Annotated in this window: 208 protein-coding genes, 3 tRNA genes and 1 pseudogene (2 of these 212 only partly in view); 90 read left to right on the top strand and 122 right to left on the bottom strand. The window is 55.9% G+C overall.

What is annotated here, in order from left to right:
- From LAO21_10755 to LAO21_10710, 10 genes and pseudogenes are all read right to left on the bottom strand, one after another.
- Positions 1–391 carry the 5' portion of a hypothetical protein gene (locus LAO21_10755; GenBank protein ID MBZ5553189.1) on the bottom strand. It extends 209 nt beyond the left edge of the window, so only the first 391 of its 600 coding nucleotides appear in the window; it begins with the start codon at positions 389–391; its stop codon lies beyond the left edge, outside the window.
- 277 nt (positions 392–668) lie between these two features.
- Positions 669–2,558: a hypothetical protein gene (locus tag LAO21_10750; protein ID MBZ5553188.1), complete on the bottom strand. Its 1,890-nt coding sequence runs from the start codon at positions 2,556–2,558 to the stop codon at positions 669–671.
- Positions 2,559–2,638: 80 nt separating this feature from the next.
- Positions 2,639–2,824 (bottom strand): annotated as a pseudogene (locus LAO21_10745) (DUF1801 domain-containing protein).
- Positions 2,825–3,136: 312 nt separating this feature from the next.
- Entirely contained in the window at positions 3,137–3,703 is a 567-nt protein-coding gene (locus tag LAO21_10740) for a class I SAM-dependent methyltransferase (protein MBZ5553187.1), read from the bottom strand.
- 167 nt (positions 3,704–3,870) lie between these two features.
- The gene (locus LAO21_10735; GenBank protein ID MBZ5553186.1) at positions 3,871–4,269 is read right to left on the bottom strand and encodes a DUF3224 domain-containing protein; all 399 of its coding nucleotides are present in this window, start codon (positions 4,267–4,269) and stop codon (positions 3,871–3,873) included.
- Between the two features lie 193 nt (positions 4,270–4,462).
- Positions 4,463–5,260, bottom strand: coding sequence for a hypothetical protein (locus LAO21_10730; GenBank protein MBZ5553185.1), 798 nt, complete (start codon positions 5,258–5,260; stop codon positions 4,463–4,465).
- Between the two features lie 60 nt (positions 5,261–5,320).
- Complete coding sequence (locus LAO21_10725) at positions 5,321–5,617, bottom strand: BrnA antitoxin family protein (protein MBZ5553184.1); 297 nt, start codon at positions 5,615–5,617, stop codon at positions 5,321–5,323.
- Positions 5,586–5,900 carry a BrnT family toxin gene (locus LAO21_10720; GenBank protein MBZ5553183.1) on the bottom strand — a complete coding sequence of 105 codons (315 nt, stop codon included), beginning with the start codon at positions 5,898–5,900 and terminating at the stop codon, positions 5,586–5,588. Before LAO21_10720 ends, LAO21_10725 begins: the two co-directional genes overlap by 32 nt.
- 146 nt (positions 5,901–6,046) lie before the next feature.
- On the bottom strand, positions 6,047–6,313 hold the full coding sequence (locus LAO21_10715) for a Txe/YoeB family addiction module toxin (protein MBZ5553182.1): 267 nt from the start codon (positions 6,311–6,313) through the stop codon (positions 6,047–6,049).
- A complete protein-coding gene (locus LAO21_10710; GenBank protein MBZ5553181.1) occupies positions 6,307–6,549 on the bottom strand; it encodes a type II toxin-antitoxin system Phd/YefM family antitoxin in 243 nt (80 codons plus the stop codon). The genes LAO21_10715 and LAO21_10710 overlap by 7 nt, the downstream gene beginning before the upstream one ends.
- A gap of 191 nt (positions 6,550–6,740) precedes the next feature.
- Here LAO21_10710 and LAO21_10705 point away from each other — a divergent pair, with 191 nt between their 5' ends.
- The 4 genes from LAO21_10705 (at position 6,741) to LAO21_10690 (ending at position 8,157) form a co-directional block, all read left to right on the top strand.
- Complete coding sequence (locus LAO21_10705; protein ID MBZ5553180.1) at positions 6,741–6,959, top strand: ribbon-helix-helix protein, CopG family; 219 nt, start codon at positions 6,741–6,743, stop codon at positions 6,957–6,959.
- Entirely contained in the window at positions 6,956–7,369 is a 414-nt protein-coding gene (locus LAO21_10700; GenBank protein ID MBZ5553179.1) for a putative toxin-antitoxin system toxin component, PIN family, read from the top strand. Before LAO21_10705 ends, LAO21_10700 begins: the two co-directional genes overlap by 4 nt.
- Positions 7,370–7,537: 168 nt before the next feature.
- Positions 7,538–7,762, top strand: a complete 225-nt coding sequence (locus LAO21_10695) for an AbrB/MazE/SpoVT family DNA-binding domain-containing protein (protein ID MBZ5553178.1) — start codon at positions 7,538–7,540, stop codon at positions 7,760–7,762.
- Positions 7,762–8,157 (top strand): type II toxin-antitoxin system death-on-curing family toxin, encoded by a 396-nt coding sequence (locus LAO21_10690; GenBank protein MBZ5553177.1) that lies wholly within the window; start codon positions 7,762–7,764, stop codon positions 8,155–8,157. Before LAO21_10695 ends, LAO21_10690 begins: the two co-directional genes overlap by 1 nt.
- A gap of 94 nt (positions 8,158–8,251) precedes the next feature.
- Here LAO21_10690 and LAO21_10685 read toward each other — a convergent pair whose 3' ends face one another.
- From LAO21_10685 to LAO21_10665, 5 genes are all read right to left on the bottom strand, one after another.
- The gene (locus LAO21_10685) at positions 8,252–8,596 is read right to left on the bottom strand and encodes a DUF86 domain-containing protein (protein MBZ5553176.1); all 345 of its coding nucleotides are present in this window, start codon (positions 8,594–8,596) and stop codon (positions 8,252–8,254) included.
- The gene (locus tag LAO21_10680) at positions 8,593–8,874 is read right to left on the bottom strand and encodes a nucleotidyltransferase family protein (protein MBZ5553175.1); all 282 of its coding nucleotides are present in this window, start codon (positions 8,872–8,874) and stop codon (positions 8,593–8,595) included. The genes LAO21_10685 and LAO21_10680 overlap by 4 nt, the downstream gene beginning before the upstream one ends.
- A 211-nt stretch (positions 8,875–9,085) precedes the next feature.
- Positions 9,086–9,757: an ankyrin repeat domain-containing protein gene (locus tag LAO21_10675; GenBank protein ID MBZ5553174.1), complete on the bottom strand. Its 672-nt coding sequence runs from the start codon at positions 9,755–9,757 to the stop codon at positions 9,086–9,088.
- Positions 9,758–10,127: 370 nt separating this feature from the next.
- Positions 10,128–11,321, bottom strand: coding sequence for an IS91 family transposase (locus LAO21_10670; protein ID MBZ5553173.1), 1,194 nt, complete (start codon positions 11,319–11,321; stop codon positions 10,128–10,130).
- Positions 11,322–11,334: 13 nt separating this feature from the next.
- Positions 11,335–12,180, bottom strand: coding sequence for a site-specific integrase (locus LAO21_10665; GenBank protein ID MBZ5553172.1), 846 nt, complete (start codon positions 12,178–12,180; stop codon positions 11,335–11,337).
- A 305-nt stretch (positions 12,181–12,485) separates the two neighbouring features.
- Between LAO21_10665 and LAO21_10660 the strand changes: the two genes are divergently transcribed.
- Both LAO21_10660 and LAO21_10655 read left to right on the top strand, forming a co-directional pair.
- Entirely contained in the window at positions 12,486–12,815 is a 330-nt protein-coding gene (locus tag LAO21_10660; GenBank protein MBZ5553171.1) for a type II toxin-antitoxin system RelE/ParE family toxin, read from the top strand.
- 15 nt (positions 12,816–12,830) lie between these two features.
- Positions 12,831–13,142 (top strand): helix-turn-helix domain-containing protein, encoded by a 312-nt coding sequence (locus LAO21_10655; GenBank protein ID MBZ5553170.1) that lies wholly within the window; start codon positions 12,831–12,833, stop codon positions 13,140–13,142.
- 81 nt (positions 13,143–13,223) lie between these two features.
- Here LAO21_10655 and LAO21_10650 read toward each other — a convergent pair whose 3' ends face one another.
- From LAO21_10650 to LAO21_10635, 4 genes are all read right to left on the bottom strand, one after another.
- Complete coding sequence (locus LAO21_10650; protein ID MBZ5553169.1) at positions 13,224–13,595, bottom strand: type II toxin-antitoxin system PemK/MazF family toxin; 372 nt, start codon at positions 13,593–13,595, stop codon at positions 13,224–13,226.
- The gene (locus LAO21_10645) at positions 13,568–13,783 is read right to left on the bottom strand and encodes a hypothetical protein (protein ID MBZ5553168.1); all 216 of its coding nucleotides are present in this window, start codon (positions 13,781–13,783) and stop codon (positions 13,568–13,570) included. The genes LAO21_10650 and LAO21_10645 overlap by 28 nt, the downstream gene beginning before the upstream one ends.
- Positions 13,784–14,497: 714 nt before the next feature.
- Positions 14,498–14,899 carry a hypothetical protein gene (locus LAO21_10640; GenBank protein MBZ5553167.1) on the bottom strand — a complete coding sequence of 134 codons (402 nt, stop codon included), beginning with the start codon at positions 14,897–14,899 and terminating at the stop codon, positions 14,498–14,500.
- Between the two features lie 124 nt (positions 14,900–15,023).
- Positions 15,024–15,845 carry a C39 family peptidase gene (locus LAO21_10635; GenBank protein MBZ5553166.1) on the bottom strand — a complete coding sequence of 274 codons (822 nt, stop codon included), beginning with the start codon at positions 15,843–15,845 and terminating at the stop codon, positions 15,024–15,026.
- Positions 15,846–15,854: 9 nt separating this feature from the next.
- Here LAO21_10635 and LAO21_10630 point away from each other — a divergent pair, with 9 nt between their 5' ends.
- Entirely contained in the window at positions 15,855–16,085 is a 231-nt protein-coding gene (locus LAO21_10630) for a hypothetical protein (GenBank protein MBZ5553165.1), read from the top strand.
- An 8-nt stretch (positions 16,086–16,093) separates the two neighbouring features.
- Here the strand turns inward: LAO21_10630 and LAO21_10625 are convergent, their stop codons facing one another.
- The 4 genes from LAO21_10625 to LAO21_10610 all read right to left on the bottom strand — a co-directional run bounded on the left by LAO21_10625 (position 16,094) and on the right by LAO21_10610 (position 19,480).
- Positions 16,094–16,534 (bottom strand): hypothetical protein, encoded by a 441-nt coding sequence (locus LAO21_10625; protein ID MBZ5553164.1) that lies wholly within the window; start codon positions 16,532–16,534, stop codon positions 16,094–16,096.
- 237 nt (positions 16,535–16,771) lie between these two features.
- Positions 16,772–17,425, bottom strand: a complete 654-nt coding sequence (locus tag LAO21_10620) for a hypothetical protein (GenBank protein ID MBZ5553163.1) — start codon at positions 17,423–17,425, stop codon at positions 16,772–16,774.
- A gap of 169 nt (positions 17,426–17,594) precedes the next feature.
- Positions 17,595–18,197, bottom strand: a complete 603-nt coding sequence (locus LAO21_10615; GenBank protein ID MBZ5553162.1) for a hypothetical protein — start codon at positions 18,195–18,197, stop codon at positions 17,595–17,597.
- Positions 18,198–18,430: 233 nt separating this feature from the next.
- Positions 18,431–19,480: an integron integrase gene (locus LAO21_10610; protein MBZ5553161.1), complete on the bottom strand. Its 1,050-nt coding sequence runs from the start codon at positions 19,478–19,480 to the stop codon at positions 18,431–18,433.
- Between the two features lie 278 nt (positions 19,481–19,758).
- Between LAO21_10610 and LAO21_10605 the strand changes: the two genes are divergently transcribed.
- The gene (locus LAO21_10605) at positions 19,759–21,570 is read left to right on the top strand and encodes a radical SAM protein (protein MBZ5553160.1); all 1,812 of its coding nucleotides are present in this window, start codon (positions 19,759–19,761) and stop codon (positions 21,568–21,570) included.
- A 33-nt stretch (positions 21,571–21,603) separates the two neighbouring features.
- Entirely contained in the window at positions 21,604–22,578 is a 975-nt protein-coding gene (locus LAO21_10600; GenBank protein ID MBZ5553159.1) for a sigma-70 family RNA polymerase sigma factor, read from the top strand.
- Between the two features lie 209 nt (positions 22,579–22,787).
- On the opposite strand, the gene LAO21_10595 is transcribed toward LAO21_10600, so the two are convergent.
- The 3 genes from LAO21_10595 to LAO21_10585 are packed head-to-tail and all read right to left on the bottom strand — an operon-like array spanning position 22,788 to position 25,020.
- The gene (locus tag LAO21_10595) at positions 22,788–23,192 is read right to left on the bottom strand and encodes an FHA domain-containing protein (protein MBZ5553158.1); all 405 of its coding nucleotides are present in this window, start codon (positions 23,190–23,192) and stop codon (positions 22,788–22,790) included.
- The gene (locus LAO21_10590; GenBank protein ID MBZ5553157.1) at positions 23,192–24,193 is read right to left on the bottom strand and encodes an SH3 domain-containing protein; all 1,002 of its coding nucleotides are present in this window, start codon (positions 24,191–24,193) and stop codon (positions 23,192–23,194) included. The genes LAO21_10595 and LAO21_10590 overlap by 1 nt, the downstream gene beginning before the upstream one ends.
- Positions 24,194–24,213: 20 nt before the next feature.
- Positions 24,214–25,020 carry a DUF2845 domain-containing protein gene (locus LAO21_10585; GenBank protein MBZ5553156.1) on the bottom strand — a complete coding sequence of 269 codons (807 nt, stop codon included), beginning with the start codon at positions 25,018–25,020 and terminating at the stop codon, positions 24,214–24,216.
- A 165-nt stretch (positions 25,021–25,185) separates the two neighbouring features.
- On the opposite strand from LAO21_10585, the gene LAO21_10580 reads away from it, so the two are divergent.
- From LAO21_10580 to LAO21_10560, 5 genes are all read left to right on the top strand, one after another.
- On the top strand, positions 25,186–25,482 hold the full coding sequence (locus tag LAO21_10580) for a hypothetical protein (GenBank protein ID MBZ5553155.1): 297 nt from the start codon (positions 25,186–25,188) through the stop codon (positions 25,480–25,482).
- 222 nt (positions 25,483–25,704) lie between these two features.
- Positions 25,705–27,288, top strand: coding sequence for a peptidase (locus LAO21_10575; GenBank protein MBZ5553154.1), 1,584 nt, complete (start codon positions 25,705–25,707; stop codon positions 27,286–27,288).
- Between the two features lie 89 nt (positions 27,289–27,377).
- Positions 27,378–27,788 (top strand): 8-oxo-dGTP diphosphatase MutT, encoded by a 411-nt coding sequence (mutT, locus tag LAO21_10570; protein MBZ5553153.1) that lies wholly within the window; start codon positions 27,378–27,380, stop codon positions 27,786–27,788.
- A 432-nt stretch (positions 27,789–28,220) separates the two neighbouring features.
- Positions 28,221–29,696 carry a magnesium chelatase gene (locus tag LAO21_10565; protein ID MBZ5553152.1) on the top strand — a complete coding sequence of 492 codons (1,476 nt, stop codon included), beginning with the start codon at positions 28,221–28,223 and terminating at the stop codon, positions 29,694–29,696.
- A gap of 60 nt (positions 29,697–29,756) precedes the next feature.
- Positions 29,757–31,022, top strand: a complete 1,266-nt coding sequence (locus LAO21_10560; protein ID MBZ5553151.1) for a VWA domain-containing protein — start codon at positions 29,757–29,759, stop codon at positions 31,020–31,022.
- 311 nt (positions 31,023–31,333) lie between these two features.
- On the opposite strand, the gene LAO21_10555 is transcribed toward LAO21_10560, so the two are convergent.
- Positions 31,334–32,329: a PilZ domain-containing protein gene (locus LAO21_10555; GenBank protein ID MBZ5553150.1), complete on the bottom strand. Its 996-nt coding sequence runs from the start codon at positions 32,327–32,329 to the stop codon at positions 31,334–31,336.
- Between the two features lie 168 nt (positions 32,330–32,497).
- Entirely contained in the window at positions 32,498–35,137 is a 2,640-nt protein-coding gene (locus LAO21_10550; GenBank protein ID MBZ5553149.1) for a hypothetical protein, read from the bottom strand.
- Between the two features lie 127 nt (positions 35,138–35,264).
- Between LAO21_10550 and LAO21_10545 the strand changes: the two genes are divergently transcribed.
- Positions 35,265–37,373 carry a M1 family metallopeptidase gene (locus LAO21_10545; GenBank protein MBZ5553148.1) on the top strand — a complete coding sequence of 703 codons (2,109 nt, stop codon included), beginning with the start codon at positions 35,265–35,267 and terminating at the stop codon, positions 37,371–37,373.
- A gap of 44 nt (positions 37,374–37,417) precedes the next feature.
- Positions 37,418–38,416, top strand: coding sequence for a hypothetical protein (locus tag LAO21_10540; protein MBZ5553147.1), 999 nt, complete (start codon positions 37,418–37,420; stop codon positions 38,414–38,416).
- A 136-nt stretch (positions 38,417–38,552) separates the two neighbouring features.
- Here the strand turns inward: LAO21_10540 and LAO21_10535 are convergent, their stop codons facing one another.
- From LAO21_10535 to larE, 5 genes are all read right to left on the bottom strand, one after another.
- Entirely contained in the window at positions 38,553–39,239 is a 687-nt protein-coding gene (locus LAO21_10535; protein ID MBZ5553146.1) for a hypothetical protein, read from the bottom strand.
- A 203-nt stretch (positions 39,240–39,442) separates the two neighbouring features.
- On the bottom strand, positions 39,443–41,017 hold the full coding sequence (locus LAO21_10530; GenBank protein MBZ5553145.1) for an FAD-dependent thymidylate synthase: 1,575 nt from the start codon (positions 41,015–41,017) through the stop codon (positions 39,443–39,445).
- A gap of 120 nt (positions 41,018–41,137) precedes the next feature.
- Complete coding sequence (purD, locus tag LAO21_10525) at positions 41,138–42,472, bottom strand: phosphoribosylamine--glycine ligase (GenBank protein ID MBZ5553144.1); 1,335 nt, start codon at positions 42,470–42,472, stop codon at positions 41,138–41,140.
- A 173-nt stretch (positions 42,473–42,645) separates the two neighbouring features.
- Complete coding sequence (locus tag LAO21_10520; GenBank protein MBZ5553143.1) at positions 42,646–43,140, bottom strand: hypothetical protein; 495 nt, start codon at positions 43,138–43,140, stop codon at positions 42,646–42,648.
- Between the two features lie 10 nt (positions 43,141–43,150).
- Positions 43,151–43,978, bottom strand: coding sequence for an ATP-dependent sacrificial sulfur transferase LarE (gene larE / locus LAO21_10515; GenBank protein MBZ5553142.1), 828 nt, complete (start codon positions 43,976–43,978; stop codon positions 43,151–43,153).
- A 396-nt stretch (positions 43,979–44,374) separates the two neighbouring features.
- Here larE and LAO21_10510 point away from each other — a divergent pair, with 396 nt between their 5' ends.
- The 8 genes from LAO21_10510 to LAO21_10475 all read left to right on the top strand — a co-directional run bounded on the left by LAO21_10510 (position 44,375) and on the right by LAO21_10475 (position 52,550).
- A complete protein-coding gene (locus LAO21_10510) occupies positions 44,375–45,211 on the top strand; it encodes a hypothetical protein (protein MBZ5553141.1) in 837 nt (278 codons plus the stop codon).
- 408 nt (positions 45,212–45,619) lie between these two features.
- A complete protein-coding gene (locus LAO21_10505; protein ID MBZ5553140.1) occupies positions 45,620–47,707 on the top strand; it encodes a family 20 glycosylhydrolase in 2,088 nt (695 codons plus the stop codon).
- 420 nt (positions 47,708–48,127) lie between these two features.
- Positions 48,128–48,706, top strand: coding sequence for a M48 family metalloprotease (locus tag LAO21_10500; GenBank protein ID MBZ5553139.1), 579 nt, complete (start codon positions 48,128–48,130; stop codon positions 48,704–48,706).
- A gap of 228 nt (positions 48,707–48,934) precedes the next feature.
- The gene (locus LAO21_10495) at positions 48,935–49,624 is read left to right on the top strand and encodes a Crp/Fnr family transcriptional regulator (protein MBZ5553138.1); all 690 of its coding nucleotides are present in this window, start codon (positions 48,935–48,937) and stop codon (positions 49,622–49,624) included.
- Positions 49,625–49,807: 183 nt separating this feature from the next.
- Complete coding sequence (locus LAO21_10490) at positions 49,808–50,218, top strand: RidA family protein (protein MBZ5553137.1); 411 nt, start codon at positions 49,808–49,810, stop codon at positions 50,216–50,218.
- A gap of 190 nt (positions 50,219–50,408) precedes the next feature.
- Positions 50,409–50,498: transfer RNA gene (locus tag LAO21_10485), tRNA-Ser, on the top strand.
- A gap of 182 nt (positions 50,499–50,680) precedes the next feature.
- On the top strand, positions 50,681–51,730 hold the full coding sequence (locus LAO21_10480) for an agmatinase family protein (protein MBZ5553136.1): 1,050 nt from the start codon (positions 50,681–50,683) through the stop codon (positions 51,728–51,730).
- 136 nt (positions 51,731–51,866) lie between these two features.
- Positions 51,867–52,550 carry an HAD-IA family hydrolase gene (locus LAO21_10475; GenBank protein ID MBZ5553135.1) on the top strand — a complete coding sequence of 228 codons (684 nt, stop codon included), beginning with the start codon at positions 51,867–51,869 and terminating at the stop codon, positions 52,548–52,550.
- 31 nt (positions 52,551–52,581) lie between these two features.
- On the opposite strand, the gene LAO21_10470 is transcribed toward LAO21_10475, so the two are convergent.
- Positions 52,582–53,385, bottom strand: a complete 804-nt coding sequence (locus LAO21_10470; GenBank protein ID MBZ5553134.1) for an FTR1 family protein — start codon at positions 53,383–53,385, stop codon at positions 52,582–52,584.
- Between the two features lie 183 nt (positions 53,386–53,568).
- Here LAO21_10470 and LAO21_10465 point away from each other — a divergent pair, with 183 nt between their 5' ends.
- Complete coding sequence (locus tag LAO21_10465) at positions 53,569–54,264, top strand: VIT1/CCC1 transporter family protein (GenBank protein ID MBZ5553133.1); 696 nt, start codon at positions 53,569–53,571, stop codon at positions 54,262–54,264.
- Positions 54,265–54,469: 205 nt separating this feature from the next.
- Here the strand turns inward: LAO21_10465 and LAO21_10460 are convergent.
- Positions 54,470–54,545 (bottom strand) — tRNA-Phe (locus LAO21_10460).
- A 459-nt stretch (positions 54,546–55,004) separates the two neighbouring features.
- On the opposite strand from LAO21_10460, the gene LAO21_10455 reads away from it, so the two are divergent.
- From LAO21_10455 to LAO21_10440, 4 genes are all read left to right on the top strand, one after another.
- The gene (locus LAO21_10455) at positions 55,005–55,655 is read left to right on the top strand and encodes a sigma-70 family RNA polymerase sigma factor (protein MBZ5553132.1); all 651 of its coding nucleotides are present in this window, start codon (positions 55,005–55,007) and stop codon (positions 55,653–55,655) included.
- Positions 55,656–55,686: 31 nt separating this feature from the next.
- Positions 55,687–56,352 (top strand): zf-HC2 domain-containing protein, encoded by a 666-nt coding sequence (locus LAO21_10450; GenBank protein ID MBZ5553131.1) that lies wholly within the window; start codon positions 55,687–55,689, stop codon positions 56,350–56,352.
- Between the two features lie 201 nt (positions 56,353–56,553).
- Positions 56,554–57,000: an ATP-binding protein gene (locus LAO21_10445; protein ID MBZ5553130.1), complete on the top strand. Its 447-nt coding sequence runs from the start codon at positions 56,554–56,556 to the stop codon at positions 56,998–57,000.
- Between the two features lie 22 nt (positions 57,001–57,022).
- Positions 57,023–57,367 carry an STAS domain-containing protein gene (locus LAO21_10440; protein ID MBZ5553129.1) on the top strand — a complete coding sequence of 115 codons (345 nt, stop codon included), beginning with the start codon at positions 57,023–57,025 and terminating at the stop codon, positions 57,365–57,367.
- A gap of 313 nt (positions 57,368–57,680) precedes the next feature.
- Here the strand turns inward: LAO21_10440 and LAO21_10435 are convergent, their stop codons facing one another.
- From LAO21_10435 to LAO21_10420, 4 genes are all read right to left on the bottom strand, one after another.
- Positions 57,681–59,363: an ABC transporter permease subunit gene (locus LAO21_10435; GenBank protein ID MBZ5553128.1), complete on the bottom strand. Its 1,683-nt coding sequence runs from the start codon at positions 59,361–59,363 to the stop codon at positions 57,681–57,683.
- A 121-nt stretch (positions 59,364–59,484) separates the two neighbouring features.
- Positions 59,485–60,792, bottom strand: a complete 1,308-nt coding sequence (purB, locus tag LAO21_10430) for an adenylosuccinate lyase (protein ID MBZ5553127.1) — start codon at positions 60,790–60,792, stop codon at positions 59,485–59,487.
- Positions 60,793–60,964: 172 nt separating this feature from the next.
- A complete protein-coding gene (locus tag LAO21_10425; GenBank protein ID MBZ5553126.1) occupies positions 60,965–61,741 on the bottom strand; it encodes an MBL fold metallo-hydrolase in 777 nt (258 codons plus the stop codon).
- Between the two features lie 15 nt (positions 61,742–61,756).
- Positions 61,757–63,022: an insulinase family protein gene (locus LAO21_10420; GenBank protein MBZ5553125.1), complete on the bottom strand. Its 1,266-nt coding sequence runs from the start codon at positions 63,020–63,022 to the stop codon at positions 61,757–61,759.
- 166 nt (positions 63,023–63,188) lie between these two features.
- Here LAO21_10420 and rlmN point away from each other — a divergent pair, with 166 nt between their 5' ends.
- The 3 genes from rlmN (at position 63,189) to mtaB (ending at position 66,472) form a co-directional block, all read left to right on the top strand.
- Positions 63,189–64,256: a 23S rRNA (adenine(2503)-C(2))-methyltransferase RlmN gene (rlmN, locus tag LAO21_10415; protein ID MBZ5553124.1), complete on the top strand. Its 1,068-nt coding sequence runs from the start codon at positions 63,189–63,191 to the stop codon at positions 64,254–64,256.
- Positions 64,257–64,405: 149 nt separating this feature from the next.
- On the top strand, positions 64,406–64,774 hold the full coding sequence (locus tag LAO21_10410) for a sulfurtransferase (protein ID MBZ5553123.1): 369 nt from the start codon (positions 64,406–64,408) through the stop codon (positions 64,772–64,774).
- 306 nt (positions 64,775–65,080) lie between these two features.
- On the top strand, positions 65,081–66,472 hold the full coding sequence (mtaB, locus tag LAO21_10405; GenBank protein MBZ5553122.1) for a tRNA (N(6)-L-threonylcarbamoyladenosine(37)-C(2))-methylthiotransferase MtaB: 1,392 nt from the start codon (positions 65,081–65,083) through the stop codon (positions 66,470–66,472).
- A 127-nt stretch (positions 66,473–66,599) separates the two neighbouring features.
- On the opposite strand, the gene acpS is transcribed toward mtaB, so the two are convergent.
- Complete coding sequence (acpS, locus tag LAO21_10400; GenBank protein MBZ5553121.1) at positions 66,600–66,980, bottom strand: holo-ACP synthase; 381 nt, start codon at positions 66,978–66,980, stop codon at positions 66,600–66,602.
- Between the two features lie 18 nt (positions 66,981–66,998).
- Here acpS and pgeF point away from each other — a divergent pair, with 18 nt between their 5' ends.
- Both pgeF and LAO21_10390 read left to right on the top strand, forming a co-directional pair.
- Positions 66,999–67,886 (top strand): peptidoglycan editing factor PgeF, encoded by an 888-nt coding sequence (pgeF, locus tag LAO21_10395; protein ID MBZ5553120.1) that lies wholly within the window; start codon positions 66,999–67,001, stop codon positions 67,884–67,886.
- 55 nt (positions 67,887–67,941) lie between these two features.
- Positions 67,942–68,850 (top strand): ADP-ribosylglycohydrolase family protein, encoded by a 909-nt coding sequence (locus LAO21_10390; GenBank protein MBZ5553119.1) that lies wholly within the window; start codon positions 67,942–67,944, stop codon positions 68,848–68,850.
- On the opposite strand, the gene LAO21_10385 is transcribed toward LAO21_10390, so the two are convergent.
- Positions 68,844–69,836, bottom strand: coding sequence for a nuclease (locus LAO21_10385; protein MBZ5553118.1), 993 nt, complete (start codon positions 69,834–69,836; stop codon positions 68,844–68,846). The two genes, LAO21_10390 and LAO21_10385, sit on opposite strands and share 7 nt — an antisense overlap.
- A 467-nt stretch (positions 69,837–70,303) precedes the next feature.
- Here LAO21_10385 and smc point away from each other — a divergent pair, with 467 nt between their 5' ends.
- The 4 genes from smc to LAO21_10365 all read left to right on the top strand — a co-directional run bounded on the left by smc (position 70,304) and on the right by LAO21_10365 (position 76,055).
- Positions 70,304–74,014 carry a chromosome segregation protein SMC gene (gene smc / locus LAO21_10380; protein MBZ5553117.1) on the top strand — a complete coding sequence of 1,237 codons (3,711 nt, stop codon included), beginning with the start codon at positions 70,304–70,306 and terminating at the stop codon, positions 74,012–74,014.
- 210 nt (positions 74,015–74,224) lie between these two features.
- Positions 74,225–75,136: a phosphoribosylaminoimidazolesuccinocarboxamide synthase gene (locus LAO21_10375; protein ID MBZ5553116.1), complete on the top strand. Its 912-nt coding sequence runs from the start codon at positions 74,225–74,227 to the stop codon at positions 75,134–75,136.
- Between the two features lie 103 nt (positions 75,137–75,239).
- Positions 75,240–75,770 carry a CvpA family protein gene (locus LAO21_10370; GenBank protein MBZ5553115.1) on the top strand — a complete coding sequence of 177 codons (531 nt, stop codon included), beginning with the start codon at positions 75,240–75,242 and terminating at the stop codon, positions 75,768–75,770.
- A gap of 81 nt (positions 75,771–75,851) precedes the next feature.
- Positions 75,852–76,055, top strand: a complete 204-nt coding sequence (locus LAO21_10365) for a helix-turn-helix domain-containing protein (GenBank protein MBZ5553114.1) — start codon at positions 75,852–75,854, stop codon at positions 76,053–76,055.
- Positions 76,056–76,202: 147 nt separating this feature from the next.
- Here LAO21_10365 and lepB read toward each other — a convergent pair whose 3' ends face one another.
- Complete coding sequence (lepB, locus tag LAO21_10360) at positions 76,203–76,967, bottom strand: signal peptidase I (protein MBZ5553113.1); 765 nt, start codon at positions 76,965–76,967, stop codon at positions 76,203–76,205.
- Between the two features lie 363 nt (positions 76,968–77,330).
- On the opposite strand from lepB, the gene LAO21_10355 reads away from it, so the two are divergent.
- The 6 genes from LAO21_10355 (at position 77,331) to purF (ending at position 83,800) form a co-directional block, all read left to right on the top strand.
- Positions 77,331–78,131, top strand: a complete 801-nt coding sequence (locus LAO21_10355) for an ABC transporter ATP-binding protein (GenBank protein ID MBZ5553112.1) — start codon at positions 77,331–77,333, stop codon at positions 78,129–78,131.
- A gap of 139 nt (positions 78,132–78,270) precedes the next feature.
- Positions 78,271–78,804, top strand: a complete 534-nt coding sequence (locus tag LAO21_10350; GenBank protein MBZ5553111.1) for an AAA-associated domain-containing protein — start codon at positions 78,271–78,273, stop codon at positions 78,802–78,804.
- Between the two features lie 50 nt (positions 78,805–78,854).
- Positions 78,855–79,100, top strand: coding sequence for a phosphoribosylformylglycinamidine synthase subunit PurS (gene purS / locus LAO21_10345; GenBank protein ID MBZ5553110.1), 246 nt, complete (start codon positions 78,855–78,857; stop codon positions 79,098–79,100).
- 51 nt (positions 79,101–79,151) lie between these two features.
- The gene (purQ, locus tag LAO21_10340) at positions 79,152–79,847 is read left to right on the top strand and encodes a phosphoribosylformylglycinamidine synthase subunit PurQ (protein ID MBZ5553109.1); all 696 of its coding nucleotides are present in this window, start codon (positions 79,152–79,154) and stop codon (positions 79,845–79,847) included.
- An 89-nt stretch (positions 79,848–79,936) separates the two neighbouring features.
- Entirely contained in the window at positions 79,937–82,336 is a 2,400-nt protein-coding gene (purL, locus tag LAO21_10335) for a phosphoribosylformylglycinamidine synthase subunit PurL (GenBank protein MBZ5553108.1), read from the top strand.
- A 48-nt stretch (positions 82,337–82,384) separates the two neighbouring features.
- Positions 82,385–83,800 (top strand): amidophosphoribosyltransferase, encoded by a 1,416-nt coding sequence (purF, locus tag LAO21_10330; GenBank protein ID MBZ5553107.1) that lies wholly within the window; start codon positions 82,385–82,387, stop codon positions 83,798–83,800.
- Positions 83,801–83,962: 162 nt separating this feature from the next.
- On the opposite strand, the gene LAO21_10325 is transcribed toward purF, so the two are convergent.
- The gene (locus LAO21_10325) at positions 83,963–85,036 is read right to left on the bottom strand and encodes a tetratricopeptide repeat protein (protein MBZ5553106.1); all 1,074 of its coding nucleotides are present in this window, start codon (positions 85,034–85,036) and stop codon (positions 83,963–83,965) included.
- Positions 85,037–85,172: 136 nt separating this feature from the next.
- Between LAO21_10325 and LAO21_10320 the strand changes: the two genes are divergently transcribed.
- The 3 genes from LAO21_10320 to LAO21_10310 all read left to right on the top strand — a co-directional run bounded on the left by LAO21_10320 (position 85,173) and on the right by LAO21_10310 (position 91,060).
- On the top strand, positions 85,173–85,784 hold the full coding sequence (locus tag LAO21_10320) for a DNA-3-methyladenine glycosylase I (GenBank protein ID MBZ5553105.1): 612 nt from the start codon (positions 85,173–85,175) through the stop codon (positions 85,782–85,784).
- Between the two features lie 294 nt (positions 85,785–86,078).
- Positions 86,079–89,708: a beta-galactosidase gene (locus tag LAO21_10315; GenBank protein MBZ5553104.1), complete on the top strand. Its 3,630-nt coding sequence runs from the start codon at positions 86,079–86,081 to the stop codon at positions 89,706–89,708.
- Positions 89,709–90,043: 335 nt separating this feature from the next.
- Positions 90,044–91,060 carry a hypothetical protein gene (locus LAO21_10310; GenBank protein MBZ5553103.1) on the top strand — a complete coding sequence of 339 codons (1,017 nt, stop codon included), beginning with the start codon at positions 90,044–90,046 and terminating at the stop codon, positions 91,058–91,060.
- Positions 91,061–91,555: 495 nt separating this feature from the next.
- Here the strand turns inward: LAO21_10310 and LAO21_10305 are convergent, their stop codons facing one another.
- The 3 genes from LAO21_10305 to LAO21_10295 form a co-directional block, all read right to left on the bottom strand.
- On the bottom strand, positions 91,556–92,431 hold the full coding sequence (locus LAO21_10305; GenBank protein ID MBZ5553102.1) for a VWA domain-containing protein: 876 nt from the start codon (positions 92,429–92,431) through the stop codon (positions 91,556–91,558).
- Positions 92,432–92,650: 219 nt separating this feature from the next.
- Positions 92,651–93,148 carry a VOC family protein gene (locus LAO21_10300; GenBank protein ID MBZ5553101.1) on the bottom strand — a complete coding sequence of 166 codons (498 nt, stop codon included), beginning with the start codon at positions 93,146–93,148 and terminating at the stop codon, positions 92,651–92,653.
- An 80-nt stretch (positions 93,149–93,228) separates the two neighbouring features.
- Positions 93,229–94,032, bottom strand: a complete 804-nt coding sequence (locus LAO21_10295) for a helix-turn-helix domain-containing protein (GenBank protein ID MBZ5553100.1) — start codon at positions 94,030–94,032, stop codon at positions 93,229–93,231.
- Positions 94,033–94,435: 403 nt separating this feature from the next.
- Between LAO21_10295 and LAO21_10290 the strand changes: the two genes are divergently transcribed.
- From LAO21_10290 to LAO21_10230, 13 genes are all read left to right on the top strand, one after another.
- Positions 94,436–95,068, top strand: coding sequence for a hypothetical protein (locus LAO21_10290; protein MBZ5553099.1), 633 nt, complete (start codon positions 94,436–94,438; stop codon positions 95,066–95,068).
- A 94-nt stretch (positions 95,069–95,162) separates the two neighbouring features.
- Positions 95,163–95,537 carry a hypothetical protein gene (locus LAO21_10285; protein ID MBZ5553098.1) on the top strand — a complete coding sequence of 125 codons (375 nt, stop codon included), beginning with the start codon at positions 95,163–95,165 and terminating at the stop codon, positions 95,535–95,537.
- 125 nt (positions 95,538–95,662) lie between these two features.
- On the top strand, positions 95,663–95,938 hold the full coding sequence (locus LAO21_10280; GenBank protein ID MBZ5553097.1) for a hypothetical protein: 276 nt from the start codon (positions 95,663–95,665) through the stop codon (positions 95,936–95,938).
- Positions 95,939–96,499: 561 nt separating this feature from the next.
- Entirely contained in the window at positions 96,500–97,315 is an 816-nt protein-coding gene (locus tag LAO21_10275; GenBank protein MBZ5553096.1) for an alpha/beta hydrolase, read from the top strand.
- 237 nt (positions 97,316–97,552) lie between these two features.
- Entirely contained in the window at positions 97,553–98,089 is a 537-nt protein-coding gene (locus LAO21_10270) for a hypothetical protein (GenBank protein MBZ5553095.1), read from the top strand.
- 304 nt (positions 98,090–98,393) lie between these two features.
- Positions 98,394–98,504: a DUF1697 domain-containing protein gene (locus LAO21_10265; GenBank protein ID MBZ5553094.1), complete on the top strand. Its 111-nt coding sequence runs from the start codon at positions 98,394–98,396 to the stop codon at positions 98,502–98,504.
- Positions 98,501–98,944 (top strand): ester cyclase, encoded by a 444-nt coding sequence (locus LAO21_10260; protein MBZ5553093.1) that lies wholly within the window; start codon positions 98,501–98,503, stop codon positions 98,942–98,944. Before LAO21_10265 ends, LAO21_10260 begins: the two co-directional genes overlap by 4 nt.
- 77 nt (positions 98,945–99,021) lie before the next feature.
- The gene (locus LAO21_10255; protein ID MBZ5553092.1) at positions 99,022–99,639 is read left to right on the top strand and encodes a LysE family transporter; all 618 of its coding nucleotides are present in this window, start codon (positions 99,022–99,024) and stop codon (positions 99,637–99,639) included.
- 191 nt (positions 99,640–99,830) lie between these two features.
- The gene (locus tag LAO21_10250) at positions 99,831–100,556 is read left to right on the top strand and encodes an isoprenylcysteine carboxylmethyltransferase family protein (GenBank protein MBZ5553091.1); all 726 of its coding nucleotides are present in this window, start codon (positions 99,831–99,833) and stop codon (positions 100,554–100,556) included.
- Positions 100,557–100,756: 200 nt separating this feature from the next.
- A complete protein-coding gene (locus LAO21_10245; protein ID MBZ5553090.1) occupies positions 100,757–101,176 on the top strand; it encodes a DUF3788 domain-containing protein in 420 nt (139 codons plus the stop codon).
- 242 nt (positions 101,177–101,418) lie between these two features.
- A complete protein-coding gene (locus tag LAO21_10240) occupies positions 101,419–101,988 on the top strand; it encodes an isoprenylcysteine carboxylmethyltransferase family protein (protein MBZ5553089.1) in 570 nt (189 codons plus the stop codon).
- Between the two features lie 231 nt (positions 101,989–102,219).
- Positions 102,220–103,365 (top strand): acyl-CoA desaturase, encoded by a 1,146-nt coding sequence (locus tag LAO21_10235; protein ID MBZ5553088.1) that lies wholly within the window; start codon positions 102,220–102,222, stop codon positions 103,363–103,365.
- A 124-nt stretch (positions 103,366–103,489) separates the two neighbouring features.
- Positions 103,490–103,684 (top strand): hypothetical protein, encoded by a 195-nt coding sequence (locus LAO21_10230; GenBank protein ID MBZ5553087.1) that lies wholly within the window; start codon positions 103,490–103,492, stop codon positions 103,682–103,684.
- A gap of 80 nt (positions 103,685–103,764) precedes the next feature.
- On the opposite strand, the gene LAO21_10225 is transcribed toward LAO21_10230, so the two are convergent.
- Both LAO21_10225 and LAO21_10220 read right to left on the bottom strand, forming a co-directional pair.
- Entirely contained in the window at positions 103,765–105,492 is a 1,728-nt protein-coding gene (locus LAO21_10225; GenBank protein ID MBZ5553086.1) for an acetaldehyde dehydrogenase (acetylating), read from the bottom strand.
- Between the two features lie 53 nt (positions 105,493–105,545).
- A complete protein-coding gene (locus LAO21_10220; protein ID MBZ5553085.1) occupies positions 105,546–105,845 on the bottom strand; it encodes a BMC domain-containing protein in 300 nt (99 codons plus the stop codon).
- Positions 105,846–106,067: 222 nt separating this feature from the next.
- Between LAO21_10220 and LAO21_10215 the strand changes: the two genes are divergently transcribed.
- Together LAO21_10215 and LAO21_10210 are read left to right on the top strand one after the other, a co-directional pair.
- Positions 106,068–107,054, top strand: a complete 987-nt coding sequence (locus tag LAO21_10215; protein ID MBZ5553084.1) for a DUF4115 domain-containing protein — start codon at positions 106,068–106,070, stop codon at positions 107,052–107,054.
- A gap of 69 nt (positions 107,055–107,123) precedes the next feature.
- On the top strand, positions 107,124–108,206 hold the full coding sequence (locus tag LAO21_10210; GenBank protein ID MBZ5553083.1) for a hypothetical protein: 1,083 nt from the start codon (positions 107,124–107,126) through the stop codon (positions 108,204–108,206).
- Between the two features lie 39 nt (positions 108,207–108,245).
- Here LAO21_10210 and LAO21_10205 read toward each other — a convergent pair whose 3' ends face one another.
- The 20 genes from LAO21_10205 to recN form a co-directional block, all read right to left on the bottom strand.
- Positions 108,246–109,037: an ABC transporter permease gene (locus LAO21_10205; protein ID MBZ5553082.1), complete on the bottom strand. Its 792-nt coding sequence runs from the start codon at positions 109,035–109,037 to the stop codon at positions 108,246–108,248.
- 59 nt (positions 109,038–109,096) lie between these two features.
- The gene (locus LAO21_10200; protein ID MBZ5553081.1) at positions 109,097–110,005 is read right to left on the bottom strand and encodes an ABC transporter ATP-binding protein; all 909 of its coding nucleotides are present in this window, start codon (positions 110,003–110,005) and stop codon (positions 109,097–109,099) included.
- A 99-nt stretch (positions 110,006–110,104) separates the two neighbouring features.
- Positions 110,105–112,633, bottom strand: coding sequence for a hypothetical protein (locus LAO21_10195; protein MBZ5553080.1), 2,529 nt, complete (start codon positions 112,631–112,633; stop codon positions 110,105–110,107).
- A 345-nt stretch (positions 112,634–112,978) separates the two neighbouring features.
- Positions 112,979–114,229: a transcription termination factor Rho gene (rho, locus tag LAO21_10190; GenBank protein ID MBZ5553079.1), complete on the bottom strand. Its 1,251-nt coding sequence runs from the start codon at positions 114,227–114,229 to the stop codon at positions 112,979–112,981.
- Between the two features lie 193 nt (positions 114,230–114,422).
- Entirely contained in the window at positions 114,423–114,995 is a 573-nt protein-coding gene (gene yihA / locus LAO21_10185) for a ribosome biogenesis GTP-binding protein YihA/YsxC (protein MBZ5553078.1), read from the bottom strand.
- A gap of 17 nt (positions 114,996–115,012) precedes the next feature.
- A complete protein-coding gene (lon, locus tag LAO21_10180; protein ID MBZ5553077.1) occupies positions 115,013–117,454 on the bottom strand; it encodes an endopeptidase La in 2,442 nt (813 codons plus the stop codon).
- Positions 117,455–117,524: 70 nt separating this feature from the next.
- Positions 117,525–118,772, bottom strand: coding sequence for an ATP-dependent Clp protease ATP-binding subunit ClpX (gene clpX / locus LAO21_10175; GenBank protein MBZ5553076.1), 1,248 nt, complete (start codon positions 118,770–118,772; stop codon positions 117,525–117,527).
- A 27-nt stretch (positions 118,773–118,799) separates the two neighbouring features.
- Positions 118,800–119,384 carry an ATP-dependent Clp endopeptidase proteolytic subunit ClpP gene (gene clpP, locus LAO21_10170; GenBank protein ID MBZ5553075.1) on the bottom strand — a complete coding sequence of 195 codons (585 nt, stop codon included), beginning with the start codon at positions 119,382–119,384 and terminating at the stop codon, positions 118,800–118,802.
- 43 nt (positions 119,385–119,427) lie between these two features.
- Positions 119,428–120,753, bottom strand: a complete 1,326-nt coding sequence (gene tig, locus LAO21_10165) for a trigger factor (protein MBZ5553074.1) — start codon at positions 120,751–120,753, stop codon at positions 119,428–119,430.
- A gap of 211 nt (positions 120,754–120,964) precedes the next feature.
- Positions 120,965–121,049 (bottom strand) — tRNA-Leu (locus LAO21_10160).
- 364 nt (positions 121,050–121,413) lie between these two features.
- The gene (locus LAO21_10155) at positions 121,414–121,608 is read right to left on the bottom strand and encodes a hypothetical protein (protein ID MBZ5553073.1); all 195 of its coding nucleotides are present in this window, start codon (positions 121,606–121,608) and stop codon (positions 121,414–121,416) included.
- 1,031 nt (positions 121,609–122,639) lie between these two features.
- On the bottom strand, positions 122,640–124,139 hold the full coding sequence (gene gcvPB, locus LAO21_10150) for an aminomethyl-transferring glycine dehydrogenase subunit GcvPB (GenBank protein ID MBZ5553072.1): 1,500 nt from the start codon (positions 124,137–124,139) through the stop codon (positions 122,640–122,642).
- Positions 124,140–124,150: 11 nt separating this feature from the next.
- Positions 124,151–125,506, bottom strand: coding sequence for an aminomethyl-transferring glycine dehydrogenase subunit GcvPA (gene gcvPA, locus LAO21_10145; protein MBZ5553071.1), 1,356 nt, complete (start codon positions 125,504–125,506; stop codon positions 124,151–124,153).
- Positions 125,506–125,901 carry a glycine cleavage system protein GcvH gene (gcvH, locus tag LAO21_10140; protein ID MBZ5553070.1) on the bottom strand — a complete coding sequence of 132 codons (396 nt, stop codon included), beginning with the start codon at positions 125,899–125,901 and terminating at the stop codon, positions 125,506–125,508. Before gcvH ends, gcvPA begins: the two co-directional genes overlap by 1 nt.
- Positions 125,902–126,053: 152 nt before the next feature.
- Complete coding sequence (gene gcvT / locus LAO21_10135; GenBank protein ID MBZ5553069.1) at positions 126,054–127,166, bottom strand: glycine cleavage system aminomethyltransferase GcvT; 1,113 nt, start codon at positions 127,164–127,166, stop codon at positions 126,054–126,056.
- A gap of 124 nt (positions 127,167–127,290) precedes the next feature.
- Positions 127,291–128,118 (bottom strand): ParB/RepB/Spo0J family partition protein, encoded by an 828-nt coding sequence (locus tag LAO21_10130; GenBank protein ID MBZ5553068.1) that lies wholly within the window; start codon positions 128,116–128,118, stop codon positions 127,291–127,293.
- A complete protein-coding gene (locus LAO21_10125) occupies positions 128,111–128,971 on the bottom strand; it encodes a ParA family protein (GenBank protein MBZ5553067.1) in 861 nt (286 codons plus the stop codon). Before LAO21_10125 ends, LAO21_10130 begins: the two co-directional genes overlap by 8 nt.
- Positions 128,972–129,030: 59 nt before the next feature.
- Complete coding sequence (locus LAO21_10120; protein ID MBZ5553066.1) at positions 129,031–129,516, bottom strand: bifunctional nuclease family protein; 486 nt, start codon at positions 129,514–129,516, stop codon at positions 129,031–129,033.
- Positions 129,506–130,897 carry a tRNA (N6-isopentenyl adenosine(37)-C2)-methylthiotransferase MiaB gene (gene miaB / locus LAO21_10115; protein MBZ5553065.1) on the bottom strand — a complete coding sequence of 464 codons (1,392 nt, stop codon included), beginning with the start codon at positions 130,895–130,897 and terminating at the stop codon, positions 129,506–129,508. Before miaB ends, LAO21_10120 begins: the two co-directional genes overlap by 11 nt.
- A gap of 171 nt (positions 130,898–131,068) precedes the next feature.
- Positions 131,069–132,757, bottom strand: coding sequence for a DNA repair protein RecN (gene recN, locus LAO21_10110; GenBank protein MBZ5553064.1), 1,689 nt, complete (start codon positions 132,755–132,757; stop codon positions 131,069–131,071).
- Positions 132,758–132,970: 213 nt separating this feature from the next.
- On the opposite strand from recN, the gene LAO21_10105 reads away from it, so the two are divergent.
- From LAO21_10105 to LAO21_10070, 8 genes are all read left to right on the top strand, one after another.
- Positions 132,971–133,672, top strand: a complete 702-nt coding sequence (locus tag LAO21_10105; GenBank protein MBZ5553063.1) for a MotA/TolQ/ExbB proton channel family protein — start codon at positions 132,971–132,973, stop codon at positions 133,670–133,672.
- 60 nt (positions 133,673–133,732) lie between these two features.
- Positions 133,733–134,158, top strand: coding sequence for a biopolymer transporter ExbD (locus LAO21_10100; GenBank protein ID MBZ5553062.1), 426 nt, complete (start codon positions 133,733–133,735; stop codon positions 134,156–134,158).
- A gap of 96 nt (positions 134,159–134,254) precedes the next feature.
- A complete protein-coding gene (locus LAO21_10095) occupies positions 134,255–135,085 on the top strand; it encodes a TonB family protein (protein MBZ5553061.1) in 831 nt (276 codons plus the stop codon).
- A 17-nt stretch (positions 135,086–135,102) separates the two neighbouring features.
- Positions 135,103–136,461, top strand: coding sequence for a Tol-Pal system beta propeller repeat protein TolB (tolB, locus tag LAO21_10090; GenBank protein MBZ5553060.1), 1,359 nt, complete (start codon positions 135,103–135,105; stop codon positions 136,459–136,461).
- A 359-nt stretch (positions 136,462–136,820) separates the two neighbouring features.
- Positions 136,821–137,261, top strand: a complete 441-nt coding sequence (locus LAO21_10085; GenBank protein MBZ5553059.1) for a PIN domain-containing protein — start codon at positions 136,821–136,823, stop codon at positions 137,259–137,261.
- A gap of 72 nt (positions 137,262–137,333) precedes the next feature.
- A complete protein-coding gene (locus LAO21_10080) occupies positions 137,334–138,089 on the top strand; it encodes an OmpA family protein (GenBank protein ID MBZ5553058.1) in 756 nt (251 codons plus the stop codon).
- A gap of 435 nt (positions 138,090–138,524) precedes the next feature.
- Complete coding sequence (ybgF, locus tag LAO21_10075) at positions 138,525–139,445, top strand: tol-pal system protein YbgF (protein MBZ5553057.1); 921 nt, start codon at positions 138,525–138,527, stop codon at positions 139,443–139,445.
- 336 nt (positions 139,446–139,781) lie between these two features.
- Complete coding sequence (locus LAO21_10070; GenBank protein ID MBZ5553056.1) at positions 139,782–140,234, top strand: single-stranded DNA-binding protein; 453 nt, start codon at positions 139,782–139,784, stop codon at positions 140,232–140,234.
- A 282-nt stretch (positions 140,235–140,516) separates the two neighbouring features.
- Here LAO21_10070 and LAO21_10065 read toward each other — a convergent pair whose 3' ends face one another.
- The 8 genes from LAO21_10065 to LAO21_10030 form a co-directional block, all read right to left on the bottom strand.
- Positions 140,517–141,794 (bottom strand): cytochrome c3 family protein, encoded by a 1,278-nt coding sequence (locus LAO21_10065; GenBank protein MBZ5553055.1) that lies wholly within the window; start codon positions 141,792–141,794, stop codon positions 140,517–140,519.
- 1 nt (position 141,795) lies between these two features.
- Positions 141,796–142,893, bottom strand: coding sequence for a cytochrome bc complex cytochrome b subunit (locus tag LAO21_10060; protein ID MBZ5553054.1), 1,098 nt, complete (start codon positions 142,891–142,893; stop codon positions 141,796–141,798).
- 2 nt (positions 142,894–142,895) lie between these two features.
- Positions 142,896–143,240, bottom strand: a complete 345-nt coding sequence (locus LAO21_10055) for a Rieske (2Fe-2S) protein (GenBank protein ID MBZ5553053.1) — start codon at positions 143,238–143,240, stop codon at positions 142,896–142,898.
- Positions 143,241–143,600: 360 nt separating this feature from the next.
- Positions 143,601–145,100: a NapC/NirT family cytochrome c gene (locus tag LAO21_10050; GenBank protein MBZ5553052.1), complete on the bottom strand. Its 1,500-nt coding sequence runs from the start codon at positions 145,098–145,100 to the stop codon at positions 143,601–143,603.
- A 580-nt stretch (positions 145,101–145,680) separates the two neighbouring features.
- A complete protein-coding gene (gene hybB, locus LAO21_10045; protein ID MBZ5553051.1) occupies positions 145,681–146,898 on the bottom strand; it encodes a Ni/Fe-hydrogenase cytochrome b subunit in 1,218 nt (405 codons plus the stop codon).
- 86 nt (positions 146,899–146,984) lie between these two features.
- The gene (locus LAO21_10040; GenBank protein MBZ5553050.1) at positions 146,985–147,737 is read right to left on the bottom strand and encodes a 4Fe-4S dicluster domain-containing protein; all 753 of its coding nucleotides are present in this window, start codon (positions 147,735–147,737) and stop codon (positions 146,985–146,987) included.
- 1 nt (position 147,738) lies between these two features.
- Entirely contained in the window at positions 147,739–148,470 is a 732-nt protein-coding gene (locus tag LAO21_10035) for a hypothetical protein (protein MBZ5553049.1), read from the bottom strand.
- Between the two features lie 84 nt (positions 148,471–148,554).
- Entirely contained in the window at positions 148,555–148,956 is a 402-nt protein-coding gene (locus LAO21_10030; GenBank protein ID MBZ5553048.1) for a hypothetical protein, read from the bottom strand.
- Positions 148,957–149,508: 552 nt separating this feature from the next.
- Here LAO21_10030 and LAO21_10025 point away from each other — a divergent pair.
- The 4 genes from LAO21_10025 (at position 149,509) to LAO21_10010 (ending at position 154,587) form a co-directional block, all read left to right on the top strand.
- Positions 149,509–150,540, top strand: a complete 1,032-nt coding sequence (locus tag LAO21_10025) for an ABC transporter ATP-binding protein (GenBank protein ID MBZ5553047.1) — start codon at positions 149,509–149,511, stop codon at positions 150,538–150,540.
- 77 nt (positions 150,541–150,617) lie between these two features.
- On the top strand, positions 150,618–151,406 hold the full coding sequence (locus LAO21_10020) for an ABC transporter permease (protein ID MBZ5553046.1): 789 nt from the start codon (positions 150,618–150,620) through the stop codon (positions 151,404–151,406).
- 3 nt (positions 151,407–151,409) lie between these two features.
- Positions 151,410–152,963, top strand: a complete 1,554-nt coding sequence (locus LAO21_10015; protein MBZ5553045.1) for a GldG family protein — start codon at positions 151,410–151,412, stop codon at positions 152,961–152,963.
- Positions 152,964–153,249: 286 nt separating this feature from the next.
- Complete coding sequence (locus LAO21_10010; GenBank protein ID MBZ5553044.1) at positions 153,250–154,587, top strand: DUF4340 domain-containing protein; 1,338 nt, start codon at positions 153,250–153,252, stop codon at positions 154,585–154,587.
- Between the two features lie 124 nt (positions 154,588–154,711).
- Here the strand turns inward: LAO21_10010 and LAO21_10005 are convergent, their stop codons facing one another.
- The 26 genes from LAO21_10005 to LAO21_09880 all read right to left on the bottom strand — a co-directional run bounded on the left by LAO21_10005 (position 154,712) and on the right by LAO21_09880 (position 189,326).
- A complete protein-coding gene (locus tag LAO21_10005; protein ID MBZ5553043.1) occupies positions 154,712–156,139 on the bottom strand; it encodes a sigma-54 dependent transcriptional regulator in 1,428 nt (475 codons plus the stop codon).
- A 16-nt stretch (positions 156,140–156,155) separates the two neighbouring features.
- The gene (locus tag LAO21_10000; protein ID MBZ5553042.1) at positions 156,156–158,195 is read right to left on the bottom strand and encodes a NapC/NirT family cytochrome c; all 2,040 of its coding nucleotides are present in this window, start codon (positions 158,193–158,195) and stop codon (positions 156,156–156,158) included.
- Positions 158,192–159,241 (bottom strand): cytochrome b/b6 domain-containing protein, encoded by a 1,050-nt coding sequence (locus LAO21_09995; GenBank protein MBZ5553041.1) that lies wholly within the window; start codon positions 159,239–159,241, stop codon positions 158,192–158,194. The genes LAO21_10000 and LAO21_09995 overlap by 4 nt, the downstream gene beginning before the upstream one ends.
- Positions 159,238–160,347, bottom strand: a complete 1,110-nt coding sequence (locus tag LAO21_09990) for a hypothetical protein (protein MBZ5553040.1) — start codon at positions 160,345–160,347, stop codon at positions 159,238–159,240. Before LAO21_09990 ends, LAO21_09995 begins: the two co-directional genes overlap by 4 nt.
- Entirely contained in the window at positions 160,344–161,072 is a 729-nt protein-coding gene (locus tag LAO21_09985; GenBank protein ID MBZ5553039.1) for a cytochrome b/b6 domain-containing protein, read from the bottom strand. Before LAO21_09985 ends, LAO21_09990 begins: the two co-directional genes overlap by 4 nt.
- Positions 161,069–161,941, bottom strand: coding sequence for a hypothetical protein (locus tag LAO21_09980; GenBank protein MBZ5553038.1), 873 nt, complete (start codon positions 161,939–161,941; stop codon positions 161,069–161,071). Before LAO21_09980 ends, LAO21_09985 begins: the two co-directional genes overlap by 4 nt.
- A gap of 226 nt (positions 161,942–162,167) precedes the next feature.
- Positions 162,168–163,958, bottom strand: coding sequence for a hypothetical protein (locus LAO21_09975; protein MBZ5553037.1), 1,791 nt, complete (start codon positions 163,956–163,958; stop codon positions 162,168–162,170).
- A 166-nt stretch (positions 163,959–164,124) separates the two neighbouring features.
- A complete protein-coding gene (locus LAO21_09970; GenBank protein ID MBZ5553036.1) occupies positions 164,125–166,149 on the bottom strand; it encodes a cytochrome b/b6 domain-containing protein in 2,025 nt (674 codons plus the stop codon).
- Between the two features lie 97 nt (positions 166,150–166,246).
- Positions 166,247–167,134 (bottom strand): cation diffusion facilitator family transporter, encoded by an 888-nt coding sequence (locus LAO21_09965; GenBank protein ID MBZ5553035.1) that lies wholly within the window; start codon positions 167,132–167,134, stop codon positions 166,247–166,249.
- Between the two features lie 136 nt (positions 167,135–167,270).
- Positions 167,271–167,477 (bottom strand): hypothetical protein, encoded by a 207-nt coding sequence (locus LAO21_09960; GenBank protein ID MBZ5553034.1) that lies wholly within the window; start codon positions 167,475–167,477, stop codon positions 167,271–167,273.
- A gap of 114 nt (positions 167,478–167,591) precedes the next feature.
- Entirely contained in the window at positions 167,592–169,076 is a 1,485-nt protein-coding gene (ccsA, locus tag LAO21_09955; protein ID MBZ5553033.1) for a cytochrome c biogenesis protein CcsA, read from the bottom strand.
- Between the two features lie 3 nt (positions 169,077–169,079).
- A complete protein-coding gene (locus tag LAO21_09950; protein ID MBZ5553032.1) occupies positions 169,080–170,687 on the bottom strand; it encodes a cytochrome c biogenesis protein ResB in 1,608 nt (535 codons plus the stop codon).
- A gap of 491 nt (positions 170,688–171,178) precedes the next feature.
- Positions 171,179–172,162 (bottom strand): hypothetical protein, encoded by a 984-nt coding sequence (locus tag LAO21_09945; protein ID MBZ5553031.1) that lies wholly within the window; start codon positions 172,160–172,162, stop codon positions 171,179–171,181.
- Positions 172,163–172,583: 421 nt separating this feature from the next.
- Entirely contained in the window at positions 172,584–173,372 is a 789-nt protein-coding gene (locus LAO21_09940; protein MBZ5553030.1) for a C-GCAxxG-C-C family protein, read from the bottom strand.
- 177 nt (positions 173,373–173,549) lie between these two features.
- Positions 173,550–174,503 carry a NapC/NirT family cytochrome c gene (locus LAO21_09935; GenBank protein ID MBZ5553029.1) on the bottom strand — a complete coding sequence of 318 codons (954 nt, stop codon included), beginning with the start codon at positions 174,501–174,503 and terminating at the stop codon, positions 173,550–173,552.
- Positions 174,504–174,699: 196 nt separating this feature from the next.
- Positions 174,700–176,709: a hypothetical protein gene (locus tag LAO21_09930; protein MBZ5553028.1), complete on the bottom strand. Its 2,010-nt coding sequence runs from the start codon at positions 176,707–176,709 to the stop codon at positions 174,700–174,702.
- Between the two features lie 49 nt (positions 176,710–176,758).
- A complete protein-coding gene (locus LAO21_09925) occupies positions 176,759–177,733 on the bottom strand; it encodes a DmsE family decaheme c-type cytochrome (protein ID MBZ5553027.1) in 975 nt (324 codons plus the stop codon).
- 831 nt (positions 177,734–178,564) lie between these two features.
- Positions 178,565–179,866 carry a radical SAM protein gene (locus tag LAO21_09920; GenBank protein MBZ5553026.1) on the bottom strand — a complete coding sequence of 434 codons (1,302 nt, stop codon included), beginning with the start codon at positions 179,864–179,866 and terminating at the stop codon, positions 178,565–178,567.
- A gap of 252 nt (positions 179,867–180,118) precedes the next feature.
- Complete coding sequence (locus LAO21_09915) at positions 180,119–181,381, bottom strand: Glu/Leu/Phe/Val dehydrogenase (GenBank protein MBZ5553025.1); 1,263 nt, start codon at positions 181,379–181,381, stop codon at positions 180,119–180,121.
- A 363-nt stretch (positions 181,382–181,744) separates the two neighbouring features.
- The gene (locus tag LAO21_09910; protein ID MBZ5553024.1) at positions 181,745–182,134 is read right to left on the bottom strand and encodes an OsmC family protein; all 390 of its coding nucleotides are present in this window, start codon (positions 182,132–182,134) and stop codon (positions 181,745–181,747) included.
- 167 nt (positions 182,135–182,301) lie between these two features.
- A complete protein-coding gene (gltA, locus tag LAO21_09905; GenBank protein MBZ5553023.1) occupies positions 182,302–183,759 on the bottom strand; it encodes an NADPH-dependent glutamate synthase in 1,458 nt (485 codons plus the stop codon).
- A 59-nt stretch (positions 183,760–183,818) separates the two neighbouring features.
- Positions 183,819–184,670: a sulfide/dihydroorotate dehydrogenase-like FAD/NAD-binding protein gene (locus tag LAO21_09900; protein ID MBZ5553022.1), complete on the bottom strand. Its 852-nt coding sequence runs from the start codon at positions 184,668–184,670 to the stop codon at positions 183,819–183,821.
- A 40-nt stretch (positions 184,671–184,710) separates the two neighbouring features.
- Positions 184,711–185,154, bottom strand: a complete 444-nt coding sequence (locus LAO21_09895; protein MBZ5553021.1) for an OsmC family protein — start codon at positions 185,152–185,154, stop codon at positions 184,711–184,713.
- A 286-nt stretch (positions 185,155–185,440) separates the two neighbouring features.
- Complete coding sequence (locus LAO21_09890; protein ID MBZ5553020.1) at positions 185,441–187,693, bottom strand: pyruvate synthase; 2,253 nt, start codon at positions 187,691–187,693, stop codon at positions 185,441–185,443.
- A gap of 104 nt (positions 187,694–187,797) precedes the next feature.
- The gene (locus tag LAO21_09885; GenBank protein ID MBZ5553019.1) at positions 187,798–188,751 is read right to left on the bottom strand and encodes a 2-oxoacid:acceptor oxidoreductase family protein; all 954 of its coding nucleotides are present in this window, start codon (positions 188,749–188,751) and stop codon (positions 187,798–187,800) included.
- On the bottom strand, positions 188,748–189,326 hold the full coding sequence (locus LAO21_09880) for a GNAT family N-acetyltransferase (GenBank protein ID MBZ5553018.1): 579 nt from the start codon (positions 189,324–189,326) through the stop codon (positions 188,748–188,750). The genes LAO21_09885 and LAO21_09880 overlap by 4 nt, the downstream gene beginning before the upstream one ends.
- A 716-nt stretch (positions 189,327–190,042) precedes the next feature.
- Between LAO21_09880 and LAO21_09875 the strand changes: the two genes are divergently transcribed.
- From LAO21_09875 to LAO21_09820, 12 genes are all read left to right on the top strand, one after another.
- Positions 190,043–190,735: an HAD family phosphatase gene (locus LAO21_09875; GenBank protein ID MBZ5553017.1), complete on the top strand. Its 693-nt coding sequence runs from the start codon at positions 190,043–190,045 to the stop codon at positions 190,733–190,735.
- A 234-nt stretch (positions 190,736–190,969) separates the two neighbouring features.
- Entirely contained in the window at positions 190,970–191,263 is a 294-nt protein-coding gene (locus tag LAO21_09870) for a hypothetical protein (protein MBZ5553016.1), read from the top strand.
- 180 nt (positions 191,264–191,443) lie between these two features.
- Entirely contained in the window at positions 191,444–192,769 is a 1,326-nt protein-coding gene (locus tag LAO21_09865; GenBank protein MBZ5553015.1) for an aminotransferase class V-fold PLP-dependent enzyme, read from the top strand.
- A gap of 97 nt (positions 192,770–192,866) precedes the next feature.
- Positions 192,867–193,646: a glucose 1-dehydrogenase gene (locus LAO21_09860; GenBank protein MBZ5553014.1), complete on the top strand. Its 780-nt coding sequence runs from the start codon at positions 192,867–192,869 to the stop codon at positions 193,644–193,646.
- A gap of 119 nt (positions 193,647–193,765) precedes the next feature.
- Entirely contained in the window at positions 193,766–194,881 is a 1,116-nt protein-coding gene (locus tag LAO21_09855) for a patatin-like phospholipase family protein (protein MBZ5553013.1), read from the top strand.
- Positions 194,882–195,081: 200 nt separating this feature from the next.
- Positions 195,082–197,154, top strand: coding sequence for a M28 family peptidase (locus LAO21_09850; protein MBZ5553012.1), 2,073 nt, complete (start codon positions 195,082–195,084; stop codon positions 197,152–197,154).
- Between the two features lie 488 nt (positions 197,155–197,642).
- The gene (locus tag LAO21_09845) at positions 197,643–197,945 is read left to right on the top strand and encodes a cupin domain-containing protein (protein MBZ5553011.1); all 303 of its coding nucleotides are present in this window, start codon (positions 197,643–197,645) and stop codon (positions 197,943–197,945) included.
- Positions 197,946–198,280: 335 nt separating this feature from the next.
- Positions 198,281–199,123 carry a GNAT family N-acetyltransferase gene (locus LAO21_09840; GenBank protein ID MBZ5553010.1) on the top strand — a complete coding sequence of 281 codons (843 nt, stop codon included), beginning with the start codon at positions 198,281–198,283 and terminating at the stop codon, positions 199,121–199,123.
- Between the two features lie 132 nt (positions 199,124–199,255).
- On the top strand, positions 199,256–201,277 hold the full coding sequence (locus LAO21_09835; GenBank protein MBZ5553009.1) for a S9 family peptidase: 2,022 nt from the start codon (positions 199,256–199,258) through the stop codon (positions 201,275–201,277).
- A gap of 152 nt (positions 201,278–201,429) precedes the next feature.
- Positions 201,430–201,897, top strand: a complete 468-nt coding sequence (locus LAO21_09830; protein ID MBZ5553008.1) for a flavin reductase family protein — start codon at positions 201,430–201,432, stop codon at positions 201,895–201,897.
- A 67-nt stretch (positions 201,898–201,964) separates the two neighbouring features.
- Positions 201,965–202,945, top strand: coding sequence for an ROK family protein (locus tag LAO21_09825; GenBank protein ID MBZ5553007.1), 981 nt, complete (start codon positions 201,965–201,967; stop codon positions 202,943–202,945).
- A 98-nt stretch (positions 202,946–203,043) separates the two neighbouring features.
- Entirely contained in the window at positions 203,044–206,298 is a 3,255-nt protein-coding gene (locus LAO21_09820) for a hypothetical protein (protein MBZ5553006.1), read from the top strand.
- Between the two features lie 30 nt (positions 206,299–206,328).
- Here LAO21_09820 and LAO21_09815 read toward each other — a convergent pair whose 3' ends face one another.
- Positions 206,329–206,709: a hypothetical protein gene (locus LAO21_09815; GenBank protein ID MBZ5553005.1), complete on the bottom strand. Its 381-nt coding sequence runs from the start codon at positions 206,707–206,709 to the stop codon at positions 206,329–206,331.
- Positions 206,710–206,965: 256 nt separating this feature from the next.
- Here LAO21_09815 and LAO21_09810 point away from each other — a divergent pair, with 256 nt between their 5' ends.
- The gene (locus LAO21_09810; GenBank protein MBZ5553004.1) at positions 206,966–207,223 is read left to right on the top strand and encodes a hypothetical protein; all 258 of its coding nucleotides are present in this window, start codon (positions 206,966–206,968) and stop codon (positions 207,221–207,223) included.
- A gap of 154 nt (positions 207,224–207,377) precedes the next feature.
- Here the strand turns inward: LAO21_09810 and LAO21_09805 are convergent, their stop codons facing one another.
- The 14 genes from LAO21_09805 to LAO21_09740 form a co-directional block, all read right to left on the bottom strand.
- A complete protein-coding gene (locus LAO21_09805) occupies positions 207,378–208,559 on the bottom strand; it encodes an NAD(P)/FAD-dependent oxidoreductase (protein MBZ5553003.1) in 1,182 nt (393 codons plus the stop codon).
- A gap of 88 nt (positions 208,560–208,647) precedes the next feature.
- Positions 208,648–209,355, bottom strand: a complete 708-nt coding sequence (locus LAO21_09800; GenBank protein ID MBZ5553002.1) for a methyltransferase domain-containing protein — start codon at positions 209,353–209,355, stop codon at positions 208,648–208,650.
- Between the two features lie 96 nt (positions 209,356–209,451).
- Positions 209,452–210,711, bottom strand: coding sequence for a beta-ketoacyl-[acyl-carrier-protein] synthase family protein (locus tag LAO21_09795; GenBank protein ID MBZ5553001.1), 1,260 nt, complete (start codon positions 210,709–210,711; stop codon positions 209,452–209,454).
- Positions 210,712–210,729: 18 nt separating this feature from the next.
- Positions 210,730–211,197: an acyl-CoA thioesterase gene (locus LAO21_09790; GenBank protein MBZ5553000.1), complete on the bottom strand. Its 468-nt coding sequence runs from the start codon at positions 211,195–211,197 to the stop codon at positions 210,730–210,732.
- A gap of 133 nt (positions 211,198–211,330) precedes the next feature.
- Complete coding sequence (locus LAO21_09785) at positions 211,331–212,287, bottom strand: phosphoesterase (protein MBZ5552999.1); 957 nt, start codon at positions 212,285–212,287, stop codon at positions 211,331–211,333.
- 271 nt (positions 212,288–212,558) lie between these two features.
- A complete protein-coding gene (locus tag LAO21_09780; protein MBZ5552998.1) occupies positions 212,559–212,843 on the bottom strand; it encodes a hypothetical protein in 285 nt (94 codons plus the stop codon).
- A gap of 173 nt (positions 212,844–213,016) precedes the next feature.
- The gene (locus LAO21_09775) at positions 213,017–217,942 is read right to left on the bottom strand and encodes an FG-GAP-like repeat-containing protein (protein MBZ5552997.1); all 4,926 of its coding nucleotides are present in this window, start codon (positions 217,940–217,942) and stop codon (positions 213,017–213,019) included.
- A 431-nt stretch (positions 217,943–218,373) separates the two neighbouring features.
- The gene (locus LAO21_09770; GenBank protein MBZ5552996.1) at positions 218,374–219,306 is read right to left on the bottom strand and encodes a nucleoside hydrolase; all 933 of its coding nucleotides are present in this window, start codon (positions 219,304–219,306) and stop codon (positions 218,374–218,376) included.
- Between the two features lie 94 nt (positions 219,307–219,400).
- Entirely contained in the window at positions 219,401–220,591 is a 1,191-nt protein-coding gene (locus LAO21_09765; GenBank protein ID MBZ5552995.1) for an MFS transporter, read from the bottom strand.
- An 83-nt stretch (positions 220,592–220,674) separates the two neighbouring features.
- Complete coding sequence (locus LAO21_09760) at positions 220,675–221,883, bottom strand: aminomethyltransferase family protein (GenBank protein MBZ5552994.1); 1,209 nt, start codon at positions 221,881–221,883, stop codon at positions 220,675–220,677.
- Positions 221,884–222,034: 151 nt separating this feature from the next.
- The gene (locus LAO21_09755; GenBank protein MBZ5552993.1) at positions 222,035–222,469 is read right to left on the bottom strand and encodes a heme-binding protein; all 435 of its coding nucleotides are present in this window, start codon (positions 222,467–222,469) and stop codon (positions 222,035–222,037) included.
- A 64-nt stretch (positions 222,470–222,533) separates the two neighbouring features.
- Positions 222,534–222,800, bottom strand: a complete 267-nt coding sequence (locus tag LAO21_09750) for a hypothetical protein (protein MBZ5552992.1) — start codon at positions 222,798–222,800, stop codon at positions 222,534–222,536.
- 27 nt (positions 222,801–222,827) lie between these two features.
- Entirely contained in the window at positions 222,828–223,487 is a 660-nt protein-coding gene (locus LAO21_09745) for a ferritin-like domain-containing protein (protein ID MBZ5552991.1), read from the bottom strand.
- A 60-nt stretch (positions 223,488–223,547) separates the two neighbouring features.
- On the bottom strand, positions 223,548–224,042 hold the full coding sequence (locus tag LAO21_09740; GenBank protein ID MBZ5552990.1) for a TlpA family protein disulfide reductase: 495 nt from the start codon (positions 224,040–224,042) through the stop codon (positions 223,548–223,550).
- A gap of 298 nt (positions 224,043–224,340) precedes the next feature.
- On the opposite strand from LAO21_09740, the gene LAO21_09735 reads away from it, so the two are divergent.
- Positions 224,341–224,829, top strand: a complete 489-nt coding sequence (locus LAO21_09735) for a tetratricopeptide repeat protein (GenBank protein ID MBZ5552989.1) — start codon at positions 224,341–224,343, stop codon at positions 224,827–224,829.
- Between the two features lie 143 nt (positions 224,830–224,972).
- Positions 224,973–225,602, top strand: coding sequence for an O-methyltransferase (locus tag LAO21_09730; GenBank protein MBZ5552988.1), 630 nt, complete (start codon positions 224,973–224,975; stop codon positions 225,600–225,602).
- 140 nt (positions 225,603–225,742) lie between these two features.
- On the opposite strand, the gene LAO21_09725 is transcribed toward LAO21_09730, so the two are convergent.
- The gene (locus LAO21_09725) at positions 225,743–226,984 is read right to left on the bottom strand and encodes a glycosyltransferase family 2 protein (protein ID MBZ5552987.1); all 1,242 of its coding nucleotides are present in this window, start codon (positions 226,982–226,984) and stop codon (positions 225,743–225,745) included.
- Positions 226,985–227,114: 130 nt separating this feature from the next.
- Here LAO21_09725 and LAO21_09720 point away from each other — a divergent pair, with 130 nt between their 5' ends.
- Positions 227,115–227,684, top strand: a complete 570-nt coding sequence (locus LAO21_09720) for a DJ-1/PfpI family protein (GenBank protein ID MBZ5552986.1) — start codon at positions 227,115–227,117, stop codon at positions 227,682–227,684.
- A gap of 175 nt (positions 227,685–227,859) precedes the next feature.
- Here the strand turns inward: LAO21_09720 and LAO21_09715 are convergent, their stop codons facing one another.
- The 4 genes from LAO21_09715 to LAO21_09700 form a co-directional block, all read right to left on the bottom strand.
- On the bottom strand, positions 227,860–228,234 hold the full coding sequence (locus LAO21_09715; protein MBZ5552985.1) for a PEGA domain-containing protein: 375 nt from the start codon (positions 228,232–228,234) through the stop codon (positions 227,860–227,862).
- A gap of 175 nt (positions 228,235–228,409) precedes the next feature.
- A complete protein-coding gene (locus tag LAO21_09710; GenBank protein MBZ5552984.1) occupies positions 228,410–229,867 on the bottom strand; it encodes an RtcB family protein in 1,458 nt (485 codons plus the stop codon).
- 200 nt (positions 229,868–230,067) lie between these two features.
- Complete coding sequence (locus LAO21_09705) at positions 230,068–230,388, bottom strand: hypothetical protein (protein MBZ5552983.1); 321 nt, start codon at positions 230,386–230,388, stop codon at positions 230,068–230,070.
- Positions 230,389–230,428: 40 nt separating this feature from the next.
- Positions 230,429–230,686 carry the 3' portion of a hypothetical protein gene (locus tag LAO21_09700; GenBank protein MBZ5552982.1) on the bottom strand. Its footprint extends 72 nt past the window's final position, so the window shows 258 of its 330 coding nt (coding positions 73–330); its start codon lies off the right edge, out of view; its stop codon occupies positions 230,429–230,431.

Here is a 230,686-nt window from a genome sequence, read left to right as displayed (position 1 = left end):
TCTTCTCCTCCTGTTGAGAGACGAAAGTCCGGAGCGAGGCCAATTCCTCTTCCGAGATCGACACGTCACCGGCTCTCTCCTCCATTTGCCGGCGGGTCTGCTCAAGAAAACGGATCGCTTTTCTCAGGCGCTCGTACAGACCCAAAAGATAACTGAACTCGTCTCTCTGAATGAATTGCGGGCTTTCCCCCACCCGACTCAGGAAAAAGTCGGCCCAATACTCGCCCTCGATCATCTCGGAGAGGATTTCATGCTGGACCGTTTTTCCGGAGGGCACCAATTCGCTGATCACCCGTGAACCGATCTCCTGATAAATTGCCCCGATCGCCGCATCCGGGGTCTTGTTCCGGAATTCCCGCTCTACAATGTTGGAGATCTCATTCTTATCCATGATCGTGTCTCACGCGAGAGTTCCTGCAAATTCGGGACGGTCGAGAATTCTTCCTGAGAGCTTGCCGATCGCACTGGTTGACCGGCGGCCGAGCATAATGCGATCGTTGCATAATCTTAGAGTTGCCTCCCTGCAATCAGCATTTTAATAAGAAAGAATAAAGAAGCCCCCGGGCGCAGGCCGGGTGGAGCATCGTGTCAGGCCGTCAGGTTCTTTGGAAATGTCGGGCAACAATGAAGCCGTTACCCGGTCTGCCCGGCGCCGTCCATGGTATGCCTTACTGCGCATGGAGTTGGTAAAGGTCTTTCGCCGCTTTGATTGCCTTGGTTTTCGGATTATTGTCGAGCTTCTGCCAGCCGGGACAGGAAATGCCGCTGCATGCTGTGCCGGTATATCGCCAGATTGTGCCATCGTTGTGGAGTTGGTATAAATTACTTTCTCCAGCGCTAATCGCCACCGTATTGGCATTCTGGTCGAGCTTCTGCCAACCAGGGCAGGAGGTGGCATTGCAAGGCGTACCGGTATAACGCCAGATCTTGCCATCCTTATGGAGTTGGTAGAGTTCGCTTCCGGCCGCGTCGATAGACTGGGTATTGGCATTCTGGTCGAGCTTCTGCCAGCCGGGGCAGGAGGTGGCATTGCAGGGTGTACCGGTGAAGCGCCAGATCTTGCCATCCTTATGAAGCTGGTAAAGCTGGCTTCCGGCGGCGACGATGGCTTGGGTCTTGGGATTGTGGTCGAGCTTCTGCCAACCGGGGCAGGAAGTGCCGCTGCAGGGCGTTCCGGTGTAGCGCCAGATCTTGCCGTCGCCATGAAGCTGGTAAAGCTGGTTTCCGGCGGCGACGATGGCTTTGGCCTTGGGATTGTGGTCGAGCTGCTGCCAGCCGTCGCAATAGATGCCGCTGCACGGCGTCCCGGTGTAACGCCAAATCTTGCCGTCGTTGTGAAGCTGGTACAGCTGGCCCCCGGCGGCGACAATCGCAATCGTCTTCGCATTCTTGTCAAGCAGTTGCCAGCCGTCGCAGTAGATGCCGCTGCAGGGCTGGCCGGTATAGCGCCAGATCATGCCGTCATTATGAAGCTGGTACAACTGGCCCTCTGCGGCAGTGATGGCAACGGTCTTATGATTGTAGTCCAGCGGTTGCCAGCCGTCGCAGTAGACGGCGCCGCAAGGCGTCCCGGTATAACGCCAAATGATGGCATAGGCGAAGTTGTTCGCTATGAGAAACCCGTGAACCTGGGGAACATTCCATATCTCATGCGTGACCGGATTCGGGGTCGTCGAATACGGGTCTGCGTAAGTGTCTGTATTGCTCGCGCTGTTCGCAACAATCGAATTCCAGGGACCCTGCGACAAGGAAAACTTATACGATTCCGTATTTCCAGGTTCGCTGGTATACGGCGTGATGCAACACATGTTGTCGAAATAAAGATCCAGATGCCCGCCAAAACCGAGCGCATGTCCGAGCTCGTGGGCGGCAATCACCCCCCACCAGTCTTCATTATAGGGTTTGCCGCCGTTCCTATAGGCCAACGGATCAACCCTAGCCAAGGCATGTCCTTGCCCAACCCCGTTCGATGCACCACCAATACCGACCCAATTGATTGATCCGTCGCTCTTGGTCGGGGGGTTACCGATGTCCACATAATCGTTGGCCGAGAAAAGCAAGTTTACTTTAGGCACCGCCGATCCCAGCGCGTTGATTGCCTTGGCCCAATCGTTATGGGCCTGTTGAATCCAGATTCCATTGGTGCCGGGTATCTTTGGCGTGGTTTGTTTGTAATAGTGGATCCGGTTCCCGAAGATTCGAAGCGACATTTCGTGAATGCCGAGATTGGTATTCTTGTTGACTCCTTCAGCATAAATGCAATTGGCATGTTCAAAATAGGAAAGGACTAAAGACGGAATGTCTGCGGCCACATTCACCAGAGCATCGTCCACCCACACGCCGACGTCAACCGTGTAAGCCGTCGTATAGACAGAAGGCGTGCTGACATCGACAAAGCCGTTCGCAATCAGTGCCGCTGAATCTCCCTTCGCTCCGAAGGTGCTGGAGGAGCCTGTAAACTTGCATGGGGAAGCTGCAATTACCGGATGGCATTGCAATGTCATCATGACGAGTGCCAGCGACAAGCCAATGCTAAGTTTCAAACTACTATTTCTCATTTTTCCCTCCTGTTATTTGACTTAAGGGCAACCATCGAGATTCAGCCACGCCGGCCGGACGCGTCCCCTGAAAGCGCTGGTTAAGCTTCGGTTGCGTAGCGTTTGCGATCCGCAATTGCCTCCCGAAGCAAGGCGGTGATCGCCGGACTTTTCGCGGAGGCGACGTCGTGGAGCTTGACATGTCGGAGGTTCTTCCCGGTCCCCTCGAGAAGCCCGGATGGATCGGTCAGCGCGGCGCCGTGATAGAAGCCGAGGTTCACGTGTGAGCCGAGAACCGCAATGTAAGCATAGTGCTCGGTCATTTTCTTCGGCCCGACGCCAAAACTGGCGATCTTCTGCCTTGGCCAGACAACCTCGACAAAGTCCTTGTGCAGGGAGACGATGAGACGACGAAGCGATTCGCATAGGGGGCGAAGCTGCGGCGTGGCACTCCGCAAAATGTAGTCGAATGTCCCGTGTGTTGGGTTCATGACGTTAGTTCCTCCGAAGCCTGACGAGCAGCGCGTCACCCGCCCGGCCCGCTTTGGCCTTTCGCGGCGGCCGGGTGTACGCGCGGGTTGGCCCGCTCCGGCGCACCTTCAACGTAGGATCGCAGCACGACTGAACTTCACTGACTGCGGCGCGCGCGAACGGAATCCGACAGCCTCTGCAAGAGCGAGCGACTCTTCCCACTGCCGCTCCCGAACGTGGAGCCGCGGCTCAACGAGGAGGAAAGATCCGGTCGTCTTCAAGATCTTCCGGAGGGTTCCGAGAAAGCACTTCTGGTCCGGCACCTCGTGCAGCATCCAGAACGCCAGGATGAAGTCGTAGTGCTGTGGGATCGGCCAATCCGAATCGGTTGAAAGGCGCAAGGAGATCCGATCGACTACGCCTTCGCGCTGCGCGCGTCTCGCTGCCCCCTGCAACATCCCGGGCTGAAGGTCAACCGCGGTCACATGGCCAGTCGGGCCCACTAACTGCGCCAAGGGAATCGTGAAGTACCCCATGCCGCACCCGATGTCGAGACACGAGTAGCCAGATCCGACCAGCGACTTGATTACGGGATCCGTCGGCTGGAAGAGCCGACGCAGGCGGTGATCGAAAAGGTACATCAGCCACCAGGGGCAGATGCACGTCCGATGCGCCCCGCGCCCGGTGTCTGTCATCAGACTGCCCTCCCTTCCGCCCCGGTAGCCGGGCTAGCGGATCGCGCTCAAGCAGGGGACTGTGGCGGCCGCACTCAAGGCAAACCCTTCCTTTCAAGCGGCCCCCGCGGGCCGACAGCTTCAAGCGCAGGTCAGGCCGCGCCTTGCCGGATCTGTACGGCACCCGACTAGCCCAACTCATAGGTCAGAGTTAGAGGATGCTCAGTCCCGTGCCCCGCGGCCGACACTCCCTCGCCGCGCAGGCTCCGAAGCTCGCCCGTACCGGAGCCGGGGATGACGGAATAGGACTCCTTCGCCACGCCGTTCTCGAATATCCCCGTGCGTTGGAGCACGAAGCTGCCCGCTTTCCCGGCAAGGTGCCCGACAACGCGCTCGAGGCCGATGAACGTGGCCGAGCCGTCGCTCCGGTACATCATCAAGTATTCGACATGCCCCTCCCCTGCAATATCGCCTATGAACGTTTTTGTGACGGCGGCTCGAGTCAGTTTGGGGAGGTCCTGACCCTCACTATAAGGCTTCTCGTCCCAGCTTTTGATGGTGAATCGGGAATTCGCTACGTTCTTCATGTTTCCACCTCCACCCGGTGATCCCAAACACGATGTCTAGGGGCGCTGCGGCGTGCAGCAGCCAAATGCGATTGAGTGGCGCTGCCTAACGCTGGCGCTAACCTGCCGCCGACCCGCGAAGCGGCCGCGTACCCAAGAGCACCACCCTTGGGCGTTCAGGCCCAACGCCTTGTTGGCCGCGCGCGGGCAGTCGTCATGACACTCCCTGGGAGCTCCTAGTGGTGGCTTGGGAGTTCGCTTGTTTGGTGTGGATTTTGTCGAGGTACTGACCGCCCAGTACCATGAGGGAACCCAGAACGTAAAGGAAAAGTGCGATCTTGCTGGACAATTCAGCGCGTGCCTTTGCCGCTCGGAGTTCAATTCGCCCTTCCTCACCCCGCCGATTCGAAGCGGAGACCACACGGCTATAAAGAAGCCCAACGGCGGGGATGGCCTTGTCTCTGATGTAAGCCACATAGACAGCTACGGCTTTGCGATAGTCTTCAAGATGCTCTTCGCGATCGAATGCAAGGACCTCGACGTCGCGCTCCAACCCGGAAAGGGGAGAGGATAACGAATGCACTTCCTTTACGATCGCCTGAACCTCATCTGCCGCCTCAGAGTGTGAGGCCACCGCGAGCGAGTAATCATTCGTTTGAGCAGTGAACGCCTCCAGTTCTTTGATCTGGTTGGCTGCGAGTCGCGTCAGGTCGAACTCCGTGGATATGCGATCGAGTTCTGGCTCACCGGTGATGCCGCCACGAAACCGGGAGGCATCTGTAGAGTGCTTCGTCTGCACGACCTCCATTGCAAGGGAATTAATTTGGTCACGAAGCCCGTGCAGAGTGCTGTAAAGGCGAAATGTCGCTTCAGCTGTTTCTACAGATTGCTTGGTTCGCGAGTATCGGGACGCAAAGGTGTTAGTGACGACCCAGCTGAAGAACAACGTGAGTGCACCGAGGACCGACAGCGCCCCGGCGTTTTTCGTCAGGATTCCAATGATGCTCGTCACGGGTACTCTTACTCGCCTTCGCGGCCGTCGGCCCAACGACCGGCGCGTCACCCGCCCGGGTTAGACAGCAGCTTTCTTGCGTCGTCTCGATTCGAGCGCTTCTTGAACTTTTTCCGAAAGTAACATTTTCATCATCGATTGATAGGGAACGTCTTCGCGGTTCGCGAGCATTTTGATGTTCTCGATCAGAGATTCAGGAAGGCGAATGGAAATGGCTCGGCTCGTCGTCTTGAGGTTGGGGAATGACGGCTGCTTAGCTTTGGAATAGTCGACAAAGTCGGCTGAATCGTTCCGTGCCCAGAACTCCCGCACCTGCTCCTCTGATCTAAACTGCGGAATTCTTTTTAGCTTTTTCATCGTAGATTGTTCTCTCTCTTCTGGACATGTCCCGAGCTGAGATCACGCGGATCCGGCTCCCCCGCAATGTGAAGGCCAGGAAGAGCGGGCGGCCTGCCTTTGTCCGACCGAGTGCAAAATAGCGCTCCTCCTTTTGTGAATGGGCCATATCCCGAATCACGTAAAATGGCTTATGAAAGAAGACTTCTTCACATTCCCACCACGCCACTTGGAGGCGCTCCCAATTCTTTAAACGGTTGGCGTCGTCCCATTCAAACCCAGTCATTTCTGAGAAATCGGGCATATCATCCCCGGGAGCGACATGTATATTACCAATATATACAAACGTGAACTGAAGTCAAGGGCCTGGTCAAACTTGAACATTGTCCGCCTAACGCCCGGCGCGCTCTTGGGTTTTGCGCCGGCCGGGTGCACACGCGGGTCAGGCCGTTATTCGTAATGGGTCCACAGGCGAATAATCTTGACCACTCTTTCCTTCTTGAATACCTGATAGACTAAACGATGTTGGACGTTGATTCGTCTCGAATAAGCGCCTGTCAGATCACCCATCAGCTTTTCATAGGGGGGTGGAACCTGGAACGGATCTGCCTCCACAATTCTCAACAGCTCTATTACTTGTTCCTTGAGATCGGCGGCGGAGATTCTCTTGGCGTCTTTGAGCGCTTGCCGAGTGTAAACCAGTTTCCACTTCACCATTTGAGCTCCCGAGCACACTTGGAGAGGGGGGTCTTCAAACCTTCCACGATGAACTTGCGCATCCCTGGAATAGAAAGCAAATACAGTGTTTCTTGAATGGAACTCCAGTCTTCCTCGGAAACCAGGATGGCGTTATTTCGCTTACCGGTGATGAGCACCGGCCGATGCGAAGAAGCCGCCTCATCTATAAGTCGATACAGCCGGGCTCGAGCATTGCTGGCTTTAAGAACGGTCATTTAAGTCACCTCACGCCAATAGTACGCGATATCGTACTGTTTGCCAAGACAGAAACAATCGGCCTAACGACCAGCGCGTCACCCGCCCGGCGCGCCTTGCTCTTCGCGCCGGCCGGGTGACGCGCGGGTTAGGTGTCGCCTTTCCACGACGGGACTTGCCTTGGCTTCCCGCGTGTAGTACATTGTATGACATGAGACCTGCTCTTACAATCCGCCTCGATAACGACCTTGACCGTCTTCTCAACCGCATCTGCGATGAAACCGGAAGGACGCGGAGCGACGTGGTTCGCGAGGCGTTACGCCGACAACTGTCGCTGCTCCGCTTTGAGCAACTACGCCGGAAGATCCTACCCTTCGCCGAAGCCCGCGGCTTTCTGATGGACGAGGACGTTGCGCGAAAGGTGTCGTGAGAGTATTTCTGGATACCAATGTCCTGGTCAGCGCCTTCGCGACCCGCGGGTTGTGTGCCGACGTTGTCAGACACGTCCTCTCGGAACACGAATTGATTGTGGGCGAAGTCGTTCTTGACGAGCTGTGTCGCGTCCTCCGTGACCGAATCAAGCTCCCGCCTGAGTTCATCCTTGCAGTGGAAGAGTTCCTGCGCGAGCAGGAGGTTGTTCCGAAACCGCGGCAACCCTCCGAGCTGCCCCGACGGGATCCAAGCGACCGCTGGGTGTTGGCATCCGCTCTCGAGGCAAGGGTCGACGTGCTGGTCACCGGGGACCGGGATTTGCTCGAAGTCGCGCCCCAAACTCCTCTGACCATTGTGGACCCACGGGGCTACTGGTCTCTGCTTCTCAAGCAACGCCCAAAAAAGTAAGATTCGGCCCTGTGCTTGAGACACCTAACGACCAGCGCGTCACCCGCCCGGCGCGCCTTGGCCTTTTGCGCTGGTCGGTTGCACGCGCGGGTTAGGTGTCTCTTTTCATGGTTGGGATTGATTCTATGTAATACACTTGTTATAATCCTCTGGAAAAGGAGATCCGCTATGTTGAAGACCGCTGTCCGCCGGGTTGGAAACAGTCTCGGGATTACCCTTCCAAAAACCGTCGTCGAAACTTACCATTTGCACGAAGGCGATGAACTTCATCTGATCGAGACCGCGGATGGGGTCATGCTGACTCCCTTCAGCCCCCGGTTTGCCGAGTGGGCCAAGGCCTACGAGAAGACCCACAAACGGTACCGCAATACCCTGCGAGCCCTGGCAAAGTAATGGCCACCCTATTCGTCCCCGAGGAAATTGTCCCCTTGATCCATGCCGATTTGCTCAGACGCTATGGCGGTCGTCCCGGCATTCGAGATCGAAATCTGCTGGATTCGGCCCTGGCACAACCGCGGATGACCTTCGCCGGACGGTCGCTCCACCGGACCCTTTTCGAAAAAGCGGCCGCTTATGGTTATCACGTCTGCCAAAATCACCCCTTCGTGGATGGCAACAAACGCGTCGCCTTTGTTCTGATGGACCTCTTTCTGCAAAACAACGGCTGGACACTCACGGCCTCCGAAGAGGACGCCTATACCGTGATGATCAACCTGGCCGATGGCCGCCTCAGCAAACAGTCCCTCGCCAAATGGTTGAAGACCCGTTCCACAAAAACCTCAGGATAATCTCACGTCCACCTAACGAGCAGCGCGTCACCCGCCCGGCGCGTTTTGGCTTCTTGCGCCGGCCGGGTGCACGCGCGGGTTAGGTGGCCTGCTCTTATCGTTGGTTCGAGAGATTTTCAAGAAGGGCTTGAACGGCGGATTTGAGACCAGGAATCTGATCCTGGATCGATTGATAAACGTAATCCATGTCGATGCCGAGATAATCGTGAACCAAAACGTTCCGAAAACCGGACAAGGCCCTCCAGTCAACGTTGGGATAACGAGACTTCAGATCCGCGCTCAGGCGTTGCGTAGACTCCGCAAGCGTCTGTAGATTGCGTAGAGTGGCGTCTTGAACAATTGACGTGGACAAAAACATCTCTCGTCCCCCACGCGTGTACTCTTCAATGCGCGCGACGCATCTGAGGATATGCTTCAAATAGACTCGATCGTCTTTCATAGAGGAATAGCTTCGGACAGCACTCGGTCCCGAAGCAGATCGCTAAGCCCCCGCTCAGTTACCACTTGAACCCGCCTTCCCAAAAGTTCCTCGAGGTCAGCCACCAGTCCTCCGGGAAACCACGGACTCGGATGGGCGCCGACCTCGACGAGCAGGTCTACATCGCTGGTGGGGCCCTCCTCGCCTCGGGCGACGGAACCAAACACACGAATCCGAGTCACTCCATGCCGTCTGGCAACTTCGAGGATTTGCTCCCGCTTCCTTTCGATGAGTTCCATACCAAACCTCCAGGACAATACATTCTATCAGGTTCTACAACTCCGAGAGCCCGTATCTGGCCCACCTAACGAGTAGCGCGTCACCCGCCCGGCGCGCTCTTGCTCTTTGCGCCGGCCGGGTGCACGCGCGGGTTAGGTGGTGATCAGATGATTGTAAAACCTCGACTGCCTCTTCACAGTCAAATGTCCCACTCCAGAGAGTCGTTACTATTCATGGTGTGACTGTAATGCTTGTATCAGGAATCCGTGGCAATCTCCGGGGAGGCGGACTTCCCGCCTCCGCTAGCGCTCTTACGATCTGGGTGTGATTCAAGTTGTCCGCATAATCGATCGCGCGATACCCTTCGGAACTCATCTCGCTGAGATCGGCACCATGGGCAATTAGGAGCCTGACGACCTCGAGATTGCCTCGCTTAGCTGCAAGCATCAAGGGCGAAAGGGTGTCGGAAGTATGATCATTTGCACTTATGCCATGATTAAGCAGCAATCTTACAAGTCTAGCATTCCCATCATGGGCGCCTCCGACCAAAAGGCCACTTCCATCCCGTCCAGGGCCTGCTACGGCCACAGTGGCGGTTTGCCAAGCACTATATGGTATGGCGAGGCACACAAGGACGAGGGCGGTACAAGCAACGAGAACCGAGGCAGAGCGATTGATTGTTATTCTCCGAAGCAAGAGCGCGACAATATTTGCCAACAACCAAATTAGACTGCCAAGCACAGATAGTGCACCAAGGACGAAGTAGCCGGGCGATGCATGAATTGTCGAATAACCAACCATGACCGGTCCTTGACTCCACGTTAAGTAGGTCTGCTCGTAGACGAGCCGAGCCACGGGCAGGAATGATCCGCAAAAAAAATCCATCCGGTCCAGTTGAGCCATCTTGGATATTGGGAATGCTTCATCCTCGAATCCATGCAAATCCACCTAACGTACAGGATTTTATCCACTATGCCTGCGAGAGGGATGAAGACCGGAATAAAGTTTCGGGGGCATGGTGGATAAAACCGGGTTGAACTGAACCGCGGCGTGCAAGATGGAAGTTAGCGCGATCTATGGGGATTGTAAAGCGGATTGGGGACGTCCGAAGAGGCTGGACGCCCGGAAAGGGAAGGTCTCGGGAGGCGGATGGAGAGGGGCGGCGGCGAGTGCCGGGGTGGGAGGCGATCTCGAAGACAGACGTCGGCACAGACTTGGAAACAAGGCGGAACCGGACCGTAACAGCAGGAGCGTCGTGGCATGAACATATTCCTCATGAAGAATCCAGTGGAGCCGGCAAGGGGCCCATCACGACGAGGGTTCCGACGCGACACACCGGACAGCGGGCGAGGTCGACGCCGGTGAGGGCCCGCCACATCTCGCGGGTCGCTTTGGCAGGGGCCGGCGCGAGAGGTGGTTCCGTCCCCAGCAACTGGCGGCACCGCGCCAGGTGTTGTTTCTTGGAACGGTTGGCGAGGAAGCCGTAATGACGGATCCGCATGAAACCGTCGGGCAGCACATGCAGCAGGAAGCGGCGAATGAACTCGTCGGCTTCGAGCGTCATAGAGCGCGGCGCGGTGGGATTCTTTCGATCCCGGTAGGAGAAGGTGACCCGGCCGTCGGCCACGGAGAGCAGGCGATGATTGGAGAGGGCGACGCGGTGGGTGTAGCGGCCGAGATAGTCAAGCACGGTGTCGGGGGAAGCGAACGGCGGCTTGGCATACACGACCCAGCTCTTGCGGCGCAGCGGGCGAAGCCAGCCGGAGAACGCGGCGGGCTCGTCCCGGGGAACCAGCCGACCGGGGAACTGCAGCCACCCGCGGTCCCACGCCTGCTCCAAGCCGTACAGGAACTTTCCGCGGAAGAGGCGGCTGAGCGCCCGCACAGAAAAAAGAAAGTTCGGGCGTGCCGGGATCCAACGGGTCCGATCGAAGGACAAAGCCCCGCCGGGGAGGAGGCAGTGGAGATGGAAGTGGTCGCCCAGGGTCTGGTCCCAGGTGTGCAGCACGGCGAGAAAGCCCACGTCCCCGTGGAGGTGCGTGCGGCCAAACTCCAGCAACGTTTCCGACGCGGCTTGAAACAAGAGGTGGCAGAGTCGTTTCTGATTCGAGAGGGCGAGGCGATTGAGTTCATGCGGGAGGGTGAAGACGAGATGGAAATAGCCGACCGGCAGCAGTTCGGCCTGACGCGCCTCGAGCCACCGGGCCTTGGCCAACGACCCGCACTTGGGACAGTGTCGATTGCGGCAGGAGTTGTAGACAGGCCGCTCGAAGCCGCACCCGTCGCAGCGTTCGAGATGACCTCCCAGCGCGACGGTGCGGCACCGCTCCACGGCGCGCATCACCTTCAGATGCCGGCGCGGCAGCCGATGCGCCTGACGGTAAGCCTCCCCGTAGAGCCGAAACACATCCGCCAGTCCCCAAAGGGGTCTCCCTCCTTCCACAGGGCCTAACCCTGCAGGTGGCATGGAGCCGGCTTCTCTAGGACGACGGCCCCAACAGGTCGAGATGATTCAGACGGGTCTTCAGCAGTTCACTGCGCACCTGCAGGTAGCGCATGGTGGTGGTGATGGAGGTATGGCCGAGCAGCAACTGAATGGTCCGCAGGTCCACGCCGGCCTCCAACAAATGCGTCGCAAAGCAATGCCGCAGGGTGTGGATGCCATGCCCGCGGGTGATGCCGGCCCGTGCTTTGGCCTGGTAGTAGATCTTCTGCACGGCGGTATCATCCATGGCGCGGCGTGGATCGCGGCGGGAGGGGAACAGCCGGTCGGTAGGGTGACAGAGTTTCCAGTAGAGGCGAAGTTCTTCCAGCAGGCGGGGCGGGAGAATGCTGTAACGGTCCTTGGCTCCCTTGCCCTGCTCCACCCGGATCGTGCCGCGAGCGCCGTCGAGATCCGACACCTTGAGATGAATCACTTCACTGAGGCGCAACCCGGCCGCATAGGTGGTGCGCAGCAGCATCCGGTCGCGGGGAGTGCGGGCGCAGGCAAACAACCGCTCCAACTCCTCCCGGCTCAGGACCACCGGCAGGCGGGTGGATTTTTTCCGCGGGGGAAGCGGCAGCTCGACCTGCTTCCATCCCAGCACCTGGAGATAGAAGAAGCGCAAGGCCGCGATGGCCTGGTTCACGCTGCTCCAGGCCAGACTGCGCTCCTCGGTGAGCGACAGCACATAGGCTTTGATCTTTTCCCCGTCCAACTGGTCCGGGGATTGATGGAAGTGTCGGGCCAGGCTCGCCACCCCTGCCACGTAGCATTCTTGAGTCCGGGGCGAGAAGGCCCGCAGCTTCATCGCCTCGATCATGTTCTGACGTAGAGTTCCCATACATCCTCCTGGGGTGAATCGATTGAGACACACGCCCTGACACAGCGTTGTCCCAGGAGATTGTAGGGAAGGTTGAGAAGGACGGTCAGGAGGAAAACTACACGAGGCGGAAAACTGACGAGAGGGCAGCCACCCTGATGCCCGAGGGGGTTCCCACCGCGTAGCGGTTTAGTTCAACGACCAGCGCGTCACCCGCCCGGCGCGCTCGTGTTTTATGCGACGGCCGGGTGCACGCGCGGGTTAGGTTGCCCCGTTTACACTTGCAGCTTGACAATATGTCAGTTATGACATATCCTCATTCTTGCATGGAACAGCCGCCCAAGTCGCTGGTGTGGTTGCAAGGCGAAATCAAGACACCACCCTTTTCCAGGCGGGCACGGCTGGAGGCGGGATTCTTGTTGAGACTGCTCCAAAATGGCGAGCGCCTAACCATGCCCGCGTCCCGACCCATGGCTTCAATTGGACCCCGTTGCCATGAATTGCGAATCAACGATGAAAACATGACTTGGCGGATCATATACAGAATCGATGATGATGCGATCCTCATTCTGGATGTCTTTCAGAAGAAAACTCCCTCGACGCCTCGTTGGGTGATCGAGGCCTGCAAGCGCAGGGCCCGCCAGTATGAAGAATGACGGAGAAAAACACTCATGGAGACCACCAAAAGAAAGCGCCTTGAAAGTAGGGGCTGGAAAGTCGGCACGGTCCAGGAATTTCTGGATCTTTCCAGCGAAGAAACCGCCTACATCGAAATGAAGGTTGCTCTGAGTAAGACGTTTCAGCGGCGCCGACGCCAGAAGAAACTCACCCAACAACAAGCCGCAAGACTTCTCAAATCCAGCCAATCCAGAGTCGCCAAAATGGAGGCTGGTGACCCTTCCGTCTCTCTCGACCTCCTTGTTCGCTCATTGCTCGCCTTGGGCACTCCGAAACGAGCGCTAGGTCGAATCCTTTCCTCCTAGCTCTTGGGTCAACCTAACGACAGGCGCGTCACCCGTCCGGCGCGCTTTTGGCTTCTTGCGCCGGTCGGGTGCACGCGCGGGTTAGCCTGTGGTACCGGGGTCAGTCTCGCCTTGTTCCATACCGCGCTTCAACATTTCGATGATTCTGTTAATGATCTGCCGGGTTACATCTGCCTTCAGCATTCCAACTTCGCCAAGCATCAGGCCAGAGTTGGCGGTGAACAGTTTTCCCGGTCGAGCAAAACTCGCAATTCGCAGCGATCCGTGACTGAAAGACTCATCCGTGATGCTGACCACGTGTGGATCCCCGTAGGGATTGCTGGTCACTTGGCACAGAATCCAGTCTCCTCGTTGAGCATCGGCTAAGACGACCGCCGGACGGAGTTTGGATTCTGATAAATCGGAGAAGGGGAAGGGAACGAGAATTACTTTGCCGACTGCAGGTGAGACCATGCCGCATCCTCCTCGGGGCGGCTCCAATCGGAAAGGGATGCCTCACTGAGTAGCCCCGTTTCGTTGTCGCCAACTCCCGGTTCGTCGAGAATCACGACAAGGGCCCGGCGGGTCGACCCAAGCGGGACCGGCTCGAGCAGCGTTACCTTTCCTTGATCATCCACCACAGCCTCAACAGTGCGAATCATGGGCATGAGCTCCTTGCGGCATTTTACAGCAATCCGGCCCAGCTTTCCATCAGGCTAACGTACAGCGCGTCACCCGCCCGGCGCGTTTTGGCTTCTTGCGCCGGTCGGGTGCACGCGCGGGTTAGGCTGTCGGTCTTACACACTTAATCCCACAACTCGGACACTGAAGAAAATCTTTGAACCTCACTGCCTGCATCGGTATCCTCCCACAACATGGACAACCCAAATACCTCCTAAATATCAATACAAGTGCTGCGAAGGCGGACAAGGTGACTAGCGCCAAACCGATTCCATGACGAAAGATCACTGGGAATACGATAATAATTAGCCAGAGAGCCCATTGATAACTATGGCGATCTCCGAATTTCGAGGCATAAACGATAATGTCAGCTTCTGAAATGGGGACTAATTGCACTGAATCTTCCAAAATATCGGATGGTAGTTTCTTAATCGTTTCTCTAGCCAAATCGTCCTGCTCGCGCGATGCAAACAGCCAAGTGTTGCCAGCAAGATTGTAGTGCTTCGTAATCAGAAAGCAGGATATACCCATCGGTTCCAACCGGGACAGAGCTTCGGACGCCGAAGTTTCGCTTTTGAATGACCGGATTGCAACGGGAGAACTCATCTTCATGGTGGTCAAATCAGCCTAACGAGATAGCGCGTCACCCGCCCGGCGCGCTCTGGCTCTTTGCGCCGGTCGGGTGCACGCGCGGGTTAGGCGGTAGAGTTAACCTTTCGAGTTCTAATGACTATAAACGCTGTAAACCCCGCGACCAGGCCAATGGATGGGGCAATCCAAGCAGGTGGCAAACCCCACCAGCCAGTTGACACGTAATGACGATAATGAATTGTTTGGAAAACCAATGCAAAGAAGTAGTAAGGAATGGGTGTAATTGCAAGAAGATATAGAACAGGAAAAACAATACCATATCCAACCAGTGACAACCGTGGGAGCTTTCTTCCTTGGGACACGCGCAGGATTCTCACAACTACAGCCACGGTTAAGATCGATAAGAGGATGGCTACAAGAACCACGGCGAGTAGCATGTGAGGATTGGCAAGTGTGCCATCAACGTCAACATGCGTAGGTTCCCAAGGAATGTCATCTCCTTGCACGATTACCTCCAAGCGAATCCCTTTTGATTAAAGTGTCTTCAAAAAAGATTCATCCGCCTAACGAGCAGCGCGTCACCCGCCCGGCGCGCTCTTGGTTCATGCGCCGGCCGGGTGCACGCGCGGGTTAGGCCCTTGCGCTGGATGTTGCCTTGAGCTGAATCACCATGAAAAAGCCGGTGAAATGATATTGGTTCCTTGCCACATCCTTGGCAATTACAACCTTCCCCTTCAACGGGTCTCCGAAAACATAATCCGTTGGAGTCTCTGCGAGGACCGCGATGAAATGACCGGCCCCGTTGCGGAGAGTAACCCCAGCGATGGCCCGAACTGGAATGGGCTCTCGGGTCTCCGGACTGCTCACGATTTGAACGTCAAATCCACGTCGGCGGAGTGCCCTTGCAAGATACCAATTCTCCGTTCCGCCTGTGTAGGTGAAAGACTCCTTTGCCAACTCTTCCTCTGAAACATTCTGACCAAAGGATTTCAGTATCGAAGCAGCGCTGGCAGGCCCACAGGTCGAAGGGGTGGTTTGGAGGCACACATCACCGACCCAATGATTTTTGAATTGGCTGAAATCGACACACGAGATTATTGGCTTTACGAAGGGGATCATAAGGAAGACGAAGAGGGCTACTGGTGCTGAAAGCCTTCGAAAACAACTGTCTCGAGCGTCACTCGAATGAAAAACTCCAGCCATAAAACCGAGTCCGGAGGTCGATAATTCACTGAAGGGCATGGCACGGAATTTGTAAAACCACACAGCGTTGTCAAAGAGGTGCAAGTAATAAATCACCATGAGCACCCCGGGAATTGCAAAAAGCGCACTGGCAATCAGCAAAAACAAAGTACCGGGTGGGCGGACAATTCTTTTCCTCAGCAGGAAACCTGCCAAGAAGAAAACTCCGGCCATGGCTATCGCCGGCAGGAAGAGGAAGTTTGGATTCATTTATCCTCAATGGGCCTAACGGATAGCGCGTCACCCGCCCGGCGCGCTTTGGCTTTTTGCGCCGGCCGGGTGCACGCGCGGGTTAGACAGCGTGAGACAAATTGTGGCGATGTGGCCAACCAGTATCGATTGACCCCACTCACCAGCGACGAAGAAATCAATCGGTTCCGGAAAATGAATGCTGATTCAAAACTGCTGTTTTCCTTTGATCTCCACTGGGACGGGCCCCGACACGCCTAGACAGTTGTTCAATTCGAGGTAGCTTGTTTCTTCTGAATTGGTGCATGTATAACATCTTTACATCGCTGGTCTCGAAACACATCCATCGAATAATCCTGTTTTAATTTCATTTCTTTCCCGTCGGTCCGGATCAACCAAATATATTTATCGTCGTATCTGAGAGAAACAGTCTTGCCTCGTAGCGGGTGCATTTGTGCAGGGTTGTACTCCCATTTCCAAGCATGTTTCTGCCCTATCAGGATGCGATCCCTGGTTTCCAAGCAGAAATAGAAATAGGCGATATTGAATGGAGCACAATCCCCATGGCATGGCTCATAAACGGCATCATCCAAATACCTGGCCTCTTGGTTTCCTTTCTTGTCTGAGGCAATTAGCGGAGCACACACCATGCTTACAAAGACAAACCATAGTAGTAATCCTTGGTTACGCCTTAATGCGGTCTCTGCCATACGATCACCTTAAGATGATTCATATCCCCAAGTGGGAGTTGCGAGAAACGGCTGTCTAACGACCAGCGCGTCACCCGACGGCGCGCTTTGGCTCTTCGCGCCGGCCGGGTGCACGCGCGGGTTAGGCATTCGAGCGTTGATGTCACTTGTTTTCGCCCACAAGAAGTTTCCCAGCCATTGCAAGCAACGTCAAACGTGAGATTACGGCAAAGACTTTGATGCTGCTCCAGTTAAAACTCACTTCTGAGGAAAATGCACAGGAGGGGGATAGTTCTTCTTCTTTAACTGGTGTAACCCACTAACGGAAACCCATGTATTGACAGTGATAGACTGCAGCTCCATCTCCTTCGCGATCCCCTCCAACCGAATCTGAAGGTAACCAACAAAAGGGAATTCATGTTCAAAAAAGTGTGGCTGTTGCTCTTGAATCCAAGAACACAGTTTTCTCTCATCGTCATCCCAAGCTGGGTCTTTCTTGGAATACTCCTGCATCGCCTTTTCATACCCCTCTCGTGCGATCCGCGGGAGTGACAGCTTCCCTGTCCAGGGATTTGGGCTCCAAGGTGATTCGGATCCGGGACCTACGACGGCATACCACGTGGACCAATGCTTTCCATCTGAGCTGTACCGGAAAAAGCCTTTCAGGTCAGAAAAGAACAGGCCTTCGCCATTGATCGTTAGTGTGAAGGAGACTCCCGCCGGGAACCGCGTCCACCCTTCTGCAATTGGTATCGGTTGCGATTGGATCCATACGTCCGTGGCATAGTTGCCGTGAGGATCCTTCTCGGCCACGAGTCCTTTCTCAGTGAGTGCGATCCCGGGAGCCCAACTCGCACCCGCCGGGACGTTTGCGGGGGTAAACTGAATGTTGATGACACTTCCTCCGGTCATCACAGCCTGCACGTTTGATGCGAGTAGTAGAAGCAAACCACAAAATGACAATCTTATTGGGATGAGTCTCATACCCCCCTCTGATATGCCTAACGACCAGCGCGTCACCCGCCCGGCGCGCTCTGGCTTTTAGCGCCGGCCGGGTGCACGCGCGGGTTAGGTTGCGTAGTTAAAGTCGCTCCCATCGGATCGTGACGGCCTGTCCAGGAAGATACGTAAGCACCTTGAGCTTAACGACAATCTCCAGATCATGGTCGTCAAAGATGCGGGCGAGATAAATATGGCCCAAAGCAATGGGTGCGGAACTATCCCATTTGGTACCCTTCAGCAGCGCTCCAAACTCCTTGAGAGGTTGGAACGTTCTTGTTTTATGATCCTTGATTATAAAGGCAGCTCCCCCCTCCAGATGAATTGACGAAAACCCCTGGGGGTTGCCGACAGTTTCAATGTAACCATATCGCGTCCTCAGCTCATCTGCTGTTCCGAGATCAATCATCATGCCCTTCTGACCACCCTGAATGGCAACGGTGAAGCTGTCTTTCGAGTAAATGTCAAATGCAAGATTGCTGTCCCGGTTGTACGTTAGATTCTCCCTGACTACATAGCCGGGCATCCCGTCATTGAAGGAAAGCGTACTCATTAAGGGATCGAGCGCGTAAAGAGTGACGATTCCCCCAGTGACGGACCCAATACTCTCCCCTGAGACATGGGAGGGGGCTACGAATTGGAGAGTGAGAAAGATCGCTGCAAACCATTTCGTCATTCGTCTCATCGTATCTCCTCCTCATTGAGGTAGCCAACCTAACTAAGATTTAACCTGTATTGGACTGCTGCGAGTTCAAAACAAACACTGCGGATCTTGCAGCCTAATCAGGCCCGATTGTTCTGCACTTCCGTTTCACAATATGCCCACTTACAATGATTTGCCAGATAAAAACAACTCCATATCTGTCCGGAAAACACTGCAGTTTTTGCAGCCTAATCCGACAAGGGTCAAAATGTCTGTCAAAGCTTATCGGCTGGGCTTCGAACACCTCGGCCACCCCGATTCAGGACGTGCGTGTAAATCATGGTCGTGCTGACATCCCGGTGCCCTAGAAGCTCTTGGACCGTCCGAATGTCATACCCGTCCTCCAATAAATGCGTCGCAAAAGAATGGCGCAGGCTGTGACAACTCGCCGGCTTGGTCAACTCCGATTGCCGCACAGCTTGCTTCATCGCTCGCTGCATGACGGACTCATGAAGATGGTGCCGTCTCTGAATGCCGGCGGATTTGTCAAAAAAACGCGTCGAGGCTGGAAAAAGATATTGCCAGCCCCACTCCCGGTCGGCATTGGGGTACTTCCTCGCCAAAGCTCCTGGGAGCTTCACGCGGCCTGCTCCCTCCGCAAGATCCCGCTCGTGCAGTTCCTTTACCCGCTGCAGATGCACCCCCAGCAACCCTTTCAGGCTCTCGGGAAGCATGGTATGCCGGTCCTTCTGCCCCTTGCCATCCCGCACCAGGATCTCATTCCTCTCGAGATCCAGGTCCTTGACCCGGAGCTCCAAACACTCGGTGAGCCGCAACCCTGATCCGTACAACAGCATCGCGATCAACTTGGGCGTCCCCTTCAATTGTGCCAAAACTGCCTTAATTTCCATCTTCGTCAATACGATCGGCAAACGGGCCGGTCTCTTGGCCCGCACTTCCAGTTGAATCCAGTCCAAGGGTTTGTTCAGTACTTGCTGATACAAAAACAGAAGCGCGCTGAGGGCTTGGTTCTGGGTTGACGCGCTTACGTGCTTGTTCACGGCCAGCGAAGTGAGAAATTCGTTGATTTCCGCTTCCCCCATCTCCACAGGATGTCGTTTTCCATGAAAGAAGATGAACTGCTTGATCCAGTGGATATAACTCTCTTCCGTCCGTGGGCTGTAATGCCTGGCGCGAATGGATCCTCGAACTCGATCGAGCAGCTTCGGCGGCCGGGCGTCGCGTTGAGATCCTTCTGATTCTCTGAAGCACGAAGAGTCGTCTGTCCTCAAAGGCCTTTTCGGTTGGGAGACAGCATAGACCATAAAACCAATCCTTGGAGGGGGAAGGGTTCAAGCGCAATAACCAAGCCTCAAATCAAGAAAAGTATACGCCTCCCAGATAGAGGAGACAAGTTTTCCAACACTGCCACCTTTGGAGTGCGGCCCGCCGTGGCGTGCCGTTTTGAGGTGGCAGATTGGAAGGGAGGAACAGGGTGGTAGTTTGCGACGACAGAAAGCGGAACCTTGAGTTCCGCACTCCAATAAGTTCGGGAGAGTCTCCCCCCACTGAATGCCGCCCTTCATGATATAATCCCCGCGTAATGCCAAATCACATTCGAAGCAGGTACGAGACCCTGCTCCAGCAGGAGTGGGGGGCGACGCCGGTCCCGTTTGGGTCACGCCAATGGAATGTCGCGCTGGCGTATGCCAATACCTACTACCTGGGGATGTCGAACCTGGGAGTGCACTCCCTCTATCAGTTGATGAACCACGACCCGGAGGTGAGCTGCGAGCGGGTGTTCCTTCCCGAGCCCGGCGATGAGGAGGCCCTGCGAACCAGCGGTTTGGAATTGTTTTCGCTGGAATCACAGACGCCGGTGGCTCAATTCGACGTCCTGGCCTTTTCGATTGCGTTCGAACCGGACTATCTGAATCTTCCGAAGATCTTCGAGATGGCACGAATTCCGGCGCTGTCTCGCGATCGTGATGAATCACACCCGCTGGTGATCGCCGGCGGAGCCGCCATCTTTCTTAATCCCGAACCCGTGGCCGATTTCTTTGACGCGATTTTTGTGGGAGAAGCGGAAGTTCTGGTGCCGGAATTCTTGAAGATTCTCAAATCAAACACGGGCGGGAACGGGTCTGCCTCCTCCAAGCGGCAGGATCTCCTCGCACGCTTGGCGGAAATGCCGGGTTGCTACGTCCCCGCGCTTCATTCCGAGCAATCAGCCCCGGTGAAGCGTCAGAAACTCGATGGCACGATGGACGAGTTTACTCCGGCAACCCAGATTTTGACGGCTAACACGGAATTTTCCAACAAGTTCATGATCGAGATTTCCCGCGGCTGTCCGGCCGGATGCCGGTTCTGCTGGGCGGGTTACAGCTATCGCCGTCCCAAGATGGCAAGCGCGTCGTCCATTCTCCGGATGGCCGCAGCGGCGCGGTCGCGCACCAATAAGATCGGCCTTGTTGCCACCGCCGTGCTTGACCATCCCGAGATTGAGGACATTCTGGGAGGCCTTGAAAATCTGGATTATCAAATTGCCGTGGCGTCGCTGCGCCTGGAGCAGATCTCTCCGCGCCTCTTGCGGTCCCTGGTTCGATCTCACGACCAACAGGTCACAGTGGCCCCGGAGACCGGCACCGACCGGCTGCGGCAGGTGGTCAACAAGCATCTGACCAACGACCAGATCAAGGGGATTTGCCGCTCAATTTTCGAAGAGGGGATTCTCAATCTCAAGCTGTATTTCATGGTGGGCCTGCCCACCGAGATGCACGAAGATATCGCCGGGATCGTCGATTTTGTCAAGGAATTGCAGGCCATCATGGTCGAGGCAAGCCGAAGGCATGGACGGCTCGGCTCGCTGGTGATCAGTCTCAACTGCTTTGTGCCGAAGCCCAACACTCCCTTCCAATGGGTCGAGGTGGAAGACGAAAAGACATTGCAGGGCAAGATCGATTTCATTGTCCGCGGTCTCGGCGGCGTGCCCAATGTGCGCGTCAATGCCATGCGGCCGCGGGAGGCGCACCTTCAGAGTATTCTCTCTCTGGGCGACCGCTCCCTGTCATCCTTTATTTTGAGGACCCACGAGCGGCAAGGTCATTGGAGAAAGGCGGCGCGGGACCTGGGGATCCAGGCGCATCACTTCACGCGGACTCGGCCGAATTTCAAAGAAAAATTGCCGTGGGAAGTTATGGACCTGGGAATTTCCAAGCTCTTTTTGATGAGTGAATGGAAACAGGCCATGGACGCGAAATTCAGTGCGCCCTGCCCGGATGTCGATGGCTGCGTGCATTGTGGCGTGTGTCCTCCAGCATCTATCGTGGAAACAAGTCCGAAGGACCAGGCGTCGGATCAGCGATTGAAGCCTCCGCCCCATGTAACCAGACCCTGGGTCCCCCCTCCCGCGTAACTGGCGGGCAGCGATCAGGAATCATTCAGCGCTATGGCCGTCAATAAGACCAGGGATCTGAATCAGGATGAGCGACCGCCCGAGGTAGTCGACGAAGAAGAAAAGGCGGTTCTGCCCGACACTGCGATGGGCGGATCGATCGTCCGATATGATCCGCTGACCCAGTATCTCCAGGAGATTCGTAAATATCCCATCCTGCCGCCGGAAGAACAGCGCCAGCTCGCCATTCGATACCAGAAATTCAAAGATATAGGGGCAGCCCGCCAGCTCATCACCAGCAATCTCCGGCTGGTGGTGAAGATCGTTTTCGAATATCACCAGGCGTTCAAAGAAGTCCTCGACTTGATTCAAGCTGGAAACATCGGTCTGATGCAAGCGCTGCGCAAGTTCGATCCTTACCGCCGGACGAGATTTTCTTCCTACGCGACTTACTGGATCAAGGCATACATCCTCAAGTACATCCTCGACAATTTCAGCCTTGTCAAATTCGCCACGACCAACGAGCGTCGAAAGCTGTTTTTCAATCTGAAGCGGGAGCGGGAGAGGCTGGAAAGGGAATTCGCCGACCACAGCCCCAGGCTCCTGGCTGAACATTTTGGCGTCAAGGAGTCGGATGTGGTGGATATTGAGAGCGTGACGCAAGGGGGCGATCTGTCGCTGGATGCGCCGTTGACTCAAGAGACCACGGAGTCTTTTGCCGAACAGTTGCCGGCGCAAGGTCCCGCTCTGGATGATGCGTTGGCCGACGCGGAATATCGGCGGTTGCTTCAAAACAAGTTCCTCGAATTCTCCAAGACCCTCAAGCCCCGGGAGTTGGTGGTCTTCCGGGAACGGCTGATCGCGGAAGATCCTAAAACCTTGCAACAGATCGCCGACCAGTTTGGGGTGACGCGGGAAGCTGTGCGCCAGATGGAGTCCAAAATTGTCAATCGCCTCAAGGAGTTTCTGGTGGAGGAACTGGGCGAACTGAAAGATTTCGAGTTTTTAGGGCGGCGGGGGGAAGGGTGAGGGAATAGGGGATAGGAATTAGGTGCGAGGATCGTGATCGAGTGTTGTAGATTGGGCGTTTTCGAAGAAAGAACCCAGGCTGAACTTAGCCGCCTACTCCTCCGCAGCGCGAATTCCAACCCCGCCTCCAGGAACTATACACATCCCCTTGTGTCCCTGGCACCTAACACCTATGACCTATCCCTTATCACCTATTCCCTATCACCTACTCAGTTCGTGCGGAATTTGAAGATCATTGGCGACAAGGCGCTTCCGAGAATAATGACATCGTGATCATGGAGTTGCGTGCGGCCGCCGACGTCATTTCCCCCCAGAGTTTTTCCCTCAACAATGGTTCCGCAGGGGGTTCCCAGATCGGTCAGGAAATAGTCGCCCGACTGGGCTTCGATTTGAAAATGATTGGCGGGATACTTGAAGAGCCCGCAAATATCGACAATGTAAAGGTCGTTGGTGGGTTCCCGTCTGTGGGCACGACGTTCAGCCGGGTCGGGAACTTTAAGGTGGAACGTGCGGCGTTCCCGGCCCACCCGAAAGGGGAATCGTTCAACCGTGCATTGGTCGCTGTTAATCGCGCAACGGGCATCATCCGTGAGAGGGATCAATCGGGGTGACATCAGCGTTTTCTCCTGTGTCGTGGGGTGCTGGTGGCGGGCATGGGGTGTTGGTTTTCATCCAACCTGCGAACCAGCACTCCGTTCATAACATAACGCTCAGTGACCTTGGGTGAGTCTTGACTGGCCTCGTTCAGTCGTGTGATTTCAAATGCGGGCTTGCCTTCGTTCAGGAACACGCGGATCGGATAAACTCCGAAGATCTTGCTTTCGCGATAGGCCGTCTCATACCGGCTACGTTTGGTGTTCCAGGTAAAGACCCGGATGCGGTCAAAATCGTAGTCATGGGCGACGCCAGGTTCGACGTCGGCGACGACATACTGGTTGACCTTCTTGTCGCCTTCGACTCCGATCTGATTGAGCACCAGCCATGCCACGATGCGTCGCGACTCGGAGTATTGGACGATCTGGTCGGGGACGGAGAAGTTGACGCTCGGTGAATAGACCCAGCCTGCTTCCCCTTTCTCCGTTCGAATCTTCAACCAGGGATCTTTCTTGGGTTGATTTTCGGAACTCGCCGGCGGGGCGGGGGCGGTCCCAGCAGCCTGGGCCCGATCCGTCAGCGTTCGATCAAATACCTCTACCTTCGTGTCCTTGGGGATTCGGGCGAAGATTGGAGTCTCGCGGCCGGGGGCGGTGCGAAGGTTGGTCGCGCTCGAGAGCTCGCCGACGGCCTGGATCACCTCCTTTTGAATTTCTTCGGCGAGTTTCTTTTCCGCGTCCACAATCGCCTGGTCCATCGCGGACCCTTCTTCAATCCAACCCTCTTTTCGATTCGCGGTTCGGATGCGGAGCCAATGGGGCTCGCGTGAGAGGACCTCGACTTGATCCCCTCGATGAAGCTCATCGACCAGGGGGGACAGCGTCGCGCGAGTCTTTTTGACTTCAACCCGGTCTGCGGTAATCCGGGCCTGGTTCTTCGGGGCGGGCCCGGACGTGCGGCGACAGGCTTCGCCGAAACAGAGGAGAGCCACTGCGAGAAGAATCCCTAGAGTTCTTTTCATGGTATGGGATGATTGCCGAATCAGAACTCTTTGATGGAGACGACCTTGTCTCCCTCAAAGATGATGAATAACACCTTTGCCGGCGGAGAGCCGTAAATCCACTGCTCCTGATCCACGCCGTCTTTGTTCTTCTCCCGGATCTTGCGGTCGGGCCGCCCCAGGGAGGCGACCACCATGTCATGGTCCATGCCCACGCGAGCCTCGTGATTCGCCACGGCCTCTTTAAATTCCGGCGGCAGGGTCTCGACATAGCTTTCGGCGGCGGATTGCGGACTGAAGTTCATGACCCGGCCGAGCAACTGCTTGACCTCGTCCGCAGTCAGGTTGGGGACCGCGCGTTCGAAGCGCAGGACCAGGGACGACCCGGTCGCCGCTGGCTCCGGTCCGGGCCGGGAGGCCGGCTGAGTGGCTCCCCCCAATCCAATTTGAAGATGGTCGGTCCATTTGCGTTTCTTTTTTCCACCGCCGTTGATCTCAAAGAGGATCTCCTGGGACCGGAATTCGATCCGCGTGATCTGAAATTCCTGTCCTACGTCCACGGCAGGTCCAAACTTCATCACCTGGGCATTCAAGTCGTTGGTGTTGTAGTCCCCCTTTTCATTCAACACGACGGGTTTCTCGCCGCGCGGAAGTGTCACGCGCGCACGGGCATACTCGCTGGAGACACCACGAAGAATGGCGATTCGATTCTCATCCGATAGGGTATTGACGGTGTCCTTGGCGAAAAGGACCGAGGCCCGCCCGCACAGGAAGAAGATGGCGAGAGAAATCGTGGCGGCGACTCGACATGAGTATTCTCGCCTCAGAATGGGTGACCTGTCGCTCATCATGAACTCGGCTTTAAAGAACCGCCTCCATTATAACGCAAGAGGGTAGCAAGGACATAACCTCTTGACGCCTTTCATCCCCGCGGTGCTTGACACACCATTTTTTAGTTTGCTACCGTAAGGGTGCCACGCGCGAACGTTTTGATCGCGATGAGGTGAAATGAGATGAATTGCTGGCATTGCGGTTATGAAATTGATTTGCGGTCACATGGGGGCATCGGAAAAAAGGATGAATGCCCCAATTGCGAAGATGATCTCCACGTTTGCCGGAACTGCCGTTTCTTCGATCCCGGCGCCGAGAGCGAGTGCTCCGAGCCCATAGCGGAATGGGTTCGCGATAAGGATCGAGCCAATAGCTGCGAGTATTTCGCAGTCGTCGATGCCGTTGAGATGGGTCGAAGGCCGGGGGACTGGGGTACGGATGAAGCACGGAAGGCCTGGGACAGGCTGTTCAAAGGATAGACCGGCTGGCAGTCTTCATCCGGACGGCGAAACAGCGCCCTTCGATAGGGGGCTGAGAGTCTCGTCTGGCCGCCGAAAAGGTTCCGCCTCGGTGCGTTTGAGATGGGCAATTTCGTTTCCTGCACACGGACAACCGGGGAGCGGTCCAACTTTGGGCATGAGACTGGCCCCGATTACCTCCTCTGAAATATCAACCCTATTCTTCAGAAAGAATGTGAATTCATGACAACCTCCATCGTGGATATCAAGGCTAAACTGAAACAATTCGAAATTGCCGAAATGTGGTTCGATTCCTCGATCCTCAGCGAGAATGAACAGAAGGTGATGCAGAAGTTGATTGACGCCTCGAAATGCATGGATGAGATTTTCTGGCGGCAGAGTGGCCGAGGCGCCGTGGAGTTGCGTCAACGGCTGAAGAGCTCAAAGAGCCCCAGTGATCACGATCTGCTGCATTATCTTCAAATTCATTACGGTCCCTATGATCGCATTAACCATTTTGAGCCCTTCGTGGGTGATCGCCCGAAGCCCTCCGGCGCAGGGTTCTACCCCGAGGATTTGACCGCGGAGGAGTTTGCCGATTACGTTCGACTCCATCCAGATGAACAGGCGGCCCTGGAGAGCGCCTACACTGTGATCAAACGCGAGGGGGACCGGCTTGTGGCCGTGCCCTACCATGAAGAGTATGCGGAGTTCCTGGCTCCGGCGGCCCAGGCCTTGCGCGCGGCGGCCGGGTTTGCGGAGTCGGAGTCTTTGAAAACTTATCTGCTCAGCCGTGCCGACGCCTTGCTTTCAGATGAATTTTATCAGAGTGATTGTGATTGGATCGACTTGGATGATCCCACCTTTGATCTCGTGATCGGCCCTTATGAAGTGTATGAAGACAAGTTGATGGGCCTCAAGGCCAGTTACGAGGGTGTGGTGATGTTCAAAGATGTGGAGGCCAGCGAAGCCCTGGACGTGTACGTGCAGCGGTTACAGGAGCTGGAACGAAACCTCCCGATCCCCGATTCCTGGAAGCAGCTCAACCGAACGTTGACCTCACCCATGATCGTGGTTGAAGATATCTACCGCGGAGGGGATATCCGGGCCGGATATCAGGCCGTGGCGTTCGTGCTGCCGAACGACCCCAAGGTCCGTGAGCTCAAAGGTTCAAAGAAGATCTTCCACAAAAATTTTCTGGATGCACGCCTCAACACGGTGATCAAACCCCTGGCTCAGCAACTCCTGGTCCCAGACCAGGTGGCCCTGGTAACCGACGAAGGGTTCTTCAATTTTGTCGCGATGCATGAGTTGGCTCATGCGCTCGGCCCCAACTACACGGTGGGCCAATCCACACCGGTCCCCATCAACAAGGCACTCGGATCTCATTACAGTGGAATTGAGGAAGGAAAAGCGGACGTCGTGGGACTCCACAGCTTGAATTACTTTATTGACCGGGGAGTGATCGATCCAAAGCGGGAGCCGGAACACTACGTCTCCTACCTGGGCGGACTGTTTCGCACGATTCGGTTCGGGACCGACGAAGCCCATGGCCGTGCCAGCCTCTTCGAGTTTGCATTCTTGCGCGGCGAGGGGGCCATCGAATACGACCGCACCAGCGAGAGGTTCTCGGTCAATTTCAGCAAGTTTCGCGGGGCCGTCCAGAAGCTGGCCAACCTTTTTATGACGGTGGAGGCAGAAGGGGATGTCTCCAAGGCGGAAGAGTTGCTGATGACCTATGGAGAGGTCTCCCCGGAGTTGAAGGAGGCGCTCGATCGATGCGCCCACGTTCCGGTCGAATTTGAACCCATCTTCTTGTTGCACTGAACCGGCCCTGCCTCTTCCGTCAAGGATCCTGCAGCGACGGTCCACTTTCACTGGACTCACCAGGCAAGGAGGGTTCGAGCCCGGTCCTTATGTCGTCTCCCGTCAAAGCGCAATTTCAAATCGCCGTTGGCATCGTTGAACGGAACGGCCGGGTCCTCATTTCCAAGCGGAAGCCTGACGCTCACTCCGGCGATCTGTGGGAGTTCCCGGGCGGGAAGGTCCATGAGGGAGAAGCTCCGGAACAGGCGGTTGTCCGGGAATTGCGCGAAGAATTGGGAATTGGGGTGCGCGTGGATCGTTTTTACGCGCGCGTGGAGCATGAGTATCCGGATCGAAGGATTGAGCTGCTTGCCTATTTGTGCGTGCTGGAAGAAGGGAAGCCGACCCCCATTCACTGCGCTGCCTGTGAATGGGTGACTTTTTCCGATCTTGGCCGGCACTCGTTTCCCGAGGCCAACTCGGCATTGATCAAGAGACTGACGGAACAGGGAACGAAATAGAAGGTTCGGTCTGTTTAGTCTATTCGGTCTGTTCAGTCTATTCGGTCTATTCGGTCTGTTCAGTCTGTTCAGTCTGTTCAGTCGGTTCGGTCGATTCGGTCGATTCGGTTCCTATTGCCGTCGGGGTAGGGCTTCATGATGTGAGATGTGGGAACAATTCAAGTTCCATGTTTTCCTGCGCGTAATTCTAATCTTGCGTTGGCCATCTCGCAAGACGCAGTCGCACTCCACCTCCCAACCCTCTTCCGTATAATTTCTCCCCCTGATTCATGATCGTCTCCACCTGTCGCTAAAGACCAAGCCGTCGGAATAAGCCCAACAGACTCAACAGAGCCAGGTGACTGAAGTGTCTTGTCCGAAAGAATGATTGTGCGACTCCTCCCATTTGATTATAATTTGGATATCACATTTGAAAAATTGAGAGCGAGGATCATGAAGAATCCTTCTACGCTGGGAGAACTCAAGCAATCAACCTTTGCGGACCCGCTATTATGCACCCGCACTGTCAAGGACGAGATGCGGGCTAATCTCCTGGTCAAAATGGAATCCGGCGCCCCTCTTTTCCCGGGCATTCACGGATACGATGAGACCGTGATCCCTCAGCTTGCTAACGCCATTCTCTCGAGACACAACATGATCCTGCTGGGTCTGCGCGGCCAGGCCAAGAGCCGGATCCTCCGCGCCCTCACTTCACTGCTGGATGAGAACGTCCCTGTCGTAACCGGGTGCGAGATTAATGACCATCCCTTGCGGCCCATCTGCCACGCTTGCCGTGTCAGGATCGAACAGGATGCGGACCGGACTCCCGTCACCTTCCTCTCCCGTGAACAGCGGTATGTGGAAAAGCTGGCCACGCCGGATGTCACCATCGCCGACATGATCGGGGATGTAGATCCGATTCGGGCCGCTCGCGCGGGGTTGCAGCTCTCTGACCAATTGACCATGCATTATGGCTTGCTTCCACGGGCCAATCGCGGCATTTTTGCCATTAATGAATTGCCGGACCTGGCGGGAAAAATACAGGTGGGGCTGTTTAATATTCTGCAGGAAGGCGATGTCCAAATTAAGGGATATCCGATCCGGTTGGCGCTCGATGTTGTGATGGTCTTCACGGCGAACCCCGAGGACTACACCGCCCGAGGAAAAATCATCACGCCGTTGAAAGACAGGATTGGAAGCGAGATTCGCACCCACTATCCCCCCACGCTTGAGTTGGGCATGAAGATCACCCGCCAGGAAGCCTGGGTGGACCGGTATGCGGATGGCCGGTTGAACGTTCCGGCGTTTATTGCCGAAGTGGTTGAGGCGATCGCGTTTGAGGCGCGCGAAGATAAGAAGGTGGACAAGCGGTCCGGGGTCAGCCAGCGCCTTCCTATTACGGCGTTGGAAAACGTGGTGTCCAATGCAGAAAGACGCGCCATCCTCAACCTGGAAAAGAAGATCGTCCCCCGGATCAGCGACATTTACGCTTCGCTCCCATCTCTTACGGGAAAACTCGAGCTGGAGTACGAGGGCGAGTTGAAGGGGGCCGACGCGGTGGCGAAAGATCTGATCCGCGGCGCCGTCTCCCGGGTGTTTTCAGAATACTTCCGCGTTTCGGATCTGCAGCAGATCGTGCAATGGTTTGATCTGGGCGGCTCCCTCAAAATCTCGGACACAACTCCCGCGGCTGACGCCCTGAAGCAACTCAAGATCATACAGGGGTTGGTTGAGCGAACCAGCGACCTGAATGTAAAGCCGAAGTTGGAGCCCGAAGCGGCAGTGTCGGCCGCCGAATTCATCCTGGAAGGTCTTTACGCGAACCGCAAGATCAGTCGAAGCGAGGAGAAGGGCTACCACGCACCCGAGCGCCGGGCCGCCGAAACATTGCGCGAGGAGTTTCCGCGCGGGCGAAATCCATACCAGTGACAGGCGTCCGTCTTCACCGGCCCCCGCTGAACCCCGGCGCGCGTTGACCTGAGAAGCACTATGTCCGCGATTAAGTACGGAAAATATGTTCCGGGTGAGCTTGACGATTTGAGCCTGGAAGACCTGCTCAACAAGCTTTCCGATTTCCTGTTGCAGAGCGGTTTCCATGACGCCTATGGCTTCTATGAGATGACGGGGGAGCAAAGCCTCGAGGAGTTGCACAACGCCATTCTGCAGGCCCTCATGGACACCGATCTGTTTTCTCAGGAGATGCTTCAGCAGATGCTGGAGGATTCTGAGGCGTATCAGGATTCACCGCTGAAGCAGATGATCGATCGCCTGATTGAACGGATGGAGCGGGAGGGGTATCTCTCGGTGGATCGGGAAGGATCGGAACGCCGGAATCCCCGGGACCGCTCGTCCCAGGGAGGATGGACGGGGCCCGACTCCGCCTCCGCCTCCGCCCGATTTGAGATCACCGACAAGGCCATCGATTTTCTTGGCTTCAAGACCTTGAGAGATTTGTTGGGCTCGTTGGGCAAGTCTTCGTTCGGACGTCATGACACCCGCGACCTGTCCACAGGGATCGAAACGTCGGGAGCCTCCAAACCTTACGAATTCGGCGACACCATGAACCTGGACATCTCGGCTACCCTGTTGAGTGCCTTAAGCCGCAACGGCCTGGGCGTCCCGATTGATCTGGATTACCAGGACCTGGCCGTCCACCAGTCCGAATACCAGAGCTCCTGCGCCACAGTGCTGATGCTCGATTGTTCTCATTCCATGATTCTATACGGCGAAGATCGATTTACCCCTGCGAAAAAAGTGGCTCTGGCACTCTCGCACCTGATTCGCACCCAGTACCCGGGCGATTCGTTGAACCTGGTTCTGTTCCATGACTCGGCCGAAGAAGTTCCCCTCTCGCAGCTGGCCCGCGTCCAGGTGGGGCCGTATTACACCAACACGCGGGAGGGCCTGCGGCTGGCACAGCGTATCCTCGATCGCCAGCGGAAGGACATGAAACAGATTGTCATGATCACCGATGGCAAGCCTTCCGCGCTGACCCAGGGCGACGGCCGCATTTACAAGAATGCCTTTGGCCTCGATCCGCTGGTGCTGAGCGAAACTTTCAAGGAAGTCGCCAGCTGCAAGAAGGCCGGGATCATGATCAACACCTTCATGCTGGCCCGGGATCATGACCTCGTCAATTTCGTCAAGAAGGTCACCGAGATGTGCCGCGGGAAGGCCTACTTCACCACCCCCTTCACCCTCGGCCAGTATCTCCTCATGGACTTCATGCAGAAGAAGACCAAGACAATACACTGAGGCGACCGGCCGCTTGGGATCGGAACCTTCAGCCAACCCTCATGGACGCAAATTCCAAAATCCAAAGTCCAAAATCCAAATAAAACCCAAATTCCAAACTAGACGCAAACTCCAATTTTCAAGTCACAGGCGGCTCCTCAAGGGCCGAGTATCAACCTTCGCACTGAACCGAGACCTTAACTCCGGCTCAGGGTTTTCAGATTGAAAAATCCAGGCGGGTGGTAAAAATGTAGACTTGAAGCTCTATTCGAAATCCGCCCCGTGATTTCTGGAACTTGGTTCTACTTGGATCTTGGGATTTGGAATTTGTTTTACTTGAGTTGTTCCAAAACATACTGTTCGATCGCGGTGAGGCTGTCCCGGGAGAGGGATTCAAACATCAATGCGAATCCGGGCGGGTAGATGGGCGTCCTGGGCTGGTCGGGGGTGTTCTCCCACACGACAAACCCCTCTGCGTTCCGGATAACTTCGTTCGAGGGCAAGGTGAATTCAAGGGAAGTGATGCGGGTCAGTTTGGGTAGCGGCTCAGGAGTCGCAATGAAGGCCCCGTCGCGTGAGAGGTTGAAGATTGTTCCGTGGTGCGGTTGATTCTCGGCGCGATACTGAACTGTGAAGTGCGCACCCACCCGCGGACTGGCGCGCTGGCTTCGATCGTGATTCTGAGCATAGGAATGAATCACCTTTTCGGCCAGGGCCTCGGCATCCTCCCAGCGTCCTGCCTGCGCCAATTCCGGAAATGAGGAATCAAGTAGAGAATCGAGAACGCGGGAATGGTGCGCAGGATCCTCGATTTGTTCGAGAACCTTCTTCTCAAAGGAACTGAGGAGATGCAGGACCCGGGAGAACTCAGGCGGAAGGAATCGACGCCCGGCCTGGGAGATCTTCCTGCTGAATTGAGGATCGCCTGGCGTAGTCGGGAGGAGGACTTGAAAGGAATCAAAGTCAAAGGTCCGTGGAATGACCAGACTTCCAAGTTCCGGAAAATGGGTGAACGCGCATCCGGCGCGATGCTGCCGGGCCACGCGGGCGATGAGTTGGCAGGTGTCATAGTCCCGAAGAGAGACGATAACCCAATCGCAGGCCCGGAGATCAACGTCATCGAACCCGCGCCGGACGACGGTAATCTTGTCCCGACCGGGCCGCGACGGAGGAAACGAATCGCTCGGGTGGGGAGAGACAAGGCGGACCTCCGCGCCTAATTCTGCCGCATGACAGGCCCACTCCTCTGCCTCAACATCCTCTCCGAGGACGACCACATGTGAGCCCTCCAATTTCAACAAGATCGACAGCGCATCCGCGTTGGTCACCAAAGCTCCTTTTGTCGAAGAAGAAAGTGTGCGAAGGAAGGGTGGAAGAGTGAAAGGAAAATGGCATACCCACCCCGTATGTAAGGACGATCCGGCTGAGCCCTTGAATTGATCTTCTTCTCCTTGGTACGTTCCCCGCCCGGGATATCTGTTATCAATCTCCGGTGGTCAGGGGGCGACCGACGTCGCTGCCCCATAAAAAAGTGAATTGAACAGGAGTTTAAATGTCCCGTCCGTCCAGCCGCGAAACTGGGTTCTAAACCCCAGCAGGATGAATCTCCCTTTCCCGTAACTGAGATCCACAATGGCCCCTTTGCCGGCCATATACTGAGAACCAATCAGCCATCCGCTTTCCAGTGGATCATTGGCCCCGTAGCGCGCCACGATTTGTCCCGTGGCGGACTCAAAAACACGGCTGTTCTCAAACATCGCGCTGAAGCGGGGAGGCATCCCGTACGCGATGGGATGGGAGTTGTCGGCCTCGGCCGCCACCAGCGAGCCGGGACAATAAAAATCGGACGTCTTCAAGCCCCGGACAACATTGGTCACCGCGATTCCCATCTTTTCGATGAGCAGGTCATTGGCGGTGTCGAGCGCGACCAGCGATCCTCCATTCGTCACAAAGGTCTTTAACTGGTTTACCCCTCCCTCGCCGAGGCCGCCGACGTATTGATCGGGATAGGACCGGGCCGCATTGCCTTCGACCAGGGCGCGGACGGACTGTTGCGGCAAAACGATCACATCAAACCGCGCATTCAGGTTTCCTTGGCGGACGTCAAGGTCGGAAATCGACACGTAAGGCATTTCGAATTTATCGAAAAGATACCGAGTCCACCCTTCATCGATGGCGGGGGACCAGCTCTTGTATAGACCCACCCGGGGTGCTTTGAGGGAAAGTGTCTCAAACGGTTCCTTCCTGGGGAGCGCATAAAAATTCAGGGAAAGCTCCCGGGCCAGCCTTCCGATATCCTGATCGAATTGCTTTATGGGTTTGTGTGGCGGAGGCACAACCAGGACCGCTCCGGGCGCGAGCGATTGATCAACAATATGTGTTTCTTTCTTGACCCAAGCAACGGGATAGCCCAGCTTCTGCAGCCGGTTCATAGCGAGGATGCTGTTGTTCGAGGAATGATCGAAGAGGTAGCCGAATTTGCCGGATCGGGTTTTTCCCAGGATGACCTTGCCCTGGGGCGGTGTTTCCTGGGTGACCTGCGAGAGCGACACCTTGAACGGGGATTCGACGGTCTCCGCCTGGACGCCCATCAAGAGCGGAAGCGTCCATCCCGTGACATCGTAAGGACGTTCCGGGGCGTTGTTCGCTCCGATCCGGCGATCCGGATACCGCTGGCGCTCAAATAAGGTCTTCACCAGCCGTCCATACGGTTGATTGAGAGGGATGATGTAAGTACCGGCATCAAACCTCTTCCCGTCCGCGCCAAAGTTTTCGGCGGATACAAAAACCTCGACGCCTTCGGCTGTCAAGAGGTTGATCAATTGCACCGCCGTCGCTTCGTCATGCTGTCGGCGCGGAACGATGTAAGCAAAGGGATGCCCTTGCTGACCTTGCTGAACCGAGTTCCGCGTGATGCGGTAAAAGTTTTTCAGGAAGTAGTTCTTTTGCTCGGCTGCGGCGCGCAGCAACCCATGTGCGGCGATCATCTCGTAGTCCACGATGTCCTTCAGATGCCACGTGCCACCGGGCCATGGGTTGGGAAAGTTGAAAGTGTTTTGTAAAAAGTTACGGTTGTCGCGAAACGTTTCCCCGCCCAAAGTTTCTCCCGGGCCGCGGCCGGCCAGCCGATCGGCGGGCACCTCCAGGGGGGTGGCCAGGCGAGCGCTGGAGGCCTCGGTCAGGATTCCCACGGAGTTATGAAACCAGGGGGTAATGCGGTTTCCCCCCACCCACCAGGCATCATAGCGATCCATGGTCATGACACCCGGCTTGCCGGCGATGGCGAGATCTCCCGTCATGAAGCCCCCCAGGGTGAACAGCTCACGAATGATGATGGGATCGATGTTCGGATTGGTCGGATCGGAATAGGGAGGAACGAAAAGCCGCGCCCCGTAGGAGCCCATCTGGTGCACATCCCAGTAAATCGCAGGATGCCAGTCCTTCCACAGGGCGTGGGTGATCATTTGGGTCTCCACCTGGGTCAGCTTGAAAAAATCACGATTATTGTCATGCCCCGTGTACTTATGATAGAGAAACGGCGGCGACGTACCCTCAAAGGGAGTGCCGAGCTGCTGGCGATACCAGTCGGAGACGAGTTGTATCCCGTCCGGATTCGCGGACGGGAACAGGACGAGAATGGTATTGTCGAGAATCTCACGGGCGTCAGGAAATCGTTCAGTCACGAGATCGTAGGCGAGTTGCATCGACATTTGAGAAGCTGCAATTTCCGTCGAATGGATGGAGCAGGAGATGCCAATGACGATCTTGCCCTCTTGGACCAGCGCGTCCGCCTCACTTTCTGTCAGGCTCCGCGAATCAGCAAGTCGGGCTTCAATCTCTTTGTACCGGTCGAGGCTGGCCAGGTTGCTCTCGGAACTGATGATGACCTCGAGGAACGGCCGTCCCATGGTGGTCTTTCCCAGTTCGGCCACACGGATGCGGCGCGTATCTGCGGCAAGCTTCTGAAAGTAGCCTACCATTTGGTTCCAGTCCGCCAGTTTGCGGTCCGCTCCGGGCACGAACCCCAGAAAAGTCTCGGGGGCCGTCACAGCAGCAAGGTGAGGGACGGCCAGAAGGAAGGTCAGGAGGACGAAAGAGAATATTCTTAATTCCCCGTTTCTTTTCCGCTTAGACATCAGTTCACTCCATTGAAAAGTGTGTTAGCATGGTAGCAGATTGATCGTTCCAGCTTCAAAGAAAAAGGTTTCTTGCGGGCTCTGTCCGTACATCAATTTCCGGCTCGACCTCAGTCAAGGTGACTTCATGAAAAAGACGCTTTTGATGATCCTGTCAGTGTGGATCGGACTTTTATCGGCCGTTTTGATCGCGCCGGCGGCCCTCAGCCAGCAGATTGTGCAGTATCAGATCGCCGCCCGGCTTGACCCCCAGGCCAAGGCCGTCACAGGGAGCGAAACCATAATGTGGCTGAACCCTTCGACTGACGAGATTCGCGAACTCCAGTTTCATCTCTATCTGAACGCCTTTAAGAATGAAAAGTCCACCTTCATGCGCGAGTCGGGGGGGCAACTGCGGGGCGACCGGGCGGAGGATGGGAAATGGGGTTACGTGGACATCCAATCGATGAAGCTGGATTCCGGTTATGATTTGAAGCCCACCATGAAATTCATTCATCCCGATGATGACAATGCCGACGATCAGACGGTGATGACCGTGACCCTCCCGGAGCCGGTGCAGCCCAATGAACGCATCACACTGAAGATCGATTTCTATTCAAAACTTCCCCGCGTATTCGCCCGGACCGGGTTTTTTGGAAATTTTTACATGGTGGGGCAATGGTTTCCCAAGATTGGAGTTTATGAGAGTGCGGGGATGCGCTACGCGACCAAGGGACAATGGAATTGTCATCAGTTCCACGCGACCAGCGAGTTCTATGCAGATTATGGGGCTTATCACGTCGATATTACCGTCCCTTCGAACTACGTGGTTGGGGCGACCGGCGTGGAGCAGGGAAATCATCTGAACAAGGATGGCACCACCACACACACGTTTGTCCAGGAAGATGTTCATGATTTCGCCTGGACCGCGGATCCGACTTATATTCGCCTGGAGAGAGTCTTTGATGCGAGCCGAATGACGACGGAGGCGGAGATTTCGGAGATGGCCAGGCGGATGGGCCGCCCTCCCGAAGACGTGAGACTGCAAAATGTCAGAATGATCCTGCTGATCCATCCCGAGCATGCAGCGCAAGCGGACCGCCACTTCCGCGCCCTTGAATTCGGACTGAAGTATTTCGGGTTATGGTATGGCAAGTATCCTTACCCGACCATTACGGTTGTGGATCCCGCCTATAAGGCAGGAGGCGCTGCCGGCATGGAGTACCCGACGCTCATCACGGCGGGGACCAGCTGGCTGCCCGAAAAGCCTCCAAGCGGCCTGGAGGAAGTGGTGATTCACGAATTTGGGCATCAATACTGGTATGGCATGGTCGGGAGCAACGAATTCGAGGAGTCCTGGCTGGATGAGGGGTTTAATACTTACTCGACCTCCCAGGTCATCGATACCGCCTATGGACCGTCCTCCATCGCCATCCCTTTCATGGGAATCCCTTTCTCCTGGTTTATCTCCTCGATTAGATATTTTGAGGACACGCTCAATCGGGGAGAGACCCTCGGGTCCACTCGCCGGGACTACATTGTGCGCAATGCCTGGCAGTACTATGACCAGACCAGCTATGGCGTGAATTCTTACCCGCGAACCGCGGCCACCCTGCGGACCTTGCAGCATCTTGTGGGAGACCAGACCTTTGCCCGGATAATGCGCACCTACTTTGAACGCTGGCGTTTCAAACATCCCAACAGCAACGATTTTCGCGCCGTCGTCAACGAAGTGGCGGGACGTGATATGAACTGGTTTTTTGACCAGTTGGTGTACTCCAGTGACACCTTGGATTATGCGGTCGACAATGTGACCAGCGAAAGACAGCGATTGAGCCTCGGAATCTTTGAGGATCCCGCCGGAAAGCGAAGGGAAGTGACAGAAGAGGAGCGGAAGAAACAGGAGAAAGAATCGGGGAATTCAAAGAAGCAGGACCAGGCCCTTTATGAGTCCGAAGTGACCGTGCGGCGGATGGGCGGGGTGGTGGTTCCGGTGGAGGTCCGGGTGGTGTTTGAAAATGGAGAGCAATTCAATACGACCTTTGACGGTCAATACCGGTGGACGCGATATCATTTTCTTAAGCCCACGAAGGTCCGATACGCCGAAGTGGATCCGGAACATAAGTTGCTCTTAGATGTGAATTTTTCCAACAACAGCCGTACCCTGGAATCGCATCACGGCGCGGTCGTGAAATGGACTTCTAAAATCATGTTTTGGATTCAGAATCTTCTCATGAGTTTAATGTCACTCGTTTAGTTCCTCACAACGGATGAAGTTACATCCGTGATTGACACCCAATCATGACCAAGAAGGATGGAATTATGACGGCTTGGGAAATCTTCTACCAGGGTCGATATCTCGCGAAAAGGAACAAAAAACTCTGGTTTCTGCTGTGGTTGATGAATGCCCTGATGGCTGCAGTGGCTGCCATGCCCGTCTTCGGGGTCCTGAATGCTGAGTTGAAGAACAGCTTGATGTCCACCTCGCTGGTCGACCGGTTCAATCTCGATTTTGCCGGCGAGTTCGCTTTCAAGTATTGGGACTCGATCCCCTCAGGGTTGATGCTGATTGCCACGCTCGCACTCGTCTATGTTGTTTTGACGCTCCTGTCCACAGGTGGCACATTGTCCGTTTTGTCCAGCCCGGAGCGGCAATTCACGGCGCCCGTCTTTTTCAAGGGTTGCGGCACTTACTTCTGGAGATTTGCCAGGCTGTTGATTGTTGCCCTGATATTCTACGGAATCTTCGTGGTGGCATTGAACGGAATCCTCTCGGGCCTGGTGGATAAGTTGACCCGGTCCTGGACCCAGGAGAAACTTGTCCGGTTGGTTTCCTGGACTCGACTGTTGCTGGCCGTCTTCGTTTTCATGATCGTGAACATGGTTTTGGATTACGCCAAGGTTCGACTCGTGATTGACGAAGGCCGGTCTGCAGTCATGGCCGCGCTGAGGTCCTTTAAGTTTGTATTCAAGAATTTCAAGAAAGCGCTCGCCCTGTTCTTATTCTGCATGCTCCTGGGCCTGCTCTTTATTGTGATTTACAACCCATTGGAACACCTTCTACCACAGAACACGAGACGATGGATCATTGTCGTTTTTTTATTACAGCAGCTCTTTATTCTTGCTCGGGTGTATGTCAGGCTCACCTTTTTCTCAAGCGAGGTTCTTCTCTATGAGGCCCTGCGACCGAGTCCTGCGTCCGCGCCAGGGATGGGTGCCGCTGGGCCTTCACCTTCCAGTCCCTCCACGACTCCGGCAACACCCTTTACGGGAGAGCCGGCGATAGACCCCACCATTTGATCTTGCGTCGGTCGAATAGGGGATTGGAGTCAGATGGCAGGCGAGGGAAGAACGTTTGGTCTTGTCAAAAAGCTCGAGCGAGAAGGCTCGAGCTTTTCGCTTGTGCGGAATGATCGGCGCAAAGGGGCGATGTGAGCTAAAAGGTGAACCTCCCGTCGAAAATCATCTTCTTCGGGGTGAAATGGGAACGAACCCGGTATTCCCCCAGATCCGTCACAAACTCGACGTCTTTGTCGTCCTCACTGAGAATAGGAGTGCCGTTCACCGTCCGTGGGAACTGGAAAATGGCCTGAGCCGTTGGAGTGGAAGGAGCAGTGTAGTCGCTTGCGAAAACCTTCTCCTTTCCTTTGACTTGAAGATAGGTCTTCTTCAACAGCTGGTCCTTGTTCGCCTTAATCAGCCGGTCCTGGTTTCGGCCTCTGACCGCAATCAGGCAGACATCGGTGACCGGCTGCAAAAACTGCTCGAGTTGTTCCTTTGTGGCCCGGCCGCGCAATTCAGCCAATCGCGCATGAGCCTGTCGAACCGGCAGGGCCGAATACCAGGCCACTGTGTATTCTTCGGTTCGGCCGGTATCGCTGATAGGACTTGTATCTCTTCCGCCCGGAGCCGTTCCGGGATCGGACGCCACCGGGCTGGCTCCCGTGACCACAGAAACGATACTTCCCCAAGGTGACCGCTCCAAAACCTGCATTGCCTCCGGGTCAGTCCACTCCGTGTACTTTTTTGCTTTCCACGCTTCTGCCGCCCATGACACGACAGTCAGGATGATCAATGATGTAAGCACAGTCATTGGGGAGAGGAGTAACACGTTCTTCTTCATAGATGCTCCTGGGATGGAATCGGCACGCGGATCGGGAGGCCGGACAATCTTGCTCCAACCGGAACCTCGTGCTTGTATTGGTGATGACCGACAAAGATTCTAAGCTCTTGCGGTGGAACATGCAACTCGGGATGTTCCCAAGAAGGCAGCAGGGAAGATGGATCCCGGAAAAGAGAGGGCGGGGGTAGCGTGGTGGGGTCGAATCACAATCGTCTTTGGACGTTCGGAAATTTTTCCCAGACCTTGACTCCGCAAAAATGGGCGCCTTCGCTGCAGATGGGGAGGATTTGGCCCACCCGGACCACACAGGGCGGGCCAATGTATTTGGCAAGCATCGGATGAACCTTGCGGACCTGCTCCAGCTCCTGCATCGAAGCTTCGTAGATTTCATCCTGGGCATTGAAGCAAGTGCGCATCGTCCACTTGTGGAGGAGATAGAGAAGCGATCCCGACTCCGAGAACCTGAGCGCCTTGGCATTGGGGAGCAGATACATGGCGAACTCGGTGGGCACCCCGTTGTCGAGGAGTTTGTTTTTCGCGGACCACAGCATTTCCATCGTCTGCTCGAACACCGCCCGCGCCTCGGGATTGGCGGCGATGAGACGAGGGGTGAGGTAATCCGACGAACGGGTATCGGTGAACATCATCATCGGGCGCGACGCCGGGACCATGCGGTGGCGCTGGTCTTGGGAGTCGGCGGTATGCGAGATTTTCTTGATGAAGGTGTATGCGGCGTGGTTCAGGGGTTTCATCAGGGGGACCTGGAAGGTGAGGTTCAGCTTGTCCAGCCGGTACCGGTTCTTGGCGGGGTTGAGCATGGCATCGATGGCCATGGCGTCATTCATCTCGCGCCGGGAGATCCCCATGGCGTATCGAAGGGCATTGGCCACGGTCTTCTCCGCATCGAGGGTATGATCCACCAGTTTTGAAATTCTCTCGCCCAGATCCGCATCGAATTCCTTCATCGCCGTTTCCACGGCAACGGGGGTACGGGCAAACCCCATCGGTCCGGCCGGCAGGTTGAGGGAGCGGAAATTGAATTCGGGGATTTGCTGCGCGTCAATCGGCGGATCGCCAATCTTTTCGAAAAAATCGGGGTCCACCTGCCTCACGCACTCCACCATTTCACTGATAATCTGGGTGGTTTCAAACGGCGTGTCTCCGGAATGCATCAAGCGTTTGAGCCGGTGCAGGGTAATCCCTGAAATGGTGTGCACCATGGAGGTGAAGGCGGCGATGGGAATGACATAGCGGGCCACCTCGATGGCCTTTTTCTCGGACTCCCGCTTTACCTTCTTCTTCTTCTTGTCGCTGGAGGTGTCGTGAAGCTTGAAAACCTCGCCAAGAATCTCAAAGGTGTCCTTCCTAAGGATTGCAGTCAACTCGCGATAGGCGTTCCAAGCTTGGGCGACGGCCTGGTAATAGATCTGCCGGTTTGACTCGTCCAGGGGCGGCACAAAGGCGCGGATTTCATCCAGCCGCACGAAGCGTTGAGAAGACTGCTCGGAGTTGTAAAAGGGGTAGCTGTGAAGGAAATTCCACACAAATTGCCGCGAGATATTCTCCAGCCCGAACTCGAAATGCGGATGCTGATAGACGGTGTGGTGACCCGCATCGAAGGTGAGCTGGGAGATGTTGGTGCGTTGCTCTTCGCTGATCTCCTCGGCTCCGATCACGCGAGGGGAGTAGCACGTGCGGGCCGCCGCCACACTGGAGTCGAGCGGGCGCTGGAAGTAATTTCTCAGCGTCACCTTGGGTTTGTCTGTAAAAACTTCCATGCTGGATTGAGGACTTAACATCCGGATCTTAATGGAGCATTTCAAGGTTGGCAACACGAATCGGGCCCCGGGACGTCCTGAGAGGCGCATCGGTCGGTTCAAGCACCTCGTCGATGGTGATCAGGCCGTCTCAACGGGTCCGGAGTTTCGCGTGGCCGGGCGCCCGCCGATGTCGCGACGGTAATGCATCCCTTCGAAATGAATTCTTGAGCAGGCTTCATAAGCGCGGGCGGCCGCCACGGGCAAGTCCCGTCCCAGGGCGGTCACTCCCAACACGCGACCCCCCACGGTTTGGATCGGGCCCGCTCTTTCCGTTTGATGGGAGAGGGTGGCGGCCTGGGTGCCCGCGTGAAACACCTTCACGTCCTCCATCCGGCTGACTTCAGCCAGTCCCGAAATGGGCTTCCCCTTTTCAAACTTGCCGGGATACCCGCCGCTGGCCAGCACCACGCAGACAGCGGAATCGGTCGCCCACTGGAGCGAGACTTGATGGAGGCGGTTTTCAAGCAGGGCTTCAAAGACGTCGAGCAGATCCGTCTTCATCCGCATCAGGACAGGTTGAGTTTCGGGATCTCCAAAACGGCAATTGAACTCCAAAGTCCTGGGTCCCTGGTCGGTCAGCATCAGACCGCAATAGAGAATGCCGCGAAAAGGGGTTCCCTCCGATCTCATGCCGCGAAGCGCAGGCTCGACGATGGACTGAAGGATTGTCATCCTCATCTCTGTCGTGAGCAGGGCATCGTCACTAAAGGCGCCCATGCCCCCGGTGTTCGGCCCGGCATCGTTGTCGTACACGCGCTTGTGGTCCTGGGAGGGAACCATCGGCTGGTAGTGCTCCCCATCGCTAAACACCATGAACGAGCACTCCCGGCCTCGCAGACATTCTTCAACCACAATACGAGAACCCGCCTCTCCAAACACCTTCTCCGTCATAAACTCGAGGATGGTGGCCTCGGCTTGGGAAAAGTCCTTTGCCAGCACCACTCCCTTTCCCGCCGCCAATCCGTCCGCTTTGATGACCACCGGATAGCCATAACTGCATCTCTTGACAAAATCCAGGGCTTGGTCGGCGCTGTCGCACACGAAATAGTCAGCCGTGGGAATGCCATGGCTCGACATGAACTGCTTGGCAAAAATCTTTGAGGATTCGAGCCGGGCGGCTTGACGATGCGGGCCGATGATCTTTACATGAGTCCCGTCAAACAGGTCGACAATCCCTCCTGCAAGGGGCACTTCGGGGCCCACCACAACCAGGTCGATTGCTTCCCTCAGCACGAATTGACGGACGGCGACAAGATCCCCACCGGCGTCCAGGGCCAGGCACTGCGCCTTGGGTTCTCCGGCGATTCCTGCATTTCCCGGGGCGCAGAGGATTTTGTTGACTCTCTTTGATTGAGCCAGCTTCCAAACCAGCGCGTGCTCCCGTCCGCCACTTCCAATCACAAGGATCTTCATCTTGAACAAGTCCAGTCTATGTCGAAAGAAAGCAAATCAAATATATCCCGGACGGTTGACATCCGGCCCAAGCCACCGCCCCCTCGGGTCCAGGATCCAGGATCCTGGCCATTTCCTGGTCCCTACTCCCCGGGCGCTGGTTCAGAAAAATCTGGGAGAGGTACATCCTTGAGTTAGTTCGTCTCTTTGGGGAAAAAAAGAATCAGACATGCCAGGGAAATGGCGCAAAAAATATAAAGCGTACGTCGCGGGCCGCCCAGGAAGACAAAAACCAGCCCGAGCAGCGCAATCATCTCACTGATCACGAACGCAATGAACGATAGAGTGCGATTACGTCGGACGCGGCGCGCTAAAGGGGCCGCTTGATTCGCCCCCTCGGCCTCCGGGCCAGGGGTGACCAGATCCCGATTCATCAGATTTCGGATGAGCAGAAGACCGGCCACACAGAACCCCCCGGCGAGAGAAATGATCTTATAAATCAGTTGAAGGTTGTCGAGGGACTGGGGAATATCCGTAGGAAGGAAGGTTCCAATCGCGGCATACACCACCACGGAGAGGAACATGGCCACAAAGAGGATCCTCAAGGTGCGCAATGACAACATGGGCTGACGTGCGTCGAGACCTTTCCCAGGAACTGAGTCTTGATCTGAAGGGCGAGAAGAACTCATGGCATTCATTCTAGGAACGCTTCCCTGAAGGCAGGTCCAACACTTCGTTGAGCGCCCCCTGGCGATAACCCTCCAAATCCAAGGTTACGTACTTAAATCCGAGCGACTTGAAGACCCGGGTGAATTCACCGGCCATCTCCATTTGGAGGGCTCGCGCCATCTCGTCGGGTGAGATTTCGATCCGGACAATCTCGCCATGATGTCGAACTCGAACCTGACGAAACCCGAGCCGGTGCAGGGCATCTTCACCCCGGTCAATCGCTTCCAATTTGTCCACGGTCACCATCATGCCATACGGGATACGGGATGACAAGCAGGCGGAGGCCGGGTGGTCCCAGGTGTTCAGGTTGAGGGTGCGGGAGAGCGACCGGATTTCAGCCTTCTTCAAGTCGGCTTCCACGAGCGGAGCATGAACTCCGAATTTTCTGGCAGCCTCCTGGCCGGGACGGAAATCGCCCAGGTCGTCCACGTTCACGCCATAGGAAACCGTCTGGAATCCCCGTTGATCGGCCAGTGTTTTCAGCTTGCCGAACAACTCGTCCTTGCAAAAATAACAGCGATTCGCGGGATTGGCGACATAGTTGGAATCGGCCATTTCCTCCGTTTGGATGACTTCATGGCGGAATCCATACTCCCTTGCAAAGTTGAGTGCATCCTCGCGCTGAAAAGAGGCGAGCGATGGGCTGACGGCCGTAATGGCCAGGGCGCATTCACCGAGGACCCGGTGGGCCATAAATGCGAGATAAGCCGAATCGACCCCACCACTGAAAGCCACAATGGTGGATTGGTAGTTATTCAGAATATTTTCCAGCTTCGTCTGTTTCTCTTCGGGTTTCAAAGGACAACCGCCCGCTTGGGCACTCCTGGAGACATCCTAAGCCCGGGGGACTTCAGGTTCCAGCAGTGCCATCAAGTTTTTCCTCACGAGGGCATTTCTCGGCAAGTCGGGTTTCGTGAGATAATAACCACCAGAATCTAGCTTGAATTGAAGCGGGTGTCAATCCGGCACCCGAGTCGAAGGCGTCGAGGAGGGGCGTTCACTTCCGATGACTGAGTCGGCATGATGGATTACGACCAGCCAGGCTGAGAGAGGTGCTCCTCGGGGCGGGGTTGTGGGGGTGGAGGAACGTCGCTCTTCACAACCTTAATGGCGAGTCACGCTTCTAAGGACTTTGGGATTGAGACGTTTATCACGAGAAACAGGGTAGTGAACCCAGGGAGCAAAGGAAAAAATATGTGGAGAATCAAAGGATGTTTTGTTGCCGCATTGGTGGTGATCATGGGGGTCGGTCTGCCGAGTTCGCTTCGTGCTCAAGCACCCACTCCGGCGGCACCTTCGACGAGTGCCACGATGGATCACCCGTCGCCCGAGAGAATTCAGGAAATCATTCGGAAATTTGCTGCAAAGGAAGCGGAATTCAAGAAGGCCCGTGAATTGTACAACTATCAACAAACCGTAAAGATTCAGACGCTGGAAGGGAACCATGTCGACGGGGAGTACCAGATGGTGTCGGATGTGACCTTCGGCCGGGACAACAAGCGGATTGAAAATGTGACCTATGCACCTCCCAGCACCCTCCAGCGCATCATGATTACCAAAGAAGACTTGGATGATATTGTCCATCTCAACCCATTCGTGCTGACCACAGAAGACTTGGAGAAGTATGACATCCAGTATGTTGGTCATGAGAAGCTGGATGAGATCACCGCCTATCATTTCTCAGTGAAACCCAAACAGATGATTGGCGATGAGCGGTATTTCGAAGGAGAAATCTGGGTCGACGATCAGGATTTGCAGATCGTCAAGACTGATGGCCGGCCCGCCTATAATGTCACCAAGCGGACCAAAGGCCAGCGTTTCCCCAAGTTCGAAACCTATCGCGAGCAGGTCGACGCAAAGTACTGGTTTCCGACCTACACACGTGCCGATGACGTCCTGGATTTCCCCAATGGCGGCAGCGTACATGTGCGAGAGGTCGTCCTTTACAAGAATTACAGGCAGTTCCGGTCCGAAACCAAGATTACTTACGGTGACGCTGTCGAAGACAAGGACAAGAAGAAGAATCCCTAAGGGCTGGTTTCCTCGCGGGCAGGCCGTAGATTTACGATGTGACTCCGCAGAGGAAACCTGTCCCAGAAAATAATGCGGCTGCACCGAAGGGCGAGAGGAGGTCGGCTGGCCTCCCCTTTGTTCTTTTGACTGGACAGGGGGCTTTGATCAAGATGGCGAGTCCACTCGACTCGCCATCGAACCTCGGTTGGGGATCTCTCCCTGATCCTTCAGGCTGGAAACCCTCCTGCCGGAAATTCATTTTTTCTCTCCTTAAATGAATGTCCGGCACTTGGCGCGACGAGGCTTCGTTGACACCGATCCTGGGGAATGTTAAATAGGCTTTGTGCCTGTCAGCAGTGTCGCTCGCGGTTTCATTTTTAACACTTCCGCTGCACCCTAATTTTTCATTCCGAATTGGAGGCAATCATGGTTCGTTGGTGGAGTATTGGACTTCTATTTTTGTTAATTGCTGTGGGTCCGGCGACCGCCGGAGAACTTCGCGTTATCCCTCATCCGCGGGAAGTGCAATTGGCGAACAAGGACTTCATCCCGGACAAAGCGACCCGAATAGAGATCAGTGATCTCAAAGATGCTGACGACCGGTTCGCCGCGGAACAGTTGGCAGAGGAAGTCCAACAGGCCAGCGGATTCAAACCCGTGATTGGTTCCTTCAAGGGCAAATCCCGGAATGTCATCGCTCTGATTCGTGCCAATGTCCCCAATCGTCCATTCCATCGCCTCCTCCAGGAGCGGCGTCTGGATCTCGACGAAAAATTCGATCCGGAGGGTTATGCGCTCGATGTCGACGGGAGCGGCGTGGTGGCCGCTGCCAATACGGCGGAGGGCATCTTCTATGCAGTGCAGACGCTGAAACAGATGATCGTTCGCGGTGAAGAGCGGGGTGCGCATGTTCAAGGTGCTCACATCCGGGACTGGCCGGCCATGCGCTACCGGGGGGTTCATGACGACATCAGCCGCGGCCCGGTTCCTACATTAGAGTTTATGAAGCGCCAGGTGCGCACGGCTGCCGAGTTCAAGCTGAACATGTGGTCGGTGTATCTGGAGTATCCCTTCCAGTACCAATCTGAGCCCCTGATCGGACCCCGGGAGGGCTCCCTCACCGCCGCTGAGGTGAAAGACCTGGTGGAGTATGCACGACGTTATCATGTGGATGTCGTGCCGGAGCAACAGGCGTTCGGACACCTCCACCACGTTTTGAAATGGGAGAAATACAGCGGCATCGCCGAATTGCCTTACGGGAATGTCCTGACCCCAACCAACCCAAAAACTTACGAGTTTATTCAGCGGCTCTACGCGGAGTTGGTTCCACTCTTCCCTTCAAAGTTCTTTCACATCGGGGCGGATGAAACTTTTGAACTGGGCGAAGGTCAGACCAAGGCATTGAAGGAGAAGGAAGGACTGGGGAAGGTGTATTTCGACCACATCGTGAAGGTCCGGGAGTTGATGAATCCGTATCACAAGAGGCTCATGTTCTGGGGAGACATCGCCCTGCATTATCCGGAACTGCTGAAGGAATTGCCCAAAGACATGGTCGTGATGACCTGGAATTACAATCCAAGGGACGATTTTGAATCGTTGATCAAGCCCTTCCGCGATACCGGTCTGGACGTGATGGTCTGTCCCGGCGTCAACAACTGGAATCGCATTTTCCCTAATAACAACATGGCGCTTAAGAATATCCGCAATTTTGTCCGCGACGGGCAAAGGTTGGGGGCCATCGGGATGTTCAATACCACCTGGGACGATGACGGAGAGGCCCTGTTCAAGATGACTTGGTACGGCCTCGTCTTCGGGGCGGCGGCCGCTTGGCAACCCGGAGAATCTTCCATCGAGCAGTTCCAGGCAAATTTTGATTGGGCCTTCTACCGTAACAACGATCATGCCTTTGCCTCGGCCATCGACAACTTTGCAAAGATTCATGAAGCAATCGTCAAAGCGGGGCTGGGGGACGCCAATAACACGCTTGTGTGGGCAAACTACCTCTCGGCCGACGGGGCCGCCGCCCTCAAGAAAATCCTCCCCTCCGCCCGATCGATTCGCCTCCTGGCCGAAGACTCCCTTGAGTTGCTCTACAAGAATGCAGGCCAGGTGCATCGAAATCAAGACACGCTTCCGGATCTCATCTTTGCTGCGCGCCGGCTGGATTACCTGGGGATGAAGATTCTCTACGCGGAGCAGATGAGCAAAACTTATTGGGATGGATATCTCCATCTCAGTGAGCGTGGCCGGGTCAACCGCAATCTGCGCGCTCTGGATTATGTGGACGGCTTGGTGGGGGACCTGCGCGACACCGCCTCATCCCTTCGGACGAGTTATCAACAGCTCTGGCTTGCTGAAAATCGACCTTACTGGATGGACAATGTTCTCGTCCGGTATGATCTAGAACTGGATCGCTGGGCAAAGTTGCAGCAGAAGCTTGCGGAATTGCAGCGCCATTTCAGTGAAACCTCCACCTTGCCTGCTCCGGACGAACTGGGATTCTTCCTCAGATGAGTCCCCGGAAGCTGAAGATTGAGCCGGTGGGGATGGTCTGAAATTCTCCTTTTCGAAGAGGCTCACCGGGATATCGTCCCGGTGGGCCCCTTCCACGAACTGTGAACGTAAGCTCTTTGTCCTTGCCGTCGTGAAATCCCAGGAAATCTCTCTTGGGATCCGACCCTCTCGCCATCCTCTCTATCTGTCCTCCCGGTTCCTCTCTTCCTATCATTTCAAGGGCATTTTAAACTCCTCCTTAAAGCCCCCAAAACCGGTGATCCGAATCACCTGATCTGGACGTGGAACCTCACCAACAGATTGAAACTAAACCGGTTAGATTGAAATCGGGATCCACCCTGGAATCGAGGGTTGTGTCATTCAAATCACCTGCCATTAAAGCCCAATCGCTTACTCTATGGGTGCATTAAGGAAGGGCTTATGAAGATAAAGTTAATTCAAATCCTGTTAATCGCGATGCTGATGGGGGGATTCGCATCCACCAGTAGAGCAGCGGATTTTGATTACACCAACGATTCAGAAGCCCTTGCGACCATGAACCGACTCATCGACCGATTGACGGACGGTTCGAATCTAAAGATCCACTTTCAAGCAGTCATCCTCCCGCTGGAACAAGTGAATGCATTCTCAGTGAGTGATGGACGGATTATCGTCACCCAGGGTTTGTTGCGCACGATCTCCAGCGAGGAGCAATTGGCCGCAGCCATCGCTCACGAGATGGGGCACCAAATCACAGAAGTGAAATCAACCAAAACCCAGGCCTTTGCCGCGACCGGCGATGACGAGTTCACAGCAGACACTCTTGCAATTCAAGTGCTCAAGAAGGCGCGGTACAACCCCACTTGCCTGGCCGAGATGCTCCGGGTGGTTCTCCACAGCGACGGAAATTCCTTCCCCAAGGCTCAAGTCAAGCAATTGAGTTCCCGCATCCGCAAGATCGAAGATAAGGTCGGCTCCCAGATTTCGAGTGTGAAGACCACAGCCGACCATGGCGCCTAGTACACCGTCCTCTCAGTCAATCCTGATCAGCACCCACGCTGTGTGCCAGTCCGAGACTTCAATTCAATCCCCTCTTTGCCATTCTTCATTTTCGGCTAAGGTTGTTCCCTCCATTTCGATGGTTGGATCTATCTTTCCGATCCGCCCCCCGCTGAGATTTTCGTTAAAGTTATCTTTTCTAAGGCCGATAAGATCCATGCAAGCGCACGTTTCGGGGGGGCCCCCAAAATGATAAGTGATCTATCGGCATTGCGGAAGTGTCCCATGTTTGCAAACCTCGATCCGAAGGAGTTGGAGCGAATCGGGTTCGTCATGCAGGAGCGAACCTTTGGCCGGAACCAAATCATCTTCGGCGAGGAAGAGGCCGGGCAGTACATGTATGTGATCAAGCGCGGGCTGGTTAAGGTTTGGAAGATGACCGAGGACGGGCGGGAACAGATCCTTGCGGTGCACGGGGCGGGGCAATCCTTTGGAGAGTTGTCGCTGATCGATGGAAAGTCCACACCAGCCAGTGTGACTGCGATCAACTCAACCACGATCTATTCAATGTCGAAAGCGGACTTTGTGAACTGGATTGTGGCAAACCACGCCATATTTATGAAGATCGTCGAGAGTCTGTGTGATCAAATCCGCACGTCATGGAGCCGCCTGCATGCGCTGACCATGCTCAGCACAGAGCGGAAAATCATGTACGTGCTCAGTGAGTTGAGTTTGAAACACGGGGTCCGAACCCGAGAGGGCGTCCTGATCAATTTAAGACTGAAGCACAAGGACCTCGCCAATATGGTGGTGGCGTCCCGAGAGACGGTCACCCGCTTCTTGACACAATTCCAGAAGAAGGGCTTGATCGCCGTGAATGACGGCCAAATTACCATCAAGCAATCCCTCACCCTGCCCGAGGCCGGGCCGGCCCAATAACCCCCGCTCTTCTTTCTCCCGCTGATTTCCCTCCCTCATTGCCACAAACTTCCGGTGATTTCCTGAGTCCAAAATAATCGTGCCCCAGAGGACCGGAGCCAAGTAAAATGTCATGGCTCCTTTGAACCTGAATGCCCCCACTACCATCTTCCATGGAGGAATAACATGGTTCGTAAAGCGGTCATGAGTCGAAGAAAACCTGCTCGCCCCGTTCTGGGCCGCCGCACCATCAACCTTCCCCGTCGCCCCGTCCAGGCGCCGTTCAGCGACGGGGTTCAGGTAGGGAATACTGTTTATCTCGCCGGCCGGATAGGAATTGATCCCAAAACCGGTGAGCCTCCCTCAAGGATCAACGAGGAGATCCGCTTGATGCTCGATGGGTTCAAGGCCACTTTGGCCGAGGCGGGGATGACGATGGACGACCTTGTGTATGTCCAGGTCTTTTGTCCCGATCTTTCTCTTTATGACCAGTTCAATCGCGGGTACCGCAGCTACTTCTCGGAGGATTTTCCGGCGCGCGCTTTCATAGGCTCCGGGCCGTTGCTGCGTGGCGGGCACTTCGAAATGCAGGGGATCGCGGTCAGAAATGGTTGAGCCCGCGGTTTCGCGGCGTCCTGAGGAGTCATCCTTCTTCATACTGGATGGGTTCGATTCCCCGGGAGAAGAATCCGTGGGCCACCCCCCGGAATGCAAATGAGTGGCGCGGCCCAGTCTTCGACGGGTCTTTCCACCTTGATGAACTTTTCTGTTCAGTGGTACACTCTCGGCTCGTCGGAAGCGAGACGGAGAGATGGCCGAGTGGCTGAAGGCGCACGCTTGGAAAGCGTGTTTACTCGAAAGGGTAACCAGGGTTCGAATCCCTGTCTCTCCGCCATGATTTGAATCCCTGCGCGACGCCATTGCGTGACAGAGCCGTTTCCGATTTGAGATGGAGCGAATCACTCCTTTCCATGGGGTACTCAGCGACGGTTGATGGATCCCCCCACCCTGTCACAAACGACCTTCCTGCCAGTTCCCAGCAGTTGAGAGAGGGGCCACAAATTCCAGGGGCTATAAATGACTCAGAAGAATTTTGACCCGAATGCAGCGGCCAGTCCGTCGAGTGGCATCTACGGGCTTTCCTGCACGCTTGAAGAGAGCAAGGTGATCTTGCTCCCGGTGCCCGTGGAGATTACCACATCGTACGGGGAAGGGACGGCGTCGGGTCCGGCTGCCATCCTCAAAGCCTCGAAACAAGTGGACTTATTCGATGTCTCGGCAGGCCGGATCTATGAAGCGGGCCTCTACATGATGCCGGAATCGCTTCAGATTCGGAGACTGAACCGGGAGGGCAGGCGGTTGGCCCGGCAAATCATCCGGCGAGGGGGCAACCCTGAAGCCTCAACGAAATGGGGGCGAATGGTGGCCCGCGTGAATGCCATTTCCAGCCAGGTGAATGAGGTGGTCTACAAGGCGGCCACCCGATTGATTTCGAAGAATAAAATTGTCGGTGTAGTGGGCGGGGACCACTCGACACCCTTCGGGTTGATTCGGGCCTATGCCGAACGGTTTCCTGGTTTGGGGATACTCCACTTTGATGCGCATTGCGATCTTCGGATCGCTTATGAAGGGTTCACCTGGTCGCATGCTTCCATCATGTACAACGTCGTCTCCCGGATTCCACAAATCAAGAAACTTGTTCAGGTCGGCATCCGCGATTTCTGTGAACAGGAATTGGAAGTCGTCCAGAAATCAAGGGGGCGCGTTCGCCTTTACTGTGATGAGGACTTGCAATCGCAGAAATTCGAAGGGCGGCCCTGGAAGACTGTCGTCGCGGAATTTCTCGCTCACCTGCCGAAACAGGTTTATGTCTCTTTCGATATTGATGGCTTGAATCCCTCTTTGTGTCCACACACCGGGACGCCGGTTCCCGGGGGTCTCTCCTTTGAGGAGGCCGTTTATGTGATTGCGGCAGTGGCGAAGTCGGGGCGCCGCATCGTTGGCTTTGATCTCAACGAAGTGGCTCCAGGGCCGGAGGGTAACCAGTGGGACGCCAATGTGGGGGCGCGCCTGCTCTACAAGATGATCGGTCACACCCTGCTCAGTCAGAAGAACACTGGAAGATGAATCTTCCGTCCCACGTGTCGTGGTGGTTTTGAGGTGTGAATTACCAGTGATGAGGAGAATTCGTGACGCCCTCTTCCGGCATGAACAACCACTCAATGCCGGCATGCCAGGACTAAGAGTGAAAGGGGATCGCTGATTGGCAGGAATCGAGGCTCTAATCCTGGATTTTGACGGCCTGATTCTCGACACCGAGACCCCGGCCTTTGAATCGTGGAGAAGGGTCTACCGACGATTCGGTGTGGACCTTCCCTTTGAGGAGTGGGCGATGTGTGTGGGGCGGGGGATGGTTTTCGATCCGCACGCGCACCTGGAGAAGCTAACGGGAAGAACTCTGGAACGGGAAACCCTTCGAATGGAGCGCCAAGCTGAAGTGCGCGAAGCGGTTGAATCCCAACCACTGCTTCCGGGAGTACAGAAGATTTTTGATGATGCCGGGCGCTTGAATTTGAAACTGGGGGTGGCTTCCAGCTCGCCCAGAAATTGGGTGGAGGGACATCTCCGCCGGCTCCATCTGTTCAGCCGGCTGGAGGCGGTGAAGTGCGCCGAAGACGTGGCGCACACCAAGCCCGATCCCGAACTTTTTCAATCCACCCTGGCCGACCTTCGGGTCCGAGCCTCGCAGGCCATCGTCTTCGAGGATTCACCCAACGGCGTCATTGCCGCCAACCGCGCCGGCATTTTTTGCGTAGTCGCCACTAACCCGATTACCTCCCGCCTTTCCTTTAACGGAGCTCGTATCGATTTGCGGGTTGACTCCTTGGCCGAGATCGATCTCCGATCGTTTCTTCTCCAGTTCGAGGGGAAGACACCCTCACCCTGATCCGGCCCATGCTAGACCCTCGCCTAGGTGCTTAATCGCGGTGTTCTTGAACCGTCCGGGGAGTCAACGCCGGATGAGGCGCCTGCTTCATCTTATGCAGCAGCGACGAAAAGAGAAGCCAAGCCACCGGCAGGAACACCAGGCTGTAGCTGAGGAGCCGGCCGTAGTGGCCATCGGGCCCATAGGGTTCAGTGGCCGCATGGAGGGCCTCACTATTGGGAAAGACCCCAGCCTCACAGAGTTCGTGAAATGAATAGATGAACAGCTGCACCACGAAGACCAGCAGGAAGATGGCGGTCGTCTGGAAAAATAATCCAAGGTTGACACGATGGCCATACCGGGCCCAGAGCAGGGCGATAGCGGCCGCCATAAACAATCCCAGGATGGCCCCGGCGAGGAAGGGGAGCGACGCCAGCTGGAACGACATGCTGATCAGCAGGAGAGCGGCTTCCATCCCTTCCCGGGTGATCATGAGAAGGGTAAAGAAGAAGACGGCCGCAAAGGACGCAATCCGGCCGGCGTTGTGGGTAGCGGCTTCGAGCCGGGTTTCGATGTCCCGTTTCATGGTTCGTGCGGCCCGCCACATGTATAGAATCAACGTTCCCACCAGGACGGCGGCAATCGCCGCCAGGATCCCTTCCCATAGGGACTGGTTCACCCCTTGACGCAACAGCATTCCGAAGCCGATGCTCAGGGCCACGGAGACAGCGGTTCCCCAGTAGACCGCCCCCAGCAACTTGGCCCGGCCGCTTTTTTTCAGAAAAGCGATGCTGATAGCGACGATCAGGAAGGCCTCGACGCCTTCCCGAAGCGTGATGATGAAGGCCTGGAACATGGACCCGATCTCCTCCTGTCCGGGGGATGGTCACCCCGGCGTTTTTGATTTATCCTCTCTCCGGGATTATAGATCAAAAAAACTCGGAATGAAAGTGAAATTCAATTTCAATATGCGTCGGGAGCGCCCCGCCCCTCCGTTCCTCTCGGGGGCCGGGCACCCGGCTCCTGCCAGGAGGGATTCATGCCACAGACCCCCCACGTTGAAAAGCACTTCACCGCCTCGGCCCTCATTCGCGATATTGTGATTGGCATGTCCGATGGGTTGACCGTTCCCTTTGCCTTGGCTGCGGGCCTCTCCGGCGCAGTGGCCGCCACCTCCATTATCATCACCGCAGGCTTTGCAGAAATCGCGGCAGGAGCCATTGCCATGGGGCTGGGAGGTTACCTGGCAGCCCGCACCGACGAAGAGCATTACGCTGCGGAAAAGGCCCGGGAAGACCGCGAGACCGTGGAGCTACCCGAGGAGGAAGCCCGGGAGGTGGCGGGCATCTTCCGGTCTTACGGCCTGAATGAGGATCATGTCCATGCAGTCGTGGAGGCGATCCGAAGCGACCGAACCCGGTGGGTGGATTTCATGATGAGGTTTGAACTGGGCATTGAGGCCCCCGACCCCGGCCGGGCCCGGACGAGCGCCCTCACGATTGCCTTAGCCTATGTCTTTGGCGGGTTGATTCCTTTGAGTCCTTATCTGTTCCTCTCCTCGGTGCACACCGCCCTGGCGGGATCCATCGGGGTGACCCTCCTGGCGCTCCTGGTGTTTGGCTACATCAAAGGACGTTTCACCGTGAAGACCCCCTTGCGCGCCGCCTTTCAGACGGCAGGTGTTGGAGGCGTGGCCGCGGCAGTGGCTTTTGCCATTGCAAGGTGGGTGAGCTGAGCGATCCGGAATGAAAGCACTTGGGGTGCGCAAACATGCTCGCGCCCTGCTTTGACGCGGTTTCCTGCCCTGGGGGAATTGTCCGCGAAGCAGGCTTCGCCCTGTGAAAGCGGCAGCAGGCCCCCGCATTCCAGGTTCTTCCCCCTGGGTGAAGCGGGCCTGTGTGACTGAAAGAAATAATGTGGTAAGTGGATAGAAAGAGTGGTGGTGCCGAGGGACGGAGTTGAACCGCCGACGCCAGCCTTTTCAGGGCTGCGCTCTACCACCTGAGCTACCTCGGCACGGGCTTCATCGGACCGACCACCCTTGAGGGGCGGTACCTGACGCGGCACGGAACATTATCACAACACAAGGTAAATTCCAAATCCCAAAATCCAAGTTCCCAATAAAACCCAAACGCCAAAGACCTACGGCTGCGAATATGGATCTAGCGAAGTCGCAAGCCTTAACGAGTGAGTGTAGCCTTGTCGACGGTAATCGCAGGTCGAGCAATCCTGGCGCTGTGGAGCTAATAATTTGAAGATGCTCAATTGGGATTTGGGTTTTATTGGGAATTTGGACTTTGGGATTTGGGTTTTCCTTGCTCTCTAAGGCGATCATCCCCTTGAACTTGTCTGAAATTTGCCCCGAAGTGGAACTTTTTTTCATTTTTGGCGTCTAATAAGATAGACTGAGGCTGGACGCATGTGCACATGAAGGTTGGACCTATGCGGTGAAGTGTTGGAGCTGCGAGGATTCCGATGTCCAGTGAAATGGCCGTTGAGAAGATGGGTGAAGCATCCCGTTGGGCTCCCCCGGTGGAGGGTCAACTCGTCGAGCAGTTGCGGGCGGGCTCGCAAGCGGCCTATGTACACTTGGTCGGGCAATTCGAGCATTCGATCTATAACTTGCTGTATCGTCTCCTGGGAAATCCGCACGATGCCGCGGATGTCACCCAGGAAGTTTTCATCAAGATTTATCGTGGGATCGGGCGATTCAACGGCGACTCCAATTTGCGGACCTGGATCTATCGGATCGCCATTCGGGAGGCCGCCAACTGGCATCGCTGGTGGCTGCGGCGCCGTTACAATCGAACGGTATCCCTGGATCTGGTCGACCCTGATGACGGGGAGACACGAGTTTTTGAGAATGTGCTGAGGGATCATGCCCCGACTCCCTCCGAGCGGGTCATTCAATTGGAACTGGAAGCACGGTTGCAGTCGGCCTTACGGACGTTGCCCATGAAGTATCGGATGGCAGTTCTCCTGAGGGATGTGGAAGAATTCTCTTACGAGGAGATTGCCTCCACGCTCCATATCTCCATCGGAACGGTTAAATCGCGCATTTTGCGCGGGCGAGAACTTCTTCGCGACAAGGTGCGGACTTTGCTCGATGCGGAGCAGCGGGTCTAGGAGGTTCTCGCAAGCTTAGAAAGAGGCGGTTATGAATTGCCAAGAATACAAAGAACGTATTTTGGATTCAGTCGAGGGGGACCGTGGAGCGCAGCAGGCCATGCAGGCCCATTTTGCAACCTGTCCCTCCTGTCGGCGTGACTTCGAAGAGCTGACCCGGGTCAAGCAGTGGATGCAAAATCTGCCCCATCATGCGGCGCCCCGCGAGTTGGGGCTGGCGATTCGCGCGGAATATTCCAAGCGCGCGTCCTTCTCATTCAGCGATCGGTTTTGGATGAGAATTGAAAACTTGTTGCGTCCCATGGCGGTGCCCGCACTGGCGGGGGTGCTGCTCGCGATTGTCTGTTTCACCGTCATGTTCAGCACCTTGTGGATGACCCCGGCCTTGCCCAATGCCCCCGGGGATGTTCAGCTCTCCATTCACACGTCTCCCCGGTCCCGGCCGAACAGTTTCCTTCCGATCGCCACGGACGGAAGCAGCAGTCTCCCGGATGAGCCCATTCTCGTGGAGACCAGCGTGGATCCTCACGGGCGTGTGTACGATTTCAAGATTCTCAGTGGACCCGACAGCCCTCCGGTTGTCGAGAGTCTTGAGAGGGTTCTCTATTTCACCGTATTTGATCCTGCCACATCTTTTGGCCGGCCTACGGGCGGAAAAGCGATTCTCTCCTTTCGAACCGTCAGGGTCCTGGGATAATCAAATCAGGCCAGTTTCCTCCCCAAAGATTGTGCTGACGAGGGAATCCGCAGGGGGGTTCTGTGTCCTCCTCCACAGGGTCCAGACGTATTGATTTTTCACATACTTGCGGGAAAACAAACGTTGACAAAGCTTGGACGCTATGGTAGTTCTAGTGCGCTAAAGCAGGGTCAAACCTCGAGGAGGTTCCCACCGCGCGGGATGAATGCCACCGAAACCAAGGTTTCTGTAACTCTGGATAGCAATTTCCAGAGCGTTGAAGTGGCTGAAAAATTCGTCCATTCGGTGATGGATCGGTTCCGGCTCGAGGAGGCGGAGTCTCACCGTGTCGAGATGGCAGTACGAGAGTCGGTCATCAATGCCATCCAGCACGGGAATCGTTGCGATGAATCCAAGAAGGTCGAACTTGAGATCAGTTTGACCCCGGCCAAGCTCACCATTTTTGTGCGGGATGAGGGTCAGGGGTTCGATCCGGCTTCCATCGCAAATCCTTTGGAAGAAAATAATATCCTGAAAACCTCCGGGCGCGGCATTTTTATCATCCGCTCATTTATGGATGAATTCAGTGTTCGCCGCCGTAACAACGACGGCAGCGAGGTAATGATGGTGAAGCGGTTGTCTTCCAATTCAAATTCGAATGCAAGTTAGAACCTGAGGAGGGGAAGAGACTGTGACTATGCAATTGAAGACTCGGAAAGTCGACATCGTGAATGTCGTGGACATCAATGGAAAGATCACACTGGGAGAAGGGAACGTGATTTTGCGGGATACCATCCGCAACCTCCTGGCGCGAGGGGAGAAGAAGATTCTGCTCAACCTGGGCGATGTGACTTACATTGACAGCTCGGGGATCGGCGAGTTGGTCTCCAGCTTTACGACCACCACGAACCAGGGGGGGCAGCTTAAACTTCTCAACCTGACGAAGAAAGTTCAGGACCTGCTTCAAATCACAAAGCTGTTGACAGTATTTGAAGTGTTCACCAATGAGGCGGAGGCATTGCAAAGTTTTAAGTAGGCGTTGATCCTGGCGAAGACTGATGGTTCTCCTTTTGTTGAAGCACCGGAAGCCGAGTGATCCCTCGGCATTCGGTGCTTTTATTTTTGAGGAAACCCCCCGAGGGCGGAAACCGGTCGGCTCCTCCTTCCTTGCTCAAGAGATCTGAGATTTCCAATGGGGGGGCACCCGGCGGAGCGGGATCTCGGGGAACACCCGCTGGTGGGGCTTCAACATGTCCAGGGGATGCTGTGTTGTCGGCTACCCCGATCGCCCTCGGGGCTGACGCGGCGATTTGATTCGAGCGACAGCCCGATGTGGGTTGTCCCCCCGCTCAGTATTCCAGCGTGAACTTCCGGGTGGCATAGTCGTAGGCGCGTCTCCAAAAGAAGCGATTCAAGGAAGTGACTACGATCACCATCGAGAGGACCGTCGCCAGGACCATTTGAATGTTCCCGTTATCGTTGGCCTTGACCAGCATGGCCCCGATGCCCGTGACTCCGTAAGTCTGCTCGCCGTACTTGACAAACTCGCTCAAGACCAGCGCATTCCACCCGCCTCCCCATGCCGTGATGGACCCCGTAATGAGGCTCGGAATGACGGCCGGGATCAGGACACGTCGCATGTAACGCCACCCCCGCAAGCGAAGCGCCTGGGCCACCTCGCGCATGTCCTCGGGAATATTCTGGATGCCCCCGATCAAATTGAAAAGCAGGTACCACTGCATCCCGGTCAGCACCAGCAGGACCGACGGCAGGTTGGAGTTTGCTCCCTGGCGCAACACGAGGACGACGATGAGAGGAAAGAACGCGGTCGCGGGAACGCTGGCGAGGATCTCGGCGATGGGGAGCAGCGTCCGCGACCACCGCGGGCTGCGACTGATCAACGCGGCCACCGGCAGGGTCCACGCGATGGAGATCGCATAAGCCAGCAGAAGGCGAAGGAAGCTGTAAAGCAGCGCCAAAGGGATGGTCAGGGCTTCTTGAGGCCAAGGCCGCATAACGATCCTGCCGATTTGAATCGCCCCATATCCAAACCCGATCAGGACGATCCCAAGCAACAAGATGGAGCTCACTCGGATCGTGCTTCGGGGCACTCGGTTGAAAGCCCCTTCGAGCATCCGGGGTCCCTCCTCGAGGGCCGGGCCCAGGATCCTTTTCTGGAGGTAGCGGAAGACTTCAGAGCGCTTGACCAACTTCAGGATCCATGAACTGCCCCCTTCGCTTGAACCTGCGGCCGTCATTTCGTATCGGAAGCGCTTCGACCACTCGAGCAGGGGAGACCAAAGAACAAAATGAAGCAGGGTGACCACGCCGATCAGGGTCAGCAGTCCAAGGAGGAAGTTGGAATTCCGTCCCCGCTCGAGCGATTGTTGGAGGTAGCTCCCCAGGCCCGGCAGCGTGTAACTGGCATTTCCGATGGCAATGATTTCGCTGGCAATGAGAAAGAACCATCCTGCCGCCCAGGACAGCATGGAATTGTAGGAAAGTTTGGGGACGCAGGAAGGGAGCAGCAGTCGGATCCACCGCTGAATGCCCGTGAGGCGAAATTGGCGGCTGGCCAGCAGCAAATCTTCGGGAATGGTCGTCAAAGATTCATACGCAGCAAAGGCCATGTTCCAGGCCTGCGAGGTGAAGATCAGAAAGACGGCTGCCGCCTCGGCCCCGATGGGGCTGCCATGCGCCAGTCGAATGAAGAAATAAACGGCTGCGGGGAAAAAGCCTAGAATCGGGACGGATTGAAGAATATCGAGCGCCGGCAGGATGATTCTTCTCGCCCGGATGGAGGTCGAGGCTTGATAACCGGCCCAGATCGAAAACCCCAGCGAGAGGACATAGGCGACGATCATCCGCAGCAGGGAATACAAGGCGTAAAGCGGCAACAGGGCCAGCGAGAGATTCAACTGCGTCTGGGTGCGCGGGTAAACCCGCGGTTTCTCAGCAAAAATGAAGACAAGGAGAACCGCGACCGTCATGAGGAGAACCAGATCCACCCAGGTAAACTTCGTGAGCTTCATGTCCCGGCCCGCTTTGTCGGAAACCGCACCGTGACACCGCAATCACAAAAGGGGATTTCTCCCTCCACTTCGTAGAGGCCCTTGTGCTTGGGGTGCCTTTTGTGTCCGTGTCTGTTGATTCTTAGGTTTTCTTGGGTGCGAACACCCTTTGGAAGATCCGATCGACGTTCCTCAAAGAAGCGCGAACATCAAAAACACCCCCGATTTCCCGGGGAGAAAGATGCCTGCGTATCTCCTCGTCCTGGAGCACCGCGGTTTTGAAATTCAGCGATTCATTCGCCCACACCTGCATGGCATTTCGTTGGACCCATTCGTAGGCCGTCTCACGGGAAACCCCTTTTTCCGTAAGTTTCAACAGGAGTTCACCCGAAAATAGCAGGCCGCGCGTCAATTCCAGATTCTGTTTCATGCGTTCCGGATAGACGAACAGGCGTTCGATGAGGGATGCGGTTCGTGCCAGAAGATAGTCCATCAGAATCGTGGAATCCGGGAGGATGACACGCTCCACCGAAGAATGTGAGATGTCGCGCTCGTGCCAGAGAGCGACGTTCTCCAGGGCGGCCATCGCATTGGATCGCAGCAGCCGGGCAAGGCCGCAGATCTGTTCACCGGTGATTGGGTTTCGCTTGTGCGGCATCGCCGAGGAGCCCTTCTGACCCCTGGCAAAATACTCCTCGACTTCCCGAACCTCAGTCCGCTGCAGGTTGCGGATTTCGAGGGCGAATTTCTCAAGCGAGGAGGCAATCACGGCCAGCGTGCTCAGGAAGAAGGCGTACCGATCTCGCTGGATGATTTGAGAAGAGACGGGAGCGGTCTTCAACCCCAGTTTCCTGCATACCGCCTCCTCGATGGAAGGATGCAGGTGGGCCGAGGTTCCCACGGCGCCGGAGATCTTTCCCACTCGCATCTGCTCTCGCGCGAGCTCAAACCGCTCCACCTGACGCCGCATTTCATCGAACCAGACTGCCAGCTTCAGACCAAACGTGGTGGGCTCCGCATGAATTCCATGGGTGCGCCCCACCATCGGAGTGTGCTTGAACTCGAAGGCTCGCCGTTCCAAAACCACCATCAGCTGCTTCAGATCCTCGGCGATGATCCGGGATGCATCCCGGACCAGGAGGGCGTTCGCGGTATCCACAACATCCGAGGAGGTCAAACCATAGTGCAGATAGCGGGCGGGGCGGCCCACCTGTTCCGAGACCGCCGTGGTGAATGCGATGACATCGTGCTTGACCTCGGCCTCAATTTCATTGATGCGCGCGACCTTGAATCGCCCCCGGCGACGGATGGCCAGTGCCGCGGACTTCGGGATCAGCCCCCGCGCCGCCTGGACCTCGGCCACCGCAATTTCCACGTCCAACCACTTCTGAAACTTGTTTTCTTCGGTCCAGATGCGCCCCATTTCAGGGCGCGTATAGCGCGGGATCAATGTTCGCCTCCACGCGGAGCTCTCTCCGCTCTCCGGGATCCGGAGGATCTCCATCTCGGGCCAATGCTGACGCCTGCGAATCTCTCTTCAATCGCCGTTCGGCGGTCAAATACTAGCATTACAAAAACAATTAGGAAAAAGAAATTGTCGGGTCGCGGGGGCCGGCAGGAGTTCACAATCGAATCAGCGGAGAAGGCTCGGTCTGCGAGGTCAGTTGAATGGTCTGCGTAGCAAGGCCGCGTTTCTCGAAGGCCTGGACCATGGACATGCGAACAATCTCGGGGTGGTTGTTCTTTTGGCTGATGTGGGCCAGCAACACATGCTCAGCCCCCCCGTCGTAGTCCTCCTCAAAAAATCGGGCCGTCGCCTCGTTGGAGAGATGCCCATGCCGGCTCATCACCCGCTGTTTGACAAACCAGGGGTACGGGCCCACCTTCAACATGTCCAGATCGTGGTTGGCTTCAAAGATCAGGCAATGACTTCCGGCGACCCGTTGCTTGACCAGCTCGGGAATGTAGCCCAGATCGGTGACCACGCTCGTCCTGATGCCCGACGTGTCGAACCGAAAGGCCAGGGGCTCAATCGAATCATGAGGGATGGAAAAGGGATGGACTTCAATATCACCAATGGTGAACGAAGTGCCCGCCCGGATGAACTCGAAAGGGTATTTTGCCGCGTCGATCCGCATGGCATCGAGCGCCGCGGGAGCGATATAAACCGGGATGTTCAAATTCTTGGTCAGGGTCTCAACGCCGTGGATGTGGTCGGAGTGTTCGTGCGAGATGACCAGGGCCTGGATGGAATCGAGCGGGACGTTGATGGTCGCCAATCGTCTTGCCGTTTCCTTCATGCTGAATCCGGCATCGACCAGCAGCCGGGTCTTTGAGGTCCCCAGATAAGTACAATTGCCTCCACTGCCGCTCCCCAACACGCAGATCTCAACACTCATAGAGGCTCGCCCGATTCAGCTTCCCAGCTGGGAACGCCGGACCTGAATTCCATTCAGTTTTCCAACCAGGGAGAGTGCGATTTTTCGCGGGTTGAAGGAATCGCGGGCCACCTCCCGGACCTCATCCGCCGAGACCCGGTCGATGCTCCGCATCATCTGGCTGATTGAAGAATAGGTCCCGAAGTAGAGTTCCTGTCGCGCCAGATTGGCCATTCGACTGCCTGTCGACTCCAGCCCCAGGACCAAACCGCCCTTGAGGTGTTCTTTCGCCCGCACCAGCTCCTCTTTCGAAACCCTGGAGGCTGTCATCTTTTTCATCTCTTGAAGGATGAGCGCGATCGTCTGTTTTGTCGACTTGGGAGCGGTGGCGGCGTAAATCGAAAGGCAGCCGGTGTCGCTGTACGGATCGAGGTTCGAGAAGACGGTGTAGGCAAGCCCGCGCCGCTCGCGAATGTTCTGAAACAGCCGGGAGCTCATCCCCCCTCCCAGGATCGTGTTGAGGACATAGGTGGCGTGCCGGTTCGGGTGCGTCAGGGGATAAGAGGGCATTCCCAGACAGAGGTGGACCTGCTCCAGCGAACGCTTGTTCCGCGTAATGATCTCGGCAAAGCTCTGCGGGGCCGGACTCTTGGGGGGAGCGGGGGAGTGATTGAGCCGACCAAACTTTCTTTCGATCCATCCTACCAGCCGGAGATGGTCCAGACACCCGGCCGCGGCGACAATCATGTTCTTGGGAACGTAGCATTCGCGGAAATATTTCTCCAGCTGCCGACGCTCGATCCGGGCAATGGTCTTTTCGGTGCCAAGAATCGGCCATCCCAAGGGGTGGTTCTTCCAAAAGTTCTGGACCAACAGTTCATGGACCAGGTCATCGGGCGTATCCTCAACCATCTTGATTTCTTCAAGAACAACGCCTCGTTCCTTGTCGATCGCCTTGGGATCGAGCCGGGGATTCAACACCAGATCCGACACCAGATCGATGGCAAATTTCAGGTGCTCGTCCAACACCTTGATACTGAAGCTGGTGCACTCCTTGGCGGTGAAGGCGTCGAGGTTTCCCCCGATGGAGTCGACCGCCCGGGCGATCTCTTCCGCAGATCGATTCCGGGTTCCTTTGAAAAGCATGTGCTCAATGAAATGGGCAATGCCATTTTGCTCCCGGGTTTCGCGCCGCGATCCGCTGCGAAGCCACACCCCCAGGGAGACCGATCGCACGTGCGGGAGCTGCTCCGTCACTATCGTCAGCCCATTCTCCAAAGTGGTTTTCTTGATTTTTTCCATTGGGCAAAGGTCATTCAAACTGTAACATAGAGGACTGGGGATGACAATCGAAAGGCTCAGGCCGTCCCCTTTGATGACGCTGGACTGAGCTCTCTCACCCCTCCAATGGCTGATTAGGCCTTCCCCCGCTTGTGGGGCCTCGTTCCGCGTGTTAGACTTTTCGTGCATGTCTCCTCGAGAGAAGCTGGAATTAATCGGGATCGAACCGTCCCGCCTTGAAGAGCTGTTCATGGGCTCGGCGCTGGAGCCTTATCGCGCCCGCCAGGTGTTCCATAATCTCTATGGACGGTTGATCGGCGACTTTCACGCCATGACCGATCTCCGGATGGACCTGCGGCGTGCACTGTCGGGGCAATTCTCGATTACCCTGCCACGGGTCGTTCGCCGGACGCAGTCGGCGGATGCGACAGTCAAATACCTTTTCGAAGTCGATGGGGGCGAGACCGTGGAAGCGGTCTTTATTCCGGAGGAGCATCGAACGACCCTGTGCTTGTCGACCCAGGTGGGCTGCTCCTTTCATTGCAAGTTTTGCCTTACGGCCACCCTGGGCTTTAAACGCAACTTGAGCTCGGGGGAAATCGTTGGGCAAGTGATGGGAATTGTGAAGGATGCCCCGCGGAGTCTCGGGGCGAGTTCGCGCCTGAACCTCGTGTTCATGGGCATGGGCGAGCCTTTGCTGAATTATGACCATGTGATGGCGGCGATCCGTCTACTGGCCGATCCGAACGGTCTGGCCATTTCTCCTCGCCGCATGACCCTTTCCACAGCCGGCATGGTCCCCAGGATCTATGATCTGGGACAGGAGCCGGTGCGCCCGCATCTCGCTATTTCGTTGAGCGCAACTACCGAAGAGCAACGCACAGCGCTGATGCCCCACAATAAAAAGTATTCATTGGCCAGCTTAATGCAGGCGTGCCAGGATTATCCCCTGCACCCGCGCGAACGCTTGACCTTTGAATACGTCCTGCTCGACGGCATCAACGATAGCGACGCCGATGCACGCCGCCTCGTCAAGTTGCTGAATGGCATCCGGGCCAAGATCAACCTGCTGGCACTGAATGAAGCGGCTGAACTGCCTTTTCATTCGTCGCCCGCGCATCGCATTTTCAGGTTCCAGGAATACCTGGCCTCGAAAAACCTCTCGGTCTTTGTTCGAAAGCCCCGAGGACTGGATATCCTGGCCGCTTGCGGCCAGCTTAAACGGGAAGTTGACCCGGTGGGTGTAGTGCGATGAAATTCTGATACTGAAATCAGGGGTGCTCAGCGGTGCACCCCTACCACTTGAATCTTGAATCCTGAATGCGGGGATGCTCGGCTGTGCACCCACGATCATCGCCGGGCGTTTCTTACGCTCAATTTTACAAATGATTCCGGGAGGGTCTGATGAAACATTCTCCGGCTTTTCTTGCTTTGGTGAACGAGGCCAAGTCGCGGATAAAACAAATGACGGTTGAAGAGGTGGCGGAAAAGATCAAGCGCGGGGACAGGTTCTTCTTTGTTGACACCCGCGAGGACGGTGAATGGGAGGCCGGTCGTGCGAAAGGTGCCATCCACCTCGGGAAAGGTATCATTGAACGAGACATCGAGAATGCAATCCCCGACCCTGACGCGGAGATCATTCTGTATTGCGGAGGAGGATTTCGATCTGCGTTGGCCGCCGATACCCTTCAGAAAATGGGTTATAAGAATGTGATCTCAATGGACGGGGGCATGCGGCGTTGGCGCGAGCTGGGATTGCCGGAAGAAGCCTAGCGATGGCGCGAATCTCGAGAACAGAAGTCTGCGCGCCCGGCCGGAACACAGGGGGGATTCGTGAGGTTTCGATGAGACCCCAGCAGGGCTTACGGAAACGCTGTCGGTTCCAGAGGCCCGACTTTGCCGAACCAGGTCTCCCCGGGGTCAAGGACCCTCGGGCAAGACCTTCCAATACGTGGACTGATGAAATGATGCGAACGTTGCTCAAAGGCAAGAAGGCGCGCACCTGCCTATACAAGTCTCCCTCTCGTGAGATAAGATAGCACGCCTCAAGCGGTCCATTCTTGAAAGGGACAGACAGGATTGTCCAACTTCCACATCATCAATTTTGGGTGCCGGGCCACGCAGGCGGATGGCGGCGAGATCGAACGGGAGATGCTTGCTTGCTCTTTTGAGAAGGCGCCATCCATGGCGGAGGCCCACATTGTCATTTTGAATACTTGTACGGTGACGGCAGCGGCGGACCGGGATGCGCGGCAAACCGTCCGCAGGGTGCGGCGCGAAAACCCCCGGGCGAAAATTGTGGTCACAGGGTGTTACGCACAGCGCGCCTCGGAGGAGATCCGGCAAATTCCCGGCGTCTATTGTGTCGTCGGCAATTCACACAAACACCTGCTGGCCCAGATTATGATTGAGAAGTTGGCCTCGGGACTCCAAAACACGCCCGAGGTCGACCCTGCCGGCACGGACCAAAGACCGCTGGCGCCCTCCTGTACCGCCGAAGTTTACCTTGATCAGTTTACTCGCCTCGAAAGAACCCCTTTTGTCGGACAGGCGCTCTTTGCGTCGACGGAGCGGACGCGGCCCTCATTGAAGATCCAGGATGGCTGCGATGCCAATTGTTCATTCTGCATCATCCCGGCGGTTCGCGGTCGAAGCCGCAGTCTGGCTCCGAGTGAAGTGCTGGAACAGGTCGAAGCCCTGGCGGCCGGGGGATATAAAGAACTCGTCCTTTCCGGGATTCACCTCGGCAGCTATGGTCGGGATCTCGAGGAGCGCACGAGCCTTTTGAGCCTGCTGGAGGCGCTGGAGAACGTCCGGGACCTCTGCCGGATTCGACTCAGCTCCATTGAACCCTTGGAAGTGAGCGAGGGAGTCATCGACCATGTCGCCCGCTCCCGGAGGTTTGCGAAGCATTTGCACGTCCCGTTACAAAGCGGCGTCGATCGCATCCTGCGCTTGATGCGGCGCCCCTACACCGCCGATCAGTACGCTCAAGTGGTTCACTCCATCCGCCGGAAGGTCCCTGACGCGGCCATCGGCGCCGATGTGATTACAGGATTTCCTGGAGAAACCGAGGAAGAGCATCGAGCCACGATGGCGTTCATTGAGCGCTCGCCCCTCACTTACCTCCATGTCTTTTCTTTTTCCCCCAGGCCGGGGACCCCGGCGGCGGAAATGCGCGGTGAGGTCAGCCCTCTGGCGATCAAACGTCGCAGTGCGGAGTTGCGAGATCTTGGGAAAAGGAAGAAATTCAAGTTTCAGCAACAGATGCTGGGCAAGATTCTTTCAGTGGTAACGCTGGAGCCGCGGGGCGGCGAATTCACCGGGTCCATGAGTGACAACTTCCTTGAGGTCAATGTTGCCGGCGAGGCGATTGAGCCGAACCAGATCGTAGACGTGAAGATTGAAGGCATTGTCCAGGGAATGTTGATCGGTGAATTCGTCCGGCGAACGCAAGAGACTTTTGATTGAGCGCGTCCAGGGACGAGTTCTCGTCTGGCGCCGAGGGGTTTTTGCGCGAGATGGGCTGAACATAGTCCGACCCCATCCCATTCCTGCGGCCGAGGAATCAGTTCATGTTCACGGATGTGTGAGAGGGTCATCCCTCGATGATGACAAACGCCGCCGCGTAATGCTCGGAATGAGTGAGGGAGAGCAGGATTCGTTTGGATTTGAGCTTGAGGGCGGTTCGGGCAGTCGATCCTGCTAGCCGGATTTGGGGCTGACCCGTTTCGCTTCGGTAAACTTCGATCTCCTTCCAGGAGATTCCTTTTTGCCAACCCAGGCCGAGGGCTTTCATAACAGCTTCCTTGGCTGAAAAGCGGGCGGCATAATGTCGAAAGGCATTTGACCCTTTGGCCTCACAATACTCGATCTCACCTTCCGTAAAAAGCCGTTGCTTGAAGCGATTTCCATGTCGTTTCAATGACGATCGAACGCGATTCAGTTCAATGAGATCAATGCCGATTCCAATGGTCACGAGCGGGGCCTTTCTTTGATGAAAGAACCAATCCTCACTGCTCGAAATTCTAGCGAGAAATTTGTAGAACTCAAGGAAAAAGACCTCCACATCCTGAAGTCTCCAGCCCTGGCGGCCATTCCCTGGCTGCGGCATGGATTTTCGACCCGGGTGGGGGGACAGAGTGTCTTCCCATCCGGTTCGCTTAACCTGGGTTTCACCGAGTTTGACTCACGAAGGGCCGTCGAAGCTAATCGCGTGGCCTTCTTCGAGGCGATCGGAATGGAAGGTTTCTCCGTGGTCCGCTTGCGGCAGAGCCATTCTGATCGGGTTGCACTCATCGCATCCAGGGTGCTCTCGCATCCTATCATCGACGCGGACGCTGCGGTCACAGAGGTCTCGCAGGTAGTTCTAACAGTCGTCACTGCGGATTGTCTCCCGATCCTTATGGTGGATTCCAATTCTCATGCCGTGGGCGTCGTGCACGCAGGATGGCGAGGGACGACACAGGGAATTGCCGCAAAGACCGTCGAGACCCTCGTTCGGAAGGGAGCTGGCCCCGCCTCGAACCTAAAGGCCGCCATCGGGCCGTCCATCCGGGCGTGTTGTTACGAAGTGGGCGATGAGGTTCTTGCGGCGTTCCGGAAAACAGTCCCCGGACCGGACAAATATTTTTCCGTGCTACCGCCCGGCGGGGAGACGACACAGTCGGACAGGAACCCGGCGAGCGGCGCCGGGCGGAGGGAGAAGTTCTTTCTCGATCTCATCGCCGCCAATCGGGATCAGTTGATGGATGCCGGCGTGCGGGGCGAGAACATATCCGTGAGTCCGGCGTGTACGGGGTGCCATCCGGAGCTGTTCTTTTCACATCGAAAGGAGAACGGCCGAACCGGCCGAATGATGTCGGCCATCGCTTCAATCGGGTAAGATGATGGTCCAGACATATTCCGGGGGAAGTCCTGCGTTAAAGAAGATGAGCGGAATGATCTCAAAGTTTCAGGGTGTGATCCTTGGGGCAGCGGTAGGCGACGCGCTAACCGCACCGGTTCAATTCCTTTCCCGCGATGAAATCCGGGACCAATATGTTGAAATTCGGGAAATGCTCGGTGGAGGCTGGCTGCGTCTTCGGCCCGGGCAGTTTTCAGACGATACGCAGATGATGATCTGTGTGTTGGAGTCCATCCTCGAAGAGGGAACCTTTGACGTGGACCGGGCCGCGATGAAATTGTTGCAGTGGTACAAGACGAAACCGAAGGGAATCGGGAACACCACGGTGGCCTCCTTCAAGCGCTTGAGCAAAGGAGAGAACTGGAGGACCGCATCCCAGAAGGTTTACTCCAAGCGCCTTCATTCAAGCGCCGGAAACGGTGCTCTGGTTCGCTCCCTTCCCGTCGCCTTGCGGTACTGCTCCGACTCTGCGGCCCTGGTCACCCACTCTTCCAACTCCGCCATGATGACTCACGCGGACCCGATCGTCACCACGGGGGCGGTGCTGCTGAACCTGATGATTTCGCAACTTATCCAAAGTGACGAGAAAGACCCTCGCGCTCCCAGCATCGAATATCTGTTCGGGAAAAAGAACAATTTGTGGAAAAACATCTTGGATGAAATCGATTATCTGGGGGAAGAGGATCTCATCGCTTCAGGATTTGTCGTGGATACCGTCCAGTCCGCCTTGTGGTGTTTTATGAAGACTGGAAGTCTGGAAGAGGCGCTCATCACGGCGGTCAACCGCGGCGAGGATGTTTATGCCCTGGCGGCGGTTACCGGTGCACTTGCCGGGGCCCACTATGGCCTCGAGGGAATCCCCACCCGGTGGTTGGACGCCCTGGAGCACCATGAGGCGATGACCGCGTTTGCCCGGAGGATTTATCTGCTGATCCGTCAATAGGTCCCGGGTTTGTCGGCCTCACGGGGACCGGAGCCCGTCCCGCGTTCACGACCCCGGGGGCGTGCCGGATGCAGCGGCGTCTCGGCGCTGGCTAGCCAGGCGGAATACCACAGGTCCACAAGCTTTTGGGCCCCGGCAGCAAGCCGATTCACAACAAACTGCTTGCCGCGCTCATTGCCAGCCCCGTTGAATGCGCCCTCTTTCTCGAGTTTGTAAAGAGGCACCACCAGGGCATAAGAATTCTTCAGATACTCCAGATAATCTTTAAACACATCTCGAATGACCGAGGGATCGTGGACCTTCGCCTCAAAGTCGGCCGGTGTGAGACGATCGTGGACGAACTGGGATTCGAATTTGAAATGCGTGTTCTGCTCCACGGTGAAGCCATTCTCGTTTGGTTCTACCCAGCCGTTGTAATTGACGGTGGTGTGTAAGGGATTTGAGCCATCTCCGACGTAATGTCCCAACCAACCCATATAGAATAAGGCCGTTTTTTCCGCAGCCACGGTAGGCAGTTGCCTGGCGACCGCCAAGCGATACTGACGGAAAGCCACGACCAGCCTCTCATAGACTTCACAGGTCGCATAGGGCTGGAAACCCACTCGTTCCGGCAACAATTCATCGGCTTCCCTCGTCTTACCTTTCGCCAGAAGTTTCACCCGCTGCGCCTCCAGCGCATGGATGTATTCGAAACGGTTTCCGGGAAACTCCTTCAGAAAGTTTACGCTTTCAAGATCAATAAAGTGATCCGGAGATTGCGCGAGTCCCAGTGCCGGACCGCCCCAGCGATCCGGTTCACTGGCGAGATATTCAATCCACGCGGGATCTGACCTGGTGAATGGGGGCAAGGACGAAGGGAGATGTTTGAGGGCCACCCGATTGATGAACATATGGCCGTCAGGCCCCCAGGCCCATGTCATCGGCCTGAAGCCGCCGACCAACATCACAAGAATAATCCAGCAGACCTTCCGCGATGTGGCGGACATCCCAGCCTCCGGGCCTCTATTCAAGAAGATTCGCTCAGCACTGACTCTTCGAAAGGGAACCATCCATTTCCGATGTTCCCTTGACTTGTTACATGTAAAGGACGCCGTGGCGCAGATTCGGTTTCATTTTTGGGTCCGGGGCGCGCGATCCCTGCTAGCAGGAATCCTATCGAGGGACAAAGCCTCCCAGGCTGCTTAGGGGGAGAAATCCCCGGCGCGGAGAGCTTCTCCGGGAGCCACTCCAGTCGCCCAGCGGGCTCCCTCCGTTCTACCCCGGAGAAGCTGAGAACTAAAACCTAAACCAGGGGACATTTCTAAAGAGTTTTGACAGAGGTGTGAGAGTCCTTTGCAATTCAAGATGTAGTGTGGTACACTCCGCGGGATTCCATAGGTTGTATCTTTTAGCCTGTCCATGGACCGACCCGCGCCGCGAATCTCATTCCAACTAATATCCAGAGGGTGAACTTGTGCTGAAGTTAACGCGCATTGAAATGATCGGGTTTAAATCTTTTTGCGATAAGGCCGAGCTGATGTTTTCCGAGGCGAGTGGTGTCACTGCGATTGTCGGGCCGAATGGTTGCGGGAAGTCCAACATCGCGGATGCTATTGCCTGGGTGCTGGGAGAGCAGAGCGTTAAGAGTTTGCGGGGTTCATCGATGGAGGATGTGATCTTCAATGGGACCCGGGACCGGCAGCCCTTGGGACTGGCGCAGGTTTCTCTGACGCTGGTGGATCCTGAATTCGGTCGTGAGTCCGGAGAGATGACGCCGGAGGTGAGGCAAGAGGATCTATTTCAGGAAGAGCAGCCCGTCCAGGAAACGTCGTCCGACAAAGACTCCGGCCCCACCCCCGCTCGCAGGACCCGGGCCCGGAGGAGGATGGAACCGCGACCGGGAGAGATTGTTGTCACCCGCAAGCTTTATCGTTCCGGGGAAAGCGAATACTACCTCAATGGGAGACAGTGTCGTTTGCGGGATATTCAGGAATTGTTCATGGGAACGGGGCTGGGACCCAATTCGTATGCCATCATTGAACAGGGGCGCGTGGGACAAATCCTCAGCAGCAAACCGAGCGATCGGCGGATCCTGATTGAAGAGGCCGCCGGGACGACCAAATACAAGGCCAAGAGGAAGCTGGCGGAAGCGAAACTGGAGTCCGCGAAGCTGAACCTCTCGCGGATTAGCGATATTATCGAAGAAGTCACGCGCCAGTTGAACTCCCTTAAGCGGCAGGCCTCAAAGGCGCGGCGGTACAAGGAACTGCGCGAAGAGCTCCGTGAAAAAGAAACGACCATCCTCTTCAACCAGCTGGTGGGGTTTGAAGAAACCATCACCCGGACTCAATCCGAATTGAGTCAGGCGGCGGCGCAAGCGGAGTCCGCCCAGCAGGGAATGCGCGCCCTCGAACTCGAGCAGGAGACCTCGCAGCAACGCAGCTTTGAATTGGAAGACCTGCTTCGCCAGAGCCAAGGAGGTCTTTCGCAAGCCAACCTGGAGCAGGACCGGGCCCAGAATCGCATTGAGTACACACGCCAGCAACTGGAGGCGCTGGAGCAAAGACTCCAGGAACTGGAAAATGAATCCGCCACTGTGGCGGGTTTGATCGGGTCGCTCGGAGGTGAAGTCAGGACCAAACGGGCAGAGGATGATCGGCTGCAGCGGGAAGTCCAGGGCCTCGAGACGGAGGAGGCGGATCGAGTCGCACTCGCGAATGATTCCGGCGGCCAATTGCAGGCGCTCGAAGACGACTTGGAGCGGTTGCGAACCGACCTGATCGACGCTGTTCAGCAGGCGGCGACCTTGAATAATCAGATTTTGCAGATTGACGAAGCGGATGCGCGGCTGGGAGCGCAGCGGGAACGGCTGGAACGCGAACTGGATCAGGCGGGGAGGGAGGCACAAGCGTTTGGGGAGTCCCGCCGACAGTTGACGCAGACCGCCGGTGAAGAGCAGACGGAGCTGGAGCGAGTGTCCACGGAGCAGGCGGAACAGGCGGCGGAACTGGAGTCCTGTCGCACCCGTGATGCTGCCCTCGAGGCCGCCCTCGAGGAATTGAAGCGTCAGCAGGCCGATGCCCAGGCACGTCGGCACTCCATTGAGGAAGTGATCCTTCACCACGCTTATGTCGATGAGGGCGTGAAGAAACTCCTGACATCTGATTTGACGGCATTGTATCCGGGGTTCCAAACGATGGGTGTACTGGCCGACTTCATCGAGGTCGAGTCCGAATTCGAGCAAGCCATCGAAGAGTATCTCAAGGATGAATTGGAATTTCTGGTGGTCGAGTCCAGTGCAGTGGCACAACAGGGAATTGCCGTCCTGCGGACCCAAACAGGAGGGCGTTCGACCTTTGTGGTCGACCGGCCTGCCCGACCCTTTGGAGAAGAGAAGCTTCAGCCGGATGCGGCCATTCTGGCGCTGCCGGGGGTTTACGGAGCGGTTCGTTCGCTGGTCCGGCTTCAAGGACGGCTCGCCGAGGCCATCGACCAGGTTCTCCCGCTGCTGTCGCGTGCGTACGTGGTCGATTCCTTTGAGACCGCGGACCGGCTCGCGCAGCGGTTTCCGGAAGCCGCCTTTGTGACCCGCGATGGGGAAGTATTCCGGGGATGCTGGATCCGGGGTGGCCGCAAGAGTGGGGCGGGCCCTCTGGCGTTAAAGCGTGAGTTGCGCGCCCTCGCAACGAAGTTGTCCGGCTTCGAGAAGGAACTCACCGAGCGGATCTCCCGACAGGAAGAGTTGCGCCTGAGAAAGGCCCAGATCGAGGCGACAGTCCAGACCTTAAGCGGGCACAAAATCGACCTTGAGAAGAGGCAAGTGGGCTCCGATCATCGAATGCAGCAACTCGATGGGGAGATTTCGAGGGCTGAGCAGAAGATCACCGTCCTCCGCGGAGAACTGTCGAGGCTTGACCTGGAGCGGCAACTCGCCCGTGAGGCGCAGGCGGCGTCACGAAACGATTTGGAGGTTCTGGAGTCCGGGAAACAGGCGATTGAAGAAAAGATACTGAGACAGTTGGACCAGACGCGGGAGCTGAAGGCCTTGAAAGACGCCTTGAACCTCGAGATTTCCGAGATGAGGTCCCGGCTGGCGACCCTCACGGAGCGGAAGCAATCCAGCCGCGAGACGCTGGAGCGCCTGGTGCAGCAGCAGGAAGAGGTTCAACAACGCCAGGACCGGTTGAATCAGCAAAAGACAGCCGCCTTGGAAGAACAGGAAGCGATGCGGTCTTCCTGGGTTCAACTGGAGGCCGAGGTGAACCGCCTTTCCCGGGTCAAGGCAGAACTGGAAGAAGCGATCGCCGCTTCGACCCGCGAGGCGGAGGCTTTCCGGGCAAAACTCGTTGAAATCGATGAGCAGTTGAAAACTCAACGGGAAACGCTCTCGCAGTTGATGGAGGCCCGCTCCGTCATTGAAGTCACAGCGGCTAAACTGGAGTCGGAGTTGGCGCATGTGCGCGAGGATTGTGAGCGGGAGCTCGACCGGCCCTGGGAGGAAGTTCGTCTTTTACAAGTCGCCCGCCTCGAGGGGGAAGCTCTCGAAGAGGCGAGCAGCGCCCGGTCCCAGTTGCGGCAACGGATCGATAGCATGGGAGCCATCAATATGATGGCCCTCGAGGAATACGCCGAGTGCGAGCAGCGCCACACTTTCCTCGAGGCTCAGCGCAAAGATCTGCTGGACTCCATTGCGGACACCACTCAAACCATCCTGGAGATCGATGAGGTCTCGCGGCGACAGTTTGAAGAGGCTTTCAATTCCATCAACGAGAATTTTCAGGAAACCTTCAAGCAGCTGTTCGGAGGAGGTTTCGGTTCGATGAAACTGACGGACGAGAATGACCTGCAGCAGAGCGGCATTGACCTTCACGTCCAGCCGCCCGGAAAGAAACTGCAAAACGTTCTGCTCCTTTCGGGAGGCGAAAAGGCCCTCACCGCGATCGCGCTGTTGCTGGCGATTTTCCGTTACCAGCCCAGCCCATTCTGCGTGATGGATGAGGTCGATGCGCCGCTCGATGAAGCCAACATCGAACGGTTCACCCGCATGATTGGACAACTGAGCGGAGACACCCATTTCATTGTGATCACCCACAACAAGAAGACCATGGAGATTGCCCGTTCCATGTACGGGGTCACCATGCAGGAGGCCGGCGTCTCCAAGCTTGTCTCTGTGAAATTTGATTGAGCCCTCTCCGGCCGAAGATCTGGCCGACGGGCCCTCCATCGTCTCTCCCCCTCTCGACATTTCGGCCGCTCCATTTCTCCCCATTCTCTTTCTGCACATCTGTCAAATATTTTTTTCAATTGTGAAGAAAAAAAATTCAGACCCAGCGCTTGACAAAATGATTTGCTCGAAATAGATTGCTTAGGCTCCGCGCTTTGCCCTGTCACCTGTATGAACAATTCCATTTTACTGTCTACCGATCTTCCGGGCATTGAACTCTTCGTTCGCGGCAAGGTGCGTGACGTGTACGGGCTGGGGGACAAGTTGCTCATCGTTGCCACGGATCGCATCTCCGCATTCGATTATGTCCTGGGCTCGGGGGTTCCCGATAAAGGCCGGGTGCTGACCCAGCTGTCGCGATTCTGGTTCGAGCACCTCCGGCCCATCGTCGATCATCACCTCATCTCGACCGAGGTGGACGATTTTCCGGATCAGGTGAAACCGTTCCGGGACCAGCTGACCGGGCGCTCGATGTTGGTTCGCCGGACCGAAATGATCCCGGTCGAGTGCGTCGCGCGCGGGTATCTCTCCGGTTCCGGATGGAAGGAATATCAAGCCTCCGGCTCCGTCTGCGGAATCCGGCTGCCCGCGCAGTTGAAAGAATCATCCAAATTGCCGGCGCCTATTTTTACTCCGGCCGTTAAAGCGAAGAGCGGGCATGATGAGAACATCGCGTTTGACCGCTTCGCATCGATCGTGGGAGACCGTCCACGCGCCGGGTTGTTGCGCGATCTCACGTTGAAACTGTACGGGACAGCCGCCGCGTATGCCGAATCGCGCGGCATCCTCATTGCCGATACTAAATTTGAGTTTGGACTGCTTCATGACCAGGTCATTTTGATCGATGAATGCCTGACACCCGATTCGTCCCGGTTCTGGCCGAAACGTGACTATTGCGAGGGGGGACCGCAGGCGTCCTTCGACAAGCAGTACGTCCGGGACTACCTGGAGTCCATCCGATGGAACAAGCAGCCTCCCGCGCCGGCGCTCCCGGAAGAGGTAGCGCTCGCCACCCGTGAGAAGTACCTGGAGGCGTTTCGGCTCCTGACGGGCGGGGAACTGGCGAGAACCGCGACTCCTTGACGAAGGCCGGTCACACGATTCTTGTGACCGATAGAGCAGCGAATGAACAGAAGCACGACGGCGGGCCAATTATTAGATTGTTGAGGGGACTGTGGGGATTTCCTTGAATGCACTCGACGTGATCGTGTGGGCCATCCTGATCTATTCGGTCGTCCAGGGGATCCTCTATGGAATGACCCATCAATTCATTTCGATTGGCGCCCTGGTTCTCGGTTTGTTGATGGCGGCCTGGTACTATCCCCGATTGGCCCCGATGCTGATGCCTTATTTCCGGACTTACGAAATCGCTGCTTTTCTCGCCTTTATCATCATATTTATCTTGGTCAAATTGATCGGGGCCGGCGTGGGGTTTCTCTTGGGGAAGCTTTTGGCGGCGGTTGAATTGAGATGGTTTGATCGTGTCCTGGGCGGCTTCTTCGGATTTGCGAAAGGCTTTCTGCTGAGCGCGGTGTTATTCCTGGGACTTCTCGCTTTTCCGTTCGAACTCAAGTGGGTGAAGAACGCAAAGATGGCCCCCTATTTGATGGAGGGGGCCCGTTTCATCTCTACCCTGACTCCACCCGAAGTCAAGACCCGCTTTGACGACGGGCTCAATAAATTGCGCACGATATGGAAAGAATCGGGTAGCACCTAACCGGACGGGGCCGATCTTCACGGGGTCATTCAGTCCCTGGGCTCATCACAATATCCTTTGGATCATCGGGAGGCAGTGGCCGTGAAAGAACAGTTAGAGTACCTGGTTAACCAGATGGTGGATAGGGGGATTTTGTACGACGAGGCCCTGACGGAGTTTGAAAAGAAGTTCATTCGAAAGGTTCTCGAACGGAACCAATGGAATCAGTGCAAGGCGGCGCGGGTTTTGGGGATTCACCGCAACACGCTCAGCAAGAAAATCTCAGAGTATAAGATTCATGCCTAAGGCCCGGGTTGACCAGGAGCCCCCGATCACGACTCATAACTGGCTGCTTCAAGTTTATCCGTCCCGACCCTCCTGCTCCCCTTTGGGGACAGTGCTTTCCCCCGCAGTTCTCCGGTTCGCATCGTCGAAAAAACGGTTTCCCGGCTTTTAGAATATCTTGCCAGTGCGACCCCAACGGGTCCTGTCAAGGAAGTGTACCAATACGGAGGTATAGAACTCTACCCGGCTTGTGATCCCCGGGCTGAGCCAATCCTGCGTGGGGGCATCGTACGACCAGAAGACGATCAGAGGTTCGCCGACGACGTTATCAAACGGCACAAATCCCCAGAAGCGGCTGTCATAGCTTAGATCCCGGTTGTCCCCCATCGCAAAGAAACTTTGAGGAGGCACGGTTACCGGTGCCATATTGTCCCGCAGGCGGACGTCGCCCGGAAGGTACTCAAGGTCACCGTAAACCTGGGAGTCGGAGTGGACAGCGTAAGGCTCCTCGAGGGCCCGTCCGTTGAGGAAGACTTGTTTTCGCCGGATCTCAATAACATCTCCGGGCATTGCAATCACGCGCTTCACATAGGTGAGCGTGGGATCGAGCGGAAATCGGAATGCAACGATGTCCCCGTGCTTGATGTTTTTAATGGCTGGAAACCGGACGTTGGTGAAAGGGATGCGGGGTCCGTAGGGCAGTTTGCTCAGGAAGAGATGATCGCCAATCAGGATGGTGCGTTCCATCGATCCGGTGGGAACCACCGTCGCCTCCACCACAAAAGAGCGGATGAAAAAGACGGCGATCAGGACGAAAAGCAAAGATTTGATGTTTTCCCAGACAATCAGTTCCCACTTCCTGGATCTGGCCGGCTCCGTCGCCGCCGGTGGCGATGACTCCGGATCGGCAATGGTTTCCTTTGGTTCTTCCATCTTCCCTCCACCATTCTTTTCTAAGCTGACGTAAGCGGCAGATTATAGCAGGATTTCCCCATGAACAAAGCACAATTATCGGGTTGACCGTGTCGCAAGGTCGGATCCCCAAGTGCATCGTTCTCCGGTGGAAGGGCGTGTTGACGCCGATAATTTGCCTGAGCTAGAATTTCATCGTTTCTCCCGCCTTGAGCGCCGGTTTCGGAGGAAGCGATTCAGATTGAAACCGCTTCCAGGATGATGCAAGCGAAAGGGGCTCAAGTGTGCGATAATTCAACCTTGTCAGTGGCGACTGTTTTCAGAAAACGGGCATGAAACCCCACCCGTGGATTGGTCAAATGAAGTCCGAAGGTGCATCCGATCATGACGACACCGTTAGTTCAGGACCAGACCTCAGGATCGTTACATCTCCGCCCATCCTCTTCCCACTTGCTGGAACTGGAGGGAGTGGCCAAATCCTTCGCGAACGGGATTGTAATTCTGGATGCCATCTCGACGCGCATCGAGGAGAACACGTTCGTTTCTTTCATCGGGCCCTCCGGCTGTGGGAAATCAAGCTTGCTTCGAATTATCACCGGATTGATTCCTCCTTCGTCAGGTCGGGTTCTCTATCGGGGCCAGGAAGTTCACGGGGTGAACACGAAAACGGCGATGGTTTTTCAAAGCTTTGCGCTTTTCCCTTGGCTGACCGTCGCAGAAAACGTAGCCCTGGGCCTGGAAGCCCAGGGAGTCCCTCCCCGGCAGCGCTTGCGTCGGGCCAACAAGTATATCGACATGGTGGGCTTGGATGGTTACGAACGCGCCTATCCCAAGGAACTCTCGGGTGGGATGAAACAACGCGTCGGGCTGGCGCGATCCCTGACCCTCGAACCGGAACTCTTGTGTATGGACGAACCTTTTTCCGCCCTGGATGTGCTGACGGCGGCCAACTTGCGGGAGCAGGTGCTCGACATCTGGCAGTCGAAGAAGATCGTCACGAAAACGATCATTCTGGTTACGCACAGCGTGGAGGAGGCGGTCTTCATGTCGGACCGCATTCTGGTTTATGCGAACAAACCCGGTCGAATAGTGGCCGATGAACTCATCACCTTGCCCCGCCCGCGTAAGATGAAGTCGAAAGAGGTTGAAGAGGTCGTTGACCATTTTTACTCGCTCATCGTGTGAAGAGCTCATAAGGATTTTTGACATGGAATTTGACCCCGGCCGTCCGAGGTTGCTGGAGAGAAGGTTGGGAACCGTTGAGGGGTGCTGAATTTGGGAACACGCGCTCCCGAATTCATCGTGTAAAAGGAGAACCATGGCAATGACGAAAGTGAAAAATGCCGAAGGCCTCGAACCCTTGCCCCATGCACGGATTGGTCCGATCATGGGGCTGATCAAGGTGATCCAGGAGACCGAAGGGCCGGATGATGTTTACAAGCTCAGTCAGAAGCTGCATTTCGAACTCGACGACTTGCTCCCTATCACGGAGGCCGCAGAGATCCTCGGGTTTGTAAAGATTGAATCGGGGGATATCGAGCCAACGCCTCTCGGAATCCAGTTGAACGACGGCGATGAGAATCTGAGGAAAGCCATCTTTCGGAAGCAGATTGAACACCTGCCCATTATTCACCGGGTTGTGGAAAAGTTGAAATCCCAGGAGGACCACCGGGTGGGAAAAGAATTCCTGATTGAGATACTGAAGAAATATTTCTCTTCATCGGAGGCGAACCGGCAATTCGCCACCGCGCTGGATTGGGGTCGCTATGCCGAGTTGTTCGAATATGATCGGGATGCAGAGGAATTCTTTTTGCGACCCGAAAAATCGGAGGGGAACGCCGTGGAGGGGGAAGCATAAACGCTGAAGAAATTCGGGCGCGTCTCAACCCCGACTGGAAGGAACCGGCAATGAAGGCCGAAGTGATTGTCAGCTTGAAGAAAACCGTTCTGGACCCCCAGGGCAAGGCGATCCACCATGCCATCGAGAGTCTCGGCTTCAGGTCGGTGACCGAGGTCCGGCAGGGAAAACTTTTTGAAATTCAGCTGAATGGGATTCAGGACGAAGCCGCCGCGCGGGAAGAGGTCGAACGCATTGCGCGGGAGGTCCTGACCAACCCGGTGATTGAAGAATTCTCCTTTATCCTCAAGAACTAAAAATGGGATGCCTCGTTGCGAGATCCAAGAACGCGGGCAAGGACGGTTGATATGCATTGGGGTGTAGTGGTTTTTCCGGGAAGCAATTGTGACCACGATGCCTACCACGTGATTCATCGGGTCATTGGACAGCCTGTGGATTTCATCTGGCACGAAAGCGATAGACTGCAGGGCTATGACGCCATTGTCTTGCCCGGAGGCTTTGCCTATGGCGATTACCTGCGAACAGGCGCCATCGCCAAGTTCTCCCCGGTGATGAAGGCCGTCCGATTGTTTGCCGATGCCGGAGGGTTGGTGCTCGGCATTTGCAACGGATTTCAGATCCTGTGCGAAGCGGGATTGTTGCCGGGAGCGCTCATGCGGAACCGGGGACTGGAATTCATTTGTAAACATGTCCATGTTCGAACGGAAAACAACGGCCTTCCTTTCACCCAGAATCTTGCCCTCGGGCAGGTCCTGAGGGTCCCCATCGCCCACATGGAAGGAAACTACTATGCCGATTCCGGGACCCTGGACGATTTAGAAGCGAACCAGCAGGTGGTGTTCCGGTATTCGACGGCGGAGGGAGATCCCACCGAGGAGTGCAATCCCAACGGCGCGGCGAGAAATATTGCCGGCATCTGCAATCGGGCGGGAAATGTGATGGGCATGATGCCGCATCCGGAACGGGCCAGTGAGTTGCTGCTCGGGTCCGAGGATGGCCGGGGAATTTTTGAATCCATGGTCGGCAGTCTGTTGGCCCGGTAAGGTCCGAGTCATCGGGATCCCCGCGATCTTCTTGAATCGAGCCCCCTGGCCGGGGCCTGCCCAGCATTCCCGCCACGCACATAACTCTTATGGCTGACTCCAGTATTTCTTCAGAAGTAATCCGGCAGCACGGGATCACCCGGCAGGAGTACACCAGAATTCTCTCCATCCTGGGTCGAAAGCCCACACTCACTGAACTGGGGATATTTTCGGTCATGTGGAGCGAGCATTGCTCCTACAAAAGCTCGCGGGTGCATCTGAAGCGCCTGCCGACACGGGGCCCCTCTGTGCTGCAGGGTCCGGGCGAGAATGCCGGCGTTATCACGCTGGGGGATGGCATCGCCATTGCCTTCAAGATTGAATCGCATAACCACCCCAGTTTCGTCGAACCGTTTCAGGGTGCTGCAACCGGGGTGGGCGGAATCCTGCGCGACATCTTTACAATGGGGGCACGTCCCATTGCCGCGATGAACAGTCTCCGCTTTGGGTCCCTTCATCCTCGCAAGGGCGCCTCCCATCCTGAGGCCGAGAAAGCGCAAATTCATCCTCCCCCTCCAGCAAGTGACGGGCCCTCCGAAACCGCTGCCCGGAATCGCAGAATTCTGCGGGGTGTGGTAGGAGGGATTGCCTTTTATGGAAACTGCTTCGGGGTTCCCACCCTGGGCGGGGAGATCTATTTTGAAGATTGTTACGCACAGAATCCGCTGGTCAACGCTTTTGCCCTCGGAATCTTCAAGAAGGATCCACGGACCCAAAAGCCCAAGATCTTTCTGGGTCGAGCCGGCGGGATAGGAAATTCCGTTATTTACGTAGGCGCCAAGACCGGCCGCGATGGCATTCACGGCGCCTCTCTGTTGGCCTCCTCCGAGTTTGATGAGACGACCGCCTCCAAGCGCCCCAATGTTCAGGTGGGGGATCCCTTTCTTGAGAAGTGTCTGCTGGAGGCCTGTCTGGAAGCGATGGAGAGTGGCGGTATCCTGGGGATCCAGGACATGGGGGCTGCGGGGCTGACGTGTTCGACCTGTGAGATGGCGGCACGGGGTGGCACCGGAATTGAGATTGACCTGAAGTTTGTCCCCCAGCGCGAGACGGGCATGACCCCATACGAAATCATGCTCAGCGAATCCCAGGAGCGGATGTTGCTGGTGGCCAAGCGCGGGCGAGTGGAAGAACTGCAAACCATTTTTTCAAAGTGGGGGCTGGAAGCGGTCAAAATCGGTGTGGTGACGCGGGATGGCGTGTTGCGGGTTCGCGACCATGGCAAGGTGGTGGCCGAGATCCCGGCAAAGTCCCTGGCGAATGACGCCCCGGTGTATCGCCGGCCCAAGAAGGCGCCGAAGAAAATTTCGGGCAGGAATGGACGCACCCCCGGGATCGATGGGATGCGCTCGGAATCCCTTGCGGGATCCCCGTCGTGGAGTGACCCTTCCCGGGTTGAAACGGTTCTGCGCTGTCTCTTATCGAGCGAGAACCTGTGCAGCCGACGTTGGGTCTATCAACAGTATGATCACATGGTCCGGACCAATACCTGCGTCCTGCCGGGCAGCGACGCCGCAGTGATCCGAATCAAAAACACGACCCGTGGAATCGCGCTCTCACTCGACGGCAACGGAAGATATGCCCAGATCGATCCGCGGGAAGCGGCGAAACTGGCGGTCGCGGAGTCATGCCGGAACCTGGTGAGTGTAGGCGCCCGTCCCCTGGCCGCCACCAATTGCTTGAATTTCGGGAACCCCGAGAAACCCGAGGTGATGTGGGCGTTCAGCGAAGTCATTGACGGAATCAAGGAGGCTTGCGAGATCTTTGGGACCCCGATCACCGGCGGGAATGTCAGCTTCTATAATGAAACGTTTGGAAAAGGAATCTTTCCGACCCCGGTCATCGGGATGGTCGGAGTCATCGAAGACGTGGCTCAATTGGTTCCCATGGGTTTTCAACAAAGAGGGGACCTCATCGCTATGCTGGGAGACGTGGCCCCACTATCCCCGCTGAACTTTCTGGAATGTGCTTCAGAGTTTTTAAAAATCGAGACGGGTAAATTGGGATCGACGGTGTCGTGCGTGGACCTGAATTTTGAGCACCTGTTGCACCGGGCCTTGTTGGATCTCCACCAACACGGACTCCTGCGATCCTGTCATGATCTCTCCGAGGGGGGCCTGGCGATCGCGCTGGCCGAATCGTCGTTTGCAAGCCGCCAGAGGATCCTGGGGTGGGAGATCAAACTCCCGGCGGATGCGGATCGCGAGTTGTATGCGCTGCTGTTCAATGAGAAACCCTCCCGGGTGCTGGTGTCTTTTTCCAGGGAGAATCATTCTTCGGTGAGCGAGATCTGCGGACGACACAAAATTCCTTTCCAAGTCCTGGGGCGTGTGATACAAGAAGACTGGCTCCTGCGAACCGAAAAACAGATTCTCATTCAGACCCCCTTGAAGGCGTTTTTTGATCTCTGGGATCATGAACTGGAGCAATTGTTGTCGATGGTCCGGTGAGGCACGATCCGGGCCGCCGGAAAAGGAAGGATCGGCGAGGCGACGCGAATGGATGACAAGTTCCATGACGAGTGTGGCATTTTTGGTGTGTTTGGCCATCCCGACGCGGCCCGATTCACCTATTTGGGTTTGTACGCCTTGCAGCACCGGGGGCAAGAAAGCGCGGGGATTGCCTCCTACCGGAACGATCGGATGCTCTGTGAAAAAGGCATGGGCTATGTCGCGGACATTTTTTCGCGCGATAAGTTGGATCAACTGGCGGGCTCACAGGCCATCGGGCATACGCGCTATTCCACCGCCGGCGACAGCGATATATTGAACGCACAGCCGATCATGGTTGATTGTCATCGGGGACAGATTGCCCTCTGTCATAACGGGAACTTGACCAATGCCGTGGAACTTCGCGCTCAGCTGGAAAGAGAGGGCTCCATTTTTCAAACCACGAGCGATAGCGAGGTCCTCGTCCACCTGATGGCCAGGTCTTCGGCTCCCACCCTCGAAGAGGCCCTGGTGGATGCGCTGCGACAGATCGAGGGGGCCTATTCTGTTCTGATCCTGACGCAGGATCGACTCTATGCGGTTCGCGATCCCCATGGGTTCCGGCCGCTGTGTATGGGAAGGCAGGGAGACTCGACGGTCTTTGCCTCCGAAACCTGCGCCTTTGACCTGATTGAGGCTTCCTACGTTCGTGACGTTGCGCCGGGTGAAATTTTTGTTGTGGAATCCGGGGGGACAAGGACCCTTCCCTGGGTCAAGGATCACCCGCATTCCTTTTGCATCTTTGAGCATGTGTATTTCTCCCGCCCGGATAGCATCGTGTTTGGGCGGTCGGTCCAACGCAGCCGCGAACTGCTTGGCCGGCACCTCGCCCGGGAGGCGCCCGCGGACGCAGATATCATTGTCCCCGTTCCGGACTCGGGCGTGTCCGCCGCCATCGGCTTTTCTCTTGAATCCGGACTGCCTTTTCAGTTCGGCCTGATTCGAAACCATTATGTGGGACGCACGTTCATCGAGCCGAAGCAGACGATTCGCCACTTTGGTGTGAAGGTGAAACTGAACCCTGTGCGGGAGATCCTGGAGGGGAAGCGGGTGGTTCTAATCGACGATTCCATCGTCCGGGGGACAACCAGCCAGAAGATCGTGCGTATGGTGCGCTCGGCAGGCGCCCGTGAGGTGCACGTGCGCATCAGCTGCCCGCCCACCCTCTCCCCCTGTTTTTATGGGATTGACACTCCCACCAGGAAAGAGCTGATTGCGGCCAACCGGTCCATTGAAGAGATTCGGGAATTCATCGGCGCGGATTCTCTGGCGTACTTGTCCTTCGCCGGTTTGAAGAGCTCGGTGGAAGCTGATGCCCCCCACTATTGCACCGCCTGTTTTACCGGAAAGTACCCCACCCGGTTGCCCGAGAGTACTCTGCTTAAGCTGGCTTCCCCGGTCCCAGAATCAGTGCACTCCCCCTAAGATCGTGTTGCCCTCCCGGGTTTGCAGATTCTCTCGCAGCGGGGTATTTACACCCGCGCTCTGCCAATGGCATCACTTTCCTCGAACCGGATGGCACGCGAAATCTCAGCAAATGCTCGTGATTGGCGGAGGGACTCGTCTGGAGGGGGGAACGGAGAACCGTCAGGGTTGATTGGGAGGTTGGCCCAGAATTTCCTTTAAAATCTTGAGATTCGTCATCACCTGGGAAACTTCCTGGGCATTCGGGGTCTCTTTCAGAAAAACTTCCATCTGGTGATAGGCCGCTGCAAGTTGCGATTCCTTCATGTACACGTTGGCGAGTTGCAAACGGGAATAGCTGCTGAACTTATCATCGAGTTCCAGGGCCCTCTTCAAGCTCTTCTCGGCCTGATCGAGCCGATTCTGCTTGTAGAAAATATACCCCTGGAAATAATAGGCCCCCGCTCTCTGGGGCGCGAGCGTGATAACTTTGTCAAAGTGACCCAGGGCCGTGCCCAAGTCGTTCAGGTTGAGACAGTCCAGGCCGAGAAAGTATTGAACCTTGGCGGAGCCGGGGTTCAGCCTTGAAGCGGTTTGAAGGGCGGCCATCGACTCCGGGTACTTTCCGTCAGTAAACTCGAGGACCCCAAGATTTCGCTGTGCTGAATAAAAATCAGAAAAAATCGAAACCGCCAGCTTCAAATCCTCAATCGCTTCCGGATATTTCTTTTGTCGATCCAACTCCAGCGCCTTGCGATACAGTTTCAGCGCCTTGGGAGGGACCTTGCTGGAGAGGAGCGTCACCGAGACGGTGTCTCCCAAATCGTCATCGGCCTCGAGCCCCGGGGATTGGTTCTTGTCGTTTTTCCGAAGCGTCAATGCGACGTTTACATAGAAGGTTTGGGAACTCTGCCCGAAGACTTCCACTGGAACGTTGATATCCTCAAACCGGGTGTCTTTAATGACCACGTTGTAATTGCCCGCGGGGATACGTGAAAACTCAAACCCGTGGTCGGACCTGAGATAAGCCTGAGTGATGGGGGTGAAGTTCTTCTCAAGCCTCACCTCGAGAATTTCCGGGACGATGTTGGTATATTCGCTGTAGACTTTTCCGCGGATGGTATAGACGGGACTTTGACCGGAGCCTGAGCTTGACGACCCTCGATTTCCGACCGCCTGCGCTTCCGCGGTCAGGGGAACAAGCAACAAAAACAGAGCACCCATCGCCAGGCGAGCCTGAGCATGATTCAGTGTCATTCCAAGCACCCTTTCCCTTTAAGGACGCCGTCGAGAATAAGGGAAGATCGATAGGCTAATCCTTCGGGGGGTAAAAGTCCATACAAAAATCGAGCCCGACTCGAATGCAGAGGTTTCTTTTGAAAGGGGGAAGTTCATGGTGCGGCTGGAGAATGAAGTCAAGACTCGATGCGCGTGGGCCAATTCTGATGCCGTGTATATCGAGTATCATGACCGGGAGTGGGGCGTGCCGGAGCACGACGATGCAAAGCTGTTTGAGTTTCTGGTTCTGGAGGGCGCCCAGGCGGGATTGAGCTGGCTGACCATCCTCAAGAGACGCGCCAATTACTGCAGGGCGTTTGATCAATTTGATGCCGGGAAGATTGCAAGGTACGGCGCGAGGAAGGTGAAATCACTTCTCTCCGACAAGGGGATCATCCGGAACCGGCTCAAGATCCTGGCGTCGATCCAGAACGCGAAGGCGTTTTTGGCTGTTCAAAAGGAGTTTGAAAGCTTTGATGCTTACTTGTGGCAGTTCGTGGGGGATAAACCGATCCGGAACGCCTGGAAATCTTTGAGAGAAATTCCCGCGAAGACTGCAGAATCGGAGGCCATGAGCAAGGATCTTATCCGGAGGGGATTCAGGTTCGTGGGTCCAACCATCTGCTATGCTCACATGCAGGCCACGGGGATGGTGAATGATCATCTGATCGATTGCTTCCGTTACCGCGAGATCGGCGGAGTGAAGAAAGGCCCCACTGGCCGATAGATCGAGCACCCTCGGGATGGTCGCTGCTGTTCTTTCTAGCTTTCATTGATCCGAGGGGATCCGCCCCTCGGCTGCGGGTTCGCCGGCATTCTTTTCAGTTTCTGTTTCGGGTTAAGACCGCGAGGCCAAGGTTGGCCCCTGGTGCCGCACGATTCAGTTTTCTCTTGCCACACCGCCCCCGGTTTGATTGAATAGCCGTGCGAGGTTCACTTCGAGAATCTAGCCGGCCTCCGCCCCGCTATTCGAGAAAATGCCTTCATTGAGTTTCAAATTCCTCCTCAGGGTTGAGCAATTATGAAGACCTGCCTGTCATTTCTGGTTTGTTGTGCCCTCGGTTGCTTCGGTGTCAGTTCGCCATCCCATGCAGAGAATGCCCGTGTTCAGATCGAACTGGTGCGCTCCTACCCCGAGCTGCGCGTCGACAACAAGCCTTTCTTTGTCCACAGCGCCGCATTTTTTTACTCCCGATTACCGAGGGACCAGTGGGAGAAATCGCTTCGACGTCATGCCGAGCTGGGGATCAATACCATTGATCTCTATATTCAATGGAACTGGCACGAACCGGAAGAGGGACAACTTGACTTTGATGGGCATTCCAATCCTCGCAGGGATTTGAAGGGGCTGCTGCAATTGATCTCCAAGCTGGGGCTCAAGCTGATCGTTCGACCGGGGCCGGTGATTCTGAATGAATGGAAGAACGGGGGCTATCCTGACTGGCTGCTCCGGCGTCCCGAGTATAAAGAATCGCCGCAAGACATCCTGGAGGGACGTTATCCGAGCCTTTCCGGTCTTTCGACGACGCAGTCCGATGAGGCTTCACGGCAGTGGCTGGAAAATGAGACCCACCTTCGTTACACGCGGAAGTGGTTCTTTGACGTTATGAAAATTCTCACGCCGTACCTTTCTTCTCACCAGGGGAATATCCTGTTCTTCCAGTTGGACGATGATCAGGCGATCAATCGCACTAATTACAGCGGACCGAACTTCTGGCGGTACATGGACACGCTTCGGCAGGACCTCGCGGATGCCGCAGTCAACTCGGGGGGGCGCTCCGATGACATTATCCCGTTCATCAATCCCACGGATATGCGGGTGAGCGCGGCTGGATTTGGCGCCGGGCTCCCCCAACCGATTGCGGCTTTGGGGCAATGGTATATGTATCCGGGAGCCAATGCACTGTCGTTCGATGATTCGACGAATTTGCAGTTCTTCGTCGAGGAGTTGAAAACCCAGCCACGTTTCCCCCCCATGATCATCGAATTTCAGGCTGGCTGGTACGCTCCCGGTGATGATACTTCCGCCCGGCCCTCTGATCCCGAAAACACTCTGCTGGCTTCTCGCACTTTGTTTGCCAACGGGCTGCGAGGGTTGAATTATTTTCCTCTTCAGGACACGCTCTATCCGGCGGGCTACGAGGTTCCATGGACCAACCACTACTACGCCTGGGAGGCGGCCCTGGACATCAATTCCAATGCCCAGCCGCGGGGGATTCCGGTCAGACGGAATGGGCTCCTCATTCAGGGCATGGGTGATCTACTGGCGCAGACCCACAAACATGCCGATGTCGGGATTGTATATTCGCTTGGCGCCGTCCAGCCCCAGGAGAAACTGACTAAGGAGGAGATTCTCCGCATCTCGTCCGGGACGATGGCATTGCAACGGTACTGCATGCTGAATCAGGTCAGTAGCGAATATCTGGATCCCGAATACCAATCCACTGAACAACTGCGCCGCCACAAGCTGCTGCTGATGCCGGTGTTCACGTTCGATCCGGAGCGGGGTCTGGCGCTCAGCCCAACCGCTGAAAAGAGGCTGATCGAATTTGTGGAAGGGGGCGGAACCCTGGTCTTCTTTCCAAGGGCGCCTCAAAGTGGAAAGCTGGGGGACTGGTTCGCGGGCTTGAAGAGGACCCGGGTTCAAAATGACGAGAGCCGGCAGGTCTCCTTCCTGTCGAAGAGCGCGTCCCAGGTGGTCCCCCGGGGCGAGATTGAGCTGTACCAGGGTATGGGCCCCGTGGAGGAGTTCGAGCGGGAATTTCAAATTTTTGCACGCTACCCTGGCAATGATGGCGCCACCGCCGTGGGATTGGAGCGCAAGGTCGGATCGGGCCGGGTCATGGTTCTGGGGATGGATTTTTACAGTTGGACGGGGGAGAAAGCGAAAAAGAAGTCCCCCGGGGAGATGACGATGATAGGCCCCCAACCCAATCGTGAGCAGCCTTCAAAGAATGGTGGGCCTCCGATCGATCTCAATGCCGTTATGAATGAATTGATCGCCCGGGGTTCTGTGACCAGGGCCCTGGAGTGGTCCCTCCAGTCGGCTCCCGGTGAAGACCGGGATGTGACGGTTGAACTCGCCACCACACACGCATGCACCGGATCCGGGTTTATCAGCTTGGTAAACTTCTCCACCGTATCACCCCGTGACCTGAAGGTGTCCCTTCCTGCCTCTAATCCCTGCCTCAAACCCGTCGAGGTGCCGGAGGTCCACTTGTTGCCGAGAGATGCCCTGGTTCTTCCCCTCCATCTTCCGTTGAGACATTTTATAGCGGGTGAGACTCAGGATGAAATTGTCGCCGCCAACACCGAGCTGCTTTCCGTGGAAGGCGAGCCGCAGCATTTTCTACTGGGCCTCTATGCTCCGTCGAATGCGGTGATCATACTGAGGCTTTCGGATGCTGAAGAATGGAAGTTTGAGGTGCAGGGACAACCCCTCGCGACGAGTGTGGACGCCAGTCGCGGTTGGGTTCGTGTGCCAGTTCCGGCCAGCGGAGGCCCGATCCCTCTCCAGTTTATTGATGTCGAGAAGACCGGCAGAACAGGACCGTTTCCTGTTGCGGAACACAACAAAGACAATCGCGGGGCCACGAGCTCTCGCATGACTCACCCGCTCCAGGTCCCCGTGGACGACGAACTTCATGTCAACCTGCGCTCGGCATATCACCTCCCGGTCCGGGAAGGCCTTGATCTCCCGTTGGATCCCCCGATCCTCGTTCTGAATAGCTCAGCCCCTGCCAAATTATTGCTGGAAGTACAGAATCTGACGTCCCGCCCCGCAAGACTCACCGTCGAGATCCATGTCAACGGGTATCAGTTAAGGGCGTCTTTGAAGAAGATCAGCGTTGACCCGCGTTCCGTGGAAGAATATGAGTTCAACCTCTATCTCTTTCTTAAGGGCGTGATCAATCCCTCCACAAAATTTGCTGAGGGGAAGTTTGTGCTCAAGGGAGGCCAGAAGACAATTGAGAAGCCCTTCTACATGGTGACGATCGATCCGGGGACGGCCGTCGCTTATGCCACGGATCTGGATCGCGACGGATACCCGGAAGTGGTCCTTGAGAATTCCGAATTGAGATTGATTGAAACACCGGGCGCAGGGGCGCGCGCTTTCGTATTGTTTGATAAACGCACGCGGAAGAATATTTTTTCAAGTGTCGGGGCTCTGCGCGACAAGGTTTCATGCCGGAATGAGTTACCCTCGTCAAAGGCACCTCGCCAGATCCGAGGCTACTTCGGCCTTCACAATCGTTCGTACCGCTTTGAGATCCTGGCCTCCGGCGGGACGACGGCAATTGCCCGGTTTTACTACGACGCCCCGGATGTGACACCGGGGGGAGCGCTGATTCAGAAAACCATCACGCTTCACGGAAGCGACGGATATTTCGAGGTCGAATTTCAAGTGACGCCTCATGCTTCATCACTCAATCCACCCCAGTGCTTTGCTTCGGCAAATTCCGTGGACAAAGCGAACCTGGGCGGACCCGCAGCCCTGGTTTTGGACCTCGTCGGAGAGACCGCCCAATTGATTGACCGCACCGAGCGGATTCCGAAGGAATTTTCTGGAGAAATTGTCAATTATTTCAAGCCGTTCGACTCGGCGACCTCAACTTTCAGTTACAGAATCCGTTACCGTCTCCCTCAGTAACCCCGGATGGAAGGCGTCCTCTCAAAAATTATTTTTTTCACCCCCGGGGATCTTCGCACTGCATTGATAATAAATAGCTTATGGTGACATCTTATCGCTATATTCCGGCCATATCTGGGGTTTTTCACTCCAATTTTTTGACAAATCATGAAAACTGTAAATAATAGTCCCGAAAGTCTCGGGCTATTTGTGGTCCTAGAGGCGAATGATTAGGTCTCCAATTCGATCGTAGATTTGTGTCTGCGGAGTCATCGATCCCAACCCGTTTTCTTGCGCCACAAGATTGAAAGTTCTTAGAACACAGTCTGGTGCGGTCTGTTTCCTAAATCACTGCGATGAGCATTTTTGAAAAACTGCAGAGAGAGAACTGTGAACGGCTAATTTCCTTTCAGCACGAACCGAGCGGGATGCGCGGTTTTGTGGCGATCCATACCCTCAGGAAAGGCCGGGCGCTGGGTGGCATTCGTCTCTGGAACTATCCCAACGAAGATGCTGCCATGGACGACGCCCTGCGTCTGGCGGCAGCGATGACCCGAAAGGTGGTCATGGCAGATCTCCCGTGTGGAGGGGCCAAGTGCGTCGTGTGGAACCACGAGGGACTTAAGCGAAAGCTGGCTCTCGTTCATCTGGCCGAAATCATTGAATCCATGCACGGCACTTTTCTCGCGGCCAGAGACCTCGGCATTACGCCGATCGATCTCGCCGCCATGGCCAAGGAATCGGAGTTCGTCTTCAATGAGAAGAAGGCAGGTGACTTGAGTTATCTGACCGCCCTGGGACTGCTCGAAGCGATGCGCGCCACACTCAAGTTCACCACGGGCCGAGACTCGCTCGAAGGGCGGTCGGTGAGTATCCAGGGGGTAGGGGAAGTAGGCTCCGCCCTCACCCGGCTGCTGGCGAAAGAAAAGGCCAAGTTGATTATAACGGATTTGGATCGACGCCTGGCCCATTCGCTGGCGAAGAAGTATAAGGCCACGGTGGTCGAACCTGAGGAGATCTTCACGATTCGCAGTGATATCTTTGCGCCCTGCGCCCTCGGGGGAGTTCTAGACGAGGTCCATGTGAAACGACTCCGTGCCAAGGCGGTCGTCGGATCCGCCAACAACCAACTCGCCTCACCGGAGATGGGTCAGGAACTCGTCAATCGCGGAATTGTGTATGCCCCGGACTACATTGTCAATGCCGGGGCTATCATCCACGGCGCCCGATTTACATTGGAAGGGAAAAAAGATAACACCAAAGAGATTCGAAAAATTTACGACCGCACGCTTACCATCCTGGCCATGGCCAAGAGAAAGAACGTCCCGTCCAACGTCATTGCTGACGAGATTGTCGCCAAGAAATCGGGTTAAAGACCCGCCCAGCGAGCCCCCTGATCTGAATCATTCGAGCAGGAGCCTCGCCATCTTCCTTGGCGCCGGAATCAATTTCAGATTGCGGAATTCGGATTGACGAGGAGAAGTGTGGATTCAGGCATTCCTTCGAACAGTTGGATTAGGCGCCCTATTCAAGGTTCCCTGATCTCCACTGTTCCTGGATGTTCTGCTTTTCTTTTTTGCGAGAGGCTCTGGTTTTGCGGGGCAGGACCTGTGTCTGTGGCTTCCGGGGCCAGCTCCGGCGAGGTTTCTTGAGATCGGTCTTGTTAATCCGGATGATCTCTTTGACCGTCATGCCTTCACCACTCAGTTTTTGCTTGCGACTGAGCCCTGCAGCAGTTTCGTCGCGTTAAGCGCGAAATACCACCCCCGGACTGGGATTTGAGGTCTGGCCTGCAGTCATTGTTACCTATCACCTATTCCCTATAACCTACCACCTGGCACCCGGCACCTGACACCTGTTCCCTGTTCTCAATGCACCGCCACCACATCGATACGAACATCCTTCCGTCGAGATTTGATTTTGAATCGATTCAGATCCGCCGATGAAACCTTGGCATCACTGTTGAGGGTTGCCAGATAAGTATTGGTTTCGCGATCGTATATTTCCCGGGCGACCCGTCCAACATCTTCCAATCCATTCAGGCGGAATGCCCGCCCTCCGGTCTCCTCTGTCAGGCGAATCAGTTCCTTGTCCAGATACTTAAAATCAAATATGGTTTTCAGCGCCTTGATATGATTGATTGCATAGAATGCATAACCACGACTGACCAGAGTTCTCTGGACCTCGCCCCACAGGTTGGAGGGCGAGTCGTCCGTTCCATCGGAAAAAGCGACGAGCACCTTCCGGATTTCTTTCGACGTTCCAGACGTTTTTGAATCGAACTGTGAGAGGGAGGCCAGGATATCTTGTGACAGGGGGGCGATGCCTCCAAACTTGATTTGTTGAAGGGTACTGACGAGTTCGTCGGGAGATCTCTGGTAAGAACTCAGGAACTGCTGGCTCACGTTGATGGTGGCGATGGCCATTTCGAGTTGGGGCGGCTTGATATCGATGAAGGCCGTCACCAGATCCTTCATCAGGGTTCGGTTATTCATGGCGGTGTAGCTGGTATCGACCAGAAGAATCATCCGCGGAGGCCGTTTGGTTTCCCACTTGAGGGAATCCAAGGTGACCATACGCCCATCGACCCTCAATTCAATATCACTGGTGCTGAGGTCTTTGACAGTCTGATTCTCTTTATTGTAGGCGACAAGTTCGATGGTCGCGGGCGTCTGCGCCGGAGTAGTGTGAAACGAGCAAACGAGCAGCGCCAGGAATACGCCCCATCGCAAGGTTCTGATCATTGCTAGATCTTACACTTAAAATCCAAAAGTTTGAATCCGGCAAAATTTGTACCCTGAATTCGGAAACTTGGAAAAGGACGAGGAAGGAAATCAACGCCCTGCTTGCGGGCGTCCGGCTGGAGCTGGGATAACCGGTTCCTGATGTCGAATCCCACGGGACCCTATTCACTGACGACCCCGGGTCCGTCTGCTTCCGACGGACCCGTCCATCCAGCGCGCCTACTTTTTCTTTTGTTCGGCGAACATGATCACGTAACCGGCCGGATCGCGAAGAAGGATTTCCCGCGCGCCATAGAAGGTTTCGCGGGGTCCCATGAGCAGCTTCATCCCCTCGAGACACTTGAGCACCTCGTCCAGCGAGTCGACGTCGATGTATTGCACGACGGTGTGTTCGGCCGCATGCTCCAGGGTTGCCGGCGAGTCATCAGCGATGCTCTTCCGGGTCTGCATCATCACCTGGTTGCCGTCTTTTTCAAGCAGGATGAAACCCAACTCGTTGCCGTGCGGCACTTCGGCGGTTTTCTGATAGCCAAGCCGTTTCATCCAGAAATCGAGGCTGGGTTCAATGTGGTCGACAATCATAATCGGCGTTGAACGAACAATTTTCACGTGTATTCCCTCCTGGCAGTTTGCGTTGATGGGTTGGGCCGAGGCATTCCATGTGAGCAGGGCCATGAGAACGGCGAACAGGGCAAGACGAATTCCCAGTCGATTCACTTCTGTCCTCCTCCAGTTGATTTGACGGAGGGCAGTCTAAACGAGGGGGCAGCGATTGTATTGGAAAAATGGAACCTGGATTAAGAATCCGGATGAAAGGCGGCGGGGGTAAGGCCGGTGAATTCCCGGAAGTCGGCAATCATGTGGGGCTGGTCATAATAGCCCAGCTCCAAAGCGGCCGTGGCCCACTCCAACGACTTCGGCTGACGGGCGCGTTCGATGAGGTTCTTAAATCGAATCACGCGGGCAAAGAGTTTGGGGCGGATGCCCACATGCTCTTCAAACCTGCGAGCGAGGTGTTGGCGGCTGATGCCGACCGAGGCGCTGACCTCCTCAACAGGAATCGAACCCTGTGAACGGAGAATGAGATCGACGGCCGAATGAACCCGGAAGTCTTCGACGGCCCGGGGTCGCAAACGGCGCTGCAGCTCCCCCTCAAGCAAGGCAAGCCGGTCCTGAATGGAGGGGAGTTCGGCCAATCTTTCTTCGAGCCGCCGGGCCTCATTTCCCCACATATTCTCGAGCCCGGTATTCCGGTCGGTGACCTCGGCGGCGATCAAATCCAGAAAGGCGCGCGCTTTGCCGGGCTGGAACCGGACGCCGAGAAACTGAGTGCGATTGACGCGCTCGACGAGCAGGGAGCGTGTCATCGTCCCCACCACGTAGCTGCGTCCAGGATGCGCGCGGGGGCCAGAACCACTCCCCTCGATCCAGGGTTCTCCGAAATTGAACACGATGTCGATACACCCATCCGGAAGGACGCGATGGACGTCGGGTGCAGAGAAATGCGGACCGCCAGAGACCCGTGTCCAAAAGCATTGGACGTAAGGCCGCAGGGCCGCGCAGGGTCGATATTCGTGATAAAGGGGGACGACATTCGTCATGGGTCGAGCTATTATGCCCCAGGATAATGTTTTTCGCCAAGTCCCAAGCCCGGAGGGCCCGCTTAACCAGGGAGTCCGCGTTCTTTGCGGGCGGGCAGGGCGGCGGGGGTCACAGAAACCAGGGCCTCGCTTGACGGATTATTATCAATGGTATCTTCGAAACGGAATTCTGGGATAATAGGTCTTCCTCTATTCTTGGGGGCGAATGCTTCCTCCGTTTATGGCGCTCGAAGAAGACAAATGGCCCAGCCGCTCGGAAGGTGAAGCGGCATTCTCAGGGACTTGAGCAGAATTAGCAAGCGCGTGGCGTCGGGCGATACGCCAGACATTGGTCAGCCGCGAAAGTGCACTGCCGACCCTCCGCAAGAAGCCGCTTACGGGTGATTATTTGGAGGCGCACAAAATGAGATCTGGCGTCCTGCTTTTGTTGCTTCTCGGAAACACGCTCCCGTCATTTGTCGTTGCGCAAACTACCCCGACTGCAAAGCCACCAAACGTCCATACGCGACTCGCAACGCCGGGGAAGGGTGCGCATATCGTTAGGTTTTATGCCACCAGTGAGGATGAGAGTTCCAAATCCGACGCACCATCCGGTCCGGGACCGCTTCATATCATATACAGCGATGGAAGCCAAGTTGAGATCCCGAAGGAAAGAGGACGTTTCGGGGACCCCGAACACCCTCTGACGCAAGACAACTTTTCGAACATTCAGTTGGCCGATGATCGACAACACCTCGGCTGGCTTGCGGAATACATGATGTGTTCGCAGTCCTACCCCTGCCCTATGGAGCTCGTCGTATATCAGGCGGGACACAAGCTGACGTACCTCTTCTCCTCGTATGGCGTCATATGGAGCTGGACGTTTTTGAAGGGTGGTAAATGCCTTGCCATGCAGTACGGATTTCCTCATGGGGACGAGACGGGAGCATTCGCGCTGTACGATACCGACACGGGACGCGTCATCGCCCAATTCTCTTCGAAAACGAAGAAAGAGGCCCCACACTGGGTGCAGCAATTGCTAATGTCCAACAAGTGAGAAAGCTTGGGATCGCGCCTGGCCGTGGAAGTGATGGAAACGAGAATGCGGAGAGGCGGAGCGTGGGACATCTTTGATTGCTCGGAGGTGATCCATGAACGAGTGGATCAACGGACACCAGAGCTGGGTTCTGGCATTGCGATGGACCGCAAGGGCGTGGAGTGTTGTCAGCGTTGCCCTGGTATTGGCCTTCATTATCGGAGAAGGCTTCAACCCCTCCGGGTATAGCGAGTGGCTCGGGGTTCTGTTGTTCCCGATCGGGATCTCGGTGGGGATGATCCTGGCGTGGTGGAGGGAGGGCCTCGGGGGGGGCATAACGGTCGGAAGCCTGCTGGCGTTCTACATGGTTCACTGGACAACCGCGGGCGCGTTCCCAAAGGGCTGGGCATGGTTGGCGTTCGCAGCACCCGGATTCCTGTTTCTTCTGTTGTGGTATTGGTCTCGCAGGGCGAGGATCGGAGCTGTCTGACGGCCGGCTGGATCCGGCGGCAGCCACGCTGGGCCTGAACTGCTTTGGAACCCGTGCGGGGGGGCCCCGCGGGGGAGCCTCAGGCCCCGGGCGGATCCTCCTGAGGTTTGATGATGTGGAAACTAATGATCATTGTTGGCGCTGTACTGCTCGCGGGTTATCGCGTGTGGTCTCTGCGCAGACGCGGCGTTTCGATCGGGACGGCGCTGGGGTTTGGCCTGGATCGTCGTCCGTTCATCAATCTTGCCGTTGGCACCCTCATCAGCGCCGTGGCCATGTCGGCGATCTTCCTGCTCGAATGGAAGAGGGGGTTGCTGTCGGTGACGCGCGTCAGCCCGGTGACTGCGTTGGTCCACGATCTCTGGACCTTGAAGATCGATGCACTAGCCACCGAAAGGTGATTTGCTGGGGTTTGGGAGCGCACTACCCGAGCGTGCATCTCATTCGGAGAGAAGCAGATTCACCCGTACCATGCCAGCCGTTGGAAGACTGAACGAGGATCGGCACGATTCAGGGACGGTTCTCGGTTCGGCCAGCTTGGCAGGGATGACGACTTCTTCTGAATTGGTTTCTCCTCAAAGACCGGGACTTTTGGACATTGACAGGAATCCGATGGACGCGGCCGATGGCATCGTCCGCCACAAGTAAAGAAGTTCAGTTGCACGGTGCTCCTCTTTGTCGAGTGCGGGCGTAGGGCGGTAGCTAGACCGGTGTGCAGCCGACGGTGGCTGAGGCCTGACCGTTCATCTCGTCATTCAGGGCGGTATGGGATGTGGGTTCCGAGGCTCGACCGCGGGAAGCGCATCGGCGAAGAAGGTCGACTTCTGATGGCCGTGACAACGGCACGCTGACGAGAGTAAGAAGAGATGACTCCATCTGCGCGAGCGCCAGATTCCGCGAGGCGGAACATGTGGCGCGCCGCTGCTGAAACGTGATCATTGTCGGGAAAAGGTGAAGCACACATGAGTCAGGACGTTCGAGCAGGTGACATAGCGAAGAAGAAGGTGATTTACCGGATACCCGGCATGGACGCCGTGACCATTCGACGGGACGTGGTATATCGAGCCGCTGAGGCGGGCGTACTCACAATGGATATCTATTCTCCACCGGATGGGACAAATGCGGCCCGGACGCCGGCTGTCGTCTTTGTGTCCGGATATTCTGATCTGGGATTTCAGAAGATGCTGGGCTGCAAACTCAAAGAGATGGGATCGTACATCTCCTGGGCACAACTGGCGGCTGCCTCGGGGTTGGTGGCCATCACCTACACGACTAGAGAGCCCGTAGCAGATGCCCAGTCGTTGCTTCAATATATTCAGCAGAATGCCGCATCGTTGAGAATCAACGAAGACAGGATCGGCTTGTGGGCATGTTCTGGTAATGTTCCGATGGCACTGTCGCTTCTAATGCAGGATGCCGGGCACTCCCTGAAATGCGCCGTGTTGTGCTATGGGCTCACCCTCGACCTCGAAGGGTTTGCCGGCGTATCGGAGGCGGCCAGAAGATTTGGATTCGTCAACCCGTGCATGGGGAAATCAGTTGATGACCTTCCACACGATACGCCTCTGTTCCTGGTGAGAGCAGGCCAGGACGAATCTCCTCACCTGAACGAAACGATGGACCTTTTTTTGGCAAGGGCGTTGGTTCGCAATCTGCCCCTCACCTTCGTGAATCATCCCCAAGCTCCCCATGCCTTCGACTTGGTGGATGACAGCGAAACATCGCGCGAGATCATCAGACAAATACTGGCGTTTATGCGGTTCCATCTCCTGGCATGAATGGGATGCAGGGGCTCCAAGGAGCTTCCCGACCTCACGTTTCGGCTAACCCCCATCCGGCCTTGACCCACTCACACAGTTCAACGCGACTGCCAGTTTTTCGACCGCTTGAACGTAACAGTGACTTGAAGAGTGGGAATAACGAGGTTGCGGACGCACGAGCCAGGACCTCGGTATCCAGGAAGAGCGAAAACGGGGCCAGGATCTCTATATAAAAACCTCCATGGGGAGACAGTCATGGTGAATCTAAGTACGCTTATTGATCTCTACCAACACATGGAATGGGCAGATGCCGCGGTGTGGACATCGGTGTTCAAATCCGGAGGCGGGCCAGCGGACACAAAACTCAAAGAGTACTTTTATCACCTGCACATGGTTCAGAGGGCGTTCCTGCGCACATGGCGAGGTGAGCCCCGCGAGACTCCCTATCCAACGTTCGATGAGGTACAATCACTCATGTTCTGGGGACAGGGCTATTACAGCGAGGCTTTCGCCCATCTTGGAACTTTGAGCGACGATAAGATTTCAGAGCCGATGCCGGTCCCTTGGGCGACGATGGTCGAGCGGGTCCTTGGCCGCCCGGCGGAAACGACGACGATCGCGGAGACGATGCTGCAGGTCGCCCTGCACAGCCTTTATCACCGGGGACAAATCAACGCGCGCCTCCGGCAGATTGGAGGCGAACCACCCTTGGTGGACTACATCGCGTGGGTGTGGCTCGGTCGGCCGGCGGCGAATTGGCCCGACGTCCCTGCCGCAGAAGCACCGCAGTAGTGCATGCACTTGCGCCGGTTACCGGGCCGACGCTACCCATCGTGGGCCGGGATGCCCGTCGGCTGAGTCTTTGTGTCCGTAAGGCTTCGCTTCATGAGAAGGACATTCGAAATGGCGACCTTTTCTCAATCTTGGGTGCGCCCGTGGCGAACTTTGCTAGCTCTAATCGTTGCCTTCCTGCCTTTTTCAACCTGGTTCTACCAAGCGAAGGGGGGCGGCGTAACAGGCTGCCGGGCGAGTCGGTCGTTCTGACGGGTGACGCGTTCGTCAAACTGCAGCTTTCCCCCCCAAGAGGATCACCACCATGCCGCGATATATTGCATTCCTTGGAGCGGTTAATGTCGGCGGTCACACCGTCCAGATGGACCAACTGGGCCGACTCTTCGAGCGGGTCCAATCTTCGGAGGCACAGTGACCGTCGAAGACAACAAGCGGGTCGTCCGCCGGTTCATTGAGGAAGTCATCAACACCGGAAAGGTCGACGCCCTTGAAGATTTTGTCTCGTCCGCTTGCCGCGAATCGAACGACCCGACAGGCAAAGCGGTGGGGTTGGATTCGATGCGCGCTCACGTGCTCGGCGTGCGGCAGACCTACCCCGACCTGATTCTCACCGTGGAGCAACAAATTGCCGAGGGGGATTGGGTTGCGACGCGGATCACCGCCCGGGGAACGCATCGGGGAGTCTGGCTGGGGATAGCTCCGACCGGCAAGGCGGTGACGATCACCGGGGTCAACCTCGATCGGGTCATGAATGGACGCATCGTGGAGCATGGCGGTGCTGCCAATATGTTGGAGGCGTTACTCGCCATCGGGGCGGTCAAGATCGTGGGCAGCACTGCAGATGAGATCGCCTGACCGGCATGCAATCCTGACGACTCCGGCAACTCGCTTTACTTTCTGCTGAATTCTATCTCGGCTGACGGCACTGAATCATGACGTTCCATTTCATGCTCAAAGGAATGGCCATCGGGTTCTCTATCGCGGCGCCCGTGGGTCCGATTGGTGTGCTCTGCATCCGGCGCTCTTTGGCCGAAGGTCGTTTGATTGGGTTGGCCACGGGTTTGGGCGCAGCGACTGCCGACGCGGCCTACGGCGCAATTGCAGGTTTCGGTCTCACTGCAATTTCGAGCTTTCTTGTCGGCCAAAGGGTGTGGCTGGGGCTTTTGGGCGGCTTCTTCCTCTGCTACCTCGGCGTTCGTACTTTCACCAGTAAGCCGGAGGGACAGGCTGTGGAGGCTCGCGGGAGCGGGATAGTTTCAGCATACGGTTCCACGCTGTTCCTCACGCTCACCAACCCGATGACCATTCTGTCGTTCGTGGCCGTGTTTGCCGGTTTCGGGTTGGGAGCATCCCCCGATTACTTCGCTGCGGGGGCGTTGGTTGCCGGGGTGTTCATCGGGTCGGCTTTTTGGTGGCTGATGTTGAGCAGCGGTGTCGCCCTGTTTCAGACACGAGTCAGTTCCGGCTGGATGCAGATCGTGAATCGAGTATCAGGGGGTGTCATCTTCATTTTCGGGCTTTACTCACTTTCGACTGCGTTCTTCAAGTGAGACATGCGATGCTCCGGCATGGGTCGGAGCTGACCACAAACGCTGCCTCTCTGGAATTCGACCGGTTTGATTTCGGATATGCACCTTGTTGTGGTCGTCAATTGGGCGCGAACCCAGGTCGGGGTCGGAGCCCGTCGCTCCTGCCAGTTGATGTGCTGCTCGTGGTGGGGTGGCTTGCGGAGGCATGGCGAATGACTCGAGGGAGTTATTACATCCTGGCTGTGATGACGCGGGTGTTGACTGACGTACCTTTGCTGTTGATGTTCTGTTTCATCCATTTTGGAATGCGCGGTCATGGCGATGCAGGGGATGCCTTGTCGAACGCCGTTCTCTTTGCCGCCTTCGCCGGCATACATAGCCTTCTCGCCAGGGAGGGCCCCAAGAAGATCCTCTCACGGGTCGTGGGAGAGGCATTCATCCGGATCGCCTACGTTATTCTTAGTGGGGTAACGCTCGCCCTGCTGCTCCTCTTCTGGCGTCCTGTGACGGGAGAACTTTGGCATGCCAGGGGCCCGGTCTCCTGGTTTTTGACGGGGGTCTACTTCGCCTCAATCCTTGGACTGTTCTACGTCGCTTCATGCTTTGATTACCTTGAATTCCTGGGGTTACGGCAGATTGAGAGATCGATCGCCGGAAGACCCAAGAGCCCTCCAGCGTTGTCGGTGAAAGGGCCTTATGGTTACTGTCGACACCCGATGTACTTCGCCTTGCTCGCCGTTTTTTGGATCGGACCCGTGATGACCTTCGGACACCTGGAATTTGCATTTCTCGGAACTCTGTATCTCCTCATTGGGGTCAGGTTCGAAGAAGGAAACCTCCGCCGGGAGCTCGGAGCGGATTATGGCCTTTATTGCGCTCATGTGCCCATGCTGATACCCCGCTTGACAGCTTGGCAGGGGCCGCCAGCGGTCCCATGAAGAGGGGAAATGGTCCGCGACGGGCGACCGGAGGCTTGCCGTAACCATGGACGGCAAAACAGCATACCCTTACCCGACCCATCGAAGCTTCCAATATTCTTGATGAGTATTAGTCGCTGCATCTTCCATTGGGTCTCCATCAAACCCCGTTCCGAAAGTTACCACCACAAATATGGGGAAAAAACTCAAGGAGGTAGAAAATGGCATTGAGCGCATTTGACGACAAGTCCAAACTGCCCCAAGAGGATCAACTCAGGACAACACTCGGAAAGGCGTTTGTCCATTGGAATGAATTGAAGAAACGCATCGGAGCTCGATTTTCCCCGCTCTCAGTTGACTGGGGATTCTCGAGCAAGAAATCGGGATGGGGGCTCCGGCTCCGGCAAGAGATGAGAACTGTGCTCTACATGACACCCTGCAAGGGGTACTTCCTGGCCTCCTTCGCCCTGGGTGAAAGGGCCGTGGAGGCCTCGCATCACAATGATTTGCCTGTCTCTGTTCTGAAGGTCATTGACAGCGCAACGAAGTATGCGGAGGGCAGGGGAGTGCGGCTTAAAGTGAGAAGTGCGGAGGATGTTCGTAACATTGAAAAGCTTTCCGTCATCAAAATGGCGAATTGATGAGAAGTTCGACTGATAGCAGATCCCGGGCCGGGGGAATTCTAACCGTGCTTGAATCCGGTCCGTTTTGGGGGAGGGTAGAGAGCGCGCGGCGGTGTGCCGTGCCGGCCGTTGGGTAGTCGGGATGAATAAAGCGGGTCGAGCGAATCTTGTTCGGAACCCCGTCCAGGGCTATACTCTGGACGCGGCTTTCGTGAAAGGCTACGGCAACGCGGAGGGGCTGACGGGGAGTTGGGGGTAGGATGGGTTTGACAGCACTTCTTTGGATCATCGCTATACTTTTTCCGGTTTCAGAGATCAGCCTGGGATTCTGGAAGCGGGCCGACCGGGGCTCGACGCGGTCAGAAGACCGGGGCTCGCTGCGCCTTCTCTGGTTTGTCATCGGGGTATCGGTCGGCCTGGCCATCGTTTTCCAGTCGATCGGGATCGGGCGCCTTCATGGATCGCTGACGATTTACCGTGTATTGGCCCTGGTCCTTCTCCTCAGCGGACTGGCGATACGCTGGTCATCGATTGTCACTCTAGGCCGATTATTTACCGTCGATGTCGCCATACACCGTGATCATGCCCTGGTGGATCGTGGTCTCTACAAGTACATCCGGCACCCCTCATACGCGGGATTGCTCATGGCTTTCCTTGGTTTAGGAGTTTCCTTTGCAAACTGGCTTAGCCTAGGTACAATCGTTGTGCCCATCACACTCGCTGTTCTGAATCGCATCTCAAAGGAGGAAGACGCCCTTTGTCAGGCGCTGGGCGATTCATATGCAGCCTATTGCGCCAGGACAAAGCGTCTTCTTCCGGGTGTATTATAACGAGGACAACAGATTCTACCTTCGGCCAGGATATCCTCCCGGACTATTCAAAAGAGGGGCAGCATTTAAGTTGGTCGGCGGCTGGATGTTCGAAGGAAAGTAACAAATTGGACGTCCCTTGACCGTGGTAATCTGATTGGAAGGTTCAATGAAGTTGTATTGATTCCTGTTGCAGTAGATGGAAATAAGAGTCGCGCGCTCGAAATCCGCGAATGATTGAAAGGCGTCGTCATGATACAGAAGGCTGATATTGGAGCCATTGTTAAGGACGTCACGATTCAAGAGCTGGACACCGGCCGGAATCTGAAATTCGGCAAGGACAATAGTTTTCAGATGGAGATTCGAGATCGCGTCGAGGAATACTTCAGGAGCACGGGCCGGCGGCAACGCGATTGCCCACAGATGTACTTGAAGACGGCCATTCTGCTGGCAGGTTTCGCTGGCCTTTATATCCTGCTGGTGGTTGTGGCTCGGACGTGGTGGCAGGCTCTGCCGCTGGCATTCCTTCTCGGGTTATCCACGGCCGCCATCGGATTTAACGTTCAACACGATGGAGGGCATCAGGCCTATTCGAACTTTCCATGGGTCAACAAGGTCATGGCGATGACGTTAGACCTGGTTGGGGCCAGTTCCTATTTGTGGCACTGGAAACACGGGGTGTTCCATCATACCTATGTCAATATTACGGGAGAGGACCCCGACATCGACCTCGGCATCGTGGGTCGACAGACGCCTTATCAAAGGAGCTTCGGGTTTCATCGGTGGCAACACATTTATCTTTGGCCGCTCTACGGGTTCATGGCAATCAAATGGCATCTTTATGACGATTTCCGGGATGTCATTACCGGTCGAATCGGCGATCATCGGATTCCGCGGCCCCGGGGAAGGGATCTGGTGATCTTCCTCCTCGGGAAGATTACGTTTTTCACGTTGGTATTCGTCATTCCCGTTTTGTTCCACCCGATGTGGGTCGTACTGTTGTATTACGGAGCGACCTCGGTGCTTTTGGGGATAGTCCTGAGTGTAGTGTTCCAATTGGCGCATACCGTAGAGCAGGCTGAATTCCCTCTGCCCGGGGGAGGCACCGGGAGCATTGAGAATGCTTGGGCCGTCCATCAGGTTGAGACCACCGTCGATTTCAGCCGTCACAGCCGCATGGCGGCTTGGCTGCTTGGGGGGCTGAATTTTCAAATTGAACACCATTTGTTTCCCCGGATCTGCCATGTCAATTATCCCGCCATCTCCAGGCTGGTCGAGGAAACGTGTCACAAATTTGGGTTGAAATACAACGAAAACAAATCTTTTTGGGCGGGCGTGGCATCGCATTTTCGGTGGTTGCGTCAGGTGGGGATTGCACAGGATGGGACGACGAGATAAGAAATGGGCAGGATGACAATCATTTATCTTGTGAGCTGTTTTCTCCAATCCCCGGTACCTGAGCTTCCGGTATTCGGATTAGGTCGATGGGTGGAGTTCCTCAAACACCTGAAAGGATTTGGCGATGACAATTCCACAAGACACCAGCAAGTTTGCTGTGGGATGGTTCACGCTCTCCTTGATTAACGCGGGCCTGGCTGAGGGTAAAGGGAGAAGTCGTCTGGCATGGTGGATCGCCTCGTTGTTCTTTGGCCCGTTGGCAACTCTATTGATAGTTGTCCTGGACCCTGTTCCTCTCAGGCATCCCCCCGCCGCATAATGATTCAATCAGGTTGTTCCCGCGAGGTTTCGTTCACGGCGGGTGATCGCCCGGTGGGAGGGCTGTCCTCGGAATCGAGGCTAAACCCGGATCAGGACGTCGTGCGCTTCGGCGAGGTCTCGGGCGGCGGGGGTGACGATGGTTTTGCCGTGGATGGCGATCTTTTCGTTGGATTCAACTGCCCGCCTCACATCGGCCTCACTGACGAAATCGACGGGATGATGGTCAGTGGACGCTATCCGATGTGGCGGATCAAAAGTTTTTTTTTCTGGTGATGAGGTCTCCGCTGAGGGATTCGGGGTGGACGAAGGAGCAACGCCCCCCGAGGATGCCATCACCATAGCCCCCTTGCTGGCAAGAAATCGGTCGATGACGGAGGCGATAAGTTCCCGATCCGGATTTCCGACTACGGCCGTCGTCGGGGATGCCACGCTTCGGTGGGCGGCCGAGGCTTGATATTCCCTCAGCTCAAAGGCGACGCGCCGGATGTTGATCAAATGCATCGGAGAGATGTTGTCGGAGGTGATATTGCCGCCCGGCGCCCCGCAGCCGAGGGTCATGGAAGGGAACAATCCTGTCGTAGAACCGACGGCCCCGATGGAGGCCAGAGTATTCACCACCAACCGGAACACAGGTTTGCGCAAGGCGAATTCGCGGACGATGGATTCGTCATTGCAATGCAAAGCCAGCGTATGCCCCAAACCACCGAAATTCAGGACCTCGACGCAGCGCTCGCAGCCCTCACGCCAGTCTTTAACCACATAAAACGACAGCACGGGAGACAGCTTTTCAATTGAAAGCGGATACTTCTTCCCCACACCCGCAAGAGAAGCGATCAGCACGCGTGTCGTTGGGGGGACGTGGAAACCCGCCTGCTCAGCGATGTAAGGGGCGGGCTTACCGACAATCATCGGATTGGCTGTGAATTTCTCGGTGACGACAACGCGGGATACCTTCGCGATTTCATCGTCACTCAAGAAATAGGCGCCATTCCTTTTACACTCCTCGATGACCGCGTCCTTGATGGCTTCGTCGCAAATCAGTGACTGTTCCGAGGAGCAGAGTGTCCCGTAGTCAAAGGTCTTGCCATTAATGACATCCCGGACGGCCTTGGCGACATTGGCGGTTTGTTCGATGTAGGCCGGAACGTTGCCGGGCCCGACCCCGAAAGCAGGGCGGCCCGAACTGTAGGCCGCTTTAACCAAACCGTGACCTCCCGTGGCGAGGATGACGGCAGTGCGGCGATGGGACATCAACTCCTGGGTGGCTTCGAGGGTAGGGTTGGTCAGGCATCCTAAAATCCCATCGGGGGCGCCCGCCCCCCGGGCCGCCTCGCTGAGGATCCGCGTCGTTTCGAGGATACAGCGTTTCGCAGACGGATGAGGGCTGATGACGGCCGCATTCCGTGCCTTTACTGAGATCAGCGCCTTGAAAATCGTTGTCGACGTGGGGTTGGTGGAGGGGATAATGGCGGCGACGACCCCCAACGGAGAGGCCACCTCCCAGATCTTCTTTTCGCGATCTTGACGAAGGATCCCCACCGTTTTCATGTCTTTGATCGCTTCGTAGAGATTGATGCAGCAGAATTGGTTCTTGATCGTCTTATCGGGCACATTTCCAAATCCCGTTTCGTCGTGGGCCGCCTGGGCCAGAGATACCGAGGCCTCCTGGGCGGCACGGGCCATCGCCGCGACGATGGCATCCACCTTCTCCTGGGTGAATTCAGCAAGGATCTTCTGCGCCTCTACGGCACGTGCCATGAGGTCACGAACCTCCTGGATCGCCAACAAGTCTGCATCGCGAAGCAAAGTGGTCATGGGGTCAACTCGGGAATAACGTGGTCAGAGGAAATCGATCTGGATTACTTGGCCTTCTTCGGATTTGTCTCTTTGCCGCCAGACGGGATCAGTTTTTCCGCCTCCTCGTGAAGTCGAGGGATCACATGCACGCTGATCAGTTCGCCGATCCGCCGCGCGGCCGCTGCTCCGGCGTCCGTGGCCGCTTTCACCGCGCCCACATCGCCCCGCACGAAAACAGTCACGTATCCGGCCCCGATATATTGTTTGCCAACGAGGATGACGTTGGCACATTTGACCATGGCATCGGAGGCTTCAATCGCTCCGACCAGGCCTTTGGTTTCGATCATGCCGAGTGCATCCATAGGGGTGGCCATTCTTTCTGAGTGCGCGAGTGGATTCCGGACTGGCAGCAATTCTCAATGAATCAGCGATACGTTATCATCGCAGGAAATCGAACGTCAAGGAGAATGGAGACTGCAAGGTCGAGGGAGCGACATTCCCCGGGGAACCGGCGCGGGGTTTGCTTTGTTGACAGTCTTGAGCCTTTCTCCTAAGATTGGCGTAAATTCAGCGAGAGTGGGCTCATGGCATCTTTTGGCGAGCATCTTAAACAAATCCGTGAACTAAAGGGACTTTCGGTCGAGGATGTGTCCCACCTATCCAAGATTAACCCTCATTTCATCGAGGCCTTGGAGGCTGATAATTTCGAGACCCTCCCGGGAGGTGTGTTTAACCGGGGATTTATCAAGGCCTATGCCAGGTGTTGCGGCGCGGACGAGCGGGGATTGTTGTCTGAGTACGAAAACCTTTTGAAGCAGAAGCGGGGGCCTGATTTGCAGCTTCTCCCGGTCGATAAGCCTGCTCCCGCAGAAGGTTCGAGGTCGACCGGAAGATATGTCCCCGCGGCGATTGCTCTCGTGGTGATCGTGGTCGCGGCTACCCTTTTCTATCTTCGTTCCAACCGGGTGAAACCTCCTGAGAGGGCAGGGGCCGAGAATGCCAGTGTCCAACCCTCCCCGGCTGTTGTCCAGAATCCACCATCCTCTCAGGCATCCCCGTCGGAGAAATCGGCCGTGCCGGCAGTGCTTCCGCCCAATCCTGGCAGTGAACAAACCCCGGGTTCCGGGACATCTCCCGAAACCTCTTCGTCGTCCGCCTCTCCCACTGCTTCAAAGCCAGAGCCAGCAGCGTCGCAAGCCTCCCGGGGGCAGCCCGTCCCGGCGGTTGAGGAAAAGAAACAGCCATCGGCGTCCTCTCAACCGGCATCCACCGGTTCACCCGACAATAAGCCGGCAGAGGATATGGTCGTGAGCCGGGGGAAGGGTCCGATAACCATCCAAATCGTGGCGAAGGAGAATACCTGGCTGTCGGTTCGCCGGGATGGAACAGAAATCTACCGCAAAATCATGCTCTCCAAGGAAACGTTGCATTTCACTGCAAAAGAGAAGCTCGAAATTGTCTGCGGAAACGCCGGGGGCGTGACCCTTACGATGGACGGCAAGACCCTGCCACCGCTGGGACGTTCGGGCGAGGTGAAATCAGTTACATACGCGCGGCCTGCTCGTCCCTAGACAATCATCCCATGAGGGATCACAACACTCGATCCTGGATCTCGGAGAACAGCCATCGGCTATGCATTTTTGGAACAAATCAAGCTAGGTGAGATCGCCCCCTCCGTAAAAAAGGCGGCGGCCCGAGGGGTATTGCCGGTTTCGCGGGAAGAGCTGATCGAAATCCTGGTGTTTCTCGCCGACGATCCCGACGAGACTCTTGCCCAGGAGGCTCGAAAGTCTCTGGATGCCTTTCCCGAGGACATCCTGAAGCACATCCTGGAAAGTTCTTTCACTTCCGAATCCATCTTTGATTTCTTTGGCCGTCCCCCGTTTCGCTCCCCGCAGTTGATCGAAGGGATCATTCTGAACACCGCCGCTCCAGACCGGGTCATCGCACGGCTGGCGGCCGAGGTGGAAGCCCATCTGATTGATGCCATTTTGATCAACCTGATGCGGATCCTTCGTTATCCTGAAATCCTCGAGGCCCTGGAAAAGAATCCAAACAACACGCCGGACACCCGTCGGCGCCTGGGAGAAGTTCGGGTGGAGTTTTTTGAGAAGCAGAACACCTTTGTACCGGTAGCTCCCTTCTCTCCTGCCGAAGAGTACGGCGAAGCGACTCCTGCCTCTTCGGAAGCATCCATTGAATTCGTCGAGCCGCATCCGCTGTCCACCGACCAGTCTCCGGAGGCAGTGGTGGAGGCCACTGCCCACCTGCTGGAGCAGGATGGGGAAGAGGTCAGTGGAGAGCGGGTCACGCTCTTGCAGAAGATCGCGCGCATGCCCATTGCCGAGCGAGTCCAGGCGGCCATCAAAGGGTCACGCGATGAGCGATTGATCCTTATTCGGGATTCCAATAAGGTGGTTTCGCGGGCCGTGCTGCTGTCACCCAAGATCTCCGAAAACGAAATCGAGGCGATCTCCCAGATGAGGAATGTGAACGAGGAGGTCCTGCGGTTGGTCGGTCAATCGCGTTCCTGGGCCAAGAATTACAGTATCCTTCATAACCTCGTCCGGAATTCGCGCTCGCCCGTCGGGGTGACGCTGACACTCCTGAATCGCTTGATGGCGAGGGATCTCAAGGCGCTTGGGAAAAACAAGAACATCCCGGAAGTCATACGAAAGAGCGCCCACCGCCTGGTCCAGATTCGTGAGGGGGGTCAGAGGTAAGCCACAGAAGGCTCATCGAGCCGCCCCGCCAGCCCGGTTCTACGAACCTGCACGATTCACGGTATGGACCGCTCCTGCGAAGGCCATCAGAGTGAACAGCAGAAAAGCGATGGCCTCCCACATCAACACCCCCGCCTTCCCATAACCGATCAACGAAAAGCGGAACAGATCCACCTGCCAGGTGACCGGGTTCAAATAAGCCGCGGTTCTGAACCAGTACGGCAAGGGATCCAGGGGGTAGAACATGCTGCTCAGGAACAGAAGCACGATGTAACAGATGCTGGTGAACGAGTTGAACGCATCATTGCGCCGTATCCGAAGGGCAAAGATGGCAAAGAAGAAGAACCAGCCGGCCGTGCCCACGATAACATTCAGCAAGGTGATCGGCATCCACCTCAGGCGAATGTGGGTCGACATGAGCCCCGCCCCCAATAGGATCACCAGCCCGGCCCCCACCAGGCTCAAGAGGAGGTTGAAGAGGATCTTGCCCAGCACGTATTCACGGCGGCTGATGGGATACGTGAGCCACTCGTAAAAGATCCCTGAATCGCGCTCCAGGAAAAAGCTGTAGGAGGTGTTCATAGCAATCCCAAACGTCGTCATGGCGAGAACACCCGCCAGAAAAAATGACGTATAGTCGGTGACCTCCCCCGCCAGGCGAAACTCTCCTCCCAGCGCCCTCTGAAATCCCAGGCCAAAAATGAGGAGGTAGGCGATGGGCACGAAAAGATCCCAAAACAACCATGCCAGGTTGGTAAACCGGATCCGGGAATCGCGATACAAGACGGAGAGAATTCCTCTCAAGAAAACCACCTCCAGGTCTGTGTTCACCCTCCCCAGCTTCGCGGTCGCCGAGCCTTGCGATCCGCCCGGGCTGGGGGCCTGAGAACTTACTTTCCTTCCAGCAGCTCCACGAAGATGTCTTCGAGGTCAGCGCCATGGATTTCGAAACGCACGATCGGGCAACGGGACGCGAGGTCGGCCATTTTGGCCAGCAAATGGGACTCTTCGCCTTTGAAAGTCATCTCGACACTGTTGCCGTCAGACTCGAGGGATACTGGATCCCAGGCGCGGAGGGATTCGTAGACAGCCGGTGTCGGGTGAGCAAGGGTTAAGGTCACGCGGAACATCTTCGAAGCCAGGGAGCGAAGTGCGTCCATATTCCCGCTTGCGACGACTCTTCCGCGATTGATGATGACGATCCGGTGGCAGAGTTCCTCGGCCTCATCCAGCAGTTGCGTCGTGAGAAAGATGGTTCGCCCCCGACGGGCCTCGTCGCGAATCAAGCTCAGGGTCTCCCGCTTGATGAGCGGATCCATGCCCGTGGTGGCTTCATCCAGAAAGACGATAGGGGAGTCCACCATAAACACCTTCGCTACTTGAAGGCGGCGTCTCATGCCCACGCTCAGGTCGTTCACCTTTTCGTGCTGTTTCTCGCGAAGCCCAAATCGATCAAGCACGGAATCCATACGCTGCCTTATGAGGGCGGAGGGCTGTTGATGGAGGTGCCCATAAATGAGAAGATTGTCGCGAACCGTCAAGAGCATCTCCACGGCCGTCTCTTGAAGGACGACAGCCAGCTGCCGCCGGGCTTCCAGGGGTGAGCGGACCACATCATGACCCATGACGCGGGCGGTTCCGGAGGTGGGCCGCGTGATCGTCGTCAAAATCCGCACCAACGTGGACTTGCCCGCACCGTTGGGCCCCAGCAATCCGAAAATCTCGCCCCGGTTCACTTCAAAGGAGATTCCATCCAAAGCGCGCGTGCTCAGGCCCCGCTTGGGATGAAACAGTTTCATGAGATTCTGAACTTCAATGACAGAGTTCAAGGAGAATCCTTCCAAACCGGGGGCGCCGCTTGATCAGGAGAGGGCCCGGACTGAACCGAAGCCCCCGCGCTATTTGGACTTTACGACGCAGAGTACTGATTCGTTTTCGTTTAAAGTAATCTTGGAGGGCCGGGATTTTGACCCGGTCAGGCGGATGCGGAACGGAGTTTCCTCGCCGGACACATTTGCCACCCCGACCTGAACAGACCGGTTTCCGTAGTGAGCGAAGATCGGAACGGGCATTTCAAACGAGGGGGGGACTGCAGACTGCAAGATTTTCCCGGAAATCATGTATCCCTTTTCCGAAGACCCTGAGAGGGAATAAGTCAGCTGGTATTCCGGGATGCCGACGTCCTTGACCCACTCATCGAAGAACCAGTCCAATTTTCGATTTCCATCCAGGTCCATAGCCGGTATCATGTGCTGCTCAATGGTTCTTTTAAAATCGTCGGTCGAAGCGGCCTGATTCTTGAACTGGGTCAGGAAGGCCTTCATCGTCCGGATGAAACGATCATCAGATTGGGATTGCGGATCGCGCATCATCATTCGCAACATGTGCAAGACCCAGGCGCCCTTTCCGTAGACAACCTCCTGGTACCCGGTAGGGCTCTTGGAGGAATACAGTCTCCAACCCAGCCAGATGGGCCCCGCGCTCTCGATGGACTGACCCTCCTTATCCTTCTCGAGCAGGTGAAATTTCAGGTGGCGCATGGCCTCGGTCAAACCCCCTTCCTTCGTATCCTTGCTCGCGGCATAGATGCGGGCCGCATAATTCGCCATCCCCTCCATCAGCCAGGTGTCGTGGTAGCTCTGTGTTCCCACCATATTGCCCCACCACTGATGAGCGATTTCATGAGCACGCATCAACTGGGAAAACGTGAATTGGGAGTCCTGGTTCAATCCCAAGGCGAGCTGCTGTTCCCGGGGCAAGAAAGTGAGGGTGGAGACATAACACAAGGAGGGCCACCCCTGGCCGAAACGGCCCGGGATTTGTGAAATCGCCAGCTTCTTGTAAGGATAAGGCCCGAACCATGATTCAAGGATCTGGAGCGCCGAGGCGGTGTCATTGATCACATTGGTCAGGATCGTCTGCGTGTTGATCGAAGGGAAGATGACAGGGTCGGAGAACAGAGGAGGGGGTGAGTTACGGGATCGCGACTGTTGCAAGGCGGCGATGCGCGCAGCGCGGAGCTGATCGAGACGCAACTGCAGATTATGTACAACGGCTTCAAGTCCCCGGTTCGCAAAAACCTCCACATCGACATCATCGACTTTCTGGCCTTTAGTCAGATAATCACCCAGGTTGAATCCAGCCACTCCAATGGTACATCCGGAGTCCCATTCCGAAGTCTTTTGGCCACCCTCGGTAGTCTCGCTGATCAGATTTCCCGTAGCGACCAGGGTCATGGTGGCGGGATAATGAAACTTCAAGCGATACAGGGCAGCGTCCGAAAGGCCATGATTGGGATACCACGTGCCGCGCGCTCCGACAAAATAGATTCCATCTCCGAGATTGGTGATGACATCACCCGAATATTTGAAAACCAGGGTGAGAGGCTCATCCTTCCGGGTCGGCCGGTCCAAGAGGACATAAATGACGTCGTTACCTCGCTGGGCGATTTCATGGCCTTCCAGCAGACTGTTTTGGAAGAAATCAAGGGGATGATGGTCTCCGTCTTCGACGGAAGCCACTTTGAGCCCCCGTGAGAGTTCAAAAGGCAGCAAACGTTCTCCCTCAACCGTCGGTTTCAAATCCAGGCGGGCGGTCGCCGTCACCAGGGCATCCTCATTAATAGTGGTCTCTACGGACACCGTAGTCATGTGGTATTCCGAAAGCTCATCCAGACTTGCCGGCGGCCGGCCCGATTTTGAGGGCCGTGCGGAGAACGAAGACCATATGTCGGCGTAATTGATCTCTCGTTCATGAGTGACATTTCCGAGGAGCACCGGTTCGTAGGACCGTTCGTCGAAGAGGGCTTCAAACCATCCCTGGGTTCGGCCATTCAGAGACGCCTGGAAGAAAGGATGGGGGTTGGTGGCGAGGAGATCCTGGAGGATTCGGTAATTCAGATTTGTGGAAAGCGACCGAATCGCATCCCCCCAGGCACTCTTCAAACTCAGTTCGCCGGGTTCCGGCGAAACGGTCTCCTCGGCCCCCCTGATGATTTCGTCGAATGTGTTGTCGGTGAACCTCAGGACGGCAGAGGAAAATCTCTCCGTCAAAACAGGGGAGTTTGTAAACTTGTTGAGCTGAAACTTCTCGATCCGGTTGGGCGGGATGACCAGGATTTCCCCATCTCCGATAAAAACTGCTCCCGTGATGCGTCCGAGGACAGGCGTGAGGAAGGCGACAATACCCCGATGCAAGGTCAGATGAAGGGCATCGCGATCGATGTTGACTTCCCTGATCTTAAGAGTATTTCGAGGATCAATGGAGACTTGAGCCAGATCGAGAAGGACCGCCCTTCCATCCACGATGGCTGCCGGTGGGCGGTCCTCCGCACCGGGGGATGCTGGCATGCCTGAGAGGATCAGGGCTGTAGCCAGGCTCAAAGCCCCCGTCAGTCCTGCTCTCTTGGTCCAGTTTGGGCGGCCCATAGAATCAACCGGACGGCCTGGAGCTGAACGGGGACCCGCGCCCCTCTCCGGGCTGCCTTCGCAAAAGATGGTGTTCCTAAGAGACAATACGGCCAAGGAAGTTCGGAAGTTTCTGAAGATCCCTGCACTGTCCCCTGGGTTCCGACAACACTCCCGTATCGCCCGCTGATCCGCACGTCCGCTCTCATCGAGGAGGGACAATTCTCCCTGCCAGGGACACACCTCTGATTAGACGCTTCAAGTTCTCAAGAAGTGCCGTTTTTTGTTTGGGGACAAGAAGGCGCAGGCGAAGGACCGATGAGGTTCCCCTCAAGGCAAACTAAGCGCAATCCCAGGGGGACAGATCTATCCCTGGCTCATCGAGGCGAGGAATTCACCGTTTGTTTTCTTTTTCGACAGTCGTTCGATCAACAACTCCATCGATTCCGTCACCGAAAGGGGGCTCAACACTTTTCGCAGCACCCAAATGCGGTTGAGTTCATCTTTCGGGAGGAGAAGCTCTTCCTTGCGCGTGGCGCTCCGGTTAATGTCGATAGCGGGGAAGACACGCTTGTCGACCAGCTTGCGGTCGAGGTTGATCTCCATGTTTCCGGTGCCTTTGAACTCCTCGAAGATAACGTCATCCATGCGGCTGCCGGTATCAATGAGCGCGGTGGCGATTATGGTCAGCGATCCCCCTTCCTCGATGTTGCGGGCGGCGCCGAAAAACCGTTTGGGGCGCTGCAAAGCGTTGGAATCGACACCGCCGGAGAGCACCTTGCCGGAGGGCGGGACGATGGTGTTGTAGGCGCGGGCCAGTCGTGTGATGGAATCGAGCAGGATGACCACGTCCCGCTTGTGTTCGACGAGCCGCTTGGCCTTTTCAATCACCATCTCCGCGACCTGCACGTGGCGAGTGGCGGGTTCATCAAAGGTCGAACTGACGACCTCGCCTTGAACCGTGCGCTGCATATCGGTCACTTCTTCAGGACGCTCATCGATCAGCAGGACGATCAGGGTGATCTCGGGATGATTGGTCGTCACCGAGTTGGCGATGGTCTGCAGCAGCATCGTCTTGCCCGTCCGTGGGGGCGCCACAATCAGGCCTCTCTGCCCTTTGCCGATAGGTGTCAGCAGGTCAAGCACGCGGGCGGAGATGTTTTCGGACAGGGTCTCGAGCTTGATGCGTTCATTGGGATAAAGGGGTGTCAGGTTGTCAAAGAAGATCTTCTGCCGGGCTTCATCGGGAGGTTCAAAGTTGACTGCTTCGACCTTGATCAGGGCGAAGTAGCGTTCCCCATCCTTGGGAGGGCGAATCTGGCCGGAGATCGTGTCGCCGGTGCGCAAATCGAACTTGCGGATCTGGGAGGGGGAGACATAGATGTCATCCGGCCCGGGCAGATAGTTGTAATCGGGAGCGCGGAGGAATCCAAATCCATCCGGCAAGGTCTCCAGGACCCCCTCTGAAAAGATGAGGCCGTTTTTCTCGGTTTGCGCCTGCAGGATCTTAAAGATCAGCTCCTGCTTACGCATGGTTGAAGCGCCGACCACCCCGAGGTCCTTGGCGATTTGCATCAGGTTGGTGATGTTCATTTCTTTCAGTTCTGAGATGTCCATAACTTCTCCAGTTTTATTGGGATCAAGATCGGTTGTTAAACGGCCAGGGAGCGGTGTCGGGCTCATCTGCGGTCTTCTTTCCGGCCGACGTCCGGGGTGCACGATTTCTCTTGGCGGGCGATGCTGTCCGCATTGACGACGAACCCTTTTTGAATTGGATGATTGTTCAATACCAGACCACAGGAGTTCGCCATTAAGTGGGCAGGGCGTTCAAGATCTCCCGCCACAACTCGCGACGTCCAATGTGTTTGATTGCGGAATAGTCAATTAACGATGAGTCCTGAGTCCACCTTTGCAGCCGCTTGTGCGTCTCACGCAATTCATTGCCAGAGAGTTTGTCAGTCTTGGTCAGCACCAGGGCGAGCGGTTTCTGGTAGGCCATGAGCCACTCGAGCATTTGCTCATCGAGGGGCGTGGGAGCCACACGACTGTCGAGCAACAACACGTTCAACTTCAAAGGCTCTCGTGATTCTAAGTATTCCTCCATCAGACGATGCCAGTGCTGTCGGACCTCCTCGGGAACCTTCGCAAAACCGTAGCCGGGGCAATCGACAAAGTAGAACTTCTGGTTCACCAGGTAAAAGTTGATCAGCTGGGTGCGGCCGGGTGTCGAACTTGTCCGGGCCAGTCTGACCCCCAGGAGGCTGTTAATCAGGCTGGATTTCCCTACATTGGACCGCCCCAGGAAGGCAATCTCGGGCAATTTGTCGCGTGGCGATTCGCTCAGTCGTGCGACACTTTTCAAAAATCGGCCGGTGACTTTAATCAATGTGAAGGATTATCTCAGTGAGTCATCGAGTCATGCGGAGAGCCGGGGCTCACCTCATCCTTGAGGGCCGGCTTGAACTCTTCGGTCATCTCAAGCGGTTCGTCGGCCGGACGCCCGGTGGTTAACAAGGGCTCCACCAGGGCGATTTTCAGGACCTCGTCCATGTTTTCGACGAAGTGCAACTCAAAGGCCTTCTGGATCTCGGGCGGAATTTCGGCAAGATCCTTCTCATTGTCTTTCGGCAAGATGACCGTGTTGATGCCCGCCCGGTGCGCGGCGAGCAGCTTCTCTTTGACACCCCCGATGGGCAACACCTTGCCTCGCAAGGTGATCTCCCCGGTCATGGCGACATCCCGGCGCACTGGGATGCGGGTGAGCACGGAGACCAGGGTGGTTGCCATCGTGATCCCCGCGGAAGGACCGTCCTTGGGGATGGACCCTTCCGGGACATGGATATGAATATCGTAGTGCCGGTAGAAGTCCTTGGGGATCCCGAACAGATCCGTCCGGGAACGGACATAACTCATGGCGGCTTGCGCGGACTCCTGCATCACATCGCCCAGTTTTCCGGTCAGAGTAAGTTTCCCCTTTCCCTGCATCAAAGTGGCTTCCGTGCCCAGGATTTCGCCTCCGACCTCCGTCCACGCCAAACCCGTGGTCAACCCAACCTCGTTTTTCTCTTCCGACTTCAAGTTTCGGAACTTCCGGACACCCAGGAAATCGCTGAGGTTCCCGGAGGCGACCTCCAGGCGCTCCAGCGCTTCCTTCTTTACGACCTTCCGGGCCAACTTGCGGCACACCGATCCGATTTCCCGCTCGAGATTGCGGACCCCGGCTTCCCGGGTAAAGTACTGGATGATGTCCCGGATCGACTCGTCCTTGAATTCGAGCTGGTCCGGCTTGAGGCCTGCCTGTTGCATCTGCTTGCGGACGAGGAACCGCTTTGCTATTTCCATCTTTTCATATTCCGTATACCCGGACAGCCGGATGACCTCCATGCGGTCCTGAAGAGGCTGGGGAATCGTGTGCGTCACATTGGCCGTGCAGATGAAGAAGACCTGGGAGAGGTCGTACTCCACGTCGAGATAGTGATCGACGAAGGAGTGATTCAATTCGGGATCCAGCACTTCCATCAGAGCGGCTGAGGGGTCGCCGCGGAAGTCCATCGACATCTTGTCGACTTCATCCAGCAGGAAAACGGGATTCTTGGTTCCCGCCTTCTTCATCATTTGAATGATCTGGCCCGGCAGCGCTCCAATATAAGTGCGCCGGTGGCCGCGGATTTCAGCCTCATCGCGCACACCGCCGAGAGACAGCCGCACAAACTTGCGCCCGGTGGCGCGGGCGACGGATTTGCCCAGCGAGGTCTTTCCCGTCCCGGGAGGACCCACAAAGCAGAGAATCGAGCCCTTCGGATTCTTCACCAACTGCCGGACCGCAAGGAATTCCACGATCCGCTCCTTGATCTTCTCCAGGCCGCAATGGTCCTCGGCAAGAACTTTCTCAGCCACCTCGAGGTTCCGGATCTCCTTGGTGCGGCGCTTCCACGGAACCGCCAGGAGCCAGTCGAGATAATTCCGGGAGACCGTGGATTCGGCGGACATGGCCGGCATCATCTCGAGCTTTTTCAGCTCATCGAGAGCCTTCTTCTCCACCTCCTTGGGCATGCCCGCGGTTTCGATCTGCCTTTTCAGGTCCTCCAGCTCGCTCTTCTCATCCTTGCGGCCCAGTTCTTTCTGGATGGCCTTGATTTTTTCGCTCAGATAGTATTCTTTCTGGGCTTTCTCCATTTGTTTCTTGACGCGGTTCTGGATGGTCCGATCCATGTGAAGTTTCTCGATTTCGATGTCGAGGACTTCGATGATGCGGTTCAGGCAATCGATGGGATTCGGGATTTCCAGCAGCTGCTGTTTTTCTTCAATCGGAATGGAGAGATTGGCCGCAATGGTGTCCGTCAGTTTTTGCGGATCGTCCACCTTGACGGCAGCAATCATCGTCTCGTAATTCAAATTCTGGCTGAGCTTGACATACTGTTCGAACAACGAGGTGGCCTGGTTCATCACACTTTCGTAGGCGGAAGGGTTGGCGATCTTCACGGCCATCAGCTTCACCGTGGCCTGATAGTACCCTTCCTCGTTATCCAGCTGGATGATCTTGGCCCGTTCCAGTCCTTCCACCAACACCTTCACGTTCCCATCGGGGAGGCGCAGCGATTGAACGATATTGACGATTGTCCCCACCCGGAAAATCTCATCGGCCTTGGGTTCATCCACGGTCGGATCATGCTGGGTGGACAGAATGATGCGCTTGTCCCGGCGAAGCGCTTCCTCGAGCGCCCGGACGGACGACTCCCGGCCCACGACAAAGGGGATCAGCATGTGGGGAAAGATCACCACGTCGCGGATCGGCATCATCGGGATCTTAAAAGTCTCTTCTTTTTCCTTGGTATTGAACATGACCACTGTTGGGATGGGTTCCTTTCTCCTGAATCTCTTCTCTTGTGAAGGGAAGCAACGACTTCCCCGTCTATCCGGCCTTCTCCAAAAGGTTCGCTGAGATCTCCTGCGCTTCAACCATCTGTTTGGTGACCACGAATTCCCTCAGCTTGCGCTGGGACGGAATGTGGTACATCAGATCGAGCATCAAATCTTCGAGGATCACGCGCAAGCCTCGGGCCCCGACCTTGCGCTCGAAGGCCTGAACAGCCACCGTTTCGATGGCCTCCGGCTCGAAGAGCAACTTGACGTTTTCATATTCAAAGAGCTTCTGATATTGGCGGATCAGGGCATTTTTGGGTTCCGTCAAAATCTCGATCAAGGCCTTAACGTCCAACCCATGGAGCGTCCCCACCACCGGGAGACGTCCCACAAATTCGGGGATGAATCCGAATTTGATCAAATCCTCGGGTTGGGCCTTTTCCAGGATCGCCGTGTTCCGAAGGTCGGTCGGAGGGGGTTGCTGCGCGTGAAAGCCCAGGGCCTTTCGTCCGAGGCGTCGCTCAATCACCTTCTCCAGTCCCACAAAAGCCCCGCCGCAGATGAACAGGATGTTCGTGGTATCCACCTGGGTAAACTCCTGGTGCGGATGCTTTCGTCCTCCCTGCGGAGGCACATTGGCGATCGTCCCCTCCAGAATCTTCAGCAGGGCCTGCTGCACCCCCTCACCGGAAACATCCCGCGTGATGGAGGGGTTTTCGTCCTTTCGGCAGATCTTGTCAATTTCGTCGATGTAGATAATTCCTTGTTGCGCCCGTGCAACATCGTAGTTCGCCGCCTGAAGCAACTTCAAGATGATGTTTTCGACGTCTTCCCCGACGTATCCCGCTTCGGTCAGCGTGGTGGCATCGACGATGGCGAACGGCACATCCAGCATTCGCGCCAGGGTTTGTGCCAGCAAGGTCTTGCCGGTGCCAGTCGGTCCAATCAGTAAAATGTTCGACTTCGTCAGCTCCACGTCCGACCGATACTTGGCTAATTCGATGCGCTTGAAGTGGTTGTACACCGCGACGGCGAGCTTCTTCTTCGTCTTCTCCTGGCCGATCACGTAGAGGTTGAGAAACTCATGGACCTCACTCGGCTTGGGGAGCTTCTTCTGCGCAGACTGTGCCAGCTCTGTCTTGTCATCCTCGAGGATACTATTGCAGACGGCGATACACTCGTCACAAATGAAGGCACGAGGGAACTCGTTGGGGGATGAAATGAGCTTGCGCGCCTTGTCCTGGGTCTTGAAACAAAACGAGCATCTCAATACTTCCTCATTATCGGTCCGCCTCACGCTGACGCTCCCTTTCTCTTCAGGGGACTACCTTTGAGTGATCACTTGATCAATTATACCATATTCCTTGCCTTGGGCCGCGGTCATTATAAAATCACGGTCCACATCGCGTTGAATTCTTTCCAGGGGCTGTCCCGTGTGCTTCGCGATGATGTCGTTCGTAATTTCGCGCATGCGGAGGATTTCTCGTGCCTGAATGTCGATGTCCGACGCCATCCCGGAAATTCCACCGGCCGAGGGCTGGTGAATCAGAATACGGGAATTGGGGAGTGCGAAGCGCTTGCCGGGAGAGCCGGCACAGAGCAACAGCGCGCCCATGGAAGCGGCCTGACCCATGCAATAGGTGGTGATGTCCGGTTTCACAAACTGCATCGTATCGTAGATGGCCAGACCGGCCGTGATCACGCCGCCGGGACTGTTGATGTAAATCGAAATATCCTTCTCCGGATCCTCCGATTCCAGGAACAGCAACTGGGCAATCACCAGATTGGCCACGTTGTCATCAATGGGGGACCCGATCATGATGATGCTATCCCTGAGGAGTCGGGAATAGATATCATAAGCTCGTTCGCCACGGCTCGTCTGCTCGACCACCATCGGTACTAATGTCATTTTGGCCTTATCCCGTGATGCTGATTTCGTCCAGTGTCAGATATTAAGATGTGGTGTCTTGTTTGTCCAGTTGCGTGGGGCCACGAACTATATCGGCATTTTCGTAAAGGAAGTTTAGAACTTTTCGGTTTGTTAACTGAGAACGAAGTTTATCCAGTGCGCTATCCTTTGTCAAGTGCTGCTTGACGGCGGAAAAGGGTTCCTGAGTGCGTTCAGCCATCTTGGTGACTTCCGCATCTACTTCATCATCAGTGACGGAAATATTCTCCTTTTTAGCGATGTGTTCAAGGATGAAAGTGACCTTCACATCGCGAACCGACGGATCCCGATTCTCTTCGCGGATCTTCTCCCAATCGATAGATATCTGTCTCGGATCAATGCCTTGCTGATACATGGAACGGATCATCCCCTGCAATCGGGAGTCGATCTGCGACTCCACCAGGGCTTGGGGAACCGGGAAGGGATTCTTCTCGATGATCTGATTCACCAGGGTCTCAAGGGTATGGTTGCGGGCGAGCTGCCGCTTTCCTTCGTCAATGTCGTTCCTGATCTTGTCCTTGAGTTCCGTGAGCGTGTCGAATTCTCCGAGCGTCTTTGCCAAATCGTCATCGAGTTGCGGCAGTGATTTGGTTTTGATGGCCTCGATTTTGAGCTGATAAGAAACACGCCGTCCAGCCAGGCGACGATCGGAAAAATCGTCCGGATATTCGACCTTGAAATTGACATCCTCGCCGGCGGACTTTCCAAGGAGGTTCTCGGAGAACTCCTTCAAGGTCTGCTTGTCGCCCACCTCGACCAAGAGGTCCTTTGCATCGAATGCTTTCTCTGGCTTTTCGTCCGACTTTCGCGTGGGATAGGCGGTGAAGCTGACCACTGCAAAATCGCCCTCCTGGATGGACCGGTCGCCAACCACGATGAATTCAGCGGCCTGTTCCCGCAACCCGCCAAGCCTTTTTTCCACCTCATCTTCCCCCACTGATATCGTTTCCTCGTCCGCTTTAAGCTCTTTGTAATCAATGTTATCTATAGCAGGAAGGACCTCGAATTCGACCTTGAAAGTGAGAGGTTTTTCGTCTTCCAAGACTAGGCCATTCACTTGGGGTGGCGTAATCATGGTGACCTTTTGCTCTGAAGCGGCTTGTTCAATGACATCAGGCAAAAGCTTCTTTAACAATTCCGAACGAATCTCCTGTCGAAACCGCTGCTTCACGACTGCCACAGGAACGTGGCCGGGGCGGAATCCGGGCACCTGCGCCACTTTTGCAAACTCATTCGCCACTTCTTCGGATTGCTTCTTCCAGTCCTCGGGAGGGACCTCAATTTCCAGTTCCCGCTTGCAGCCTTCTTTTTCAGTAAGTACCGATTTCACCAGGGTCCTTTCGCGTGGCCCAAGGTCTTAGCAGCCGACCATTCTCAGCGGACATTATCCGGCAGGGAAGGTCATGGATTCATGATCTGGGCCATTGAATGATGTAAATGAAGTGTCAATAGGATTCCAAGGGATAGAGGGTGACCCGAATCTCCCGCTTTTCGTCGGTCCTGAGCTTCAGCACACTGCTCGGACACCTGTTCAAAAGATTTGGTGGGCAAGGAGGGAGTTGAACCCTCACTCCGTAAGGAACGGGATCCTAAGTCCCGCGCGTCTGCCAATTCCGCCACTTGCCCCTGTCCTGACGGTCAATCGGCGTCCGGAATCGCCGTCGTGTCCCACCTTGAGGTCGCATTTACTCAAGTCATCGTGCAAGTGAACATTTTTTGAGCAAGTCACAACTGTTGCCTGTAGTTTTCTTGAGAGACCCAGCAATTACATCGATCATTGCTGACTTTATTCATGAGGCAAGAAAGAAAGCAGGAATCCAGCGGGATCCAGCAGACGGGGATTAAACACCAGAACCTCGATAAATTCAAGTGGAAAAGTAACAGGATCTTGCCGCTGGATCAAGCTGGTTTCATGTTGGGGGAGCCGATGGAGGAAAATTTCGCCATGACCTGGGGCGAGCCTTCAATCCTTCCCCCCGACCAATCGTTTCTAAGCAAAACTGGCGTTTGGCAGCGTCCAAGACTTCTTGATCAAAACTACCTCGGACGACGGATGACGCCGTTTTAAGGCACTGAGTTTCTGAAGAGCGGAGAGACGCTTCGAATATCGATAGATCTCAGAGAGATAGACCTCTCCCTTTGAGTTATAGCACTCCAGTTGAACTTCATAGTAATGATTGATCATATTTGGTTTTTTTCACTGAATTGAAAGGCATCAAAAAGTTAAGATTCTAAGGTCCCGCGGGGGGACAAGTATTCGATTCTTCCATATTGCGAGTGCAAGCTGTGCCGACCCGGGTCCCGAACCCCTTGATTGGTAGCCGAGCTGGCAATCCTGATCATTCCGGCCCCACCCTGGACGCTGGCAAGTGAATCGGGATCTTCGGGTTGAGTGCCAACCACGCTCCTTGCCAGTCATCGGACTCGCTGGCCTCCCTGCCCAGCTCCCCTGTCTTTGTTACGATCCCTAACTCCCTCGGCGTTGAGACTTGTTAGGCACATCCGGGGTGCAAGGGTCGAAAGAACATCAAGATGAGGGACAAACCCTTCGGATAGAGTTGGTCCGGTTTGCGAAACATCGTCCCCCATCTATAATTTTCCACCTTCATTGGGTCCTTCTTTCTATAGGGGGCCTTTGTACTTCGAAGGAGGTTTGATCTGGATGGATCCTTACACTCCCAGATCCTCAATATCATCCTATCCAATTGCCTCCTTACACAAGAAATTGTATATACCGTCTTCGTCTCATAGGGTGATTTGAATCACAATAGGTGAAATTCCGGCGGTGAGGCCCACAAAATGATGAATTGTAAATGATGTGATTGAGGTCAATATTCTGCAATATTTTCAGCATCCATGTTCAGTCGGATATGGCGACCTGTTGGATCAGGCCCCGCAATGAAGTAATTGCAGAATTGTTGCGAAAAAACAAGAAAGCGATGCCCCTACTCCTGAAATCACCAATGCCTTGGGGGGGGGTATCCTGTTATCCCCTCGGAGTGGGACTAAGACTCTCTCGCCACGCGGACCCCCGGCCTCAAATTTGAAATTTCAGATATTGCGGGCCAATTGAGATCCGCTAAAGGATTGAACTTAAGTGTCACCAAGTCAGTTCGGGTGGCCAGCTCATGGTGACAGGAAGACGGAGAGCAACAGCCCCTGGGAATGGACGGGGAAGGAACGGAACCGCTTAAGGAGAGATCAGGTTCGGGGTCATTAAGTCTTGTGAGGTTTCCATCGAAGCACTGGGTTTCGAGCGGCCGCCACTTCATCAAGCTTGTGGACACGGGTGTTATGTGGAGCTTTCTTGACGAGGTCCGGGTTAGTGGCACATTCCTCGGCGATGGCTTTCATGGCCTGCACAAACAGGTCCAATTCTTCGAGGGACTCAGATTCGGTCGGCTCGATCATCAGGGCCCCATGGACAATCAGGGGGAAATAGACCGTGGGAGGATGAAAGCCATAATCCATGAGCCTCTTGGCGATCTCCATGGTAGTCACTCCAAATTTATTTTGCAGGTGGTCTGAGAAGACCACTTCATGGAGTGAGGGCTGGTCGAAAGGCAGATCGTAGATGCCCTTCAACTGGGACCGGATATAGTTGGCATTGAGCACGGCGTCTTCTGAGGTTTGCTTGAGCCCAGTGGGGCCATTGGTCAGGATGTAGGCGAGGGCCCGGACCAGCATTCCAAAGTTTCCGTAAAATGATCGCACTCTTCCGATCGATTGCGGGCGTTTGAAGTTGTACGAATATGTCCCATCCGCATCCCTTTCGACGGTCGGGTGGGGGAGAAACGGTTCAAGGTGGGATTTCACTGCTACCGGTCCTGCACCCGGACCGCCTCCACCGTGGGGGGTTGAGAAGGTCTTGTGCAAATTCAGGTGCATGACATCAACCCCGTTATCGCCGGGGCGAGCCACCCCGAGGAGCGCGTTCATATTGGCGCCATCCATGTATACCAGACCCCCCTTGGAATGCAGGATGTCCACAATGGCCAGGAGGTCCCTCTCATAAACTCCCAAGGTGTTGGGATTAGTGAGCATGAGCGCGGCCACGTCTTCCGTCACAGCATCGCGGAGCGCTGAGACATTGACGCACCCTTGTTCCCCCGACTTTATGTTTTCAATCTGATAGCCCGCAATTGCAGCGCTGGAGGGGTTGGTGCCGTGGGCGGAATCCGGGATCAGGATCTTCTTGCGCGGATTCCCCCGGGACTGGAGGTAGGCCCGGATTATCAGGATCCCCGTGAGCTCTCCTTGTGCCCCTGCGGCTGGCTGCAGACTCACCGCATCCATCCCGGTGATCTCTTTAAGGCATTCGCCCAGCATGTGCTGGATTTTCAGGTTTCCCTGGCAGAGCGCTTCAGGGAGATAAGGATGGGATTGTGCAAAGCCCTCGTAACGCGCGACCACCTCGTTAATCTTGGGATTGTACTTCATCGTGCACGAGCCCAGTGGGTACATGCCGAGATCGATGGCATAGTTCCAAGTGGAGAGGCGGGTGAAATGGCGCACAACATCCACTTCGCTGACCTCGGGAAAGTCTTCGATGGCTGTCCGCAGGGTCTTGGGATCGAAAACCGACTCCGGAGCCACTTCGGGGACATCACATGGGGACAACGCAACTCCGCGCTTTCCCGGCATGCTCTTTTCGAAAATCAGCTGTTCATTCTGGCTGATGTGGGTTCCTGCTTTGCAAACCTTTTCGTCGCTCATGAGGGGAGGCGTCATCCGTTCTGATAGAGGTCCACGAGAGTGTCGATCGAGGCCTTGGGGGTTTGTTCCGTGACACACAGGAGTTCGGCGTTCTTCAGTCTAGGATAGAACCGTTTCAGGGAGAGCCCGCCGACCAGGTTCTGCTTCCACAGTTTCCGGTCTGAGAATTTCCGCCGGTCCCTGGTCCGAATCACGAATTCATTAAAGCGAGGACCATTGAATAGAACCTCGACGGAGTCGATGGTCTTGAACCGGCCAAGGGCATACTGTGTTTTTGACATATTTTGAATCGCCACCTCACGCAATCCCTGCTTGCCCAGGAGAGAGAGGTAGATGGTGCTCATCAAGGCACACAGGGCCTGGTTGGTGCAGATATTGGAAGTCGCTTTCTCTCGGCGGATATGCTGTTCTCGGGTGGCCAGGGTCAGGACGAAGCCGCGTCGTCCGGTAGTGTCCACCGTCTGGCCGACCAGGCGTCCTGGCATCTGGCGGACATGCTTGTCCCGCGTGGCAATAAACCCGAGAACGGGGCCCCCGTAACTGATCGGGATACCGAGCGATTGACCTTCACCGGCCACGATGTCGGCGACCGGTTGGCCGTCTCCGGTCGGTTGGCCAGGCGGGCGCAGCAAGCCGAGCGAGATCGATTCCGCCACCGCGACCACCAGGAGCGATCCTCTCTCGTGGGCGAGTCGGGCAATCTCTTCAAGCTGTTCCACGTTTCCGAAGAAATTGGGAGATTGGATGATGACGGCTGCAATCTTATCGGAGAGGCGCTTCTTCAGTTCGTCCAAATCCACCTGTCCGCTTTCGGTAAATGCCACACTGCGCACGCGAGTGTTGAGGTGCCGCGTATAGGTGAGGAGGACTTCACGGTATTCAGGATGCACAGTCTCTGCCACCAGCAGGTCACTGCGGCCGGTTATACGTTGCGCCATGAGGGCGCTTTCGGTCATGGCCGTGGCTCCGTCGTACATGGAAGCGTTGGCCACCTCCATGCCGGTCAGCTGGCACATCAAGGACTGAAATTCAAAAATGGCTTGAAGGGTTCCCTGGCTGACTTCCGGCTGGTAAGGCGTATAAGCGGAGTAAAACTCCGTCCGTGAGATGAGATGATCCACCACGACCGGAATGAAATGTCGGTACATGCCTGCCCCAAGAAAAGAGACCGTCCCCGGGGCATTTTCGGCGGCGCAGGCCTTAAAGAATTCGAGGAGGGAAGGCTCGGAATAGGGGGGCGGCAGCTGGAGCGAGCGTTTCAGCCGGATGGCGGGGGGGATGTGGGCGAACAATTGGTCGACAGACTCCACCCCCACGGTCTGGAGCATGCGCTTTCGCTCGGCGTCAGATTTGGGGAGATAACGCATTATTCGGCGGCCTCGTCGTGGATGTATTCATCGTACTCCTCCGCCGACATGAGATCCTCCAGATCCGGGGGGTTCTTAATTTTTATCTCAATCAACCAGGCGTCCCCATGGGGATCGCTGTTCAGCGTCTCCGGAGAATTCACCACCGCCTCGTTGATCTCCGTTACTTCACCGGCCACGGGACAATAGATTTCCGAGACGGCTTTGACGGACTCGACTGTGCCGAACGACTCGTTGGTGTCGAAGTGATCGCCGACCTTCGGCAGTTCAACGAACACGATGTCCCCCAGTTGTTTTTGTGCGTAGTGGGTGATCCCGACAACTCCCGTCTTCCCGTTCACACGAATCCATTCGTGTTCCTTCGTATATAAGCAGTCTTCTGGATACTTGCTCATAGGTCCTCGGCCATCTTAATGTTTTCTCTTTTTGAGATCACCCAACGTTGCCGCTGGCGTGTGCTGTGCTTGGCTGTCTTGAGGTTTTTCGACTTAGGTTGTGAATGAATGCGAATGAATCGGTTAGAATGGCATCCACACCGGCTGGCAATCTACTTGGGTCGTTTATAAAACGGCGTGGCGACGATTCGGGCCGCGGCTGGGCGGGTCCGGATTTGAATCTGGATTTCAGTTCCGACCGCGGAATGGTCAACCGGCACGTAAGCCAGGCCGATGTTCCTTTTCAGGAAAGGCGCGGGCGATCCACTGGTCACCTGGCCCACCGTTTGACCTTTGAACAATACCGGGTAATGCTCCCGGGCAATTCCCGGCTCCGTCATTTCAAATCCAACCAGGATCCGCTTGACTCCCTCCTGCTTTTGTTTCAGGAGGAGGTCGCGGCCATTAAAGTCGCCTTTCTGGAGTTTGCAGATCCAGCCCAGATCCGCCTCGAGCACGGTCGTGGTGTCATCAATCTCGTGACCATAGAGGGCCATCTTCGCTTCGAGCCGCAAGGTGTTCCGTGCACCGAGACCCGCAGGTGCGATGCCTTCACTCGCCCCCGCCTCCATGATCCGATTCCAGAGGCGCTCGGACTCGGCCGGTGGAAAATAGATTTCAAACCCGTCCTCGCCCGTGTAGCCCGTTCGCGCGATCATGGCGTCCACCCCTTCGACCTTCCCGTAGGTGAACCAGTAATATCGGATGGCACTGAGATCCGTGGAGGTCAGCCGTTGCAACACGGACAAGGCACGCGGCCCCTGGACGGCCAATTGCGTGTATTCAGGGCTCAAGTTTCTCACTTCGGCGTCGAACCGGTTGTTCTTCACGATCCACGCGAAGTCCTTGTCGGAGTTCGAAGCATTCACGCACAAAAAATAATGATCGGGCCGGATGCGATGGACGAGCACATCATCGACAAAAGTTCCCTCGTACGTGGTCAGCCCGGAATAATGAACTTGTCCATCGGCAAGCTTGGAGGCATCGTTGGAAGTGACCTGCTGGACCAGGGCGAGCGCCTCCTTCCCCCGGATGTCGATCTCTCCCATGTGAGAAACATCAAATAATCCGACGGCGGTGCGAACCTTCAAATGCTCGCTCATAATGCCGGAGTACTCGACCGGCATCTCCCATCCCCCGAAGTCGACCATCTTGGCTTTGAGAGCGTGGTGAATCTTATTGAGGGCAGTTTTTTTCAGGGTTTGCGACTCAGCGGTGGTGGACACAGTGTTGTTCCTGGTGAAATCTAGCAACGAAAACCTAGCATAGCGAACGGGGGGTGTCAAGCCGGAAGCAGGTCCAGGATCGAAGCCGCGTGCTTCGGGTTCGAGAGACTCGAAGACCGCTCCTTCAACCCTTCTCTTCCAGGGCAGCCAGGACCTTCCTTAAGATTTCGATGATCTCCGCTCGTTCCACCTGCCCGCGTTTGAATCGGAGATCCAGTTGAAACTCCTGGTTGGGAGGAACGAAGTGAAAGGTAAAGGTCTTCGGACGTTTCGCAGATTCCGGTTGGCGTTCCTGGCGCGAGGCGGCGCGCGTCAACTCGTGACGCATGATACGCCGGGCCGTCGAAACCATTTTCTCATGCGATGGCTGACGGACGATTTCCAGCAGCATGGTCTTGGCCTGGATGCCCGCCTCCCGGCACAGCTTCTTCACATCCTCGGGCAGGGAGTTGATCGAAAGCGTTTCCGTGACCGAAGAGCGCGACTTCCCGATCTTCTTAGCGATGTCGTTGTGCGTGTATCCAAACCGGTCCGAGAGGGCCTTGAACCCGTCGGCTTCTTCAAAAGCCGTCAGGTCCTTCCTCTGCAGATTTTCGATGAGTGCGATTTCAGCCACCTCCGAATCGGTGGCCTCCTTTTCGATGCAAGGAATTTCTTTCAGTCCGGCCCGCACGCTGGCGGCGAACCTCCGCTCTCCTGAAATGATCATGAATTTCTGGGATTGAGGATCGAAGCGGACCAGGATGGGTTCCAGCACACCTTTTTCCTTGATCGAAGCGATCAGTTCCTCCAGTTCACCGAAATGTTGGCGCGGCTGGTTCGGGTTCGGCTCAATCCGGTCGACGGCGATCATGCGGCCCAGCGGCGCCCCCGTCTTGGCGGTCAAAGCGTCGACGTAATGGGCATCATGACGCATGTGAATCACAGTGGGCAGTCCGACGCGTTTAGGCACGGTGCAGCACCTCCTCGGAGAGCTTAAAATACTCAGCGGCCCCCGAAGAATCCGGGGCAAATGTAAAAATGGATTCCCGATACGCCGGGCTTTCTTCAAGGCGAACGCTCTTTGAAATCGTGGTTCTGAAGACGTTGTTGGAAAAGACCTTCCGGATTTGCGAGGTGATGTCCTTGGAGAGTCTGGTCCGCTTGTCTACCAGCGTGATGAGCACCCCGAGGATCTTCAGGTCCGGATTGGCGCGCGCCTTGACCTTCTCGAACGTTTCCAGAAGGTCGTCGGTTCCTTCGAGGGCGAAATAAGAGGCCTGAATGGGGACCAGCAAATGGGTGGATGCGACCAGGGCGTTCACTGTCGAGATGCCGAGTGCCGGCGGAGTGTCGATGATGACGACATCATAATCCGCGCGCACCGGCGCCAACGCGTCCTTGAGACGGAATGGAGCATCGAGTTCCCCGATCAGCTGACTCTCCAGCTTGGCCAACGAAATGCGGGCGGGCGCGAGATCAAGATGCCGTACCGAGGTGTGCTGGAGGATGTCTTTCATTTTGACCTGCGAGTCGGCGAGCACATCATAGGTCGAGTAAAGGAGCTGGTGAATATCGCAGAAGACAATCGAGGAGTTGGCCTGGGGGTCAATATCAACGAGAAGGGTACGCTTCCCCTTGCGGGCAAGGGCAGAGGCAAGATTGATCGCAGTCGTGGTCTTACCGACGCCCCCCTTTTGGTTCGCAATGGTGATAATCACGGGAAGCTCCGAGAGAAAGGGAATGGGAATGACGGCAAGAAAGCTTGAGTCACGTGAGCCATACTCGCCCCTTCGGGCTGGCAGGGATCGACAGTCCACCCTCATTGTAATCTGGATTTTGCTGGGAGCAACACTTTTTTTAGGGGAGGGGCGGCCGACCACCACTACATCTTGTATTTTCCCAGGTCTTCCTCGGTCAGGTTTTCAAGCCAGCGGCGCAGGTTTTCGTCCTTGAATTTGTCCGAAGTGAGCATCGCCGCTTTGGAGGTCTTCAGGACATCTTCCTCCACGAAGATCGGGGAGTCCATGCGCAAGGCCAGGGCCAGGGCGTCACTGGGGCGGGAGTCAATCGAGACGAGGCGACCGTCAATGTTCAACCACACGAGGGCATAAAAAGTGTCATCCTTCAACTCACTCACCACCACCCTTTGCAGAGTCGCACGAAGGCCAACAAGGATGTTCTTGATGAGATCATGAGTCATGGGACGGGGGGTCTGGACTTTTTCAATCTCGATCGCGATTGCGTTGGCTTCAAAATTACCCACCCAGATGGGAAGTATGGAAGCGCCCTCGGCTTCCTTCAAGACAACAATGGGCATATTAGTGACCGGATCCAACATCAGCCCGCGAATTTTCATTTCAATTTCCATGGGGTCCTCCCAGTTCGGCGCCCTCCGGGTGTGTTTGGATCATCGGACTTGAGAAAGAGTTGCCTTGCCAGGTGGGATCAGCACTCTCACCCACCAGGCTATTGACACCTGATTTCGTAATCCGGACCTTCACATAGCGACCCCGCAACGCCCTAGGGCCGCTGAAATTCACCACGTAGTTGGTGCTGGTCCGGCCCGCGAGGGTGTTTGGGTCCTTCACACTAAACCCGTCCACCAGAACCTCAACCTCCGTTCCAACCATGGACTTAGCTCGTTCAGTCTGGATCTCCCGCTGGCGATTCTGAAGGAACGCGAGCCGGCGCGATTTTTCTCCCGGCGATACATCATCAATCATCGCCCGGGCTTCAGTGTTTGGTCGCGGGGAGTAAATGAAGGAGTATAACTGCTGGTAACCCACGGTTTCGAGCAAAGAGAGGGATTCTTCAAACTCCGAGTCCGTTTCACCCGGGAAGCCGACAATGACATCGGAGGAGAGGGCAATCCCGCGGGGAGACTGTTTGATGAAATCCACTTTGCGCAGGTACTCTTCACGCGTGTATTCCCGCTGCATCCGCTTCAATACGGAGGTAGCGCCGGACTGCACCGGGAGATGCACGGCATTGCAAAGCGCGGGGTGGGCATTGATGGCGTCGACCACCTCGCGAACAAAGTTCTGGGGGTTGGAGGTGGCGAACCGCACGCGCCGGATGCCTTCCACCTCCGCCACCGCACCCAGAAGTTCGGCGAAGCTTCGTCTGCCCAGCGGGTCACGGTATGAGTTGACATTCTGCCCCAGTAATTGGACCTCGGTGTAACCTTCGTCCACCAGCCGTCGGACTTCTGCAATGACCTGATCGCTCGGACGGCTCCGCTCCGGTCCACGCGTATGCGGGACCACGCAAAAGGAGCACACGTTGTTACAGCCTTCGATGATTGTGAGATAGGCGCGGTAGGGACCAATCCGCTGCGTCACTTCGGTTTCAAAGCAGTGCTCGTCATCCTGGTGAATGTCGATGATGCGGTCTTTGCCGGATTCGAGTTCACGAATCAGGCGGGGGATGTTGTTATAGCTGGCCGACCCGACCACCAGGTGGACATTGGGCGCGCGCTGGAAGAACCGGGCGCCCTCCTGTTGCGCAACACAGCCCAGCACGCCCACCTTCTTCTGTGGAAAGGCCTTTTTCAGGGCCCCCAGTCTCGAAAAAACCTTCTCCGAAGCCTTTTCGCGAATGCTGCACGTATTGACCAGCACTAGCCCGGCCTCTTCGAGAGACTGCGTGACCTCGTACCCCATGCCAATCAACGTCCCCGCCACCTTCTCGGAGTCGTGGACATTCATGGCGCACCCGAAAGTCTCAATGTAAAACTTCTTGTTTTCCATTCCGTTGAAGCCTGTTCCGCATCCCTGAATACCAGTCACCCTGTCCCCTGGTTCGAACGCGCGCTGAGTCCCCTGCAGGCCCAAGTTCCGCAGATCCGGTTAAAGCAATACTCTGCAGCCGTTTCCGTGATGGCCCCTGGTCATGCGCTGAGCCCCCCGACGCCTGAGCACTCAGTTTCTACTTTGCTTCAGCAATTCTCTGGCATGCTTTTTTACAGCGTCCGTGATTCTAGCACCGCTCAGCATTCTTGCCAATTCGTTAATGCGGTCATCCTCGCCCAGGTGCTCGACGCGGGTGACGGTTCGGCCGCCCAACTCCACCTTTTCGATGAAGTAGTGGTGATCGGCAAACGAAGCGATCTGCGGCAGATGCGTCACGCACAGAATCTGGTTTTTTTGGGCAAGCGATTTCAGCTTTCGCCCTAAAACTTCCGCCGTTCGACCTCCGATCCCGGCATCCACTTCGTCAAACACCAAGGTTTTGATCCGGGAACCTGCGTGCGTGATGGTCTTGAGCGCTAACATCAGCCGCGAAATCTCCCCGCCGGAGGCGATCCGCGCCAGGGGCTTCAACGCTTCACCCACATTGGGAGAGACCAGATATTCGACGGCATCGAACCCGAACGGAGAGAACTCCACAGGGGAGCGGTCGAACTGGACTTTGAACCGGGTGCGCTCCATGGCCAGCTGCTTCAACTCATGCTCGAGCGCCTTCTCCATTTCCCGGGCGGTGCGCTGGCGCCGGTCCGACAACGTCGTCGCTTTGCTGAAGTAGCCTTCACTCAGCTGGCTCATCTGATGCTTGAGTGATTCCAGTTCCTCATCGCGATGCTCGAGGGCTTGGAGCCGCTGGGCGACGTCCTGGTAGAAGTCCAGGATCTCGTTGACGGTCGTTCCGTACTTGCGGCGCAGCTTCTCAATTTCCGCCATCCGGGATTCAACCTGCTGCAACCGGCCGGGACTGATATCGATCTTCCTCAAGTAATCCCGCATGCTGAGGGCCACATCCTCCAGCTGGATTCGAGCGGAACGCAGTTGCTCCAGGTTCGCAGCCAGGGTTTCATCAATTCGCGCAATGGACTCCAGCGAGCGTTCCGCCAGGGAAACGGTGCGTGCCGCCGCCGCCTCGGATTCATACAAGGAAGCATAGACCTCATTGGCCACCTCGAACAGCTTGGTGGCATTGGCGAGCAACCTGTGTTCGGCGTTGAGGATCTCGTCTTCCCCCGGTTTCAATTGAGCTGTCTCGATTTCCTTTTTTTGAAAAGAGAACAAATCGGCCAGTCGGTTCTGCTCTTTCTCATTGTGTTCGAGGGCCTCGCGTTGGGACCGGAGGGCAGTCAACTGTTGAGCCAGTTCCGCCAGTTCCTCCAGCAAACCCTGGTTTCCGGCAAATTCGTCCACGAGCGCGAGCTGAGCATCGGCCTCGGCCAGGGCTTGCTGTTCATTTTGTCCGTGGATGTCCACCAGCCAGCGGCCTAACGACTTGAGAGTGCTCACCGTGATCGGTTGATGATTGATAAACGCCCGGCTCTTCCCCTCGCGCGAGATCTCCCGTTTGAGAATGAGTTCCTCATCATTCGACTCCACTCCCTGGGCGTCGAGGAACCGCGTGATTGATGGGTTTTTGGCAATTTGAAAAACGCCGGAGACCGAGGCGTGGTCAGAACCCGTCCGGACCATCTCCGGCGAGGCCTTGCTCCCCAACAACAGCCCCAGCGCGTCCACGATGATGGATTTGCCCGAACCGGTCTCCCCCGAAAGGAGGTTGAGGCCACTATGGAACTCCATTTCCATTTGGTCGATGAGCGCGTAATTGGAAATGAAGAGATGCCTCAACATGGTGTCAAAGTCTATCATAATCACAAATCTTTAAGGTATGAGTTCACCTCGCCGGCAACGGCCTTTGCGACCTTGAAACCAGACCCGGTCGAATTCCAGGATTGCGTTCACTCCCTGACCTCGTTATACTAACTTTTCAGTTTGTTATTGATTTTAAACTATTGATGTGGCGTCACCGCACGTCGCTGAGGAGGACCGTTGAGCCATTTTGCCCTGTTGACACCGTTCGCCATCGTTTTTCCTTCCGACAAACTCGTCAATCTGGTAGTTCAGTCCGGGATAGTCGCCAAGGTCGTCCTGGGGATTCTGGTCTTTTTCTCATTGCTCTCGTGGGCCATCATCCTGAAGAAATTTGTGGTCTTCAAGCATGCCCGGTTCAGGAGCTCTCAATTCTTGCGGTTATTCCGGCGGAGCCAGAAGCTCTCGGAAATCAGCGCCGGCTGTGAGCCCTTGCGGGGGGCGCCGCTGACGGAAGTGTTCCTGTCCGGCTATCAGGAGTTGCAGAGTCAGATGGCGCTGACGGCGAGCAACCCGGGCACGGGACAGACGACCGTCCGAATGCCGATGCTCAAGAGCATTGAGTCCGTGCGGCGCGCGTTGCTGCGCGGTTCCTCGGCTGAGCTGTCGAAATTGGAGAAGAAACTCAATTGGCTGGCAACGACGGGGACGGTCACCCCGTTTATCGGTCTTTTCGGCACGGTCTGGGGGATCATTGATGCTTTTGAGGGGCTGGGGAGTTCGGGAAGCGCCAGCCTGAAAGCGGTGGCCCCCGGCATCTCCGAGGCCCTGATCACGACCGCGGCGGGCCTGTTTGCCGCTATCCCCGCGGTCATTTTCTACAATCATTTTCTTCACCAGCTCAAGGATTTTGCGGCCTCGATGGATGATTTCTCCTTGGAGTTTTTGAATCTCACGGAACGGAACTTCTTCTAATGGCGGACGGTCGGCGTCGTCCAACGTGATTCCAGGGTTTCTTCAATGGAGTAAAAGCCCATGGCCATCAGCACCCCGCGAGGAACAGTCGAGACATCGTTGTCGGAGATCAACATCACGCCCTTGGTGGATGTGGTTTTGGTCTTGCTCATCATTTTCATGATCACCGCGCCCGTCCTACAGTCGTCGATCGAAGTTAATTTACCGAAGACCAAGGCCGCCAAGGAATCCACCGAGCAGTTGGTGGTGGTGACCATTGCCAAGAAGCAAGTCTTGTACGTGGGGAACGATCCGGTGAAGTTCGACCAATTGGGGAACGAGGTCAAACGGCGCACTTTCGGACTGACTTCGCAGCCCATTTATCTCCGTATCGATGAGTCGGTTACGTATGGGACGCTGGCCACCGTACTTGACGCTTTGAAGCAAGCCGGTTTCGACGATGCCCAATTGGTCACGCAACCGTATGATAAAACTCCAGGTAAGTGACACCGCAGTGAACGCGGAGTTCGCGGAGGAAGGGAATTGCGTTCTCGGCGTCCTCGTCGGTGAACTCAATCTTGAATCCCTACATCTAAGTTGACGATGTACGAAGACTTCGAGCTTTACGATTATTTCTCAGCGGTCGCGGAAGACAGTATCAAGAGGACTTTTGTCTTTTCCCTGATCCTGCATGTCTTCTTTTTCTCTCTGGCCATCATAGGCGGACCCCTTCTTTCCAGATTCCTTCCCAATAAGTACATCTTGTTTGGGGGAGCGGGCGGGATTGGAGACTCCATCAACGTTCGGGCCATCCGGGAGTTACCCGGTCTGAAACTGCCAGCGCCGGAGCAGCCCACGGAAAGCAAGGTGGCAAGCGAGAACGAAGGGCTGTACCAACCCCCCCCGGAAGCGATCAAGGACTTCAAGAAACCGAAGCCTGCGCCCGTGGATGATACCAAGGCCTTGGCCCTCGAAGAACTGAAGAACCTGGAACGGCGCCGTCGCGAGGCTCAGCGCCGGCAAAACCTGCAGCAGCCGGACAATGCGGTCCCCTATGGGCGTGGCGGCCAGCCGAATTTTTCGTATGGGGAGTTCCGGGCCGGTGGACGAGCGGGCGGCGGGGTGGGGTTTGAAGGCGGCTTCGGAGAGCGCTATGCGTGGTATGCGCGGGCGATCGTTCAAAAGATCAGTTCCAATTTTCAGGAGCAGATGGTGGGTGCGCAGCTGCGGGAAGCGCCTCGCGTGTTTGTCTCCTTCACGATCGAAAAGGACGGGTCGGTGAGCAGCATTGTCCTGCGGTCATCCAGCGGGATTTCGTCTTTTGACGGGATGGCCGTCCGTTCCATTCAGGCCTCCAGCCCGATGCCGCCGCTGCCCGGTGATTTTCCGGGAAGCCGCGTGAACGTGGAGTGTTTTTTTGATTTTCGAAGATGACCATGGGGACTTAACCAATGAAACGATCCTTGATGTTTTGGCTGGCCGGTTTTTTCACGGTGCTTTTCCTGGGCGTGCCCTTCGGGCTGCGGGTTCTTCGGCCACAGGAAGGAGCCCTGTCCATCGATATCACGAAGGGTGTTCCCAAGTTCCGCGTGGCGATCGCGGATTTTCAGACCAAAGGCGTCGACGAGCAGACCCAGAAGCTGGCGTCGGTTTTTAACACGGTGTTGTTTAATGACGTTGACAGTGCCGGCCTTTTCGATCTTGTCAGCAAGAGTTTCATTCCATCCCGCCAGCCGGGGACAGTCGCCGAACTGAACCTCCCGGATTGGACGAATCCCCCCGTCAGCGCCGATATCCTGGCGTTTGGGAATATTCAAATGGAAGCAGGACAGCTGACGGTGGAAGCCCGTCTCTATGACCTGAAAAATGCCAACGCCCCGTCCATCATCGGCCGGCGCTATCGCGGGGAGCCCAATGAACTGAATGCCCGCTCCATGGCGCATCAGTTTGCGGATGAAATCGTGCTCCGGCTCAGCGGCGGGACCCGGGGCATCGCTTCGACCCGCATCGCCTTTGCGCATCGCGCGGGCCGGGGGAGAGGCAACAAGGAGATTTACATCTGCGACTATGACGGGTACAACCCTCATCCCATGCGCGTGTTCAACTCGATCAGTTTGACTCCGCGCTGGTCCCCCGACAACACCCGGATTGCCTTCACCACGTATCGTCAGGGCAATCCCGATATCGACGTCTTTTCTCTGGACACGAATGCTCTGCTGAGTTTCGCTCATTACCGCGGGCTCACGACGACTCCCGCCTGGTCGCCGGATGGCGAGAAGATCGCCTTCTGCTCCAGCATGAGCGGGTATCCCGAAATTTACGTGGGCGACTCGCACGGCATGAACCTCAAGCGGTTGACCTATTCAGCCCACTTCGGGAACAATTCGCCGACCTGGAATCCCAAAACCGGCGGCCAGATCGCCTTTATCTCTGACCGGAGCGGCATCGCCCAATTGTATGTGATGGATGCCGACGGCTCCAATGTCACCCGCCTGATCGATGAAGGCGGTTGGGTGGATGCTCCGTCCTGGTCCCCCGATGGACAATTCATTGCCTTCATGTGGAAACGGAAAGGCGAGGGCGGAACCTTCGATATCTACATCATCGAGGTCGCGACCCGCCGCTGGATCCAGTTGACGCAGGACCAGGGGCAAAACGAGAACCCCTCCTGGGCGCCCGACAGCAAGCATATCGTCTTTTCCTCCAACCGCACAGGGACTTACCAGTTGTACAGCATGCTGGCCAATGGAAAGAACGTAAAACAGATCACTACGCAGGGGGAAAGCACCAATCCCAACTGGTCGAATTGAACGGCGGGTGCAACCCCGCATTCCGACCTTTCATCTACCTGATTGACGCAGCCGGACGAGCGATGTATATTGTGATGTATAGGAACCGGCTGGACACACGGTAGACTCCTCGATGGCACGGATGATTCGAAAACAGATTTACATTGCCCCGGAACAAGATCATCGATTAAAAAAAATTGCCCGTGAATTAAGAACTACTGAGGCGAGCATCATCCGCCAGGGGTTGGACCGTTTGTTTACCGTCGGGGTCCACTCGGTTCAAAACCTTGATATTTGGAAACACGAACTGTCCTTCATCAAGAGGCGGGCCCGGTTGAAATCTGCTCCGCACAGACGTGCCTGGCGCCGGGACGAGATCCATGAACGTGGAAGCCTTTGTTGACACCGATATTCTGGTCAGCCTGTACGATGCCGCGTCACCGGAAAAACAGCGGAAGGCGTTGGCGTTGGCCGACGAGCTGGTTCGGGCCCGCACGGGAGTGATTAGTTCTCAGGTCCTCGACGAGTTTTTTGTCGCGGTCACGCGTAAGATCTCTCGACCGCTCTCTCCCCGGGAAGCCTTGCGGCGCATTCAATCGTTACTCAATTCATGGCGGGTCGTGGGAGTCACCCCCCCCATGGTGCGAGAGGCCGCCCGGGGCGTGGTGGAACATAAAATGAAGCTCTGGGACGCACAGATCTGGGCCACGGCCAAGCTGAGCGAGATCCCGGTGGTCTTCAGCGAGAACTTCCCATCAGGACGATCGTTGGAAGGGGTTCAGTTTCTTAACCCGTTTCTCAAGGATTTTCATTGGAGTTAGCGTCAAGGCTGTCACGCCATCATCAAGTGGTTTGCTAAGAGTCTGAGGACTTCATTCAAAGGGAGGAAAGTCATGCGACTGGATCGAAAATTGAAATGGTTGATTGTGATCGCATTTGTGTTGAGCCTGATGATCGCTGCCGGTGGCTGCAAGAAGAAACCGAAGGTTGCGCCGCCGCCGCCCCCGCCCCCGCCTGCCCCGGCCGCCCCCACGGCGAAGATAAGTGTCGATCCGTCGACGATTACGGAAGGGCAGTCGTCTACGCTGAGCTGGAACACAACCAACGCCACTGATGTTTCTATCGAACCCGGCGTCGGCAAAGTCAATCTTGAGGGATCTCAAACGGTCTCCCCCAGTTCCTCGACGACTTATACCATCACCGCGAAAGGCCCCGGCGGGACAGCCACTGACACGGCACGGCTCGGCGTCGGCACAAAGCCAGCGCCGGCACCGACCCCGCCGCCCGCCGGCCCGACGGCGGAAGAATTGTGGGACCGGAACGTGAAGAAGATTCTATTCGACTATGACAAGGCGGACATTCGCGCTGACCAGCAGTCCGCCGTGTCAAATAATGCTGAATTCTTAAAGGCGCATCCCACCTGGAGATTTTCGGTTGAAGGGAATTGCGATGAGCGCGGCTCCATTGAATACAACCTGGCCCTGGGCGATCGCCGCGCCAATGCGGTCAAGACGGCGCTCGTGGCGGCCGGTGTTGCGGCCGACCGTATCCGGACCATCAGTTATGGGAAGGAAAAAGCCCATAGCTGTGCCGATGAAGGGTGCTGGCAACAGGACCGCAATGCTTCGTTTGTGTTGAATCAGCATTAGAACAGTGACGGATGGTCGCCGGGGCGCGGGTGACACTGCGCGTTGAGCGCCGCCTTTGAATCGACTGACCCGATCAAAGGATCCTCTGAAACATCGCTTGGTGGGACCGCTCCGACCAGGTGAGACGTTCTTTGAAGCTGAATTGGAACGATGGGCCAAGACACCGTCGCCCCGAATGAAGGCCTCACAATCCGGGGTGGACGGAGTCCAAGGCATGGTATGATCACCGGCGGCCCCGCTGGGCAGGGCCGCCGGTGTATCCATTTCCGCGTGTCGTTTTCGCAGGCAAGCAGCTTGAATTGGGGTTCTCAATCGCATCTCCGACTTCCGACTTCTGGCCTCTGACTTCAGGATCCTGAAAAACAGTCCTTCGATTGAGCCGGAAACTCCATGTTAATTCCGAGAATCTCTGGCGAGCCACCAAGGGAGGTTTAATTGAAACGCAAGAATATATTCTTTCCCGTTTTAATCTTGTTGACAGGGTTTTTCTGGGCCCCGCCGCAGTATGCTGTCAACAAGGAAACTGTGCAATTGCTGCAACAGGTTTCTGCGATGCAGCAGCAACTCCGGGACCTGCAGGATGGACAGACCAAGAGCAATGCCATCCTTCAGAAGCTGACCGAGCAAATCCTCGACCAGGTGACCCGCCTGAGCGCTTCGATCGATGATATCAAGAAATCGAATGCGCAAACGCAGGCCGCCGTCAGTGCCAACGTGGATTCTCTCAAGGGAAATCTCCAGATCACCCAGGAAAGTCTTGATGAGTTAAAGGCTCGCCTGACCAAGCTGGCGACGGATCTGGCCGCGCTGAAGACGACCGTCCAATCGATCGATTCGAAGATCGCTTCACCTTCGCCAACCGGGGCGCCTACGCCCGGGGATTCGGGACAGGTCGCCGCTCCCCCCACGGGGCCAGCCACTGGCACCCCTCCGGATTCTCCCGACGCCATCTATGCCTCGGCGCTCAGTGATTACACCAGCGGACGCTACAAGATGGCCCTCGGAGAGTTTCAGCAGTATCTGAAATACTATGGGACGACGCCCCTCGCCGGGAATGCCCAGTTCTATATCGGGCAGATTCACTTTATGCAGGAGAACTATGACGACGCCATTTCGGCCTTTAATGTGGTCATCGAGCGGTATGCAGAGGGGACCAAGGTGACCCAGGCGATATACAAGAAAGGCCTGGCGATGGAGAAACTGGGTCAAAAAACCTCCGCTATCAAGGAATTCCGGACGCTGGTGAACCGGTATCCAAACAGCCCGGAGGCCAAACTGGCCGCTCAGGAGCTTTCAAAACTGGGCGCGCGAACGAGCGGTGCGGCGACAGGCCGCACCCCACCCAAGCGGCGATGAATGACCCTTTAGGAAATTAGGTGTTGAATCTTTCGATGAGCCCAGATAAAATTTGCGTTGATCGAAGCATTCAGCAAACCCCCAACCCCCAGTTTAATGCTCATCGGCTCCTGATTTGTGTGTTGTAATCGTGTGGATCCGCAGGTTTCTTATGAAACTCGTTGACCGCAAGTGGCGCGAAGGATGCAAAACCCCTAGCTCTTATTGCCCCTGGCCTTCTTTGCGAACTCCGCGCCTCTGCGGTTTGGTCTGCACACATGTAAATTAAATTTTAACTTGCAGACGGATGGGCATTGCGGCATAGTTTGCCCGCACCCATCCATCACGGAGGCAACCATGGCGAATTCAGTCAACAAAGTAATTCTGGTGGGGCGTTTGGGAAAAGATCCCGAAACGAAGTTCACGCAGGGAGGGGTCCAGGTGACGCGTTTTTCGCTGGCCACGGATGAGCAATGGACCGATAAGAGCGGCGAGAAGCAGCGCCGTACCGAATGGCATAACATCGTCGCTTGGAGCAAGCTGGGGGAGATCTGCCAGAAGTACCTGGTAAAGGGGAAGCTGGTTTATATCGAAGGTCGCCTCCAAACTCAATCGTGGGACGACCAGGAAGGGAAGAAGCATACCCGCACCGAAATCCGGGCCGACAACATGGTGATGCTCAGCCCTGCCACGCCGGGCGCGGGTGCAGGAGCAGAGACGGGCGGTGGAGCTCCCGCCGTGCGGGAGCCGGAACCCGCTCCCGAGCCAGCCCCGGCCTCAGACATCGGTGATGACGATGTGCCGTTTTGAAAGAATTGGAAAAAATGGGGTGCCGCAGGTATGTCCGCCATGCCGGACATGCCTGCGTAGTTGGATCCAAGATGTTCTCATCCTCGGAACGGGCTCCTTCGAGAATACTTTCTCCTCGTCGCGGGAGTCCTGCTTCTTAGTTCAGCGTTTTTCGGGATAAGATCCCCTCGCCTGCATGTAGATACTACATACGGTCAGTTCAGGCGCCGACATTCGACGCAGGCATGCAAAGAACGCATGCCTGCGGCACCCGTGCGGCACCCGCGGAGGGATGATCCGCACTTATTCTGCCTTTTGGCGGTGTTCAATATCCTTGATCTTGAAATAGAGCGTGACAATCACCGCCAGAATAATGATCAAGGAAACCGCAAGACCCTTGCGGCGGAATTGATATTCCGAGAGAACCTGTTTCCCTTTCTCTTCAGTCCGGACCGCGATTTTCAAGCCCTCCTTCACATCACTCTCCACATTGGCCGCATTAAAGGAATGAACCTGGGTCCGTGCCTTGGTCAGATCCTGGCGTCCCTCGATTAAATCGTATTTGGGCTGGCTGACCTCCATCCCTTTTTGCTCCGCCTGAGTGATCAGAGATTCGGAGCCGGCCAGGGCCACCTTCAATTGATCGATTCCTTTCCTCATGGAGGCCGCCTGCTGGTAACCTGCTTCGCCGGCGACATGGCACTGCACGCACAACGCTCCATCGGCGACCCCCAGCATGTCATCGGTCGGTTTCTTGATCTCGTGATTTCCGTGACAATGGACGCACGAAGGAAGATCCATCTTCGCGAAGGCCGCCTTGTGAGGACTTTTGTCAAACAGATCGGCAAACACCGCGTGGCACTGGCCGCACACGTTCGCGACCGATCCAATGCCCGGGGGAGTCGCGCCGTGATTCCCGTGACACTTGTTACAGGTCGGGGCGGAGAGGTCCCCCTTCTTCACCAGCGCCTCGTAGTGAACGCTCTTCTGGAATTCCTCTTTCTGGTTGGTCTTGATGTGATAGGGGGCCATGAGCTGAGCGTTGCTGTGGCACACGCCACAAGTGTCCGCCACATTCAACGGGTACACCCGGGCGCGAGGATCGCTCACCAGGCGAATCTCGTGAACTCCATGGCAGCTGACGCAGGTGGCCACGTTGATGTCCCCACCCTGTAATCTCTTTCCATGAACACTGGTGAAGTACTCGCTCACCTGGTCCACACGCTCCGCCGGGTTGTATTTCTTCATGAATGCCGCATCGCTGTGACATTTTCCGCACATCTGAACGATGGCCAGGCCTTTCGGTGCTCCTACGAAGCCCTTCGCCCGATTCATCGCCAGCTTGTCATCCATCTGCGCAGGGTCTCCTCCATGGCAGTCGGCACACGTGAACCCCTTGACCATGTGAATATCAGTGGCCCACTTCTCGGCAGTGACCTGCAGATTCCCTTCGAGCGCGGAATGGCAATCCAAGCAGGTATTCTGCTTGGCCTGTGCAAATGTGAGGTGGGGGATCAGTAAGCTGAGGCAAAGGGTTCCCCAGAATCCCGCCCGTGCAATCCATTTTGATTTTGAGGTCATGTCACACCCGGTAGCCAACAATGGTCAAGACGATGATGTAAATGACGATGAAAACGCCGATGCCCGAGAACAAGCGTGTCCTGCGGTGATGCGCGGGGTCGCGATCAAGAAAGGGGACAAGCAGAAGGAACAGTCCGCCAACTCCGAAGGCCATGATCCCGAGCACTTCGCCGTCCAGGCCCAGGATCTTTGCGGGAATGAACTTGAGCGTTTGGAACATATAAACGAAGTACCACTCGGGCCGGATGCCGGCGGGGGCCGGAGCAAAGGGGTCCGCCTTCTTTCCCAACTCCCAGGGCATGAGCGCCGCCAGGGCGGCCAGCACGGCAATAACCACGTACCATCCGAGGAGGTCATGCAGGAAGAAATTGGGGAAAAAGGGCACGTCGCGGACGGGTTTCTGCCCCGTCTCTGCCGCTTTCTCGACCCCGATGGGGACACTCATGCCGAGGCGTTGCACCAGCACCACATGGATGGTCAGAATCAGGGTGACAAGGCCGGGAAGGATGGCGATGTGGAAACCGTAAAACCGGGAGAGAGTCGCCCCGGTGACATCATCCCCTCCACGCAGGAGGCGGACCATGAACTTACCCACGAAGGGAACGATCCCGGCAATCTCTGTTCCCACCTTTGTTGCGAAAAAGGAGAGTTCATTCCAGGGCAGGAGATACCCGGAAAAGCCGAATGCCAACACCAGGGCGAAAAGCCCGAATCCCGTGACCCAGGTCAATTCCCGGGGTTTGCGGTAAGATTTCAGGAAGTAAACGCTGAACAGGTGAATGAACATGGTGGCGATCATCAGATTGGCGGACCAGCTGTGGATGGACCGGATCAACCATCCAAACCGGACCTCCGTCATGATGAACTGGACACTCTCATAGGCCTCTTCGGCGCTGGGACGATAATACATGGTCAGAAGAATACCTGTCCCCACCTGGACAAAAAAGAGAAAGAGGGTCATGCCTCCGAAGTAATACCAGACGGAATGGCGATGTTGAGGGACCGCTTTCTTGGACATGAAATGGATCAGGCTTTCCAATTGAACCCGTTCGTCGATCCATTCATAGAGCGCTGTTGAAAGTCCTTTTCCTCTGGCCATGATCATCCTTTCGAGACAACCACGTCTTCACCGCGCAAGTTGACTTTGAATGTTTCCAACGGTCTGGGAGGAGGGCCGCTCACGTTTCTGCCGGAGAGATCATACATTCCGTTATGGCAAGCGCACCAGATCTGAGAGGTCTCCTTCTTGTACTGAACCGTGCATTCCAGGTGAGTGCAGATCGCGGAGAAGGCCCGAAACTCGCCGTCCGGGGTCCGTACCAGGATGCCCGGCTTGCTGCCAAATTTGAAAATCTGACCGGAGTTGTTCTTGAGTTCGCCCCCCTTCGCAATCACCACGCTGGCGGTCGCGGGTTCACCCGTCTTGGGGGGAGTGAGATACTTCATCACGGGATAGAAAATCGCGACGATGGACGCGCCGATAGAGGTCGAGAGCAGAAAGTTGAGAAAAGAGCGGCGAGGTGTTGCGGTGGAAGATGTTCCCTGCGTCGGTTGAGTGTTCAAGAAACGCCTCCGTGGTTCGGAATAGGGAATAGGTGTTAGGTGATAGGTATCAGTTCCTATCGAGCGGCGATCGGTCACTTTGCTTGGATGCGAAGAGGAAACTCAGCAATTCTCAACCGAACTTCGCAATTGAAATTGTGGGCCGTCGATTTGGCATCATTTTTGAGAGTGTCCTCAGCTCGGTCATGGCCAACAACTGAAATCTAGCACCTAGCACCTATCACCTATTACCTAACACCTAGTTCAAAATCCAGTCAACAGATCGGGCAGAACCTTTGGATTGGCCTCGTCGGTGGCCAGCAGATCGTGACAGGTGGAACAATCCTGCGGGATCTTCCGCCCATCGGCGCTGATGTGATTGTCATCATGGCATCGCCAGCAACCCGGAAAGTCCTGGTGCCCAATGTTGTTGGGATAGGTCCCCCAGACTATCCTCATTTCGGGAAACACGTTGGTCGAATAGACTTGTTGGAGCGCGGCGATGGATTTTCCGATCGCCTCCTGCTGGGTGGAAAAGATCTGAGGATAATTGGTGCGGTAAAAATTTTCAAGACCTGATTTGATCGCTTCCCGCGCCGCCTGCTGGGTCGGATACTCCTGGGTCAGGAGCTGGAGCGCCTGCTTCTTGATGAAAGGAAGGGAGGGGTCCACTTTTTTTACCAGCATGACTTCGTCAATGGCGGGTCCCGGCATCTTGTAAATGTGGGTCGGCCGGTTATGACAATCGATGCAATCCATCGTTCGCAAAGGGATCTTTGACAATTCGTCGGCGGTCATTTTGGAGTCGGCTGCCACGAAGGTCGTGACCTTGCCCTGGGGGTCGGTCAGTTGAACCCAGGGGATTTGCTGCCTTTGCTTGTCTGCGGGAATATAAGTGATCTTGTTCTGGCTGTACATGTGCCACCAGTGAATGCCTCCCGCGTTGCCGCTCTGAAGATGTCCCCCCCCCACCTTGATCACGAGAATGGTCTTTAAGGGCGTGTTGGCCTCGTCCTCAGAAAACTTGGTTTTCACAACAATACGGTTCCCGATAAATTTTTCAGGCCAGTGACACTGCTCGCAGGTTTCACGTGACGGCCGCAAATTCTCGATGGGAGTCGGAATGGGGCGGGGAAACCGATTAAAGGTGACGGCATACACCTGATAGGATCCGGAGAGTTTCGACTTCACAAACCAGGAGGCACCCGGCCCGATATGACAGTTGACGCACTCGACGCGCGAGTGCGGGGACCGCTCATAGGCAGTGAATTCGGGGGTCATCACGGTATGGCAGGTTTGACCACAAAACTCCGAAGAGTCCATGTGCTGCACGCCCTTGTAACTGACGACGGCCAGGATGAGAATGTTGGCGAGAGTGATAAAACCGAAGACGGAAATTACATGGCGGACGCGGGCGTCGTTGAAATCGAGGCGAGGAAAGCGCTCCGCCTCCACCTCTCCATTCGCCCGTTGCTGTCTCCTCTTCCGGTTCGACTGATGGATGCCAAGGGGGATGACTACGAGTCCTGCCACAAAGATACTCGGAAGGACCACGAAGGCGATAATACCAGCGTATGGGTTGTGAAAGTACCCGATGGCGTCCAGCAGGAACATCATGATAATGAACACTGCTGTCACCGTACAGGTGACCGCCCCCCACAGGCTCAACCAGTGACTCCCGATGGTGAGGAGGAAATGCAGAATGCCAAACCAGACCTTGTGCAGAATAGAGGAATCAGGATCCGGGGGATTTATACTGACCATGGATTTATGAAAGCCCTTCTTCGAGAAAGAAATACTCCTTACACCCGCAAGGCGATCCGTTCTCTGGCAATATCCACTTGTCTCAAGCGGGTGAAGGAAGTCGATGTAAACTCTGCAGCTCCGCAATCTTATTTCACAGTCGCCGCGCTTAGCTCTTGTGAGAAGCCGCAGGTGAGGACGACAGCAACTGGTACGCCAAAACTTCCAACCCGATTCCAAACTCTTAAGTGCTTGATCTTAGGTCGAATGATACAAACAAACACGGTTCAGGCAAAGCCAAAAGTGTTGAATTGCTATGGTACCGTTGCATTGGAGTGTTGCACTTCCGGATGAGCTTAGCCTTGAGCGAAAAACAGGTGGGTGAGGAAAGTGCCCGAAAGGACCGCGAATAAAGCTGAATTCTTGATCTTTTGGGGAGGGAGCGATGGGGAAGGGGGATTTTTTATTGGCCAGGCTCTCCTCCATGCAGAGGGCTAATTGGAGGTGAGCGTCCATCACCCAACGAGGAAAGAGTGACGGAACTCGGTGTGGAGCCTGGCCAAACTTGTGTCCTTCGGCAGCCCCGGGGTTTCCGCCACGTTCAGCGGCGGGACCGGGCATAGCTGGGACGATCCGCAAACGACTGGCTTCGATCCGCCTCGAGGACAGGAGGGGCGAAAGCGTTTCCTGCTTCTTCCTTTGAATCGGCGAAGATCGGGAAGAATCGGGAAGCTTGGGAGAAGATGACGAATCCGAGCGATACGATCATCACCGTCACCATGATTTCCAGAAAACTGGGAAAGTAGGTGGTCATCGATCCACGGGTCATTCCAGTAATCGAGACATTCAGCCGGTTCATGACAAACCCGAGGAGCACCAACACGGCCGAAGCAAACAGTCCGAAGTTGTGATAACGAACCCGGCGGAACATCAACAGCACCATCGGCGCGATGATCCCCATGGTGACTTCGGTCCAGTACAGAATGGCCTCCTGGGTGGGTTGGAACAGGTAACCCCAGACATGACGGTATTGGAGATCCTGCACCTTCAGGACGAACAGGACGGCGAGGACGACGACCGCAATCTTTCCGAGGTCCGCAAGCAGATCCATTTCGAGTTTCTTTTTGAAGGCGCGGTTGCTGAGATACGACTCAAAAATGGTCATGCACAACCCTACCGCCACCGCCGACACAAAAAAGAAGATCGGCAGGATGGGTGAATACCACAGCGGGTGAAGCTTGGTGGGCATGATCAAGTAGAGGGATCCCAGAGAGGACTGATGCAACGTGGAGAGAATGACTCCCAGGATCACGAGCGGGATGGAGATTTTGTGGATGATCTTTAAAGGTCCTTCCAGTTTGAATTTCTCAAAAACGATGGGACTAAACTCGAGGGCCAGGACTGTCGTGTAGAGCATCACGCACCACGCCACCTCAAACATGACTGAATGCGGATTCCACATCACGAGGGCATGCCAGATGCGATACGGCCTGCCGAGATCCACGAGCAAGGCGGTGATCACCAGCAGGTATCCCAGGAAGGCGGTCAGGATGGTGGGGCGAATGATAGGACGGAAGCGCTCCACATTGAAAATATAGACAGCGGCACAGATGGTGAAGCCCCCGGCGGCCAGTCCCACTCCACAAAGGAGGTCAAAACCGATCCACAGCCCCCAGGGGAAGAGGTCGGTCATGTTGCTTGCGGCTCCCAGGCCACGGGTGTACCGGACAAACAGCGCATAGGCCCCCAGGATCATGAAGACGGCCACAACCGCCCTCCAAAAGGTGATCCTTGGAATTCGCGAGCGACTGAGATTCATAGCTGTTTCCTTTCGTCGAGGAGCGATATGGTGTCGGTCGCGTGAACTCTCATCCGACACTTCATCCGCCGGCCCCGAGGGTGTCTCTAGATTTTATCGTTCTGGGCCTTCGCTTCCGCCTCTTCTTTTTTCACTTCTTCCCGGCGGCTGGTAATCCACCAAATTCCAAAGAGCAGCGTCGCACCCACCCCCACCAAATTGGGGATTTTTGAGAGGACGTTCCAGGTCAGCATCGGATAGGGCTCCTTCAACAAGTCGGTCCGGAACCCGAGCTTTTCGAAGGGAACGTCAGTGATGAACAAAACGCCGGTTCCCCCCACTTCCGAGAAACCGTAAACCTGGTTGACGTACTTTCCCGGCTCCTGGCGAATCCGGTCCTGGGCCTCGTGGATGAGGTCATCCCGCTCACCGAACGTTGTGGCCCCCACAGGACAAGCTTCGGCGCAAGCGGTTTGCAGACCCTGGGCGACCCGGTCCTTGCACATGATGCATTTCCGCACGCGGGGAAACGCGCTCGACCATTCGTAGCGCGGAACCTGGAACGGGCAAGCCGCCATGCAGTAGCGGCAGCCCATGCACTTGGATTCGTCGTAGACCACCGGCCCGTAGCTCGTTTTTTGCAGGGCCCCCACCGGACAAACCGAAACGCAGGTCGGGTTCTGGCAGTGCATGCACATCTTGCGAACAAAATGATCCCCGCGCTCCATCACCTTGGTATAGGTGGTGGCTGTCAAATCAGAATCATTGTTTTCGGGGAGTTTATTCTGTGCCTTGCATGCCGCCTCGCACGAACGGCAGCCAATGCATTTTGTGATATCGATGAGGAGTCCTTTTGACATGTTAAGAAACCTCCGTCACAAGCTCGCTGTGTTCAAGATCGAGAGTAAAAAACGACTTCGAGAATTCGTTCAAGACCTTCGGCGCGCACTCCGCAGCCCAGGGACGACCCAAGGAGAACTCTTCCGTAGTGGCGACCGGGTTTCCATCCTTCCGGTCGGCGATGAATTTCTGTAAGCGGTTCAGCTCGTGCAATTCCCACTGCACGGCGTCCTCTCCCGACAGCAGCTCGGAAACGTTCTGCGAGACGTTCTCAGGCTTCATTTCGCAGACCCAACCGCTTTCAAACGGACTGACATGAACCGCACCGGGTGTCGCGGCCAAATCGGTGTTGATATGGGTCACAATGCCATCGCTCGGGGCAGGAAGGAAAAGCTTGCGATCACCCACGCGAACCATGAAGATGGGATCGCCCTGGCGAATCAGTTCCCCGATCCGGGGGAATTGGATGGCCTCAATGCGACCCAGAACCCTCTGGGCGAAATCGTCCAGCCCGACCCGGGCACGGTTAGGAGAGGAGAACCTGATCCAGGTATGTCCGCGGTGAAAGAAAAAGGCGGCGGGCACGGCAATTGAATCCCCCAGGCGCACAAAGGCTTCACCCGGATTCACCTCCGGGGCCAAGGCCTTGGGGGATGGCGTGCCTGAACTTGCTCGTCGTGCCTGGACCCTCTGCACAACGTAATCGACTAAAAGGAAGGCGATGATGGTCAGGACTACGAAGATTGCAACCATGGGTTTGTCCTTTCTATTTTGACCTCTGGGCATCCGGTTGCTTCCACGAATCCCCAGTACAGAGGAATAAAACGATCCCGGGGCCTACTTCTGCTTGCGGGGAACCACTGCTTTCTGAGGGGCCACATCGGCCGCCTTCCCCCACAAACGGGCCTTGATTCTTTGCCAGGCGTTGGGAGCAATGTAGGCAATGATAAATCCGTAGAACAGCAGGACGCCTAACAGGAGAATAAAACGTCCGCTGAGGATGACGGTCAGCACAAACCAAATCAACCAACCCGTTGCACGCTCGTGCCATGGAATCGATTTGGTCGCTGGCTCCAAGGGTGTATGGGCGGGGATAGTCGCCCGAACACCGCCCGGACTGGTTTCCTCTACCGTGCCGATCTGCAGGGACGCGCTGACAATGGCCATGACAATGACCACCAGCGCCAGGCACGCGATGAAAACCATCCAAAAGTTTCTAATTGTTGTTCGGTCTGACATGGGAGCCTCATTTCTCTCCAATACCCTCTGCACACCCAAGAGAGGCGCAAGCTCAAAGCCAAAATCAGATGCCGGACTCAGTTTCCTTGTATATTACTAATAATAAAATAGTTAAATGAGTATTATCTTTGTGGCATGTTTAGAGTCCGCATTCACGACGGACATTTTGACAGGCGCCCAGCAAGGCATTTGAGGCCGGCGGACAAATTGTCGCAGTGAATTCTCAGAAGAAGATTCATGGGGGAGGAGCAGGGTAAAGGGGCACTGTGCAGCAACACGAAGGATTCTTATCTTTTGAGGCAACGGTGGCTTCACTCTTCGAATCTTTTGATTTCTAGCACAGATTTGATAAAGTAGGGTTTTCTTCAGTCACTCTTCGCAGGGGAGTTTTGTGCCTCGATGCCGTGAAGCGATCCGCCTAGACTTCCGCAGCCAATTAAGAATGCCTTTTTCCCAACCCACAAATGGATGTCAAGCTATCCTGGCTCGACGCTCAAGAGTTGAGGCCATGCGGGGCAGTTGGGGGAGTGACAAGAGAGGGAGGATGCTGTTGTGATTGAAGTGGATCATATCTCCAAACGTTACGGCACAAAAGACGCTGTGATCGATATTTCCTTTGATGTGAAGGACGGGGAGATCCTGGGGTTTCTCGGTCCCAATGCGGCAGGGAAGACCACGACCATGAGGATCTTGACGGGCTACATTCCTCCCACGGCCGGGACAGCGCGAATTGAAGGACTCGACATTCTCACGCAATCGCTTGACACGCGCCGTCTCATCGGGTATCTCCCCGAGAACCCTCCCCTTTATGGTGAAATGACGGTGGAAGGTTACCTTCACTTTGTGGCAAAAATAAAAGGAATCTCTGCGGCCGACCGTCCCCGCAGAGTGGAAGAGATTCTCGCGAAATGCCGTCTGGTGGACGCTCCGCAGGATGGCGGGGATTATCGCCACCGGCTGATCAAGCACCTCTCCAAGGGGTACCGTCAACGCGTGGGACTGGCGCAGGCCTTGATTCATGATCCCAGGATTCTCATCCTGGATGAACCGACCGTGGGGTTGGATCCCAAACAGATTATTGAAGTGCGCGAGTTGATCAAGAGCCTGGCCGGAACCCATACGGTCATCCTCTCCACTCACATTCTCCCCGAAGTCTCCATGACCTGCCACCGGGTCGTCATCATTAACAAGGGAAAGATCGTTGCCGAGGACACCCCGGAGAATCTGACGCTCCAGCTGCGGGGAGGGGACCGCCTGATTGTGGAGATCAAGGGGCAGCTCGATGCGGTCAAAAGTCGTATTCTATCCCTTCCCGGAGTCCTCGAGATGGCCTCGAAGCCGTTGAACGGGGGTGGAGCGCACGAATTAACGCTGGAGGTTTCGACAGATCGCTCCGTAAGAAACGCAGTGGCCCGGGCGGTGCTGGAGAGTGGCGCGGAGTTATGGTCGTTGCGTCCGGTGTCAATGAGTCTGGAAGATATCTTCCTGCAACTCACCACCTCCGAGCAGGAAATGGATGCGGCCTCGGAGGCTCCGCCTGCGCCAGATGCCGAGACCGGCGAGGCGGATGCGCCGGAGTCATGACAGGCGGGACCGGGGTCACAGCCCGGTAACAGAGCATTGGGAAATTGCGGTGCCGGAAAGGGAGGGAAGAGGAGCACATGAAGAACATCTGGGCAATTTTAGAGCGGGAGTATTCGAACTATTTTGTGTCCCCGATTGCCTATGTCGTCAGCACCATCTTTCTGTTGGTGATGGGGTTCTTTTTCTACAATATCCTCAGGTTGATCGTTCAGAATTCCATGATGGCGGCGATGCAATCCCAGCAATTTGGTGGAGGGATGCCGCCCATTGACGTACCGTCGGTGGTGACCCGGAATTTCTTTGAAACCCTCTCCACGATCCTCTTGTTCATGCTCCCTATGACCACCATGGGTTTGTTTACGGAGGAGAAGAAACAGGGGACCATCGAATTGTTACTGACGTCCCCCTTGACGAGCGTCCAAATTGTGCTCGGAAAATTTCTGGCTTCCGTGGCTTTTTTCATGTCAATGCTCGCGCCGACCCTGCTTTACTTTCTGCTGATGCAGGCCTACAGCCAGCCCCGGTTCCCTTGGGCTCCTGTTTTCAGTGGATACCTGGGCGTCCTGCTGCTGGGAGGCTCCCTGATCGCCCTGGGGGCATTCATTTCGACCCTGACCGAGAACCAGATAATTGCGTCGGTCAGTACCTTCGGAGTGTTTCTGATCCTCTGGGTGTTGGACTTTGCCACCCATTCCGGCGATTCCAAGTTGGGGGACGTGCTGAGCTATCTTTCAGTCCTGAATCATTTTGATGATTTTTCGAAAGGGGTGATTGACACCACCCACATCATTTTCTATTTGAGTTTCACGGCATTCGCATTGCTGTTAACCCTGCGATCGTTCGAATCGATGAGATGGAGGCAATAGCGCATGGCTGATCCCCTTGTGAAGCGTCTGAGCAAGCCGGCCGGAGGGCTCGGCCTGCTGATCCTGGCCCTGGGGGCGGTTCTCTATTCCGCTCATTCCGTCTTCGACTGGACCGTGTGGACGACGTCCGGTGTCGGCGGGGCGCTTTTGATATTTCATCTGGTTTTCCATTACCGGGAACTACTGGCCGGCTGGCAACACCGATCCACTCAGTACGGGGCCAATACGCTGGCCACCGTGGCGGTTTTTCTGACCATCCTCGGCCTCATTAATTTTCTGGGCTCCCGGCATCATAAACGGTACGACCTCACCACGAACAAGCTCTTCAGCATCTCCGAACAGACGATTAAGGTGCTAAAGAATCTCGACAGCGACGTGCGATTGATTTATTTCGATCAGACCGAATCGCATCCGGTTCGAGACCTGATCCGTGAATACCAGGCGCAGTCATCCCGGATCAAGTACGAGTTTTTGGACGCTGAAAAATACCTGGCGCAAGCCCGCCAATACAGCGTGCGCTCCCTGCCGACGATCGTTGTCCTGTCAGGCAATAACCCCGACCAGAAACAGCTGGTCACCAATCCGGCGGAGGAAGACTTGACGAATGCCATCGTCAAGTTGACGCACCGCAAAAAGCGCACCATCTATTTCACCGAAGGCCATGGGGAGGCGTCAATCACTTCAGCCGGCGGGCCCGGGTTTTCGGGGGCAAAGAAAGGCCTTGAAGATCAGGGTTATGAAGTGAAACCGATAAACTTGACCCAATCCAAATCCGTTCCCCCGGATTGTACCGTGCTTGTCATTGCCGGTCCGAAATACTCGCTGTTTCAACCCGAAGCGGATGAGATCAATCAGTATGTCGAGGCGGGAGGGAAGGTTCTGGTGCTCGTGGATCCGGACACCGATCCCGGGCTGACCCGCGAGTTCGAAAAATGGAAGATCCAGGTCGATAATGATGCCGTCGTGGACGCCAGTGGGATTGGACAGCTCCTCGGGATGGGACCGGCGGCGCCCATTGTGACCGAGTATGAGAATCAACCCATCGTGAAGGACTTTGGAAGAACCATGACCATCTTCCCGCTGGCTCGCTCCGTTCGCGTGGCCGATACAAAATCGGATTTCTCATCCGCCCCATTGTTCAAAACTTCGACGAACAGTTGGGGTGAAAGCAACCTCAATGAGAGGCCTCTGAAATTCGATAAGGGCAAGGACCTCGAAGGGCCGCTCTCCCTGGCCGTCGTCTCCACCCGGTCGGCCGCTGGATCGAAAGAGCAATCGACGCGGACCAAGGAGGCGCGAGTCGAGGTCATCGGGAATTCGCGATTTGCCTCGAATGAGTTTTTTCGGCTTCAGCGCAATGGGGATCTTTTCCTGAATTCGGTCAGCTGGCTGGCCGAGGATGAGGACCTCGTGTCGATCCGGCCAAGGAATGCCGACAACCGCCGTGTGGAACTCTCCGCTTCAACCGGCCAGTTGTTGTTCTGGTTCATCATTATTGTGCTGCCCGCCTCGGCGCTTCTGACGGGCGCCATGGTCTGGGCACGACGGAGGAAGTGACGGGGATAGGTATTAGGTGATAGGGAATAGGGGATAGGGAATAGGTGACGGGCGTTAGGTGTCAGGGAGGTGCGAGGAATCACAGGATCGTGGCAGTCGGCAGGATGAGAATGTTTCCAATGTTGATCCTGCCCGCGGTTCGGCGCGGGGAATCTGAAAACCCCACTCCCGCTACCATCTGGTTTGCTTTGCCCTTGCTTCCTATCACCATCCCGTGTTGCCTATTCCCAATCACCTATCACCTAATCCCTCTTTCCAGGTTATCTTAAAGGGAAGGACTGCATTGATGAAATGGCGCAATCTGATCATTGGAGTCGTGATCCTCGCCGGGCTCGGTGGATTTGTATATTTTTATGAGTTCCGGGGAGAAGCAAATCGCGAGCAGGCCAGGCAAAAGGCAGAGAAGCTCTTTGATGTCAAAGACGAGGCCGTCGCTTCACTGCTGATCCAACGCGGCAGTGAAAAAACGATTCTTGAACAACAGAATAGCCGATGGGTGATTGAGTCGCCCGTCTCAGCCCCGGCCGATCAGACGGTCGTCAATGAGATTGTTCGCAACCTCTCCTCCGCCACGAGCACCCACTCCGTGGCCGGCGCGCAGAACCTCTCTGAGTATGGTCTTCAGCCACCAAAGATCCACACCGAATTCAAAACCCGGCCGGGGACTTCGTTCTCAGTGGATCTGGGCGAGAAGGATTTCTCGGAGAACAATGTCTACGCGCGAACCTCGTCCCGGGCTGATGTGGTCCTCGTTTCTTCCTACCTTTTCTCCTCATTGGACAAGTCGTTGATGCAACTTCGTGATCGCAGGATCATGGAGGTGGATCCCGAGAAGGTCACCCAGATAGATTTTGTCTCCAACGGGGAACACTTCAGCGCACGGAAGTCAGGGACGGAATGGAACCTGATCCAACCTGTGTCCGCACGGGGTGATCCGAGCGGAATTTCTTCTTACCTCAATGATGCTTCAAGCAGTGAAGCCTCTGAATTTGTAGACAAGCCTGAATCCACTCTGAAGAGTTTCGAGTTGGATCCTCCGGCGGGGACTTTGACCCTTACGGAAAGGGAGGGAAGCCAGGCGAAGCAAAAGAAACTCTTGCTGGGCGCAAGAAAAGATGACCAGGTGTATGCCAGGCTTGAGGGGTCTTCTGCAATCTTTAAGATCACTACCATTGTCGCCGATAAGATCCGGCCTGTCGTGTTTAAGCTCCGTGACAAGCAGATCATCACCACAAAGGCGGCCGACCTTCAACATGTCCTGATCCAGTTGGAAAACAGCGTCTATGAATTTGACAGGGAGGATACAAAGGATTCCAAATGGAAGGTAGTCCTTCCGAAGACTCTGGCTGGAAAGCAAGCGCGAGATTGGAAATTCTGGTTACCACTGGAGGAGATGAAGGCGGACGAGATTCTGGATCCCCCTGCGAGCCTGGAGAAGGTCGGCCTGTTTTTCAAACCCGCGGTGCGCGTGACCCTGGTGGATCGGTCCAATCATCAATCCGAGATCCGGTTCAGCAAGTCCGAAAAGGATTCGGTGTGGATTCGAAGCTCCCGCACGGTGTTCCGGTTGCCGAGCAAGACAGTACAGGACTGGACCTCGGGTCTAAAGGACGTCGTTGAATAGCAGTGCGGACGGGGCACAGCCCCTCATCCGGCTTCGGAGCTTGCGGTATGCGAGAATGGCGGCCTCGAGGGGGACGTGGCTGACTTATCAGGGCGGTGTGAGAACGTTAAAAGATGGGCGGGCATCAGGGAGAGTCTTCGGCCGCATCTGCCTCCGCCCCCTCCGTGGAGTTTTCAGCGACAAGACGCCGGTGAATGGTCTTGCTTGCCAGGTTGAGCAGTTGGGCGGCCCGTTGTTTGTTGCCTTGGGTGTACTCGAGGATGGAATGGATGACGCGGTTTTCGATGTCGTCCATCGAAGTCCCAATGGGAAAGGAAATGGTCAACACCGGGGCTCGGTTGGATTCCAACTCAATTTGAGATTTGACCCCGGAAATCTCCCGGGGAAGAACCGCCGGAGTGATCACCTCGGTTTCCGTCAAAACGACAGCCCGTTCCACCACGTTTTCGAGCTGCCTCACATTTCCTGGCCACTCGTAGCCGGTCAGGGCGTTGATGGCTGATTCCGTGAAGCCGGTGACCTTTTTCCCGTTCTTCGTCGAGTAGATTTTCAGGAAATGGTTCGCCAGGATCGGGATCTCGTCCGTGCGTTCACGGAGCGGGGGAATCTTCAACGCAATGACGTTGATGCGGTAATAAAGATCCTCCCGAAAGCGCTTTGCCTTGACGTCTTGCTCGAGATCGTGGTGGGTTGCAGCGATAATGCGGACATCGGCATCGAGAGTTTCCGTCCCCCCGAGCCGTTCGTAAGTGCCGTCCTGCAACACCCGCAGGAGTTTGACTTGTGTGGCCAGGGGCATGTCGCCGATTTCATCCAGGAAGAGCGTCCCGCCCCGAGCGAGGTCGAAGCGGCCTTCCTTGCGGGCAAAGGCTCCCGTGAAGGCGCCTTTCTCGTATCCAAACAATTCCGCCTCCAGCAACGTCTCCGGCAGGGCGGCACAATTCACCTTGACCACCGGGCGGTCAGCGCGCGCGCTCAAGTAATGAATCGTTTCCGCCACGATCTCCTTGCCGGTCCCGCTTTCCCCCTGAATAAAGACGGTGGCGGAACTGGGGGCGACCTGCTGGATCATCTTCTTCAGCCGCATCATTTCAGGGGAGCTGCCGACCAGCTTACGATTGATCGTCTGCTCGCTTAATTGTTCCTTGAGCAGACGGTTTTCTTTTTCGAGTTCAAACTTTTCCAGGGCCTTCTTGATGGCGTTCAGAATCTGGGCCTGTTTGAAGGGTTTCGTCAAAAAGTCATAGGCCCCGTATTTCATCGCCTCGACGGCTGTCTCAATCGTGCCGTAAGCCGTCACCAGGACGACTTCAACTTCGGGCCACTCGCTCTTAATCTTTTTCAGCAGATCGACCCCGTTCCAGTCAGGAAGGACCATGTCGACGACCGCCAGATCAATCCGTTCGGCTTCAAGAAAACGCAGTCCCTGGTCGCCATTTTCGGCCAGCCTCACCTGGTATTCCTCCTGGCGAAGGGTGCGATGGAGGGATTCGCGGATCGGTTTTTCATCGTCAATGATCAGTATGGTGGTTTCACGATTGGGCTTCAACATAGGATTCAGCTTCTTGTCAGTCGTTCTTGGATTGGTTTTCCTTCTTCTTTGCCGGGGCTGGGGCGGCGATCCGGTTGGCTTCAGAAAGCAGTGCGGTGAGTTCCTGCTTGATTCTCTCCAGGATGGCTCTGGCCGCGACCATGTTATGGACACCCTTTGCCTTCTCGAGGTAATCCAGGCGTGCACGTGCCGCTTCCAGCCTGGTTCGGTATAAGGCAACTCCGACCCCCCGGCGTTCGAACCCGTTCAACAGCATGCTGTTTTCTTCAGAGAGGAGACGCACTTTCCCTACTTCCTCCTGCAACTGCCGGCGCCAGCTTTCGAGATCCTTTGCGCCTTTTCCTTCATGACAGGCCTCGCAAGCCTTGGAGACCTCCTTCAGTGGGTCCGGTTTAGTGGGGTCATGACAGTCGACGCAGCCGACGATCCCCGACATGGCATCCGGCTTGGCCGTCACGTTCAGATGAGGTGGAAGTTTTCCGCCGAAGAATGCCGCTTGTGATGCATGACAACGCGCACAGTCGACTTTGGCGCTGGCATGATGGCACGAAGCACAGTCGGGGGGGCCCGTCAGACTCAACTCCTTATGATGATTCTCCTTGTGACAGGTATCGCAAGGGAGGGCAGCCTTCTGCACGTGATACGTGTGGGGGAAATCGACTCCCTTGAAATTATAGGGTTCCTTTCTGGGAATGAAGGTGTGGCACGATTCGTTACAGTAGGTGAACGGACCTCTGGCAAAAGCGGGCTGTACACTGGCAGCCGTGGACGGCACTTTAACGCTTTCAGTCAGCTTCTTGAGGAGTTCCGAGTTCGTTTGAACAATTCGGATTCCGTATTCGATGTTATGAACAGGATGACCCTGCTCCAAAAAATTCGCGTTGAAATCCAGGTCGGAGGAGGTCTTTTGGACGTCGGGGTTGGACGGGGCCCGAGCCGCGAGGATTCTCCCTTCATTCGAAAGGCGGCGAGCTTCCGTCATTAAGACTTTACCTTGAGATTTCCACCGTTCCACCATGGGAATGAACCGGGCGTCATGACAGGCAGCGCAAGCCTTTGGGTTCGCGGTTTTGTTCCCCTGACTGAGGAATGACACCCCCCCTCGGACGATCACTTGAGTGTGGCAGCCCGTGCATTTGATCTGAGCCGCAAACATCCGACTGGGGGTGGCGGGGACCTCTCTTGCGCCGACACCCAGATAGGTCTCCTTCGGCCCGGCATGAAGGTTTGGATGGCAGGATTCGCAGGAGACATCAAGAACTGAAAGAATTTTGATGTTCCCATGGCGGATCGGCTCATGGCACTCCATGCACCGGATCTGTTGATCACCGACATGGTTGTCGTGGAGTGCTTTGGGGTTCGAGATGGCTTCAACCCGTGAAACGTGGCAACTGAAACACTTGTCCCTAGACACTTCGCCCAGGCCCTCATGCACCGCGACATGGCATCGGCTGCACTGCACCCCGGAAGCGGCGTATGCCTTCATGTCAAAGATAAACCCGGCATGCTGGCTCATCCCTGTCGGGGCGCCGTGACACGACCCGCACCACGTTAAAGTTCCCTCCACCGGCTGTCCTTTGAAATGGCAGAGGTAACAGATGCGTTTGTCCACCGAGACATGGCCGGCCTCGTTGGAGGCCCCGTGGCAGGAGGCACAATGCAGTCTGATCCCTCGGCGGTCGACCCCCAAATGAGGTTGGTGGGGGAAGGTGACCGTCAGGAACTTGACCGCTGTGCTCTTGGGCATCCCGGCGTGGCAGCCTGAGGAGGCGCAGGCTTCATCGGGCACGTAGGCCCGAGGCCGTGGATTGTAAGTCCTCGTCACGTTTTTGATGAATTGACCAAACATGGCGCGGCGTGTGGTGGGATGACATTGCACACAGGCGACATTCTTGTGCGTCGAGCTTCTCCATTGATCCACATAAGGCTGCATGTAGTGGCAGTTGCTGCAAAAGGAAGAGCGGCGGGCGGTCACATCCACAAAGAACCAGCCCGAAAGGACAACGATTGCCGTGAGGCCCAGCAAGGCGAACAGGCGGAGGTTCCGGCGGGTCATGAGGAGCTTCCTCCCTCTGGCTTCTCTTTTCCGCCCGATACCGATCGACTACCCGGAATCCCTTCGGATCCCTGCTCCATTTCAGTCTCCTCTTGTTTCTGTGCTTCAAGCCACCGCTCGTACTCGATCGGATGCTCTTCGCGGAATTCCTCAATCGGAATTCGTCCATGCCACCACGTCAGACTTCCCGGAAATTTCTTGGGGTTGAAATGGACGTTGTAAAAATGCCAGATGATAATCGCGAGGGTGGCCAGTAACCCTTCATCGGAATGGGCCTCCCGGGCAATGTCATAGGCGACCTTGCCGAACTGGTTGATGGCCGTCTCCATGAACCACAGGATGTAACCCGAGGTGATCATCACCACCATCCCCCAGTAAACCGCCCAATAGTCAAATTTCTCGATGTACGAGAATCGATCAAACAACGGCCGGTCTTTCTTGAGACCGAGGTAATACCCCATCTGTTGGAGAAAATCCTTGAGGTCCCGCGGAGACGGCAGCAACAGCCCGAAATTCCGGCGCCCTTCTTCAAAGGCCATGCAGTACCAGAGATGATAGAGCCCAACGATGGTGAGCCCAATCGCGCCGATTCGATGCAGGACACGGGTGATGTTCGGTCCGCCCAGGAGGTGAATGATGAATTCAGCGGCGGGCGCCTCGTGAAACTTGATGGGCAGCCCGGTGATGATCAGCAGCAGGGTACAGGTGAGTAAGATCATGTGCTGGCCACGCTGATTCAAACTGATCCGCTCCACGGACTCTTCGAAGAGGGCCTTTCGCTTCCGCCTCTTCTCCAAATGCTTTTGTTGTGCCTCTTCCTCTTCCAGGAAGAGGCGGATGACCCTCCGGCTTTCAAGGATCATTTCCTTTTCGAGGGAGGCCAGAAGTTCCTTTTTCAGGCGCTTGAACTGCGGTTCCGTGAGGCCTTTCGGTAATTCCTTCGTCACTGAATCAGAAATGCTTCGGGACAAACGGGCGGCCGTCTCGGCCGTGTCTTGACGGGCCCAGAGGCTGTCTTCAAGGGGGACTCTCTTCTCTTCACTCATTGCGACTTCTCCGCGACTTCAACTTCCTTCTGTTCACCCGCCTGCCCCCGGTTCTTGAACCGACGATAGAGGTCGAGGGCAATGTGGATCAGGAGACCGGCGAGCGTCGAGAGAGTCAAGATCTTGAAGCCCAGGGCCACCCAGTAGACGATTCCTGCCGATTTGTCCTTGGGGTTGAGATGGATTCGTCCCTTGGCAAAGTTGGCATTCGCCCCGGGGTGACATTTTCCGCAGGTGAGCGGGATGTTTTTTGAATTGACCGTTGAGCGGGGGTCTTGCTCGGGATAAATCTGGTGAGCCGTGTGGCAGGAGGCGCAATTGGCCGCCTTGAGCATCCCGAATTCGTTGGCAATCCCGTGGAAAGATTCGCGGTAGGTCGCCACCTGCTCCGCCTTGACGCCGTATTTCTCCATGATGACGACTTTGGCATGGCATTTGGAGCATGTGTTCACCACCGTTCCCGGGTTGACGGTGGAGGTCTTGTCCTGGGGTTTCAGGATGTTGTGCTCTCCATGACAGTTGGTACATACAGGGGCATCTTTGGCCCCCTTCATCAGGGCCTGTCCATGCACGGATTCCTGGTACTGGGCGTATATTTCCAGATGACATCCCCCGCAAGTCTGAGGAATGCTTTTGTGGTTTACTTGAGAACGTGGGTCGGAGCCGGGGAGAATGAAATGGTCACCATGGCAGTCCTGACAAACAGGGGCCTTGGGATTCCCTTCGGCCAGGGCTTTCCCGTGAACGCTCGTCCCGTACTCGAGGTATCTTTCGAGCTGGGGGGCTCCTACGGAGTTGCCCAGGAAATGACATCGTCCACAATTCACTTTCTGAGGAATCTCGGGGTGCGGGACCTCGGTAACATCGGCATGGCAGTCGACGCACTTTCGGTCTTTGTGAACGGAGAGACGCAGACGCATGGGATCTACAAATAACTCGAGCCTCTTGCCCGAGGGCAGGGTCTTTTCGAAACCGGGCTTGCCATGACAGGTGAGGCATCGAATGTCTTCCTGAGCGCGGACCCGGGAGGGGGTCACAAGCCAAGTCATCCCGAGAACGACAAACACGGCTTCGAGGACAAGAGGCTTATAGAACGAGCGGGTCATGCCTCCTCCTTGGAGCGAGCATTTTCCATAGAGGCGCGGTGTTGACGGACGAAGAGTTCCTCCGACATTTTTCCTGTGAGCCAGGCGGGATTCATCGGGAAATTTCCTCCGGCCAGGTGAACGTCATAGAGATGCCAGAGGATGAAGAGCACAAAGATGAACTGCGCCTCCGTGGCATGGAGGACCAGCATGATGTCCAGCACCCACTTTGGGAAGGAATTCAAAGTGATGACGGGGTTCCACAAAAGTGCTCCCGAGACTCCCATTAACAAACATCCGATTAGCACCCCCCAGTATTGGAGCTTCTGCATGGGAGTAAACCAACCGTACGGAGGCGGTTCACCCCTTCCGGAAAACGCAAATTTCAGCCCCCCCCACGCGGCGCGGAAGTCGTTGAGCCGGGGCTTGACCTCATGGAAATCACGTTGATGCCGCTCCGAGAGAATCAGCCCTGAGAAATGCAACAAGCCTGCAACCAGGAGCCCTATGGCGGAGGCTCGGTGGACCCAGTGACGGCCCTCGAGCCCTCCCATGAGCCGGATCAATAATCGGGCCCAAGCCTGCTCGTGGTATGCCAGGGCCAGCCCTGAAAGGATGAGTAATGTGACAGAAAGAGCCATCAGGCCGTGCTCCCACCTTTGCCATAACGTGAGGCGGCTGATTGTGGCGGCAGGTTGTCCCAATGACCCGCGGTTATCCTTCTCGAGTCCCTCTCTGGCCTTCATTCAACACCTTCCTTTCCAGAAGAGACATCGCGGAGCGCCCTCTTCTTGTTTCTCAATGCCCCCAAGCGCTCGGCGAGGATGTGAACGATGAAACCCAGGACCAGGATGCTAATAAATAGAATGTAAAAGACTCGGACAAACCAGGCCGCTCGTGCCCCCGTCGGGCTGACGTCAACATGGATTCTGACCCCGGCAAAGCCCTGTTTCACACCGGCGTGGCAATGACTGCATGTCTTCGGCAGATTGGCCGGATGGGTACGCGAGGCGGGATCGGCGGAAGCCAGGATGTCATGGGCGCCGTGGCAAGACGCGCAGGTCGCTGCTTTCATGTTGCCCATCCCCAGCGCCGCGGCGTGAAAACTGCTTCGGAAGGTGGAGACCCGGTCCGTGGGGAGTCCGGACGTTGCCATGGCCTTTTTGTCGCCGTGGCAGCTGCCGCAGGTGCTGGAAACTGAGGCAGGAGCCACCGGTGAGCCTGCGGATTCGGGGCCTTGGATGGCATGCCCGCCGTGGCAATCGGTGCAGGTGGCCGCCTCTCCGTCTCCTCTTTCCAAAGCCCGGGCATGCACGCTGGTCTTGTAGCTCGCAAACTGCTGGTCGTGACATCTCTCGCAGAGCTGGGCAATTTGCAGCTTGATGACGGAATTATTCCCGGGTCGAATCGCATGAATGGAATGCGTGCCATGGCAGCCGGCGCAGGTAGGCGCCCCCGGTCTCACCGCGTGGGGGCTCTGGTGCCATCCCGCCGATTCGGCGGCATGACAGGAACCACAATCCACGGCTGAAGGTTTCTCCGCATGGGGAACGCTCAGGATGTCTGCATGACAATCAGTACAAGCAAGCCCTTGGTGGACGGAGTCCTTGAGCATCTCCTCGATGACTGGGCTTTTTGATTTCGCATGACAGAGCAAACAATCCGGCGACACGGAGGTGGATCCAGGATTAACTGCCGAGAAACCCGGCAAGGCCATGAAGAAACCTGTCCCAAGAAGAAGGACTGTGGGAAGAAGTCGCAGAACCCTCCTCGTGCAGGATCGTCTCGGGGCCCATTCCCGAATTCGACGCCGGCGGGCTCCCCGAATCGGTGGATTTAAATCACGATTTAGTATCAACATAAACTCCATCTTCCTGCATTTGGTCCGTCCAGCGGGGAAAGTTGATCGTGAACGATGTTCCCACTCCCAGACGGCTCTGACAGGCGATGAAAGCGTGATGTTCGGCGATGATCCGTTGGACATAAGAGAGTCCCAATCCCGTTCCATCAGGCTTGGTCGTGAAGAAAGGATCAAAAATATGAGGCAGCTTGTCTTCCGGGATTCCGGTCCCTTCGTCCGAAATCTTGAATTCGACGTCGTTGTCGGTGAATCTCACGCTCAGTGTGATCGTACCGCCGGAGGGCATAGCCTCGGCCGAGTTGCGGATAAGGTTGGTTATGGCCTGCCACAGAAGATTTTCGTCCATCAGAATCTTGTCAGTGTCCTGGGTCTCTGTGCTGGTGGGAGGCCCGGCGTCCATCTTCAACTGGATATGACGGTCTCCCATTTCCTTCTCCAAAAACGCTGCCAGGCTTTCCAACATTTCCGTCAATGAACCGGGATGAAAGGCCGGTTTGGGAAGGCGCGCAAATTTCAAATAATCTTCGATCAATGCAGCGAGACGCTGAATCTCGGTCGTGACCGAAGCGGTGACATTCTCGAGATCTTCCAGCGAAGCATCACCCACCGGGACGCCGCTTGAAAGCAGGCGCTTCCGGACTTCCTTTTCGAGATATTCGATATTCAGGGAGATGGCGGAGAGGGGCGTCTTGATTTGGTGGGCAATCTGGGAGGTCATACGGCCGATACCCGCGAGCTGCTCTGACTGCAGCAACTGGCGCTCGAGTTGCGCCTGGCGTCTTGTGAACCGTGCCTCCTCTTCGGCCTTGATGCTGCGGGTATGCATGTTCATGACCAGCAGTGCCCCTCCAATGATGATCGAGAAGAAGAAGGCGACCAGGAGAAGCGTATTGCGAAAACTGTCCCGCGTGAGTGCCGTGGCCTCGGTGTAAGGGATCGAAACGGCGAGCGACCAATGCTGATTACCCATCCGGATCGGTGTAAAGGCGACCAGGTCCCGGTCCTTGTTCTTGAATTTGATTGTTGCCGTCCCGGTGTCCCCGCGCACCATCCGTTCTTCCGTATCGAAATTAAGGTGGCAGGAGAAGCACTCCTGGCGGTTTTGGAGGATCTGGTGTCCGAGCATCTCGGGATGCCGAGGGTTGTAGAGAAGCATCCCTTTCTGATCCAGCATCCATGCGTAGTGGGTTTTGGTGGAGTTTAACGGGTCGAGATAGAGAGAGCTCAGGTTCCGGAGGGGAACTGCGGCGCCCAGGGCCATCTTCAAGTGTCCTTCTGAGTCGAGGACCGGTTCGAGGATCTCGAAGATGTATTCGTAATTGCTGGTGGCGACCGGTGAACCGACCACATGTTCTCCCCGCAGCAGGGCGGTCATCAAGGGTCCCGTAATCTGCGGGACGAAATTGCGTAGTTGGGGATCGTTGGAGCGGAAGACTTCAATCTGGAACTTGTCGTTCAGCAGGTAGACTCCCGCAATCCGGTAGGACAAGTCGAGATAGAGGGCGTCGAGCGAATGCTCTGCAATCGGCTGGTTCGCAGGCCGGGTGGACAGGAGGGTGGATTCCTTTTCCAGGCGCTTGTAGATGGTGTCAAAATATCCTTCCACCCCGGCCGCGGCCGTTTCTGCAATCAACCATTGTTGAACGCCCGACTGGGCCGCCACCTTGATTTCGGTTTCCTTGTAAAACCGGTAGGACACGACGAGAAAGACGGCGAGCAGAAAGATCACCAGCACCAGCATGCTTTGTCGTTGTCTTTTCCGGGATTGCATAATTTCTTTTCGAAATCTCCTCGCTCTGGGTCAGAAGGTCGTGCTGGCGTTCCCGCTCCCCCGCGGGTGCAGCGGCCCGGGCGGCCCGACTAGCGGGCGACTTGCCTCATCCAAGGAGGCGCCGGGGATAAGGTCCGGGTTCTTCTTGATGCGCAACTTGCCGGTGTCATGTCGAACGGGCAGGTTGAGGGATCTCCGGTGCCTCCTCCTTTTCAGCTTTTCCGGCTGACCTTGCTTCGCGCTCCATCCGTTCCCATTCCAGGGGATGTTCCTCGATCATTTCTTCGCGGGTAATCTTTCCGGTCAGCCACATCCAGCTCGACGAGTACGAGCCCGGTCGCATCAGGACCATATAGAGGTGCCAGACGATGATGGCGAGCGTGGCCAGCCAGGCCTCGTAGTAATGAACAACTTCAAAGACATCCAGACCCCATTTGGGGATGTAATTCAGAGCGAAGGTTTTCGCCCAGAGGGCGAGTCCGGTCGCCACCATGATGAGGGTCCCCCACACCAGCGCCCAATACTCCATCTTTTCCACGTAGCTGAAGCGATCGAACCGCGGGTGTTCCTCTGTAAGTCCCAGGTTGTAGCTGATCATTTGGGGCAGGTCGCGGACGTCCTGAAGCCGGGGAAGCCAGGCCTTCAATTCCTGCCGGCCCCGGGTCGTCAGAAGGATGAAGTAAAGGTGGAAGAGGGCGAGGCCAATGAATATCACAGCGGCCATCCGGTGGACCACGCCGCGGACAGCGGCGTTTCCGAGGAAAACGGAGTGCACCCACTGGGCGTCTGGGAATTTCAGGGCAAATCCGGTGATGACCAGCAGGATGAAGCTCGTCAACATGACCCCGTGTTGAATACGGCCGCTCAAATGAATGCGTTCGATGGTGGCCTTTCCATGCAGCAGATCCTCCCGCAAGCGCAGGCGCGCCCGGGCGAAATAATCAATCGCATTGTGAATGATCATCCCCCCCACCACGAGGAAGATCAGCCACACGTAAAACTGTGTGACGGCGGTGATGATCCGTCCGCCTGCAGCATCCCCATCTCCTTTCAGCAGATGGATGCGACCCTTGGCAAAATTCTCGCTGGCCCCGGGATGGCACTGACCGCAGGTTTGCGCCAGGTTGGCCTTGTTCACCGTGGACCGCGGGTCGCTGGACGGAAGGATGTGATGCACGCCGTGACAGCTTGCACAGTTGGCCGTTTCAACCGACCCCACCCGGCTCTCCAGCCCGTGATAGCTGGCGAAATAAGAGGAAACACGTTTCTCCGGCACGCCAAATTCAGCGGAGAGCTTTTCTCCTGAATGGCACTGACCGCAGGTGGAACGCGAGATGACCTGAGCCGCCACGTTCGAGCTCGGATCAATGTGGGATTTGATGGAGTGGATGCCGTGGCAGTCCACACAAACCGGGGCGCTGAAAACACCCCGCTTCACCGCTCTTCCGTGCACGGAATCGCTGTACTCGTTGTAAATGTTCCCGTGGCACTTTCTGCAGGTTTCGGGGGTGTTGGTCTTGAATATCGTGGATTTCGGGTTGTTGGGGGGCAAGATATCGTGTGCGTTATGGCAGTCGGAACAGACGGCAGCCCTTTCCGATCCCGCCGCCACCGATTTACCGTGGATGCTTTCCCGGTAGGCAAAAAAGGGCTTGGAGGTTTCCGCCATGGGAGATTCGATCACAAACTGCAGATTCTGGTGGCAGGTGCCACACAGGGCGGGCACGTTGGTGTGGTGTGTGGCGGAGGCCAGATCAGTCTTGGGCAGGATTGTATGAGGGCTATGGCAGTCCGCGCACGTGAAAGCCTTTCTTCCGTTCCCACCGTCCGCAGGGTTGTGGATGATTTTTCCGGCATGAATCGACATCTCAAATTTCTTCTGTTGTTCCTCGTGGCAGGAGCCGCAGTTCACTTTGGCCAACTGAGATGGATGCGGTGTCTTTGAAACATCGGAGTGGCAATCCGTGCAATTCAGGAAGGAGTGGACGCTCTTTTCAAAGAGTTTCTGATTGACAAACAGGTTCTTACCACCGGGAGATTGGAACCCCTCCATCGCGTGACAGCTCAGGCATTCGGAATTCTTGACCGCGCCCCAAGCCGCCGAAGAAAAAAGCAACAGCAAAAGGGAAGACAGAGGAATGAGGAAGCAGAAGGATTGCAGGCGCCGTAAACTTAAGGTACGAATATTCATGGTCAGATCCAATGGGCTAAGAGTAGCCGGAATTCTTGAGCGGGGATCAACCCGGAAGAGTGGCCGCCGGGTGAAAGCCTCTTTCAGCCATTCCATTTCAAGGTCGTTCATTCAGAGCCGGTGCATGAGGCGCGGGCTCGATATGGACCGTCACATCCACGTTGGAGATCACCGCGGCGATCTGGCGTTCCGATTCATCTGCGACGGCGTGTGATTCGTCCAGTGACATATCGCCATTAACCGCAATCGTGACGTCAACAAACATTTGCGTTCCTGCATCGCGCACCCGTATTTTTCGAATTTCCACGACCTGGGGCAGCGAACTGAGGATCTCGCGGATATGATCCTCAACCCCGGAGGGGGCCCGATCCAACAATACCTGGCTGGACCGCATTGCCAATCTGACGGAGGCGATCATGACGAGGATGGAAACACCCAGTGCCGCCAGTGGATCGCCGACCGGGAAGCCAGCCTTTGTAAAAATGAGTCCGAAAATGACGACGAGCGAGCTGTATATATCACTCTGGAAGTGCAACGCGTCGGCTTCCAGGGCCTGACTTCCATACCGTCGGGCCACCCGCATCAAGGCCTTCGAGCGGGTGATGTCCACCACGATCGCGATGCCCATGACGGCAAAGCTCCAGACATTGACTTCCACTTCCACACGGTGTCCCGCCAGACGATAAGCGGCCTTGTAAATGATCCAGCCGCAGGTGAGCAGCAGCAGGAGCACTTCGAAGAGGGCTGAAAAGCTTTCAAATTTCCCGTGTCCATAGTGGTGGGAATCGTCGGCAGGCTTGCCTGAAATCGAAACCGCGAAGTAGGTCATCAGCGCCGCAGTGAAATCGAGGCCGGAGTGTGCCGCTTCGGACAGGATTCCGAGGCTTCCAGTCGCCACACCCACAAGGGTTTTGAACAGGGTGAGTAAAACGGCGGCCACAAGAGAGGTCAGGGCAACGACTTTCTTTTCTCTGATCCCGTCCATTTTGTCTCACCCTTCGGAGACCGTTGCGTTCCGCAAAAACACTTCCGCCCGAACACGTTGCGCAGAAATCCATCCCCTGCGAACTGCGTTCAGGCCGGTGACCCTGATGGCAGCTTGTCCGATCAATGCCCTTCGCCTACTTGGCTTCCAGGGACTTGCAATCTGAGAGCTTGTGATTCTTTGCATAACACTTGCCCACGTCATTCAACGTCTTGTTGTCTTTCAAGTGGCAGTAACTGCAAGGCTTCCCCTCTTTCTTCATGTATTCGGCCTTGGCATACAGCAGGGTGAAGGAAAGCGTCACGGCAGCGAAGAAGAGGATGAGCATTTTTACGAGTTTCATGAGAAACATCTCCTTGATCTGTGATGTGATGAACTGGACTACCCTCATCCCGCGAGAGGATGAAGCTTGATGCGCTCTCCGGCCCGGGGTGATTTCCGGTTTGGGGTACCGCGCTCATGCATACGCATGGAGGCCCGGGAGCAGATAACTGATTCCAATAAACGTGAACAGGACAAACACAAAACCGATGATGGCGAAATAGGCGGCGCGCCGGCCGGCCCAGCCGCGAACGATGCGCATGTGCAGGTAGGCCGCATAGACCAGCCAGGTGATCAGGGCCCCCACCTCCTTGGGATCCCAGTTCCAGTAGGAACCCCACGTGCGATTCGCCCAGAAGGCCCCCGTGGCAATCATCAGGGTGAGCAAAGGAAACGCGATCGTGACGACCTTGTAATTGACCTCGTCGAGCAGCTTGCCTTCGGGGAGCGAAGAAACGATGGCCTCATGACGTGAATTGAGGATAAGAAACAACAGCGTGGTCACCAGCGCCACGAGGAGTCCCGCAAAGGTGAATGGATTGGACTTGATGCTGACCGTGGCCACCTTTGCCAGGGCCGCAGCATCGAACTGGCCCAGGACTTGTCCTGGAATCCTGTCGATCATCTGCTGCGTCGAGCTGCTGAGGGTGGTGGCCAGGATGGCGACCACCGATGCCACCTGTGCGAGAAATCCCAGCTGGGTCACCCGAATCAGCGTTTTCGAGGAAGCTTTTACCAGGTACAGAACCAGTCCAATGAAGGCTATCAGCAGGGAGACGCGCAAAACATTGCCGGCGAAGGGCAGTGAGGCCACCAGGTAAGTCTTCTCCATCTCGGGGATGGCAATGTCACGGCCCTTGTAAAGAAGGCCGAGGAAGAACTCCCCCCGCAGCAGAATGTTGAAATGGCGGTGGGCCGTGTCCGCATTTCCAAGCCAGTCAATGCCCACGATGGTGCTGACCGTGAGCGCCTGTGTGATCATGCCGAAGGTTTCCAGCTTCACGCGGTCCTTCACGAGGTAGAGAATCGACGCCACAAACGCAATGGCACAGGCCACATAACTGAAGATGGCAAAGGTGACATGGATGTAGAGCCAGACGCTTTGAAGCGCCGGCGGAAGCGTCCGCTCCGGGTCTGTTGGCAGGATGGTCGACAGCAGAACCGCCAGAGTGGCAATGGGGACGCTGAACGAACTGAGAATTTTGAGCTTGTAGACTCGCTGGAAAATATAATCCAGGGCGATGAGGGCCCAGGCGAAACTGATCAGCATTTCGAAGATGTTCGAGATTGGCGGACGTCTTGCAACCATCCAGTGGGCTGCAATGGCACCCGAGTGAAAGATGAACGCCACCAGAATCAGCCCCTTGGCCACCTGGACCAGGCGCTCCACGCGCCGGACCAGATAGCTGATCAGCAATGCCGAGGAGCCGACGTAAAAAATGATCGCCAAACTGAGCAGAGCTCCCGGACTCAGGAAGCCCGCACCACTCTTGAGAATGTTCGGGATCACAAACAGCGCCAGTAACACCATTCCGAGAAGGCAGGAAAGCATGGGCCAAATGATCTTCTTTGGGGCGGCCCCTCCATCCTCGGTCAATGGCCCGGTATGAACACGACTCATGATTTACTTCTCCTTGAATTCTCGCTTCTGGGATGAGGATTCCTCCCCCATCTCCATCGAGTCGACCAGGTGCTGGAATTTTTTTGCGAAAGCAGACCGGTTCTTGCTGGAATCACCGCCAAGAACAACCGTCGTGCCGTCCTGACCGGGGATCAACATCGCCCACAGCCGTTGATGCGAGAAGTAGAAGGCAACCGTCAATCCCACCATCAGGAGAATGCATCCCGCCCACACCGTCGTGACTCCGGGATCGCGCGAAACTTGAAGGGTCGTCGTGAATTCCGGGATGGCATCGATCAGGAAGATTTCCATTCCGTCAGGAGGCTTCGGCAGCGGCGAGGTGTCATTCGCACCCTGGCGCATTTTCTGGGTCGTGGGTTCATCGAAGACCGGAAACTGGAGAGCCGGCTTCCCATCCTTACCCTGGAGGCTGAGAAAGGCAAACGGCAGATCCGCTTGCGGCATTATTCCCGACCGAACCGGCGTGGCGATCAAATGGGCTTCTTTGATCTCGAAGGAGTCTCCCCCTCGAACCCTGTAAATGGTCGTGGAAGGTTGTCCCCCCGCTCCCTTTAAACGGACCTGAAAAGTAAATTCCTTCAGTCCATTCCCGAAATCAAAGCCACTTTGAAAGAACCGGAATCCCCGATATGACAGCGGTTGATTGACCGCCACCACCTGGGTGCCTTGCTTGACACCGTTTTCCCATATTGACATCGTGCAATACCAATTCTTCACGACCCCGGGGCTCTGGATGTCATCGCGGTGAAGAAGGCTGGATTCTCTGGGGTTGTTAAAGACGACTTCCGCCTTGTCCAGGCTCAGCGTGAAGGGGATCTCCCGCTCGATGAACCTCGCTTCCCCTGCAGCCTCCACTACACTCCGGGCGGTATCGAAGAGTATGACTTTTGATGCGGATTCACCCTCGCTTAAGGAAATCCGCGCCCTGTAACCGAATTCCAGCCCGATCAATCCCCCGGCGAAAATGACCAGAAGGCTGAGATGGATTCCATAAGCCGCCAGGCGCGAATAGACCTGTCGTTGTGAGAAGATGACTTTGCGCCCCTCTCTTTCGGTGACCTGAGGGTGCCCGAGGCATTTCTTCAGTTGCTCTTGGACCGTGCGCTCCGATTGGTCGAGGGAGGTGCGGAGGTGGACTTCGGCATGCTGGTGCTGGGCTCGAATCACTGTTTCCGTGAGCCATTTGGCAGGGCGCCTGATGTATCGCCAAGCATGAGAAAACCGGTCAAGTGATGCAAAGACGATGTTAAGGCCGAGCAGCGTCAGCAGCGCCTTGAACCACCAGGCGTGAAAGATATCAAGAATTCCAATCCGGTCCATAAGTACCAGGTTGGCGGGGGCGAACATGCGTTGGAGGTTCTCCGGCGAGGTATTCGGCCTCTGAGGGATGATCGTTCCAGCAAACGAGATCCCCACGAGAATGATCAATAGGTAGATTCCCAATCGGACGGTACTGAGGAATCGAATGGAAGCATCGAGAAATCCTCCGTTTGCAGGACCGGCCTTTTCTTCTCCTTTTTCAGTTACGGGACTGGATTTCTGGTGAGATTGATCTGTTGATTCTTCAATCCGCGAACATTTGTTGGCCATCTGTGTCTTTTCGTTTGGTCTCATAGAGGAGGTAACCCTACCGTAGTGCGAATGCTCAAGAACGATACGCCTAAAACGTGCATTCCCTTTGCTCCTTCAGGCTAAGAAAGGGAATTATCCTGCCAATGCGGCCTCATCTGAAATGACCGTGCGTGAGAAGGTCCCATCGCTAGTTTCCTTTCTAACCCTCTTTCTCCACAATTGGATAGGGCACGTCCTCTGCCATTCATGTGAAAAGATTCATTTGTTCATATGGAATTTAAGTCCCATTGACTGTATAAGATCAGGACAATTCGTCCCATTTCCGGCGATATTCGCAGTTTCCCGTTCGGTTGCATGCAACAGATTTGTTACATGCGGCACGTTGCAGATTGAGGGCAATACTGCATGAAAAAGGGCCGTATGGGGATGTCAGCAGTGTGCCTGCCTTCATTCCTGTTACGGCCCAAGAGTGGATAAACCAAATGTCGTGATTAGATTATATATGATAGCTAGGGATGAATTTCTTTCCGATCAATTTGTTTGTGCTCAAGGGGCAGCTGTCCGCCTCGCTCTTGGATTCGCTTCCAGAGTGCCATATAGTCTTCCGAAGTCTGTAGCGCACCCACAGCCGTTGTCGCAGCCCTCTTGCCGGTGCTGGGATTCAGGGGCCACCAATCGCTGTGTTGCTCCTTCATGTAGGGAAGAAAGGCGAGAGTCGATTCCTTGTTGAATCCCGCATGGCAAACAAATCCACTCACCGATCCGTCCACACCACACGAATAGGGAAGATTCTGCGCCACCTTGAAATCGTGGAAGCGCTTCTGAACCGTTCCCAGGCCGTTGTTGGTCAGCCCATACGGAGCCATGTGGCAATCAACGCATTCAACGCCCGCATCGTACATGCGTTTGAACGCCGCATTGGCTTCATTGTGGCGGTTGACGTGGCAGTTGAGGCAGAGCAGATCATCCTGGCCTTCGAGGACAACCTGGTAAGCCTCGGGCTTGTTCTTATCCCCGCCGGGCTTATATATGGCCACTCGGCGGCCAAGAGCGACAGCCACAGTGTGAGATGGGTGACAAGCCGCACAAGTTACACCCTCCACCACACCATCCGGGATCAAAGCCGTATTCTCCATAAATCCGTTGTTGAATGTTGCCTGGGCAGTGGACTGAAGGGGAGAGTGGCACTTGGCGCAGAAGGTATTCTGTGTCGACCCGTGGTTGGATTGTGCGTGGCGTGATGCGAACCAACCGTTCCCGGAGAGTGAGAATGCGGTGTTGTTGGCGTCGATCGTCACCCCGACGACGTCCAACATGTGATCGGCAGACACGCCGCTCGTGAAATGACATCGAACGCAACCGTTGGCCTCGGAGTAATTGTAAGTTGGAGGGTTCAAGGGCGCCGGTGTCGGCGTGGCTGCAAATGTAATAAGCGTTAAAATTGTAAGAATGAAAAACATGAAGCCAAACAAAACAATGAATTTCTTGGGCATAAGTGAGGGTCCTTTCTGACGTTAACGTTTTGTGAATATTTTCACAATAATTGTTCAAAAAAAAGCCCTAGGGACTCTTATTGTTTTCAGCCATGGCCATTGGGCCTCCTTATTTCAAGATACAGCCACTCTGCAGGCGCGGCTGTTCAAAATCCTCTCATCCTCATCTTACAACAAAATGTCGTTTTGGTGACACCTTAATTCCCGTGACGGAGTATTCAGAGACGTTCATAGAGAAGCAAAAGGGCCGCATCGAATCAATGGAGTGTACCTTCCATCAAGATCGAATGCGGCCCCATCCCCGGATTAAGCGGGAGGCTTCAGGTCAAGATTGGGGGCAGGGAAGACGATTGACTCTAATACCAAGACTGTGTTCAGGCTCCCTGGCCCCTGAATAAGCGAACGCGACCAAGCTCAGGAATCAGAACTCGACTCCTCCAGCCCAGTGGCGATGATGACAAGAGGTACAGTTACTTTGACCCCCGGTAATATGGACATTGGCTACCGTGCCACTGGGTCCATGACACTGCAAACACAAAGTAACATTAGCAGGCGTCAGGTGTGTCCGCTGATAGGTCCCGGAGAGTTGTTGATTCAACAGTTCTGTTGTCCGCTTGGCGACAGAAGCAGTCAGCCAGGCGCATCTTTCAGCTCGCTCGGGAGAGCCCGTCTTGAAACCCGTGTGATTAGCCCACTTCGTGACGGACACATGACAGAGTTGGGACTCCGAAACCGTGGTGGCAATCTCGAACTTTGGGGTCTTGGGTCTGTAATTCGGGAGCTTCTCTACTCCGTACCAATTGAAGATTTCGCTAATCAGATCGTTTCCGGTTTTTGAATCCTTGAGAAGATAAATGGCTGCGGCGATGCCATTCAGAGCTCCACAAAGACTACCCCAGCCGGCGACCCCCCCACCGCCGTATTTCATCATGGTCGTGGGAAAGGTATCGAATGGTGCTCCCAGCTTGGTGCGTAACTCCCCGATAATGCCTTCGAATGCCCCGTACATGCACCCACCGTTGGAATAGCCCAGATACGCTCTCTCGGCTACTGCAATCGGATCCAATTCCACATAGGGCCAAGGCAAAGCCGGAACAGCCAGCGGCGCTTCGTCCGACGAAATAAGTCTCGTGACCCCGGATCCAGCGACTGCACCGATGGCGATTCCACCCACGTTCTTGACGAAACTTCTTCTATTGGATGAGTCCATTTACTACCTCCTAGGTTTGAGTTTGAGATCGACCGTACTCTCTTATTTGTGAACAAATTCACAATAATATAATGAAGAAAGGCCGCTAAAGAACTGATGAAGGGTCGCCTTCCCTCAATTCCTACGCGGCCCAAATAAACAGAATTCAGAGTGCTGCCGTCAAGCGAACAAACAGGGCTACTGGGCAGCCGGGATTCGATCCACTCGTTTTGCTTCGACCGATACCCGGGTGGTCCGGTTCTGGATCTCTTTCCACAGGTCCATGTAATCCGCTGGTGTTGTCAGTGTCCTTGCAGCCGTCGTACCTGCCCTTTTGCCGGCACTCGGATTCAGTGGCCACCAATCACTGTGCTGCTCCTTCAAGAAGGGCAGGAAAGCGAGTGTTGCTTCCGTGCTGAAACCGGGATGGCAACGGAATCCTGAAACCGCACCGTCGACACCGCAGGAATACGGAAGGTTCTCTGCGACCTTGAAATCATGGAAGCGCTTCATCACCGTGCTATTTACAATCTGACCATAAACAGCCATGTGGCAATCGGTGCACTGCACACCGGCGTCGTACATGCGCTTGAAGGCCACATTGCTTTCGTTGTGTCGATTGACGTGGCAGTTAAGGCACAACAGGTCTTGTTCGTCTTCGGCAACCAATGTGTAAGATGCCGCCTTGGTCTTGTCCTGGCCGTAATGATAGATCCCCAGCCGGGGAACAGTACCATGAGGCGGGTGGCATCCCGCGCAAGTCACACCTTCCATCGTGCCATCAGCTATCAACGCGGTGTTCTCCATGAATCCATTGTTAAAGGTCGCTTGAGGTGTGGCCTGGATAGGAGAGTGGCATTTTGCACAGAAGGTGTTCTGAGTGGATCCATGATTGGATTGAGCATGCCGGGAAGCACGCCAACCGCTTCCAGACAACGTGAAGGCGGTGTTCGCCTTGTCGATCGTCACGCCCACCGCTTCCATCATGTGATCGCCCCCCGCGCCCGACGTAAAGTGGCAACTCGGACAGCCGTTCGACTCCGTATAGTTATAGGTCGGAACATTGAGCGGTGCCGGGGTGGGATTGGCGGCCAAAGATAGACTTGCAAGAATAAGTAAGAACGTAAATGCTAAAATGAGCTTCTTTACCATAAAAATGATCCTTTCTGACGTTAACGTCATGTGAAGAATTTCACGGAGTGGCTGGTTAAGATCTCGATTCAAGACTTTAAAATCTCAGGAGATCCCCGCCGCTGTTATGGCTTCGACCGGCGGGCCTCTCGGAGATATTCGATAAACATAATCCTTGTTAATTCAATAGTTCTACCCCGAGCGCCGTTGACATCGCTCAGAAGTAGAGCCGAAGCGAAGTGTAAGGCAGATTCGCTCGGTAGTTCTGGTTGTTCAGGAATTTCTCCTTGTAGTCAAACCGCTGAAACCCGCCGTTCCAATCCAGATGCTCATGAAGCTTAACAGTCAACCGGACCTCGGGCGAGTGGAATTGAAGAGGATAAGACGAAATCAGCTGGCTCGTTGAAGTCGCAACCTGGTCTCCCTGGCCGTTATCCTTCTCGATGCGATAGCCGAAGGAGAGGCCCACCCGCGGATGAAGCTGCACGTGGGAATTGAAATAGAAGTAATGGTCTCTCAGGAAATACAAGCTATCCCCCGTGGTCTGGACGCCGCCAAGAAAGAAGATGATGGAGGAGTCGGAGGTGAGCCTGTTATAGGTATAGCCCGCGGTAAGAGAGAACTTGGAGCTGGGCGTGAAATCCGCGGAGGCGCTGAAAATCCGTCCCTTGGAATCCACACCAAAATTCTGGCCCGCCAGCGTGAGCGCGGGATTGTTATTGTCCCGGGTCACCATCGAGGCATTGAAAGTGAGCGTCTTGGTTGGTTTCACGCTGGTGCGCACGCGGAAGTTGTTGTAGTTGTAATTGGAGAGCCGGGTAAACACGTTGTCGGCCGTGCCCCGCTCAAAGTCAAAAAAGACAGTCCAGATGGAAGCGGGACGCGCCTTGAACCCCACAATCACCGAATTGGTGTGGTTGAACTGTGTGTCGGTATCGAGCGGCGTTCCCAGAGGGGGTTGAATCGAGGTCCCCAACTCCACTCGCCGCGCCGTATAACGATAGCCGACATGGCCGGAGAATCTCGAACTGAACTTGTAGTCCCCCTCAACGTAGTTGGAGAACAGACGATATCCAACCAGCTCGAAGGTCAGGCTGGGGGTAAAGAGAGGCGGAAGGGTGGTTGTTCCAAAAGCGGTGGTGCGATTGCGGAACAAGGATTCGAGGATGTTCGCCCCGCCCGTAATGCGGAAACTGTTCACTCGGAACGTCTCCGAGATGGTCAATCGGTCGGTGGCGAACAGACTTATGCCTAAGTCACCAATCCCGTTAGGCCGCCGGGCGCTCCCGGCCCCCTGGAAAAGATCCAGGAGAATATTGTTGGCCGAGGCATCGACCCCCTTCACGAGCTCCGCAAGGTTATACGTCGTGGTTCCGGTCGTATAGATAAACCGACCGGTAAAGTCGAGCTTCTTCTTGATCAGCGTATGGGCACTGAAGCGGGTAAAGGGCATGTGAGTGCGCGAGGGGACATCCCGCTGCAGGAAATTGATCACGCTCGTGTTGGTCGGATTGTTCCCCACATTGAGGGAGGGAACCACATAAGTCGTGTCGTCTTTAAAAATTCTGTAGCCCTGGAGAAAAGAAACATCAAACACCCACAACTTGGCATCAAAACCAACCCGCCAGTCGTTGGCCACGGACCGGATGGGGGACAGGATCGGGAACTCATCGCGCTGATAATCGTACGTGGTGATCGCATTCCCGTTGCTTTGGTCCATCGTGTAACCGACATAAAACTTGAAGCGCTGATTGTCGGGGAAGAGCGCCAGATTGAAATCACCGAATTTTCGGTTGTTATCGGCGAGGTGCTGATTCAAGGCCAGGTTCGTGAGGTTGTTAAAGTAGTCAAACTGGCGGAAGTTCGCATCAAAGCGGTACCACTTGTTCTTCTCGACATCCACCCGCAAATACTCGTTGGGATCTCCGCCCCAGCCGAGGGCTGTGACGCGGAATAAATCGAATAAGCCTCCGTCGCCGTCCTTCGACCGCGCCAGGAAATCGTAATTGAAGAGCCGGAAACCGCGGCCGTAATTCAGATCGTTGCGGTATTTGTTGTCATTCCCATCTCTGCCCAAAAACCGCACCCCGAACTCGGCGTCCTGGGTCACGGTATAATTCCCCAGGATCGTTTCGCCGGAGGGGGGAGTGGATTGTGCACGGACCACCAAGGCTCCCAGCGCGATCCCCAGCACGATCAAAAGCGTGAATCCGATTTTATTTTTCATAATGTGCGTTTCTCCCAAAATATCGTTAGCGGTATAAGCCCCTCAAGCCTCAGCGGAAGTAGAATCGATCGAGATTCGACCCGTGGATCTTGGCATGACACGTAGTGCAGTTCTGGAAGCGCACGGTCGCCTGGTTGTGGAACGAGGGGGTATCAGGGGCTCCCACCGTGCCGGCATTGCTGTGGCACTCCAGGCAGAGGATCCGCACCTCATTGCGTTTCAGCAGTTTTGCATTGTTCGACCCGTGCGGGATATGGCAAATCGTGCAACCCTCTTCCCTCAGCGGGGCATGCTCAAATACAAAGGGTCCCTGTTTGTCCGCGTGACATTTCATGCAGGGGGCGTCGCCGCCGGTTGCCAGCCTCACCTGCTTTTGTTCAAACCCTCCGTGAGGATTGTGGCAGTCGGTGCACTTCATGGTGCCTTCGATGACCTTGTGACGGAAAGGCATGGCGAATTGCGCTTTGATTTCGTTGTGGCAGGAGAAGCACAGCATCGGCTCTTTCTGGACCAGCATCTTCTGAGCCGTCGCCGTCGCCGAATGCGGCGCATGGCAGTTGATACAGCTCACATCATTCCGCCAGTGTTCCCCCCGGCGGAAGTTGTTGTGCTCCTCTTTTCCGGCGTGGCAACGGAGACATGTTTCAGAGATCTGTTTGGCTGACTGGTCCTCGAACGTATGGATCTTGGTCTTATCGCCACCTGCATCCACGTGAGCTTTGCCCGGGCCATGACAGGCCTCGCAGCCCTTGTTGTCGGCCGTCCAGTTTCCATATCGCGTCAGCTTGAAGTGGCCCGTCTTTTGGAAGTTGTTGTATATCTCTTCGTGGCAGGTCTTGCAGGTCTCAGCCCCGACATAATCCTCCGCCTTGTAATTCGCCGATGTAGCCTGCGGAGTTTTTCCCTTGTCGGGCTTTGCCGATTTCGAGAAGGATAGGGAAAAGGCGCCCACAAGTCCTACAAGCACCAAGCCGCTGATGAGCGTCATTTTGATCGCTTTCAGCGGGCTCGTGGATGAGGTCATAGTAATCTCCTTGTAGTTCATACTAGGTGGAATGCTCAAAGAAGCTGGGTGTTTCCGGGAATGACAACTTGAACGTGCAGCCTTAAGAGAGGCGAGCTTGAAGCAAGGGCAAATTCTAGCCAATCTAGACCGGAGTTGTCATTAATCATTTGCAACTACTTCCTTGCTTCAATGTTCGATTCGTAAGCATTCCGTCTGCCATTGCACCGAACTGCTGGCAATGGCGAACCTTAGTGCAATAATTCACATACAGATTCAGCAATTCGTACGCCAATGAAGTCTGGAAGTCAAAGAAAAGGCTGCGTAAGAATTATATTTAGAATCAAAGGATTAGCTGAAATTGAAAATGCTAATACCGGAAGCCTCGGAATGCCACCGTTGCAGTGCAACAGAGTGTTTCATCGAGAGGTTGCAAAAAAAGGGTTCGGAGGTGGAAAATTTGACAGGTATGAAATGGTCCGGCCAAGATGGTAGAGAGGACATTTTGACCCCCAAGCAGGGAATAATCGGACTTTTTACTTGGGATGATTGCACTCCCGGTCGTTCCGAACCCGCGACCAAAAGGGAGAGGCACTCTTGGTAGCTTTTCGAGGTTTTGATGCCAGTCGGGGCGCCTGAGGCAAAAATGGCGGTGAAAAATACTGGATGTACGCCGCAGCCCTCCAGCCAGGGGGAGCGGGAGTAATCCACTCCAAGAGCGTGCCAGGGCGATCTCTTGGTGCCGCTTCGAAGATCGAGGAGAAGCTCCAGAAGGCGGGTCCCAGAGCACGAAATGAGAAGAGGGAAGGACCGACGAATAGAGGACGCAAGAAAATTATGGGGAAGGCCAGATCAGTACATGAAATCCCTGACGTCGTAGACCGAGAGCTTCGCCGGTGGGATCGGATAATTAGCTCGGAGTTGTTGGCGCATCAGGGTCATTTGGGTCTTGATTTGAGTGGGTGAAAGCGGTCGGATTCGCTCTTCCGTGGCCTTGCGCGTATAGGGCATCTCCGGAAGTTGTACAAATTCAGAGAAATAAATCAGATCGTGCTCGTTCAGCGGGAGGGAGCGCAACAGCTTGACCGTTTTTTCGATATGGTCCGCATTGAACTTCATTCCTCCAATCCCCACCATAATAATCAACCCCACGGACAGATCGGCCTTCTTGACGTGCTCCACGGCTTCGCGAATCTCTTCACTCCGGCCGGGTTTATTGAGGAAGGCCAGGAGGGGATCACTTCCCGTCTCGACTCCAATATAGACTCGTTTGAGATTTCGAGCTGCCATCTCCTTGAATTCCTCGACCGTCTTTTGCTTGGAGGAGAAGCAATCCATGAAGGACACGATCCCGTTGAAGTGGATGGGATGGGCTTTCTTCCAAAGGGTGCGGTCTTCTTTCTCCATGCCGGGCGGGGTGATATCGAACTCCTCATTGAGGGCGTCGAGAAACTTCAGGAGGGTTTTCTGGGGCGTCACGATGGCGTTGGCGTCACCGAGAAAAATCGTCCGGCGCAGGCGGAGGGATTCCCCGTAATAATTCCGGACGTCCTTGAGATGTTTTCGAAACTCCGCGGGCGTCTTGATTCGGAACTCGCGGTCCTTGTAAAAGGTGCAAAAGCTGCACTGGTTGTAATGGCACCCTTCAGTCCCCTGGACCACCAGCGAGCGGTACTGGTCGGGCGGGAGGATACTGATCGGTTTATAGATCTGAAGAAATTCCTTGGCTCGCTCGGCGTAACGATCCAGGGTGTAGGAGAGAATTCGCTGCATCCACTCCTGAACCGCTTTGGCTTCACTCACCGGGATATGCTGCTCAATCAGAGCCTTCATTTTCTGCAGCTGCAAGGCCTCGAGAACCTCACGAACGGTCTCCCGCGCGTTGGTGAAAAACTCCTGGATCTCTTTCGGTTCCAGGGAGCGGCGCATGGTTAGCGGGGAACCCAACTTGTCGGTCTTCCATTTGACCAGATACCGATTGTCTTCGCTGCGTTGGAAGGTATGCCCATTCAGAAAAACGGAGATCATCCGTCCTTCACGGTCGAAGTTGAGGCTGTTGTTGAAGTGGTTCAGACAAATGGAGATGGAATCATGCTTGGCATGAATGATGACCCGCTGGTTGCGGAAGTTGTTGAGTGTGAGGTCCAGGCGCATATTTAGAAAAGATCGTCGGTCGCTACCCCTACGGTCTTCTTTTTCTCCTTATCCGGGGATACAAATTATCTCGTTCTTGGGGCGGTGCGGGGCCGAGTCGAGACCTGCGAAGAGGTCCCAAAAGGACGGCACAAATTCTGCCTTCTCGGCGCCGTCCTTTCGGGAACATTCTATGCACTCATACGAAGGCCGCTCGATGTCCCGGGCCTTCTGCTGAGGAAACGTGCGACTTCAAACGAATGCAGCACCCGATCATGGAAACAGGCCGCGCAACTTAAAGGCCTCTGCCACACGACCGACTGCCAGTACATAGGCCGCCTTCCGCATGTTGATCTTCTTGTCCTTGTGGATGGCGTAAACGTCGTTAAAGCTGCGGGTCATAATCTTCTTCAAGCGGGAGTTCACGTCCTCGATATCCCAGTACAGTTCCTGAACGTTCTGTACCCACTCGAAGTAGCTGACCGTGACTCCGCCGGCATTGGCGAGAATGTCGGGAAGGACGACGATCTTGCGGTCGAAGAGAATCTCGTCGGCGCCCGGCGTGGTCGGTCCATTCGCCGCCTCCGCCACGATCTTCGCATTGATCTTGGCAGCGTTCTTCAGAGTAATGCAGTTTTCGAGGGCTGCCGGGACCAGGATGTCGCACTTGAGCTTGAGGATCTCTTCATTGGAGATCGGTTCGGTGCCCGGGAAACCCACGACCGAGCCGGTCTGATTCTTGAACTCCAATACTTTTCTCGGATCGAAACCCTGGGTGTTCAAGATGCCTCCCCGGGAGTCACTGACGGCGATGATTTTCACTCCGAGGTCATGAAGGAGGTAGGCCGCGATGGATCCGGCATTCCCATACCCTTGAATCACGGCAGTGGCGGTCTTCAAATCGATGCCCAGTTTCTTAGCGGCTTCTTCAATGATGTAAACGCAACCCTGGGCGGTGGCTTCATTGCGGCCGAGCGATCCACCCAACGCCAGAGGCTTTCCGGTAACCACGCCAGGCACCGCATAGCCCTTGTTCATGGAATAAGTATCCATGATCCAGGCCATGGTCTGAGCATTGGTGTACACATCCGGTGCAGGGATGTCTTTTTCAGGTCCGATAATGATCGAGATCTCCGAGGCATAGCGGCGGGTCATTCGTTCCAGTTCGCCTTGGGACATCTCCTTCGGGTTGCAGGTAATGCCGCCCTTAGCGCCGCCATAGGGGATGCCGACCGTCGCACACTTCCAAGTCATCCAGCTGGCCAGAGCTTTGACTTCATCCAGGGTGACGTTGGGATGAAAACGGATCCCGCCCTTAGCGGGGCCGCGGGTGGTGTTGTGTTGTACCCGATGTCCGACAAAAACCTCAAGACGGCCGTCGTCCATCCGGGTGGGGATGGCGACGGTTAGACATCGTTCGGGAGTTCTGAGCTTCTTGCGAACACCTTCGTCCAGCCCTAAAATGTCCGCCGCATCGGCGAACTGTTTCTGGGCAATCTCGAAGGCATTCAAGGTTTCCGTTAACTCTTGAGTCATAGTGGGTGTCATGATGTTTCCTTTCTGGAGAGGTTTGCCGTTCGTGTTTAACTCTGGAAAATCCCATTACGAAAGAACCGGGGTCTACTGATATCGAAGATCAACACTCAGCCTTTCATTGATTTCTGATCGCATTCGGATGAATTCCCCTTGGATTTTCATCCATCCGGGCCTGAGAACCCGTCTCATGCCTTTGAATGAAACAACGCTATGAGGACTGGCTTGAAGCAAAGTTCCTTCGCGGTCTCAGATGCGAAGTCTGATCCGAAAGAAAATGCGTCCGAGGGCCGAATCCAGAGGAAAATAACCTCGTCGGCCGCTCAACTCGATCACCTCCTTTGAGTCTCTGTTCATTGGACTCCCTTACCCGATTTGGACTTCAATCTTGAGTGCAGACCGCAACGTGTGCTCGAGAGGGCAGGATTCCGCGGCGTGGCGCAGGGCTTCTCGATAACGTTCGGGCACCTCAGGGGGCAGATGAATGCAGGCACTCACTTTGGAAATCCGGGTCGGATTTTCCTCCTGCTCCCAGTCGAGGTGAAGCGAAAACCGATCTCCGGGCAGGTTCCGGGCCCGGAAGAAGTGCTGGATATAGACTGCCATGCTCAGGCCCAAGGAGGAGACGAACAGCTCATTGGGGGTCATGGCCGAGTCGCCGCCTCCAGAAGAAGTTGGCTGATCGCTCAGGATCAGATGATTCCGTGTATGGGCCTCGAAGGAATACTTATCACGGTGATTCACAATCACTGACATTTTCTTCTAGCCTCCTTGTTCCACGGAAGGCCCATCCGGCTCAGAGCAGGGCCGAGCGCCCGGCGATCAGGTTCATTAGGACGGGCTAACTCAAGCGTGGGTTGCATTCAAGTATTCCTGACTGGATGGATCGTGGACTTCCAAAGTCACCCGCGCGACACCGGTCGTCAGTTAGGAACCGTGCTTTCTTCGGTCTCCAGCGCTTGCGGCGCAGTGGCCAGGTCTCGTTCCCGGAGATACTGGTCGATAGCCCGTGCGGCTTTTCGCCCCGCGCCCATCGCCAGAATGACGGTTGCACCACCCGAGACAATATCCCCTCCCGCAAAGACTCCCGGGATGTTCGTCGCCCCTGTCTCGGGATCGGCGACGATGTTCCCCCACTTATTTGTTTTTAGATCCGGCGCGGTGGACGTCAGGACGGGGTTTGCTCCCTGACCCACCGCCATTACGACGGTATCGACGGTCAATTCGAATTCAGAGCCGGACAAAGGAATCGGCTTGCGGCGCCCGGATTCATCGGGTTCGCCGAGTTCCATCCTCTGGACCCGCATGCTCCGGACGCGGCCCTTCTCATCGCCGAGGATCTCGACCGGATTGGTCAGCATGTGGAATTGGACGCCCTCCTCTTCCGCGTGCTCCACTTCCTCCTTGCGAGCCGGCATTTCTGCCCGGGAGCGGCGGTACACCAGGTAGGCGTTCTCGGCGCCCAGGCGCAACGCGGTTCGGATGGAGTCCATCGCGGTATTGCCACCTCCCACGACCGCCACATGGCGGCCTCGGATCACGGGGGTGTCGTATTCCGGGAATCGATAGGCCTTCATCAGATTGGACCGGGTGAGATACTCGTTGGCAGAATAAACGCCAATCAAATTGATTCCCGGAATCTTCATGAAGGAAGGGAGACCCGCGCCGGTGCCAATGAACACGGCATCAAAACCGAATTCGGTCATCAATTCCGTCAATGTCAGGGATTTTCCGATGACAACGCTGGTCTGCAGCTCGACGCCCATCTTGATCAGGTAGTCAATCTCTTTTTGCACGATCGCCTTGGGGAGACGGAATTCAGGGATGCCATAAACGAGAACTCCTCCCGCCTTGTGCAGCGCCTCGAAAATAGTGACCTGGTAGCCCAACTGGATCAAGTCTCCCGCCAGGGTCAGGCCGGCAGGTCCTGAGCCCACCACGGCGACCTTCTTGCCATTGGAGGGTCGCATCGTCGGGATCTCCTCGGCCATATGCGCTCTCGCCCAATCGGCGACGAAACGCTCGAGCCGTCCGATGGCGACCGGCTCGAAACGGGCGCCCAGCGTGCACTTCAATTCGCATTGCTCTTCTTGCGGGCAGACTCGGCCGCAGATCGCGGGCAGCGAGTTCTTTGATTTCAAGATCCGGGCGGCGTCTTCGAATCGCCGTTCGGCAATCGCTTTGACGAAGGCGGGGATGTCAATCTCGACAGGACAACCCGCGATGCAGGGCATGTTCTTGCACTCAATGCACCGATTGGCCTCAAATACGGCCTCCTCCTCGGCGTAGCCCAGCGCCACTTCACTGAAGTTGTGCGCCCGCTCCAGGGGTTCCTGGCATTTCATCGGGGTTTTTGTCTTCGCGCCAATTTTCTTTGCCATAGTTTTAACTGAAATTCAGAAGAATTTTTGTTCTCGATCCGGGGCGGCCAAAACGGTTCTCACGACTCGATGCCGCAATGGACCCCACAAAGGTTTTCATACCTCGCTTGAGCTTCCTTTTCAAACTCCACGTAGCTCTTGAGCCGTGCCGTCAGCTCATCAAAATCCACCTCATGACCCTCGAATTCGGGACCATCGACACAGACGAACTGCATCTTCCCGCCGACCATCACGCGGCATCCCCCGCACATGCCCGTTCCATCCACCATAATCGGGTTGAGGCTGACGATGGTCTTGATCTTCGCTTCCTGGGTCACCCGGCACACCGCGCGCATCATCGGGACGGGCCCGATCGCGATGACGAGATCGATGGGTTTTCCGTTGTTCATGAGCTTTTTCAGCGCGTCCGTTACGAATCCATGCATCCCGTAGCTGCCATCATCAGTGGTCACGATGGTCTGTTCCGAACGGGCGCGGATTTCGTTCTCCAGGATCAACAGGTCCTTGGTCCGGGCTCCGATGATCGAAGTCACGTGACTGGAAGAATCCTTATAAGCTTTGAGGATAGGATAGACCACCGCCGCACCGATTCCTCCGCCAATACAGACGACATTGGCATTGGGTTCGATATGGGTTGGCTTCCCGAGCGGTCCGACCACGTCCGCGAGGGTATCGCCCGGCTGCAGCTGGTTCAGGAGCCGGGTGGATTTTCCGACCGCCTGCACAATAAGGGTGATCGTCCCCCGAACAGGATCGGAGTCTGCAATCGTCAAGGGAATGCGTTCTCCCTCCTCGTTAATCCGGATCATGACGAATTGCCCCGCCTTGCGCTTTCGGGCGACCAGGGGAGCTTCGACTTCGGTCTGCACCACGTCGGGCGCCAGCTGTTTTCTGCCAACGATAACATGCATGAGTGAAAAACTCCTCTTGAGCAACGAGCTGAGATTCCGCCTACTCTGCCCCCGCGAAATGAATCAGTGTTTCGCCTTCCGGCTTTTCCACATCGAGGGTGGAGTGAAAATGCATTTCCGGCTTAAGCTGCAAGGTCTGATAAACCTCGCACTGGTGGATGGCGCACATGAAGTCGTCCGCAAGATCCGCGGGGACGGAATTGGGCATGTGCACCGAGACATCGATTCTGCCAATCCGGTTTTTATCTCCCGCGAATTCCCATTCCAGGATCGTCTTCAAACCCGACACCGACAAGGAATGTTCCTTGCAGAACTCGGTCGCCGAGTTGGAAATGCTCGCTCCCAGAGAAGCGATCAACAGCTCGGATGGGCTGAGGGAGGCGTGGAGCCCCGGTACTTCAGCGGCTTGGTCGCACACGAACACATGATTGCCGGACTTGATTCGGAACCCGTTTTCCCTGGTGAGATCTACCGTCAGTTTCATAGTGAGAGATTCCTCCATGGTTGAACCCTCTTTCTTGAGATCCTACCGCGCAGCAGCGCGCAGAGGGGGTGGCGACCCGTTTAACCCGGCCTTGGACTGAAACCCGCGGCGCGGCCGGACTGCCCCGTTTCAGTCAGCTTCTCGATACCTTCTGTGTCCATCTTCTTGATTGAAACCACCTCTTGCCCCTCCCAGCCAAGTCCTCCAGCGTTCCCCGGCAGGCGTCTTCGGCTTCGAGGGGTCCTGCTCCGACATTGGCGGTCAAATGAAATGCCATTCAAAGGGATCACAACTTGGGATTGGCGGCGAGCTCTTTCAAACGGTCCCAACGCCTGTCCGTTTCTTCCTGAATTTCCCGTACGACGCCGGCGAACTGTTCTTTGGCCAGGTGGGAAAATGCCGTTCCCATCACCTCAAAGGCGGATTGAACGGGGATCTTTCTTCCCGAGGCCTGAGGATCGTAATTCAAACGCGTAATCCCGTTCTCAATCTCGTAGAGAGGGAACAAACAACTCTTGACGGCTCGATCAACGATTTCGTTGCCTTGCGAGTCTTCAGCCCCCCAGTTGAGGGGGCACACGGAAAACACCTTTCCGAAGGCAAAATTTCCGGCGCGGACCATGGCCTGGGCCCGGCGGGCCTTCCCAATCACGTCGCGGGGATTGGATTCGGCCGCGGTGAAGAGGTAAGGGGCATTGGTGCCTCGCAGGATTTCGATGATGTCTTTGCTGTGCTGTTCCTTGCCCTGGCCCATTTTTCCCAAAGGCGCGTTTGTGAACCTCTCGCCCTTGAACCCAGTGTAGCAGAGTTGTCCCCCGGTGTTCATGTAACCCTTGTTGTCATATTCGAGCATGATGAACGGATCATTGCGTAAAGCGGATCCGATCACCTGGTCCATTCCGATGTCGTCGCCGCCGTCGCCCGAGACCACAATGAAGGTGATTTCGTCCTTAATTTTTCCCTGGGCGCGGAACCGGCGATACATTTCGACCACACCGGTCGCGGTCGACGCCCCGTTGTGAAAGAGATTATGGAAATACGGGGTCTTGAAACTGGTGTTGGGAAATCCGGTGGTCACGACCATCCCGCAGCCGGTGTTGAAAAGGAACACGACATTCCCGTCAATGCCGCGCAGGAACAAATTGAGGTTTGTGAACATCCCGCACCCCGGACATGCGGAATGCTTGGCGATCCGGGAAGGCATTTGGGAGAGGTGCTTGAAATCGACCTTGACCTGGTTCGCATTCAGGGTGGTTTCCTGGGTGGTCAGGGGATTGAAGATCTGCGGTGGATCGTAGCCGGGATCCCCTGGCCAAGCTCCGTAATAACCCCGCAGCTTTCGCTCGTCATCAGTGATACTGGGATAATGCCACGCCAGGTTCAACAATTCGACCCCATCCTCGGGACGGAAATTGAGTCCCCCGATCCCATACGTCCGGCTGATGAGCAGGTTTGTTTTTCCCGCTCGTTGTAACGTCGCCCCCAGTTCGTTGGCAAGATAGTTTCCCGCCCCATATTGCGAAACCCTCTCCGCCACCACGAGACGCGGTGTGGTGCCGATGGCCTCGCGCATTTCATCCTCGGGCCAGGGGCGCAAGACGGTCGGAATGATCGCCTTCACCCGTTTGTTTTCGGCCCGCATTTTGTCGACCGAGGCCTTCGATGCCTCTCCGGCTGAATTCAAAATGAAGAGCCCGGCCTCGGCATCCGGGTCTCCATAGACCTCCACAAAATTGTAGCGGCGGCCGGTGAGCTGATAGAACTCCTCGAAGATCTGAGGAATGAGGTCGTACGCCCTTTTGAATTTCTCGTCCAATTGTACCTTCGTGTTGATTAAATCGTCATTCATGTAAGGCCCGAAGGTATGGGGATGTTCCATGTCGAGAAGGTTGAGGCGGGGAGGGGTCGGTCCCACGAATCGACGGACGTCCTCCCGCTGGGCAAACACCAGAATGCGCCGATTGGCATGGCTGGTGTGGAAGCCGTCATAGGCGACGATGGCAGGCAAATTGACGGTTTCTGCCACTTTGATGGCGATGATGTTCAGGTCATACACCGCCTGGACCGTCGGGGCACAGAAGGTGAGCCACCCCCAGCCGAGTGAGGCCATCAGATCACTGTGTCCATTCTTGATGTTGAGCGGCGCATTGATGTCGCGGGTGGCCAGGTTCAAAACCACCGGCAGGCCGAGACCGCTGATGGCCGGCATCTCTTCCGCCTTCAGCATCAGGCCTTGTGAAGAGGTGACATCGACGGCGCGTCCGCCGGCAATCGCCATTCCCGTGACAACAGAAATAGCGGCAAGCTCGCTCGTCCCGACCACGAACGACATGTCCGCATCGCCGTTGGCAATGGCTCGGCTGACCATCTCTCCGACTTCGCTGGAGGGAGTGATCGGATAATAGCCTTCTCCATCATAGCCAATATCGAGGATGGCTTTGGCGGCAACCTCATTCCCGTTTCCAATAAATGTGGCCTGCGTTGCTGCCGCAACGGAGGTCGTGAGTTCGGTCTTTTCAATTGTGGTGTCCAAGGGCATGATCGGTTCCTATGGGGTACGGATGATTTTATTTTCTTTCTAATGTCTGCAGAACCTTATCTCCTGCTGAAGGGCCGCTGAATGTCTCCGCGAGCACTGCCGCCTCAGGCCACAGCCATTTCGGCCGGGGCGGTCAGGGCCTTCCCTTTCTTCGTGTCCGGGCAGGCTTCAACACAGCGCATGCACCCTTTGCAGTACACGGCATCGATGGCAATCATTTTCTTGTCATCCCAGACAATCGCTCCCGGGTCAGAGCAGACCAACATGCAAAGCCCGCAATGGGTGCAGATCTCGGCATGAAATTCGGGGATGGGATTGATGCTGGCGCTGGGCAAGGAGGACGATAGATTCAAATGGGTTGTGGCGTCGATCGCTCCACCTTCGTTCATGTTCATGAAGCCGATACGCCCCCGGGGTTCCGCCGGGGCGACAAGCGGATACTTCCCGTCATCCTCAAAGTGCTCTTGCGCAAAGGATCCCAGAGCCCGATCGAAGGCCTGGAGATTTGCATCCGACGCCCGGGGCCAGGTCTCGCCCACCACCCTGCGCAGTATGTCCAGCGGGATTTGCAGGAATTTTCCGAGAACCACCAGGATGGGCACATTAAGGCGCGAATTGGTCTCCAGGGCTATCCGCGTGGCGTCCAGACAGCAGATGGTGCCGCTGTGGAGCCGCAGGTCTTCCCGGATGTCCTTCGGCGAGCGCTGAGTATTGGCAATCACCAGCGCATTCTTCTGCAGCCCGCGGTTGAGCGCCAGGGGGCGGACCAGGGCATCGCGAAAAATACAGAGAATATGCGGATGATTGGTCGGCCCGCTCTCCCGGACGGGAGTGCCGAATTTGCAGAGCCGAAGGGAAACATCCGTGGGCGTTCCTTTTTTCTCGCTGCCGTACTTCGCATCATAGGCGCCGTCGAGATCCAAGTACGTCACACACACCTTGAAGAGCAGTTTGGCCGCCATGTTGGCGCCGTCCCCGCCGATCGCCGACATCAGGACATTGCAGAATCCCAGTTCATCTTGAAATGGGAGTCGAACGTTCGTATTGGATGAAGTCATTTATCGGTTTGCCTTCCCGTAGGGGTGAGATCAAGGACCATTTCACTTTCGGTGTCGAAACTTCCGATGAACTGGAAGCTGTTCTTCTGGAAGACTCGAATTGCTTGAAGATTGGACGACTCGACGGAAATCCAGATCTGGCGGTAAGCCGCTGCCATGGCTGCCCGTTTCGCCAGTTGGATCAATTGAGTGCCAATCCCACGGTTTTGAAATTCCTGGAGAACGAAGATGGCAAGCTCAGCGCGACCGTCCTGCAAATTGCACAATACCGTGTGTCCCACCAAACGCCGACCGACCAACGCCACAAAATTCTCGCCGTCATGGGTCAGACAGTATAACCAACGACTGATTTGCTCTTCCGTGCGGGGAGGCATTCGTTGCGCGATTTGCTTGGGCTCAAATTGGAAGTACATCTCCTGCAGTGCCTTCAGATCCTGGGAGCGGAACGACCTTGCCGTTGCACGCGCTCCGGCCTTATCGATGAAGGTTCGTGACCAACTCGTGGTTTCATTCCCGCCAACCCTCTTCACCTCACCCGATTCGATGAGGGGGACATCATGAGTCAGGGTCGGCATCGGCGGCCCCCTTCTGCTGCCACATCTTTCCCCCCCAGCCCACACTTCCCCAAGGACCGGGAGACCCTGTCGGTAGTAAAAGAGGTTTCAGACAATATTCCTTTGCCACTCATTCCGAATGAATTACTGCATGAACAATGCCAAGAACGCAGAAACCTTTAATGAGTGAAAAACTTCACAAGATATTGGTTTTGTTGAGTGTTCTTCGAGATTTGAGGAATTCATGGATATGCCAGACATTTCGGTGCGTGTTGCATGCAACGGTTGCGTTGCTGGCAAAATGTTGCCAAAGTGGATTCTGTGGCGGATTGAAAATGGAGCGTAAAGGTTAGAAATTTAAGTGATCTCCAGCCTGGGCCCGCTTCTGTTTCGATCCCATTTGTGACCACTCAGAGAGCGTTAAGCGCAGGGACTTGAGGGTTGCGAACACAACAAGGTGGGTCCTGGATTCCATGACCCAAGGAAATCCATGAGTCAGATGAGTTGCAGTTACGAATTGAAAAAATGAAGGCTCCTTGTGAAAAGTGTACTACTATCGTTTCTCGGACACTCTGTCAGGTGGGGCCGGCGATAAGGCTGAGGTGAATCGAGCCAGGGAGGACCTTCCCGAGGCGGGTAATGGTCGAGCAACGTGGGCCCGCGGGAGCCTTGATTATTGTGAGTGGACCGTTTGAGCGCTTTCGAACATAAAATCCGACTAGCTGGATTCCTTCAAAATGCTTCGAGCCATCCTTTTCGACTTTAACGGAGTGATTATCGATGACGAACCGCTTCACTTTCTCGCCTTTCGTGACATATTCAAAAAAGAGGGGATACGCCTGACCAAGGGGGATTACTACGCCCGCTATTTGGCTTTTGACGATCGGAGTTGCATCCGGGAAATCCTGTCGGACAACCACAGGGAGTTATCGACCGCCTTCGTGACTCGCCTGCAACAGGCCAAGAAGCGTGCCTATCGAGCGCTGCTGAAGACGAGACTGCGGCCCTTTCCGGGGGCGATCCAATTCATTCGGGAGTGCGCGGCCGGCTACCCCCTCGCTATCGCCTCCGGCGCCCTGAGTTCAGAGATTGATTTAATTTTGGGAGCATTCCGTCTGCGTCGTTATTTTGCAGCCGTGGTGAGTGCGGACGATGTTATTCATGGCAAACCGCATCCGGAGACATTCCTGCGGGCGTGGAAAGCACTGAATCGGCGCCGGCCGCGGGGGGAGAAGAAGATCCTCGTGACCGAATGCCTGGTAATCGAAGACTCTCTGCATGGCATCAAGGCCGCGCACCAGGCAGGCATGAGATGCGTGGCCGTGGCACACTCCTATCCTTTGCGTGAGCTCGCCCATGCCGATTTCCGGGCGCGATCTATAGGGAGCCTGCAATTGTCGCAACTGGAGTCGCTCTTCGCGGATGATTGAGACGGGACGGCCCTCTTCTTCTCTTCGTTGTGGAGAGGAACCCCGTGTCTCGGTCTTCTGGTCCAAGAGATCCTTGCCTGCAATCGGGAATGAGCCTGTCCCCGTCAAACGGAAATATTTTGTGTCCCTGTTTTTTGATTTCTCCTATAATTTCGACCTCCTGCGTGAGAACCGGGTTTTTGCATGGGATTCACTTGCACACATTAAGCGAAGGCTTTGACTGAAACCGACAGGATGGAAGACGTTATTAAATGTCCGGACTGTGAAGGAATGCGTCTTGAAGGCGCAGCGCTCGATGTGGTCTATGACGGGGAGCCTCGTACCTTGGGGATTTTTCAGTGTCTCGATTGCGATGCCAAGTTTCAGATTACGTCTGGTAAAGGCGATTCCTGGTCCCTCGATGACGCCGAGGTGTTGCGCCTTCACGATTTGCGATTTGGAGAATTGAGGGATCGCATCAAGTTCTGTCCCACACCCCATGAACGGGAGTGCCAGTGTGAAGCTCACCTCTTTTTTGGAAGACCCTGATGCCTGCTCAGGTCTTGGACCTTATCCCCTCCGGGATGGGGCGATCCCGTGCCCCCAGGCAGCATAGTTCCCAGGGTTAATCACGACACGGATGTTGAGAGTCGATGTAGAAACAGGCACCCCGCAATGAACCACCAGGAAAAGAGATCTTATGTTCGATTCGCCCCGGAGTAGACATCCATGATCCCACGCCGTAGATTCATTCGCTCGCTGATGGCTTCGCCGGCCCTTTTGCCGATCATTGATTTGCACCTCAAAGATTCCACTCTCCGGAGTTCGTCGAGGGTGGAGGCCGCCTCTTTGAATGCAGCAGGTTTGGGTAACGATGAAGCCGCGTTCTGGAAGAATGTCCGGGACCAGTTTCTGATCCCACCAGAGGAAGCCTTCTTCAACACGGCGACCCTGGGCTCGATGCCGCGCCCGGTTTTGGAAGCGGTCACCACGACCTTGGCCGAGCTGAACACCACCGTGACGCACTGGGACTATCGTCCCGAACATCCTGACTGGTTTTCCGGATATCGCAATTTTCCTCCCCTCATGGAGAAGATTGCGCGGCTGATTCACTGTGATTCCGACGAAGTGTGCACCACACAAAATGCCACTTTCGGCATGAACTTCATCGCTCAGGGAATAGATTTAAAAGCCGGCGAGGAGATCGTCCAGACCGACCAGGAGCATCCGGGAGGATCCTGCGGATGGCTGGAGCGCGCCAAGCGTCATGGCGCGGTATGGAAGACCGTGCCCATTCCCAGGCCGCCCAATGATCCCGACGAAATTATTCGTCGGTTTGCGGCCGCGATCAATTCGAAGACCCGCGTGCTGGCCATCCCGCATATGACCTCGATGCTGGGCCTGGTCTTGCCCGTCAAGCGCCTGGCGGCCCTGGCCCGCGAGCAAGGGGCGAAGAACATCTTCGTGGCAATAGACGGGGCGCAGGCGGTCGGCCACATCCGCGTTGACGTGCGCGACATCGATTGCGACGCCTATTACTCCTCCCCGCACAAGTGGCTCCTGGCCCCTGCCGGGTCCGGTCTGCTCTATGTGAAGAAATCCCGTCAATCTGAAATCTGGACGACCCTGGCGTCAGCCGAATGGGCGAATTACGATAAGGGCGCCTATCGGTTCATGCAGTACGGCACGGGGAATCTCGCCCTCCTGAAAGGCTATGAGGCCGCTCTTGATTTCCACAACGCTCTCGGGCATGAGCGGGTGATTAACCGCATCAAACAGCTGGGTGATTATTTGCGCTCGGAGATTCAAAAGACCAGGGGGGCGACCATTCTGTCCTCGGTCCACCCGGAAATGAGTGCGGGCATCACGACCTGGAAGATGGAGGGGGTCACCGGGCCGGAAATGATGGACAGGTTTTGGAACACTCGAAAGATTCGCGTGAGATCCATGGGCACCGAAAACGGGGTTCGTCAGTCCACCCATATCTATAACAACGAAGCGGAAATCGACGCCACGATGGCGATGGTCCGCGGTGTAACAAGGCAGACATCGTGAAGGCGCCGGTGTATTAGCGGAAGGTGTGCCTGGCCCCGACACACCCTCTTTAGACCGCCGGATGGGATCAGAACTCAGGAAGGAGCGTTCATCGTTCATGGTTAACTCCAGGGAATTTGAGAACAAGGTCGCGCTCGTCACCGGTGCTTCCAGCGGAATAGGTCGCGCCACAGCGCTGAACTTTGTCAGAAGCGGCGCCCGGGTAGCCATTGTGGCCCGGCGCGAAAAGGAACTCGATGGCCTCATGCAGGAGATTCTCGGCCTCGGAGGCGAGGTGGAAAAGCTGGCGGGTGATGTGACGGACGAGTCCTTTGTCCAACGCGCCGTAGAAACCACCCGGACCCGATGGGGTGGAATCGATGTCCTGGTGAATGCTGCCGGGATTATTGCAACCGCCTCCCTCGATGCAACATCAAACGAACTGTTCGATCGGATGATGGACGTGAATGTGCGTTCGGTTTTCCTGATGATGAAAGCCGCTCTCCCGTCCCTGGTCGAGCGTAAAGGGTGCATCGTCAATATTTCCTCGGTCGCCGGGACACGCGCGTTTCCGAATGTATTCGCTTACGTGGCCAGCAAGGCCGCGGTCAACGCCATGACACAGTGTGCAGCCCTCGACCTGGCGCCCAAAGGGGTCCGGGTCAACGCCGTAAATCCGGGCGTGGTGGTGACGAATCTTCACCGAGCGGGGGGGATGTCGGAAGAGGCCTATGTAAAGTTCCTGGAGCACAGCAAGACCACCCACCCACTGGGTCGCGTCGGCCGGACCGAGGATGTCGCAGAGGCCATCCTCTTCCTGGCGAGCGTTCGCTCCGGGTGGATCACAGGGGAAACACTCGCGGTCGATGGAGGGCGGCACCTCACCTGTGCCCGATAGGCTGGTCAGTCTCGGTTGAGCCTGAGCTTCATGATGTGCTAATTTCGACTCTTGGACGGATCCCCGCGGTGCGCGCGGAATCGTCCCTGGCTTTCAACATCACACTCGATCGATTTCTCATGACAGCTTTCTGCTGGGTCCTGGATTCAGGAGGTGCGGGCCGGGGGGCATGGCAAGGTGGCCTCCTATATGAACTGATGCAGTGGGCGCGCGCCAACGGTTGCTATCCCCGCATCGTGATGGGGGCCTCGGCGGGCGGGTATGCCGCCGCCGATGTGGCCACGGGAACGCATGAAACCGTGATGAAGGGATGGGCGCGCTGGGGCCACGAAGAGATTCCGCCGCGCGCCCGCGAACTGCCGGAATTCCGGTCGCTGGGTGGGTTGTCGCGATTCCGGTCTTTACTTTACCATTCCATCCGGTATGTCATGAGTGCACGGGAGCTCGCGGGGGTATTCGACACACCGGCGGAGCTGTGCACCCGCCTGCTGGTGTTCACCACCCGGGTGAGACGGAGCGATGGCAGGCCCTTTTCTTCCCGCGATTCACTTCATTATTTTCTCAAGTCCTTGACGCGGAAGTTCCCGCAGGCATTGAAGTATCTTCCGGATGACTACATTGAAGATCCGGTGATTTTCGGGTCGCGTCTTCCGCCGTCCCTGTGCAATGAATTCGTCCGGCCCCTCACCCGCGTCAACTACCATAATGTCATTGAAGCCTCTTGCCTGGTGCCCTTTGCGATGGGCGAGCCCATGCGGGCGGAGGAGCTCTTGCCCATCTGGAGGGGATTGGATCCGATCAAACCGAATGCCTGTGCCGGTGAGGCCGCTTGGGAGGAGATGGCGGCTCCCTACCAGTTTTCGGGCGATGCGGGAGCCTCTTTCCTGGACGGGGGCTTTTCCCTGAAGATGCCGTTTCGACTCTTCGAAGAGGACGGGCGCTTCAAGAAGCTATCGGAATCACTCCGATGCGAGAAGACCATCGTGTTCTGCTGTGATCCCCGGGGACACCTCTGGGAGACCTCCATGCGCTTGGCTTCTCTGAACGCCTGGGAGGGAGTGCGCCGCGCGGTGGAGGAACAACGTCTCTACATTCTTTTCCCCGACCATCCTGTTGAGGCCGGTTTTCTGAGTACGGACAATTCCAGAACGATGCGGACATTCAAGCGCGGGAGAGAGCAGGGGCAGAGGGTCCTGTCCGGCGACACGTTCAAGCGCTTTGTCAGCGCGACATGACGGCTTCCGCTCCCAGTTCAGTTTTGGCGAAATGGACGGCGAGACCCTGCGAGGAGGAACTCGCCGTCCCGGATAAGGTAAATGAACCCTTCGACTTGATTCGAAAAGGAGAACCCATGCGCAAGGGAGTTGCAATCCTCTTATTCTTGATCCCGCATCTTTGCAGTGCACAATCTCAATCGCTGTTACCGGAGTCGACGATGCATCTTCTCATGGAGGAGATGAGTGGGGGCGCTGCGAAACGCAACCTCCAGGCCATCACGATCTTCAATCGGGTTCGTGGCTCGCGCGATTTCCATGCCGCCGCCGAGTATGTCCTTGCACGCGCCCGGGAAAACGGCCTCACGGATGCTCATGTCGAGAGATTCCCCGCCGACGGGAAGCGGTTTTATGGTGCCCTCAAGGCCCGCCAGGCGTGGGATGCGGACTCAGCCGATTTGTGGGAGGTTCTCCCGAAGAAGAACTTGAGGCCGCGAGGCGCGCAAACCGCCCCGTTGGAATTTTCCCCTCTCCGACGGATTTGCTCCTGGGAGGATATGCGCGTCTGTTTGGCTGAGGATTCTGAATCGGCCGATGTAACGGCAGAGTTGATTGATGTGGGCAGCGGGACGAATGAAAAGGACTATGAGGGTAAGGAGACCAAAGGGAAAATCGTCCTTATTTCATCCCAGGGAGGCGCGGCGCAGAAGCTGGCTGTGGATCGCTTCGGGGCGGTGGGCATGGTCAGCTATGCCCTCAATCAATTACAGGGCTGGCAGGGCGAGGATGACTCCCTGGTCCGCTGGGGACATCTTGATTCCTATTCTCCCACCCGGACTTTCGCATTTCAGGTTTCACTCCGGCAAGCGCGGGATTTCCAGAGCCGTTTGGCGCAGGGCGAGAAGATCTGGTTGCGTGCCCGGGTCAAGGCAGGTCGGCATGACGGGTTTTATGAGGTCGTAACCGGGACCTTACCGGGATCCGATGAACGGCTCAAGAATGAGGAAATAGTTTTCAGTTGTCATCTTGATCATCACATGCCGGGGGCCAACGACAACGCCAGCGGCTGCGCGGCCATCCTTGAAGTCGCGCGCACGATGCACCGGCTGATCGAGGAGAAAAGCATCCCTCCGCTCAAACGCACCCTGCGTTTCGTGTGGCCCGCAGAAATTGAGGGGACGCAGATTTTCCTCTTCTCGCATCCGGAACTGGCGGCGAAAATGAAAGCGGCGATTCACATGGATATGGTCGGCGGCTCCCAGGAGAAAACGAAGGCGCTTTTCCACGTCACCCGCACCCCCGATTCCATCCCCTCTTTTGTGAACGACGTGGCCCAGGTCTTTGGGGAATATGTCCGCGATCTCAGCGATCAATTCGCCGCGACCGGGGAGCCGCGCTTTGCTGTCCATGCGCCGGACGGGTCCAAGGATGCACTGCATCTGGAGATCTCAGAGTACACCGAAGGAAGTGACCACCAGGTCTATGATGAGGGTTCGTTCCGGATTCCCACAATTTACCTCAACGACTGGCCGGACCGTTACATCCATACCAACGAGGATTCCGTCGACAAGATCGACACGACCAAACTCAAACGCGCTGCCACCGTGGGGGCGGCGAGCGGGTATTTCCTGGCCAACCTGGATTCTACCAACTCCGCAGTAATCACCTCGGAAGTGGTTGTTCACGCCAAGCGGCGGATGGCGGACTCGCAGGCGCGCTTCAGCGAACAGGCGAGCCTGGCCGCCCGGGCATCCCCGCGGGACCCCCTGCGAGAAATGGATAACTTCTTGCGGTATCTGGTGCAACGGGAAAGGGCAAATTTCATTTCCTTAAGAAGCTTCATCGGGGAAGAGCAAGTCGCGAAGTTTGACCTGATCGGTTTTACGCGCGATCTGATCGGCTGGTCGGGAGTGCGAGGCGACGAGGTGGATAGTTTTCTCGGAGAGCTTGAGCCCAAGGAAGATACGGGGGAAGTCCCGACCCGCCTCGACCTCAAGGGGGCCATGTCGTTGTTCGGTTACGATTATTTGGCGGATCATTATGGGGTCGGACCCACGACGAAGCTGAAGATTTTTGCCAACCTCGATGGATTGCCTGAACCGACCAGCCCCCTCCGTCGGGCGTCCTCTTCAGATTACACGTACGAGATTCTTAATCTGGTGGATGGAAAGCGATCAGTCCAGGCCATCCGCGATTTTGTCTCCGCTGAATTTGGTCCTATCCCTCTCGAATGGGTCCGGGAGTATCTGAAAGCCCTGGAGGCGGTGAAGGTGATTCAGTTCTCAAACCAATAATCAAGCTCCAGCATGGGACGATGGGATTGATTCTCAAGAACTGATCGGTCCTCGATGCGAGGATCAAGTCCCTTTAATGAGATCGAAGCTCAGAGCGCCGTCTCTCTTTCCTAAACGACCCCAGGAGGGGCTTTATTCTGCCGGAGTGACTGCCGGGGGACCGGCACACTTCCAGATGCCCAGAAAAAAAATTGTATTCGCCGGTAGCACTTTTGACACCCTTGATAGTATGATTCGGCGTTCCGCCATGACTGGGCGTTGGACTCAGTTGAAGGTCGCAGGTCTCCGGACCGCAAGCCCGGATGTGGGGAGGCTGGGGAAACCCAAGAGGGACGAGCAGCCCGCTGAATACGCCTCGATTCGAAGACCAGAGGGATAGACAGGGCGGGGGTTCGATCCGCCGCGAATTTGCGCTCCTCTTACCGACGCATCGATGTCGTCCTCAGGTGAGATCAATCCTGGAAGAGCCCTCGGGAGGAATGGACAGCATGATCGAGACTTTCAGTTTTGAGAGGCAGGATTGGGCTGAAACATCGCCGGGAATTCGTCAAAAGGGTTTTGAATCCGATGGACACCGGTTCCGCCTGGTTGAATATGCCGTGGATGCAAGACATGAGGAGTGGTGTGCGAGGGGACACCTCGGATACGTCCTCGAAGGGACCATCGAATTTGAAATGCCCGACCAGAAGATCCTGGTGAAGACGGGTGAGGCCTTTCACGTGGCGGAAGGCACTCCCCACCGGGCGCGAAACGCAGCAGCCATACCATCACGCTTCTTCCTTGCAGACTAGATCCAGCCCCTCGACCCGTTGCCGATCGGCGGAGACGAACGGATTGGGTAGAGCGGATCCTCCTGGGCCCGCCGCTGCGGGGGCAAGACTCGTGGTGTTCGATTCGAGAGAGATCTTTGTCGGCCCCGCTGCGGGGAGGGAGAGCTGCCTGGCAATCCACGAGCCTTCGACCCTGCAGCGTGGGAAGGGGAGAGAACCCTGCAGCTTGTCCCGTCCTGAATGGAAGACGCCTCCTTTCGAAGCCGCTTCGTATGAATTCTAAGGTTTTGATCCGCCCCTGCCAGGCCAAAGACCTTCGGGCCGTGTGGAAGGTCTTTTTGACCTCTTTCCAAGATATGGTTCGAAGGGTTCACGGCGCCCCGCAGAGTCTGCGGGGCATGCGGACGGTTCCGCCTTATCTTCAACATGTTCTCACGACAGACGCACCCGGCTTCTGGGTGGCCGAGTCAAACGGGGAAATCATTGGATTTGCGTGCTCCATTGTGCGCGGATCAATCTGGTTCTTGTGCGACTTCTGGATTCTCCCCAGGTTCCAGAATCGCGGTATTGGGAAGCGGTTGCTGGAACGATCACTCCAGAGCGACAGAACCTATCGGATCACCTCCACCTACAGTTCTCTTTATCCTGCCGCGATGCGAAGTTACATCCTGCTCGGCATGACACCGCGATTCCCGATCTATACACTTGTCTGTCGCTCCAAGGATCTCAATCCGGGATGGGAGGCGGAACGCGGGTTCAAGGTGCGTGGGCTGGATCCCACGGGATCGCCCGGTGCAGTTCAAGAGGCTGTTCATGAGATGAGCTCCATTGACCGGGTCGCACGCGGAAGTGGGCGGGACGAAGACCATGATCTATTCATCAAACGCAGCGGGAGCCGCTGCTGGCTTGCAACGAAGAGGGGACGAACCATCGGATATTTCTATATTTCCCCCAAGGGTCAGGTCGGTCCACTGGCAGTGAAGGAAACCCAACACATGCTGCCCGTCCTCCATCGGGCGATCGAGTCGGCTGTGCTTTTGCATCCCCAACTCACCCTCCAGGTCCCCAGCCCGAATGTGAGATCGATTCGTGATCTGATCCGCGCCGGATTCCGAATTGATTCCCACGCCATCTTTATGAGTTCGAGGGAATTCGGGAAGATGAAAAACTACATCATCTCCGGCCCGGCCTTGTTCTAGAAAAATTAAAATAAAATCTTTGAGTCTGCGTTAGAATGACAATTTTTGGTTCGCGGCCAAAGAGAGCCATCCCCGCGGGGGTATGGATACCCGCTTCAGCCCGCGGCCGGTCACCTCAATCTGGAGGATTCGATGCGGAAGCCCTGGTGTCTGCCGTTTGTCCTTGTGGTCGTGATGCTTCCAGCCGAGGGGTTTTTGCTCGCCAACTCCAATCACCCTCCCACCCCAGCTGAATTTGTTGATCTGCGCGAGGTCAGCGATCCTCAGATCTCTCCTGACGGGAAGCAAATCGCCTTTGTCGTGACCGAACCTGCGGATCCGGCACAACCGGACAAACCGCGCGATTCAGACGTCTGGATGGTGGCGTCCGACGGGAAGACCCCCCCGCGCAAGTATGCTTTCAGCGACAAGAGCGAAACTGCGCCGCGATGGTCTCCCGACGGCAGGTGGCTCGCGTTTCTTTCAGACCGCGGAGGATCGACAATTAAGGTAAAGGACCAGGATGCGGAACCTCCGATGACACAACTCTGGATCATGCCGGCGGATGGAGGCGAAGGGCGGCAGATCACTGATCTAAAGGGCGGCGTCTCGGCATTCTCCTGGTCCAAGGATGGAAAAACCATCGCCCTTCTCTCGAATGACGGGCCGACGCCCGAAGAAGAGGCGCGCAAGAAGAAACACGATGATCGAATGTACATGGATCACGAATGGAAATTTGCACGCCTTTACTTCTGCGATCCTGTGTCGCATGAGACAAGGCTGATTACCAAACAGGACTTCAATGTGATTGACGTGGAGTGGTCGTTTGATGGTCGGGAACTGGCTCTCCTCATCTCCTCGACCACGGACCGCGACGATATGTATTGGCACTCCAAATTGGTGACCATTAACCGGCAGGGGGAAATTATTCGGACGCTCAGCGAGCGCGCGGGAGGTGGCAATTGGGGATATTCTCCCGACGGCAAGTGGGTCGCTTTTCAAGAACGTACTCCCACCGAGATCACCGCCTCCCTTTCGATAGTCCCTGCTTCCGGCGGGGAAGTGAGGCGCCTCGACAGCGATTATAAGGGCACTGTTTTTTGGGCCCGCTGGGCGCCGGACTCCAAGTACTTGATCGTGGAATCGATCGAGGGCGCCCATTCCATGATCTCCGGCCTGGATACCACCAACGGCCGAACCAAGAAGATGTTTGACGTTCAAATTGAGGCTGGCCGGGACCACGGCTTTTCGATGGATCGTGATGCCAGCACCATCACGTTTCTTCACCAGAAGGCGGATGCGCCCACCGACGTATGGATCATCGACGAGGACAAGCAGAAAGAACAGCAACTGACCCACATGAATCCGCAGGTGGAGCAATGGCGCCTGGGGAGCCTCGAAGAGATTTCCTGGAAAAGCAAGAAGGACGAAAAGACGATTTATGGAGTTCTGATCAAACCGCCGGACTATGATTCCAACAAGCTGTATCCCACCATTGCCGAAATTCATGGCGGTCCCGAGTGGGCTTGGTGGATGGGCTGGCATGGAAGCTGGCATGAATGGGGGCAACTCCTGGCCTCGCACGGCTATGTTGTCTTGTTGCCCAATCCCCGCGGAAGCGTTGGGCAAGGGACGCCTTTCGCCGAGGCAAATCGAGACGACTGGGGCGGCGGAGATTTTGTGGATATCATGAGCGGGGTCGATGAGTTGATTGAAAAGAAGATCGCCGATCCAAACCGCTTGGGGATTGGGGGATGGAGTTACGGCGGTTTTATGTCGTCCTGGGCCGTTACCCAGACGGATCGATTCAAAGCCGCCGTCGTGGGTGCGGGTGTGACCAACCTCTTCAGCTTTAATGGGACCACCGACATCACCCCCTCATTCCTGAAGTCTTATTTTCTTGACCTGCCGTTCAATCGGCGGGATGCCTATGAAAAGCACTCGGCGATGTCATTTGTAAAGAATGTGAAAACGCCGACCCTTGTCGTTCATGGAGGCGGGGATCAGCGGGTCCCCCTGGGACAGGGTCAGGAGTTCTATCATGCCTTGAAGCAATTGGGTGTTAAGACCGAAATGGTGGTCTATCCCAGGGAACCTCACGCTTTTGGCGAACGGGCCCACCAGTTGGATTTGCTCACCCGCGTGGTGGCCTGGTTTGACGCGTATCTGAAGTAGGGGCGTCCGCCTCGGCGGTTCCGCCACGGCGGACGCCCCTACGACTCGATTGATGGCGATGGATTTCATCGCGGGCATCCGCCGGGGCGGGCTCTGGGCCTCAGCGGTGTTACAAATGGCGTTGAATTTCATTTGGAGACGATTTCATTCCCGTGAATCCTGAAGATACAAAGAAAGCCATCTACTCTCTCACATACGGCGTCTATGTGATTACCTCGAAACGAGGGGTGGAGGTAAGCGCCATGACCGCCGTTTGGGTCACTCAGGTCTCCAAGGAGCCCATGGAGGTGGTGTTGGGGTTGACCCCCGAGAGCTGTACAACTCAAATGCTGCTCGAGAGCAGGATCTTTGCCATCAACGTCCTCGCGAAGGAACAGCAGGAGTTGGCGTACGCTTTGGGGCGGGCCACTTCGAGCGAGACCGACAAGTTGATCGGGGTTCCCACCATGACTGCAGTCACCGGTGTCCCTATCCTGTGTGATTCTATTGCGTATCTGGACTGCAGGGTCGTATCGGAGACGAAGGCGGGATCACACTATGTCATCGTTGGGGAGGTCGTCGGAGGATCGGTTCTTCATGACGACGTTCCTGCCGTTTACCGGAACGGAAAGATTTTCTAATTGGATGTCACAAAGAGGCATACGCCGCAGCGGCGTTAAGCCGCGGCAGTACTGCTGAGATATCATCATGAAGATCTCCAAGAGCGACTTTGTGGCCAGCGTGGATTTGGGTGGGACGAACCTACGAGTCGCGGCAGTGGATTGCGCGGGAGCAATCCTCGGCGAGAGGCGTATTCCAACGCAGGTGGAGCGCGGCCGCGATGATGTCATCGAGCGGATGTGCGATTTGATCCTGGACCTCAGTTCCGATCTCCGGAAGAAAAGGCGACGCCTGGCAGGGGTCGGGGTGGGCGTGCCGGGGCTGGTTTACTATCATCGGGAGTTGCACGAGTCTCCCAATTTTCCCGGCAAGGGATATTTCCCGGTCAAAGCCAGAATGGAGAAGCTCCTGCCGGTGGAGGTCGTCGTAGACAATGACGCCAATGTGGCGGCGCTGGGCGAGGTATGGAAGGGAGCGGCGCGAGGTGTCAGGAATGCGAGTCTGCTGACGCTGGGCACTGGGGTCGGCTGTGGCATTGTGCTGGAAGGGAAGATCTGGAGCGGTACCCGGGGCACCGCGGCCGAGACCGGGCACATGATTGTTGACCCCCATGGCGACCTCTGCAATTGCGGCTCCTATGGTTGCGCGGAAACCTATGCCTCGGCCACCTGGGTGGTCCGGCGCGCCCGTGCCGCTGCGGATCGCGGAGACTCCGCGCTTCTCAAGAAGCTTTTCAGGGAGAATGACAAAGCTACCTCCGCCGATATTTCGCAGTTGGCCAGGAAGGGTGACCCCGCAGCCCGGAGAATATTCCAACTCGTCGGTTGGGCCCTGGGAATTGTCATTGCCAATTTGACAAACGTCCTTGATCTCGAAAAGTATATTATCGGCGGTGGAGTTGCAAAGGCCTGGGGAGTGTTTGCGCCGTTCATGATGAAGGAGGTCTTTGCCCGGTCTTACGTCTATCGTGCCGAAAGAATGCCCATCGTCCGGTCGCGCCTCATCGACAAGGCAGGTTTACTCGGCGCAGCGCGGATGGTGTGGCAGCGGCTTGAACGAAAGGATTAAACCAATCGTTGGTGGAGGGCATCTAAAGGTCTTCTTGTCATCCGATGTTGCTCAAGTTTGGTGACCCTTTCGTAAACCAAAGAAAATCAAGGAGAGTTATGAGGCTTTCACTCAAGAAGTGGTTGGCTGTTTCCTTATTATGTGTTGCGATGATTGGACTTCCGCACTCGCTCTGGGGCGCCTCCAAGCGATCGCAGACTTCACCCGGGCAATTACGCGAAGGGGGATTCATTGACGGGACTTATCCGGGAAACTGGAATGATGTTCCTCGCATTTCGCAGAACTTCGAATTTCGCCGCGCGGGACCGCAATTTTCATTGAAGCGGAATACGCTGAACGCGGACCAGGGGAATATCGCGGTCATCGAGGACGACGGAACCATTGTTTTTCCCGCGAATCCGTTCGATCTGGATAACAGTAATATCCGATTTACACCGAGCGGCTCGGGCTATTTGGTGAGTAAGATCCCACAGAATTTTGATACGGCCGCGGGTTCGATATTGGTACCGGGGACCGTCCAGCCATCCCCAGGACAGCCGCCTGGACCCAACCTGTCGGATGACGACGCCACGCAGGTTGCCTTCTCAGGAGGTTTCACCTTTAATTTCTTTGGCCAAACCTACACCAGTGTGTTTGTTGGCTCGGACGGCCATTTGACTTTTGGTTCCGGTGATTCCACAAGCGACGATCGTGACCTCGTCCGTTTCCTGGGGCGCCAGCCCCGCATCGGGCCCCTTTTTGCCGACCTCGAACCGGGCTGCGGGACGGGAGATATTCGCAGCCTTCAACGGAGCGATCGGTTCATCGTCATTTGGAATGATATTCCAAATTTCAGCGATACCTGCTCAAACGTCAACCGGGACCACAATACCTTTGAAGTCGTTTTGTTTGCGAATGGATCCATTGAGTTCTCGTACAACGGAATGGGCACCTCGGAAGGCATCGTGGGGATTGCGCCGGGAAGCAACCAGGGAAAACCTCCCTCCGTGGTGGATTACACGACCTTGACCGCTCCCACGTCGGAGTTTGGGGTCGTTTTCGAATTCTTCTCGACTTCCACGCAGGTTTCAAGGACGGCTCTCGCACAGAAGTTTTATCAGAGCCACGGCGACGATTACGATTTCATCGCATTCCTTACTAACTTTGGTTTCAATTTGGGAGGGAACGCATTTGCGTTTGAAGAGAATGTCAGCAACGAGGCCACCGGCTTGGGGGTTCTCCCGGTGTTCCAGCCGGACCCGGCCTGGGGTACACAGGGACGCCTGCGGAGTTTTCTAACCCTGGGGCCGCTTACCCAATATCCCAGTGATCCCAACCAGATCTTCCTGGGGACTAACAGTACGGTGGAGGTGATTGGGCAGGAATTCGGACACCGCTGGATGTCTTTCGTTGACATTCCGGGAGCCATCTGCGATCCGACGACAACCCCCCAGACCTTTGCGAACACAATCCTGGGGCGCGATTGCGCCCACTGGAGTTTCTTCTTCAATTCGGATGGGTCGGTCATGGAAGGGAACGATATCCTTGACAATGGCAACGGGACCTTCACAACCCAAAACGATGCCACGTCGAAATACAGCGATCTGGATCAATATCTCATGGGTCTTAAAGACCAGTCGGAGGTCTCCCCCACCTTTGTGGTGTTTAATCCGACAGGATCCGGTCGAACCAATGGATCCGCGCCTGCGGTGGGCGTGACGTTTGGCGGGACAAAACATACCGTCACGGTCAATGACATTATCACCGCAAATGTGACGCTTCCTGATGGCACCGTCCAACAGAATGGCCTCCGGACTCCTACCCCGGCCACGTCGCCCAAGGCCTTCCGGCAAGCGTGGATCTTATTAGTTCAGAGAAACACGACGCCTTCCGCGGCGGACCTCGCTCGGATCGATACGATCCGCCAAGCCTGGCAGTCATTTTTCTCAACCGCGACCAAAGGGCGGGGCACCGTAGATACCACCTTGGTTTCTAATGTTTTCAGCGCCCAATTGCCCGCGAGTGGCGGCGTTTCGAAAATCTCTTCCGGACAGGGACAGTTCGCCTCGGTCACCTACGGCCAATTGACGAGTCCTGCCGGCCCTCCACCCGTCGGGCTGGCAATTTTTGCGCAGAGGCAGAACGGAGCCCTTGTTACTGAAGCGGGCGTGCCCGCGGTGGCCGCCACGACCTCATCGAGGGTGTTCGTGGACTTCGATGCGGCGAATGGCAGGGATAGCGGTGTCGCACTGGTGAATCCGGGCGCTACTGCATTGACTGTCAATTTGACGCTGAGAGATCAAAATGGCGTTTCCAGCTCTTGTCCGGCGGTAACAGTTCCACCCCTGGGAAAGATTGCGCAATTTGCCAGTCAGTTTAGTTGTTCAGCGTTGGGCAGTTCATTTCTGGGAACCTTGACATTCACGGCCGCAGCTCCTTTTGCCGCAGTCAACTTACGGTCTGCCCCCAACGACCATCCCCCTGAATCGATTTTCAGTGCTTTGCCTGTGGTTGATCCCACGGTCACGCCTGTTGGCTCAAGCCTGATCTTCTCTCAAATCCTGGATGGAAACGGGAATCCAACTCAGATCCTGCTGATGAATACCTCCGGATCAACCATCGCCGGAACCATATCGCTTTTCAGGGATGCTGGAACTCCTATCTTGCTGGATTTCGGCAGCGGACCTGTAAGTTCCTTATCCTATTCGATAAGCCCCAATGGCATGCAAAAGTTTTCGACGACCGGGCAGGGAGGGCTAAAGGTCGCCTATGCCGTGGTGACGCCTACATCCGGGCAGCTTCCTGCGGGGGCTGTGATCTTTGCAGGAAAAGGCGCTACCGGGCAGTCGTCACAGGCTGGAGTCTTAAACGCAATTCCGACGACCAATGCCCGCGTCTACATCGAGCGGTCTTCGGTGCCTCTGGACCGGGATACGGGAATTGCGCTGGTCAACCGAAATGCTTCAACGGCCAACATAACCCTCCACCTCGTCAGCCTGGACGGCTCGTTTGACCAGACGACAGGCATCAATGTTGATCCGAACATCCACCTCGCGGCGTTCATTGGACAACTTTTCTCGCAGGTCTCGATTCCATCAGAATTTAAAGGAGTCTTGACTATTCAAAGCAACCAGCCGCTCGCTTTGGTGACGTTGCGTCTGACGCACAATGAGCGCGGAGAAGAAATCTACTCAACTCTGCCGGTGGCTGATCTGAACAATCCGCCGGTGGGGCCGCTCTTTATTCCGCAGGTGGTCGACGGAGGAGGTTTCACGACCCAAATTATTCTGATCAACACATCGAATGGGGGAGAAACGGTGGGTATTACCTTCATCAGCCCGAGCGGGAGCACCGTGGTCGTACCGTTTTCTTAGGCCGCGAAGCGAAAAACTGGGAGGGGGGAATCACGGTTCGTAGACTTCGATGATTTTTGTTGAAGCGTGCGGCCCCTTGGGCTTGGTCGTAAACTCTGAGCGCACGATGAGGATTACCTCTTCATCCCCCTCCAACCGGTTCCGGATGGGTTCGCCCTCTTCCACTTCGTGGCGGAAGTCGCCGTAGTCATATTTCATCTCGGAATGTTTGGCGATATCGATCTCCGTCGCCTTTCCTTTCCGCACGATGATCAGACGCTCCTGTTTTTGCGTCTGCTCGGTAATCCCTTCGTAGTGGAACTCAGAAATGGCTCTTTGACCATCGAGCGCCGACCTGGGGTAGAAAATCATTTCATAATCGCAAAACCCCGCAATCATTTTCTCCAACTGTTGCTCCACTTTTTTATCCATGGACGACTCCGTCAATGCTTTTCGAGGCTCTGGGTGAACGTCACCTCGTCTGCCCATCGGCGCCAATGCCGACAGCGCCCTTGCGGCACTTGTTTGGAGCGCCGAGACTATAGCGTAAAATGGTTTGCGCGGCAATGATTCATCAGGGACTGATGTTCGGCAGGACCTCATAAAGATTAGGACGGGCACCTACTCTGGGCAGGGGGCCGGTTGCATTTGGTCAAAGGGTGGGTTCCAAGGAGATATCAGGCAATTCATGTCAAATCCTGAACAAGATGAAGATCGTCCCCGGATACCCCAAAAGATTGGCTGTCGAGTATGCATGTCGACCGCCAAGCTCGCCGAACAGTTTGGCGAGGCAGCCTCGATCGATTCTGCGGGGAAGATGACTCTTGGGACTTCGAGTTATGCGATTTACCGGTGTGCTGAAGGTCACACCACGCACGCTGCCTTCGATACCGCTGATGGCAGCCTCCGAATTTATGAACCGGAGGACAATCCGCCTCAATCCTGAAGCCGCCCTCGGAGATCGATGCTCCGGAGTTTTTGTATCGTTCCGAGAGATGACCTTGGAGCAAATAGAAGGGCATCCACCCCGGGGGACTATGTGCCCCCAGGACTCCCTTCTTGTTTCCGATCGCTGACAACTGAGAACTGACAACCGACAACTATTTATCCCCCGGCACCTCACACCCGGCACTCGACACCCGCCCCCTGGTCTGTCTCACAACCCATTCGCCCAGGGCAGGAATCCGGGTCTGCAGGCGAGAAAACACCGGAGCGATGCCTCCGATGGAAAGGGCTTTGCGGATTGTTCTGGCAAAAATGAACCTTCGTCTGAATTCTGATCGGTAGGCCCGGTCGTAATTTTTCATTGCACTTTCATTAGAGACGCAACCCCGCATCAAATCGTCGACGCAGCGGGAAGCCAGAGAGGCGGAGCGAACGGCTGTTGAGATCCCGTCACCGCTGAACGGGTCGAGAAATCCTGCCGCATCCCCCACCATAAATATGTCACGGAGAATTCTCTCCCGCGATTGCAGGATGACAGGGCTTGTGACGAGAAACTCTGAAGAGCGCCTCATGGCGCGGATACGATGATCGAGATGAGGGTTTTGTGCGCCCGCTGCTTCAATCAAGGCCTCCCAGTTTCTGGCGTACCGGGTTGCAAATTCCTCCTCAATAAGGGCGCACAGATTGATCTCGCCACTTTCAATGCGATTCAAGCCGCAATATCCCGGTTGGAAAAAGTACAATTCAACAGCATCTTCCAGATTGGCCTCACCCCGAAAATGAGCCTTGATCCCAATAAACCGCTTTAACCGCTTCCTCTCATGCAGGGCCTGTTGTGGCTGGCGGGGGACATTGGACCATCGGCCGGTCGCGGCGATCACCGTTCTCGCCTTGAGAATCATGGGAGTGCTGCTCTGGGCCCCGACTTGCACATCAAATCCTCGTTCGAGACTTCCTTCGACCGCGTGGACGGGAGAGTTCTCATGGCATTCCGCTCCCTGGGCCTTTGCATGCTCAAAGAGAACCTGATCAAGTACATAACGGCTAAGCCCCCATCCTGATTCCGGCAAGTCGATCCGGACTTGATGATCCGTGGAAAGGGTCACCTTCACCCTGTGGACTGGGGCAGGGTTCTTCTTCCGAAGGGCAGGGAGGACGCCGAGTCTTGCAAAGTCAGCAATTCCCTCGGGCGAAATAAACTCACCGCAAAGCTTGTCGCGGGGGAATGCCTGTCTTTCCAGCAGGGCCACGTGCCAACCCCGAGAGGCCAGGGCAATCGCTGCCGCACTGCCCGCAGGGCCTGCTCCCACAACAATGGTATCAAACGAAGTTTTCATCCCTGGGGTTCCTTAGGAATCGGTGTTCATTCACAAACGTGCTCGCGGGGACGGCCCCGCAGGTGTTCCTTTCTCGCGGCGGGGACCGTCATTTGGGTATCACCATCGCCAAACGGTACGGAAAACGACGAGTCACGGAAATGTTCGCGAGCCCCGCGTCCTGGGCCAGGGATTTCATTTCGCCGGCGGTAAAGCCCTGGCGCAGGGAAGCAAAGCCATCGAATTGTGTGATACGGCTCTGAGCAAAAAGAGGCTGGGTCAGTTTCAGAAAGAAATAGGGGACCCAGTGGCGCTGAAGATCGTTGATGATCACGGCCACCCTGGCCAGCGAGAGCAGGGTCTTCAGAAATTGTGCGACGTCAGCATCCGCGACGTGATGCAGGAACAAGGAGGTGTTCACAAAATCAAAACTGGAGGGGGCAAACGGCAAGCGCTCGATGTCGGCTCGGACCAACCGGATTCCCGGAAACGGCCGAATACTTTCCTGGGCAAAAGCGAGGTGCCGTGAACTGATATCCAGTCCCACCACGCGACAAGGCAGGTGAATTTGCTGTGCCCACCGGGCGACCGCCACCGGCAGGTCGGCGCCTCCCGTGGCGACATCCAGAAGCGACAAATGCTCCAGGGAGAGACTCCGCACCAGTCGCCGCATCGGAATCAGGCTGACGCGGTGACCGCCCAGATATCGATTAATCCGCCGGAGATCACGGAGGCTGGCGGCAATCTCCTCAGGTGAGCCCGCCCCGGAATCAAGAAGCTCCTCCCCGCGGATTCGTTCAGGTCGCCAGAATGACATAAGTGAGCCTTTGGGGAATCTAACCTGGAAAAGGACAGACACCGTACTCTTGTCCTGCTCGAAATTTATGAGAGTAATGTGTCTGTCCCGAATCTTCTAATTGTTTCCGTTCACCCGCTTCAAAACGACCGCTGAATTCTTGGAACCGAATGCGATGCAGTTGCAGAGGGCCACGTCGAGCTCCTTTTGCCGCCCGATATCAGGGATATAGTCGAGATCGCATTCAGAATCGGGGTCTTCCAGGTTGATGGTCGGAGGCAGGACGTGGTCGCGCATGGCCAGCAACGATGCCGCCACTCCGGCCGCCCCGCAGGCACCCTGGGGGTGTCCGATCATGGATTTTAGCGAAGATCCGGGCAACGTCGAGGCCTTGGGGCCGAAGCATAGCTTGACCGCGCGGGTTTCAATGCGGTCATTGAGCAACGTGGAGGTTCCATGCAGGTTGATGTAATCGACCTCCTGGGTCGAGATATGGGCGTCTTTCAGCGCGAGGCCCATGGCACGGGCGGGCTCTTCGCCACTCTCATCCATGCGGACCCGATGGTAGGCGTCGCAGGTGGAGCCGTAACCGGCCACTTCGCCATAAATCCGCGCGCCGCGCGAAAGTGCCACTTGAAGTTCCTCGAGGACAAACATCCACGCTCCTTCTCCCAACACAAAACCGTCGCGGCTTTGAGAGAACGGACGCGAGCCGCGCTGCGGCTCATGGTTCCAGGAGGAAGTGAGAATGCGCATGAGGCAGAAGGCCCCCATAATCAGCGGGGCAATAGGCGCATCGGCCCCGCCGACAAGAAACCGATCGATCATTCCCGATCGAATCATGAGCGCGGCGTGGCCAAGGGCATCGGTGGAGGAGGTGCATCCGGTCGAAACGACATGGCTCAGACCGCGAAGGCCGAAGCGCATGGAGATTTCACTCGCCAGCGTGCCGATGGTGGAAGAGGGAATCGTATACACAGAGACCCGTTTGGATTGACCGGTATAATAGAGCCGGTACATCTCCTCCGTAAATTCCACCGACCCTCCCCCCGTGCCAAGCATCACGCCGATCTGTTGCTTCTCTTCCTTGGTCATGGAATCGACATTCAAATCCGCATCGCGGAGGGCCTCGTCGGAGGCCGCCAGCGCCATGGGCACCACGCGTGACACATGAGGGCGGTCCTTGTACTTGATGAAGCCGTCTCCGTCAAGATTCTTCACTTCCCCGGCAATGCGGGCCGAGAGGTGGGACGAATCAAAAAGCGAAATCGTATCCACGCCGCTGATACCCTTCCGGGTGTTTTCCCAAAAGGCCTCGCGGCCCATCCCATTGGGACTCACCGCCCCGATCCCGGTAATGACAACGCGTCTGACCACTGGAACTCCTGTCTGGAATTAGCGCTTAACCGTCAATAGAGCCGGAGACAACGGGCGCTTCTCAAATCTCTCGATCTTCCGGCGAACCGGCGACGGAACCCTTTTCGATTGATCCCTGGAGTAATCATAGATCACCTGGATGGTCGAGCCCGTTGCCACGACCCGGCGGGGGCGCCGTGCCTTCGCCTCATACTCCATGACAAAACTGGAATTCCGGATCCCGGTGACCGCCACATAAATATCCAGCCATTCAGCATATTGGGCAGGCTGGAGATAGTTGCATTCGGCACGCACCACGATAAAGTCAATATCGCTCAACCGAGCCAATGAAAACAACGACATCCAATACTCACAACGGGCCATTTCAAAATACGAAAAGTAGACTGCATGGTTGACATGGCCCTTGACATCGACATCACGAAACCGGACCTGCAAGGAGGTATGAAAATGAAACCGTCGTCCGGGTTGCCTGCGCGGAACACTCATCCGTGATGGATTCCCTTCTGGATCGTTGTTTTTAAAGACGAAACAATATCACATCGGGACACGGCCCGATATGATTTTTCCATGGGTTGCCGTAGTAACGACTTCAGTCGTTAAGATGGGGTGCCGGGAGAAACTACGCCTCTTGAAGTTCTTCAACAATCTGTCGTGCAGCTTTCTTGGCGCTTTCAAGATCGCAGGTAGGGAAGGAGATCGCGGCAACCTGCGCATGACCCCCGCCGCCATATCGTTCACAGATCTCGGCAAGGTTATGCGTACGCCTCGACTGGTTCCAGGGGTTCGATCCGACCGAAACCTTGGCCCGCATGGGAGTCGAGAGCACACTGACGGTATACACGCCCTCCGGGTGGAGAAAATAGGGGATGAACTTGTTGTACCCTTCCACGTCCGTATCGCTGAGATCGAAGAACACGACCGCCTTCTCGGAGACTGCCCGCTGGCCGATCAATTGGATCGCTCGCTCATGCTGTGCCCAGAGCAATTGGAACCTTTCGCCGGAGCAATGCTCAGCCGCCAGATCCGCCAGCGGGCGGACCGCCAGCTCGCGGATAATCTGCTGCAGGAGCTCCGGTTCGCGGTTGGACTCGATCAGCAACGTCAGTTTCATCGCCGGCTCCTTCATTTCCACGGCCGTGCGGGCATCCGGATACTGGGCGCCGTCAATGAGATCCGCCCAGTAAATCAACTCCGAAAGCCCGTTCACCTTGAAATCGAACTTTTCCGCCAGCGTGGTCGCGATGAACTTGGTGCAGGATTTGAAGTCGGGGTTCACAAACTTCTTGCCGCTATGGTCCTGACGGAAATGATCCTCATCCTCCTTGGTGAGAAAGGCGCTCTTGTGGTGGTCGAACCACCAGGTGAGGCGAGGCGAAGGAGAGTACTTGAAATCCACGATGACGTTCTCATCGCCGTCAAAAAGGCATTCATTGAACTGCTTCTCTGACTTGTGGGTCAGCCCCGTGTAACAGATCTCCGCCCCGGGATTGACCATCTCCGTGTAAAAACGGCCAAACAACGCCGCCGAAGAGGCGCCATCAAAGCAGTTGTCGTGATGCAGGATTCTCAGTTTCATAAGCGGGCGGTAGTAACGACTTCAGTCGTTCAAGAGTCGTAACGACTCCAGTCGTTCAAGAGTCGTAACGACTCCAATCGTTCATGTGTCGTACCGACTTCAGTCGTTCAAGGGTCGTACCGACTCCAATCGTTCATGTGTCGCACCGACTCCAATCGTTCATGTGTCGCACCGACTCCAGTCGTTCAAGGGTAGTAACGACTTCAGTCGTTCAACCTTTTGTCTTGACTGCTCCTTTCCAACTTCACGCAGTCTTCATCCCCCGTCCTGTTCACGGCTTCTCAAAGAAGTCCGGATTGTTTTGGACAAACTCTTCATGCGTGCGTTCGAATTCCTTCTTCAGTTCTTCAGAAATGTTTTCCGCTTCAACCGGCGTCCGGACCGCCGGGCTCTCCGCACCAGGGGGAGTTTTTGGCGGAGTCACTCCCGGGAGTTTTTCGAGCGGCCTTGCCACCGCCCCCACGACGAGGGGGGCGCTCTTTTTAAAGAACCGAGTCAGGAATTCCCGGCGGTTCCCGGGCTTCGAATCTTTATGGGTCTGGTCGTTATCACGCATGGCTTAGGGTTGCAAAAAAGAGGCGGATTATACCATGACCTGCCAGGATTCGGAAACCCTTCGTGGCGGATCTAAGGGCAATCCTGATACGTATTCCAGTTCTGACCTCGTCTCCCTGTCCTCCTTGCGATCCGGGCAGGCTTTGAGCGAATTGCGCAATCGCCCGCAAATTCCTATCGCGGACTCGCCGCTTTTCTTCCCACGGCCAAAGGGGTGCCATCATCGGCGAAGAACTTGAGGGTCGTGTCTAAGGGACGGGCGGTGCCTAGCAGAATGAACTGTGTGCGGTATCCTCCCCCGTCCGCAATCTGCGGAAACACCACAGGGGCGGGTGCAGGCTGGCTGAAGTCGGCCACAGGAAAGGTAGTGATCAGGAAATCACCCCGGCCATTCTTCAGGGACCGCAAGGTCAGCGCGACGAACGGAGAGGGGGCTGAGATATCCAGAATCCCTGTGAAGCCGTCCGGCAGCGATCGAATCAACTCATTGGCAAAGCTGGCGCCGTGTCCATTTCCGGTGAGGTCGAGAAACCCACTGCCCGCCGGGGTTCCGCCATCCGTTTGGAAGGCATTCAAGGTCAAGTGAAGTGGACGTCCGTCAGGTGCCGCAATCGCGATCCCGGTGTTGTGGCCGCCGGAGAGGTCGACATAGATCCGCGCGTGGGTGGTCGCAGTAGCGGAGGGAATCCCCGACTCCGTCACCCGGATTCCACCTGTGCTATAGCTGAACACCCCTGCACCGACGGGAGCCAGGCTACCGGCATCCGGCACCACTTGAACCGAACCTGTGTTGACACCGGAGGGCGCACCATCCGTCTGCAGAATGTAGAGGCCTCTTGATGGAATGTTGTAACGGAATTCAGACGCCGGCCCGCCCGGGTCACCCGCGAGATGGACCGCCAGAAGCGTTCCTCGGTTGTCCAAAATTTGAATGGTCCCGCTTTCCCAGGTGCTGGATGTATTCAGAAGAGTGAGAGATGTCTGATATCCGCCACCGTCAGCCAGTTGAGGAAAATAGAGGGGGCCGGCCACGGGAGCCCTTTGGAGATCCGCTATTGGTGTGGTGGTCAATAGAGTTTCCCCACGCTGGTTCCCGACCAGGCGCAAGGCCACGACGGAGAGCGGCTGATCGCTTGTGATCTCGAGTGATCCTAAGCCCGCGAAGTTGGTGAAATCGGATGGCAGGACGAAATCTGGGGCAATCTGTTGGAGTTGATCAATGAACAACGCGTGGTGAGCCCCGGGAGCCAACGTTCCATGCCCGATGGGGGCATGATCCTGTCCCAGGCTATCAAGGAGCCGATAGGAAATGTTGGCCGCGGCCGTTCCCAGATTGACGAACGCAAAACCCGTATTGATGTTAATTGTCCCGTCTTCCGCCCGATCCAGTTTGCTCGCCGCATTGCTCCGATAGTCAATGAAGATCCGGGCCGAAGTAGTGGGCGGGGAAGCCGGCACACCGGCCTCGCTGACTACAATATCATTCTGGCTGACGCTGAATACCGCTGTTCCAAAAGGTTCATCGCCAATAGCGAGGGCAGAGCTCTCGCCATTGTTCTTGGCAGGACTGGTCGTGACGGTGACATAACCGGCCTGCACTGTACTGCTCGTGGCCATAGTACTGGTCGTGTTGCTTCCTCCGGCGGGGACTGGAAGTTGTACCTGGGAAATACCACGCTGGGCTGGGAGTTGACTCACGGTAAAGGCTTGCCCCAGGATGGTGATTGTCCCAGTGCGGGGATTGATGTCGGTATTGGCAGTGACTGAATAGCTCACGGTGCCGTTGCCTGTCCCACTGCTGCCCGAGCTGATGGTAATGAAGCTGGCATTGCTGGAGGCTGACCATCCACAGCCGGTGGGAGCGGTGATGCTGATTGTTCCGGTGCCTCCGGCGGAAGGGAACGACTGCGCTGTTGGAGTGATGGCGGTTGGATTGGAGACGGTAACCGTGGAGGTGCTGGAGTTGTTCGCGGTGTTCGAGTCGGCCTCATTGGAGTTGAGAATGGCGGTGCTCGTCAAGATGCTGCCACTCGGCACAGAGCAGGCGACTTTGACCGTCAAGAACAGGTCCTCCGGTCCAGGGGTTGCCATTGTACTCCGGCTGCACTTCACGGTTCCCGAAGTTCCAACTGAGGGAAGAAAACAGGTCCAGGGTGTCGGAGCTGAGAGCAATTGATAGGTTGTGGAAGTTGGGAGGGGGGACGACACCGTAACGTTTGTGGCTGGGCTGGAAGTCAGATTCGTGACCGAAATCCGATAGGTGAAGTTCGATCCTGCATCCACAGGATTTTGCAGAGCTGTGTTTGTCAGAGACAAATCAACTGTCCCCGCGGTTACGGATTGAACCAAGGTCGAAGAGCGACTTTCAGTGAAGTTGGTGTCTCCAAAATAACTTGCTTCGAGACGGTGCTCACCCGCGATCAAACTCGAGGTCGTTAACGAGGCGGAGCCGTTAGTGACAGAAACTTCGCCCATTTTGGTTCCGGCATCCCAGAAGACTACCTTGCCCGTGGGGCTCCCTGATGAAGGGGGATTCACCGAGACGGTTGCCGTGAGTGTCACCATCTGTCCCAATAACGAAGGATTCAAGGAGGTGGCTAAAGTCGTCGTAGTCTGGGCGGGTTGAATTCCCAGGATGAAAGAGAAGCCTTTGGAGCAACCTTGAGAATCAGTCGCCGTTACTGTCAAGTTGAACTGCCCCGCTATGTTTGGCACACCGGACAAGGTGCCCGAAGGAGAAAGAGTGATTCCACCAGGCAAGGGACCGAAGCTGAGGATGAAGGTATAGGGCGGCACTCCCCCGCTCGCAGTCAGGGATGAACTGTACGGGGCGCCCACCACGGGCTGGGATGGCGAGCTGGAACTGATGGAGATGTTCGAGCAACCCGGAGTTGAGCACGTATTAATCAGGATCGAGACACTATCTGATCCTTGATTTGCCGTAACGAGGTCAATCTTCCCGTCCCTATTGAAATCCCCTGCGGCAATGCCTCGGGGGTTAGCACCCACGACATAATTTACAGCCGGTTGGAAAGTTCCATTCCCATTCCCCAGAAGCAGGGAAATGCTTCCAGGATTTGTGTTAGGCGAGTCCACATTCGCCACCGCCAGGTCACTCTTCCCGTCACCGTTGAGATCAGCCACAACAATCGAATAGGGGTTATAGCCGGTCGCATACCTAAGCGGGGCTTGGAACGTCCCATTCCCATTGCCGCGGAAAACCGAGAGGCCGCCGGAGAACGGACCCGCCATGGCCAGATCCATTTTCCCATCCTGATCAAAATCCCCGGCAGTAAGAAAGACAGGCACCATGCCTGAGGCGGTCACCAGGGGCGGTTGAAATGTTCCATCGCCGTTTCCAAACAGGACCGAGATGCGCTGATCATAATAGTCGCTCCCCACCACCAGGTCTAGTTTGCCGTCTCCATTAAAATCGCCGGCCGTAACACTCTGGACAAGTCCAACCGTGTAGTAGATGAGCGGTTGAAAACTTCCATCGCCATTACCCAGGAGAACCGTCACGTAGGAAGTTCCCACGACCGCCAGGTCGGAATTCCCATCGGCATTAAAATCTGCAATGACTAACGCCTTCGGATTGTAACTGGCCACGTCCTTGCCGACCGCAGGTTGAAAAGAACCATCGCCATTACCCAGCAGGATCCACACCTTGTTTGTATTAATATCTGCAACGGCCACGTCGGTCCGTCCATCGTTGTTGAAGTCCGCCGTGGAAATGAATCGCGGTTGAGTTCCTGCCGGATAACGGACCGGAGGAAGGAACGAACCGTCTCCGGTTCCAAGGAGGATGGAAACATCGCCCTGGGTCCCTGTTTGGGTGGCGGCATCGGCCACTGCCAGATCAGGTTTGCCATCCCCGTTGAAATCCGCCACCGCCACTGAAGATGGGACTCTCCCCACACTGTAATTTACCAACCCACGAAACGTCCCATCCCCATTTCCAACCAGCAGCGACAGGCTCGGTCCGGCAAGCAAATCGACCTTTCCGTCTCTATTGAAATCTGCTTGGACGAGGAATTTCACACCGCGTCCGGCGCCATAGTTTTGTGCCGCATTCAATGTCCCATCTCCTCGACCCAGCCATATTGAAACGTCTCCCGATCCGTCGTTTGCTGCGGCCACATCCGGGTTACCGTCCCCGTTGAAATCACCGACAAGCACACCATACGTATAAAGCCCTGCTGCATAACTGACGGGATTTTGGAAACTCCCATCTCCATTTCCCAAGAGAATCGAAATTCCGTTTCCTGGATACATGCTTCCGACGACAATGTCGACTTTACCGTCGCGATTAAAGTCCCCCGCAGCGACTGAATATGCATTGCCCGAATTGTATGTTTTCGATCGCTGGAAGGTGCCGTCCCCATTTCCTAACATCACCAATAAACTGGTGTCGGGGAGGTTGGTCATAAGAGCCAGGTCGAGCTTACCATCCCCGTTGAAATCTCCAACCGCGAGGGAGAGAGGTTGGACGGTGGTATCGATCAGATTGCCAGGACCAAAGGTGCCATTCCCGTTACCCAGGAGGACAATGACCCCGCGTGTGGAGTAGTCACTAAGTACTGCCAAGTCCATTCGTCCATCATTATTGAAGTCGTTTATGTAGAGTGCCCGAACATTCTGCTGACCCCCCGTCTTCAAGCTGGGCGCGGAGCGAAAGGTCCCGTCCCCATTTCCGAGCCAGATGTAGATGTCATCGGAGTTGCTGCTGGCGGCAGCCAGATCGGGAAAGCCGTCTCCATTGAAGTCTCCTGTTGCAAGCGAATCGGGATGGGTTCCGGCTGTGTAGGTGTTCGATGGTCTAAATGTATTGTCCCCGTTCCCCAACACTATCGATATTCTGGAGCTATCAACGGATGCCAGATCCGGGATTCCATCCTTGTTAAAATCCTCCACAGCAATCAACCAAGGGTTCGAGAGAACCCCTAGGGATGGGGCCACCAAGAAGTTGGGGGAACTACACCCTTGGGCGGCGTTGGACTGTCCAATAGATCCCAGAAGAGTAACCAGCAAGACCAGCATGGAACCTGAAATGGAAATGGACCTGTGGGATTGGACACCTCTTCGATATGAATAAGGCATGGATGATCTCCCTTGGGAGAAATGATGAATTCCCTCGATCCCGGATTCGCGCAGGTTATTTTACAGTGAAAGTTTTCACACTCTCTGCTGTAGTCCCTAGAGGCGGACGATCAGCGGGAGGTAAATTTCCCTCAGAGACAATAGAATTCGCCGATAGGGGGGGGCTTGTCATAACCTGGCCGACCGGCCAAGCTCTTCAGTCATGAGGTCGACAGGGGGGTCGACCAAACAAATTCTAAGTCCGAAGTTCGGGCTTTTCAAGGAAATGTTGCAAGGGAGCAATCAGGGGGGATAAGTGTCCGGTCATTCCGGATTCCGAAAGTGGCGCAAGCCACGAAGTGGGTAGCAGATAAGACTCTTGAATGCATGGTTTTACCGACCTCAGGTAACCCCCTGCATTCTTCGATGGTGAGGTGCGCGCCACTCCCGCCTTATGGATAAGCAGCCAGGCGGGAGATCAGCAAATCAAAGAACCGCGGGGCGTCGATGGAGAGGGCTACCTGGGCATTTGCGGGATTTCCGGTAACGTCCCATAAGTCGCACACGGTCCGACCCTGAGTGTGTCTCCCCTCCAGTTCGATCGCCACATGCATACTCTTGAAATGGAAGAGGGTCCGATCCACGACGGCGGCCACGGCGCAGGGATCATGGAGCGGCGGCCCCGCCATTCCATACTTGACGCGATGGTGCTCCTGGAAGAACTCAATCAACTGGGCCACCACCAGGGCCGTGCGCGAATTCAACGCCCGGATCCGGTTCAACCGGTCCGGAAGCGTGAGGGCCTGGTGCGTCACATCGAGCCCGATCATCGTCACAGGAACGCCGCTGCGGAAAACAACATCCGCCGCATGAGGATCCACATAGATGTTGAATTCCGCCGCGGGAGTAGTATTGCCCTCAGCAATCGCTCCCCCCATCAAGACAATCTCGCGAATGCGGCTTCGGATGCGCGGTTCTCTGACGAGGGCCATCGCAATATTGGTCAAGGGCCCCGTGGGAATGAGGGTAATAGGTTCCTTCGAACGCAGTAATTCTTCGATGATGAAGTCGACGCTGTGTTTCGGTTCCAGCGAGCGCCTTGGGAGAGGCAAGTCCGGCCCATCGAGCCCGCTCTTCCCATGCACCTCCTCGGCAGTCAACAGGTCCTTCACCAGGGGGCGCGACATGCCGGCGTATACCTTGACGTGATCGAGCTTTGCGAGCTCACAAATCTTCAGTGCGTTCTTCGACGTTTTTTCAAGGGGGACATTCCCGGCCACAGTGGAAATTCCCAGCACTTCCAGTTCGGGAGATGCGCAGGCCAGCAGAATGGCTACCGCATCATCGTGTCCAGGGTCGCAATCGAGGATAACCGGGAGGGGCATCATTCAACTCCATGAGGCAATCGATTCAGCTGGTTCGCAAACTGACCCTGATCGGAAGGGCCATAAAAGAGATTCGAAGCGTTGTCAAACTGTGTTAAGCGATCGGCTGATTGACGACAGCACGCGCATTGAGGAGCCTGAGTCCGGACAGCAGCGCCAAGGCCAGCAACACGCCACAAGTCAGGTAAGGAAACCCAAATCCCCAGTGCTGCATGCCGAAACCGCCCCAGATCGGCCCCAGGATCCTCGCCAGGCTCGATAGCGACTGAGACATTCCCAGCACGCTGCCTTGCTCCGTGGCTTCAGCCGAAAGCGAGATAAAACTGGAGAGAGAGGGATTGGTGATTCCTGCTCCAACACCAAGCGAAAGGAGGACCGCGGCGAGGACCTTCATGCCCGGCGAATAGGGAATGAAGACGATGCCAATGATGGTTAGAACGACACCCATGATGATTAACTTGCGCTCGCCATATCGTTTTGCCAGCCGGCCAATAAGGCCACCCTGGATTGCTGCGGTCACCACGCCTACATAAGCGAACCAGAGTCCGATCTGGGCCGGGTGATAACCGAACTTCTTGAGACCTACCAGTGGGAAGGTCGTTTCGTAACATGAAAAAGAGAAAGTAAAGATGAAGAAAATGGCAAAAAGCAGTCCCAGGTGAGGATGAGTGAATGCTTTCAAGATGGCACGGGGACCAATCTGGCGTCCCACGGTGACCCTGTCCCGGGTGGGCTGGAGGGATTCAGGCAGCAAAAACACGGTCATCAACATGGCCAGCGCTGAAAGCCCACACCCAAAGTATGCCGGGAGGGAGTAATCCACGTGGCTGAGTGCTCCGCCGATCGCTGGTCCAAAGATAAACCCGAGCCCGAACGCGGCCCCGATCATTCCCATCCCTTTGGCGCGGTTCTCCGGGGTCGTCGTGTCGCTCACGTAGGCTTGTGCCGTTGAAATATTGGCGGCGGCAGTTCCGGAGAGGAGACGTGAGAAGAAAAGAAGCGGCAGGGTGTTCGCAGTCCCCAGGATCCAATAGGAAAGGCTGGCGCCCGCCAGGCTCATAATCAGAATGGGCCGACGCCCTTTGCGATCCGACAGGCCACCCCAGATCGGGGCAAAAATGAATTGCATGAAGGAAAAGCTGGCCATCAGCAAGCCCACTTCGAAATTGGTCGCCTGGAATTTTTCGACCGCATACGAGGGAAGGTAGGGGACAACAATGCCAAAGCCGAGCAGATCAATGAAAACGATGAGAAAGATCGTGAACAGGGAAGATTTTTGTCTCATGAGTCAGCTTGTGAATTCGGGCAAACCCGGATGAATGCGGATGAGAGGGCGATCGTCGGACCCATGGGGAATTCCAGCCCGACTCAGTGCGTCCCGGTCGTCCAATTCAGGTTGGAAAGCTCCTCTCCACCTGCAATTTTTGCTGTGTAGAAGGGAAGGGAAACCACCTTCGCCTGAATCGTCGAATCCGGCGTGCCAACCGAGAATTCATTGTCCGGCCCATTCCGGAGGGAAGGGATGTACCCGAGCCCCACGATCTTCCTCCGGGAAGGGGACCAAGAGGTGCTGGTTAACACCCCGGCCGCCTTTCCCCCGTCAAACAGTTGAGAACCCGTCTGGGGTTCATTTGCCCCGTTCAAAATCATTCCTGCGAGGACACGGTTCACATGTCCGCGAGAAACAAGGCGGGCGACGACTTCCTGTCCGATGTAACATCCCTTGTCGGTGGAAATGGCCCGGCGAAAGTCATCCGCGGAAGCAAGAACTTCTTGTGGAAGATGATCCTCTGTCATGTCCACCCCGTAAAGGGGAACCCCGGCTTCCAGGCGCAATGTGTGAAAGGCATCCGAGCCGGCGCATTTCAGGCCATATGGCTTGCCTTTTTCCAGGAGTGTCTTCCACAATTTCTCAGGATCCTGTCCCTCCAGAAAGAGATCGAAGCCCTCCTCCCCGGTCCACCCCGTCTCTTTGCCATAGCCTTGTCGAGCGGCGAGGAACCGGCTGGATTCCAGGGTGAGCTCCTGAATGGAATTCGGCGGCCACGTCCCTTCCGCCCCGCCATTCTGGAGCTGTTCGAGAAGGAAACGGATGGTTCCCGGCCCGTGGATGCCGAGGTGGCAGATGTTTTCAGTGATGTTTTCGATCTCCACCTCATCGGATATCGCGAAGCGCAGCAGTTGATCAAAAACCCGGTGCGCACAGAACTCGGAAGTATCGATCAGAAGTTCTTCCTTGCCGGTCCGGTATATGTTCAAGTCTCCGACGAGGGCCCCTTTGTGGGTTAATGCAAAGGCATAACATCCGGAATGCAAGGGCAGTTTCTTGATCTCGTTGGTGACCTGTCCGTGCAGGTACTTGAGGCTGTCGGGGCCTTTCACCCGGATTTTTCCCCGGTGGGAGAAGTCGAACAATCCTATCCGCTCGCGGACCGCTGCATATTCCTCTTCAACCGTCGAATAGACGGATGCGATTTCCCAGGTCTCTTGTCCGGCTTCCGGGCCGGGTGTGGATCGGACTTCAAAGGCCGCGCCAAGCGCTTTTTCAATGTCGTGGAGAACTGTTCTCTTCATCATGAAGGAAGACCATTTCTACGATATGCAAAAGAAGGTCATTATAGCGGAATTGTTTTTTGATCGGGGAAGGAAATTTGGAAGAGGCAGTCGATACAGAAGGCGGCCTCGAACTCGCCCGGGCTGGGGTGGGCCGGGCTGAGGAGCGCTGAAGCTAGCCCTTTTTGGACATGCCTTTCAAAAACGTCTGTATGGCTGCCTCAGCCACTTCGCGGTCCTGTTCCGCTGTTCCCGAACTGCACCCCACGGCTCCGACGATGCGTCCTTCCACAAAGATGGGAAATCCGCCTCCGACGATGGAAAAACGTCCCTGGTGGCTGACGTGAATGCCGAAGGCAGGGCCTCCGGCGCCGGCGACCGCAGCGTATTCATGCGTCGGACGGCGCGCCCCGGCCGCCGTGAATGCCTTGTCAATCGAGACCTGGATGGAGGTGATCTTGGCGCCGTCCATTCGGAGGAACATGAGCAGATGGCCGCCGTCGTCCACGATGGCAATGTCCATGTCCACACCGATGGAGCGCGCCTTCGATTCCGCCGCGTCCATAATTTTTTTAACATCCTCGAGCGTCAGTTTGGGAACATTAATCATGGGGAGGGTTCCAAAGTGGTTTCGAGGGTCTCCGCGAAGGGCACCTGGCGGGCGTCGTCTCTGTTCAGCCCGCAGCCCGGGATTCTTGTGACGGGGGCTGTCGCCGGCTTTCTGCGCGCAAGGCCATCTGTGCACTCAAGAGTCCTGCCAGGATTCCATCCTCGTAGTTAAAAGCGGGATTAGCCGCCAACTCGGGAAAAGTCTGGGGATTCAAGAGGTCCTCAAAGGTCAGGGACGAGTTCAGCGAACGAGCCAGGAGCATCACTTTGGCGCGCTGCTGTTCAATCAGCTGGCTCAGAAGATGGTCGGCGACCGGAAATAGATCAGGCATGGCATCTCAAGGCTGGAGGGTCACGGCTCAACAGCCGGGAGCATGGTGAATTCCGAGTTGCTGGTAAGCAAGACCCTGCAGTTCATCCGCCAGCTCCAGCGTTTGCCGGGCGCTGAGACGGGCATTCGCCTGCAATTCCTCGGTCGTGGCATACTTTTCCAGGAGCCTTCGACCCAGCTCGTGATGGAATTCCTCATCCGGTTGGATGATGTCCCGATAAAGGCGCGCCGTTTCATGATCGCCCTTCGCTTCACACAAGGCAATGAACTGTTCGTTCTTGACCACGGCGATGGCCTCGCGGGTAAATTGGGCGGCGGCCACGCGATCCACCATATCACGGAGCACACTCAAAAATTTGAACAGCGGCGAATAGCCGTGACTGAGAGGATTGAACCCCTCCAGCGATTCTCCCAACTGATGAAGCCGCTCCTCGATAAGCCGGTAGTGTTTGGCTTCATCGCCCACCTGGCGCGCGAAAGCCATCTTCACCTCTACATTCGTGGTGGTCGGCATCCAAACCGCTGCCAACTCCGTGGCCTCGACTTCATTTTTCAGGGCGATCTTCAAGAGACTCGGAATGGACATCGCCGCTTCCGGCCCGGAGTGAACATCAACAGTGGAGCGGAGGCGTTCCAGGATCTTGTCATTGGCTGTTTGAAGTTGCTTCACGAATTCTTTGCTGTCCATGGTCCCCCGCGCTATTTGCGAACCTTTCGATTGGAATAACCCCGTGGCAAATTGATCAGATCAGAGCAAGGGTTTAATCGTGTTATCAAACTCCTCACGGTCAAGCATTCCCAGGATTTTTCCTTTCAGATCACCGTGACGATCGAAGACGAACGTTGAGGGCAGCCCTCCGGTCCATTCCGGATAAATTGCTTCCCGCAAATCGTTTGCCCCATCAGGATCGACGATGTAAGCGGGGAATCGAGCGTTGCGCTCCCTGACAAAATCCTTAACATCGTCAAGATTCTGGAGATCATCGTTCGATATCGCCAGAAGTTCCATCCCCTTGGATTTGTACTGCCGGTAGAGCTCAACCAGCAATGGGAACTCTTTTCGACAGGGGACGCACCAGGTGGCCCACATGTTGACCACAACGACTTTGCCTCTGAGCTTCTTCAGCGTTTCGTTGAATTTCCGGGCGTTGATGAGAGGGATCTCAAACGGTTTGGGTGCCGGCTTTGCGCCAGGAGACTGACCCGGTTCCGCCGCATTCAAGCGGGCGCCGTAAGAGGACATGAGTATGAGTACAGAGAGAGGAAGAAGAAGCCTCATTAGAACTGTGGCGCCCCACGATGGGTGTTTCATCATTTTCCGGGTCCCTTTCCATTTTTCCGCAATAAGAAGCCTCTTCTGAACTGACCGGCTTTAGACAAGAGAGCCAGGCCGCACTTTTCTGAAGGCGAGTCCAAATTCTAACTACTTTTAAGGAATTATTCAATCTCGAGTCCGGGGTTGACGTGGGACCCCCTTCCCAAGGTGGCTGGGAATTGGGCTCTTCCACTTTTTCCGGGGGTCAGGTATGATGCGCTTTCCTATGCTCAGTAATCCTGATGTGATCGAGCGCGCCGTCGAATTATTTCGACAGGCGTATGAAAAACAGATGAGCGGCGATTTGGACGAGGCCGTTGATCTCTACCGGGAATCCATCGAGGTCTTCCCCACAGCGGAAGCACATACTTTTCTGGGGTGGACCTACAGCTTTCAGGGCCGGATCGATGAAGCGATCGAAGAATGCAGGTGCGCCATTCAGGTCGATCCGGATTTTGGAAATCCCTACAACGATATCGGTGTTTACCTGATTGAGTTGGGCCGTCCCGACGAGGCGGTCCCTTGGCTTGAAAAGGCCATCGAAGCAAAGCGGTATGATGCCTATCATTATCCTCACTACAACCTCGGGCGAATCTATCTTGCCAAAGAAATGTACACCCGGGCCCGCACCTGCCTGGAGCGTTCGCTTGAGATCGCTCCGGGTTACACCCTGGCTCGCGGGGCACTGGACCAACTGAAACGGAAGATCAATTAACGGGAAGTGGAACCCCGCGAACGACAGGAACCTGTCGGTGAAATCACCGAGGGGGAGGGCAGAAGGGTCTTGATACCGTTCCGGGTCCCGCCTTGGGGATCACAACCGCAGATTTAGAAATCGCGCTGAGTTCAGGAGCTGACATGAACGAGATTACAAATCGCGAAGTGGAGCGGTACGTTTACGATTTGCTCCCGCGCCGGGACGCCGTGTTGAGGAGGATGGAAACGGAAGCAACAAAGCGTTCCATCCCGATCATTGGTCCAGCGGTAGCCCGGGTCATCTATCTCCTGGCCACCGGGATCGGCGCGAAGCGGGTTTTTGAAATGGGCTCCGCGATTGGCTACTCGACCCTGTGGCTGGCGAGGGCGGTGGGAGAGCAGGGCGAAGTGTTCTACACGGATGGAAACCCAAAGAACGCGAGGGAAGCCGAAGGGTATTTCAAGCGCGCCGGAGTTTCAAAGAGAATTCACGTGATGGTAGGCAATGCCCTGGATCTCATTCAACAGGTAAAGGGCAATTTCGATATCATCTTCAACGATGTCGATAAGCACTGGTATCCGGACGTCTTCGGATTGGCGGTTCCACGAGTCCGCAAGGGAGGTCTATTTATCACCGATAATGTCCTCTGGGATGGCCGTGTCGCCCGTTCGCGGCCTGATCTTACGACACGAAAGATCCAGGAGTTCAATCATCTGATCTACTCTTCAAACAGGCTCTTCTCCACGATTCTCCCGATTCGCGACGGCGTGGCAGTGTGCCGGAAGCTTTGACCTCCGCTATCCAGCCTTGAGTCGGGTTTGTCAAAAGAGAGCGCGGGAAAGAAGGCGCCGGGAAACTTGGAGATGGCCTGCGCGAGATCTCTAGCCTCCCCGCATCCTTCCCCTTTGTCCTGCCCCCCAGTGCCCCAGGTTCATTGCAGGACCTTGACCTCCCGCGACGAGACCAGCTCGTAGACCTTGCCCCGCCACGCCACCAGGCGAGTCATGGCCGAGCGCCAGAGGATGTATGCGCTAAAGAGGGAGATCACCGGCGGCAGGAAGATGTAGGCCCAGGCGAAGTGATTGAGGTTCTCCCGGTGGTCTGAAAGAATGACTCTCACAGAAAGCCACCGAAAGAGCCCCCGAATAAACCCAAGGACGAAGATCGTAAACAAAAGACTGGTCACGGGGAGCTGGGCGATCCAACTGAAGAAGGCTGGTGCGGAATTCTTCGTCGAAGAAAATAACCGCCATTCGCGCGGCAGTAGCGCCGTAGCCGTAAGAAAGACAAGAGAAAAGACCGTTTGTGAGATGGCCGCCAGCTTCCAGAGTTTATTCCAATAAATCCGTGTCAGGATGAGTTGGCGTGTGCTCCATTCCGTGACCTCCCGCCACGTGGTGCGTCCTCGCGATGGGAGCAGGCATTGAGGCACAAAGTGGATTGACAGTCGGGCATCCCGAAGGGCTTGCGTCAATGAATAATCGTCGCTGATAGAATGCTGCCAGTAATCCCTGACTCTGGCGCGCTCAAATGTTTCTCTTCGGATGGCCATGGAACCGCCCCAGCAGAAATTATTGTCATGGGGTCCCAGCAGGGTCACAATCCCGGCATTCCAGGCACTCCGCAGCACGCTGGGTGGGTTTTGACGTTCCGGGAGGTACCACCGATATCCGGTGGAGGCGCCCGCCGCTGATTCCGGGTCATGCAGTGGAGCGACCAGTTCACCTAACCAAAAGGGGGGAGGCTGGGCATCGGAATCAGCAAAGACAAAAACCTCTGAGGAAGGATCGGATCGGTCGAGCGCTTCCAACAGATTATTTACCTTCTCACCGCGCTGGTCACTCGTGCCAGCGACCACACTCTTGATGGTTTGCCAGGGAAACTTGATCCGCAGTTCTTCAAAGACCGCTTGGGCCGGATCATCCGCGGAGGCCGTGACAAAGATGGTTTCGAACGCTGGAGAATCCTGGCGGAGGACGGCGTCCAGATTTTCCACCAGTTCGTGCTCATCGCCTTTGCAAGGCACGATCACGGTGACCCTCGGCGGTGGCCCTTCAACCCTCTCCCGGCGCGGGGTGGATAGAATGTATCGATGGTAGCGCACACCCTCCGACGCTGAGACGACACCCTGGATCACCACAAGGATCGCCAGCACATAGAAGGTTGTCAGCACGAAGGAAATCAGGACGAGGCTCCGTTCAAACTTTCCGTTGAGGCTCTGGGTTCGGTCGGGATTATAATTTTAATGCTCCCGGCGTTCAATGAAAACCCCCGGTTACAGATACGCAGAGGAAGGAGGCATCATGGTCATATCGAAGCTCACCAACAAGAGGGTGGTCATGGTGATTGCCCCCGATCAATTTCGGGATGAGGAACTGCTTGTCCCCCGGCAGATCCTCGAGGCGGCTGGCGCCACGGTAAAGGTGGCTAGCCGCTCCAAAATGGAATGTACGGGAATGTTGGGCGCGAAGGTAAAGCCGGAGTTGCTGATTTCGGAGGTAAAAATGGCAGAATTCGATGCCATCGTGGTGGTGGGTGGAATGGGGTCTCCGGAGTATCTTTGGGGAGATCGGCTGTTGCATGCCCTGCTTGTTGAAGCCCAAGCCTCCGGGAAGACGACGGCGGCGATTTGTCTTTCTGGGGCCGTTCTGGCGCGGGCCGGTGTCCTCACGGGTCGCCGGGCCACGGTATACCAAACGGCAGACTCCATGAAAGAGTTTGAAAAAGGAGGCGTCGTTTATACGGGAGAGCCGGTGACGGTGGATGGAAATCTGGTGACGGGCGAGAACCCCGATGCCGCAAGGGCATTCGGCGAAGCCATCGTGGCAAAATTGACCGCCCCGGCGGGTGTAAGTCGAGGGACGACCGCCTAGCGCCGCTCCTTCCCGTCTGTCTGTGGGCAACCACTTCGCTGGATACCAGTTGAGATGCCAAGACGGGCGGTCTGGGAAGTTGGCTAGCCTCGGCGCGAACCGGGGCTGGCGAAGCCACGCGACCGGCTTCACTCCCCCCCAACGGATATACGCTTTGTCCGGGGAGGTGGGACCTCTATCCCCGTTTGTGCATGCGGACCTTCAGCCGGAAGTCTTGTTCGGGGAGGACCTTCACATCGGTCGAGAAGGTCTCATAATTGGGATCGCGCAGCTCGATGGTGTGCCGTCCGGGAAAGAGAAAAAGTCGTTCGTTACGGCCATTGAAATCTTGTACCGTCCCAGCCAGATTGCCATCCACATAAACAAGGGCGTCTTTCGGATGGACATCCAGTCGCACGGAAGCCTGCGCCAGGGTGACAACCGCGCGCGAGCTTTTGCGTAGTTTCTTAATCTCCTTTTCGCTGTACCATTGGGCACGGGATGCACCGGCTAACCCCAACAACAATACGATACTGATTAAGAGAATTCCTGCCTGCCTGCCTTTCTTCATGACGGTCATCCTCTCCTGCAACCCTGATTTACCTGTGCAGTCTCTCTGGACACCTTAGATGCAGGACATCAAAGAAGGTTGGAGGTCATGTGCAGATTCTTCGGGAGGGGTGCCGGGGCCCTTCAGTGCCGAGACCATGATGCCTCCCGGGTCATGAAGGTGGGAAAGGACTCGACTAGTCATTTCCCTTCAACACCATCAGCGGCTTGTGCCTCGAGACGAGGCGGGCGATCCTCGCCTCGAGCATGGATTGAATGACGTCCTCGTAATTCTTGTAGGCGGCGGCAGACTCGTCGATCGGATAGTGGCGATAATTAAAGAGGACGTCATGACGTTCCATCTCTTCGTCGACCGATTTTTGATCGAGGGTGCGGCGCGCCTGGTTCCGACCCATGGCGCGTCCCGCCCCATGGTTGACGGAGTGGTGGGTGAGGTGGGAATTGACATCAGCAACCATCAGGCTCGATCCAGCCAGGGCGGACCCGGGCACGAGCGCGGGATGCCCCGTGGCTTCAAACTTGGTCCCCTGCAGCAAGGGATGGCCCGAAGGAAGGGCCCGTGTCGCACCCTTTCGGTGAACGAACTTTGTTTTTCCCTCGATCACTTCCGGCTGGACGAGGTTATGCGATATCAGGTAGACCAGATAACAATTCACGCCGGGAAAGATGGTCCGGAGTGAATCGCGGAGCGCGGTGTTGATGAAGAGATGGTTCACGATGGCAAAGTTCGCCCCGCAGCCCACCGACTTCCAGTAACGTTCCCCTCTGGGCGTGTCACGGTAGCAGAATACCAATTCCCGGTCATTTCCGGGGAAGGGTTGGTCGGCTGCTTTGAAATCGTGTTCGAGCTGCTTAAAGAACTCGGAGGCAATCTGGTGGCCGAACCCGCGCGAGCCGCAGTGGGTGACAATCACGACTCCCTCCCCGACGCCGAAATGGCTGGCCAGCTTTGAATCCACGATCTCACTGGTCTCCATTTCAATGAAATGATTGCCTCCGCCCAGGGATCCGAGCTGATCAAATCCTCTCTCAAAAGCGCGCTTGCTGATCACGTCCGGGTCGGCCTCGAGCCACTTTCGTTCCAAATTTCCCGTCCAACTGAGATCCACGTCATGACTCGTGAGAATCTCCCGCGCCTCCGGGCCGCGTCCGATGATCTCGTGGAATTCCTGTGGCGTCACCCGTTGTTGCAGCGGCGCCGGCTTGGAGCCCGCTCCCAGGGCGATTCGCTTCTCAATTTCCTGGATCAGGGTCCGGCGGACACGCCGGTCGAGAACGTCGGCGGGCTGCAGGTCGGTCTGGAGAAAGCTCATCGAACAACTGATGTCAAACCCGACCGGACCCGGCATGAGGGTGTCAGAGGTGACGACCACGCAGCCGATCGGCGCCCCGTAGCCCTCATGGGCGTCGGGGTTTAGCACCACGCTCTCAACACCCTCGGCATTGGCGGTGTTGGAGGCCTGTTGGATGACGCGGTCCGTAATCGTCTCCAGGATATTCTCATTGGCGATGACCGGGATCTTCTTGTTCCGGGTCAGGGAGGGGTTGATGATCCAGTACGCTGGACCTTTACGAATGAATTTTTCCTTCGGCATGGTCAAGGCGGATGTGCCAAATAAATGTGGAGCAGCCATGATCATTCTACATCGAAGAAGCCCGGGGGGATACAAACAAGTCACCTCCACCCGCGGGCCATGAACCGTCTCCGTCCGGACTGGTGGCGAATGGAGAGGGCTGGGGGCTACTTGTCCTTATGCGACGAGAGGCCGGATGTGTTCGAGGGGAGATAGAATATCGAGGCCTGATCCGAATCGGCTCTGTAGAGGGAAGGCAACTACTTCACCTGAACAGCGATATCGGTTCCGCGGATATACTTCACTTTGACGCGATCGCCCTTTCGGTACTTTCGATTTTGCATCTTGGGAAGAAGCTTGGGATCGTAAGAGAAGGTGCGCACGACATACATCTGTTTGGCGTCCCTTACCGTGATCGCACGCTGTGAAAACACTTCCACGGTCCCCCTCATGACTTGATAACGGTTTCGAGATCCCGCACTGGGGGCTGTGTTCGGACCCTGAGCCGCCACAGGAGAAGTGAACATCGGTAGAAGGAGGAACAGGCTCAGGATAAGGGGGGCAAGGATTTTTTTGTTCATGGCTGAGACACGGATGGACACGGAAGAACTCAATTTGGACTCATTCCCCGGCGGGCCCGGAAATTTCAGGGGAGCTGATTTCATCCACCTTGATTCGCAAGGCCTGGAGAAACTGCTTGTCCGAAGCGGTGATATTCAGTTTGAACTCGCCGGACTCAGTGGGCGTGACCATTTCTGAGCGGGGGAGACTCGACGCATCCTCCCGGTTTCGGCTCAACCCGATCGTTGCTTCAAGAACGAGGAATAAGTCATAGCCGGATTCCTTGATGGCCGCCACGGCCTCTGCGATCTGGCTGGA

Source organism: Terriglobia bacterium, assembly GCA_020073085.1.
Taxonomy (GTDB): Bacteria; Acidobacteriota; Terriglobia; order JAIQFV01; family JAIQFV01; genus JAIQFV01.
Note: the sequence above shows the minus strand (reverse complement) of the source record. Positions and strands in the feature narration are given on the sequence as shown.

What these genes read in the sequence shown, in the direction of transcription:
- LAO21_10065 (MBZ5553055.1), bottom strand. Translation starts at nt 141,794, where the DNA reads ATGACCTCAAAATCAAAATGGATTGCACGGGCGGGATTCTGGGGAACC.
- LAO21_10500 (MBZ5553139.1), top strand. Translation starts at nt 48,128, where the DNA reads ATGAAGATAAAGTTAATTCAAATCCTGTTAATCGCGATGCTGATGGGG.
- LAO21_09815 (MBZ5553005.1), bottom strand. Translation starts at nt 206,709, where the DNA reads ATGGATAAAAAAGTGGAGCAACAGTTGGAGAAAATGATTGCGGGGTTT.
- LAO21_10450 (MBZ5553131.1), top strand. Translation starts at nt 55,687, where the DNA reads ATGAATTGCCAAGAATACAAAGAACGTATTTTGGATTCAGTCGAGGGG.
- LAO21_09855 (MBZ5553013.1), top strand. Translation starts at nt 193,766, where the DNA reads ATGACAGCTTTCTGCTGGGTCCTGGATTCAGGAGGTGCGGGCCGGGGG.
- LAO21_10505 (MBZ5553140.1), top strand. Translation starts at nt 45,620, where the DNA reads ATGGTTCGTTGGTGGAGTATTGGACTTCTATTTTTGTTAATTGCTGTG.
- LAO21_09765 (MBZ5552995.1), bottom strand. Translation starts at nt 220,591, where the DNA reads ATGAGACAAAAATCTTCCCTGTTCACGATCTTTCTCATCGTTTTCATT.
- LAO21_10635 (MBZ5553166.1), bottom strand. Translation starts at nt 15,845, where the DNA reads ATGAATCCAAACTTCCTCTTCCTGCCGGCGATAGCCATGGCCGGAGTT.
- LAO21_10630 (MBZ5553165.1), top strand. Translation starts at nt 15,855, where the DNA reads ATGGGCCTAACGGATAGCGCGTCACCCGCCCGGCGCGCTTTGGCTTTT.
- gcvPB (MBZ5553072.1), bottom strand. Translation starts at nt 124,139, where the DNA reads ATGAGCGACGAAAAGGTTTGCAAAGCAGGAACCCACATCAGCCAGAAT.
- LAO21_09710 (MBZ5552984.1), bottom strand. Translation starts at nt 229,867, where the DNA reads ATGGCTGCTCCACATTTATTTGGCACATCCGCCTTGACCATGCCGAAG.
- LAO21_10095 (MBZ5553061.1), top strand. Translation starts at nt 134,255, where the DNA reads ATGTACGAAGACTTCGAGCTTTACGATTATTTCTCAGCGGTCGCGGAA.
- LAO21_10565 (MBZ5553152.1), top strand. Translation starts at nt 28,221, where the DNA reads ATGAAGAATCCTTCTACGCTGGGAGAACTCAAGCAATCAACCTTTGCG.
- LAO21_09870 (MBZ5553016.1), top strand. Translation starts at nt 190,970, where the DNA reads ATGGAAGACGTTATTAAATGTCCGGACTGTGAAGGAATGCGTCTTGAA.
- purF (MBZ5553107.1), top strand. Translation starts at nt 82,385, where the DNA reads ATGGATGACAAGTTCCATGACGAGTGTGGCATTTTTGGTGTGTTTGGC.
- LAO21_10650 (MBZ5553169.1), bottom strand. Translation starts at nt 13,595, where the DNA reads ATGGTCTCACCTGCAGTCGGCAAAGTAATTCTCGTTCCCTTCCCCTTC.
- LAO21_10080 (MBZ5553058.1), top strand. Translation starts at nt 137,334, where the DNA reads ATGCGACTGGATCGAAAATTGAAATGGTTGATTGTGATCGCATTTGTG.
- LAO21_10030 (MBZ5553048.1), bottom strand. Translation starts at nt 148,956, where the DNA reads ATGTCAGACCGAACAACAATTAGAAACTTTTGGATGGTTTTCATCGCG.
- LAO21_09930 (MBZ5553028.1), bottom strand. Translation starts at nt 176,709, where the DNA reads ATGAAAAATAAAATCGGATTCACGCTTTTGATCGTGCTGGGGATCGCG.
- LAO21_10235 (MBZ5553088.1), top strand. Translation starts at nt 102,220, where the DNA reads ATGATACAGAAGGCTGATATTGGAGCCATTGTTAAGGACGTCACGATT.
- LAO21_09890 (MBZ5553020.1), bottom strand. Translation starts at nt 187,693, where the DNA reads ATGCCCTTGGACACCACAATTGAAAAGACCGAACTCACGACCTCCGTT.
- LAO21_10100 (MBZ5553062.1), top strand. Translation starts at nt 133,733, where the DNA reads ATGGCCATCAGCACCCCGCGAGGAACAGTCGAGACATCGTTGTCGGAG.
- LAO21_09845 (MBZ5553011.1), top strand. Translation starts at nt 197,643, where the DNA reads ATGATCGAGACTTTCAGTTTTGAGAGGCAGGATTGGGCTGAAACATCG.
- LAO21_10280 (MBZ5553097.1), top strand. Translation starts at nt 95,663, where the DNA reads ATGATCATTGTTGGCGCTGTACTGCTCGCGGGTTATCGCGTGTGGTCT.
- mutT (MBZ5553153.1), top strand. Translation starts at nt 27,378, where the DNA reads ATGTCGTCTCCCGTCAAAGCGCAATTTCAAATCGCCGTTGGCATCGTT.
- LAO21_10540 (MBZ5553147.1), top strand. Translation starts at nt 37,418, where the DNA reads ATGACCAAGAAGGATGGAATTATGACGGCTTGGGAAATCTTCTACCAG.
- LAO21_09940 (MBZ5553030.1), bottom strand. Translation starts at nt 173,372, where the DNA reads ATGGACTCATCCAATAGAAGAAGTTTCGTCAAGAACGTGGGTGGAATC.
- LAO21_10015 (MBZ5553045.1), top strand. Translation starts at nt 151,410, where the DNA reads ATGGCTGATCCCCTTGTGAAGCGTCTGAGCAAGCCGGCCGGAGGGCTC.
- LAO21_09900 (MBZ5553022.1), bottom strand. Translation starts at nt 184,670, where the DNA reads ATGCATGTTATCGTTGGCAGAAAACAGCTGGCGCCCGACGTGGTGCAG.
- LAO21_09775 (MBZ5552997.1), bottom strand. Translation starts at nt 217,942, where the DNA reads ATGCCTTATTCATATCGAAGAGGTGTCCAATCCCACAGGTCCATTTCC.
- gcvH (MBZ5553070.1), bottom strand. Translation starts at nt 125,901, where the DNA reads ATGAGCAAGTATCCAGAAGACTGCTTATATACGAAGGAACACGAATGG.
- rho (MBZ5553079.1), bottom strand. Translation starts at nt 114,229, where the DNA reads ATGGACATCTCAGAACTGAAAGAAATGAACATCACCAACCTGATGCAA.
- LAO21_10020 (MBZ5553046.1), top strand. Translation starts at nt 150,618, where the DNA reads ATGAAGAACATCTGGGCAATTTTAGAGCGGGAGTATTCGAACTATTTT.
- LAO21_09980 (MBZ5553038.1), bottom strand. Translation starts at nt 161,941, where the DNA reads ATGCTCAAGGACTCCGTCCACCAAGGGCTTGCTTGTACTGATTGTCAT.
- LAO21_10600 (MBZ5553159.1), top strand. Translation starts at nt 21,604, where the DNA reads ATGGCCGTCAATAAGACCAGGGATCTGAATCAGGATGAGCGACCGCCC.
- LAO21_10055 (MBZ5553053.1), bottom strand. Translation starts at nt 143,240, where the DNA reads ATGAAGTATCTCACTCCCCCCAAGACGGGTGAACCCGCGACCGCCAGC.
- LAO21_09780 (MBZ5552998.1), bottom strand. Translation starts at nt 212,843, where the DNA reads ATGCGTGATAACGACCAGACCCATAAAGATTCGAAGCCCGGGAACCGC.
- LAO21_10040 (MBZ5553050.1), bottom strand. Translation starts at nt 147,737, where the DNA reads ATGTCAAAAGGACTCCTCATCGATATCACAAAATGCATTGGCTGCCGT.
- LAO21_10435 (MBZ5553128.1), bottom strand. Translation starts at nt 59,363, where the DNA reads ATGAAGCTCACGAAGTTTACCTGGGTGGATCTGGTTCTCCTCATGACG.
- LAO21_10685 (MBZ5553176.1), bottom strand. Translation starts at nt 8,596, where the DNA reads ATGAAAGACGATCGAGTCTATTTGAAGCATATCCTCAGATGCGTCGCG.
- LAO21_09965 (MBZ5553035.1), bottom strand. Translation starts at nt 167,134, where the DNA reads ATGGACGGGATCAGAGAAAAGAAAGTCGTTGCCCTGACCTCTCTTGTG.
- LAO21_10230 (MBZ5553087.1), top strand. Translation starts at nt 103,490, where the DNA reads ATGACAATTCCACAAGACACCAGCAAGTTTGCTGTGGGATGGTTCACG.
- purS (MBZ5553110.1), top strand. Translation starts at nt 78,855, where the DNA reads ATGAAGGCCGAAGTGATTGTCAGCTTGAAGAAAACCGTTCTGGACCCC.
- LAO21_09910 (MBZ5553024.1), bottom strand. Translation starts at nt 182,134, where the DNA reads ATGTCAGTGATTGTGAATCACCGTGATAAGTATTCCTTCGAGGCCCAT.
- LAO21_09715 (MBZ5552985.1), bottom strand. Translation starts at nt 228,234, where the DNA reads ATGAAGAAAGGCAGGCAGGCAGGAATTCTCTTAATCAGTATCGTATTG.
- LAO21_10695 (MBZ5553178.1), top strand. Translation starts at nt 7,538, where the DNA reads ATGTTGAAGACCGCTGTCCGCCGGGTTGGAAACAGTCTCGGGATTACC.
- LAO21_10580 (MBZ5553155.1), top strand. Translation starts at nt 25,186, where the DNA reads ATGAATTGCTGGCATTGCGGTTATGAAATTGATTTGCGGTCACATGGG.
- LAO21_09740 (MBZ5552990.1), bottom strand. Translation starts at nt 224,042, where the DNA reads ATGTCCTCTTACGGCGCCCGCTTGAATGCGGCGGAACCGGGTCAGTCT.
- LAO21_09895 (MBZ5553021.1), bottom strand. Translation starts at nt 185,154, where the DNA reads ATGAAACTGACGGTAGATCTCACCAGGGAAAACGGGTTCCGAATCAAG.
- LAO21_09975 (MBZ5553037.1), bottom strand. Translation starts at nt 163,958, where the DNA reads ATGCAATCCCGGAAAAGACAACGACAAAGCATGCTGGTGCTGGTGATC.
- LAO21_10060 (MBZ5553054.1), bottom strand. Translation starts at nt 142,893, where the DNA reads ATGGCCAGAGGAAAAGGACTTTCAACAGCGCTCTATGAATGGATCGAC.
- LAO21_10250 (MBZ5553091.1), top strand. Translation starts at nt 99,831, where the DNA reads ATGACTCGAGGGAGTTATTACATCCTGGCTGTGATGACGCGGGTGTTG.
- LAO21_10050 (MBZ5553052.1), bottom strand. Translation starts at nt 145,100, where the DNA reads ATGGTCAGTATAAATCCCCCGGATCCTGATTCCTCTATTCTGCACAAG.
- LAO21_09960 (MBZ5553034.1), bottom strand. Translation starts at nt 167,477, where the DNA reads ATGAAACTCGTAAAAATGCTCATCCTCTTCTTCGCTGCCGTGACGCTT.
- LAO21_10215 (MBZ5553084.1), top strand. Translation starts at nt 106,068, where the DNA reads ATGGCATCTTTTGGCGAGCATCTTAAACAAATCCGTGAACTAAAGGGA.
- LAO21_10085 (MBZ5553059.1), top strand. Translation starts at nt 136,821, where the DNA reads ATGAACGTGGAAGCCTTTGTTGACACCGATATTCTGGTCAGCCTGTAC.
- LAO21_10615 (MBZ5553162.1), bottom strand. Translation starts at nt 18,197, where the DNA reads ATGAGACGAATGACGAAATGGTTTGCAGCGATCTTTCTCACTCTCCAA.
- LAO21_09840 (MBZ5553010.1), top strand. Translation starts at nt 198,281, where the DNA reads ATGGTTCGAAGGGTTCACGGCGCCCCGCAGAGTCTGCGGGGCATGCGG.
- LAO21_10710 (MBZ5553181.1), bottom strand. Translation starts at nt 6,549, where the DNA reads ATGACCGTTCTTAAAGCCAGCAATGCTCGAGCCCGGCTGTATCGACTT.
- LAO21_09950 (MBZ5553032.1), bottom strand. Translation starts at nt 170,687, where the DNA reads ATGGCCAACAAATGTTCGCGGATTGAAGAATCAACAGATCAATCTCAC.
- LAO21_09920 (MBZ5553026.1), bottom strand. Translation starts at nt 179,866, where the DNA reads ATGCGCCTGGACCTCACACTCAACAACTTCCGCAACCAGCGGGTCATC.
- LAO21_10255 (MBZ5553092.1), top strand. Translation starts at nt 99,022, where the DNA reads ATGACGTTCCATTTCATGCTCAAAGGAATGGCCATCGGGTTCTCTATC.
- LAO21_09785 (MBZ5552999.1), bottom strand. Translation starts at nt 212,287, where the DNA reads ATGAAACTGAGAATCCTGCATCACGACAACTGCTTTGATGGCGCCTCT.
- LAO21_10750 (MBZ5553188.1), bottom strand. Translation starts at nt 2,558, where the DNA reads ATGAGAAATAGTAGTTTGAAACTTAGCATTGGCTTGTCGCTGGCACTC.
- LAO21_10455 (MBZ5553132.1), top strand. Translation starts at nt 55,005, where the DNA reads ATGTCCAGTGAAATGGCCGTTGAGAAGATGGGTGAAGCATCCCGTTGG.
- LAO21_10585 (MBZ5553156.1), bottom strand. Translation starts at nt 25,020, where the DNA reads ATGAGCGACAGGTCACCCATTCTGAGGCGAGAATACTCATGTCGAGTC.
- LAO21_10495 (MBZ5553138.1), top strand. Translation starts at nt 48,935, where the DNA reads ATGATAAGTGATCTATCGGCATTGCGGAAGTGTCCCATGTTTGCAAAC.
- LAO21_09860 (MBZ5553014.1), top strand. Translation starts at nt 192,867, where the DNA reads ATGGTTAACTCCAGGGAATTTGAGAACAAGGTCGCGCTCGTCACCGGT.
- LAO21_10220 (MBZ5553085.1), bottom strand. Translation starts at nt 105,845, where the DNA reads ATGGATGCACTCGGCATGATCGAAACCAAAGGCCTGGTCGGAGCGATT.
- LAO21_09970 (MBZ5553036.1), bottom strand. Translation starts at nt 166,149, where the DNA reads ATGAATATTCGTACCTTAAGTTTACGGCGCCTGCAATCCTTCTGCTTC.
- LAO21_09945 (MBZ5553031.1), bottom strand. Translation starts at nt 172,162, where the DNA reads ATGCCCAAGAAATTCATTGTTTTGTTTGGCTTCATGTTTTTCATTCTT.
- LAO21_10715 (MBZ5553182.1), bottom strand. Translation starts at nt 6,313, where the DNA reads ATGGTGAAGTGGAAACTGGTTTACACTCGGCAAGCGCTCAAAGACGCC.
- LAO21_09885 (MBZ5553019.1), bottom strand. Translation starts at nt 188,751, where the DNA reads ATGACTTCATCCAATACGAACGTTCGACTCCCATTTCAAGATGAACTG.
- LAO21_09790 (MBZ5553000.1), bottom strand. Translation starts at nt 211,197, where the DNA reads ATGAGTGTTCCGCGCAGGCAACCCGGACGACGGTTTCATTTTCATACC.
- LAO21_10535 (MBZ5553146.1), bottom strand. Translation starts at nt 39,239, where the DNA reads ATGAAGAAGAACGTGTTACTCCTCTCCCCAATGACTGTGCTTACATCA.
- LAO21_09720 (MBZ5552986.1), top strand. Translation starts at nt 227,115, where the DNA reads ATGGTCATATCGAAGCTCACCAACAAGAGGGTGGTCATGGTGATTGCC.
- LAO21_10325 (MBZ5553106.1), bottom strand. Translation starts at nt 85,036, where the DNA reads ATGACACTGAATCATGCTCAGGCTCGCCTGGCGATGGGTGCTCTGTTT.
- LAO21_10530 (MBZ5553145.1), bottom strand. Translation starts at nt 41,017, where the DNA reads ATGGAAGTTTTTACAGACAAACCCAAGGTGACGCTGAGAAATTACTTC.
- rlmN (MBZ5553124.1), top strand. Translation starts at nt 63,189, where the DNA reads ATGTCTCCTCGAGAGAAGCTGGAATTAATCGGGATCGAACCGTCCCGC.
- LAO21_10200 (MBZ5553081.1), bottom strand. Translation starts at nt 110,005, where the DNA reads ATGAAACTGTTTCATCCCAAGCGGGGCCTGAGCACGCGCGCTTTGGAT.
- LAO21_10355 (MBZ5553112.1), top strand. Translation starts at nt 77,331, where the DNA reads ATGACGACACCGTTAGTTCAGGACCAGACCTCAGGATCGTTACATCTC.
- LAO21_10120 (MBZ5553066.1), bottom strand. Translation starts at nt 129,516, where the DNA reads ATGGAAATTGAAATGAAAATTCGCGGGCTGATGTTGGATCCGGTCACT.
- LAO21_09990 (MBZ5553040.1), bottom strand. Translation starts at nt 160,347, where the DNA reads ATGACCCGCTCGTTCTATAAGCCTCTTGTCCTCGAAGCCGTGTTTGTC.
- LAO21_10320 (MBZ5553105.1), top strand. Translation starts at nt 85,173, where the DNA reads ATGGTGCGGCTGGAGAATGAAGTCAAGACTCGATGCGCGTGGGCCAAT.
- gcvPA (MBZ5553071.1), bottom strand. Translation starts at nt 125,506, where the DNA reads ATGCGTTATCTCCCCAAATCTGACGCCGAGCGAAAGCGCATGCTCCAG.
- LAO21_10195 (MBZ5553080.1), bottom strand. Translation starts at nt 112,633, where the DNA reads ATGGGCCGCCCAAACTGGACCAAGAGAGCAGGACTGACGGGGGCTTTG.
- gltA (MBZ5553023.1), bottom strand. Translation starts at nt 183,759, where the DNA reads ATGGCAAAGAAAATTGGCGCGAAGACAAAAACCCCGATGAAATGCCAG.
- LAO21_09810 (MBZ5553004.1), top strand. Translation starts at nt 206,966, where the DNA reads ATGTCAAATCCTGAACAAGATGAAGATCGTCCCCGGATACCCCAAAAG.
- LAO21_10575 (MBZ5553154.1), top strand. Translation starts at nt 25,705, where the DNA reads ATGACAACCTCCATCGTGGATATCAAGGCTAAACTGAAACAATTCGAA.
- LAO21_10295 (MBZ5553100.1), bottom strand. Translation starts at nt 94,032, where the DNA reads ATGACGAATGTCGTCCCCCTTTATCACGAATATCGACCCTGCGCGGCC.
- LAO21_10010 (MBZ5553044.1), top strand. Translation starts at nt 153,250, where the DNA reads ATGAAATGGCGCAATCTGATCATTGGAGTCGTGATCCTCGCCGGGCTC.
- LAO21_10425 (MBZ5553126.1), bottom strand. Translation starts at nt 61,741, where the DNA reads ATGAGTGTTGAGATCTGCGTGTTGGGGAGCGGCAGTGGAGGCAATTGT.
- LAO21_10315 (MBZ5553104.1), top strand. Translation starts at nt 86,079, where the DNA reads ATGAAGACCTGCCTGTCATTTCTGGTTTGTTGTGCCCTCGGTTGCTTC.
- LAO21_10410 (MBZ5553123.1), top strand. Translation starts at nt 64,406, where the DNA reads ATGAAACATTCTCCGGCTTTTCTTGCTTTGGTGAACGAGGCCAAGTCG.
- purQ (MBZ5553109.1), top strand. Translation starts at nt 79,152, where the DNA reads ATGCATTGGGGTGTAGTGGTTTTTCCGGGAAGCAATTGTGACCACGAT.
- LAO21_10665 (MBZ5553172.1), bottom strand. Translation starts at nt 12,180, where the DNA reads ATGGGAACTCTACGTCAGAACATGATCGAGGCGATGAAGCTGCGGGCC.
- LAO21_10705 (MBZ5553180.1), top strand. Translation starts at nt 6,741, where the DNA reads ATGAGACCTGCTCTTACAATCCGCCTCGATAACGACCTTGACCGTCTT.
- LAO21_09735 (MBZ5552989.1), top strand. Translation starts at nt 224,341, where the DNA reads ATGCTCAGTAATCCTGATGTGATCGAGCGCGCCGTCGAATTATTTCGA.
- LAO21_09935 (MBZ5553029.1), bottom strand. Translation starts at nt 174,503, where the DNA reads ATGGTAAAGAAGCTCATTTTAGCATTTACGTTCTTACTTATTCTTGCA.
- LAO21_09925 (MBZ5553027.1), bottom strand. Translation starts at nt 177,733, where the DNA reads ATGACCTCATCCACGAGCCCGCTGAAAGCGATCAAAATGACGCTCATC.
- LAO21_10385 (MBZ5553118.1), bottom strand. Translation starts at nt 69,836, where the DNA reads ATGTCCGCCACATCGCGGAAGGTCTGCTGGATTATTCTTGTGATGTTG.
- ccsA (MBZ5553033.1), bottom strand. Translation starts at nt 169,076, where the DNA reads ATGAGTCGTGTTCATACCGGGCCATTGACCGAGGATGGAGGGGCCGCC.
- LAO21_10470 (MBZ5553134.1), bottom strand. Translation starts at nt 53,385, where the DNA reads ATGTTCCAGGCCTTCATCATCACGCTTCGGGAAGGCGTCGAGGCCTTC.
- LAO21_09800 (MBZ5553002.1), bottom strand. Translation starts at nt 209,355, where the DNA reads ATGTCATTCTGGCGACCTGAACGAATCCGCGGGGAGGAGCTTCTTGAT.
- purL (MBZ5553108.1), top strand. Translation starts at nt 79,937, where the DNA reads ATGGCTGACTCCAGTATTTCTTCAGAAGTAATCCGGCAGCACGGGATC.
- LAO21_10670 (MBZ5553173.1), bottom strand. Translation starts at nt 11,321, where the DNA reads ATGCCACCTGCAGGGTTAGGCCCTGTGGAAGGAGGGAGACCCCTTTGG.
- LAO21_10680 (MBZ5553175.1), bottom strand. Translation starts at nt 8,874, where the DNA reads ATGGAACTCATCGAAAGGAAGCGGGAGCAAATCCTCGAAGTTGCCAGA.
- purD (MBZ5553144.1), bottom strand. Translation starts at nt 42,472, where the DNA reads ATGAAGATCCTTGTGATTGGAAGTGGCGGACGGGAGCACGCGCTGGTT.
- LAO21_10035 (MBZ5553049.1), bottom strand. Translation starts at nt 148,470, where the DNA reads ATGGTTGCAATCTTCGTAGTCCTGACCATCATCGCCTTCCTTTTAGTC.
- hybB (MBZ5553051.1), bottom strand. Translation starts at nt 146,898, where the DNA reads ATGAATCTCAGTCGCTCGCGAATTCCAAGGATCACCTTTTGGAGGGCG.
- LAO21_10155 (MBZ5553073.1), bottom strand. Translation starts at nt 121,608, where the DNA reads ATGATCAATCATTACTATGAAGTTCAACTGGAGTGCTATAACTCAAAG.
- tolB (MBZ5553060.1), top strand. Translation starts at nt 135,103, where the DNA reads ATGAAACGATCCTTGATGTTTTGGCTGGCCGGTTTTTTCACGGTGCTT.
- LAO21_10545 (MBZ5553148.1), top strand. Translation starts at nt 35,265, where the DNA reads ATGAAAAAGACGCTTTTGATGATCCTGTCAGTGTGGATCGGACTTTTA.
- lon (MBZ5553077.1), bottom strand. Translation starts at nt 117,454, where the DNA reads ATGTTCAATACCAAGGAAAAAGAAGAGACTTTTAAGATCCCGATGATG.
- LAO21_10265 (MBZ5553094.1), top strand. Translation starts at nt 98,394, where the DNA reads ATGCCGCGATATATTGCATTCCTTGGAGCGGTTAATGTCGGCGGTCAC.
- LAO21_10240 (MBZ5553089.1), top strand. Translation starts at nt 101,419, where the DNA reads ATGGGTTTGACAGCACTTCTTTGGATCATCGCTATACTTTTTCCGGTT.
- LAO21_10465 (MBZ5553133.1), top strand. Translation starts at nt 53,569, where the DNA reads ATGCCACAGACCCCCCACGTTGAAAAGCACTTCACCGCCTCGGCCCTC.
- recN (MBZ5553064.1), bottom strand. Translation starts at nt 132,757, where the DNA reads ATGATAGACTTTGACACCATGTTGAGGCATCTCTTCATTTCCAATTAC.
- LAO21_10285 (MBZ5553098.1), top strand. Translation starts at nt 95,163, where the DNA reads ATGAACGAGTGGATCAACGGACACCAGAGCTGGGTTCTGGCATTGCGA.
- LAO21_10675 (MBZ5553174.1), bottom strand. Translation starts at nt 9,757, where the DNA reads ATGGCTCAACTGGACCGGATGGATTTTTTTTGCGGATCATTCCTGCCC.
- LAO21_10740 (MBZ5553187.1), bottom strand. Translation starts at nt 3,703, where the DNA reads ATGACAGACACCGGGCGCGGGGCGCATCGGACGTGCATCTGCCCCTGG.
- LAO21_10245 (MBZ5553090.1), top strand. Translation starts at nt 100,757, where the DNA reads ATGGCATTGAGCGCATTTGACGACAAGTCCAAACTGCCCCAAGAGGAT.
- LAO21_10510 (MBZ5553141.1), top strand. Translation starts at nt 44,375, where the DNA reads ATGTGGAGAATCAAAGGATGTTTTGTTGCCGCATTGGTGGTGATCATG.
- LAO21_10390 (MBZ5553119.1), top strand. Translation starts at nt 67,942, where the DNA reads ATGATCTCAAAGTTTCAGGGTGTGATCCTTGGGGCAGCGGTAGGCGAC.
- LAO21_10420 (MBZ5553125.1), bottom strand. Translation starts at nt 63,022, where the DNA reads ATGGAAAAAATCAAGAAAACCACTTTGGAGAATGGGCTGACGATAGTG.
- LAO21_09995 (MBZ5553041.1), bottom strand. Translation starts at nt 159,241, where the DNA reads ATGAGTGAAGAGAAGAGAGTCCCCCTTGAAGACAGCCTCTGGGCCCGT.
- LAO21_10645 (MBZ5553168.1), bottom strand. Translation starts at nt 13,783, where the DNA reads ATGATTCGCACTGTTGAGGCTGTGGTGGATGATCAAGGAAAGGTAACG.
- LAO21_09835 (MBZ5553009.1), top strand. Translation starts at nt 199,256, where the DNA reads ATGCGGAAGCCCTGGTGTCTGCCGTTTGTCCTTGTGGTCGTGATGCTT.
- LAO21_10445 (MBZ5553130.1), top strand. Translation starts at nt 56,554, where the DNA reads ATGAATGCCACCGAAACCAAGGTTTCTGTAACTCTGGATAGCAATTTC.
- LAO21_10005 (MBZ5553043.1), bottom strand. Translation starts at nt 156,139, where the DNA reads ATGTTGAAGCCCAATCGTGAAACCACCATACTGATCATTGACGATGAA.
- LAO21_10725 (MBZ5553184.1), bottom strand. Translation starts at nt 5,617, where the DNA reads ATGAAAAAGCTAAAAAGAATTCCGCAGTTTAGATCAGAGGAGCAGGTG.
- LAO21_09825 (MBZ5553007.1), top strand. Translation starts at nt 201,965, where the DNA reads ATGAAGATCTCCAAGAGCGACTTTGTGGCCAGCGTGGATTTGGGTGGG.
- LAO21_09755 (MBZ5552993.1), bottom strand. Translation starts at nt 222,469, where the DNA reads ATGATTAATGTTCCCAAACTGACGCTCGAGGATGTTAAAAAAATTATG.
- LAO21_10690 (MBZ5553177.1), top strand. Translation starts at nt 7,762, where the DNA reads ATGGCCACCCTATTCGTCCCCGAGGAAATTGTCCCCTTGATCCATGCC.
- LAO21_09915 (MBZ5553025.1), bottom strand. Translation starts at nt 181,381, where the DNA reads ATGACTCAAGAGTTAACGGAAACCTTGAATGCCTTCGAGATTGCCCAG.
- LAO21_09730 (MBZ5552988.1), top strand. Translation starts at nt 224,973, where the DNA reads ATGAACGAGATTACAAATCGCGAAGTGGAGCGGTACGTTTACGATTTG.
- LAO21_09875 (MBZ5553017.1), top strand. Translation starts at nt 190,043, where the DNA reads ATGCTTCGAGCCATCCTTTTCGACTTTAACGGAGTGATTATCGATGAC.
- LAO21_10480 (MBZ5553136.1), top strand. Translation starts at nt 50,681, where the DNA reads ATGACTCAGAAGAATTTTGACCCGAATGCAGCGGCCAGTCCGTCGAGT.
- LAO21_10610 (MBZ5553161.1), bottom strand. Translation starts at nt 19,480, where the DNA reads ATGGTCTATGCTGTCTCCCAACCGAAAAGGCCTTTGAGGACAGACGAC.
- LAO21_10735 (MBZ5553186.1), bottom strand. Translation starts at nt 4,269, where the DNA reads ATGAAGAACGTAGCGAATTCCCGATTCACCATCAAAAGCTGGGACGAG.
- LAO21_09805 (MBZ5553003.1), bottom strand. Translation starts at nt 208,559, where the DNA reads ATGAAAACTTCGTTTGATACCATTGTTGTGGGAGCAGGCCCTGCGGGC.
- LAO21_10550 (MBZ5553149.1), bottom strand. Translation starts at nt 35,137, where the DNA reads ATGTCTAAGCGGAAAAGAAACGGGGAATTAAGAATATTCTCTTTCGTC.
- LAO21_10520 (MBZ5553143.1), bottom strand. Translation starts at nt 43,140, where the DNA reads ATGAGTTCTTCTCGCCCTTCAGATCAAGACTCAGTTCCTGGGAAAGGT.
- LAO21_09865 (MBZ5553015.1), top strand. Translation starts at nt 191,444, where the DNA reads ATGATCCCACGCCGTAGATTCATTCGCTCGCTGATGGCTTCGCCGGCC.
- LAO21_10560 (MBZ5553151.1), top strand. Translation starts at nt 29,757, where the DNA reads ATGTCCGCGATTAAGTACGGAAAATATGTTCCGGGTGAGCTTGACGAT.
- LAO21_09705 (MBZ5552983.1), bottom strand. Translation starts at nt 230,388, where the DNA reads ATGAACAAAAAAATCCTTGCCCCCCTTATCCTGAGCCTGTTCCTCCTT.
- LAO21_10350 (MBZ5553111.1), top strand. Translation starts at nt 78,271, where the DNA reads ATGACGAAAGTGAAAAATGCCGAAGGCCTCGAACCCTTGCCCCATGCA.
- LAO21_10590 (MBZ5553157.1), bottom strand. Translation starts at nt 24,193, where the DNA reads ATGAAAAGAACTCTAGGGATTCTTCTCGCAGTGGCTCTCCTCTGTTTC.
- LAO21_10270 (MBZ5553095.1), top strand. Translation starts at nt 97,553, where the DNA reads ATGGTGAATCTAAGTACGCTTATTGATCTCTACCAACACATGGAATGG.
- LAO21_09850 (MBZ5553012.1), top strand. Translation starts at nt 195,082, where the DNA reads ATGCATCTTCTCATGGAGGAGATGAGTGGGGGCGCTGCGAAACGCAAC.
- LAO21_10595 (MBZ5553158.1), bottom strand. Translation starts at nt 23,192, where the DNA reads ATGTCACCCCGATTGATCCCTCTCACGGATGATGCCCGTTGCGCGATT.
- clpP (MBZ5553075.1), bottom strand. Translation starts at nt 119,384, where the DNA reads ATGACATTAGTACCGATGGTGGTCGAGCAGACGAGCCGTGGCGAACGA.
- LAO21_10660 (MBZ5553171.1), top strand. Translation starts at nt 12,486, where the DNA reads ATGGAACAGCCGCCCAAGTCGCTGGTGTGGTTGCAAGGCGAAATCAAG.
- LAO21_10310 (MBZ5553103.1), top strand. Translation starts at nt 90,044, where the DNA reads ATGAGCATTTTTGAAAAACTGCAGAGAGAGAACTGTGAACGGCTAATT.
- LAO21_10490 (MBZ5553137.1), top strand. Translation starts at nt 49,808, where the DNA reads ATGAGTCGAAGAAAACCTGCTCGCCCCGTTCTGGGCCGCCGCACCATC.
- LAO21_10720 (MBZ5553183.1), bottom strand. Translation starts at nt 5,900, where the DNA reads ATGCCCGATTTCTCAGAAATGACTGGGTTTGAATGGGACGACGCCAAC.
- LAO21_10655 (MBZ5553170.1), top strand. Translation starts at nt 12,831, where the DNA reads ATGGAGACCACCAAAAGAAAGCGCCTTGAAAGTAGGGGCTGGAAAGTC.
- LAO21_09880 (MBZ5553018.1), bottom strand. Translation starts at nt 189,326, where the DNA reads ATGCCGACCCTGACTCATGATGTCCCCCTCATCGAATCGGGTGAGGTG.
- LAO21_10000 (MBZ5553042.1), bottom strand. Translation starts at nt 158,195, where the DNA reads ATGACCCGCCGGAACCTCCGCCTGTTCGCCTTGCTGGGCCTCACGGCA.
- miaB (MBZ5553065.1), bottom strand. Translation starts at nt 130,897, where the DNA reads ATGGAAAACAAGAAGTTTTACATTGAGACTTTCGGGTGCGCCATGAAT.
- LAO21_10070 (MBZ5553056.1), top strand. Translation starts at nt 139,782, where the DNA reads ATGGCGAATTCAGTCAACAAAGTAATTCTGGTGGGGCGTTTGGGAAAA.
- lepB (MBZ5553113.1), bottom strand. Translation starts at nt 76,967, where the DNA reads ATGGAAGAACCAAAGGAAACCATTGCCGATCCGGAGTCATCGCCACCG.
- LAO21_09985 (MBZ5553039.1), bottom strand. Translation starts at nt 161,072, where the DNA reads ATGAAGGCCAGAGAGGGACTCGAGAAGGATAACCGCGGGTCATTGGGA.
- LAO21_10605 (MBZ5553160.1), top strand. Translation starts at nt 19,759, where the DNA reads ATGCCAAATCACATTCGAAGCAGGTACGAGACCCTGCTCCAGCAGGAG.
- LAO21_09770 (MBZ5552996.1), bottom strand. Translation starts at nt 219,306, where the DNA reads ATGCCCCTCCCGGTTATCCTCGATTGCGACCCTGGACACGATGATGCG.
- LAO21_09750 (MBZ5552992.1), bottom strand. Translation starts at nt 222,800, where the DNA reads ATGCCTGATCTATTTCCGGTCGCCGACCATCTTCTGAGCCAGCTGATT.
- LAO21_10125 (MBZ5553067.1), bottom strand. Translation starts at nt 128,971, where the DNA reads ATGAGGGTGGACTGTCGATCCCTGCCAGCCCGAAGGGGCGAGTATGGC.
- LAO21_09760 (MBZ5552994.1), bottom strand. Translation starts at nt 221,883, where the DNA reads ATGATGAAGAGAACAGTTCTCCACGACATTGAAAAAGCGCTTGGCGCG.
- LAO21_10275 (MBZ5553096.1), top strand. Translation starts at nt 96,500, where the DNA reads ATGAGTCAGGACGTTCGAGCAGGTGACATAGCGAAGAAGAAGGTGATT.
- LAO21_10305 (MBZ5553102.1), bottom strand. Translation starts at nt 92,431, where the DNA reads ATGATCAGAACCTTGCGATGGGGCGTATTCCTGGCGCTGCTCGTTTGC.
- LAO21_10625 (MBZ5553164.1), bottom strand. Translation starts at nt 16,534, where the DNA reads ATGGCAGAGACCGCATTAAGGCGTAACCAAGGATTACTACTATGGTTT.
- LAO21_10290 (MBZ5553099.1), top strand. Translation starts at nt 94,436, where the DNA reads ATGAGATCTGGCGTCCTGCTTTTGTTGCTTCTCGGAAACACGCTCCCG.
- pgeF (MBZ5553120.1), top strand. Translation starts at nt 66,999, where the DNA reads ATGAAAGAACCAATCCTCACTGCTCGAAATTCTAGCGAGAAATTTGTA.
- LAO21_09820 (MBZ5553006.1), top strand. Translation starts at nt 203,044, where the DNA reads ATGAGGCTTTCACTCAAGAAGTGGTTGGCTGTTTCCTTATTATGTGTT.
- LAO21_09745 (MBZ5552991.1), bottom strand. Translation starts at nt 223,487, where the DNA reads ATGGACAGCAAAGAATTCGTGAAGCAACTTCAAACAGCCAATGACAAG.
- LAO21_10375 (MBZ5553116.1), top strand. Translation starts at nt 74,225, where the DNA reads ATGAACAATTCCATTTTACTGTCTACCGATCTTCCGGGCATTGAACTC.
- LAO21_10620 (MBZ5553163.1), bottom strand. Translation starts at nt 17,425, where the DNA reads ATGACCGGAGGAAGTGTCATCAACATTCAGTTTACCCCCGCAAACGTC.